Source organism: Pseudogemmobacter lacusdianii (assembly GCF_030848395.1).
GTDB lineage: Bacteria > Pseudomonadota > Alphaproteobacteria > Rhodobacterales > Rhodobacteraceae > Pseudogemmobacter > Pseudogemmobacter lacusdianii.
The window spans coordinates 1-227596 of sequence record NZ_JAVDBT010000002.1 but is presented as its reverse complement, the minus strand read 5'-3'; the positions used below and the strand labels follow the sequence as shown (position 1 = coordinate 227596).

Sequence of the window (227596 nt, the reverse complement as noted above, 5' to 3'; positions counted from 1 at the left end):
GGCAGGGTCGCGTCGATGGTGGTGCTCTCACTTAGCCTTGAGGTCGCGGCGGGGCAGAGCGAAGCGATCTATGCGCGTGAGCCCAAGCTGCGCGACGCTTTCCTGCAAGTCATGTTTGACCACGCCAATACCGGCGGTTTTCGCGGCTCTTTCACCGATGGGTCAAATCTCGTGTTGCTGCGCCAAGCTTTGCGCGAAAAAGCTTCGCAAATCATAGGGCCAACGGTGACGGATGTCCTCATCACCGATATCGCGCGCCAAGACAGTTAAACGCAACGCCCCACTATCGACGATCGGGTAACCTTTGCGTAAGCACTTCTAAAACATGAACTTTTCCAAACGCCTGGCGGCCCTCCTCAGCCGCCTTCAGGCATAAGGCAGTTTGCGCAGCCAATTGCTGATTAAGCACTGCACGACGCTGGGCGGCCCATTGCTGATAGGCAAATTGCGCCTGCTCCTGAGCCGACCAAAGAAGGCCCAGATCTGCCGCCCGCGGCTCTAAATCTGCCAATTGGCGCAGAAGCGCATCTTTGACCGCATTCTCTTGACGCAGCTTCTGGCTGCGGCTGTCCAGCACCAAACTGGCCATGTCTTGCAACTGCCGCAGGCGGGCGCGCTCCACATTCATCTACGACGTGCCTTCTTACGCATCGCTTCGGCAAAGCGGATTGCTGCGGCCACAGCTGCATAATGCTCGCGCTTAATCTGACGTCCCAACTCGACCGTCGCAAAGATCGCACGAGCTGTGGGCGGATCGCGCCGGATCGGCACCCCATTTTCCTGAGCACGCGCCCTAATCCGAACGGCGATTTCATCGCAGCCTTTGGCCACACAACGCGGCGCCGCATCTTTGCCGCGCGCCCAGCTCAAAGCCACCGCGTAATGCGTTGGATTCACGATCACCACGTCAGCCTTGGGCACCTCGGCCAACATTTGCCGCGTGGCAATTTCTTGGGCACGGCGTCGCCGATCCGCGCGCAGATGCGGATCGCCTTCGCTTTCCTTCATCTCATCGAGCAATTCCTTGCGTGTCATCCGATTACGACGGGCAAATTCCAGCCGCTGCCACAGATAATCTGCCAAGCCAAAGCAGGTGGAAATGACAAAGAACAAGATCAGGAAGCGCTGCACTTCTTCGGCCATGAGGCGAGCAAAGAGCCCAGGCTCAAGCCAAGACGCCATTATGACCTCGGGCAAAGAGCGCTGCAAAAACCAACTGAGCAACGCCGCGACAGCCATCATCTTGGCAAAGCGCTTGGCGAACTCGACCATGCCAGAACGGCCAAACTTTTGCTTGGCGTGGCTAACGATCGAGATCCGCGAGGTTTTAAAAGACAGTTTCGTCGGCGTGAAGATCAACGATCGGCTCGCCAGCAACCAAAGGACCACCCCACCGGCAGAGGTCAGAAGGATCCCCACGAAAGGCGCCACCATTTGCAGGATAATTCCGCCCAATTGCGGCATCGCCCCCTTGCCGACGAGACCTGCTAGCCGGTCCGGCTGTGCCAAAAGCTGCATGCCGGCTTGGCCAGCGGTCGTGACCGCCCATCCGCCCATCAAGATCAGCCCAAGCACCAACCCAGCCAATCCGGCCGCAGCTTGCAGGTCCTCTGAGCGCAGCACATCGCCTTCTTCGCGCGCGCGCGAAAGCTTACGCTCGCTGGGGTCGTATTCCTTTTCACCCTCATCCTCGGTACCTGCTGCCATCGCCTAACCCTTGAAGGGATGCGCCAGCGCCGATTGCAGCGCGCCCTGCCACACCGTCAGTATCATCGGGCCCGAGAGGGCGAGCAGGATCAGAGCCCCGAGTGTCAGGGCCGGTGCGCCAATGAAGCTGACCATAAGCTGCGGCATCGCGCGGTTGATCGCCCCTAGCGCCAAATTGTAAAGCAGAGCCGCCAATACGAAAGGCGCAGCCAAAGAAAGCGCCAGTGCAAAGCTTTTGCTGATCCGGCCAAGCCCCCATTCCGCCAGCATGGTTGCGTCAGGCAATGCGCCTATCGGTATCAACTCATACGATAGGATCAGCAAAGCCACGCTCTGCGCCAAACCACCCATTGCAACAAAAACTGCGATTCCAGTCAGAATGAGCAGGTTAGACACAATGGGTTGTGGCTCAGCTCCAGCGCCTGCAAACATTTGGGCAAGGTTGCTTGATTGCGCCGCGATAGTTCCGGCCGTTTGAAGGGCGAGGATTAAGACCCGCAAAGAAAACCCCAACACCAATCCCGCCGCGGCTTCTATCGTCAGAGGTTGGAGAATGCCCGCTGGCGCAGCGACTGGCATGGCAACGGCAGGCGCGACGAGCATGGTGATGCCCAAACTCACCGCGAGCTTCACGCGCTGCGGCACCATCTGCTCACCCAAGCCGGGGAAAAGCGCTACCGCCGCACCAACCCGCAGGAAAACCAGCGCGACCTGCCACAGGTAAGCTTCTGTCATGCCAGAAATTTCGGAGAGAAGTGGCATCAGCTCGGTCATGCCGCGACCTGTCCCAGAAGGGCTGGGCGCACCTCAAGACCGATCTCCTCATAAGAAAGTACCGGCGCTTGGATGCCTTTGGCCTGAACAACCGTTCGCAAAAAGCGCCGTCGCACTGCAGAGGTGACCAGGGCGGCCTGCGTGCCGCTTTCCATCGCGCGGCTGACTTTGTCGCCGATTCCATTGGCCAGTTTTGCGAAAATGTCAGGTGGCAGCGCGACATCGCGCGGGCCACGCTCGCCATCCATCTGATGTGCGGCAAAGGTGCGTTCCCAATCGGGATCCAGCTGGATCAAGGGGATGCTTCCATCGGGCCGCTTGAGCCCGGCGACGATCTGGAAACCAAGCCTTTGGCGAACATGCTCACAAACCGCTTCAGGACTGCCAAGGGACCGCGCCTCGGCAATCGACTCAAGGATCAGCGGCAAATTGCGGATGGAGACCTGCTCATCAAGAAGCATTCTGAGCACCGAATGCAGCAGGTCCAGCGGCACCTTATCAGGGATAAGCTCGTCAATCAGGCGCCGGTTCGCCTCGGCGCGGGGTTGGTCTGAGAGGTTGGTAAATTCGTCTAAAAGTCGGCGCAGGCCCCGCAGGGAGAGAAGTCGCGCCAGTGAATTTTTAATCACCTCAAGCAGATGCGTCGCGAGAACCTCGGCCGCTGAGACCACTGTCAAACCTGCAAGGGCAGCATCCTCTTGCAGATCATGTCTGATCCACCGCGCCGGAGCGCCATAGACAGGCTCGCGCACGTCATCGCCGGGCGGCGCGGCAATGCCATCGGCAAGCAGCACCAACACCCGATCTGTCCGAAGTTGGTCCGACACGCGCTCAACCCCTTGGATGCGGATGCGATATTGTCCGGGCGACAAGACCGGCTCATCGGTCAATCGAACCTCAGGCAGAATCACCCCAAAGCCAGCCGCTATGTGATTTCGCATATTGGAGATTCTGCCGTCCAAGCCAGTGGCAGGGTCCAGAGCCATCGCCACCAAATCGGGCGCAAACTCGATATGAATTTCGTCAAAATCCAAAAGGTCGCCGATGGGCCGTCGCGCATTTTGCGCAGCCGGTTTGACAACCTCGGCAATGGGGGTTTTGAGCCGGCGCAGACCGGCCGAAGCAGCGATGGCCAGAATGATCGCTGCGGAAATGAAAGGAAGGAATGGCATTCCGGGAACGACCGCGAATAGAGCCATGAGGGCCGCAACCGTCCCCAATGCTGCCGGAAAGCGGCCCAGCTGAGCGAAAAAGCTGACATCTGCCGCACCTTTTCCGCCCCCGCGAGAGAGCAAAAGTGCCGCGGCGACGGAGGTGATGACGCTTGGGATTTGCCCAACCAGGCCGTCACCGATGGTGAGGATCGAATAGGTTTGAAACGCCTGCCCAATCGCCAGCCCATGCATGAAAATTCCGACGGCCAGACCCACGATCAGATTCAATGCCGTAACCAAAAGCCCAGCAATTGCATCGCCTTTGACGAATTTAGACGCCCCATCAAGCGAACCAAAGAAATTCGTCTCGGCCAGCTCCGTTTCACGTCGGCGCTTAGCCTCTTCATGTGTGATCGCGCCAGCAGACATATCCGCGTCAATCGCCAGTTGCTTGCCCGGCATGCCGTCCAATGCGAAGCGCGCACCCACCTCGGCCATGCGGCCGGCGCCTTTGGTGATCACGATGAAATTGACGATCATCAGAACGACGAAGATCACCAGCCCCAGAATCAAATTTCCGCCCATGATGAAATTGGCAAATCCTTCAATGACATGGCCAGCTGCATCGGTGCCGGTGTGGCCCTGCCCGATGATCAGTTTGGTCGAGGAGACATTGAGCGACAGCCGCAACAGCAATGAGGCCAAAAGGATTGTTGGGAAGGCCGAGAAGTCCAACGGCCGTTCGATGAAAAGTGTGACGGTAAGCATGAGAATCGCCAGAGCGAAGCTGATGGCGAGACCGATATCGACCACGACCGCTGGCACCGGCAAAACCATCATGGCGATCACAGCCATAAGCGCCAGCGCAAGCAGGACCGTAGGTCGGAACAACAGGGTTGAGTGCTCCAGCCTCATGTCACGGCCCTCCAATCAGCGCCTGCCCGCCAGGGCGCAGTGGCACCACAGACCCAGGCGAGCCCGCGCTTCCTGCCAGCAACAGCGGGAAGCGGTTATTGCGCGTTCTTCGTGTTTCATCCCTTAGCCCAGCAGATGCGCCCGCTGATCCCAGCGCCGCATAGATCGGCTCGAACCGGGCCAGATAGATCTCGGCCCGCTCCGGCGTCGCCGAATGAAAGGCCCCCGCCGCGGCAACCCAATCGCCTTGTTCGACGGCATGGCGGGCCACAAATTTTGCCGCGTAATGGGCATTGCGTTGTGGGTCCAACATATCCTCAAGCGAGGAAAATGCGGCGCTATGCCAGTGATAATTCAGTTGAAAACAGCCGATATCGACGTTGGTCTGGCCTGCGGCGATAGCCTCTGACAGGGCCGTCAAAGCATCACTTTGCGTGGCGAACCACTGGCCTTCGCCGGCCAGATTGAGTGTCCAAGGCCAAGGTTGCAAACCAGCCTCCCCCCGGCGTCCCGTCTCGGTCAGGGTAAGGGCCTGAAGCAGTTGCAGCGGAACCCCGGTCTCATGCGCTGCTTCTTTTGCAGCGCGCAGGCAGAGGGCGGCCGTTTCACGCACCGACAGATCCTGTGCCTGGGCCACCGACAGGCCCGTGATCGACACCATTACGCCCGTCAAAACCGCTACGAACAGGCGGAGATTACCCAAGAGGCGACAAGGCTTCATAGAAGATCCAGTCTGGCTTCTGCCATCTGTGTTGCGATCGGACTTACGATAAGCCTGCAGACCTTGCTGGATGGTTAAGGGCGGCTCAACCTGGGACCGCCACGGATTGCAACAAGTTATCTATCACCGCCCGAGCGGCAGCACTTTCTTCAGCCTGAGCTTGACCACGGCTGATAGAGCCGCCGGGCGGATCAGCCAAAGGCGGGGCAAGGGCTGCTGCACCCTGCCAATTGCTTGGCCCTTCAGCCTCAACCAAGGGCCAATCCTGCGTCCATGTCAGCAGTCGCTGACCGGTCTCAATCTGGCCCGCCGCGAGAGAGAATTGCCGTGCTTTTTCAATGTCGCCCAACTGCTGGCTGGCTTGAGCGCGCAAGCCATCGGCATCGGTCGAGCTGAGCCCATCGAGCGTCAGCAGCACCGCGGTGGCATCGCCCAGCGCCAGTTGAGATGCCGCTGCCAAAAGCCGCAGATCGGGATCCGAACTGGCATCAACTTTGCCCAACCATTTCAGGCCCAGATCGGGAAAGCCAAGCGCCAGCAAGCGACGCGCCACTTGCTCTGTAAGGACCCAATTCACATAGGGGCGCTGTCCCGCCGAGGCTGCGGCTTCGGCCAAGAACACCTCATCCGAGGCATTAAGTGCCGCCATAGACCAAAGATCGGCAAACGTGTCAGGCGCCTGCGGCAGATAAAGAAAAGCGCTTGCATAATCCCCTGCCATGGCCGCGGCCAGCACTCTAGCACGCAGCAAATCAGCTTCGAGCGGTGTCGCTTTCGCTTCCTGCAAATAGGTCTCGAGCAGGGCCGGCACGGCCGGGTCGAGTGTTTGACTGCCTTGGAACGCAGCTTCTACGATGGTAACGATTGCCTCTCCTCCGGCGGCGCCACCTTCGGCCAAAACTGCCGATGCGATGGCCTGGGCCCGGTCAGCCCCACCTTCGGCAAGGTTGAAGCGCGCCTCCATCATCGCTACCTCATGTGCCGACGGCCCGGGCAGGCGCTGAATGGCATCGCGCATGACACGGGCCGGCTCTTCTTGGCCTGCAGCAAGAAAGGCATCGACCAAGGGCGGCCCCAAATAGCTGCGCAGATGCGGCGGCAAAGAGGCGAAGCTGCGCGCGACAGCATCCGCATTGGTGTGTCGAGGCAGCGGATCGGGCAGGCGCGCGAGCGTTGCCCAAAGTGCTGCGGCGGTGTCACAGGCCTCTTGCTCCGCAAAAGGCGAATGGGCCAAAGGTGCTTGGTCCACCAGATAGGACAGAGCCGTCAGAATCGCGGCATCTTGGGCCTCATGGCCTTGCAGCATCTGCAAGATTTGTCGCGCCTCGGCACCGAAACCGAGGTGAAGGTGCAACCTTGCAGCACGCAGGATTGCCTCGGGCTGCGGATCATCGAACTCTGACAGCAGACCGGATCGGCCGGGGCCAATTTGGCCGACAACCGGGCCATCAAGGCCCCAGTTCGCCAGATCAAGTTCTGCATCAGTGGTGCAACGACCGCCATCTGCCGTCATCGCCCCCAAGCCATCTCGTTCGCCCGCGACCCGAAGGCCCGGCAACTCCCCCACTGCAACCCGTGACCACGGGCTTTCTGCGATCACCGGCGCCTCGGCCGCAGGCTTGGGCAAAGTCTCAACCACATCAACGACGCCTTCAGCGGAACCCCGGCTGATCTGCGCCAACAGCGCATCGCGCAGCGGATCCAAGGAGATTTCCCCCGTTGGCAAAGGCAGCGGCACCCCAGGCTCAGGCCCTTGCGCCTTCTCGGCCCGCACGGCGGCGCGCCAATCATAGCCTGCAGTTGGCGGAGGTGGATCTTGCCCCCCCTCAGGCGATGGCGGATCGAGCGGTGCTTCAAAGGCCGAGCCTTGCGGCGGCGCGCCTGAGTGAATGTCAATCACGACAATCCCGGCGCGAAACTCAAAGGCGATGGCGTGACAGGGACAGGCCAAACCTATGCGCAGACGACCATTCTCCGGCGCGCGCCATAGTGCCGTGACGCGATCGCGGGGGATCTTATGAAAGGCTGCGGTGACGTCATAGCCCGTCACCTCGGGCGGCAGCTCAAGTTCATAACCATCATTCGCGCGACCAAAGCGCCAATCGCCAATGCCCTTTGCCTCAACCACGATGCGCGTGAAATCCGCGTGTTCGCCGCCGGTGACGCGGGCCGTTTCGGCCATCGCAGAAGGGACAAAAGCGCAAAGCCAAACGAGTCCGATGAAGAATATATAGCTCACGCGAGGGGGTTGGCAGATTTTTAGCATCAGGCCGCCTCCTGCTTTAAGGCGCGCAGGGCCTCTTCAAGATCGCCAAAGCCGGGGCGCATGTGATGCGGCGTGTTTTGGCGGCCGACCTCGATGCAAATGTTGGCGGGGTGATGGTGCAGGTTTGCCACCAAAACTTCGCGAATGAGTTGAAAAAAATGCGCATCCTCTTCAACAACTTGCTTCACTCGGGCGGCGAAGGGGCCGACCAAGCCATATGCCAGAAACACCCCCAAGAACGTGCCCACCAAGGCCGAACCGATCATGGCCCCCAGAACCTCTGGTGGCTGATCAATCGAGCCCATCGTCTTGATCACCCCCAAGACCGCCGCAACAATGCCGAGCGCTGGCAGGCCATCGGCCACGGTTTGCAGCGCGTGGCTGGAGTGCAAGGCGTGATTCAACTGCGCCTCCATCCTTTTGTCGAGCACCTCTTCCACCTGATGCGGGTCGTCATAGTTCATCGAAGCGACACGCAAAGTATCGCAGATCAGATCGACGGCGGCATGGTCGCGCTGAATCTTTGGGTAGCGCGCAAAAATCGAAGACCCTTCAGGGTTTTCAACATGCTCCTCAAGACCGACCGGGTTCGCGCGTGCCAAGCGCACCAGTTCGAACAACAGACACAACAGGTCGCGATAATCGGCGATCGCCCATTTCGGCCCCTTAAAGACCATGCCGATATCGCGCACCGTGCCTTTGACCGAAGCGAAGTCATTTGAAATCAAAAAAGCGCCCACAGCGGCACCACCGATGATGATCATCTCAAACGGCAGCGCATGTAGGATCGGCTCAAGATGGCCACCGTGCAGAACGAAGCCGCCGAAGACCATCAGGATAATGACAACGATACCGATCATACCGAACATAGGCGGCCCCCCCGGCTGCTCTTGCACCCACAGTTTGGCGGGCTGCGGTTAAGAAGTCGCAAACTCAATCCTTGGGCGCCGCGCTGTTACGCCCGGCGAGGATGGCGCTGACTGCATAGGCCTTTTCGGCCTGCATGCCCGACAACACGGCCGCCGCTGCGTCGGGCCGCATCCGCCCCATGAAACCAGACGCGAAATCGGGGTCCATCGCATCGAACAATCGGGCGGCATCTTTGGGTTTCATCGTCTCATAAACGGCGACAAGCCTCGTGATGTCGGCCTCGGCCGCGCCATCGGCCAAGGCCAAGGTCTTACGCAGCTCCAGCTCAGCCGCCTCAAGCGCCGTAAGCCGGGACGAAACCGCCTCGTCCGCCAGAGCAAGCGCGGCTTCGCGGTCGGCCAAGGCGGCCTCACGCGCGCGCAACCTGCCCTCTCGCTCAGACAGTGCCGCGGCCAATGCCGCAGGGGGCAGGGGGCATTCGGCACCCACGACCACGGCCTCTTGCAGGGGCTCTGCGGCTTTGGATCCAGCCTCTGCCTTCGCATTCTCAGCCAATGCCGTGCCCAGCGAGCTGCCCAATCGCAACGCCCCGGACGAGGCGAACATCAGCGCAATAATCAGAAGGGCGCCCCGCCCGGCGCGCCTTCTCATTCGACGTCCTCCAGATCCCGCGCCGCGCGCCTGCGCACGAACCGCAACCGACGCGCGTCATCTTCCGGAGCTCCCTGCCCAGCCCCCTCCTGGGGCTCAGGCAGGTCATGTAAGGAGGCCATCAGCAACTCAAGCCGACGTGCAATTTTATCCGCACGGCTGGTCAGATCGGCCAGATTTTGCTCGGCCGAGCCGGCGATGCCCCGCGCCTCATCCAGCGCGCGGGTCATATCATCCACTTGCGCCGAAAGCACGGCTATCGCCCCGCCCATGCCGGTTTCCAAAGTGGTGAAACGTCGCAATCTGGCCGCAAGAACAAAGCAGTAAATGGCCGCCCCCAAGGCCGCCGCAGTCATCAACATATCGGCGATCAGATTCACGCGCCGCCCCCCTAGTTCAACACAAATTCAGTCACCAGCAGATCGCGCACCCGCCCCTCACCAGTAACAATCTGCACGCGTCGCAACATCTGGGCTCGCAGCCGCGCCATTGACGACGGCTCTTCCAGCTCCGAGATGGAGACGGCCCGCAAATAGCTGTTCAGCACGTCCAAAATCCGCGGCATTACGGCCGCGACCTCTGCGGCATGAGGGTTGGCCACCTCAAGCTGCGCAGTGAAACGCAGGTGCCTGCTTGAAGAAGCCGGCCCCAATGAGATCACCACCGAATCAACCGGCAAAAACGCAATATCGGGCAGCGCGCCCGGCGCTGGCCCGGCCGTTTCTGCCACTTCTTTCGGCCCAAGAATCAGCCCGGTCCAGGTTGCGTAGAACCCCCCGCCCCCCAGCACACACCCCAGCATCAAGCCCAGCAAAAGCGGCAGCTTTGAGCGCTTTGTCTTGGGCTCGGCCTCTTGTGGCTTCTCCGTCTTTGCCAAATCCGTCTTCCTCCGCTGCTGCAGAGAAAATAGCTTCAGGTCACTAACCGATTGTTAAGCTGGATCGCTTCATGCTGCGGATCAGGGAGAACCCTGGCGGAGCAGTGGTGTCGTGCAGAATTTGGTCTCGATCTGGTTGGCGCTAGAGCTGCGCAAAAAGGCCATCATCCTTGGGGCGACCTTGGCGATGTTCTTGGCCATCCTGGGCCTTGCGCGCATCGCAAACACCCCCCGATTCGAGTTGCTTTATGCCGGGCTTGAAGCCGCCAATGCTGGTGAGATTGTCGCCGCGCTTGAGCAACGCGGTATTGCGCATCAGGTGCGTGGCGATTCGATCTATGTCGACCAAGGTCAGCGCGACAGCCTGCGCATGGCTCTGGCAGCCCAAGGCCTGCCAGCCGCCAGCAGCGCCGGGTATGAGCTTTTGGATCAGCTCACCGGTTTTGGCGCAACCAGCCAGATGTTTGACGCCGCCTATTGGCGCGCCAAAGAGGGAGAGCTGGCTCGCACAATCCTTGCCGTGCCCGAGGTGAAGGCCGCAAGGGTACATCTTGGGCAAGCCCCCGACAGCGTTTTTCGCCGTGATCAACAGCCAAGCGCCAGCGTCACTTTAACCACGACGATGGGCACGCTGAGCAAGGGGCAGGCCGATGCGTTGCGCCATCTGGTCGCCTCGGCGGTGGCGGGGATGAAGCCCGCCGATGTGCAGATCATCGACACCGTCGCCGGGCTCATTGCAGGGCCTGAGGCGGACGCCAGCACTGGGGCAGCACAGGAGCGAGCCGAAGAAATAAGGCACAATGTCCAACGCTTACTGGAAGCGCGGGTTGGGCCCGGCAAGGCTGTGGTTGAGGTCTCGCTTGATCTCATCACCGAAAGTGAGCAGATCACCGAACGGACGTTTGACCCGCAAAGCCGGGTGCCAATTTCTTCGGAAACGCAAGAACGCAGTGAGACCGCGCAACAGCCCGGCGGGGCCGTCACTGTCGCCTCTAATCTGCCCGAAGGCGATGCGGGCGGCGGCAGTCCGGGCCAGTCTCAGTCCAGCGAAACCACCGAGCGGGTGAATTACGAAGTCTCCGAAACCCAGCGAGAGGTGATGCGCGGCCCCGGCGGCGTGCGGCGAATGACAGTTGCGGTGTTGGTGGACGGCCAGATGACCCCACAGCCCGACGGCAGCCAGATCTGGGCCCCCCGCCCCCCAGAAGAGCTTGAGGTTTTGCGCGAACTCGTCGCCTCAGCCGTGGGCCTTGAGGAGGCAAGGGGCGATGTCCTCACATTGAAATCTTTGGAATTTCAGGCCGTTACCCCGCTAGGGGTGCAGGCCGAAACGGGCGTCCTTTCGACGCTTGGCCAATTGGATCTGATGGCTGCAATCCAAATCGCTGCGTTGACGCTGGTCGCTCTGGTGCTGGGCCTGTTCGTGATCCGCCCGGTGCTGAAATCGGGCAGCCTTGCGGCCTTGCCAGCACCTGCGCCGCCCCTTGCGCTTTCGCGGGTCAATGCTGAACCCGCCCTCACCGGCGAAATTGATGACGGTTTCCAACTCCCCGATCTGCCGGTGATGGATTTCATGTCCGGCCTTGAAGATCCGCCCGCCGAGGACGCCGCAACCCGCCTGCGTCGGCTGATCGAAGAACGGCAGGTCGAATCTCTTGAGATCCTACGCGGCTGGCTGGAGCCAGAAGAGGAGCGCGCCTGACATGGTGATGCCTAAGCTGGAAGTCTTCGATGTTGAACCCGCCGCACGACAGCCCTCTGGCGTCGTTGTCACGCAAGTCGGCGCGTTGGAAGAGGCCCGGCTGGCCGCATATGAGCAAGGCTACAAGGCTGGCTGGGATGATGCCGCCGCGGCGCAGAGCCAAGATCAAAACCAGATCAAGGCGGATCTCGCCCGCAATTTGCAGCAACTCGCCTTCACCTACCAAGAGGCGCGCGCCCATATGCTGCAAGCGGTGAAGCCGCTTTTCGAAGAGATGGTCAACCGCCTCCTGCCCGCCACCGCGCGTGAGACGCTGGCGCCGCTGGTGCTTGAGCAGGTAACCCCGATGGCGGAAGAGCTGACCGATCAGCCGGTGACATTGGTGCTGAACCCCAGCGTTCGCCAAGCCGTGGCCAGCTTGATCACGCAGGCCACCGGCCTTCCGATGGTGATCGAGGAAGAGCCGACCTTACCCGAGGGTCAGGTCTACATCCGCCTTGGCTCCCGCGAAGCCCAAGTCGATCTGAGCCGTGTCACTGCCGAGATTGCCCAAGCCGTGCACGGCTTTTTCACACTAGCCGAGGAGCCCCCGTCGGATGGATGACACCACTGACAACAACCCTTTCGCGCAAGTCCCGATCGAAATCACCATCTCGGTCGGTCGGGCGCGGCCGCTGGTGAAAGACTTGCTGCGACTTTCACGCGATGCCGTCCTGCCGCTCGACCGGCGTGTCGATGACCCGGTGGAGCTTTACGTCGGTGACCGGCTGATCGCTCGGGGCGAATTGACCGAGCTAGAGGGCGAAGCCGCCGGTCAATTGGGCGTGCGCCTGACCGAGGTTGCCAATCTTCGGGGCGGGTTGTGAAGGCCCGCCAAACTCTGCGCCTCGCTGGACTTTGTGGGCTTCTGCTGCTCCTTAGCTTGCCCGCTTCAGCCCAACAACTGACGCTGGATCTGGGCGAAGGCCCCGGTCTCGCCAGCCGATCAGTTCAACTTTTGGTCTTGGTCACCGTACTCAGCATCGTGCCCGGCCTTGCGATCATGGTCACTTGCTTTCCCTTTATTGTCACCGTGCTTTCGATCCTGCGCCAAGGCATCGGGCTGCAACAGGCCCCCCCCAATATGCTGATCATCAGCCTTGCGATGTTCCTCACTTGGTTCGTGATGGAGCCGGTCCTGATCGCAGCTTGGACCCAAGGGGTAGAGCCCTTCACCGCCGAAGAGATCGACCTCGCCACGGCCTTTGCCCGCACCTCGGCCCCATTCCGCGAATTTATGTCAAACCGCACCAATCCAGATACCTTCGCATACCTCGACGCCCTACGCCCGCGTGAGGCGACGGGCATCCCAGACGCGCCCCTATCGCTGCTGGTGCCCTCGTTCCTGCTTTCCGAGATGCAGCGCGCGTTTGAGATCGGCTTTCTCATCTTCCTGCCCTTCTTGATCATCGACCTCGTCGTCTCGGCGATCCTGATGTCGATGGGCATGATGATGGTGCCGCCAGCGGTGGTCTCGCTGCCGTTCAAGCTGGCATTCTTCGTGGTGGCCGACGGCTGGGGGCTGATCGCCAGCGCCTTGGTGCGCAGCTATATGTGAGGCTTCAGCGCAGCCGCAGACCAGCGCTGTCAAAATGGAACGCGCGCCCCATGTCAGGGGAAAGCCAAACCGCCTCATCCACCGAATAGCTGTGTTCCCCAAACAGGCGCACCGTCAGCAAGCCGTGAATCTCGCTGCGCACATAGACCAACGTCTCGCCGCCCAGCTTTTCGACATGGCTGACGCGCCCCTCAAAGCTGCCGCTCTCGCGGGAGATCTCCAGATGCTCAGGCCGGATCCCGGTGGTTTCCCCACGCTGCCCCAATGCACCTGACTTCAGGAAATTCATCTGCGGCGAACCGATGAAGCCCGCGACAAATGTATTGGCCGGGTCGTTATAAAGCTCCATCGGCGCGCCGACTTGCTCCACCACACCGCCGCGCAGCACGACAATCCGGTCGGCCAGCGTCATCGCCTCGACCTGATCATGCGTCACATAGATCATCGTGGCCGAGAGCTCGCGGTGCAGACGCGCAATCTCGATCCGGGTGGCCACCCGCAATGCGGCGTCTAGGTTCGATAAAGGCTCATCAAACAAGAACAATTTCGGCCGCCGCACGATAGCACGGCCAATCGCAACGCGCTGGCGCTGCCCGCCCGAAAGTTCAGCCGGGCGGCGCTCCATCAATGGCCCCAAAGACAGCATCTCGGCCGCTCTATCGGTGGCCGCGCGGGTCTCTGCCTTGGAGACGCCCGCCTGTTTCAGCGCCAACCCCATGTTATCGCGCACGGTCAGATGCGGATAAAGCGCGTAGCTTTGGAACACCATCGCCAGCTCGCGCTTGGCCGGGGCCAGCTCGTTCACCCGCTTGCCATCAAGCAAGATATCGCCCGCGCTTGCATCCTCGAGCCCGGCAATGATCCGCAAAAGCGTGGATTTCCCGCAGCCCGAGGGACCAACGAAAACGCAAAACTCGCCATCCTTGACCGTCAGGTCGACGCCTTTAATGACATCGGTCGCGCCGAAGGATTTGGTGATGTTCTTAAGCTCTAGCGCGCCCATGCGGCCCTCACAATTTGACAGGCTTGCCAGTGCGGACGCTTTCATCCGCGGCAAGGCAAATGGCCAGCGACTGCACGGCATCTTCCATATGCCGCGTCAGATCGAGATCTTCATTAATCGCACGCGCCATAAACGCCTGTTCACGCTCACAAAGATCCTGGTGGCCCGGCTCATCGGCCATGCTCAGATCCTGATCGGGCTGACCCACCTTATGCACCCGCAAAAGCGAGGTCTTGGTATGGGTGTCGTGATCGTCCGAACGCGCATTTTCCGGCATCCGGATCGAGACCGCGCCATTGGGGCTGACCACGTCCTTCACGAAAAAGGCGGTGTCCGACATCATCGGGCCCCATCCGGCCTCATACCAACCCAGACTGCCATCTTCGAAAATCACTTGGAAATGGCCGTAATTATACATGTCCGGCGCGATTTCATTGGAAAGCCGCAGCCCCATGCCACGCACTTCCACAGGTTTCGCATCGGTGATCTGGCACATCACATCCACATAATGCACCCCGCAATCCACAATCGGCGGCGTGGTCTGCATCAGCGTTTTATGAACCTCCCATGTCGGGCCCGAGCTTTGCTGGTTCAGGTTCAGCCGGAAAACATAGGGCCCGCCCAAAGCCCGCGCTTCGGCGATCAAGGTCTGCCAGCTGGGGTGATGACGCAGGATATAGCCCACGACCAGTTTCTTGCCATTGGCCTTGGCACAATCGACCACCCGCCGCGCATCCGCCACCGTGGTCGCCAGCGGCTTTTCCACAAAGACATGCGCGCCGGCTTCCATCGCCGCCACCGCAAAATCAGCATGGCTGTCGGAATAGGTCGAGACATTGACCAGATCCGGTTTCAGCCGAGTGAGCGCCGCTTTGAAGTCCGGCTCAACACTATAGCCCGCCAGTTCCGGGTCCAATTTCGGGGTCGAGCGATTGACCATCCCCACCAGCTCAAAGGCCGGATTGCGGTGATAGGCCAAAGCATGGCTCCGCCCCATGGTGCCGAGGCCAGCAATAAGAACTCGGATCATTTGACGGCTCCTGCAGTGATGCCGCGGATCAATTGCCGCGAGAAGATAAGGTAAAGGACAAGCACCGGAACGATGGCAAGGCTCAGCGCCGCCAGCACCGCGTTCCAGTTGGTCACGAACTGGCCGATGAAGACCTGTGCGCCCAAGGTCACGGTCTTGGTGCTCTCGGCCGGGGCCAAGATCAGCGGGAACCACAGATCGTTCCAGATCGGGATCATGGTAAAGACCGCAACTGTCGCCATCGCCGGGCGTACAAGAGGCAGCACAAGGCTGAAGAAGATGCGGTATTCCGACAGCCCGTCGATGCGGCCGGCGTTCTTTAGATCATCCGAGACGGTCTTCATAAACTCCGACAGGATGAAGATCGCCAAGGGCAAGCCTTGCGCCGAATAGACCAAGATCAGCGCCGTCAGCGTGTTCACCAACCCGCTTGCCACCATCATCTCAAGGATGGCGACGGTGCCAAGGCGGATCGGGATCATGATCCCCAAGGCCAGATAAAGCCCCATCAAAGTATTGCCGCGAAAGCGATATTCGCTCAGCGCAAAGGCCGCCATCGCACCGAAGAGAAGCACGCAGAACAGGCTTGCACAGGTGACGATCAGACTGTTTTGGAAGTAAAGGAAGAAGTCCCCCTGCTTCATCACCGTCGCATAGCCAACCGCGTCAAAAGTCCCTGGCATCGGCAGCGCCAAAGGATCTGCAAAGATCGCTTTGCGGCTTTTGAAGCTGTTGATCACAATCACAAAGACCGGGAACAAAGCAATCAGCGTATAGGTCAGCAACACCGCATGGGCTGCAATGGTCCGCCCCTTCGACATCCGCGCGCTCATTAGAATTGATACCTCCGCAGACGGGTCTGGATGCCGAAGAGATAGATGCAGACGCCCACCAGAATGATGCCGAACATCGCCCCCGCAATGGCCGAGCCCATATAGGGATCGCCAAGCTGCAGCTGGAAGCCAAAGAAGGTCCGGTAAAGGAAGGTGCCCAAGATATCGGTCGAGAAATCCGGCCCCGCCAAAGCACCTTGCGCCACATAGATCAGATCGAAGGCATTGAAATTGCCCACAAAGGTCAGGATCGAGATGATCCCGATCGAAGGCAAAATGAGCGGCAGCTTGATCTTCCAGAACTGGCTCATGCCAGTGATCCCGTCCATCTCAGCCGCCTCGATCACCTCATCCGGGATCGACAGCAATGCCGCATAGATCAGCATCATCGGGATGCCGACGAACTGCCAGACCGAGATCAAAGCCAAAGTCGTCAATGCATAGGCCTCTTTGCCCAGCCAAGGTGTGAACAGGCTCTTCAGCCCGACCATATCCAACATGCCCGGCGCAATGCCCCAGATCGGCGACAGGATCAGCTTCCACACAAAGCCCACGATCACGAAACTCAGGATCGTCGGGATGAAAATCGCCGTCCGGTAGAAGGCCGCCATCCGGAGCTTCGGCGTCGAAAGGATCGCCGCCAGTGCCACCCCAATCGGGTTCTGCACCAGCATATGCACCACGAAGAACCAGGCGTTATTGCCCAAAGCATTCCAGAACTGCTTCGACCACAAAGCATCGCCAAACAGCGTCGAGAAATTGCGCAGGCCCACGAACATATGCCCGCCCTGCCCGTCGCTGTTCATCAACGACTGCACCAAAGTGCCAAACAAAGGAATGATCATCAAAGCGGTGTAAATCGCCACCGCCGGAGCCAGAAAGACGGCAATATGCCATCGCACCTGCCTGCGCGCTGCCATCCCTCAACTCCTCATTTTCTGTCTTTAAATATCCCGCAGGGGGTCTGGGGGGCGCGAAGCCCCCCAGCCTTAGCCGCGTGTCACATCACTTCTGCGGTTCATACCACGAAGCCAGCCCCTCTTGCAGGCGCTTGCCTGCATCTTCCGGGGTCTCGCTGCCGCGGATCACGTTCGCCGAGGCATTCCAGGTCTCGTTTTCCAGGTTCGGCGTGCCGCGCGACAGGATCTGATAGGTCGAGCGGATCGTCGGCTGGCACTTCTCACGCCAGGAAACGAACTCTTGCGCCAGCGGGTCTTCCATCGCCACCGGGGTCGAGTTCAGGCTGAAGAAGCCGGGCAGAGCATTGGCGTAAAGTGTTGCAAACTCGGCCGAGCCAACCCAGTCAAGGAATACCTTACCAGCTTCCAGATTGGGCGATTTGGCGTTCAGACCCATCGCAATATCGGTGTGGTCCGAAATATAGCAGGTGTCACCCTCAGCCCCGACCGGCGGCGCAAAGGCACCCATCTTGAAACCAGCTTGGGTGTTGAAGCCCGAGATCTCCCACGAACCGGCCGGATAGATCGCCGCACGGCCAAGGGTGAAGAGGTTCTGGCTGTCCGGGTAGGTTTGCGCTTCAAACCCGTCGCCCAGATAGTCCTTCCAGCGCGCCAGCTCGGCAAAGGGCTCAACCCAGCCGGCATCGGTCAGCTTTTGCTCACCCTTGATCAGCGCCAGACGCCCCTCTTCGCCCTTCCAATAGTTCGGACCGATGTTCTGGTAAGCCATGGTCGCGGCTTCCCATTGGTCATTGGTGCCCATCGCCATCGGGATATAGGTGCCGTCTTCCTTGATCTTGTCCAAGGCCGCGAAGAACTGATCGCGGGTCTGCGGCACTTCGATGCCCAGCTCGGCAAAAGCGTCGGCGTTATAGATGAAGCCGTGGATCACCGAGGCCATCGGCACGCAGAAAGTCGCCGCGCCATCATCGGTCTGCCAAGCCGATTTCGCCACCGGCGAGAAATTGGCCATCGCGCCCAGATCGGTCAGGTCTGCCAGATTGCCTTGGTTGTAAAGCTCAAGGCTGGCATCAAACGGACGGCAGGTGATCAGATCACCGGCCGAACCCGCAGCCAGTTTCGAGTTCAGCACAGCGTTGTATTCCGCCGGAGCCGAAGGCGCGAAAACCACTTTGATATCGGGATGTTTGGCCTCAAACGCCGGGATCAGCGTGTCCTGCCAGATGGTCAGGTCATCATTGCGCCAGCTTTCAATGGTCAGCGTGGTCTCGGCCAGGGCCGGACCCGCGAGCAGCGTGCTGGTCAGCAACGCCATGCGGAACGTGTTGGACATCTGTTTTCTCCCTGTTTCGGGGGCCGCCCCCCCTTGGTTTCAGTCTTTCAGCCAAGGCTCCAAATGCCCATAGCTTTGCTCCAAATTTTCCACCGCTGCAGCCGTCGAACGGCCGCGCGCCACCAAAATCGCGGGCTTCACAGCCCCTTTGGTCGCCTCAAGCGCCGCCCGGGATGCGGTCTCGCTTTGCCCCGACACCGCCGCAACGATCCGCGCCGCGCGGTCTCGCAGCTTGGCATTATCCGCAATGACATTAACCATATATCCGTCATGCACATGGCCAAGCAGCAGCCCGGCTTGCACCGAGATCATGTTCAAGGCCAGTTTCTGCGCCGTAGCCGCCCCCATCCGGGTCGAGCCGCTCACGACCTCGGGCCCGGTGTCCAAAAGAACCGCCAGATCAGCCGCGCGTAACAAAGCGGCATCTGCGACATTCGCGATCCCAACGGTGAACACGCCGGCCTCTTTGCAAAGCCGTGTGATTTCAAGCGTGTAAGGTGTCGTCCCCGAGGCGGAAAGGCACAAAGCCACATCGCCTTTGGTCAGATTGGCGCGGATGAAATCCGCCTGCGCTAAAGCCGGGTCATCCTCGACCGCGCCGGTCATATGCAAAAGCGCCGCAGCCCCCCCGGCAAACAGCATCGGCGTGCGCTCGGGCGGGATGCCAAAAGTGCCTGCCAGCTCAAGACAATCTGACAAAGCCATCAAGCCCGAAGAGCCAGCGCCGACATAGGCAAGCTTGCCGCCCGCCTGCAGCGCCTTGGCCGCGCGCACACCGGCCTCTTCCAGCGCGGGAAAAGCAAGGCGGACAGAGTGAAGGGCGGCGGTCTGCGCCTCAAGCAAAGCCGACATCACGGCATCGGCGGGCGCCTTATGCAAACCCTCGGATGCCGGGTGGCGCGCTTCTGTCGACCGCTGAACCATATGATTCCTCCCTGGCTCGCATTAATGCCAAAACAATACCACCTGTAAAGCCTTTGCGACAATAGCCGAGAATATTGCGATTTATTCCCAAGAAAAACAGGCTTGGCTTGCAAATGGTATTATCTTGGTATCATCTTGCAGGCGGAGGATTCGGCATGAGCCTTATGATCGCAGTGGACGGAGGTGGCAGTGGCTGCCGTGTGCTGGTGGCCGATGCCACGGGCCAAATTCTGGCCCGCGCGACCGGCGGCCCCGCCAATATCGCCACCGATCCCGAAGGCGCCTTGCGCGCGATCCTTGCTTGCAGCGAAACCGCCGTACGCTCCGCCTGCGGCTCCGCCGCGCTAAGCGAATTGCGCCACGCCTATGCCGGACTGGGCCTTGCCGGAGCCAATGCCAAAGGCGCCTCCGAACGCCTTGCCGCCGCTTTGCCCTTTGCCCGCTGCCGGATTGAGACCGATGCGATCACCGCGGCCCGTGGTGCATTGGGCGAGGCAGACGGCATCCTTGCCGCGATCGGCACCGGATCGGTCTTCGTGCGCCAGCGCGCGGGACAACTGCAACAATTCGGCGGCTGGGGGATCGTCTTGGGTGACGAAGGCTCGGGCGCACGCCTTGGCCAAGCCATCCTGATCCAAGCCATGCGCGCCGCCGAGAGTTTCCGCCCGATGACGCCCTACCTTGCATCCGTGCTGCAGCGCCATGATGGCCCCGAAGGGGTCATCGCCTTCTCGCTCACCGCGCGCCCTGCAGATCTGGCCAAATTTGCACCCGAAATCTTGGCCTCAAGCGACCCCGCCGCGGCGGAGGTTTGGTCGGAAAGCGTCTCTAACATTGCTGAAATCTTGCGCGCTTTGGGCTGCGGAGCGGAGCTTCCTGCCAGCTTTAACGGCGGTCTAGGTGCCGCTTACAGCCGCGCATTGTCCGATCTGCCGCAGCGCCCAGCGCTTGGCAGCTCGCTGGATGGCGCGCTTCTCCTCGCAAGAGGATTGGCCTGATGGATCAGCTTTTCACCGCCACCGGCTTTGATGATCCCGGCTCTGGCCCGCTTTACCTGCAACTGCAACGCCGCATCGCCGAGGCCATTGCCAGCGGCCGCCTCAGCCCCGGCAGCAGCCTTCCGGCCGAACGTGACATGGCCGCGATGACCGGCCTGTCGCGCGTCACCATCCGCAACGCCATCCAAGCGCTGGTTGCCAGTGGTCAACTGGTGCAGCGCCGCGGCTCTGGCACCTTCGTGGCCCAAAAAGTTGAGCGGCTCGAGCAGGCGCTTTCGCTGCTGACCTCTTTCACCGAAGATATGTCGCGGCGCGGTAAGTCCGTGGATTCGCAATGGATTTCGCGCATGATTGGCGCGCCCGCCCCTGAAGAGGTCATGGCGCTTGGCCTTGGCGCCGACGAACATGTCGTCCGTCTTGAACGCGTTCGACGCTCTGACGGGCTGCCACTGGCGATCGAGCGCGCCTCACTCCCCACCACAGTGCTGCCAGACCCCGGCTTGGTCGAAGGTTCGCTCTACCTGACGCTCGACACGCTTGGCATGCGCCCGGTCCGCGCCGTCCAGCGCATCTCCGCCGCCAATCTTGGCCCGCGCGACGCCGAGCTGTTGGGCGTCTCCCCCGGTGTAGCCGGGCTGCGGATCGAGCGGATCGGCTATCTCGCCACCGGTCGGGTGGTGGAATTCACAAGATCACTTTACCGCGGCGACGCCTATGATTTCGCCGTGGAGCTGAAGCTGGCACCGGAAGGACAGGCAAAATGACGACGCAAATGGCCCTTGAAGTGGCAGAGATTCCGGCAGCAGCGCAGCGCTTTTTAGACGCATCGGCCGACCAACGCGCCACCGCTGCTGCCGCACTGCAGCAACGCGACCCACAGATCTTGCTGACCGTGGCGCGCGGCTCCTCGGACCATGCGGCAACCTATCTTAAATACGCAGCCGAGCTTTTGACCGGCCGTCCTGTCGCTTCGATCGGGCCTTCGGTGGCGTCTATCTATGGGCGATCCATGTCCCTGGGCTCGGCCGCTTGCATCGGCATTTCCCAGTCAGGTCAAAGCCCTGACATTGTTCAGATGATGCAGACCGCCCATCAAGGCGGCGCTGTCACCTTGGCGATCACAAACCACGCAGATAGCCCAATGGGGCGCGGGGCCAGCCATTGCTTGCCTTTGCATGCTGGCGAAGAAAAAGCTGTCGCTGCCACGAAAACCTTTATCAACTCGGTCCTCGCTGGCCTGTGCTTGCTTGCAGATTGGCAAGAAGACGCCGCATTGCAGCAAGCCTTGGCCGAAGCTCCGAAAGCCATGACGAAGGCTCTGACGCTGGATTGGTCGCCCCTCGCCGCGCGGCTGTCGCGGGCGCAATCGGCGTTTGTCTTGGGTCGCGGCCCATCCATCGGCATTGCTGCCGAAGCGGCCCTGAAAATGAAAGAGACCTGCGGATTGCACGCCGAGGCCTATTCGGCCGCTGAAGTTCTGCATGGTCCCTCGGCCATCGTGCAAGCGGGCTTCCCCGTCCTTGCCTTGGCGACCGAGGATGAGGCCCGCCCCCATGTTGTCACCACGGCCGAGCGGCTGAGCGCTCAAGGCGCCGACGTGTTCCTAACCGGCGATTCACTCAAAGATGTGACCCCGCTTCCGATGGTCACTGGATTGCACCCGCTGGTCGCGCCTTTGGTGATGGCGACCAGCTTTTATGCCTTTGTAGAGACGCTTTCGCGCCGTCGCGGCCTTGACCCTGACCGCCCGCCGCATCTGCGTAAGGTGACGGAGACCCTGTAATGACCAGCTACACCGGCGCATCCGTCTTTGATGGCACCTCGCTCAGTGACGGCCCGCTGCATGTCGATGGTCAGACCATTTCTGACGGCGCCTCGGGCCAAGTTGTGCAGCTTCAGGGCGGCTATTTGCTGCCGGGCCTCTTGGATCTGCAGGTGAACGGCAGCGGCGGGCATTTGGTATCGGGACAAAGTACCGCCTCTGATCTCGCGCTGATTTGCACGGTGCAGGCCAAACTTGGCGCGACAGGCGTTCTCCCGACCCTCATCACGGATACCCCTGAAGCAACCGCTTCGGTCATCAAGGCCGGGATTGAAGCCACGCAAGCGGCAGTCCCCGGTTTTCTTGGCCTGCATCTTGAAGGTCCCCATCTCGATCCGCGTCGCAAGGGGGCGCATGATGCAAATCTGATCCGCCCGATGACCGATGCCGACCTGAACCGTCTCTGTGAAGGCAGAAAAGGCCTTCCGGCGCTGATGGTCACTCTGGCCCCGGAAAGCGCCACCCCGGCGCAGATCGCTGAGCTAGCCGCGGCTGGCGTGGTGGTCAGCCTTGGCCATAGCGATTGCACTCTGAGTGCCGCGCGCGCCGGCTTTGCGGCAGGCGCGACCTGCGTCACCCACCTGTTCAACGCGATGAGCCAGTTGGGCCACCGCGAGCCTGGGCTTGTTGGGGCGGCACTGACGGACACTGCCTGGTGTGGGCTGATCGCCGATGGCCACCACGTCTCGACCGAGGCGATGCAGATTGCCGTAGCGGCACGGCCCGAAGGGCTGTTTTTGGTCAGCGATTGCATGTCACCTGCGGGCACCGATGCCCGTGAGTTCTCCTTGGGCGGGCGCCGCATCCTGCGCCAAGACGGCCGGCTGACGCTTGAGGATGGCACTCTCGCGGGTGCCGATCTGACGCTGCCGCAGGCCATGAAGATCATGGTTAGGCGTGTCGGCGTTTCCCATGAAACCGCCTTCGCAATGGCCAGCTCGCGCCCTGCCGCGGTGCTCGGACGCAGCGATCTTGGCCATCTGCGGCCCGGTGCAGCGGCAGATTTCATTCACCTTGATGAGGATTTTACCCTGCAATCCGTATGGCGCGCGGGCCGGCAGATTTTCTGATTTCGGCCTTTACAGAGCCGCTTATCTGCGGCTTAGCATGCGATTATGGCGGGACAAACTGACACGCTCATTGCGGCGATTTTGCAATGGATCGACATTGGCCGGCTTAATCCGGGCGATCCAATCGATGAATCCCTGATCGCGGCCGAATTTGGCACCTCGCGCACCCCGATCCGTGAGGCGATCCTGAAGCTTGAGGCGATGGGCCTGATCCGCCGCCACCCCCGCAAAGGGGCAAGCCTCTTTCGCCCCTCGCTTGAAGAGTTCCTCGCGATCCTCGAGGTGCATTCGCGGCTGGAAGGGCAAGCGGCGGGCCTTGCCGCACGCCGGCTGTCCAAGGCGGGGGCCGCGGCGCTGGAAGATATCGTCGCTCGCTGCGAGGCGCATGCCAGCCAAAAGGGCGACGCGGATCCCGATGGCTATTACCAGCTGAACCTAAAGTTCCACGAGACAGTGGCCATAGCGGCAGGCAATCCATTCCTGACCGAGATGATCAAGACCAACGCTCGGAAATTGCTGGCTTATTACCGCGCCCGCTACCGTTATGCCGGTGCAATCGCCCTATCCGCGGCCGAGCATCGGCATTTGGCAAACTTGATGTTTGATCGCGATTCCACAGGGGCCGAGGCGTTGATGCAGCGCCATGTGTCCTTTGACCAGATCACCGCGATGGATTTGCTGGCGGCGCTGTCCTAGGCGCTTTCAAAGAAATCCACGATGCGTTGCGCCATACGTTCTGTCTCGGCGGGCCGTGTTAGAGACTGTTTTGCCCGCTTTGCGACCTCGGGTGGTAGCTTTTCATAATATTCCTCAACCAAAGCTGTCGCGAAGCTCTCGGTGATCTCGGGGTGGTATTGCGTGGTCAAAACCTGCCCGCCGATCCGATAAGCTCCAATCGCGCAATCGGCATTGCCGCCCAAAGGCTCGGCCCCTTGCGGCAAATTGGTCACCTGTTCGACATGCGCGGCGTAAAGGTGGATCGGCGCGCCTTCCATCTGCGTCTCGGTCAGACCAAAGACCCAGCCGCCGGGGTTTTTCTCAACCCGCCCACCCAGCGCCAAAGCGATCGCCTGATGCCCAAAACAGGCGCCATAAAGCGGCAGTTTAGCCGTCCGAATATCGCGAATCAGCTGCATCAGCCGATGCACCCAAGGCGCATCATCATGCACCGAAGCCGGACTGCCTGTGATGATGAACCCGTCGTAATCCGACAGGTCACTGGGGAAGGTGCCATCCTTCACAGAAAGCGTGGTGAACCGCCAATCTGGCCTTAAAGGTGCCAAAAGATTGCGGAATTTTTCGCCATCCTTTGGATGCCTTTGCGCAAAAGCACTTTCATCCGTGTTCGCCATAAGGATCGCGATATGCATGGTCTGCAGCCTTTACATATTTATGCACGCATTTAGTATATTTATAAAGAGACGTCCGGCAAGGGAGAGCTGAATGACGGTCTGGACCCCCAGCGACGACGGCCACGCCGATCTGACCAGCCATGACACCTTCCTGAACGGCCCGCCCCACAACACTTTTGCCCGGCTGCGGCGCGACGATCCGGTGCATTGGACCGATTATTCCGCTGGGCAAGGCTTTTGGTCGGTCACCCGCCACGCCGATATTCTTGAGCTGAACGGCAAGCCTGATCTCCTTTCCAGCGCGCGCGGCATCCGGATGGAGGATCAGACCTATGAGGAATATCTCGCCCGCCGCACCTTCCAAGAGACCGACGCGCCCGACCATATGATGACGCGGGTGAAGGTCGCCAAAGCCTTCTCCAAGCCAGTGATTGCGCAGTTTGAGAAGGTGATCCGCGACCTTTGCGGCCCGATTTTGGACGATGCCTTTGCCAAGGGCCGCTTTGATGCGACCAAAGAGATCGCGCGACAGCTGCCGATGCGGATGCTTGGCCGCATCGTTGGCCTGCCGGATGAGGATCTGGCTTGGCTCGTGGAAAAAGGCGATGCGCTGATCGCCAATACCGACCCCGATTTCACCCAGCACGTCCTTGATAAGATGACGACGGATGAGTTTCGGATGATGCCGTTCAACTCTCCGGCCGGTGCAGAGCTCTTCGTCTATGCCAAGGAAATGATGGAGAAAAAGGCGGCCTCGGGCGACACCTCGGGCATCTTGCATCTTCTGTTGCAGCCGGGGCCGGATGGCTCGGTCATGCCTGAACATGAGTTTCGCAATTTCTTCTGCCTGCTCGTCGCCGCTGGCAATGACACCACCCGCTATTCGATCGCCGCCGGTATTCAGGCGCTCTGTCATCAGCCCGAGCTTTTGGGCCAAATCCAGCGCGGTGAGGTGAATGAGACCATGGCGGATGAGATCATCCGCTGGGCCAGCCCCACCACCTATTTCCGCCGCACCGCGACGCGGGATTTTGACTATCACGGCAAGCAGGTCCGGGCGGGGGACAAAGTCCTCTACTGGTTCGCCAGCGGGAATCGTGACGATTCCGCCTTCTTAGAGCCGTTTAAGGTCGATCTGACCCGCAATCCGAACCGCCACATCTCTTTCGGGCAGGGCGGTCCGCATGTCTGCTTGGGGATGTGGCTCGCGCGGCTTGAGGTGCGGGTGCTGTTCGAAGAACTTGCCAAACGCCTGCGCAGTATTGAACCTGCGGGCGAGCAAAAATTCCTCCGCTCGAATTTCATCGGCGGCGTCAAAGAACTGCCGGTGCGCGTCACGCTTCAATAAATTTTCAAAGCGGCACAAGACCGCGATCCCAGGGAGATTACAATGTCCGAGCGCCTTCGCGCTATGTTCTGCGATCATCTGTCGATCATGCGGGGCAAATATCTGCCGGCCTCAAAGATAGGCAATGATGAAAGCCGCTTTGCTCAGCCGAATTTTTCTGTGCATTACGACAAAGATTTGCTCTTGGAAGCGCCGGGCAGCCGCTGCCTTCAGGGCCTTCCAGATATGGTTTTGCGCTGGATTGGTGACGAAGTGCGCCCCGGATGGGAGCCTGCAACCAAGGTGGTTCTGGGCGATCTTTACGACGCCGAAGGTGGCCCCTTGCCGATGTGCCCACGCGGCGCTTTGAAGCGGGCGGTTGCGGCTTGGGGGAAGCATGGCCTGACGCCCAAGATTGGGATTGAGCTGGAAGCCTTCGCCTTTATCCGCAACGCCGACGGGCAGATCGTGCCCTATGACAACCCCGGCGGCGTGGTTTACGGCACCGGAAATTTCACCGATCCGCGCCGCTTTACCGATGCGATCTGGAACAAGGCGCATGAAATTGGCCTACCTTTGGACCTGATCACCGCCGAATATGACACGCCGCAGTTTGAATTCACCCTGACCTTCGACACTGCCGTGGCCCATGTCGATTCAGTGGTGCTCTTCCGGCAAATGGCCCGTGAAATCGCGCTGGATCATGGGGTTATCCTCTCCTTCCTACCCAAGCCCATCGCGGGAAAGGGTGGGTCCGGCCTGCATGTGAATCTGTCATTCACCGATGCAAAAGGCCAAAACGCACTCGCAAAGGGCGAGCGGGGCGACCCCGATGACCTCTCGGATCTTGCGCGCGGCTGCATCTCGGGCTGGATGCAGCACCACAAGGCAATCGCCGGCCTGGTGGCGCCGAACGCGCTCTCCTATGCGCGGCTGCAACCGGCCAGCCTGTCGGGCTATTGGTGCAATTGGGGCGGCGACAATCGCAACGTGACCGCCCGCGTCAGCGCCGAGGGTGGCAAGAAGGCCCGGCTTGAACACCGCATGCCCGATGCCGCCGCCAATCCCTATACGTCGGTGGCCACGATCCTTCAGGCGGCGCTTCTGGGCTATGAGGGCAAGTATGATTTGCCCCCGCGCGAAACCGGCGACGGCTTTACCTGCAACGATGCGCCCCACGGGACCGCCGCCAGCCTATCGGAGGCGATCGACGACCTTGCCGCTGATACCGCCCTTGGCGCAGCTGTCGGCCAAGGCCTTGTCGACAATCACATTTTCATGAAGCGCGCCGAGGTGGAGAAGACCGCCGGACTGGAAGGCGATGCTTTGCGCGATTGGTATATCTGGTACATCTGAGGATATGATGAAAGCCACTTGGATCCTGCCCGACGGGCACGAAATCTCGGCCGAAGTCCCCGAGGGGCTGAATATGATGCAGGCCGCGGTCGCCAATAACATTCCCAATGTGGTGGGCGAATGCGGCGGCAATCTCAGCTGTGCCACCTGCCATGTCTATGTGGATGAGGCTTGGGCGGCCAAGACCGGCGATGTGGGGGATTTCGAAGACCCGATGCTCGACGTGGCCGAGGCTGAGCGGCGTCCGACCTCGCGGCTGTCGTGCCAGATCAAGATGTCACCCGCTTTGGACGGGCTGGTGTTGATCGTGCCCCAGCCCTAAGGCCGAGGCACGAAAACCTAGTCTAACATGGCCCAAACCTGGGTTCGGGCCATACAAAATCTCAGTTCGGAGCGGTCGCCGGAGCTTGCTGCGCGCGACGCGCCAGCTCTTGGCGATACAAGGCCAAGAAATCGACATTGTCGACGTTCAGCGGCGGGAAGCCACCGTCACGCGTCACATCCGAGATGATGCGGCGCACGAAGGGGAACAACAGACGCGGGCATTCGATCATCAAGAACGGGTGCAGTTGGTCTTCCGGCACGCCCTCGATGTGGAACGTGCCGCCGTATTCCAGCTCCATCAGGAACAGGGTATCGCCGTTCAGCTTGTTCTTCGAGGTGATCTTGAACTTGGTGATCACGTCATACTGGTTTTCCACCGAGCGTTTGCGCGCATCCAAGGAAACGCCAACCTGAATGTCGGGTTGCACTTCCGAGGTGGTAAGCCCTTTCTGCGCCACGATATTTTCAAAGCTCATATCGCGGACATATTGCGCCACAACCTGCATGCGCAGTTGCGGAGCCGGGGCGGCCGCACCGTTGGTGCCAGCGGTTTCTTCGGTCATCGGGAACTCCTGCCTCTGGCGGCGCACCGCCCTCAATTCATCGGGTTTTGTCTATCAGACTGGCCCTGCCCGCTCAATGGCAAGCGCGCCGGTTGCTGCGAAAGCGCTAGGATTCTCGACAGTCAGGCTTGGGTTCGCTAATCCTTGAATCAAACACAAGGACATCGCATGGCGCGCAGCACCACCCTGACCGAAGACGCCTACCGCCTGCTGCGCCGCGACATCCTGCGCGGCCATTGGAAGCCGCAAGAGCCTTTGCGCATGCACCAACTCTCGGATCGCTACGGCATGGGTCAATCGCCCTTGCGCGAAGCCCTCAGCCGCTTGCAAGCCGAGCGTCTGGTCGTCCTCATGCCCCTGCGCGGCTTCACCGTCGCACCGCTGACCCCGGTTGAGATGTGGGACGCGATCAACTTCCGCATCCTCTTGGAGGCCGAGGCCCTGCGCCTTTCAATCCGCGACGGCGATGACGCTTGGGAATCGGAGATCGTCGCCGCTTTGCACGCTTTGGTCTTGCAGGCCCGCCGACTGGAAGACAGCCCGAGTGAGGCCGATCAAGACGCCTTTGAAGCCCGCCACCACGCCTTTCACCATGCGCTGATTGCGGGCTGCAAATCACCTCGGATGTTGGAGCAATTCGACCGGCTTTACGCCGAATGCGAACGCTACCGCATCCCTAACATGGCCCAAGGCGCCAAACGCGACGTGCAGGCCGAGCATCGCGCGATCGCCGATGCCACCTTGGCGCGCGACTTTGCGAAGGCATCCGCGCTTTTGGCCCAGCACTACCGCGACACGGCCGTACGGGTTGAAGCAGGCTTTCTGAGAACCGCTTAACCCTCGGGGTTGAACCCCACTGCCCGGCGGTATCCGCGCTGGCCGTAAAGCAAAGCATGCGGCGTCTCAGCCAAGGTCACTTGGGCCACGCGGCCCACCATGATGTGATGCGACTCCCACAAAAGCGAGGTCGCCAAACGGCATTCAAAGGTCACCGTCGCGCCTTGAAGCAAGGGCTGTCCCAAGGCGCCCGGCTGCCAGTTCACCCGGTCAAACCTTGCGCCACGATCCTCCCCCCCGCGCCCGGCGAAAAGGTCAGACAAGGGCTGCTGATCCTCGGCCAGAAGGTTTGCAGTGAAGGCGCGGTTCTTCATGATCGCGGCCGCGGCGGGCGAGAGATGATGGATGCAGGCCAGAAGCGAGGGCTGATCGCCGTCCGCCGAGACCGAGGTCAGCGAGGAAATCGTCACCCCCGCACGCCCCCCCGGCCCATCGGTGGTCACGACCGCGACAAAAGTCGCGGCCCGGCTCATGCCTTCCACAAATGCGGTGCGCAGATCCATCAGCTCATCCCAGATCGAAGAAACGTTCCAGCTCCACATCCGGCACCCGGCGGCGGAACTCATCATATTGGCATTGGCGCGTGGCGGTGAAAGCCTCAACAAAGCGCGGCCCCAGCCAATCCTTGGCAAAGTCCGACCCGCGAAGCCGCTCAATCGCCTCGGGCATAGAACGGGCGAAGTCGCGGGTCGGTTCCTGCGCATAGCCCGAACCGATGACCTCATCATCCGGCTCAATCTTATTGAGGATCCCGGCAACCCCTGCGGCGATGGTGGCAGCCGCCGAAAGATAGGGATTGCAGTCCGCGCCCGGCAGCCGATTTTCAACCCGAAGCGATCCGGAATCGTGACCAACAAGGCGGAAACAGGTGGTTCGGTTCTCATAGCCCCACGTCAGGCCCGGCGGCGCAAAGGTGCCCGGCGCAAAGCGGCGATAGCTGTTCACCGTGGGTTGGAAGATCAAGGTCATATCGCCGATATAGGCCTGCAAACCACCAAGGAACCAGCGGAAGGTTTGGCTCACACCGTTCTTTTGGTCTCTATCCCAAAAGAGCGACGTCCCCGCCTTTTCCTTCATCGAGATATGCAGATGGATCGACTGGCTGTCGGCATTCTCATTCCAACGCGGCATGAAAGTGACCGAGCGGCCCTGCCGCAACGCCAAGGCGCGGATAAAATTCTTTAGCAAAACCAATTGGTCAGCAGGCTCAACCCCGGTGCCTGCGCCGATGCAAGCCTCCATAAAGCCTGCGCCAATCTCTTCATGCATCTTGGCAAGGTCGATCTTCAGCGGCTCACACATCGCTGACAGCGCCTCATACCATTCAGTCTGCACGACTTGATACAGGATCAGGTCATGGCTGGCATGCTGGGTCGCGGCCTTTAGATTGCGATAGCCCTTGGCCTTGGCCGTCTCGGGCGTCTCGTCGAACAGAGTATATTCCAACTCCATGCCGTATTTCGGCACTAATCCTGCGGAATCCGCCCTTGCGAGCACCTTCTTCAACAGCGAGCGCGGGCAGATCTCAGCCGAACTTCCGGTGTAATTCGACAGGACCAAAAGGTCATGGCCGGGCTTTGACCACGGCAATTGCCGCACCGAAGTTGGGTCCAGTTCCAGCGGATCATCGTGGAAATCGCCGCTGTCGTCATTCACGCCCGGAATGGTCAGCATCGCATCGGTCGGATCCAAAGCCAGCTGCGCCGGGGCCATGCCCATGCCGTTTTGCGCAATGCCCTTCAGGCTGGATTTCGACACCATCTGCCCGCGTAAAAGCCCGTTGGTATCGGCCATTGCCACCGTGGCAAAGCGGCTTGCTGGATCAGCAAGAAAGTCGTCAAGCGTCATGTCCCACCTGTTGAGGCTGCGCGCTTATAAGCGCGTTCAGTTTTTCGATGTCCGCCTTTGCGGCGGCTGAATAGGCCTTCAGGAACACCCGAAGGCCGTTGTGGATATAGCGCGCCAGCGCCGCCCGGTCGGGGGGCGAATCCGGCATGTATAGAGCCTGAGTCCGCGGAGCCGAGAGGATCAAACCCCACAGATCCTGCGCCGCCAATTCGGCCTCGTCGAACGCCAACTGGCCAGCCTCACGCCGCTCTTCCAGGTAGCGCATGATGCCGCGCAGAAGGTGATCCGGGCCCGATGCTTGATAGGCGCGACCGATCTCGGGAAAGCGCTGCACCTCGCCAATGATCAGCCTTGCGAGAGACAAAAGATCCGGCCGCATCACCGTATCGGCATAGTCCCAGGCGAAGGTATAAAGATCCTGCACCATGCCATCGGGCGAGGGATGCTCAAACACATCCAGCATCCGGTCGCGCTTGCCCAGCATCATGGCTTGAAAGAGCGATTCCTTGGACGGGAAGTAGGAGTAAAGCGTCGGCTTGGTGAGCCTCGCCTCCGCCGCCACCGCATCCATCGTGGTGCCGGAATAGCCCAGTGCCGCAAAGGTCACCAAAGCCGCATCCAGAATGCGCTTTTCACGATCCAGCCGGTTCTGTTGGCGGCGCGGCAGCTGGCTCATGGCAGCTTCCGCAAAAAGTCGGTCAGCACGCGGTTATAAGCTCCGGGCTGCTCAACATTGCAAAGATGCCCTGCGTCTTTAATCACTTCAAAGCGCACGTCGGCATGCAGCGCCGCATCCCATATCCGCCCCGCCACACCGCGAATCTCATCAGGTGGCGCCAGCCGATCATGCTCACCCGTCATCATAAGAACCGGCATGGTCAGTTTGGAGAAATCGAACTGCTCCAGCGGGTTGGTGAAGCAGACCAAAGCATCGCGATAGGTCTCGGCCGGGATTGCCGCCATCGAGTTATAAAGCTTCTGACGTATGGCCTCGCTGGCATTCGGCCCCGCCAGCACCTTCACCACCGCAGGCGCGAAATCCTTCGGCGTTTGGCCTGCGTTCAGCGGCACTTCACGGCTGATCCGGAACGCCTCACGCTCATCCGGGCCCGCTTCGGACATGCCCGTGCAGCCGCCTGAAAGCACCAATCCGTCCAAAAGCTGCGGGTGGCGCATCGCGAAAGAGGTGGCGATCCACGAGCCATAGGAGAGCCCGACCAGGACCAGTCGCTCGGCCCCTATGACCTGCATCACCCGCAGAATATCGTCGCAATAATCGTCCACCGTCGATTGCCGCGGCCCCAGAGTGCTTTCGCCATAACCCCGCAGATCCAGCGCGGCGGCGGGCATCACCGCGCTCGCCGCGTTCAGCTGTAAATCCCAGTTGTCACGATTGCCGCCAATGCCATGCAGGAAAAGGCACAGCCGCTTGCCCGGCCCGCCCGCCGTGGTCAGCCCAAGGCGCGGCAGATCATCGACCAACAGCGCCTTCGTCTCGGCCGTGGGGATCACCTCAAACCTGCTCATCTGCGGTCGCGCCGCGTTGGAAACAGTCTCTAACACCGCGATTCCGGCCTCAAACACCGCCTTCGTGCCTTCGCATATCTCCGCCAGCCGCGCCGCCGGGGCGCGCACTACGGCAGACCAAGACACCATCGCGCCGCCTTCACTGCCGTCCGTCACCGTAACCCGCGCATCATAGGCCTCGCAGCCCGCGATCCCCTCCAGATGGGTATAGCCCAGCACCCGGTCGGTATCGGAGAAATAGGTCAGCTGCTCGCGGTAAAGCGTCGCCTCACCCTTCACCGTAAAGGCCCGGATCAACGCCCCGCGCGGGTCCCGCTCAGCCGTGATGCTTTCCATCCACGGGTGCCAAAGCCCGCAGAAATCGCGCAACAGGGCCCAAACCTTTTCCGGCTCCGCCGCAACGCGCCCGGTGACTTGAACCCTGTCGCGTCCCATCAGCGCAGCCCCTTCACGGCCGAGCCTTCGCCGCGCCAGAGCGAGGTGCGCGCGCCATCGAGATCACCCGGCGCATCATCCAGCTCATCCATGTCGTAAAGTGCCAGCACGCCGATATAATCCTCCATGATTTCAGAGGTATAGGGCAACATCAGCGCCCCGCAGCGGCTGTCGCGATACATCCGCTCCAAGGGCAAAGAGCGCAGCATCGACTGCCCACCACAGGTGCGGATCGCCATCGCGGCAATCTCCTGCACGCCCTCCATCACGTTAAACTGCGCGGCATACATCCGCATCACCTCGCCCTTGGTCGGAAACCCCTTGGCCTCGCCAAAAGCCTGCCACCAGAGCGCCCGCATGCTCGCCAGACGCGCATACATCTTCGACACGGCGACGCGTTTGGTCGCAAACATGCGCCGGTCGATCGGAGGTTGCCCCGGGATACGGCCCTGCAAATAGGCGACGGTGAAATCGAACGCCCCCTGCGCCACGCCCATATAGGTCGGCGACAGCGTCGCCATCATATGCGGCCAGTTGGCCAGCGTTTTGCCAAAGATCCCGCGCGGCATCAGGAGATCGTCGCGGGTGACGAAAATATCCTGCAAAATCAAGTCACGGCTGTTGGTGCCGCGCATCCCCAAAGGATCCCAATCGCCCTTGATCGTCAGGCCGGGGGTGTCCTTATGCACCACGAAGAGCATCGTGTCCTCATGGCGCGGCTCTTGGCCCTCAAAGACTTCGGTGCAAACGATGGTGTAATAGTCGCAATAGCCCGCCAGCGAGGCGAACTTCTTGAAACCATTGATCTTCCAGCCACCCTCAACCGCGCGGCATTGGGTTTGGTTCGGCTTCGAGGTCCAGTTTTGCCCGCCTTCCGAGATCGGCTGCGAATAGATCGCCCGCTCGGCAATGGCGCGGCGGAACTGGCGTTCGCGCAGAGTGGCGAATTCGGCGCGCTCTTCCGGCGTCAGATTCGGCATCTCGAACATGAAGCGTGACCAAGCCATCGAGCTGTTATGCATGTTGAAGGTCAGCGCGGTTGCGCCGCAAAACTTGCCCAACTCGGCCCCGACCATAGCATATTCGCCCATGCTAAAGCCCATGCCGCCGAACTCTTCCGGGATGCAGAGCGTCAGAAACCCTTCATCCGCCAGATCGCGATAATTCTCGACCGGGAAGCTCGCCTCATCATCCACCGCCTTGGCGCGTTCGGCGAAACGGGGTCCCAGTTCATTCACCCGGCGCAGCACGGCTTGCACCTCAGGGCGGATGCGGCTCAGGTCATAATAGTCACTAATATCGCTCATTTTAGGTCTTTCTGCGAAAATCAGAGGGCCAGCTCGCCTTGCAGCACACCGTCTTTGACGACGATCTTGCCGTCCAAAGCGATGGTGCAATTGCGCATCGGCAGGTCAAAATGGCCAAGCGTGTAGCGGCCGGCATATTGGTTGGCGCCGGTGGACCACAGGAACGAGCCCGCTAGCGCGCGGAACTCCACCGCCTGCATGTCGCGCTTGTCATACATCGCCGCGCTGATCCAACGCGCGCCCGGATGCATGCCCCAGCCGACATGGCTCATCCCATAGGCGTTCTGATCGTTCCAAGCTTCCATATATTCGCGGAAATGCAGCGCATCGATGCCGTCACCTTTGATCGCGGTGACGAAGTCATTCTCGATGGTGAAATCAATCTGGCTGGTCAGATACGTCTTAAAGGTCAGGTTCATATCCCCAACCCCCATGACGATGCGCCCGTTGACCGCGTTCTTGCCGGGGAAGGCCAGACACAGCCCGCCCGGCCAATGTGCAACGGCCCCCGGATGCGTCGCAAAGCCCGCCGTCCCACCGCAAGGCGCGCCGCGCAGATCCACCGTCAGATCGGTCCCGAGGGCCGAGGTGACGCGCATCTCCGACGCCTCCCGCAGCATCTGAATACCGGCTTGCACAGCGGGCAGATGCTCGGCCTTCGGCTCGGTTCTTTCAAGAATTTCAGGGTGTTCGTTAGTGATGACCAAAAGCCGAGTGTTGCCCGCGTCTTCGATCTCCGGCCATTCGGGGGCGTGGATCAGCCCCTCGACCGTGCAATCAACGATCACTTCGCAGAGCTTCAGCGCCTCGATCACCGCGCGATTGCCTTGGATCGCCCAAGAGGTGCCGGTCGATTTCACCGGCACCGGCGCCGACAAGGGCGGCGTCGGCATCTGGATCATGCAGAACTCGGCCCCCAGATCATAGGCGGCAAGCTCCGACAGATGCACCAGAACCGGGCGCGATTGCGTCTCATGCAGGATCGCAATCCGCGTGCCTTTGCCAATCCCGTTCAGCGCGAAAACCCGGCGAAAGGCGGCCAGCCATTTGCCTTCGATGCGTTCTTGCAGCATCGCAATATCCCTGTTGATGATTCGCATTGGCGCGAATTTCTTAACTATCGAGTTAAGACTTCACCGCAGCAGCGCAGCTGTCAACAGAATTATCGATAATCCGTGCGGGGACCGCTCAGCCCTTGTTCAGCCCCGCCCAAGTCGGCCGCGCCAGCTCAAATGTGTCGCGGCTGCGAATATAGCCGCTGCCAAAAGACCGCGCGACAAGGTCCAGCGCGGGTGTGTCGACATGCGCGCGCTCGGCATCCAGCAAGAACCGATCCTCGATATGCACCGCCAGCACCCGGCCAATCACCACAACTTGGTTCGGCCCCGTGACCACGGTCGAAAGCGCGCGGCACTCATAAGCCACCGGGCTTTCAGCAATCCGAGGCGGCGCCACATGCACCGAAGGCAGCGTCGCAAGCCCGGCAAAGGCCAGCTCATCTACCCCTCGCGGCGCATCGGCCGAGGTCAGGTTCATTGCCTCCACCAGCCGCTCGGGCACCAGATTAACCACGAAAACGCCGGTATCGAGAATGTTTTGCGCGGTATCTTTGAAGCCGCGATCGGCTGCGCGCATCAGGCCCAAAGCGATCGTCGGAGGTGCCGAGCCCATGACGTTGAAGAAACTATACGGCGCAGCATTTACTTTGTTTTCAGCATCTTGCGTCACCACCCAAGCAATCGGGCGCGGCACAGTGGTGGCGGCCAACAGCTTATAGGCGATCGGCTCCGCCACTTGATCAAGATCGTAACGCATGGCGGACCTCCGGCGCTGTCTTTAGCGGCATTTGCCAAGACCCCAGCAAAAACCGCAAGCTATTTTCGATAATCCCACATATTATCGCGCAAGCCATCGGTCGCTTGCACCAAAGCCTCGCTGATCCCCGGCTCTGACAAGGCATGCCCCGCCATCCCCACCAGACGAAGCTGGCACTTGGCCCAGCCTGCCGCCAGCTTCCAAGCCGAGAGCGGCGGGCAGACCATATCATAGCGGCCTTGCACCACCGTGGCCCCGATATGCTCGATCCGGGCACGGTTCTGCAAAATCCAGCCATCCGTCTCTAGAAAGCCTGAATTCACGAAATAATGGTTCTCAAGCCGGGCAAAAGCGCGGGCGTAATCCGTCGGCCCTTCGCCATAAAACCCCTCGGATTGGATCGAGGCCAATGCGTTTTCCCATTGCGCCCAAGCCCTGCCAAACCGACCCTCTTCCGCGTAATTGCCGCTGAAGAGCCGCTCGTGATAGGCGGCGATCAGATCGCCGCGCTCGCCCTCGGGGATCAGCGAGATGAACCGCTGCCACAGATCGGGGAAGAACTGCCCCGCCCCGCCGCCATAGAACCAATCCAGCTCGGCTTGCGTCATCAAAAACACGCCGCGCAGCACCAGATGCCGCACGCGCTCGGGGTGCGTGAGCGCATAGACCAGCGCCAAAGTTGCGCCCCAGCTGCCGCCGAAAGCCACAAAGCTTTCAATGCCCAAATCCGCGCGGATCCGCTCAACATCTGCCACCAGATGCCAAGTGGTGTTGTTTTCCACGCTGGCATAGGGCCGCGACCGCCCGCAACCGCGTTGATCAAACAGCACAATCCGGTAATGCGCGGGGTCAAAATACCGCCGCATCGCGGGCGAGCAGCCGCCCCCCGGCCCGCCATGGAACACCACCACGGGCACGCCTTCGGGGTTGCCGCATTGCTCAACATAGATCAAATGACCATCGCCCATATCGATCACGCGCTGATCGAAGGGCTCGATCGGCGGGTAAAGATACTCGACTGCGCGCTTTTGGCCTGATCTGTGGTCCATCAAGACCCTATATACCCAAGGCAAGGCGCGAGTCGAAGCGCAAAGGGAACCGGATATGGAAACGACCGTCGATAGCGCAGAAGTGGCGAAGTTTGAGGCGATGGCCGCCGAATGGTGGGATCCCAATGGCAAATTCCGCCCGTTGCATCAGATGAACCCCTGCCGGCTTGACTATATCACCCGTCAAATCGCTGCCGAGTTTGGCCGGGATCTGAAAACTGACAAACCCTTTGCAGGCCTGCGGATTCTCGACATCGGCTGCGGCGGCGGCCTCCTCTCCGAGCCTATGGCCCGCCTTGGTGCCGAGGTTGTCGGTGCCGATGCCGCCCCGCGCAACATCCCCGTGGCCCGCATCCATGCCGAGCAATCGGGGCTGACAATCGACTATCGCCACACCACCGCCGAAGACCTCGCCGCCGCCGGTGAGCGTTTCGATGTCGTGCTCAACATGGAAGTGGTCGAGCATGTCGCCGATCCTTTGGTCTATCTGACCGCCTGCCATGACCTTCTCAAAACCGGCGGGTTGATGCTTTGCTCCACCCTCAACCGCAACGCCAAAAGCTTCGCCATGGCGATTGTCGGCGCCGAATGGGTGATGTGCTGGCTGCCGAAAGGCACGCATGATTGGAACAAGTTCATCACCCCGGATGAGCTTTACGACCTGATCCGCCGCGCTGGCCTTGATCCCGTGGACCGCAAGGGCATGATTTTCAACCCAATCAGCTGGCGGTGGAGCCTTTCGGACCGCGATCTCTCGGTCAACTATGTCACCGCCAGCCTGCGCCGCGACTAAGCCCTGCATCCCCTGCGCCACACCCTTTGGGGAATCGCGTTGACACCACCCACGCACCCGCCATTCTGCCGCAATGGTAAAAGCGTGGCGTAGTTTTGTTCGGTTTCTCGGCGCGATATGGCTGCGCGTGGGCGATGGCCATTTCGGCCTGATCGCTGCTGGCGTGGCCTTCTACGCCATGTTTGCGGTCTTCCCCGGCCTTGCCGCCGTGGTCGCGATCTGGAGCCTGATGGCCGATCGCCAAGTCATCACCGGTTATCTCGAAGTGGCCGAGCGCTTCCTGCCGCCCGAGGCTGGCGCACTGATCCATGATCAGGTGATGGGCCTTTTGAACGCGCCCGCCACCACGCTGGGCTGGGCGACTTTCGTCTCATTGATGCTGGCGCTTTACTCGGCGCGCAACGGGGTGGCGGCGCTGGTGCAAGGCTTGGACGTGGTGCATCGCGCCACGCCGCGCTCTTGGGTGAAGGGCTGGCTGGTCGATCTTGGGCTGACGCTGCTGCTGATCGGCGCTTTGATCATCGCGCTCGCCACCGTGGTCATCGTGCCAGTGCTTTTCGACTACGTTAGCCTAGGCAAATACGAATCAAGCTTTCTGCGCATCCTGCCTTGGATTGCGATGTTCGTCTTGGTCCTCAGCTGCCTGTCGATCCTTTACCACTACGGCCCCAATGTCGCGCCAGACGCGCGCGCAGGCTGGATCTCCTACGGGGTGATCTTTGCCGCCCTTGCTTGGGCGGGCGTGTCGCTGGGCTTCTCGACCTATCTGTCGAACTTCAACAGCTACAACCGGATTTACGGGTCGATCGGTGCCGTGATCATCCTGATGACTTGGCTCTACCTTTCGGTCTGGGCCATCTTGGTCGGCGGCGCGATCAATGCCGAGCTGGACGACCGCTCGCGCCTGTTCCGCAGCATGGGGCGGGCGCGGCGCAACTAGACCGCCCCCGCCGAAACCGTCTCAAACATAGCGGTTCCAAAGGTTTTCCAACCGCTCTTGCCGGCCCGAGCGTGGCTGCGGCTCCAAACCTTCCGCCGTGACCCGCGCCGCCGCCGCTTCCAGCCCGCCGCTCAGCATGGCCTTGGCCGCAGGCGTCTGCCAACCGGCATAGCGCTCGGCCCGCGCCGCTTCCAGCTCGCCACTTTCCAGCAAAGCCGCCGCCGACTTCAGCGCCCGCGCGCAGGTGTCCATCGCCCCGGCATGCGCCAGCACCAAATCGCCTGCATCCAAGGATTGCCGCCGCAGCTTGGCGTCAAAATTGGTGCCCCCAGTGGTATAGCCGCCCGCCCGCAGGATCTCATAAAAGGCCAAAGCCATCTCGGCATGATTGTTCGGGAACTGATCCGTATCCCAACCCGATTGATAATCGTTGCGGTTCATATCGATCGAACCAAAGATCCCCAAGGCCGAGGCCGTTGCGATCTCATGCTCAAAGCTGTGGCCCGCCAGTATGGCATGGCCCTGCTCGATGTTCACCTTCACCTCACCCTCCAGACCAAAGTCCTTCAGGAAGCCGTAAACTGTGGCCACATCGTAATCATATTGATGTTTGGTCGGCTCTTGCGGCTTCGGCTCGATCAAAATCGCGCCTTTGAAGCCGATCTTGTGCTTATACTCGACCACTTGCTGCAAGAACCGCCCGGCATGGGCGCGCTCGGCCCTAAGGTCGGTGTTGAGCAAAGTCTCATAGCCCTCGCGCCCGCCCCAAAGCACATAATTCGCCCCACCAAGCCGTTGCGTGGCATCCATATTCGCCTTCACCGAAGCCGCCGCATAGGCATAGACATCCGGGTCCGGATTGGTCGCCGCCCCTGCCATCCAGCGCCGATGGCTGAACATATTGGCGGTGCCCCAAAGCAGCTTCACGCCGCTCGCTTCCTGCTTTTGCCCCAGATAATCGGTGATTTCCTCAAGGTTCCGCAGGCTTTCCGCAAAAGTCGCGCCCTCAGGGCGCACATCCGCGTCATGGAAGCAGTAGAACGGCGCGCCGAGGATCGTGAAAAGCTCAAAAGCCGCATCTGCCTTTGCGCGGGCCAAGGCCATCGTCTCGCCAAACCAGGGCCGCTCGAAGGTTTGCCCCCCGAACGGATCGCCCCCCGGCCAAGCGAAACTATGCCAATAGGCCACGGCAAAGCGCAGATGCTCGGCCATCGTCTTCCCCAGCACAGGCTCTTCCGGATTGTAATACCGAAAGGCAAATTCACTGCGGCTCTCAGGCCCCTCGTAGCGAATTTGCTCAATGCCGTGGAAGAAGCTGGTCATGCTAGAGATCCTTTAGCTGCATTTGTGCCGCGCGGAAGCGGGCATGCCCCGCATCCATCGCATCCTTCAGGCTGCGGTCAGGTTCGACCACACGTTCAATCTGCGGCAGGGTCGCGATCTCCGCCCCCGCCCCGGTGGCCGCCATCAGCGCCAAACGCGCCGCGCCAAAGGCCCCGCCGAAATCACCGGCAACAGGCAGTTGCACCGGCACATCCAGCGCCGTCGCAATCAGCCGCAGCCAATAATCCGAGCGCGTGCCGCCGCCGACCGCCAGCAATTGCTGGAGTTGCGTGCCTGTCGCCGCCAAAGCATCGCGGCTGTCGCGAATGGCAAAGGTCACGCCCTCCAGCACCGCCCGCGTCGCCGCCGCTCGGTCGGTGGCATGTTCAAGCCCGGTGAACGCCCCCCGGACCGAGGCCGAATTCAGCGGCGTCCGCTCCCCGCCTAAGTAAGGCAGGAACACCGTCTTACCCGGCGCTTGCAAAGGCCCAAGCTCGCCGGTCAGCACCGCCGCTTCCGCCCCCACCAACCGCGCATACCAATTCAGCGCGTCGGTGGCGGCCAAGATCACCCCCATCTGGTGCCAAGTGTTGGGCAAAGCGTGGCAGAACGTATGCACCGCCGTCGCCGGATCCGGCTGATAGCCGTCATTGGCCGCAAAGAGCACGCCCGAGGTGCCAAGCGAGACAAAGGCCTCGCCCGCGCGCACCACGCCAACCCCGACACCCGAGGCCGCATTATCGCCGCCGCCACCGGCCACAACCACGCCTTTGGGCAGGCCCCAGCGATCCGCCAAAACGTCTCTAACATGGCCCGAAACTGCCGACCCTTCGACCAAGCTCGGCATATGGCTGCGGTCCAAACCCGTAGCCGCCAACAGATCATCCGACCAATCGCGCTTTGCGGTATCGAACCACGCCGTCCCCGCCGCATCCGACATATCCGAGACATGCTCGCCGGTCAGCCAAAGTCGCAGATAGTCCTTCGGCAGCAGAACCTTCGCCACCCGCGCGCGGATGTCAGGCTCATGCTTGGCCACCCAAGCCAGTTTCGGCGCGGTGAAGCCCGGAAAAACGATATTGCCCGAGATCGCTCGGAACGCCGGATCGCCGTCCATCGCGGCAGCCTCGGCATGGGCGCGGCTGTCATTCCACAAGATGCAAGGCCGCAGCACCTGATCGCTGTCATCCAACAGGACCGAGCCATGCATCTGCCCCGAAAGGCCAATGCCGCGCAGCTCGCCCAGACCCGCCGCCGCCAGCCGGTCCATCACCGCCTCGGCCGCACCAATCCAATCGGCCGGCGCCTGTTCGCTGAACCCCTCCGCCGGGCGGCTGACGGTCAAAGGCGCTGTCGCCTCGGCCACCACCCGCTGCTCTGCGTCGATCAGCACCCCCTTCAAGCCCGAGGTGCCAAGGTCCAATCCGATATACATATCAATACGCCTGCGCTGGTTTCTTGCCCATGATGATCATGCCCAAGATGTCGTCATCTGTAACATCCCCGACATTCACCGTGCCGACCTTTTGGCCGTTCTTCATCACAACGGCACGGTCGCACAGGTTCATAACCGCGTGTATGTCATGTTCAATGAGGAAGATGCCCAAGCCTTGGCGCTTCAGCTCTTGGATCAGCTCCGCCACCATTTGGGTCTCTTGCGGGCCCAGCGCCGCGGTCGGCTCATCCATGATGAGGATCTTGGCGTCGAAATAGACCGCGCGGGCAATCGCCACTGATTGCCTTTGCCCGCCTGACAGGGCCGAGACCGGCTCTTTGAACTTGGCGAAATTCGGGTTCAAACGCGCCATGATCTTGCGCGTCTCAGCCTCCATCGCGGCATCATCGACCATGCCGAAACCGCTCACCAGCTCACGCCCAAGGAAAAGGTTTGAGGCTGCGTCGAGGTTATCCGCCAGCGCCAAAGTCTGATAGATCGTCTCGATATTCAGCGCCCGCGCATCGCGCGGATTGCGGATCTCGGCCCGCGCGCCATTCACATAGATCTCGCCCGCATCGGCCTGATAAGCGCCCGAGAGGCATTTGATCAGCGTCGATTTTCCGGCGCCATTATGGCCCAAAAGGCCCACAACCTCGCCCGGGTAAAGGTCGATCGACACGCGATCCACCGCCTTCACCCCGCCAAAAGCGATCGAGATTTCCCGCATCTCGACCAGCGGCACCCCTTGAGGCTTCATCAACGGATCCCCCTGCGCTTGCGATATTGAATGTCGATCCAAACGGCCATCACCAGCACCAGCCCGACGACGATGTTCTGCAAGGGGCTATCCACGCCCACCATCGCCATGCCCGAGGCAAGCGCCTGCATGATCAGCGCCCCCAAAAGCGCGCCGTGAATGGTGCCGATGCCACCCGCCAGCGCCGTGCCGCCAATCACCGCCGCCGCAATCACCCGCAACTCGTCCAAGGTGCCGATGTCATTGGTGTGGTTCTGCAACCGCGCCTGCGCGATGATCGCCGATAGCCCACAAAGGAACCCCATCAGCGCGAAAACCTTCACCGTCAGCGCCCGCGTATTGATCCCCGACAGCTCTGCCGCATCCGGATTGCCGCCGGTGGCAAAGATATAGCGGCCAAAGCGGGTGCGTTTGGCCACCACCGTCATCGCAATCGCCACCACCACCAAGATCAGCACCGAGATCGGCAGGCCAAAGCCGATCGAATAGCCCTCGGGCATCACCTCGCCCTTGGCCTCAAACATCCGCTTCAGTCGCGGCGCGGGGATTTGATAGGCGTTCAAAACCGCAACCAGCCCCAGCACCAAAGCACAAGCAAGGCCCGCCAAAACCCCTTCAGCCCAAAGCGGTTTTACCGCAAAACCGTGTCTAACCTTGCCCTTTCGGCCCTGCATCATCGCCAAAACGATCAGCGCGCAGGCCACCAGCCCAACCACCCAGCTTAAGCTCGGCCCCAAAGTCCCCTCGGCCCCACCAAAGAGGATGAACGTGGCATCCAGCGGCCCTTGGGTCTGACCATCGGTCATATACCAGCCAAGATTGCGCCAAATCAGCAGTCCTCCCAGCGTCACGATAAAGGAAGGGATCCGCTGATACCCCACCAGCCAGCCGGTGAAGGCCCCCAAGCCCGCCCCGGTCGCCAGCCCCGCCATCATCGCCACAGGCGCAATCGCCGGATGCGCAATGCCAAGCCCCAGCACTTTCGGCAGGATGGTGACCTGCAACACCCCCATCACCGCCGAGCACAAGGCCAAGATCGCCCCCACCGACAGATCGATGTGCCGGGTGACGATCACGAAAACCATCCCCGTCGCCATGATCGCGACCGAGACCGATTGAATGGTGATGTTGAACACATTCTGCGGGATCAAAAACCGCCCATTCGCCAGCCACGCAAAGGAGTTCCAGCTGAACGCATTCATCGCCCGAATGCCGGTCCAAAGCTGAAAGGCCAGACAGATCACGACAAAGGCCGCCACCATTCCCAAAAGCCGGGAATCTATCTCTAACGTCTCAAGAAAACTGCGCCGGGCCAAAGCCTTCGGCGGCGGGCTGGCCTCATTCATATCTCACCTGCAGTCACGGGGAAAAACGGGGGCCAGCGCAAGGTGGCCCCCCGCAAGATCAGCTCAGTTGCAAGGCGCAGGCCCTGCGCTCACGCCTTGGCAAAGCTCATCCTTGGTGATCCAACCGGCATCCACCACGACCGAGAGATTGTCCTTGGTGATCGCCACCGGAGCGAGGAAGACCGAGTTCATCTCATTGCCACCCGGCGTGGTGAATTTCGCCGCATTCGCAATGGCATCCGGCGCGGTGCCGCCTGCTAAAGCCAAAGCGATCTCGGCCGCATTGCGCCCCAATTCGCGCGCATCCTTCCAGACCGAAACCGTCTGCGTGCCCAAAGCGATCCGGTTCAACGCCGCCTTATCGCCGTCTTGGCCCGAGACCGGAATCCCTTGCAGCCCCACCGCCGTCAGCGCCGCAACCGCGCCCCCCGCCGTGCCGTCATTCGAGGCCACAACCGCATCCACCGCATTGGCATTCTCGGTCAGGATCTGCTCGACGTTCTTTTGCGCATTGGCCGGCAGCCAAGCATCGGTATAGGCCTCACCGACGATCTTCACATCGCCCGCATCAATCGCCGCTTGCAGCACCTCTTGCTGACCGGCGCGCAGGAAATCGGCGTTGGGATCGGTGGGCGAGCCCTTTATCATCACATAATTGCCCTTCGGCGCCGCGGCAAAGACCGCCGCCGCTTGCAACCGGCCAACCTCGACATTGTCGAAGGTCAGGTAAAAGGCGCGCGGATCCTCGATCAGCCGGTCATAGGCCACCACCGGAATGCCCGCATCCGCCGCCGCTTGGATCGCCGGCACCACCGCCGCCGTATCTTGGCCCAGAATGATCAGCGCATCGACGCCCTGCGCCATCAGCGCCTCGATGTCCGAGAGCTGCTTGGCCGAAGAGGATTGCGCATCGGCCGAGACATAGGCAGCCCCCGCCGCATCCAGCGCCGCTTTGATGGCGCCCTCATCGGTTTTCCAGCGTTCTTCTTGAAAGTTCGACCAGCTCACACCCACCGTCAGCCCCTCGGCCAGCGCCGCAGATGAGAAGCCAGCCACCGCGATCACCGCGGCGAGAATGCCCTTGTTCATGTCTTCCTCCCTCTGGTCAGCCCCCTCCGGGCCGGTTCAGCTTTTGCGCGGAACGAGGAAAACCTGCGCAGCATTAATTCAGTTGTCAAAATAAAAATGATCGGCGATTCTGCGCATGAGGGGTAATTGAAGCGTTTCAGGGGTATATTTGATGGCACGCCTGCAAGCTAACGCGCGGATATGCCGATTATTTCTTTGAGGATCGAATAAATGGCGCCGCGGCGACAAAAAGATATCGGGAAAGCGCCACGGCAGGGCGTTGGCCCACTGATCCCGCCCTTGTCCGAGGCCCAGCGCTCGCTGCGCCAGCAGGTTTTTGACCGAATCCGCGCTGCGGGGCTGATTCCCCGCGTGCAATTGGCCAAAGAACTTGCGGTTTCCCCCGCCTCGGTCACCACAATCACGCAAGAGCTAATCGAGACCGGGCTGATCGAAGAAATCTCCGCCCCGCGTGAGGGTGAGGCCGGGCGCGGTCGCCCCGCCGTGGCCTTGGGCGTGCGGGCCGAAGCGCATCTTGTCGCCGGGATGAAGCTTTCGGATCGCGAGCATACCTGCGTCATCGTCGATTTCGCCGGCAACCTTCTGGCCGATGGTGTGATCCCGCGCCGCCCCGGCCCGGTGCCGCTGGAAGACCTTCTCCAAGCCATCGAGCATCTCTTGGATGACACCTGCGCCAAGGCCGGCAAAAGCCGTCAGGACCTTGCCGCTGTTGGTATCGGCGTGCCGGGATTTGTTGATGTGGCAGAAGGGGTTGCGCTCTGGTCCTCGGTTCTAACCGAACGACAGGTGCCGCTTGCCGCCGCCACATCCGCGCGGCTCGGTCTGCCAGTGATCATCGACAATGACGCCAATCTGGTGGCCTTGGCCGAGCTCTGGTTCGGCGCCGGGCGCGGGCTTTCCGACTTTGCCGTGGTCACCATCGAGCACGGCGTCGGCATGGGGTTCGTGATGAACCACCGCATCTATCGCGGCGCCCAGCGCCTTGGCATGGAGTTGGGCCACACCAAAGTGCAGCTCGACGGCGCGCTTTGCCGCTGCGGTCAGCGCGGCTGTCTTGAGGCCTATGTCGCCGACTACGCGCTTGCGCGCGAGGCGGTGACGGCGCTCAACTGGGGCCACCGCGACGGCGCGCCGATCCATGTGCTTTTGGAAAGCCTTTACGACCACGCCAAGGCAGGCAATGCCACCGCGCGCAGCATCTTCCGCCGCGCCGGGCGCTATTTGGCGGTCGGTCTGGCCAATGTGGTGAACCTTTTCGACCCCGCGCTCATCATCCTTTCGGGAGAGCGGATGCGCTACGACTACCTCTATGCCGCCGAGACGTTGGACGAGATGGAAGCGCTGGCGATCGAGACCGGCCGCCCTCGCCCGCCGATCGAGATCCACGCTTGGGGCGATCTACTCTGGGCGCATGGCGCGGCGGCTTTGGCTTTGTCGGATGTGACCGAGCGGCTCTTGTCTGGCGTTTCGGCGGGGGCCAGCCCCCGCACCCCCGGAGTATTTTAGTCAAGATGAAAGGGATTAAGAGCCGACGGATTCGTCTCTCAGCAGGCTCAAAAGGCCGGTTTTGTAGTCGGGGTAGCGAAGCGTGACGCCGAGTTCCTTCCTGATCCGATCGTTTCGGACGCGGCGGGATTCGAGGTAGAAGCTGCGCGCCAGGGGCGGCAGGTTCGCCTCTTCAAAGGGGATCGCGGGTGGGATCGGCAGGCTCAACAGCCGCGCGGCTTCGGCGATCACATCTTCGGCCGGGGCGGGCTCATTGTCGCAGACATTATAGGCCGCACCGGGATTGGGCTTAGCAATCGAGGCACGCAGGACTTGCGCGATGTCTTCGACATGGATGCGGCTGAAGACTTGGCCTTCCTTAATGATCCGCAGCGCCGTGCCATTGCGGACTTTCGCAAAGGGGCCGCGTCCGGGGCCATAAATTCCGGCCAGCCGGAAGATATGCACCGGCAGGCCGGTCGCCCGCCATTGCTCCTCGGCCCGCACCCGATGATCGCCGCGCCCGCCCGAGGCGTTGAGCGGTGTTGTCTCATCAACCCAGCCGCCCTGTTGGTCGCCATAAACCGCTGTGGTGGAGAGATAACCCACCCAATCCGCCTTTGCCTTAGCGATCTGCGGGGCGGCGTTGAGAAAGGGATCCCCCTCCGGGCCGGGGCCGGCAGAGACCAAGATATGCGTCGCCTCGGCCAAAGCTGCCGCAAGATCGCCGGGCCACAGGAGCGGCTCCACTCCTTCCGCCCGCAAGCTTTCGGCCTTTTCCGCCGAGCGTGTTGTACCGATGACCCGCCAGCCTTCCGCCAGCAATTGGCGCGCCAGAACCGAGGCCGAATAGCCATGACCGAGAGAGAGTAAAATCATGCCCGACCCTAGCGCGAAGCCTCTGCCCAGTTCAAGCAAGCCGCGCTGTCATGCAGGCTTCACTTGCGCCGCACCGGCTCTCTGGCCTTAATGGCAAACCATTGTCGCCTTTCCCTTTGCCACTTGGCATCCTTGTTACGGATCATCACATGCAGGACGACGCCCGCGCCTATATCCTTCCCGAAAGCCCCGGCCCGACTCGGTTCGACGATGCCGAGGCCGCAGTGAACCGGCTGGAGGAGCTATATGGAAGGGCGACCGCGCATCTGTCGCATTACTTCAACCGCACCCTGACCGAGGGTCGCCCGAAGGCCCGCGTCCGCGCCTTTTACCCCGAGATCCGGCTGACGGTCTCGACCTTTAGCCGCGCCGATACGCGGCTGTCCTTTGGCCATGTCTCAGGGCCCGGCACCTATGCTACCACCGTCACCCGCCCCGATCTGTTCCGGCAATATCTGATCCAGCAGATCGGCCTGTTGATGGCGCATCACAATGTGCCGGTGGAGATTGGCCCTTCGACCACGCCGATCCCAGTGCATTTCGCCGTTGCGGGCAATCCCGGCGTTTCGGTGCCGCAAGAGGGCGTGCTCGACTTCTCCTTGCGCGATGTCTTCGACGTGCCGGATCTGGCGACCACCAATGATGATATCGTCAATGGCACCATGACCGCTTATGCCGATGGTGCGATGCCTTTGGCCCCCTTCACCGCCCAGCGCGTCGATTACTCATTGGCGCGGCTGGCGCATTACACCGCGACCGACCCGTCGCATTTCCAAAACCACGTGCTCTTCACCAATTATCAGTTCTATGTCGATGAGTTCGAAGGCTTTGCCCGCGCCGCTTTGGCCGATCCTGCCAGCGGCTATACCGCCTTCGTGGCGACCGGGAACCAGATCATCTCGACCTCGGACGGGGTGCTGCAACCGGTGGCCAAGCTGCCGCAAATGCCGACCTATCACCTCAAACGCGCCGACGGGCAGGGCATCACTTTGGTCAACATCGGTGTTGGCCCGTCGAACGCCAAGACCGCCACCGACCATATCGCCGTGCTGCGCCCGCATGCTTGGATGATGGTTGGCCATTGCGCAGGCCTGCGCAACAGCCAGCAGCTGGGCGATTTCGTTCTGGCCCATGCCTATCTGCGCGAAGACCATGTGCTGGATGATGACCTGCCGGTCTGGGTGCCAATCCCCGCTTTGGCCGAGATCCAGATCGCCCTTGAAGATGCTGTGGAAGAGATCACCCAGCTTGAAGGGTTTGAACTGAAACGCATTATGCGCACCGGCACTGTCGCCACCATCGACAACCGCAATTGGGAGCTGCGCGACCAATCCGGCCCGGTGCTGCGGCTCTCGCAATCCCGCGCCATCGCTCTGGACATGGAATCCGCCACCATTGCCGCCAATGGGTTCCGCTTCCGGGTGCCCTACGGCACGCTTCTTTGCGTCTCGGACAAGCCCTTGCATGGCGAGTTGAAGCTGCCCGGCATGGCCTCGGACTTCTACAAAACCCAAGTCGCGCGACACCTGCAAATCGGCATTCGCGCGATGGAGCTTTTGCGCAAGATGCCGCTGGAACGCATCCACAGCCGAAAACTTCGCAGTTTTGACGAAACTGCCTTCCTCTGACGTGCGGGAAACCCGCTGAATATTGGCAAAGTCGCTGTTCTTGGACTTGATTTCGGCGGTGAAAACCTGTGTTTGGACCGTGGCCCGCGTTCGTGGGGCGGCTCTCGCAAGACGAGCCGAAGAATCCAGTAGACCTGATAAGGGATAAAAACATGTCCAAGCCGATGACCAAGACCCAACTCGTAGCCGCCGTGGCCGAGGCAATGGGCAGCGACAAGAAGACCGCGACCGCCGCGCTGGACGCGATTGCCGCTGTGGTCTCGAAGGAAGTTGGCGATGGCGGCACCGTGACCCTGCCGGGTCTGGGCAAAGTCTCGTGCCGCGCACGCCCCGAGCGTCAAGTTCGCAACCCGGCCACCGGTGAGACCATGACCAAAGCCGCGGACAAAACCGTGAAATTCTCGATCGCCAAGGCTCTGAAGGACCTGGTGAACGGCTGATCCCAGCACGGGTTCACTGACTTTTGGGGCTGTCCACAGGGCAGCCCCTTTTTTATGCCAAGTTATTGAAAAGGCCAAAGACATGTCCGCGCGCAGCATCCTGATGGGAATGGTATTCGTGGCGCTTTGGTCTTCGGCCTTTGCCACAGCGCGGGTGATCGTCGCCCATGCGCCGCCCTTAAGTTCATTGGCGATCCGCTTTGCCATTTCGGGCCTCTTGGCGGTACTTTTGGCGCGGGCATTGGGGCAAAGCTTCCGGCTGACACGGCAACAGGGCCTTTCCGTCGTGGTCTTTGGCCTGTGCCAAAACACCCTCTACCTCGGGCTCAATTTCATCGCTCTGCAATGGATCGAGGCCTCGCTCGCCGTGATCATCGCCGCTTCGATGCCGCTCTTGGTCGCGGCCTTGGGCTGGGCCTTTGGTGGTCAGAAAATCACCTTTCAAACCGCGCTTGGCCTGACCGCAGGTTTCCTTGGCGTCGCACTTATCATGGGCAGCCGCGTGACCGAGGGCGCCGATCCCATCGGCATCCTGCTGTGCGTTATCGCCGCCGTGGCTTTGGCCGTGGCCACGCTCACGATGGGCAGCGCCTCATCGGGGGGCAATCTTCTGATGATCGTGGGTTTGCAAATGCTGGCCGGTTCCGCTGCGCTGGCCGTCGTCGCTGCCGCGATCGAGCCTTGGCATTTCGACCCTAACCCCGCGTTTTTCGCCGCTTTCCTGTGGCAAGTGCTGGCCCCCGGCCTTGCTGCTACGCTTTTGTGGTTCAAGCTTGTCAGCGATATTGGCACCGTCAGGGCCGCCGCGTTCCACTTTCTCAACCCCGCCTTTGGCGTCCTCGTCGCCATCGTCCTTCTGGGCGAGTCCGTGCATTGGACCGATCTGATCGGCATTGCCATCACAATGGTGGGCATTCTTCTGGTGCAGCGCGCAAGGATTGCAGCCAGTCGCTAAGGGCCGCTGCGGCCCATCGCAGGAATAGTTAAGAAATTAAGCAAAAACTGATCCAGATCAGATACCGGCCCAAAAAACCGAAATATCAAGTGCAGATTATCCCCAACGAAGGGACCACCATGCGCCTGACCATTCGCACCAATCTCGCCGTCCGCGTTCTGATGCATTGCGCTGTCAACTCAGGCCGCTTGGTCCGCTCGGCGGACATTGCCGAAAGCTGCAACGCCTCGGGCAACCACCTTGCCCAAGTCATTCACCGGCTCCAGCTTTGCGGATATGTCGACACCCAGCGTGGTCGCCAAGGTGGGCTGACGCTCAGCCGCCCCGCCTCCGAGATCTCAATGGGCGAGCTGTTCCGCAAATTTGAGGCCAGCGTTCCCTTTACCGAATGCTTTGACCCCAGCAGCAACAGCTGCCCCTTGGCCCATGCTTGCCGGATGCGCCGCTTTCTCGCCCGCGCGACCGAGGCGTTCTACCGTGAGTTGGATGAGGTAACGCTGGAAGATCTGGTGGATGGCAACTCTGAGCTGCACGACCTTCTGACACTCGCCCCAAGAGAGCCGATGCTCGAAGGTTGCGCCGCCCAGTTCAATTAAGTCGCATTGCACCCGCCGTCTATCCGGGGCAATCCTGTGGTCATGATGCGGTCTCGCCTCTTGCAACCCCTGCGGCTGATGCTGCTTGCGCTGGTGACTCTGGCCCTTTTGGCCACCGGCTTTGCGCATCGCGCGCCCTCGCAGGATGAGGCGGCACTAGAGACGCTTTGGGTGATGGCCGGCGGCAGCGATGCCGGTCTGTGCGGCGCAAGTTGGGATCCCAGCAAACCGCATATGAAATGCCCCGCCTGCCAGCTGACCGGCAGCGTGGATGTGCCGCCCTGCATGGGCGCAGTGCAAAAGGCCGAGCTGCGCCTTTTGGCCGAGCTGACCCTGCCACCCTCGGGCGCCCCCCGTCCTGCGGTTTTGGACAAAGGCCACGGATCACGCGGGCCCCCTTGGGCCTAAGCGTTGACGAGCCAAGATTTACGGCCCGCCTTGGCGTTCACAGCCAATGACCCGGGCCGTTCCCAAACCGCTTAAGACAGGAATCCCCCAATGAAATTGGTCCTCCCCCTCCTCGCCGCCATGCTGTTCTCGACCGCCGCCACGGCGCATAGCACCAATCACGGCACGCTTGAGATCATCCACCCGAACATCCCGCAGCCCGCCGCCACCGCCAAAACCGCCGGCGGCTATATGGCGATTTCCAACGAAGGCGACACGCCCGACCGGCTCATCGGCGTCGAGACCGAGATCGCCGCCCGCGCCGAGGTTCACCTGACCGAGGTCAACGCCGAAGGCATCGCCTCGATGCGCCATGTCGAAGCGCTTGAGATCCCGGCCGGTGACACCACCTTGCTTGAACAAGGCGGCGCGCATGTGATGCTGATGGGGCTCAACACCCAACTGACCGAAGGCGATATGGTCAAAGCCACGCTGATCTTTGAACAAGCTGGCCGGATCGAGATTGAATTCATGATCGACCCGCCCGGCGGCGTGGATCATTCGAAAATGGATCACTCCGGCGCGGCAGAAGAGGCCGCCGCCGAAGGTCATTCACACCACTAAAACCTTAGCGGGCAGAGCCAATCTGCCCGCGCATTCCGCCGGTCTGGGCGCGGTCCAAGAGAAGATGGTCCAGCAAGACGCAAGCCATCATCGCCTCGCCCACCGGCACCGCCCGAATACCCACGCAAGGATCGTGGCGGCCCTTGGTCACCACCTCGACCGCCTCGCCCGCGGTGTTCACCGAAGCCCGCGGCGTCAGGATCGAGCTGGTCGGCTTCACCGCAAAACGGCACACCACCGGCTGCCCGCTGGAAATCCCGCCCAAGATGCCGCCCGCATGGTTCGAGCCAAACTCCAACCCGTTCGGCCCCAAAGACATCTCATCGGCATTCTCAACGCCGGTCAAAGCCGCCGCCGCCATACCCGCGCCAATCTCAACGCCTTTCACCGCGTTGATCGACATCATCGCCGCCGCGAGATCCGCGTCCAGCTTGCCATATAGCGGCGCGCCCAGACCTGCGGGCACCCCCGTCGCCTCAACCTCGATCACCGCACCGACCGAGTTATGGTCCATCCGCAAGGCATCGAGATACTCAGCCCATTCCTCGGCCATCACCGGATCGGGGCACCAAAACGGGTTCTCAGCGATCGCGCTGGCCTCAAACCGCGCCCGGTCGATCGGCTTCACGCCCATCTGCACCATATAGCCGTTGATCTTCAGATCAGGCACCAATGCCGCCAGAACCGCGCGTGCAACGCCACCCGCCGCAACCCGCGCCGCCGTCTCCCGCGCCGAGGATCGCCCACCGCCGCGATGATCGCGCACGCCATATTTCAGGTGATAGGTCACATCGGCATGGCCCGGCCGGAACTGCTGGGCAATCTGGCCGTAATCCTTCGACCGCTGATCGGTGTTCTCAATCATCAGCTGGATCGAGGTGCCGGTCGTCACCCCCTCAAACACGCCCGAAAGGATCTTCACCTCATCCGGCTCTTTGCGTTGGGTGGTGAATTTCGACGTGCCGGGTTTGCGCTTGTCGAGCCAAGGCTGGATATCCGCCTCGCTCAGCCGCACCCCCGGAGGGCAGCCGTCCACAGTGCATCCCAGCGCTGGCCCGTGGCTTTCACCCCAGGTCGTTACGCGAAAGAGATGGCCAAAGGTGTTCAGGCTCATGTCAGCACTCCCGATCTGGCCCTGCGCCCCGATTTCCCCCTGCGCATAGCCGCCGCCGCCCCCCCGTTTCAAGCCCTATTGCCGCACCCCCCTTGAACTATTGACGTCCCCCCCCTTGAACTCGGTCCGAATAGTCCCCAAATGGCACCTGCGGACCGGGCCCCTCTGACGACGCGAGTCGTGATGTCGGACTGCAATCGGGAACACAGCGCCCGATGATCAGCCCGGACCTGAACGCCCCTCAAGGCGTTTTCCCGCTGATCCTCTGGCGCCCAAAAGGACACAGAGGGAATGGACTTCCTTTATATGAACTTTCTCGACAAGCCGCTCTGGATGTGGCTCGTCTTTCTGACCATCGTGGTCGCGCTGATGGTCTTTGACCTTGGCGTCTTGAACAAAAAAGATCATGAGCTTGGCGTCGCCGAAAGCCTGCGCCTCTCAGCCTTCTATATCTTCATCGCGATACTATTCGGCGGCTATATCTGGTGGTCGTGGTCAACTGGCACTCTTGTCACCAGTGACGGCACCAACCCCGTTTCCAGCTACTTCCAAGGCTATATCATCGAGAAAGTGCTCTCGATCGACAACGTCTTTGTCATCTCGCTGATCTTCGGTTTCTTCGCCATTCCGCGGAAATACCAATATCGCGCGCTGGTCTGGGGCATCATCGGCGTCATCATCCTGCGCGGCATTATGATTGCCATCGGGGCCGAGTTGATTGCGGCCTATGATTGGGTCGCCCTGATCTTTGCGGGCTTCTTGGCCCTCACCGGCGTCAAGATGTTGTTCACCTCCGAAGGCGAGATGGATATCTCCAAAAACCCGGTGGTGCGGCTGACGTCGAAATACATGAATGTCACCAAAGATCTGCGTGGGCAAAAGTTCTTTGTCCGCGAGCCGCATCCGACCACTGGCAAAATGGTGCTCTTTGCCACCCCGCTGCTGGTGGCGCTGATCGTCATCAACGTGGCTGACCTGATCTTCGCAGTCGACTCAGTGCCGGCGATCTTCCTGATCACCACCGACACTTTCATCGTCTACACCGCGAATATCATGGCGATCTTGGGCCTGCGCGCGCTCTACTTCGCTTTGGCCGCGCTGGTGCACCGCTTCCACTACCTGAAATACGCTTTGGCTGTGGTGCTGATCTTCATCGGCTTCAAAGGGTTCTACAGCTACTTCTATGGCAAGTTCGACCCCTACCTGTCGCTGGGCATCACCGTCAGCATCATTGCGGCGGGCGTGTTCTACTCGCTGTGGAAGACCCGCAACGAAGAAACTCAAAACCACTAAACGCGAAAAGGGGGCCGGATCATCGGCCCCCTTTTTTCACCTCAGGGGGTCTTGGATCCCCTCGGATCTGATCGAGCGATCACGCCCCCAGCTTTGACCTTGCTGCGCTCTCGTGCCCTTTCGGCCCGAACCTGCCCGCCAGTTATGGCCCAGACTTGTGCGCGCTGCTTTGCCATACGTTTTCCATACCTGAACCATACCTGATCCATACGCAAATCAGCCCCGGCTTTTTCCGCCGCCAAGGCCCCTTGCACCCCCCACGCTTTGCCCTATGCTCCGCCTCACCTCGGGGTGCCCGTCTAACGGGCTGAGATGCGAAAGCGGACCCGTTGAACCTGAACCGGCTCATACCGGCGGAGGGAAGGTGCATCGGTTTCCCCTGTGCCCGACCATCCGTCGCAACAGAAAGGTGCCAAGATGCGCATTTCCCTTGCGGCGTTCATTTCCTGCCTCGCCATTCCGGCGGCGGCGGAAACGCCCGTGCTTACCGTGCTGACCTATGACAGCTTTATCTCCGAATGGGGCCCCGGCCCTGCGGTGGAAAAGGCTTTCGAATCAATCTGTTCCTGCGATGTTCGATTCGTGTCGGGTGGCGATGGCGCCTCACTTTTGGCGCGCTTGCAGCTTGAAGGTGCCAGTTCCGAGGCCGATGTGGTCCTTGGTCTCGACACCAACCTCACCGCCGCAGCTGAAGCCACCGGCCTCTTCGCTCCGCATGGCCAGCCCGCCGCCAATGCTTTGCCGACCGCCTATGACAATGCGCTTTTCCTGCCCTATGATTGGAGCTGGTTTGCCTTTGTTTATGACAAGACCAAGCACCCCAACCCTCCGAAATCCTTCGAAGAATTGGCCGCTTCCGATCTGAAGGTGGTCATCCAAGACCCCCGCTCCTCCACCCCCGGCCTTGGCCTTCTGCTCTGGGTGAAAGCCGCCTATGGCGACCGCGCGGCGGAGATCTGGACCGGGTTGTCTGATAATATCCTCACCGTCACCCCCGGCTGGTCCGAGGCCTATGGCCTCTTCACCGAAGGCGAGGCGGATATGGTGCTTTCCTATGTCACTTCCCCCGCCTATCACCGGATTGGCGAGCAGGATGACACCAAGGATTGGGCTCCCTTCAGCGAAGGCCACTACCTACAGGTGGAAGTCAGCGGCATCTTGGCCAATTCGGACCAGCCAGAACTGGCGCAGGCCTTCATGGCCTTCACCCAATCGCCTGAATTCCAATCGGTGATCCCGGAAACCAACTGGATGTATCCGGCCACCGATATCGCTCTGCCTGAGGGGTTTGAGACCACTCGCCCGGAAAAATCCCTGCTTTTCTCGGATGTTGAGGCACAGTCCACCCGCCAAGCGGCTTTGGAAGAATGGCAAAGCTCGCTGTCGCAATAGGGCTTTTCGCCCTGATTTTGGTCACCGCGCCTCTGGTCGCGGTGGCCTATCGCGCGGGGGGCCTCGGCCTCTCCGCCGCCGATTGGTCGGCGCTGCGCTTCACCCTTTGGCAAGCCTTGCTCTCCGCCATTCTTTCGGTTCTCCTTGCGATCCCGGTCGCCAAGGCCTTGTCGCGGCGTCATTTTTTCGGGCGCTCGACGCTCATCACCCTGCTCGGTGCGCCCTTCTTGCTGCCGGTGATCGTCGCTGTAATGGGCCTTTTGGCGCTCTTTGGCCGCAGCGGGGTGCTGAACACCGCCCTCTCTGCCCTCGGCCTGCCAACGCTTTCAATCTACGGGCTGCAAGGCGTTCTGATCGCTCATGTTTTCCTTAACTTCCCGCTCGCCACCCGGATGATCCTGCAAGGTTGGCAAGCCATCCCGGCCGAGCGGTTCCGCCTTGCCGAAAGCCTTTCCTTCACCCCGCGCGAAATCCACCGCCACCTTGAACGCCCGATGCTGATCGAGGTGCTGCCCGGTACCTTCGCCACCATCTTCGCGATGTGCCTCACCTCTTTCGCCGTGGCGCTGATCTTGGGCGGAGGACCAAGGGCCACCACCTTGGAACTCGCGATATATCAAGCGGTTAGGTTTGAGTTCGACCTTGCCCATGCTGCCGGCCTTGCCCTTTTGCAGGTGCTGGTCGGTGGCCTCGCCGCCCTCGTCGCATGGATCGCAGCCCGACAGGCAGGCTTCGGCGCGGGGCTAGACCGCCGTCTTCCCTTGCCCGCCCCTACAGGTTGGCGCCTTTGGCTTGACAGCACGGCCATCCTCTTTGCCACCCTCTTCCTCCTCGGCCCGATGCTGGCCGTCCTCCTCCCAGCCATATCCGGCCTTCTAGACCTGCCAAGCCAAGTCTGGCCCGCCCTTGCCCGCTCGCTCGCCGTAGCGCTTGGCTCCACCCTCCTGACCTGCGTCACCGCCTTGGTGCTGGCCTTAGGGGCCGCCCGCGGTCAGCGCTGGCTCGACATCGCGGCGACCTTACCGCTGGCGACCAGCGGGCTGGTGCTCGGCACCGGACTTTTTGTGCTGCTACAACCGCTTATTCCACCCGCAAGCCTCGCTTTGCCGGTCACCTTGTTGGTCAATACGCTGCTTGCCTTGCCTTTCGCCTATCGGCTCTTGCTGCCCGAAGCACGGGCTTTGGAGACCGATTATGGCAGGCTGGCCGATAGCCTTGGGCTGCACGGCCTCGCGCGACTGCGTCTTCTGAGCCTGCCACGCTTGGCGCGCCCCTTGGGCTTCAGCGCCGGGCTGACGGCGGCTTTGTCGATGGGTGATCTTGGCGTCATCGCGCTTTTCGCAAGCGAAAGTCAGGCCACTTTGCCCTTGGTGATCCAACGGCTGAGCGGAGCCTATAAACAAGATGTGGCCGCCGCGGCATCGGTGCTTCTGGTCGCCAGCAGCTTCGCGCTGTTTTGGCTTTTCGATCGAAAGGGACGCAATGCTCAGGCTTGAAGCGGTAGAGCTGGCGCAAGAGGGCTTCCACCTCTCCGCCGATTGGGAGCTGCCGCAAGGCGCGATCGTGGCCGTGATCGGACCTTCGGGGGCGGGCAAAAGCTCGCTCCTTTCCGCAATTGCGGGCTTCTTCCCACCGGTCTCGGGCGAGATCTATGTGGGAGAGCAAAGCCTTAGCGGTCTAAGCCCCGGCGCGCGGCCGCTGACCATTCTGTTTCAGGACCAAAACCTTTTCCCGCATCTGACACTGGCGGAAAACATCGGCCTTGGCCTCCACCCCAGTTTGAAGCTTTCAAAGGCCGAGCAGGCGCGGGTGGCCGAGGTGCTGGAGCAAGTGGACCTTGCTGGCCTGGGCGAGCGCAAACCGGCGCAGCTTTCGGGCGGTCAGCTGGCCCGCGCGGCACTTGCACGGGCGATGCTGCGCGCCCGCCCGATCCTGCTCTTGGATGAGCCCTTTGCCGCGCTTGGCCCGGCGCTGAAAATCGAAATGCTGGCGCTGGTGGAAAAGGTCGCCCGGGCCAGCGGTGCCACGGTGCTGATGGTCACTCATGACCCGGCAGATGCCCAGCGGATTGCGGATCTCACGGTGCTGGTCAGCGATGGCACGGCCCATGCCCCAGCCCCCACAGAGGCGCTCTTTGCCAACCCACCCGCCGCCTTGCAAGCCTATCTCGGCCAATGAAAAACCCCGCCTTTTGGGCGGGGTTTTAAGGATCAACCTTAGAAGAAATCTTAGGCTTCGAAGGACTTGCCCTTCGCGCGGGCCCAAAGCTTCTTATTGGTCAGATAAAGCAGAACCGTCAGCAGCGCCAAGAAAGTCACGGCAATGAAGCCCGACTGTTTGCGCGCCATCATATGCGGCTCGGCGGTCCACATCAGGAAAGCCGAGACGTCTTCTGCCATGTTCTCGAGGCTGGCCTCATGACCATCGGCAAACTCGACTTGGCCTTCCGACAGCGGCGGGCCCATTGCGATCTTGCCACCCGGGAAGGTGTGGTTCTCGTAGAAGGTGGTGCCTGCTTCAACCACTTCTTCGCCGCTATAGCCGGTCAGGATCGAGTAGATATACTCGGGACCGCCGATACCTTTGGTCAGCTGATTGATGCCGGTGCCGTAAGGACCGTGGAAGCCAGCGCGTGCCTTCGCCATCAGGCTCAGGTCCGGGCCCATCCCCTCGCCCGAGCGGGCGGGGAACTTGTCGGTCCATTCGCGCGGACGCTCGGTGCCGTCGGGCGAAACCACGGCGTCAAGGCTCGCGGCATAAGCGCGGACCTGATCAGCCGGCAGCTCGGGGCCACCCGGATCGGCAAGCGTGCGGATCGGCACGAATTTCAGCCCGTGGCAGGCCGCGCAAACCTCGGTGTAGACCTGAAGGCCGCGTTGCAGCTGGAACTGGTCGAAGGTCCCGAAGGGGCCTTCGAAGCTGAAGGGCACGTCCTCGACGTGGCCACCCGGGCCGGCTGCCTGGGCAGCGCCCATCGACAGCGTCAGCGCGGCGACGGAAGCAATTGCGATCTTGCGGAACATGTTGGCTTGATCCTTTCCGTCACTCGGCCGCATCGGGGTAGTGGGCCTTGAAGTCTTCCTCGATCGTCGCAGGCTGCGGCAGCGGCTTTTCGATAACGCCCAGCAGCGGCAGGATGACCAAGAAGTAAGCGAACCAGTAGGCCGAAGCGATCAAAGCGATGGTCGCATAGGGCTCTTCCGCCGGCATCGCACCCACCCACATCAGAACGACGAAGTCGATGCAGAGCAGGGCGAACCACCATTTGAACATCGGGCGATAGCGGCCCGAACGCACCGAAGAGGTGTCCAGCCACGGAACAATCGCCATAACCGCGATTGCACCAAACATCGCCAGCACGCCGAAGAACTTGGCGTCGATGATGCCGAAGCTGACGAATTTGGCGATCTCCACAACCCAGACGCCGTCAACGAAAGCGCGCAGGATGGCGTAGAACGGCAGGAAATACCATTCGGGCACGATATGTGCCGGGGTCGCGAGGGCGTTTGCCTCGATGTAGTTGTCGGGGTGGCCCAGGAAGTTCGGCATGAAACCGACGACGGCGAAGAAGATCAACAGCACCAGCGACAGTGCGAAGAGATCTTTGATCACGAAATAGGGCCAGAAGGGCAGGGTGTCTTTCTGCGCTTCTTCTTTCGAGCCACGACGCACCTCAACACCCGTGGGGTTGTTGTTGCCGGTGGTGTGGAACGCCCAGATATGCACGGCCACGAGGGCTGCGATCACGAAGGGCAAAAGATAGTGCAGCGAGAAGAAGCGGTTCAGCGTGGCATTGTCCACAGCCGGCCCGCCAAGGAGCCATTCTTGGATGATCGGGCCGATGCCGGGGATTGCACCGAAGAGGCCGGTGATCACGGTCGCGCCCCAGAAGGACATCTGACCCCAAGGCAGAACGTAGCCCATGAAAGCGGTCGCCATCATCAAGAGGTAGATGATCATGCCGACAACCCAGGTCACTTCGCGCGGCGCCTTGTAGGAGCCGTAGTAGAGACCACGGAAGATGTGCAGATAGACGGCGAAGAAGAAGAGCGAAGCGCCGTTGGCATGCAAGTAACGCAGCATATGGCCGCCGTTCACATCGCGCATGATGTGCTCAACGCTGGCGAAGGCCAGATCGACATGCGGGGTGTAGTGCATAACCAGCACGATGCCGGTGACAATCTGCAAACCAAGGCAGAAAGCCAGAACGATGCCCCAGATCCACATCCAGTTCAGGTTCTTGGGCGTGGGGATCATCAAAGTGTCGTAAGCCAGAGCGACGATCGGCAGCCGCTTATGCAGCCACTTCTCGATACCCGTTCTGGGCTCGTAATGGTCGTGGGGGATACCAGCCATGGATCTCTACCTCAGCCCAGAAGAATAGTGGTTTCGTCGGTGAACTGCGCCAGCGGCACTTCAAGGTTCCGCGGTGCGGGCCCTTTGCGGATACGGCCAGCGGTGTCGTAGTGCGAGCCGTGGCACGGGCAGAACCAGCCACCGAACTCACCAGCGCCGTTGCCGATCGGCACGCAACCCAAATGGGTGCAAACGCCGATCATCACCAGCCACTCGCCAGCTTCGTCGAGCGTGCGGTTGGCATCCGATGCATCGGTGCCGGGTTTGTTGGCGTTTTCCGAGCCGCGGTCGATGAAGGTCGAATCCGACAGATCGACGGCACGAGCGGCCTCGATCTCTTCGGGGCTACGGCGGCGGATGAACACCGGCTTACCGCGCCATTTGACCGTCAGCTGCGTGCCCACTTGAACGCCGGAGACATCGACATAAATCGAGGCCAAGGCGCGCGTGTCGGCCGAGGGGTTCATCTGGTTGACAAGCGGCCAGACAGCGGCGCCCGTTGCGACCACGCCCGCTCCGGCCGTGGCGTAGTACAGGAAATCACGACGAGTGCCTGCGTCAGCTTCTGCGTGGGACACGAGTTCCTCTCCCTATTGAGGCCGTGGCGGACGGCCCATAGAATCCGGGGGGTCCGGTCGCCCGGAACCCCTGCTGATCGCGCTTTTAGCCAAGGCTGCGCGGGCCGTCCAGCGGACAAAGCCGCACAGTGGGCGATTTGCTGGGCATCATTCCGTTGATTTTCCAGCCCTGTGGCAGATGAGGCGCGGCCGAGCGACTTTTTCATGCCTGCGCGCCCCATCGTTTCAGCCCTTCGGAACTGTGGCCAGCATCGAAGGACGCGCAGCCACTTTGGCCTCCCATGCGGCCAAAGCGGGCCGGCCGTTGCGCCAATCGCGCGCAGAATGGCGCAGGTCCAAATAGCCAAAAGCCGCACCCAAGGCGATGTGGCCCATGTTCAGCGGACCTTGCAATTGACCTGCGGCATCCGCCTCAATCGCATCCAGACCGCGGGCGATCTTCAGCCATTGCCCCTCGACCCAAGGCAGGAAGCGCTGCTCTTCGGGGCGCAGCCTGACCTCATAGGCCATAGCCAGAGCCGCCTCGGTGATGCCATCAGCCAAGGCTTCAAGCGTCAGCACATCCCAAAGCGCATCACCTTTGGGGTAGAAACCAGCTTGGCCATGCTCATCGAGATAGCGGCAGATCACGCGGCTGTCATAGATCGCGCGGCCATCGTCCAAAAGCAAAGCCGGGATCTTGCCCAAAGGGTTGGCGTTCAGCGGCAGCGTTCCCTCAGCCACGGGCGAGACGACAACATCATGGACTTCAATTCCCGTAAGACCCGCCTCATGGATCAAAACCATGACCTTGCGAACGAAGGGCGATGTAGCTGAGCCGAAAAGTTTCATTATTCTTTAGTCCTTACGCGCACCCGGCCGATAATGCCGATGTCCATTTCATAGGACTTTCCGCGAAAGCGAACCACCCGGTTTACACGCAGCCCCGCATTCGTCTGGCCTGCACCATCAGAGCTCACCCGGTCGGCAGGGCGGTGCAAGCTTAGCCCTTCGCCCAGATCATCCAGCGCATCCTCGGCCCGCTGATCGGTGCGACCTTCATAGGTCCGGCGGCGCAGCCAACGGGTGGCCGCGTAGCCCGTGGCCGCCACCGCTCCAAGCCGCAGGGCCAAAGGCAAGATCGGGGCAAGGGGAAGCGGCATCGCAGGCTCCTGCAAAGGCGGTTCAACTTGCGGATCAGCTTAGGCCCGCAGCGGTGCGGTGTAAACTGCGCCCCCATACTCTGCCCCCCCCCTTGACCCGCGCAAAGCCGGCAGCGGGGCAAGATTAACCAGCTTACAACCATTCGCGGTCATTCTGCCGCGCCGGAACAAAGCGCAAAACTCCCGGTTTCATCCCAGATTTGGACAAAGTTCAGCCGCATTGTCAGCCTAGCTCATAAGCATCGTGATTAGAGGCTTTGTATGTCGACCACTTACCAACAGTTGTTCTCCGCCTTTATCGATGCCCGTCTCGCGCTGAGCGCTCTGTCGTCGCGCGGTGAGGCGTCGGATCAGACCTTGGCACAAGACCCAGATTACCGCCGCCTGCACCATTGCGGCATGGTGATCGCGCGCATTGGCGGCGGTCCGGCGATTGTCGCGGCCATTGACGCTTTGTCGAAAGATGAGGCGGGCTCGGCATCCCTGCGGCGCTATTGGGCCGGCATGGATCTTTGGCCCGAAGTCACCGAGGCCTCTGTTCCACAAGCCCGCCCCACGGCTCAGTCCCCCATAGAATACCGCCGGATGATGTAAATCTTCTCACCACGGCCAGACATTCCAATCCCTGCAAACCGCCAACCGCGTTTGCAGGGATTTTTCTTTGCCCGAACCCACAAAGGCCAGTCCGCAAAGCCCCTGTTACGAGAGCCAAGCGTCAGCTCAACCTTGCACAGCTCTGCGACTAACTCGGGCAGATGGATGCTAACGCCAAAGGACGGCCACCAAGCCACCCGACGAAACGAAGAAAGCCGCGCAACCCATCCCGGTTGCGCGGCTTTTCTTTGAAAATTGGTGCCGCTGAAGGGACTCGAACCCCCGACCCCATCATTACGAAATATATTTCGATAGATTTTTGAGGCTTTGTTCGAGGCTGTCCGACTTTGCCCGTGATGGGTAAGCTTCTGAATTTAATATGCTAATCTCACTCATGTCGTTGGACTGGTTTTGCGGGGCTTATCGCCTGTTTGACCAGTTCTGGTTCCAGATTGGTTCCACGGAACCAAGAGAGCGGAGAAAGTGAGATGCCTAAAATCACGAAAACTGCACTTGCCGAGCTGGTCCCCAACCCGGATCGGGAAATCAACATCTGGGACTCTAGCCTCATCGGGTTCGGGGTCCGGATGCTGCCCAGCGGAAAAGCCAACTACTTCGCAAAGTATCGCACTTTGGAAGGGCAGTCTCGCAAAATGTCTCTGGGGCGGGTTGGCACCCTGACGCCGGATGAAGCACGGAAGCTGGCAGCAGCATCTCTGGGCGAGGTCGCGAAAGGGGGTGACCCTTCCAACGACCGCCAGAGCAAGAGGGCAGCTATGACCGTGCGCGAGCTCGCCGAAAGCTATATCATCGAGGGGAGGAAGCGCTGGAAGAAGAACACCTTCCTCTCGAACGAGAGCCAGATCCGTGTGCATATCCTTCCGCTGATTGGTGATCGGAAAGTCGAGAGCCTGCGCTATGTGGACGTGACTAAGATGCAGGCAGATATCACGAGCGGAAAGACCGCGAAGATGCGGGAAGGACGTGCAGGGGTCACGACTGGCGGTGCGGGCGTCGCGCGCCGCTCAGTCGTCCTTCTTGGCGCAATGCTTAATCACGCCATGAACTTGGATGTCGTGGAACGCAATGTCGCGGCGAAAGTCAAGAAAACGCCCGCGGGCAAACGGACCCGTAACCTGTCCTTCGAAGAGTTGCGCATCTTGGGTAGCGTTCTTGATGACAGCCCTGAAGAGAGCGATGTTGCTATCGCGGCAATTCGCTTTCTCCTTTTGACCGGAATGCGGCGCAATGAGGCACTCTCCCTTGAGCACATCTTCTGCAATTCGTCTTGTGGCACCATCGAACTTCCGGACACCAAAACGGGCGAGCAAGTGCGGGCTGTCGGCCAGGCTGCGTTTAGGGTTCTGCCGTCTTTTCAGAAAGAGTGGTGTTTCCCCGCACTCCGCGGCGAGGGGCACTTCGTCGGTCTGCCGAAGGTCCTGAAGCGGATCTGTGCCAAGGCGGGCATCCAGGGTGTCACTCCGCACACCCTGCGCCACACGTTTGCATCTATCGCAGCGACTATGGATTTCTCCGAACTGACCATCGCGGGCCTGCTCGGTCACGGCAGCCATACCATCACCTCGCGCTATGCTCATGTGGCAGATCGTAGCCTCGTCATGGCGGCAAACTTGGTATCTGACTGTATTGAGAAATCTCTCGCGGGAGTAAAAGTCGAAGATGAACTCTACGATACCCGGTGCGTTTAGATCGCTAGCAGAGGCCTTCCTAGGGTTTATACTTCACGTCTCACAGGGCCTAATCGGGCTGCCGCTAGAGGTGATCCGATTAGGCCTCACGCGTTAAGACTTCTTGTGACGCCCTCCTATTCGCAACCTTTCTTGACGGATATTTCTTCAGAGATATGGTGGGTTTAGGGCATGCTAAGCACATAGTTGAAATTTGAGGCACGATTTCTTGGAGCTATCATACGCGACCAGTGTTATACGACGCATTTGCAGGAACAAGGATGCCGCGATCCGTGCACTTGGTGTCCAAAATGCCACCTTCCTACATCAACGCCTCGCGGATATAGAGGCCTTCGAAAATGGCGCTGAAATCGAGCTTCTGCCGGAACTGTTTCAAATGGACCACTCTACAGGCTGCATATCATCATCGCAGGGGAGGGACTTGATCTTGAAGGCAGAACAGGGACACGCTGTGGCACCGCTTACCTCTTCAGGTGCGCTAAACTGGGCTGACGTCGCGCGTCTCAAGATAATTAGTGTTGGGAGCGAATGATGAACCTATCTGCGTCCCTTGGAAGTGATTGGCCTCAATGCCCAGGATCTACTATTTTATCAATAATCCGAGCGCGCGGAATGTCGGTGGATTTGTTAGAGCGTGAAATCGGCTCCGAGTTCAGATTAGTAGTCGCTCAGTCGCAACCAATCACACCTCATCTTGCTTTACAGCTGGAGCGTTATGTCGGCGGTAGTAAAGGCTTTTGGTTGCGCCGTGATGCCATTTATCAAGATGCCATTTCTGAGATGGCACCGGAATCTGAAAAAGAATGGGTGAAGTCGCAGCCTTATAATGATATGGCGAAATTTGGCTGGATACCTGTTGCCCGTTCAGTCGCAGAAAAGGCGAGTCATCTATTTGACTTCTTTAATTGCGACAATGTGAAAGACTGGTATCGCATTTATGAGCCCACGCTTTCTAAGGTGGCATTCAGAACAACTTTCACTTTCGAAAATGATGACGCAGCCACAGTGGCATGGCTGCGCCAGGGAGATATAGTAGCAGAGAATATACCTTGTGGCCCCTTTGATCCCAAAAAGCTGCGTGAAAATCTTGATGCGATAAGGCGAGAGTGCCGACGATCTTCCGTCGAGAACTTTTTGCCCAACATCCGGAGTATTTTGGCTTCAGCGGGTGTGAGATTCGTTGTCGTGCGGGCTCCATCTGGTTGCCGTGCAAGCGGCGCTACGCGCATCAACTTGGATGGTAGTGCGACGCTCCAGTTAAGCTTTAGATATCTGTCCGACGATCACTTCTGGTTCACTTTGTTCCATGAAATTGGTCATCTAATTCTTCACTCTGATAGATCATTTTTCTTAGAGGGAGATTTTGTCGACAGCGATGAGATTGAAAGAGAGGCTAATGCATTTGCTTCAGAGATTCTTATTCCGACCGAAAGGCGATCGGATCTCGAAGTTGTTAGTATAAGGAGAGATGCAATTATTAGATTGGCTTTTCGCCTAGGCATCTCTCCTGGGATTCTTGTTGGGCAAATGCAGCATTTTGGACTGATGGAGAGATCCAGAATGAATTACCTAAAGAGAAGATATAAGTGGTAAAGCATTAGCCCTTAAAGTGCACATATTCCTGTGGACTCTTTTGCCAATTACATAGTGAATCTTCAATTTCTTGCATGCCGATACCTAAGTGAGCCGATAGCGCGCTTAGTGTGGCCTCAATCTGATTGACTGGGTTGGGGAAGTTGGCGTTATTCGAGATGAGGAGGTTCGCACCGCGACGCGGGCCGGTTGCATCTTTTATGTATGTGCTGCCAGGAGATGCTGGCGCGAGGTTAAGTTTCCCCAGCATACATATATGATCAAATGCCCCCAGCCGCCCAAAGCGCGTGACACGGCTTGACATCTGATTATACAACTCGTCAAAAACCCTCTCGGGGTTCTGCCCGACCTGGGTAAGAATGTGATTTATTAATCCGCGGTGGTCGTTATGTGCCGATACCCAGTTGACATACGATGCAAACACTTCACCTGTGTGGTTCTGGCGGCCTGTATTTAGGCTTTCATACTTTCTATGATTGCTGAATTTTAGGTTTTCCCGAGCACTCAGGAGCGTCGCCTGATTTGCTTGCATCCAGGCAATAAACCCTGCTGGGTTCTGAGAAATTCTCTGCCACGTCCAGTATGCGCCATTATTCCGGAGGCCAGAATAGATTGCTGCGGCGAGGCGCCAGCCATAAATCTTATGCTTGCCGCAGTGTGTCCCAATAAATGTAACCCATAACGCCTCGTCAAAATGCCCTGTATTTCTGAGAAACACTGCCGCCCTAATTGGGTCAAATATCGGGCTATTTGGATCTGCGCGTTCCGGCAGAGTTGCTTTGTTTGACAGTGTCCGCACGTAGTGCGTTCGTCTCAAGCTATCGATAATTTGAAGTGTCAGAACAGTTCGTTCTAAGTTTGATTGAATTCCCTGTAAGCTACGGCCATCGAAGCGAAAGCTATTGAGATTTGCCTCTAATTGCCCCTGGTTATTTCGAAATGCGCCTCTCAATTTACTTCTCCAAACGAAAATTCTGATTGAACCTGTCGGGGGATGGCACTCTTTTCGACCTTATTCATGTAAGTTCCATAAAAACTGCTCGACATTGAACTTTTTATTTCCTTGATCCGCTGAATATTTCTGCCTTTGAGTGCCGCAAATGCTTGCAGAATTTTAATTAGATCCACCCAGTAATTATCTAGCTCTTGAGTGTCGACGTTGAGGTCCCCGCTTGCTCTAATATCGCGCTCAGCCATCAATAGTGCTTTGACTGAACCCCAAGGGTCGCCTAAAGGCATCGGGGGCATTGGACGAGCATCTTGGAAGCCTTCATTTAGATACGATTTTGCTTTCTCGGCGTCGGCTTCATAAAGATGCAGGCTTCCTATTGCATGTTTGTAATTGCCAAGCTCTACGCCCAAGGTTCTTGCAACCATTTCTTGCAGCATAGTAAATGCAAATATGTCATGAGGAAGGCCTTTGTATGCATCGTTTGATCGCATAAAAACCATCATGTTTAATCTATTCTTGCGGATCATAAATTGCATAGTGCAGGTGCACGGTATATCTTTGTAATCGGACAGCAGATCCCGCGCCTCAAAAAGCTGAATTGCCACCCTCCGCGAACTACCTTTCCTCTTCAAAATGTTTATGGCTGCTTCTATTTGGTTTGTGCCATTGCTGTTGAATAGCCTAGGGCCGTATGCCCCATGTATCCTTCCATCCTCTTCCGCGGATTTGTCATATCTAGGCAGATAGTATTTAATGTGACTTAAGTCATCACTCCCACTTAGATACCAAAGAAGCTCGCCCAAGCATGAAATAAGTATTTGGCGGCTTTCAGCTCTACTCACTCTAAATCTTGGGTTTCGAAGCCCCAAAGTAACTCCAAACTCCTCAAAGGTTGAGCCTTTTGTGGCGACTACTCGCTTTTTCCCATCCAAGAGAAGGTCAAACACCTTTCTCATTAGGTCGTCGAGGTTATTTGCGCCTATGTAGCTCAATTCATCCCTCCTGTTTGCACGCCACAAGTTGACCGCGGAGACTTTTAATTATTAGTGGCGTAATTTCTATAAGCCTGCACCGAAGAACTGTTAACTATCGAGCCGAGCTCAGCATAAATTTCAGAGAAGAAGACTATGTGCCTGCAGCACAGTCAAGATTTTTTATCGCAGATTCAGCCCTTTGCATATTGCTGGGCCGAATTCTGGCAGCTTCACTGCGCCAGGCTCTTCATGCTCCTGCAAGCATGATGGCTAATTTTCATTGCAGCTGACGCTTGGGCTTTACGCTGTCCAATAAGTAGCCCATATCAAGATACATCTTAGCAGTGATGTTGCTGCCAAAGAGATATGCCTTTTGGTCGTTAGAGCTTCTGCTGCTCATCAACGCTAGCAGAGACGACTTTCATTATCGCTTCGGCTTCCACCCCAATAGCCCGCGCAAGCACAACCAACTCCACCACATCGATACGCCGCTCTCCGCTCTCGATCCGCGCGATCATGGACTGGTGGCAGTGCAGGCGCTCAGCCAGCGCCATCTGCGAAAGGCCTGCCTCTTTCCGGGCATTGGTGAGGGCTTCGATCAGGGCCTTCTGGCCGGGGCTGTGGATGGTCTTGGTCATAGGGGCTCGCGCTAGAAACGAAAGCACCTTGACCTGAATTTTAGATTATCTAAAAAATAGATAAATTTAGGAGCGGATGATGAGCCATATCGAAGAGGGGATCGACATCCCCGTGAAGTTGTTGTGGGACATGGCGGTGAAGCTGGTGCTCTGTCAGACGCCGCGGCGGACCAGTATCAACCGCGCCGTCCCGGCGGAGCAGCACGACCCCGCGTGGCGGGCAGAGGCCCGCCGTCAGGCGCGAGCCGAGGATGGGCGGATCAGCATCGACGAGCTTTGCGCCTCGCCCGAGACCACTCCGACGCGGTTCGACGATCGGTTCGTTCGCCTCTACACTGTGGAGGATCTCCAGCGGGTCACGCAGCTGCTGATCGATCTGACCGATACGTCGGACGTGCAATCGGCGGTCATCGCCTGCCAATTCGGTCGCCCAATCTATGTGCCAACAGTCATAGCCGTGACCGCGCATACTTACCCATGACGGCACTCGCCCTGAGCTTTAGGCTACAGGGCAGAGCAGCATGATGAGCAGGAGCACCACAGATGACCAACGTTGACCCACTAGCCGGTGCCCGTGCCCTCGCGGTGCAGCACAAGGCGGAGATGTTCATCGAGGCTGGCCTGATGTTGGACGATGCCCAGATGTTCGATCGATTTGGCTACACGTCAGAAGGGCTCGCAGAAATGCGCGAGAGGGCCGAGGTGCTCGCCTTGGATCATAAGGACGGCTGGTTCTACCCAGCCCTTCAGTTCAATGGCGATGGCAGTCTGATCCACCGGCTGGCGGAGTATCTCGCCTTCTTCCGCCTCGACGGCCCCTGGGTGGTGCTGGATAAGCTTCTGGCGGGGCCTGACCTCCATGGCATAACCATCCTTCAAGCGATGCAGCAAAAGCGCGATGATGTCCTTGATTTGGAGCTCGCCCAAATTCAAGGGGACGGCTTTTCGTAGCGTGGTATCAGGTTGGGGGCGGCAGCTTGCCGAGCTCCGGCCTTTGGCCGCCTCAGAGTATCAGGGCGAGATCGACGGGTGAGGTTTGATCTCGATAGGCTCACAGCTACCCCATGCAGCGAAATAGATTAGTGCCAGCATTGCCTCGTTGTCGGAATGCCGCGATTGGTGGCCTTTGCGGCACGGGCAGGTGACATGGGCAAAACCTTCGGCGCAAAACTCGGCTTTTTGCCGTGATGCGCTGGCGGCATTTTGGTGCTATCCTGCCCTCGGCAGCCATTCTTCCAGATCGGACCTTGGACCGATCCTATGCAAAGGCAGCCCGTGGCTGACACGCAGTTGGGCCCTCAAGGCCCGACGGAGCGCCTCCCCGGCGTTAGGGGCAGCTGGAAGTAGCTTAAGCTACATACAGTCTGTCTTTGTAGGTAGCTTTGCGGCTACCTCCTTCCCGCCCCCCATGATGAGGCGGCCCAGATTACGTCAATCAAACCCAGGACAGGTCGAAGACAGATTACGACCGGCGCTTTTACGAATCCGTTGATCCTAAAGGCCGGACCATGGGCCGGTTCAGGCGCGCATATGTTGCGCGCTGGTTTGCCGGTCATCGCTGACCGGTGGGCCTGTGCTCCTCGCACAGGCTTTGTTTCATCAAAGGGGTTGGCGGGCAGGAAAGGTTGCAAGGGCAGTGAGAAACAAGGAAGCGGCGGGGAGGTTGGTTCCGGTGCAAAAGAAGCGAATAAGAAAATAGCGTCAGATCAGATGGATAGGGAAAGAGGGGTTATCCACCAAAAAGGAATGGGCCGGTTCAGAAAGCTTTAGGTTTTGTCCGGAAATGCCCACAACTGAAAAGCCATGTCCCGCGAATGGAGCGATGCCATGGCCTATCAGTTCTTCCACATCGAGACCTATTCCCAAGCGCCGAAGAAGGTGAGGGGAGCAGCAGATCACTTCAACACTGCCGAACAGGTGGAAGAGGAAGCCCGCCGCACCCCGGCTTATTCGGAGCATGTGGCCAGCCCGCGCCCTTATCTGCAGTTGCCCTTCTGCACCCCGATTAACGAATTCATCGAGAAGCGGCGTGCGAAGGTGGCGACGCTTGTCGAGAGCGTGAAAGCCAAAGGGGGCGGCACCTATACCCGGGGCCTTCGCAGCGATGCGGCGACCCTCTACACCGAGGTTCATTCGCATCCGATCGCGAGCGCAGTCTACCTTGCTGATACCGCTGCCTATGGGGACGAGGTGTCTATTTGGACGATGAGAGTGATGCAAGACTTCAGCGCAAGGATGCCGGAGGGAGTTGTCCACACGGCGGTTATGCATTCAGATGAGGGCCATCTGCACATCCACATTCTAGCCTATAATGATGCTGATCCGAAGATGGATGCGAATAAGCTCCATGTCGGAAAGAGGGCGGCGGCAGAGTATCGCCAAACGCATCAGACCGATGTGATCGAAAGCCTTGAGAAGCCCGAGCTCGATCCGCTGCCGCTTAAACCCAAGAAGCCGAAGCCGAGCAAGAACCGCACGACCCAGGCCAAGAACGATGCCCGTCACGCTGAGGCTGTCGCCGCATGGGAAGAGGCCCGCGCAAAAGTGCAGGCTGAAAACGATGCGAGGATGGAGGATTGGAAAAAGCGTAATCAGGCCCACCTCAAGGCGGGCCGGCTGGAGCGCGGTGGGGCCGCCGATCAGAAGGTCTATAAGGCCGCGATGCAGAGGGCGCAGGACGCTTATCATGAAGCTGTGGGCCTGCCTTGCGGTCTCCTGCGCCACGGCCCGCGTCAGGAGCGCCTGAGCACGAAAACCTATGCCGCCAGGAAGAGGGAGGCAAAACACGCGGCACAGGTAGTCCAGCGGCTGGAGAATGAGGCGGAGAAGCTGATGGAAGAGGATGAAGCTCTGAGCGCAACGCGGCAGGGGATCATCGAGGCTGCATCAGAAAGGGAAGCGGAACTGGACGCCCGAGAGTTTGCGCTGGATGCGAAGGAGGCGGCTCTCGGGCGGCGCGCGGCTGAGCTGGATGCACGGGAGAGCGATCTCACCAACGCGATTGGTGCCATGAGTGAGATCATGGACGCCGTGGAGCAATCGGCCATCAAAGGTGATGGACAGATTACTCTCGGCTCGAACCTCCCCTATCTCTCACGCTTCCGCCGCATGCTGGCAGGGCAAGAGGAGAAGACAGAAGGCGTCAGGCTCCTTGGGCGGTTCTTCAAAATGATCCAAAAACTTACGGTCGGGCGTGGAGCATCTGCAGCGGCCAAACCGGAACCGCCCACCTATCACTAGACACGCGCCCCCATGGTTGTGCTGCAATAGGTGGGTCTTCGATATTTTGGTTCCACAAGGCGATTTGCGCAGCACCAGGCGCGGCAAAACCGCAGACGCTTTCGAGAAAAAATATTTCCCGAGCAGTGAAGAGCCTGAAGTGCCCCGGGAGGATGACAATCCGACCAGCTCCTGTTGAGCGGAAAATCTAAATGGATTGCGAAGGAGGTGCCGAAAATCATGGGAAATTAAATAGGGAAGCCCACCGGAAATAGAATTTCATCTGCTCAAAGCCCTCCGATTTATGTGGAAAACCCAAATCAGCATCTTGGGGCATGAACGACAGAGGTCCAGAATATATCCACATGCAAACCAGCGCCGAGCTCAAGGGCGCGTCAAAGGAGGAGTATAATGGACCCCATTCACATCAAGGCGGCCGAGAGGGATGCGCTCATCTCCCGTAAGCCGCGCCTGCGCAGGGATGAGGCCAGTCGTTATCTGGAAACCCAGTTCGGCCTGACCTATGCACCGGCCACCCTTGCGACCCTTGCCACGCGCGGCGGTGGGCCTGCGTATCACTTGGCAAACCGCACACCGCTCTACCCCAAGACTGCCCTGGATGAATGGGCGATCGAAAAGCTGGGACCGCTGCGCAGCTCGACGTCTGATACCCTTTAAGATCTTCTGTCAGCCGCCGCAGAGGTGGCCGTTTCACCCGCTCATGTGGGACATCCATTTTCAAGAATACCTCCGATCGCGGATTGCCGATCAGAATCGCGACCAAGGCTGCGACGCTCGGATTTTCGATGCGCCGGCCGAAATGACCCAAATCCCCATTTCACATTTTCGTGACGAGGCGTCTGGGTCCACCCCTCAAATCTGGTTCCACGGTGGTTCCACGAGAGCCGCAATGCAAAAGGCCGCCCCGAAGGGCGGCCATTTTGTGCTGGTATTCCAGTAGGATACTGGTGCCGCTGAAGGGACTCGAACCCCCGACCCCATCATTACGAATGACGTGCTCTACCAGCTGAGCTACAGCGGCACTTTTCTTGACTTCACTGCCCCGAAGTTCCCCTCATTGGCAGCGCGGACGGCGAGCATTTAGCACCGCCGTTCGCGACTGTGTAGCCCTAATTTGCCCGGCGCAAGATTTCGTCTGGCGTCAGGCCCTCTGGCAGGTCGATAACCTCTGCATCATCCACCACCACAGCATCCGGCACCTTGGCCCCGGCCGGAGCGGGGGCATGTGCAGGCGCAGAGGCCGGCACCGCTGCGACAACAGCCGATGTGGCGGCAATCTCTTCAGCTTCAATCACTTTGGGGCGATCTTGGCCAAAGAGGAAGGGGGCAAGACGCGCCAGAACGCCTGCGGGTTTGCGCCCCTCATGCAAAGGCTCGCGCCAGCTGAGCGTATCAAAGCCACCGCAATCGGGGCAGATCGGCGTCCAGTCTTCCTGCACGGCTTGGCACTTGTCACAGCACCATTGCGGCCCGCGCGAGGCCGCCACCGCCTTGGCCAAAATTCCCCGCACCAGCGCATCATCACCGCCCGAGCCGCGCTCGATCGCCGCCAAGATCGCCAGACTGCGCTGCGTCGGATGATCCTCGGCCAAGGAGCCTAAAGCCTCACGCGCGCCGTTGAAATCGGTGTCAGCCAGCAGCAGTTCGGCCTTGGTCAGCCGCGTTTCCTCGTCCTGCGGCCGCGCTTGCAACAAGGGTTTGAAGCGTTTCAACCGCTCGGCGGGTGCCTCCTCCGGCTCAATCGCGGCGAAAGCAGCAGCAAGATCGGGATGCGGCAAAACCTCCCACGCCTTTTTCAGCACCCGCGTGGCGGATTTGGCATCGCCTTTCTCCACCAAGGCCCGCGCCGCGATAACCGCCGCCGGGATCAGATCCGGCGAGAGCTTATTGGCTTCGATTGCGGCCTCGCGCGCCTCAATCGTGCTGCCCTCATCGGTGATCACCTTGGCCTCTTCCAAGGCCAAAAGCGCATCGCGCCGCCGATAGACCGAGCTCGGCAATTCACCCGAGCGCAGCTTTTCACCCAAGGTGATGCGCGCGCCCTTCCAATCGCGGTGGTCCGATTGCAGCTTGAGCAGAATGTCCTGCGTCTCGGCATGGCGCGGCTTCATCGCAAAGGCCTTTTCGGCCAGCTTCAGCGCGGTGTCGGTGTCACCCTCGGCCAGCTTGTTGCGCAAAAGACCCCGCATCGCCGCAAAGCGGGTCTGCTCGTTCTGCAACAAGGACTTATAGGCATTGACCGCCATGCGCCCATCGCCATTGGCCTCGGCCGCTTGCGCCAGAAGAAGGGTCGTCAGCTCGGGCTTGCGCAGCAGCTTTTCCGCTGTTTTCGCCCGTTGCAGCGCGGCAGCACTCTCGCCCGAGGCCAGAGCGATCAACGCCTCTGACATCGCGGCATAGCCTTTGCGCTCGCGGTTGCGGTCGAAATAGCGGCTGATCGCGGTCTCATCACCGTTCAGAAACCGCACCGTGGCGACAAGGAAGGCCAGGATGCGCAGGCCCAGCCAGACCAATCCGAAAAGGAGCAGGATCCCGACGACCGCCTGCAACGGCCCAAGCGTGAACTCCATCCCCAAAGCCGTGATCCGCACCGCCTCGCCGGTGGCCGAGAGCATGGTGCCCAAAACGGCCAAGCAGCCGATGGCCAAAAGGAAAAGGACGACTTTCGTTAGCGACCAGAGCACCCGTCAGCCCCCCTGCACCGCGGCCGCAGCCGCAAGTTTGTTCAATGCGTCTTGCGCGGAAAGCCAAGTCTTCGCTTGGCCGCTCCACTCTGCCATCTCGGCCTGTCCTTCGGCTGGCAAGGCGTTCAGCTCTTGCAAAGCCATGGCGAAATCGCCCGCTGCCGTGGCCGCCTCGGCCCGCGACAAGACCGCATCCGGATCGGTGCCATCTTGCGGCACGACCGAACGCGCACCGGTCTGGATGCGCAGGAAGGTCGAGAGACGATCGCCAATGCCGGTGCCCGAGGTTGCCCGAAGCGAGGCATTGAGCGCCGCCCGCGCCGCAGCGGGGAAGCTGTCGATCAAGGACTGTCGCGTGGCAAGTCCAGTCGAGGCCGCGTCTTGCAACACCGGATCAAGGCTAAGTCCTTGCAGTGTCGGAAGAAGCTCGGCGAAAGGCGCGCCGCTATCTGCCGCCGCACGCAATGCGGTGACCGCATCATTGCGGGCGGTCAGCTGACGCGTTGCCTCAGCGGTGGCAGCGGCTTCGCTGGCAACGGCCTCATCGCGTGCGGCCATTGCAGCATCAACGGCAGCTTTCAACGCTTCGGGGGTAACGCCAGCCTCAGGAGGGTCTTGCTTCAGTTTTGCCAGCTCATCTTTCAACTGCGCCACGGATTGCACCAAAGCCGCGACTTGCCCGGCTGAAACATCCTCTCCCGCGGGAGCGCTTTGCAGCGCCGCAAGAGCGGCCTGATTCTCTTGGGCTTGGGCCTCTAATGCCGCCAATGCATCGGCAGAAACCGGGGCGGGCTGCGCCTCCAATAGCACAAGGCGTTGCTCCAGTGCCGCATTTGCCGCCTCGGCCGCCTGCAAGCGCCCCGTCAAAGCGGTAATTTCTGCGCTGACCTCGGGCGGAACGCCACCAGCTCCGCGCCATTGCAGCGGGTCATACCATGCCACAGCCGTTGCAGCGCCGCCCAACAAAAGCACGGCCAGAATCGCCAAGCCGCCGCCACGACGCGGCTTTTCGACAAGCGCCTCGGGCTGCGGGGCGGGGTCTACCACAGGATCCGCGCCCAATGCCTCGGGCTCTACGCCGTCCGTCGGTGGCTGCTGGGGTCCGATAGCACCCGGCTCTTGATCCTTATCCGACATCCGCGGCGTTCCCCTTGGTCATGCGATCACCAGCCTCCAACTAACCACCCCAGCCCCCCGGCTTCAAGGCGGCAGGGTCTGAACCGCGCGCAGGATCGCCACCTGCATCAGCTTTCCGTCAGGCGTATCGACAACAACGGCCTGCGCTTGCATGGGTTCCGGCAGGTCCTGCAACAAGGGAGAAGCGATCAAGATCGGGCGCAGCAGGGACCGGGCCGCAGGGGGAATCGCTTCGACCAACAACCGCGTCGAGCGCCGCGAATAAAGTGGTACGACCACCTTTTCACCTTTGGCCAGAAGGGCCTGAGCTTCAGCGCTTAGCGGAGCCGGATCTTGGGCATAGATGACTGTGGCTTGCGCGATTTTCCCCATCGCCCGCAGCTCAGCTGCCACATCGACCGAGGCTTCCCGTCCGCGCAAATAGAGAAACGGCCCCGGCATGGCGGCCAAAGCGGGCAGCATCTCAGCGGCGGTCTGGCCCAAGGAGGTCGCGTCAAACCCACTGGCCCTTGCCACCTCGGCCGTGCGCCGCCCGACGCAATAGGCCGTTCCCGGCAAGCCGGGACGCAAAGCCTTGGCCGCCATCGCCCCGGCTTCCGAGGTCAGGATCACCGCGTTAAAATCCCCCTCGGGAAGGGTCACCTGCGGGAACACCGCCTGCATCAAAGGCGACACCACCAGACGGACCGAAGAAAGCCCCTCGGCCAACAAATCAGCCGCAAGCCGGTCCGCCTGCGGTTGCGGCCGGGTGATCAAAACCGGCAGGTGGCTGGGCGGGATCGGCTGGGCCTTCATAAGCGGGCAATGGCTCCTAAGGATTGTGCGGCGGGCGAGCGGATGCTACCTGCGACTGACATGCCCCCACAAGTTGGAACCATGACCCGCGCGCTCACCTTCCTTGGCATCGAGTCAAGCTGTGATGACACGGCCGCCGCCGTGGTGCGCAGCGATGCCGCCTCTGGAAAGATCTTATCCACGGTCGTGCAGGGCCAAACGGCTTTGCATGCCGATTTCGGTGGTGTCGTGCCCGAAATCGCCGCCCGCGCCCATGTTGAGCGGTTGGATGACTGCATCCGTGAGGCTTTGCAGACGGCCGGCGTCCGGCTTGACGAGCTGGACGGGATCGCCGTCACGGCAGGGCCAGGGCTGATCGGTGGCGTTCTGAGCGGAATGATGACCGCCAAGGCTTTGGCTGCGGCCACTGGCCTACCGATGGTGGGGGTGAACCATCTTGCGGGCCATGCGCTGACGCCGCGTCTGACCGATGGGCTCGATTATCCCTATCTGATGCTGTTGGTCTCGGGCGGGCATTGCCAGTTTCTGGCGGTCGAGGGGCCGCAAAGCTTCCGCCGTCTGGGCAGCACGATTGACGATGCGCCGGGTGAGGCCTTCGACAAGATCGCCAAGATTTTGGGGTTACCGCAACCCGGAGGTCCACATGTTGAGCGCGCGGCAGCTTCCGGCGATGCGCGGCGCTTTGCCTTCCCGCGACCCTTGCTGGACCGGGCGGGCTGCGATCTGTCGTTCTCAGGGCTGAAAACCGCTGTATTGCGGGCGCGGGATGCGCTGGTGGCCGCGCAAGGCGGGTTGACCGAGCAAGACCGGTGCGATCTTTGCGCGGGTTTTCAGGCCGCCGTGGCCGATGTTTTGGCTGAAAAGACTCGCCGCGCTTTGGCCGCCTCCCCTGTCACGGCACTTGCTGTGGCTGGAGGTGTGGCCGCAAATAGCGCCATTCTGGCCAAGTTAGAGACTGTTTCCGCCCAAGCCGGCGCACGGTTCTTGGCACCGCCGCTGCCGCTGTGCACCGATAATGCCGCCATGATCGCTTGGGCCGGGATTGAGCTTTTCCGTGAAGGTCAAACCGATGGGCCAGAGCTTTCGGCGCGCTCGCGCTGGCCGCTTGATGGCAGCGCGGCGCCCTTGATCGGGTCGGGCAAGCGGGGGGCTAAGGCGTGATCGGCATCGCAGGCGCAGGCGCATTCGGCACGGCGCTGGCAATTGCGCTGGCCAGCGGCGGGCGTGAGGTGCGGCTTTGGGGCCGCGACCCCGATCTGGCGCAACGCCGCGACAGCGCACGCCTGCCCGGAATGGTGCTGCCGGAAGGCGTGCGCGTGGTTGAAAATGTCTCTAACCTTGTCGAAAGCACGGTGGTTTTGCTGACCCTGCCGATGCAGCAGCTGCGGCCCTTCCTTGCTTCCGAAGGCCAGCCGCTTTTGAATTCCGACCTTGTCGCCTGCTGCAAAGGCATTGATCTGACCACGCTCAAAGGCCCCGCCGCGGTGATGCGCGAAGCCGGGGCCTCGGGGCAGTTGGGCATGCTGACCGGACCCAGCTTCGCCTTCGACATTGCGCGGGGCTTGCCCACGGCGCTCACCCTCGCCTCGACCGGCAACCGGGCCGAGGCGATGCAGACCGTGCTGTCGACCCAAAGCCTGCGGCTTTACCGCACCGATGATGTCGTGGGCGCAGAGCTTGGCGGTGCGTTGAAGAACGTGATCGCCATTGCGGCAGGGGTGGTTTGTGGCGCGGGGCTTGGCGATTCCGCCCGAGCAGCGCTGATCACCCGCGGCTATGCCGAAATGCAGCGCCTTGCTTTGGCACTTGGCGCGCGGGCCGAGACTTTGGCGGGGCTTTCAGGGCTGGGCGATTTGATCCTCACCTGCACCTCGACCCAATCGCGCAACTTCGCGCATGGCATGGCGCTTGGAGCTGGCACTCCGGTTGCGCAAGCCACCGTTGAAGGTGTCGCCACTGCGCGCGCCGCCGTGCGGTTGGCCGAAACTCTGGGGATCGAGATGCCAGTGGCCGCCATGGTGGCTCGGCTCGTGGCCGATGAAATTGGCGTGGCCGAGGCTGTGCGACAGCTGATGTCCCGCCCTTTAAAGCAAGAACAGGAGTGACCCATGCGCGTGGCGCTGATCTGCATCGACAAAGAAGCCAGCCTTGAGATCCGCAAGGCCAACCGTGAAGCGCATCTTGCCTATATCGCCGCCACGGGCGTGGTCGAGATGGCAGGACCGTTCCTGACCGAAACCGGCGATATGGCCGGCAGCCTTGTGGTGCTGGACGTGGCCGATCTGCAAGCCGCGCGGGATTGGGCCGAGGCTGACCCCTATGCCAAGGCCGGACTTTTCCACAGCGTGGACATCCGCGAATGGAAAAAGGTCATCGGATGAACTTCTGGCTCTTCAAATCCGAGCCCGACAGCTGGAGCTGGCAAGATCAGCTGGCCAAGGGCGATATCGGAGAGGAATGGGCCGGCGTCCGTAACTATCAGGCGCGCAACAATATGCGCGCCATGAAGCTGGGCGATCTTGGCTTTTTTTACCATTCCAACATCGGCAAAGAGATCGTCGGGATTGTCGAAGTTTGTCGGGAATCGACCCCCGACAGCACCTCGGATGATCCGCGTTGGGATTGCGTGTGGATCCAAGCTTTGCGGCCTTTGCAGCGCCCGGTGACGCTGGAGGATTGCAAGGTAGCACCTGGGCTTGAGCAGATGGCACTGGTGCGCAGCGCCCGGCTTTCCGTGCAGCCGGTCAGCCCCGACGAATGGCAGATCATCTGCGCGATGGGCGGCGTTAGCCCCTGATCAGCGCGCCGGCTGATGCCCAAGCTGCTGCGACAAATGGCGGGCTGCCGCAATCAACTGGGGCAGTTGCTGCGCCCACCCCGCAGAGTCAAGCTGCTCTTCCGAGCAGATCAGCGTGAGGGCCAGACGGATCTGGCCGCCCTCATCGAAAACCGGGGCCGAGATCGCCATCACGCCGGGCACTGTGGGCGGGATGAGCGTGGCAAAGCCCTGCGCGCGGATCTGCGCCAGATCTTCGGCAGGCATGGGACGCGGCTTGCCAACGATGGCGTTGCGCAGATCGGCCAAGCTCTGCAGCCGCAACGCCTCTTGCACCCTGTCGATCGGCAAATAGGCCGCGAAAAGCTGCCCTGTTGCCGTGCCGCTGATCGAATAGATGCTGCCGGCGCGGCTGTTCATATGGATCTGTTGCGCGCCCTCGACCATGCTGGTGACCACCGGACCGACGGGTCCCCAACTGGCCAAGACCAGTGAAAGCCCCAAGCGCTGCGACAGCTCTTGCGCGAATTCCGTAGCGAAAAGTTCGGCGTTCACCCCACTCATCCGCCCGATCGCCAGATCGAGAGCAAAGCCTCCGGGCTGGTAGCGCCCGGAGGTCTCATCCTGCTCGACCAGACCGATGCGGCGATAACTGACCAGATAGGCATGCGCCTGAGCGGGCGGCATATCGGCCAGTTGCGCCAAGTCTTTCAACATCATCGGTCCAGACGCCTCGGCCAAGGCGGCCAGTAACTTGCCACCGATCTCGATCGATTGCACCCCGCGGGTGGTGTTACGGGGGAGGATGGTGTCCAATTCGCTGGTTTTGCGCAGGCGCGGTTTTTGCCGTTTCTCCGAGGGGGCGGTCATAATGCGTCATCCTTCGGGGCACGCCGACGCGGGGCCTTGGCCGAGAGCAGCTTGGCATGGCGCCTCAGCTTCACAAGCACACGGTCTGACGCTTCCAAAGCGCCGCTGCGGCCGGCGATGGTCAGGGCCAGTGCCAGCTGATCCTGCTGATCGAAAACCGGCGCGGAATAAGCGGTGATCCCTGGAATTGGGTTGCCAATGGCAAAGCCATAGCCGCGCGCGCGGGCCACCTCTGCCAGCGCGACATCGGCGGGATCGACCGGATTGCAAGCCGCATTTGGGGGCCAAGCGGCAAACACCTGTCCTGCCGCCGTGTGATGAAGCGCAAAGAACGTGCCGCGCTTGATGCCAAGGTTCAGAGCGGCACCTCCGGCCACTTGCACCGCTGCCGGACCGCGCGGCGACCATACCACCACAATCACCAAGAGGCCGGTGTCATCTGCCATCTGCTCGGCCACCGCTGTGGCGCGGCTGAAAAGATCCACCGTGCGCAGCCGCGCAAGGCCAAGACGCATCGAGAAAGCGCCAAGATGGTAATGCCCGCTCCGTCGATCCTGCTCGACCAGACCCACGCGACAAAGGCTGCTCAGATAAGCATGGGCTTGGGCAGGGGCGAGATTGCTGTCTTGCGCCAAATCGCGCAGCATTTGCGGGCCGTTGCTGCGGGCCAAACTGGCCAGCAATCGGCCGCCGATCTCAATCGACTGAATCCCTCGGCCCTTCGACACCCGGCGCTCCGATCTCCATCACCCGTTCTGCAAGGGGGGCTGTCAGCTACAGCCCTGAGCGAGCTTGGCCAGCGCCCCCTTTCAGCAAGCCTGCGGCGAAGGCGGGTGTGGTGCAAGCGCCTTTCGGCGCGAGGATCGCAGCGTCTTGAATTTGCGCGACAGGAGCGGTGGCAGCGCAGGAGTAGCTGGGTAAAAATTTGGAGGGCCCCGCACCCCTACGGAACCCTCCATCCACCCCACATGCTACCTTACCACCGCATGTGTTCTGAAAAGGTCCCGGGCGCTTCTGCCCTGCTTGAGATCAGTCATACCCAGAATCATCCCGCCAAGGCAAAAGCCAAGTGCGAAGCATTCTCTGACAATTCGCTCGATAGCGGGTGGTTTGCCCTAAGGCCTTAATGCCTTGCGTCGGGCAAGAACCAAGCCGCCAAGCCCAAAGCCGGCAGAACCGCGCAAATTTTGTAAACTGCGACAATGCCGTAGTGGTCGGCCAACACCCCTAGAACGGCCGCGCCAAAGGCCGCGATGCCAAAGGCCAGACCAAAGAGCAATCCCGCCACCATCCCGGTTTTATGCGGCATCAGATCTTGGGCATAAACCACCATCGCCGGGAAGGCCGAGGCCAGCATCAACCCCGCCAAAGCTGCCACGGCCACATTGGCGTAAAGCGGCAGGAAGGGCAGGACCAAGGTCAACGGCAAGATGCCCAAGATCGACCATAGGATCACGCGACGACGACCAATGCGATCTCCGATCGGACCGCCGATCATCGTGCCCGCAGCGACAGCGGCCAAGAAGATGAAAAGGCAAAGATTGGCCTCGGCCTTGGTCAGGCTGAACCGCTCGATCAGGTAAAAGGTATAATAGCTGGAATAGCTTACCGAATAAACGAATTTTGAGATCATCAAGATGATCAAGATCGTCATGCCGCGGCGCACCACCTTAGGCTCGGGTGCAATGATGGCCGCGCGGGCTTTGCGTTGCGCGGCACGGCTGGCACCGGCGCGCTGATACCAGCGCCCCACAGCGAAAAGAAGCGCCATTGCCGCCAAAGCCACGGCGGCAAACCATTCGATCGAGGCTTGGCCCTTTTGCAAAACGATGAATGCGGCGGCCAATGGGCCCAAGGCCGAGCCTGCATTGCCACCCACTTGGAAGACGGATTGCGCAAAGCCGGGCCGCATCCCGGCCGCCAGTCGCGCAATGCGTGAGGCTTCTGGATGAAAGATCGCCGAGCCAAGCCCAATCAGCGCAACCGCGACCAGCACCATACCAAAGCTTACCGCATTGGCCAAAAGCACCAGCCCCGCCCCGGTCGAGGCCATACCGGCTGTCATTGCGAAGGGCAGCGGGCGACGGTCGGTGTAATGCCCGATTAAAGGCTGCAAGATTGAAGCCGTGCCTTGGAAGACAAAGGTGATCAAGCCGATCTGGGTGAAGGTCAGCGCCAGATTATCCTTCAGCAGCGGATAAGCAGCCGGGATCAGCGATTGCATCAGATCATTCAGCAGATGACCCAAGGAAACCGCGAGGATGACCGGCAGAACCGTGGTCTCTGGGGAAATCGGACTGGGTTTGGCAGCGGAAGACATGGCATCCTAGCGACAACGACGAACGGGCGGCACCTTGGCCGCCCGTTCGTGAAAGTGCAATGGCCGCGCGCTTACTTGTAAACGGCTTCGCGACCGAAATGTTTGACCAGCAGGTAGTAGAACGGCGCGCGGTATTTATTGCGCTCGGACTTGCCATAGGTGTCGACGGCGGCCTCAATGCCCTCCATCAGCGCCGGACCATCGGTAAGGCCCAGCTTCTTGATCAGAAAGTTGTTCTTGATCCGCTCAAGCTCTTCCTTGTCAGAGGCGGCAACCGTCTGCGCGTCATTGTCGTAGATCGAAGGACCACAACCGATCGTCACCTTGGTCAACAAATCCATATCGGGATTGACCTTGCACTTGTTCTTCAGATCGTCCGCGTATTTGGCGATCAGCTCGTCACGTTTGCCCATGTCTTTTTCTCCCTTAGTGTTCCGTGCCAGTGAGTTTGGCGCACCCGGCGGGGATAGCAAGCAGGCTGAATGTCGTAAGGGGAAAAAACACAAGGCCGGATCAGATCCGGCCTTGTTTGGTCACTTAGATCAGGTGCTGCAGCGGATCAGAACCGCATCTCGGCGCTGATATAGGCCGCGCGCCCCACACCGCTGTTCGCCGTTGCCGCCCAAGGCGTGTAAAGCTCATCCGTGATATTGGCGATTTTGGCGTCGATGCGGAAATCCTCGGTCACGTTGTAGCTCGCGAAGATATCGACGGTTTTATAGGAATCGCGGTTGGCAGTGGTTTCAAAGGCGATCGAGGCCGGACCATTACTGTTATAGGTCAGCGTGGTGCCAAGGGTCAGATCGCCATCCAAGAAACGGCCCGCCAAAGTGGCGCTGATCGCGTTCTTCGGTTGCAAACGGCCGGTGCCATATTTTGCATCCGAATTCGCCCAAGCCAAAACAGCCGAGAAGCGATTGGATTCGTAGCCCAGCTCCAGCTCAAGCCCTTTGTTGTCAACTTTGCCCGGCACGTTGATGAATTGCATGCCGCCACCCATTGGGCCGGCTTGGCTCACGATGAAATTCTCAACTTCGAGGTCGTAGACGTTGATGCGCGAGGTCAGCGTGTCGCCGCTTGCGAAGACATCATCATAGCTCAGGTTCACGCCAATCTCGTAGCCTTGCGAGATTTCCGGCTTGAGCTCGGGATTGCCCACAAAACCGCCATGACCGGCCGAGGCATCGCCGCCACCCAAGAAGGCCTCTTGCGCTGTGGGCGCACGGCTGGTGCGATAGACCGAGACATAGGGCTGGATATTGTCATTGATGCGATAGGCCAACGACAGTTTCGGATCGAGCGAGTCGTGGTCCAGATCATATTGATTGATGATCTCGGTGCCCGGGTTACTAAGCGTATCACGCAAGAAGCCCGTCAGGCTGTAATCCGAATAGCGCAGACCGAACATCACCTCGAAGGGGCCGTTTTCAAAAACGTTTTCAGAATAAACCGCCATGCGTTTGGCATTGCCGGTCATCGGGTTGGTGCCAAATGGGCTGCCCGAGGAAGTGCTATTCAGGCCCGACAGTTTGTCGCGGTTGTATTCAACGCCATTGGTCGAGGTTAGCGTCCAGTCGCCGAGCTCAGCAACCGAGGTGTTCTTCAGGTTGAAGCCGAAAGATTCGGTCTCATTGGTGCGACCAAGCGCGCTGCCATTGCCGGTGGCATGCACATGCTCGGTCGAGCCCAGATAGAGGTTGCCGCTCAGGGCGAACAGATCGCTATCACCGGTATAATCGAACCCAAAATCAAGGATTTGGTTGGTGACATCCATGTCGTAGATGATCTGCGGCGGCACCGGCACGAAGTTGGTCGTGGTCGAGCCGTAGCTCGTCTTATAATGCATCGCCATCATCGACAGCGACAGCGCATCGCTCACCTTATACTTGCCGCGCAGCAAAACCGATCCGCCCTCTTGATCGGTGTCTTGGATGGTCGCGCCAGCCCCATTCGTGAACGAATCCATATCGGAGCGAGACGCCGCAAAAGCCAGCTCAATCGGGCCGCGCTTCATGCCATAAGCGCTAAGTGCGGCGTAACCCTTGCCATTGTCGCCGTAGCGCAGCCGGACCATACCGCCGGTGCCCTCATCGCCTTCAACCAGATCATCGGCCGACAGAAGCCGCATGTTGACGGAACCCGAAAGACCACCGCTGGTGATCGAGGAGCCACGCGAGATCTCGATTGCCGAAAGCAGCATCGGATCGACATAGGTGAATCCGTCCGAGTTGTTATGCGCGGTCATCCGGTAGTTTTGCGGGACGCCCTCGATCGTGGTGTCGACTTTCGAACCACCAAGCCCGCGCACAGCCACCGCGAGGCCGGGCTGGCCGGCGTTCAACAAGGTGGTGACACCCGGGGTCTGGCGCACAACGTCATCAAGTTTGGTAAAACCGCCCTGACCGGTCAGCGCATCGCCCTCGATCACCGAGGTATTGTCGCTAGCATAGATCGGCGTGCCATCCTCGGAATAGCCGATGATGATCCGGCCGAGATAAAGGCTATCGGCGGGCGCCACCTCTTGGGCGGTGGCAGGAAAGGCCAGAATGGCCAAGCACATTGCCATAGCGGTGGTCGAAGTTACGGTTTTTATGGTCATTTCCCCAGATCCTTTGATGGACCTGTGAATGCGCAGGTCCGAGCCCCTAGGATCAGCTGGTGCAAACCATGCCAAAGCCGGCGGCTGCCCGCACGGCACGAAGTGTCTGAATGGCTGATCCGGCTTGCGCGCTTTACCCTAGGCGGGAAAACAACTGGCTTGCACGGCCATTGCCGTATCCGCGCGGAAAGGTCAAGTAAAACACTCAGGTTTATATCTGCGACTTCAACCAATGTGGCTCATGGGTGCCACGCAGGCCCAAACATTGGCTTTTCCGCGCCCGACCGCCGTCCTTTAATGAAAAAGGGCGCCCCTAGGGGACGCCCTTTGTCTAAGCTTTAGGCCTTTGGCCTCAGTAGCGGTAATGCTCGGGCTTGAAGGGGCCTGCGACGGTCACGCCGATATACTCGGCTTGATCTTGACGCAGCTCGGTCAGTTTCACACCGATTTTCTTCAGATGCAGACGCGCGACTTTCTCATCCAGCTCTTTGGGCAGGATATAGACACCGGGGGCATAATTCTCGCCCTTGGTCCACAGCTCGATCTGCGCCAGAACTTGGTTGGTGAAGCTGGCCGACATCACGAAGGACGGGTGGCCGGTGGCATTGCCCAAGTTCAAAAGACGGCCTTCGGAGAGCAGAATGATCCGGTTGCCCGAAGGCATCTCGATCATATCCACCTGTTCTTTGATGTTGGTCCATTTGTGGTTGCGCAGGGCCGCCACTTGGATCTCATTGTCGAAATGGCCGATGTTGCCGACGATCGCCATATCCTTCATCTCGCGCAGATGCTCGATCCGGATCACGTCGCGGTTGCCGGTGGTGGTGATGAAGATATCGGCGCTGGCGACTTCGTCTTCCAGCAAGGTGACTTCAAAGCCGTCCATCGCCGCTTGCAAAGCGCAGATCGGGTCAACTTCAGTGACCTTCACCCGCGCGCCAGCCCCGCGCAGCGAAGCGGCCGAGCCTTTGCCCACATCGCCATAGCCGCAAACCACAGCGACTTTGCCAGCCATCATCGTGTCAGTGGCGCGGCGGATGCCGTCGACCAGCGACTCTTTACAGCCGTATTTGTTGTCGAATTTCGACTTGGTGACCGAGTCATTCACGTTGATCGCCGGGAAGGGCAGTTGGCCCTTCTTGTGCAGATCGTAAAGGCGGTGCACGCCGGTGGTGGTCTCTTCCGACACACCCTTGATTGCAGCCTTGGTCTTGGTGAACCAACCCGGGCTTGCGGCCATACGCTTGGCGATCTGCTTCTTGATCACCTCTTCTTCTTCGGATTGCGGCACCGGGATGATCTCTTCACCGGCTTCGGCCCGCGCGCCCAAGAGAACGTAGAGCGTCGCATCGCCGCCATCGTCAAGGATCATATTGGCGCCTTCGGGGAACTGGAAAGAGCGGTCCAGATAATCCCAATGCTCTTCCAAGCTTTGGCCTTTGATCGCGAAAACCGGCACGCCAGCTTCGGCGATCGCAGCGGCGGCGTGATCTTGGGTCGAGAATATGTTGCACGAGGCCCAGCGGACATCGGCGCCCAAGGCCACCAAGGTTTCGATCAGCACCCCGGTTTGGATCGTCATATGCAGCGAGCCAACGATCCGCGCGCCCTTCAGCGGCTGGCTGGCGCCAAATTCCTCGCGGCTTGACATAAGCCCCGGCATTTCGGTTTCGGCGATGGTCAGCTCTTTGCGGCCAAAGCCGGCAAGCGCGATGTCTTTGACGATGTAATCCGCAGCCATGCGGTGCACTCCTTGATCCTTGGATGGGCCGGCAGATACCATTGATGGCATAATGAGACAACAAGAGCAGAAAATGACCAGTGACCGTCCAACTGTGCCGCAGCCCTCTTTGCCCAAACGCAATTCTGCGAAGAAGCCGCCGCGCGCTTGGCAACGCATGCTCTCAGGCCGTCGGCTGGATCTTCTGGACCCTGCGCCTTTGGACATCGAAGTCGAAGACATCGCCCACGGGCTGGCCTTCGTTGCGCGGTGGAATGGGCAGACGCAGGGGGATTGGGCCTATTCAGTGGCCGAGCATTCACTTTTGGTCGAGGAAATCTTTACGCGCAGCAACCCAGGCATTGCGGCGCGTTGGCAGCTGGCGGCTTTGCTGCATGATGCGCCCGAATATGTCATCGGCGACATGATCAGCCCGGTCAAGTCGGCAATTGGGGGTAGCTATGCGGCATTGGACGAACGGCTCACCGCAGCGGTTCATCTGCGCTTTGGCCTACCCGCGATTTTGCCCACAGCGATCAAGCAGCAGATAAAGGCCGCCGATCGCACCTCGGCCTGGCTAGAGGCCGTGCAGATCGCCGGTTTTTCGCAAACGGAGGCGAATAAGCTCTTTGGGCGTCAGGCCAATATCGTCCTGAGGGGGCTGGAGATCAAACTACGTCCGCCCGCACAGGTGCGAGAGGACTTCGTCGCGCGCCATGCCACCCTGCTGGCTGCATGCGCTTAGGCAATAGAGGCCATTGGTCGATGACATTTAATAAGGTCATCAAAGCCAAGGGATGCGCTGAAGAATAATCTTCTGCGACGGGATTACCATCAAAAGTTCTGTTGATTGAAAATTTGGCCTGATTGGCAAACCATCGAGACAGGACACCCTGCCCAGACAGATTTTTGAACATCGTTACAGATGAGCAGAGGGCAGCAAAATCGGACATTTCGGATTAAAGCGAAACGCCAACTACAATTGCTTGATCATTTGAAGCATAGGCCCAGACCTAGAAGCTTCCACAACCGATGCACTCTGGAATGATATCACACGGCAACCAAAGGTCGCCGTGTAAAAAACTCAATCAAAGAGCTTTCAGATCGAGAGTTCATCAGCCGATTTGCCGCTTTGCAGGGCATCGATGAACCAACGCGGCTTACGGCCACGGCCGGTCCAAGTATCGGAAGCATCAGCAGGATTGCGGTATTTCGGAGCTGCAATACCACGCTTGCGGCCCACCGGCGCAGCAGCGGTCAAATCAGCAAGCGAGAAGCCCAGTTCACGTGCGCGCGACTCAAGCTCAGCCCGCGCTTCGCCTTTCTTGCGCTCTTCAAAATTGGAGATAGCTTTCGTGACTTGGTTTTGCAGGTCTTTCAGCTCTTTCAGCGAGAGCGAGTGCAAATCTACTGACATGGGGTATCCTTTCGCGCCTTTGGAAGTTGCGATACTCCAATTGTCTGACACGTGCAATGTTCCAATGACGGATTTAACTTATTTAGGACTGCGCTTTGCCAATATCCGCTGCAAAGTGCGCCGATGCATGTTCAACCTACGGGCAGTTTCAGAAACGTTGCGGTCGCACATCTCAAAAACGCGCTGAATATGCTCCCATCGCACCCGGTCAGCCGACATCGGATTTTCCGGTGGTGCGGGCATGACATCACCCCGCGCCAGCAGCGCATTTGTCACATCATCAGCATCTGCCGGCTTTGAGAGATAATCGATCGCTCCGAATTTCACTGCGGCAACGGCGGTGGCAATTGCGCCATATCCAGTCAAGACCACGATGCGGCAATCGGGCCGACGCTCGCGCAAAGTCTCAACCACATCTAGCCCATTGCCATCCTCAAGCCGCAGGTCAACCACAGCATAAGCGGGCGGGCGGGAATGGGCGATCTGCTTGCCCTCGGCCACGGATTCAGCGGTTTCGGTGACAAAGCCGCGCTTTTCCATCGCGCGCGCCAGACGCTTTAGAAAGGGCTCGTCATCGTCAACCAGCAACAAGGTGCGATCAGGCCCAATTTGGGCAGACAGCTCATCCGTCATACGCTTTCCCTTTTCACCAAGCCCGTCATCTAAACGCGCGCCGCCTTCTAGACCCCAAGCCCCATCGGGTCAAATTAACCCAGACTTGTTTAACTGCCTTGCGCCTCAAGGAAGCACGAAACACCTTTGGCCACCTCTTCCGCAGGGGCGCCATTCCGGTAAAAGTCAGCCAAACCAGTCCCTGGCAACATCAGATAGGTAAAAGAACTGTGATCGACGGTGTAATATTCATCCGTTTGATCACCCAGTTTGTAATACGCGCGGTAAGCATTAACGGCCGTTTTGATCTGCTGTTCCGTGCCGGTCAAACCAATCGCCTTGGGGTGGTGATTCATCGCGAAATCAGCCACGACCTGTGCGGTGTCGCGGTCTGGATCTACGGTGATAAAGGCCAGTTTCAGATCCTTGCCCTGCTCTTCCATCAGATCCACAACCTCGGCGTTGCGCATCATATCCATCGGGCAAACATCCGGGCACATCGTGTAGCCGAAATAGACCAAAGTTGGTCGGTCGATCACCTCAACCTCAGTCACCGTCTTGCCCGAGGCCCCGTCGACCAAGGTGAATGGCCCACCAATCGAGGCACCCGCCTGACCCGAAGGACATTGCGCAAAGGCATTATCGCCCGAGCTGTTCAGCACCAAATAGCCCGCGGTACCGCCAAGAAACGCGACAACCACGCCCGTCGCGACCATTGCCCAAGTTTTGTCCATTCTCGCGTCCTCTTGTTCACACACTGCCTCGGCCCTAACAATGCGCCTTGTTCCAATGCATCGGCAATCAGACAATGCAGCGCACCCCCAATTCGATTTTGTCGCCCGCGAAATCCCGCCCAAGGCCGGGATCGCCGGGGTTGCGGCTGCGCACGCTGATCCTTTTGCGCTGGATGGCGATCTTTGGCCAGATTGCTGCGCTGACCGTGGCCGACCGATATTTTGAGCTGATCTTGCCGCTTGGCCCCTGCTACGCCGTGGTTGGCCTCTCGATCATCGCCAATCTGGTCAGCATCTTCATTTTCCCGGAAAATCGTCGTTTGAATGAGCTGGAGTCGCTCCTGCTCCTTCTCTTCGATATGGCGCAGTTGGCGGCTTTGATCTTCCTTACGGGCGGGCTGACCAATCCCTTTGCGCTTTTGCTGATTGCGCCTGTGACGATTTCCGCCTCGGCCTTGGGGCTGCGGACCACGGTGATCCTAGGCACGGCGGCGATCCTGACCACCTCGGCGGCGGCCTTGGTGCATGTGCCCATCCTCTACGCCGATGGGCATGAGCTGACGGTGCCGCCGCTCTTCGGCTTTGGCTTTTGGCTCTCGATCGTGGTGGGTGTGGGCTTTCTGGGCCTCTACGCCCACCGGATCGCCGCCGAGATGCGGGCGATGGCGGATGCGCTTTTGGCCACACAAATGGCGCTGGCACGCGAGCAAAAGCTAACCGACCTTGGCGGTGTGGTCGCTGCCGCCGCGCATGAGCTGGGCACGCCTTTGGCCACCATTAAACTTGTCAGCAAAGAGTTGATGGCTGAATTGCAGGACCAGCCCGAGCTGCTTGAAGATGTACAGCTGATCGGCAGTCAGGCTGATCGCTGTCGCGATATTTTACGCGGCATGGGACGGGCGGGCAAAGACGATCTGCAACTCCATCAGACCCCGCTTGAGCAGCTTTTGCGCGAGGCCGCCGAACCCCATGCCAATCGTGGCAAAGCCGTGCATTTCCATCTGGTTCCGGGGGCGGGCGCTTTGGCCAAACAACCCACCGTTCTGCGCTTGCCCGAGGTGATCCACGGGCTGCGCAATCTGGTGCAAAACGCCGTCGACTTCGCCGCCTCAACGGTCTGGGTTGAGGGTGAATGGACCGAAGATAGCATCACCGTCCGCATCATCGACAATGGCGCGGGCTTCCCTCCCAATCTCATTGGCCGCATCGGCGACCCCTTCATGCGCCGCCGCCGGCACGAGCAAGACGACCCACAGCGCCCCGAATATGAAGGCATGGGGCTTGGCTTGTTCATCGCCAAAACCCTGCTCGAGCGTTCTGGCGCAGAGATGACTTTCGCCAATGCCGCCGACCCCTTTCTCAGCCCCGAAGAGCGGCCCGAGCGGTGCGGCGCTGTGGTCCAGGCTGTTTGGCCCTTGGCGCAACTTGAAGCGCCCGCCGGATTGACCGGCGCGCCCAACCTGCCCTTCCAAGCCTAAGCTCCCCCCCGCCGCAAACTTGAACTTTCCCTACATTTTTTAACCTGCGGTTAACCGGTCGGCACCTAAACTGCGCTTAGGTTCAAGACTTTTATCAAATGGTGCGGTTTGGGGGCCTGTTATGGATGCTGAGCTGTCTTTCGCCCTTGGTTTGGTCACGACCGCTATCTTACTTGCTCTGTCAGGTCTTTGTGCGCTTGCAGCTTTGGCAAAGCCCGCAGGCCAAAACATAGTCGGCTCAATCTTCGCGCAGCCTACGGAAACCACGGTCTTTCTCTTTGATGGCGAGGATTTGGTGGATGCCACTGCCGCCGCTCGCAAGATGCTTTTGGGCAGCGAACAGGGCCCTTGGTTTGACTTGCTGTCCCGGCTTGAGCCAATGTTCCCCAGCTTTGGTCTACGCATTGCAGGATTGCAACGCGAAGGGCGCTTTGTCCTTTGCTCGCGCGAGGATCTTGAGCCGCCTTTGGTGCTACGGGCGGAATATCTTGGCGGGCTCGCGCGGGTGACGTTGATCGACGCCGATACCGAACAGCGCCGACCCGGACGCGACGCGCCCACCGATATTGCGCTTCAGCATGAACTAGGCGCTATGCGCGATGTGCTGGCGCGGCTGCCTGCTCTGGTTTGGCGTTTGCGCGGCGACGGCCAAGTGATCTGGGCCAATGCGGCTTATCTCTTGGCCGCCGCTGAAACCCTGCCACCGGGTGAGGATTTTACTTGGCCTCTGCCGCGTATTTTCGCCCCGGCTGAGCTGCCAAAATCGGGACCATTGCGGCAATCAGTGCGGTTGGGTGGCACGCTGCATTGGTATGAATTGACCGCTGAAACCTTTGGCGATGAAACCCTCTTCTTCGCCCTGCCCGCCGACCGACTGGTGCAGTCCGAGGTTACTTTGCGTGAATTTATGCAGACCCTGACCAAGACCTTCGCCCAACTGCCGATCGGTCTGGCGATCTTTGACCGCGACCGGGTGTTGCAGCTTTTCAACCCAGCGCTCCTCGATCTTACCGGGCTCAAGGCCGAGTTTCTGATCAGCCGCCCCAGCCTCAGCGCCATGCTTGATGCGATGCGCAACTCTTCGATGATCCCAGAACCGCGGGATTATCGCAGCTGGCGCAAACAGATGACAGCGGTTGAGGCTGCCGCCGCGCAGGGCCTTTATGAAGAGGTCTGGAGCCTGCCCTCAGGTCAGACGTGGCGCGTCACCGGACGGCCTCACCCCAATGGCGCCTTGGCCTTTCTCTTTGAAGATATCTCGCATGAGATGATGCGCACGCGCCGCTACCGCGCCGATCTCGACCTTGGTCTTGGGGTGATTGACGCGATGGAAGATGCGATTGCGGTCTTTTCGCAAGATGGCAATCTGGCGATGACGAACCGCGCCTATCTGGCGCTTTGGGGGCCACCCGAACCGCCGCCCTTGGGTATCGCAGCCAAGGTTGCAGCTGTGGAAACTTGGCGGCACCTGACGGCCACGACCCTGCTTTGGAACGATCTTTTGGCCTATATCGGCGCCTTGGGTGAGAGAGACCCTTGGGAGGGTGAGTTGCGCTTGCTCGACGGTCGCGCGCTGACTTGCCGGGTCTCACCGCTGCCGCATGGCGCGACCTTGGTCAGTTTTGCCGCGCAAAAGTTGGGGATTGAGCCGCGCACGGACGAAGATCGGGCCAGCAAAGCCGTTCTCTTGGCCTGACCCTTGCGCCATTCACCTTGCGGTTGGCGGTGGCCCAGATAGAGTCGCACCATGCCAGTCCCCACTCCCGCCGCCTTCCTTTTGGAAGATGAAACCTCAGCCAGCCGCTTTGGCGCGCATTTGGCGCAACTTTTACGTTCTGGCGATTGCCTATTGCTCGAAGGCCCGATCGGCGCAGGCAAATCCCATATCGCCCGCGCCGCAATCCGCGCGCTTTGCGGCGAAGAGACCGAGGTGCCCTCGCCCACATTCACCTTGGTGCAGGTCTACGACGGCCCCGATTGCGAGATCTGGCACGCCGATCTTTACCGGCTGAGCGACCCCGATGAGGTGGTCGAACTGGGGCTGGTTGAGGCGATGGAGACTGCCATTTCACTCATTGAATGGCCTGACCGCCTTGGCCCCTATCTGCCACAAGCGCCGCTTCGTCTGGTGCTGGCCCCGCAAGGCGACGCGCGGCTGGCTCAGCTGACAGGTCTAGACGCTGCCCGCCTTGCAGCCCTGAAAGCGCAGATGCCATGAACGAACGCGCCTTTGAGAAAACTGCATTCCTGCACCAATCAGGCTGGTCGACCGCCCAGCGCAGCCATTTGGCCGGAGACGCTTCGGCCCGCAGTTATGAGCGGCTTGTTATGGGTGATCGCCGCGCCGTCCTGATGGACAGCCCACCCGGCCCCGCCGATGACACCGCCGATTTCCTGCGGATTGGCGCGCATTTGGCGGGTCTTGGTCTGTCGCCGCCACAGGTGATCGAAGCCATGCCAGAGCGTGGGCTTTTGCTGCTAGAGGACCTGGGGGATGCGCTTTTCACCCATGTTCTCGCAGAGAACCCCGCAGTTGAGCCGCAGCTTTACGATGCCGCGATCGATGTCTTGCTGGTCCTGCAGGCCGCCGCGCCTCCGCAAAACCTGCCCAATTTCTCAGCCCAAGATTGGGCTGAAGCCGCTGGATTTGCACCGAAATTCTACGCTTCGGCCATTCAAGGCCCCGTGGATGCCGCCGAATACACTGCCGTTCTGGCGCAGACCTTATGCGACCATGCCGATGGCGCGCGGGTTCTCCTCTTGCGGGACTACCATGCCGGCAATCTCATCTGGTTGCCCGAACGCAAGGACGTGGCGCGCGTTGGTCTTTTGGATTTCCAACAGGCTCAGCTTGGCCAACCCGGCTATGACCTTGTGTCGTTGCTCCAAGATGCCCGCCGCGACGTGGCCCGGGCGACCGAAGCGCAAGGTCTGTCCCGCTTCGCCCAAGCCAAAGGCCTTACCCTTGAAGAGATCAAGGCTGGCTATGCCGTCATCGGTGCGCAACGGGCACTGCGGATCATCGGCATCTTCGCCCGGCTCTGCCTTGTCAGTGGCAAACCCGGTTATGTCGCTTTGATCCCTCGCGTTTGGGAACAGTTGATGCGCAACCTCGCCCATCCGGAACTGGCCGAGTTGCGCCGCATCTGCCTGCGCCTTCTTCCCGAACCCACGACAGAAAATCTCAACCGGATCACCGCCCAATGCGCAACACGCTCCCCCTGATGATCTTTGCGGCTGGCTTCGGCACGCGGATGCGCGCGCTGACGGCTGACCGGCCGAAGCCGCTGATCCCGGTGCTGGGCCGTCCGCTTCTGGACCGTGCGTTGGATCTGGCCGAAGCCGCCGGTTGCGCGCCGATTGTCGTTAACACCCATTACCTTGCGCCGATGATCCACGCCCATCTGGCGGGCCGCAATGTCCAAATCAGTGACGAAACCGGCGTAATCCTTGAGACCGGAGGCGGCCTAAAACGCGCCCTGCCCCAACTGCCCGGCGGTGCGGTGATGACGTTGAACCCAGATGCGGTTTGGCGCGGCCCGAACCCTTTGCAAGCTCTGCGCGCCGCATGGGATCCGGCCAAGATGGATGCGCTTTTGCTGGTGCAAAAGGCCGAGCTTGTGCAAGGGCGCGGCGCCTCGGCTGATTTCACGCTGGACGACTCCGGCCGCATCACCCGCGCCGCAGGCCGGCCCGGCGTCGTCTATCTGGGCGCGCAGGTGCTAAAAACCGCACCCGTTGCCACTTGGCCGCAGGATGTTTTCTCGCTCAACGTCATCTGGAACGAAATGATCGCCGCAGGCCGCGCTTTTGCCTTGGTCTGGGATGGCGCATGGTGCGATGTTGGCAGCCCCGAAGGCTTGGCCGCGGCAGAGGCGATGTTGGCAGAATGATCTTCCCCCCCTCCTCCATGCAGCCCCGTGTCTTCGGCCTGCCACCCGGTGTCGACTTTCCACAAAGACTGGTCGATGGCCTCTTGGCGCGGCTGCAAGGCCAACCGCCCGAGGCTTTGGCGCGGGTCACGATCTATCTTAACACAGCGCGGATCCGGCGGCGGGTGCAGCAGGAATTTGCCAAACGCGGCGCCAGTTTTCTGCCGAAATTGCCCCTCATTGGCGATTTGGCCGGTGATCCGCTGCTGACGGGGATTGAGCCGACGCTCTCCTCTTTGGGCCGCAGGCTGGAACTCGCCGTGCTGATTGAGCGGCTTTTGGTTGCAGATCCGACACTTGCGCCGCGCTCGGCGCTCTTTGACCTTGCCGACAGTCTGGCCGGGTTGATGGATGAGATGCGCAGCGAAGGGATCAGCCCCGAGGCGCTGGCCAGCCTCGATGTCTCGGGCCATTCGGCGCATTGGGGACGCGCACAACGCTTTATCGCGCTGGCCGAAGGGTTTTTCGCCCATGACGCCCGCCCCGATGGCGAGGCGCGCCAAAGGCTAGCGGTGCAGCGGCAAATTGCGCGCTGGCAAGCCTTGCCGCCCGAGGCGCCGGTGCTGCTGGCTGGCTCCACCGGCTCGCGCGGGACGACGGCGCTGATGATGCAAGCCGTGGCCCAGCTGCCGCAGGGCGCGGTCGTTTTGCCCGGCTTCGATTTTGACATGCCCGAGGCGCTTTGGACGGGCATGCAGGACGCGCTGGTGCATGAGGCGCATCCACAATTCCGGCTCGCGGGGCTTTTGCACGCGCTTGAAATGCGCAAAGGCGATGTCGGGCTTTGGACCGAAGACATTCCGGCCGACTCTGCCCGCAACCACCTCATTTCATTGGCTTTGCGGCCTGCGCCCGTGACAGATCAATGGATCTCAGATGGCCCCGCTTTGGGCGATCTGATCGCCGCGACCAAGGGGCTGACCCTGATCGAGGCCCCCTCGCCCCGTGCTGAAGCCGCCGCCGTGGCGCTGGCTCTGCGTGAAGCGGTTGAACAGGGTCTATCCGCCAGTTTGGTCTCAAACGACCGCAATCTCACGCGGCGTGTGGCGGCATTGCTTGACCGCTGGGGCATCCGTCCCGACGATTCCGCCGGCCAACCATTGCAGCAAACCGCGCCCGGGCGGTTCTTGCGGCTGGTGGCGGGCGCGATGGCCGCGCCGTTGACTTTGGACCGGCTGCTGGCGCTTTTGAAACACCCGCTGACCCATTCCGGCACCGGCCGCGGCCCGCATTTGCGGCTGACGCGCGAGGTAGAGCTGCACCTGCGCAAGCGCGGCCCGGCCTTCCCCGATGCCAGCTTTGTGCGCGACTGGTCATCAGCGTTTGCCGCCAAAAAGAACGATCCAGACGCTCTCGCTTGGGGCCTGGCCGTGGCCGCGTTTCTTGAGACGGCGGCCACCACCCATCGCGCGCCCCTGCCCCAGTTGGTGACGGCCCATTTGGGCTTGGCGAAACAGCTGGCGCGTGGGATCGACCCCACGGGCAGTGGCAGACTTTGGGAGAAAGAAACCGGCGAGAAAGCCCTTGAAGTCATGCATAAACTTCGGGCCGAAGCGCCTGAAGGGCTTGTTCTCTCGGCGATGGATTACCCGCCGCTGCTGGCCGCGATTCTGTCGAAAGAAGAAGCCCGCAGCGCGGTTCTGACCGATGAGCGCGTGCAGATCCTTGGCGTGCAAGAGGCCCGGATCCAAGGTGCTGGGCTGGTCATTCTGGGCGGGCTGACCGAGGGTGCTTGGCCTGAAACCCCCGCCTCCGACCCTTGGCTGAACCGCCGGTTGCGGCGCGACGCGGGACTTTTACTGCCGGAACGCAAAGTCGGTCTCTCGGCGCATGATTTCCAGATCGCCGTGGCGGGGCCGAAGGTCATTCTGACGCGCGCCTTGCGCGACGCCGAGGCCGAAACCGTTGCCTCGCGCTGGCTGAACCGCTTGGTAAACCTGCTGTCCGGCCTGCCCGCGACCCATGGCCCCGAGGCGCTTGCAGCGATGCAAGCACGCGGCCAGCATTACCTGAAGCTGGCCGAGGCTTTGGACGCGCCTTTGCCGGGCCTGCCCCCGGCCCGCCGCCCCTCGCCCCGACCGCCCTTAAAAGCCCGTCCCCGCAAGCTATCCATCACGCAGATTGAGCGGCTGGTGACCAATCCTTACGACATCTATGTCGAAGAGGTTCTGCGGCTTCGTGCGCTTAACCCCTTGCGCCCAGAGGCAGATTTCCGGCTGCGGGGCGAGGTGGTGCATCAGGTGCTGGAAGATTTCCTGCGCATCAGCCCCCTGCCGCAAGACCCCGAAGCGGCCGCCGATCTCTTGCTGCAAATCACCGAGCGCGTCTTGGAGGCTGAGGTGCCTTGGCCCGTCGCCCGCGCCGATTGGCTGGCGCGGATGCGCCGCATCGCGCTGCCCTTCGCCACCGCCACTTTGCGGCGTGACAGCCATCCGGTGCTGTTGGAAACCAAAGCCGCGCTGCATCTGAAAGGGCCGGATTTCACGCTCACCGGAAAGCCCGACCGCATCGACGTATTGCCCGATGGCAACCTGCATGTCATTGATTACAAAACAGGAGAGCCGCCCAGCGAGCCCGAGATGAAGCAGCATCGCAAGCAGCTGCATCTGGCCGCCGTAATGGCTTTGGGCGGGGCCTTTGGAGATCTGGGGCCAAGGGTGGCGACGCGGATCACCTATCAATCGATGAAGCCGGGACTGAAAGAGCGCGGGGCTGAACTGACCGAGCCCGCGATTGATCAGCTGCGCGAAGAGTTGGAGGCGCTGCTTTCAACCTACCTTGACCCGGCGACGGGCTTCACCGCCCAGCGGGCAGCGGTGGCCTCGGCTTGGGAGGGGGATTTTGACCACCTGTCGCGACTGGGCGAATGGAGCATCGCCGATGCGGCTGAGCCGGAAGATCTGGGTGACCAAGAATGAATGAAGCCTCACGAAATCAAATCGTTGCGGCGGATCCGGGAGCCAATACTTGGTTGGTTGCCAATGCGGGCTCAGGCAAGACGCGGGTGCTGACCGACCGTGTGGCGCGGCTTTTGCTGGGCGGGGCCGAGCCATTGTCGATCCTCTGCTTGACCTATACCAAAGCCGCCGCCGCCGAGATGCAGAACCGGCTTTTCAAGACCTTGGGCAGTTGGGCCATGGCCACCGATGCCGAGTTGCAGCACTCTTTGGCGCAGCTGGGCGAGGCCGAGGGACTGACGCCCTTGAAGCTGGCCCAAGCGCGGCAACTCTTCGCCAAAGCGATCGAGACACCCGGCGGTATTCGGATCCAGACCATCCACAGCTTCTGCGCCGCCCTGTTGCGCCGCTTTCCTTTGGAGGCGGGGGTTAGCCCCGGTTTCACCGAGATCGATGACCGCTCAGCTTTGCTGTTGCGCGAAGAAATCCTTGAAGATCTCGCACTTAGCCATGACGCCCCGGCGCTGGAGCGACTGATGGCTCTGGGTGGCGATCTGGCGAAACTGCTGCCGGTGATCATCTCATCCCGTGCTGATTTTATGACCGCGCCTGAAGGCGATGCGCTGCGTGACGCAATCTCGGTGCCGCCGGGGCTGGACGAAGAAACCCTCCTCGCCAGCGTTTTCTTGGGCGGTGAGGGCGAGCTTCTGGCCGATCTCGCGCCACTTTTGCTGACGGGCGGCAGCAATGACAGCAAAGCGGGCCGCAAGATCGCAGCGCTTTTGCCTTTGCAGCCCAGCATGGCGACTTTGGCGGTGCTTGAGGGGCTTTTCATCTCGGGGCCGGAGACCAAGAACCCTTTGGCGGCGAAAGTGGGCAGTTTCCCGACCAAGGGCATGCAGAAGACCGCCGCCGCTTACATGGATCGGCTCGACGCTTTGATGCTGCGGGTTGAGGCCGCAAGGGCAGGGCGGATCGCACTCAATCTCCTGCGCCGGACCGAGGCGCTGCACCGTTTTGCCCGCGCGTTTTTGGCGCGCTATCACGCTGCAAAAGAGCGGCGCGGTTGGCTCGACTTTGACGATCTGATCACGCTTGCGACCGAGCTTTTGACCGATCCTTCGCTTTCGGCTTGGGTGCTTTACCGCCTCGACGGCGGGATTTCCCATGTTTTGGTGGATGAAGCGCAGGACACCAGCCCGGCACAATGGCGGTTGATTCAACTGCTTACCTCCGAGTTCACTGCGGGTGAGGGCAGTCATGACGATCCGCGCACCCTTTTTGTGGTGGGCGACAAAAAGCAATCGATCTACTCCTTCCAAGGCGCGGATGTGACCGCCTTTGACGCGATGCGCGACCGCTTCCGGTTGGCCTTTGAAGAGGCTGGGCTGGCGTTGAATGAGCGGCCGTTGATCCATTCCTTCCGCTCCTCTCCGGCGATTTTGCGGTTGGTCGACCTTTGCTTCCCGCCCGAGCGGCAGGCGGCAATGGGCGGCGCGGTGGAGCATGTGGCCTTCCACGGCGATCTGCCGGGCAGGGTGGACTTCTGGCCCGTCGTCACGCCACCCGAAGCTGAGGCAGCAGGGGAGTGGTATAAGCCCGAGGACCGCACCGGCCAAGAAAGCGCCGATGTGCAGCTGGCCCGGCAAATCTCTATAGAAATCAGACAGATGATCGACCGGGGTGAGCAGATCCTGGACCGGGGGCAGCGGCGCGCGGTACATGAGGGGGATTTCCTCATCCTCGTGCGGCGGCGCGCGGCTTTGTTCCAAGAGGTGATCCGGGCTTGCAAGATGCAAGGCTTGCAGATCGCCGGGGCGGACCGGCTGGTGTTGAGCGACGAGTTGGCGGTGAAGGATGTCCTTGCGCTTTTGCGGTTTCTGGACACGCCCGAGGATGATCTATCGTTGGCGGCGGCGCTGCGCTCGCCCTTGCTGGGGCTTTCGGAGGATGGGCTTTTCCGGCTGGCGCATGGCCGCAAGGGCTTTCTCTGGGAGCGATTGCGCGATGCCGAGGGCTTGGATGAGATCCGCGCCGTGCTGGATGATCTGCGCAAACAGGCCGAGTTTTTGCGCCCCTTCGAGCTGATCGACCGCATCCTGACCCGCCATGACGGGCGGCGTAAGCTATTGGGAAGGTTGGGAGAAGAGGCGGCGGACGGGCTGGATGAGCTGATGTCGCAGGCCTTGGCCTTTGAGCAAGTTGATGTGCCGGGGCTGACCGGTTTCCTCGTGTGGATGGACAGCGGCAAGGTGGTGGCGAAGCGGCAGGCCGAGAGTGAGGGCCACCGCATTCGGGTGATGACGGTGCATGGTGCCAAGGGGCTTGAGGCACCGATCGTGATCCTGCCGGATACCGGCGATCGGCGCGCGCCGAATGAGGATCCGGTCGTGGTGCCGGAAGCGGCGCCGCCGCTTTGGCTGGCACCGAAGGATGAGGCCACCGCGATGGAGCGGGAGGCGAATGAGGCGCGCAAGGCGGTGCGTGAGGCGGAATCCTTGCGCTTGCTTTACGTTGCCGTGACGCGGGCGCGGGGTTGGTTGATCGTTGCGGCCTCGGGCAAGGCGGGGGAGGGGTCGTGGTATGGTATGCTGCTAGAGGCGGCTAAGTCATTGCCTTTGCAGCCCTATTTAGACGGCCGAATGCGGCATGAGATGGGGGAATGGGTCGCACCGCAGGTGAAGCCTGTGGCAGGGACGGAGCTGGCCACCTTGCCCGGTTGGGCGCTGCAGGCGGTGGCGCCGGGGCCTGAGGCTTTGCAGGAGTTCTCACCTTCGAAACTCGGCGGGGTGAAGACCTTGCCGGGCGAGGCGGCGGGGGATCCGGATGCGCTGGGGCGCGGCGTGTTGCTGCATGAATTTCTTGAGCGTTTCCCGAGCCTTGCGGCCGAGGATCGTGCCATGCTGGGGGAGGTCTCGCCCGAGCTGGCTGCCGTGGCTGAGGCGCTGATTGCGAAGCCAGACCTGGCCGAGATCTTTGGGCCGGAGACGCTGGCCGAGGTGGGCTTTGCTATGGAGTGGAATGGCGGGATTTTGTCGGGCAGCATTGACCGGATGGTGATCGGCCCGGAGCGGCTTTTGGTGGTGGATTACAAGTCCAATCAACAGGTTCCGCAATCGGCCTTAGATGTGCCGGAAGGCTATCTGCGGCAGCTCGGCGCCTATGCCCATGCGGCGGAGGCGCTTTATCCCGGGCGGCGGATTGAGGTGGCGATCCTTTGGACCGAGAGCCAGAGCCTGATGGCAATAGATCGCGATATCGTGAGGTTGGCACTGGAACGCTCCGCTATCTCTAGTGGTGCGGCGGCGCTGCACCTTGACGATGCCGAGGCCGCCACCTAGGTTCAGGCCTTGGAATTCTGCCATCAGGAGAGCTGATCATGGGCGCGAACACTGTCGCCGTCACCGACGCCACTTTTGACGCCGAAGTCCGCCAATCGGACATCCCGGTGGTGGTGGATTTCTGGGCCGAATGGTGCGGCCCCTGCCGGCAAATTGGCCCGGCGCTTGAAGAATTGGCCGAGCAATATGCCGGCAAGGTCAAGATCGTGAAGGTCGATGTTGACGCCAACCCCGACAGCCCGGCGGCTTTGGGCGTGCGCGGCATCCCGGCATTGTTCCTGTTCAAAGACGGCCAGGTTGTCTCGAACAAGGTTGGGGCGGCTCCGAAAGCGGCGCTGGAAACCTGGATCAAGTCGGCGATCTGATCTTTTGGGCTAAGCCCTTGAGAACGATACATTAAGGCCCCCTCGTGGGGCCTTTTTCATATCTGGTTTTGGTATGGCTAACGTATGGCTTTGGTCTGGCTTTCCGCCTGACCTGTGCTGGGCTGGGTCACGTTAACCATGCCATTTCGAATCACCCCCTTGCTTGTGCGGCGCGGGTGCGCGCGCCATATAGGGGGGAGATGAAGGAGACCCCGATGGCCGAAGACAAGTTCCCCGGTTGGCATGGCACCACGATCCTTGGCATTCGCCGCGGCGGTGAGGTGGTGATTGCGGGTGACGGGCAGGTGAGCCTGGGCCCGACGGTGATCAAAGGCACGGCGCGCAAGGTGCGGCGGTTGTCGGCTGGCGGGCATGATGTGGTCTGCGGCTTTGCGGGTTCGACCGCCGATGCCTTCACTTTGCTTGAGCGGCTGGAGAAGAAGCTGGAAGCCAGCCCCGGGCAATTGGCGCGGGCTTGCGTGGATCTGGCGAAAGATTGGCGGTTGGACAAATATCTGCGCAATCTTGAGGCGATGCTGATCGTCTCGGACGGGGCGGATTTGTTCGTCATCACCGGCGCGGGTGATGTTTTGGAGCCGGAGCATGATGTGGCGGCGATCGGCTCGGGCGGGAATTACGCTTTGGCGGCGGCACGCGGGTTGATGCTGACCGAGATGCCGGCGGAAGAGGTGGCGCGCAAGGCGATGGCGATTGCGGCCGATATTTGCGTTTATACCAATGGGAATTTGACCGTGGAGCGGGTTCGCAAGCCGTAAGGCTTTTGGGCCAGCGGGCGGGGGGCCAGCCCCCCGCGCCCCCCGGGATATTTTTAGACAGAAAATGAGGAAGGGAGTGCTGCCATGACGCCAGAGGATCTGCGGGCTGCGGTGGCGGCGGGGATTATTGACGAGGCGCAGGCGGCACGGTTGCGGGTGCTGGCCGAGGGCAGGGCGGGGACGCGGGCGGTGATGCCGGCGGAGGATGAGCCCTTTGAGTTTTTCCGTGGATTTTCAGAGATTTTCATCTCGATCGGTTTGGTGATCCTGCTGTCAGGTGTGACGGCGATGCTGAGTTGGTTTGGCGGTTTTGCGCTTTTGACTTTGGTGCCGCTGATTGCGGCTGGGGTTGCTTGGTGGTGGGCGCGCTATTTCACGCTGAAGCGGCGGATGACTTTGCCCTCGATGGTGCTGGCCTCGGCCTTTGGTGGCGGGGTGGCGATCTTCTTTGCCACGGCTTTGAGCGAGATGGCGATCTCGGTCCGCGCGGTTGGGGTTTTGACCTTTGTGCTGACGGCGGCGGCGCTGGCGGGCTGGTATCGGCGGTTCCGGCTGCCCTTTACCGCGGCTTTGATCGGGATCTCGCTTTTGTTGGCGATTTATGCGGCGACAACCTCGTTTGAGGATGTGGTCATGGGCGATTGGGGTTGGCGCGGGATGTTTGATCTGAGCGAGAACCCGATTTTTGCCAGCTCGACCTTGGTCTTTGGGGTCGGGGCGTTTTTGGCTGGGATGTGGTTTGACACCCGCGATCCGCACCGTTTGGGGCGGCATGCGGCGACGGCGTTTTGGTGCCATCTGCTGGCGGCGCCGGCCTTGGTCAACACCGTGGCGGTGAGCTTGCTGAACAGCGGTGGCGGCATGGCGCTGATGGCGCTGGCGCTGCTTGTGATCACCGTTTTGGCGCTTGTGATCGACCGGCGGTCTTTCCTGACGGCGGCGATTGCCTATATCGCTTTGGTCCTGGCCTGGTTTGCCGGGGATGATGGCGATTACGGCCGCTGGGTGTTCATTCTGATGACGCTGGGCGCTTTGATCACTGCGATTGGCACCTGGTGGGTGCAACTGCGGGCCTTTGTGATGAAGGCCTTGCCCGAATTTCCTGGCAAGTCCCGCTTGCCACCCTATGCGAGGCCTGAATGACTGACCTGCCCCCCCGTGAGATTGTCGTAGAACTTGACCGTTTCATCATTGGCCAGCGTGAGGCCAAGCGCGCTGTGGCGGTGGCCTTGCGCAATCGCTGGCGGCGCAAGCGTCTGTCGGATGCGTTGCGCGATGAGGTTTATCCGAAGAACATCTTGATGATCGGGCCGACCGGCGTGGGTAAGACCGAGATTTCTCGGCGTTTGGCGAAGCTGGCGAAAGCTCCGTTCCTGAAGGTGGAAGCGACCAAGTTTACCGAAGTGGGCTATGTCGGGCGGGATGTGGATTCGATCATTCGCGATCTTGTGGATGTCGCGATGGGGGATACGCGGGCGCGGATGCGCGAAGAGGTGCAGGAGAAGGCGCGGCGGGCGGCGGAAGAGCGGGTGATTGAGATCATCGCGGGCAAGGATGCGCGCGAGCAGACCCGCGATATGTTCCGGCGCAAGCTGAAGGCGGGCGAGCTTGATGACACTTTGATTGAAATTGAAGTGATGGAAGCGCCGGCGGGGCTGCCGATGATGGGCAATATGCCCGGCATGGAGAGCCAGATGCAGGGGCTGCAGGATCTCTTTAAGGCCTTTGGTCAGCGCGGGGCGCGGAAAAAGGTGACCGTGGCGCAGAGCTACGAGATCTTGATGGGGCAAGAGGCTGATAAGCTTTTGGATGATGAGGCGGTGAAGGCCGCGGCTTTGGAGGCGGTGCAGGAGAATGGCATCGTGTTCTTGGATGAGATCGACAAGATCTGCGCGCGGGCCGATGCGCGCGGAGCGGATGTGTCGCGCGAAGGTGTGCAGCGCGATTTGCTGCCATTGATCGAGGGGACGACGGTTTCGACGAAACATGGGCCGGTGAAGACCGACCATATTTTATTCATCGCCTCGGGCGCGTTCCATGTGGCGAAACCCTCGGATTTGCTGCCGGAATTGCAGGGGCGCTTGCCGATCCGGGTGGAGTTGCAGCCGCTGACGGAAGAGGATTTCGTGCGGATCCTGACCGAGACCGAGAATGCTTTGACGCGGCAATATGCCGGGCTGATGGGCACCGAAGATGTGGCGGTCACGTTTACAGAAGACGGGATTGCTGCGCTGGCGCGGATTGCGGCGGAAGTGAACCGCTCGGTCGAGAATATCGGGGCGCGGCGGCTTTATACGGTGATGGAGCGGGTGTTTGAGGAGCTTTCCTTCACCGCACCGGACCGGGGCGGCGAGGAAATTACCGTCGATTCCGCCTTTGTAGAGACGAATGTGGGGAAATTGGCGCGCTCGGCCGATATCTCGCGCTACGTTTTGTAAGCCATTGTTTCACGTGAAAAACCGGCCCTTTGCAGGGCCGGTTTTTTGCTGTCAGAGCGCAGGCAGGCCGATGGCTTCGCGCAACGCGGGCTCACGGATGTCGAGCTCTTGGCCGGCGTAGGGATCGGCTTCGGGGGTGCAGAGCCATGCGATGGCTTGGCCAGGCTCAACGGCGGGGGAAAGTTCTTCGCGCGGAATTTGTGAGACGGGGTTGATGCCAGAGGCGCGGATCGAAACTTGCATACCGGTGTCGACCACACCGGGGGCGATGCCGAAGATGCGGATGCCGGCTTCGGCATATTCCAAGGCGACGGCGCGGGTCAGCATCGCGAGGCCTGCTTTGCCCGCGCAATAGGCGCTCCAACCCTCTTTCGGGCGATGCGCGGCGCCGGAGGAGACGTTCACGATGGTGCCACGGCCCTTAGAAAGCATTGCAGGAAGGGCGAGTTTGATCGCGGCGAATTGCGCGGTGAGATTCGTCTCTATGCTTGCGGAAAACGCATCGATCGAGATGTCGGTGATGCGGCCGATTGGATGGATAATCGCGGCATTATTGACCAAAATGTCGAAGCCGGGGGCCAGTATTTCTGCAAGGCGCGCGCTGTCGGTGATGTCGCAAAGGACACCCTTTGCCACGCCGGTCAGATTGGCTTCGGCCTCGGCCAAGCTCTCGGCACTGCGGGCGGTGAAGGTGACGGCGGCCCCAAGCGCTGCAAGGGCGCGGCAGGTGGCAAGACCGATGCCGCCTGCGCCGCCGGTGACAATCGCGCTTTGGCCGGCGAGGGGGCCAGAGGCGGAAGCGGTTATGGTCATGGCACATCCTTTGCAGAACCGGGCTTTGGCGGTGGTCTGACGCAGTGCCCCGGAGGGGCGGGCGAATTTCTCGCGGCGCCGTCTCGGCTCTTGACGGTAGCGCGTTTTGCGACATTGCTAGCGGAATGATCCGCATCCTTCAATTCACCTTGGTTTCGCTGGTTTTGATCAGTTGCTCGCCGCGCGGCGAATTTCTAGAAATGGACGAAATTCCCCCGGAAAAGGCCGCGCTGGCCTCTGAGGTGGCCGTGCGCGAAGTGGTCTTTGTTGGCACCACCCGGCGCGAGGAAGACGGCGTTTACGGTTTTGGCCGCGATGAACGCGCAAGCTTTCTGCGCTACGATATCTCGGTGCCGAAAGAGCGGAAGACCGGCGAGGTCACTTGGCCGAAGAATGCCAAGCGCGCCGATCCGACCACGGATTTCCTAACGCTGGCGGATCAGAGATTTGCCGATGGCGCCGAGTTCCGCAGAGAGCTGCGCTCTGCGATGCAGCTGCGCAAGCAACGAGATGTTGTGGTCTATGTGCATGGCTTCAACAATACGATGGCCGAAAGCGTCTATCGCGTCGCGCAGATGCATTATGATCTGAAGGTGCCGGGCGTGGCGGTGCATTACGCTTGGCCAAGCCGCGGCTCAGCCTTGGGCTATGTCTACGACCGCGATTCCGCGCTTTTTGCCCGCGATGGCTTGGAACAGCTGTTGCATGAGGTGGCCGAAGCTGGGGCGCAACGCGTGGTGCTGATCGGCCATTCGATGGGCAGCTCGGTCTTGATGGAGACGCTGCGGCAGGCGGCGATCCGGGGCGATAAGAGGCTGATGCGCTCGATCGGCGGGGTGATCTTGATCTCACCCGATCTGGATGTGGATCTGTTCCGCCTGCAAGCGCATGCGATTGGCACGCTGCCCGAGCCGTTTTTGATCTTCGGCAGCCGTCGGGACACGATTTTGGGCCTGTCGTCGCGGATTTCGGGCGCGCCGGAACGGTTGGGGAATTTGACTGATATCTCGGTGGTGGGCGATCTGAAGGTCACGTATCTTGACACGGCCGCCTATAACCAAGGGGCGGGGCATTTCAATGTGGGAACCTCGCCCGCCTTGATCCAGCTTTTGGGTGGAATCCAGAACATTGATGCCGCGTTCCGGGCCGAGGCGGCAGGGCGGGTTGGTCTGTTGCCCGGGGCGGTGCTGACGGTGCAAAGCGCTACGTCGATCATTCTTGCGCCGGTCACGGTTTTGGCCGAAGGCAAGCGTCGGCCACGCCATGTGGTGGAAGAAGAGCAGGCGCAGTAAGGACTTAGCGGCGGCGCAGGTAGACGTAGAGCGCGCCAGCACCGCCATGTTTCAGGTTGGCTTGCTCGACCTGTTGCACAGCCTGCGCCAAGGGCGACAGGCGCAGCCAATGCGGCACTTGGTGGCGCAAAGCGCCCATTGGACGGGGCAGCGGGTCATGCACGATGCGCCCCTTGCCGGTGATCACCAAGACCAAACGATGGCCGGAAGATTGCGCATTCAGAATGAAATGAATGAGCTCGCCATGCGCTTGGGCCAGCGTCATGCCATGCAGATCAATGCGGCTATCGGGCGCCAATTTGCCGCGCAACATGCGGTCATGCGTGCGGGCATCCATCCGCAAAGCGGGCTGAGGCTTTGCCGCAGGGGGCTGCGGCAGCGGGCGTTCGCCAAGGCGGAACGGGGTCAAACGCGGCTCGGCCTTGGGCGCTGGGGGAGCGACCGGCGCGGGTTCAAGCGGCAAATGCGGGCTTGGCGGCGCGGGGCTGTGCATCGCACGGGTGGTGCGGGCAACAGCTTGCCAAAGATCGGCCTCTTCCGGGCGGAGGGTGCGACGGCGTGCCATGTTCAGCCCTCGGGCAGCAGCGCATAGGCGCGGTCGATGGGCAAAAGTTGCACCATGCGGCCGGGGTCTTTGATGGTGCCCGCCGCATCGCCAGCTTGGGGGCCGGTGCCATAGAAGATATCGGCGCGCTGTGCGCCTTTGATCGCGCCGCCGGTGTCTTGTGCGATCATCAACTGGCGCAATGGTTTGGCACCGTCTTTTTCGATCCAAACCGGAACGCCGAGCGGGGTGAAGGCCGGGTCAATCGCCACCGAGCGCATGGTGGTGAGAGAGCGGCCCATTGCACCGATGGGCCCTTTATCAGCGGGTAAGTTGCCGATTTTGCGGAAGAAAACATAAGATGGGTTATGGGCCAGCAGGTCTTGCCCCGGACCGGGATTGCGGCGAACCCAGTCACGGATCACCTGGGCCGAAACTTGATGCAGCGAGAAGATGCCCTGACGAACAAGCTCTTGCCCGATGGAGCGATAGGGGTGGCCGTTCTTGCCAGCATAACCCAAGCGGACCACCTGACCATCTGGCAGGCGGACGCGGCCAGAGCCTTGAATTTGCAAGAAATAAACGTCGATGGGATCGTCAAGCCAGAGGATCTCAAGCCCGCGACCGGCCAAGGCGCCGGCATCAATGCTGGCGCGGGATTGGCCTTGCAGGCCTTCAGGTGGGAGGCGGTAGAGCGGCCAAGCAAAGCGGGGGGTGCGGGTGAGAGAGCCGCTTAACTCCGGCTCAAAATAGCCGGTGAAAAGCGCGGGCGGGTCGCCGACCACGACGGGTTTGAAGAACAGCTCAAAAAAGCTGCGAGCCGAGGCCTCGTCATCAGGCACATCCGCCGCGACCTTGCACAAAGGCTGCCATTCGGGGCCGGAGAGCAGATCGCAGGTGGAGCGGAAATTCACCAAAGCGGCCAGATGATTGTCATCATACCAGCCGTCAAGTGCTTCAAATTCCAGCATTTGCGCGACGCTGGGCAGCGGGGCCATCAGCCCCACCGCCAGACAAAGGCTGCGCAAAAGCCGCATCGCAAGGCTCAGTCGCCGGTGGCGACAAGCTGCCAATTGGGGTCTGCTGCCCCCATTTGGCGCGCGAAGGTCCAGACATCGCGCTGGCGTTTGATCGCTTTGGCATCGCCCTCGATGATGGTGCCGGCCTTGTCGCGCACGACCGAGGTCAACTCGCCCACGAAGCGCACGGTGATTTCGGCGAAACGGGTGGTTTCGTCGAAAGTGGCGTCTTGCAGGGCCATTTCTTTCAGGCCGATGAAGCTTGCCTCGATGGTCAGGCCTTTGGCGTCACGGTCGGCGATGACCTCGGCGAATGAGGCTTCAACCTCATCGGCGAGGAAGGGGCGGATCTGGTCGAGATCGCCCTTTTCAAAGGCCATCAAGATCATCTCATAAGCGCCGCGCGCGCCTTCGAGGAAGGGGCCAACTTGGAAGCTGGGCTCGGCGCGTTTCATCTCGGCCAAGGCATGCGCCGCGGGTGAGCCTTCGGGCGCGTGATCGGTGATGTCGCGGTCAACGCCGCCTTCGATCACCTCAAACTCACGTCGCACTGGGGCGCGGGCCTCATCCATCGACAATGGCGGCTTTTCGAACCCCTCACGCGTGCCCAGAACGGACTTCAGCTTGAGGATCAGAAAAACCGCGATCCCGGCCAAAACCAGAAGCTGTAGCATCGAATTCATTCAGAAACCTTCCGCCAAAAGGGGCCACGTTTAGGGGGGCTGTGGCTTGGGATTGCCCCGATTGTCTCTTATGTAGGGTGCGGCCCCCGTCAAGTAAACCGGGGGGAAGGCATGGCGCGGCGGCGAAGGACCCCAAGGATGAAGATTTTCACGGCATTTCTACTGTGGCCCTTGGCCGAGATCGCGCTTTTCGTGCTGATCGGCGGTGAAATCGGGCTTTGGGCAACGCTGATCTGGGTGGTGCTTTCGGGCGTTCTGGGGGTCAGCGTGCTGCGGATGAGCGCGCTGCCGATGCGCGAGACCATGCAAGGTTTGCGTGCTCCGGCTGAAGGGGCGACACGCGGGCTTTTCATGGGGATGGCCGGGGTTTTGCTGATCCTGCCGGGGTTTTTGACCGATGCGATCGGGCTTTTGCTGCTGTTGCCGCCGGTTCAGGCATTGTTTGCGCAGCATGTTCTGTCGCGGCTGAAGGTCTATACCCCGCCGCAGCCCGGCGCTTGGCCCTATGGTGAGGCCCAACCGGGTGGATCGTCTGACATTATCGATGCCGAATATACCGAAGTTCCGCCCAAGGACCAAAAGCCCTCGGGCTGGACGCGGATTGATTAAGTTATTGATTTACTGACGTTTTAACCACAGCGCTGCATCGCCGAGCTTGGCGACAAAAGCGGTATGGGCCTCCGTCTCGGCCTCGGTCAGGCGCGAGGGCAGCGGGGTTGGGCGCGGACGGGGACGCCAATCGCTGTCTGCGGCCTGGCTCGTTTCACTTTTCTGTGAGCGTTGCGGCGCCAAGACCAGATCGGGCTGCCGCCCGCCGATCAGCTCAAGATAGACCTCAGCCAAGATCTCACTGTCGAGCAGCGCGCCGTGCTTTTCGCGCTTTGAGTTATCCACCCCGAAACGGCGGCAAAGCGCATCGAGAGAGGCCGGAGAGCCGGGGAATTTCTGCTTGGCGATCGCGAGGGTGTCGATCGCCTGCGGCCAAGGGATCTGCGGCAGACCCATCTTCTTCAACTCGAAATTCAGGAATTTCATGTCGAAGGCGGCGTTGTGGATCACAAGCTTGGCATCGCCGATAAAATCGAGAAAAGCCTGCCCGATCTGCGCGAAAACCGGCTTATCGGCGAGAAATTCATCGCCCAAGCCGTGAACGGCAAAAGCCTCGGCCGGCATGCGGCGCTGCGGGTTGATATATTGGTGATAGGTCGCGCCCGTGGGCATGTGGTTGAAGAGCTCAACCGCGCCGATTTCGACGATGCGGTCGCCGGATTCGGGCTCAAAGCCGGTGGTTTCGGTGTCGAGAACTATTTCACGCATGTTTGGACCTGATATCTGCCAGCACATCTTCAACCGCCTTTGCGGCCTCGGCAAGGCTGGTGGTCTGAATGATATAATCCGCGCGGGCGCGCTTTTCAGCATCGGGCATCTGGCGGGCCAAAATCGTCTCTAACATGGCCAAAGTCATGGTATTTCGGGCGAGGACACGCGCCTTTTGCACCTCGGGCGGGGCAGTGACGACAACCACGGCGTCGCAAAGCTGGTCCGAGCCGCCTTCGAAAAGAAGCGGTATGTCCAAAAGCACGATCGGCGCGGTGCTTTCGGCCAAGAACCGGGCGCGGTCGGCAGAGACCAAAGGGTGAACGATGCTGTTCAGCTGTTCCAAGACCTTAGGATCTGCGGCGATCATCGCCTTCAGGGCCGCGCGATCCACGCCGCCATTGGCGTCCATCGCTTGCGGCAAAGCCTTGGCCAAGGCCAAGGCCGCGGCGCCGCCGGGGGCGTAAAGCCGATGGACGGTCGCATCGGCATCCCAAACCGGAATGCCCGCATCCGCAAACATCTGCGCGGTGGTGCTTTTGCCCATACCGATTGAGCCGGTGAGGCCCAGAACAAAGCTCATGCCGAGAGCACCGCTTGGCGGGTCGCCTCATCCACCTCGGGCTTTTGGCCGAACCAACGCTCAAACCCCGGCACAGCTTGGTGCAAAAGCATGCCAAGACCGTCGACGATGGTGCAGCCGCGCGCCTCGGCCTGCGTCAAGAAAGCGGTCTTGAGCGGGGTATAAACGAGGTCGGTGACCAAGGCGCCTGGGTTGATCGCGTCCAAGTTGATCGTGAGATCGGTCTTGCCGGTCATACCAAGCGAGGTGGTGTTCACCACCGTGGCGCAATCTTCCATCATGCCGCTGGCTTGCGTCCAATCGAAAACCACGACTTTCGGGCCAAAATCGGCGCGCAAAGCCTCGGCCCGGGGGCGGGTGCGGTTGGCGAGATGGATTTGCGGCACGCCAGCCTCAAGCAAAGCCGCAATCACCGCGCGGCAGGCCCCACCGGCGCCCAAGATTGCCGCCGGACCGGCAGCGGGCTGCCATTGCGGCGCATGTTGGCGCAGGTTCGCCATAAAGCCGATGCCATCGGTGTTATCGGCGTGGATCTTGCCATCTGCTCGGAAAATCAACGTGTTGGCGGCCCCGATCAGCGCCGCACGGTCGGTAACGATATCGGCGATCTGCAAAATCGCCTCTTTATGCGGGATGGTCACATTGACGCCGACAAAGCCCATACGGGGCAGGGTGCGGACCACCTCGGCCAGATCCAAAGGAGCGACATCGATCGGGATGTAATGACCTTTCAGCCCGTAACGGCGCAGCCAATAGCCATGCAAGATTGGGCTGCGGCTGTGCGCGATCGGATGGCCAAGAACGCCGGCGAGCGGGATGCGCGGATGATCATTCATGCGGCGATGAACCCTCGGGTTTGGAGGTAGGAGAGAAGTGGCAGCATCGGCAGGCCAAGAATGGTGAAATGGTCGCCTTCAATGGCAGAGAACAGACGAACGCCTTCTTCTTCAAGCTTATAGCAGCCCACGGCGTGGCGGATGCTGTCCCAATTGCGGGCGACGTAATCTTGCAAATAGGCCTCGGACAGGGGGCGCATGGTGAGGCGCGCAGTGCCGACATGGCGCCAAACCGGCTGGCCTTTGTCATAAATCACCAAAGCCGAGAGCAAACGGTGCGTCTGATTGCTGAGCGCGCGGAGCTGATCGGCCGCATGTTCCGGGCTTTCGGGCTTGGAGAAGACCTTTCCGTCCAGCTCAAGCACCTGATCGCAGCCCAAGACCAGCGCGCTGGGGTCTTTTTCGGCGATTTTACGCGCCTTCATCTCGGCCAGAGTGTCCGCAAGGTCGCGCGCAGAGGCGCCTTCAGCCTCAAGCGCGGCACGAATCGATTCTTCATCGACCCGCGCGGGGCGGATTTCGAACGGAATTTGCGCCGCTTTGAGCAAAGTTTGACGAATTTCTGAGGCTGAGGCGAGGATGATCATCTGGGGGCTGCTCTGGGGATAAATCCGGTTTGAATCGGCACGACTCAGGCGGACAGATCGGGCGGGTCGGCGAAGCGGCGCTTGGCCTGTGGTCAAAAGCCGGGTTGGTTCGACAGATATCCCGCTGGGGAAGGAGTTGTCACGCCCCTTGGCGTAACTTTCCGGGCGTAAGGGTTTTCCACCGCTGGGGGGTGTGGAGAAGATTCCGCGGATTCTGACGTTTAAGAGTTTGGATTCCTTAAAGTTCTGGAATCTTATCCGCGCAGCGGCGAATTTTTTTTTGCCGCTTTTCCACAGGGTGCGGAGACTGTGGAAAAGCCTTCGGAAAAGCGCGGAAATCCCGTTATCCACAGGGCCTACTACAACATCTTTTTTTTCTTTTTATTTAATTATTAAGAAGTAGCTGGGCCGTCGGTGCGCTCTAAGCCCCCCTGGAAGCCCTGCTTGGCCGAGATTGACTTTTTGAGTCCCAACCCATAGTTAGGGCTCTGCAGGGCCGTCCGGCTCACCGCATCTCCCTTTTACAGACCATAGACCGGTTGCCCCGAGGGGTGGCTTGTGTCCAAGGATAAACGATGACCGAACGCTTGAACCTCTCGGACCTCAAGGCAAAAACACCGGCAGATCTGCTGGCTATGGCCGAGGAATGGGAGATCGAGAATGCGCCCTCCATGCGGAAGGGCGAGATGATGTTCCAGATCCTCAAGGAACATGCCGAAGAGGGCTTTGAGATCGGCGGCGACGGCGTTCTTGAGGTGGTTCAGGACGGTTTTGGCTTCCTGCGCAGCCCCTCGGCCAACTATTTGCCCGGTCCGGACGATATTTATGTGGGCCCCGACATGATCCGGCAGTTTTCGCTGCGGACCGGGGATTCCATCGAAGGGGTGATCAAGGCCCCGTCGGAAAATGAGCGCTATTTCAGCCTCGTGAAGGCGACGAAGATCAATTTTGATGATCCTGAGCGCGCCAAGCACAAGGTTCACTTCGACAACCTGACGCCGCTTTACCCTGAAGAGCGGCTGAAGATGGAAGTTGAAGATCCGACGATCAAAGACCGCTCCGCGCGGATCATCGATCTGGTCGCGCCGATCGGGAAAGGCCAGCGCGCGCTGATCGTGGCGCCGCCGCGCACGGGTAAAACCGTGCTTTTGCAGAATATTGCGCGTTCGGTGGCGACAAATCACCCCGAATGCTACCTGATCGTGCTCTTGATCGACGAACGGCCCGAAGAGGTTACCGATATGCAGCGCTCGGTGCGCGGCGAGGTGGTGTCCTCGACCTTTGACGAGCCGGCAACGCGGCACGTTGCTGTGGCCGAAATGGTGATCGAAAAGGCAAAACGCCTGGTCGAACATAAGCGCGATGTGGTGATTTTGCTCGACTCGATCACCCGTCTGGGCCGGGCCTTCAACACGGTTGTGCCGTCCTCGGGCAAGGTTTTGACCGGTGGTGTGGATGCAAACGCGCTGCAGCGGCCGAAACGCTTCTTCGGTGCGGCGCGGAACATCGAAGAGGGCGGTTCGCTGACGATTATTGCGACCGCGCTGATCGATACCGGTAGCCGGATGGACGAGGTGATCTTTGAGGAATTCAAAGGCACCGGCAACTCCGAGATCGTTCTGGACCGTAAAGTCGCCGATAAGCGCGTCTTCCCGGCGATGGACATCCTGAAATCCGGCACGCGGAAAGAGGATCTGCTGGTCGATAAGACCGATTTGCAGAAAACTTATGTGCTGCGGCGGATTTTGAACCCGATGGGCACGACGGATGCGATCGAATTCCTGATTTCGAAGCTGAAACAGACGAAATCGAACTCGGAATTCTTCGATTCCATGAACACCTGATCGGAGCTGGGCAATGCGGGACACGATCTACGCGCTGGCTTCGGCCCGCGGCAGGGCGGGCGTCTCGGTTGTCCGGGTCTCGGGCCCGCGCGCTTTTGAAGCTTGTCGGGCCTTGTGCGGCGATGTTCCGGCCGTGCGCCGGGCCTCGGTGCGCAATATCGAGTGGGCGGGAGAGGTCATCGATCAACCTCTTGTGTTGAGCTTTGCCCATGGGGCGAGCTTTACCGGAGAGGAATCGGTCGAATTTCATTTGCATGGCAGCCAAGCGGTGCTTTCCGCCGTGCTTTCTGCCCTGAGTGAACAGCCCGGTTTGCGCACGGCTGAGGCGGGGGAATTCACCCGCCGCGCCTTGGAGAATGGCCAGTTGGACCTCGCGCAAGTCGAAGGTTTGGCTGATCTGATCGATTCCGAGACCGAAGCGCAGCGGCGCCATGCGATGGGCTTGATGCAAGGTCGCTTGCGGGAAATTGCGGATGCTTGGCGCGTGCAATTGGTCCGCGCGGCAGCTTTGATTGAAGCCACGATCGATTTTGTCGAAGAAGATGTGCCAGTTGACGTTGTTCCTGAAGTGATGGAACTGACGACAGCGGTGCTTTTGCAGCTGAAACAGGAAGTTCAAGGCTTTGGCGCGGCCGAGCGGTTGCGCGATGGCTTTGAAGTGGCGCTTGTTGGGCGACCAAATGCAGGAAAATCCACGCTTTTGAATGCGTTAGCGGGGCGAGATGCCGCTATTACGTCGACTGTCGCGGGCACAACGCGCGATATTATCGAAGTGCGGATGTCGATCCGTGGTTTGCCGGTGACAGTGCTCGACACGGCAGGTTTGCGCGAAACGGAAGATGAGATTGAGCAGATTGGCATTGGCCGGACAGTTGACCGTGCCACAGCTGCGGATTTGCGGGTATTTTTGCTGGACGGGGCGGAAGTGCCGCTGGTTGCGCCGAAGCCTGGCGATCTGATCGTCCGCGGGAAAGCGGATCTCACAACGGGCGAGGGTTTGGCTGTCTCGGGCAAAACTGGCCAAGGTGTTGCAGAACTTGTTGATGCGATGGGCGTTGCGCTGGAAAATCGCATGGCCTCGGCAGCGACGATCAACCGCGCACGACATCTTGAAGCTGTAAGCCGTGCGATTCGGGCTTTGGAAACGGCGCAAGGTGAAGTATGGGCTGGCTCAGACCGAGTTGAGCTTGCGGCAGAGCATTTGCGGCAAGCGATTCATGCGCTGGATTCCTTGATTGGTCGCGTTGATGTCGAGGATCTGCTGGACGAGATTTTCTCCAGCTTCTGCATTGGCAAGTGAGGATGTTTCACGTGAAACACTACGACGTAATCGTTGTTGGCGGAGGCCATGCAGGCGCTGAAGCAGCGGCTGCAGCTGCGCGCGCGGGGGCGACGACAGCGCTTGTGACGATGAGTGCGGCAAAAATCGGCGTTATGTCGTGCAATCCGGCCATTGGTGGGCTTGGTAAGGGCCATCTGGTCCGCGAAATCGACGCGATGGACGGCATTATGGGCCGTGCGGGTGATGCGGGCGGGATTCAGTTTCGTCTGTTGAACCGCCGGAAAGGCCCCGCAGTGCAGGGGCCGCGCACGCAAGCGGACCGCAAACTCTATCGTTTGGCTGTGCAAGAGCTGCTTGTGCAGGAAGAACGGCTCACCATTGTCGAAGGTGAAGTGGCTGAACTGATCATTGGTGACGCGAAAGCGCAGGGCGTTACGCTGGGCGATGGGTCCGAGCTGAAATCACATGCGGTGATTTTGACCACCGGCACTTTCCTGAACGGGGTTTTGCACATTGGCGATCAGCGCAGCTCGGGTGGGCGCGTTGGGGACAATGCTTCAGTGAAATTGGCCGAACAAATCAAGGCTTTGGGGCTGCGCACGGGGCGGCTGAAGACAGGCACGCCGCCTCGGCTGGACGGCCGGACGATTGATTGGGCGCGGCTTGAAATGCAGCAAGCTGATGAAAATCCTGTGCTTTTGTCTTTTATGAACAAAGCCCCGATTGCCCAGCAGATCGCCTGTGGGATCACGCATACCAGCGAAGCAACCCATCAGGTTATTCGCGACAACTTGTCGAAATCCGCGATGTATGGCGGGTTCATTGACGGGGTCGGTCCGCGCTATTGCCCTTCGATCGAAGATAAAGTGGTGCGATTTGCCGATAAATCGAGCCACCAGGTCTTTCTTGAGCCTGAGGGCCTGGATGATCACACGGTCTATCCGAATGGCATTTCAACCTCGTTGCCTGCAGATGTGCAGGAAACTTACGTCCGCACGATGGTCGGGCTTGAGAATGCTGTGATCACCCAGCCGGGTTATGCCATCGAATATGATTATCTAGACCCGCGCGATTTGCGGATCACTTTGGAATCTAAGGCCATGCCCGGCCTATATCTTGCGGGTCAGATCAACGGAACCACAGGATATGAGGAGGCTGCAGCTCAAGGCCTGGTCGCTGGGTTGAACGCAGCAGCGCAGGCGCAGGGCTGTGAGGAACTGCGGTTGTCGCGGGCAAACAGCTATATTGGCGTGATGATCGACGATTTGACCCGCCGTGGGGTGACTGAGCCTTATCGGATGTTCACCTCGCGCGCGGAATTCCGGCTTTCTTTGCGCGCGGATAACGCCGATCAGCGTCTGACGCCGCTTGGCGTTGAGTTTGGCTGTGTGCGTGAACCGCGGCGGCGGGCGTTTGAGGCTAAGGCCGAGGCGCTGCACACGGCAATCGAATCGCTAAAATCCTTCCGATATTCGCCGAAAGATCTGCGGGATTCTGGGTTCATGGTCAGCCAGGATGGTGGGCGTCGATCGGCTTTTGAGCTGATGGCCATGCCAGAATATGAGCCGGAATTTCTCGATTCCGTGCTCGATCCCAGCTTCACGGTCGCGCCTGAGATCCGCCGTCAGGCCGAAATTGAATCGCTTTACGCGCAATATGCCAGCCGGCAGAGCGCAGATGCCGATGATATTCGCCGCTCAGAGGCGATGGTGATCCCGGAAAGCTTTGATTATGCCGCACTTTCGGGGCTTTCCAGTGAGCTGAAGGGGAAATTGCAGCGCTTTAAGCCTGAAAATATCCATCAAGCGATGCAAATTGAAGGGATGACGCCTGCAGCGATCACCTTGCTTTTGGCCAATTTGCGCAAGGATCGCGGGCGGAAGGCGGGTTGATGTCAGTTCTGGATCGGCTTGAGCTAAGCCCGGCTGCGCTGGAGAAGCTCCGGCTCTTTCAATCCCTAGTGGAAAAATGGAATCCGCGCATAAATCTGGTAGCGAAATCGACGTTGCCGGAACTTTGGACGCGGCATATCGAAGATTCTGCCTTTCTTTGCTTGCATGCCAAGCCAGGCAAAGTTTGGGCTGATTTTGGCTCGGGCGGTGGGTTTCCGGGGTTGGTGGTCGCGGTTTGGCTGCAGGATCGCGGCGCCGAAACGCAGGTGGTCTTGGTCGAATCGGACCTGCGGAAGGCCACTTTCTTGCGCGAGGCGGCCCGGCAGATGGGGCTTTCTTTGCAGGTGCACAGCGAACGGATCGAAACGCTGCAAGCCCTTGGTGCTGATACGATTTCTGCAAGGGCTTTAGCGTCTTTGGACGCGCTTTGCGGCCTTGCGGCGCCACATCTTGCGCCTGAGGGCCAGTGCCTTTTCCCAAAAGGCGAAAGATTCTCGGAGGAAATCGACGCGGCCCGCTTAGGCTGGCAGTTCGATCTGGAGGCACCGGAAAATCCGGGTCATAAGGGCTCAGCCCTGCTTGTTCTAAGGAATTTGCGCCGTGTCTGACAAAGCGCCGAAGCCGCCTGGCCATGTGATCGCCATCGCCAACCAAAAGGGCGGAGTGGGCAAGACCACGACGGCCATTAACCTTGCTGCGGCGTTGGTTGAGCAGGGCTATCGCGTGCTGCTGGTCGATCTTGATCCGCAGGGAAATGCCTCAACCGGCCTTGGCATTGGGCCAAAAGATCGCGCAACGACGAGCTACGATCTTTTGCTGTCAGATGCGCGTATCAGTGATGTGATCCGTCCGACACCGATTGCTAACTTGTGGATTTCTCCAGCAAATTCCGATCTTGCTTCGGCCGATATTGACCTTGTCGCCAATGAAAAGCGCAGCTTTTTGCTGCATGATGCGCTGCGCCAGCCTGAAATCGACGGCTATGCCTTTGATGTCGTGTTGATTGACTGCCCGCCGTCGCTGAGTCTGCTGACGGTGAATGCTTTGGTCGCTTCGCATTCGGTTTTGGTGCCGCTGCAGAGCGAATTTTTTGCGCTGGAAGGGCTGAGCCAGCTGCTTTTGACGATCCGCGACGTGCGCAGATCGGCCAATCCGGATCTCCGGATCGAAGGTGTTGTGCTGACCATGTATGACGGCCGCAACAACCTGGCCCAGCAGGTTGAGTATGATGCGCGCGAGAATCTTGGGGATTTGGTCTTCAAAACCGTGATTCCGCGCAATGTTCGGGTCAGTGAAGCGCCGTCGCATGCGCTTCCGGTGCTGGCTTACGACAGCGCATCCAAGGGCGCCGAGGCCTATCGGAACCTTGCGGCAGAGATTTCGGCGCGATTCAAAGGGTAGGGCGATGGAAAAGAAGCCTGAAAGAAAAGGTCTGGGGCGCGGTCTGTCGGCGCTGATGTCAGATGTTAACCTTGGCCCTGCTACCGAAGCTGCGCCGCGCCGTCCGGATACGCGGCTGGCGGTGGAGAAGCTGCGCGCTAACCCGTTGCAGCCGCGTAAGGATTTTGAGCCCGAAGCCTTGAAGGCTTTGGCTGATTCGATTCGGCAAAAGGGCGTTATTCAGCCGCTGATCGTCCGGCCGGTGGGCGATTATTACGAAATCGTCGCGGGTGAGCGGCGCTGGCGCGCGGCGCAGATGGCGCAAGCACATGACGTGCCGGTTGTCATCCGTGAGCTGGATGACACCGAAGTCCTTGAAATCGCTATCATTGAGAACATTCAGCGCGAAGATCTGAATGCGATCGAAGAGGCGCTTGGCCTGCGCCAGTTGATGGACCGTTTTGGCCATACTCAGGAAAAAATTGCCGAGGCTTTGTCTAAAAGTCGCAGCCATATCGCCAATTTGCTGCGTCTTTTGACGCTTCCGACGGAAGTTCAGAGCTTTGTGCGCGAGGGGAATATCTCGGCGGGCCATGCGCGGGCGTTGATTGGCACCCCTGATCCCGAGGCCATGGCGCGGAAAATCGTCGCTCAGGGGCTTTCGGTGCGCGAAACCGAGCGTTTGGTGCGTGAATCTGGTGGTGGGAAGCCCGGAAAGGCCAGCTCAGGCCGCGGTGCGGCGAAGGATTCTGACACGCGGGCGCTTGAGGCGGACCTTTCGGCGCATCTGGGTATGGAAGTGCAGATCGATATTGCCGGTGGGCAGGCGGGTGCGTTGATGGTCCGGTTCAAATCATTGGATGATTTGGACCGGCTTTGCCAAGCTTTGTCGACGGTTCCGGCAGAGATGGGCTAGGCGCAAAGCTCGAGCAACAAGCGGTTTAGAACCAAACGACCGGCAGGGGTGGCGATCAATTGATCGCCACTTTTTGTTAGAAAACCATCGTTTATCAATGCGTTAACGCGGGTCTCGGGCAGAGGCATGCCACGCAAAGCGGCAAAACGGGTCATGTCGCTGCCTTCCGAGAGGCGCATCGACATCATTAGATATTCGACCGCGCGGTCTTCGTCGGTGAGAACTTCACGCTCAAGCTCTCCATTGCCATTTTGGGCGGCGCCGAGCCAAGCCTCGGGCGCGCGGAGGGTTGAGGTGCCGAAGCGGCCATTGGGCAAAGTTAGGCGGCCATGGGCGCCCGGACCGATGCCAGCATAGTCGCCCATGCGCCAATAGATCAGGTTATGGCGCGATTCTGAGCCCGGTTTGGCGTAATTTGAGACTTCATAGGCCAAAAGACCGGCCTCGCGGCAGAGATCTTCGGTGACCTCATACATCTCAGCCGCAAGGTCTTCGTCGGGAAGGCCGCGGAGTTTGCCTTCATCGAAGAGGCGCTTGAAGGCGGTGCCGTCTTCGATTGTTAGCTGATAGAGCGACATATGATCGGGGCCAAGGGCCAGAAGCTGGCGAAGCTCGGCTTTCCAGCCGTCTAGGGTTTGATCTTGGCGGGCGTAAATCAGGTCGCAAGAGACGCGGGCGAAGGTTTCGCGGGCCAGGGAAAGCGCCGCCAAAGCCTCGGTTGAGGAATGTTGGCGACCCAAACGGCGCAGATCTTCGTCGTTAAGTGCTTGGATTCCAAGCGAAAGTCGGTTCACGCCTGCATCGCGGTAGCCCAAGAACCGCTCAGCCTCGACGGAGGTGGGGTTGGCTTCGAGCGTGATCTCAGCATCGTTGGCCATTGACCAGCGGCTGGCGATGCGGTCGAGGATCGCGCCGACAAGAGCGGGGTCCATCAAAGATGGCGTTCCACCACCGAAAAACACCGATTGGACAGCGCGGGGGCCTGTCTCAGCGGCAGTTCGGTCGATTTCACTGAGGAAAGCCTCCGCCCAAGCCGATTGGTCGACGGATTGGCGCACATGGCTGTTGAAGTCGCAATAGGGGCATTTGGCTTTGCAAAAGGGCCAATGCACATAGACGCCGAAGCCGCCTTGCTGCCAATCCTGTAGTTTCACGTGAAACATGCCTTCAGCATCGCGTCCACAGCTTTGCCGCGGTGGCTGATCGCGTTCTTTTCATCATGGGAAAGCTCGGCAAAGGTTTGCGAGAGGCCTTCGGGCTGGAACATTGGGTCATAGCCATGGCCCTCAGCGCCGCGGCGGGGCCAAATCAACTCGCCCGGTGCGACGCCTTCGAAGATTTCTTCATGTCCATCAGGCCAGTAGAGCAACAAGGTGCAGCGGAACTGGGCAAGGCGGGGCAGAGGCGCGTTGGCCTCTTCAAGCTTGGCCCAAGTGTTTTCCATTGCCATGCCGAAGTCACGACCGTTCGGCGTATAGGCCCAATCGGCGGTGTAAACGCCCGGAGCGCCGTCCAAAGCGTCAATCGTCAGACCGGAATCGTCGGCCAAAGCGGGCAGGCCCGAGGCCAGAGCGGCGGCTTTGGCTTTGATCCGCGCATTGCCGATGAAGCTATCTTCGGTTTCCTCGGGCTCAGGGAGCCCGAGGTCTGCTGCGGAGACACAGGTGACGTTCAGCGGGGCCAGAAGAGCGGAGAACTCTTCCAGCTTGCCGCGGTTGTGGCTGGCGATGACCAGTTTGTCGCCTGTGAAGCGCCGGCTCATTTCTCGACAGCCGCTTTTTGCGCTGCAACAAGCTCGGCCGTGCCTTTGGCGGCCAAGGCGAGCAGGGCAGAGAGGTCGTCAAAGGCGAAAGGCGCGCCTTCGGCGGAAGCTTGGACTTCCACCAGCTTGCCGCGACCCGTGATCACGAAATTGCCATCGGTGCCGGCGGCGGAATCTTCGTCATAATCGAGGTCGAGCACGTTTTGCCCGGCGTAGATGCCGCAAGAAATGGCTGCAACGTGGTCCATCATCGGGTCCGAGGTGACGATGCCCTTGGCCATCAGATGGTTCATCGCCAGCCGCAAAGCCACCCAACCGCCGGTGATCGCGGCGCAGCGGGTGCCGCCGTCGGCTTGGATCACGTCACAATCGACGGTGATCTGACGCTCACCCAAAGCTTGGCGGTCGACAACTGCCCGCAGCGAGCGGCCAATAAGACGTTGAATTTCCTGCGTTCTTCCCGACTGCTTGCCGGAAGCTGCTTCGCGGCGGCCACGGGTATGGGTGGCGCGGGGCAGCATGCCATATTCGGCCGTAACCCAGCCTTGGCCGGAGTTGCGCAGGAACGGTGGCGGCTTATCTTCAACGCTGGCGGTGCAAAGCACGTGGGTGTTGCCGACGCGGATCAGGCAAGAGCCCTCCGCATAGCGCGTCACGCCGGTTTCGATGGAAATGCTGCGCATTTGGTCAAGAGACCGGCCCGAGGGTCGCATGTTTTGTCCTTTCGGTTGTCTGGGTCAGATAGGCCCTTGGCCGCCCGTCCTGCAACCCCGATTGACGATTGCCGCTGCGCAGCTTTTATAAATGATATGGACAAAGCGAACAGCCTTATGAGTGAGATGACCGACCGCTCGCGCGAAGTGTTTCGGCGGGTGGTTGAGAGTTATCTGGAGACGGGTGAGCCGGTGGGCTCGCGCACGCTGACGCGCGCGATGCAAGAACAGGTCTCGGCGGCGACGATCCGCAATGTGATGCAGGATCTGGAGTATCTGGGGCTGTTGGGCTCTCCGCATGTTTCGGCGGGCAGGGTGCCGACGCAGGCGGGGTTGCGGCTGTTCGTGGATGGGTTCGTTGAGATGGCAAGCCCGGCAGCCACGGACCGCGAGCGGATTGATGCGACCATGGGCCAGAACGAGGGCGATGTTGCCTCGCTTCTGGATCACATTGGCACGGCTTTGTCGGGGATCACCCGTGGCGCCAGCATTGTAATGGCACCCAAGGCAGAAGCGGCAATCCGGCATATCGAATTTGTCAGCCTTGCGCCGGATCGGGCGCTGGTGGTGCTGGTCTTTGCCGATGGGCAGGTGGAAAACCGGCTTTTCCGCCCGCCACCGGGGCAAACCCCATCCTCGATGCGCGAAGCGGCGAATTTCCTGAATGCTCTGGCCGAGGGTCGCAGCATGAGTGAGCTGCGCGCCGTCATGGGGGCGGAAATCCTAAGCCGCCGCCAAGAGATTGACTCATTGGCACGGGAGTTGGTGGAAAGCGGTCTCGCGGTTTGGGAGAACGCCGGGCAAAGCCAAGAGCGGCTGATTGTGCGCGGACGGTCGAACCTTCTCGATCAGCCTGACACCGATGTGGACCGCATCCGCAGCCTCTTTGACGACCTAGAACGCAAGCGCGACATCGCCGAATTCCTGAACTTGGCGGAAGAGGGCGACGGGGTGCGCATTTTCATTGGGTCAGAAAACAAACTCTTTTCACTTTCGGGTTCCTCTCTGGTGGTTTCTCCCTATATGAACGCTGACCGCAAGATCATCGGTGCGGTCGGCGTGATTGGGCCGACGCGGTTGAATTATGGCCGGGTCGTTCCCATCGTCGACTACACCGCTCAGCTTGTCGGGCGGCTGGTCGCCGACCGCGGCCGGGTGTGAGACGAAAGAGGTGGAAGCATGACGAAGGACCAGGCGGCGGCAGAGAATGCCGATCTCCCCGATCTGGAGAACGAAATGGCGGATGCTCAGCTGGATGGCGAAATCGCCGCGCTGACCGCTGAACGGGATGAGTTCCGCGACCGCTTTATGCGGGCGCTGGCAGATGCCGAGAATTCGCGCAAACGCTCTGAGCGTGATCGGCGCGAGGCAGAGCAATATGGTGGCAGCAAGCTGGCACGCGATCTCTTGCCGGTTTACGACAACCTGAACCGCGCTTTGCAGGCGATCCCCGAGGAAAGCCGTGCCGCTTCGGCCGCTTTGATCGAAGGGGTGGAGCTGACGCTGCGCGAGCTGACCAATGTGATGGATAAGCACGGCGTGAAGACGGTTTCGCCCGCGATTGGCGATGTCTTCGATCCGCAGTTGCATGAGGCGATGTTTGAGGCCCCGGTGCCTGGCACCAAAGCTGGTCAGATCATCCAAGTGATGAACGAAGGCTTCATGTTGCACGAGCGCCTGTTGCGCCCGGCGCAAGTCGGCGTCTCGTCCAATCCGGGCTGAGACTGCACGCGAGATTAAAAAAGGGCGGCTTCGGCCGCCCTTTTTCATTGGCTCAATTGAGCAGGGTTTTCAGATCGTAGACCAGCCGCAAGGCCTCCATCGGGGACATCTCGTCTGGATTGGCGCCGCGAAGGCGGTCTTCCAGATCCGAGGTCTTTTGGGGCTTTGGCGCGGGCGGCGGCGGGGCGGCGCGGAAAAGCGGCAGGTCGTCGATCAGGGTCGAGGGCTTGCGGCCATCGCGGTCGCCTTGCTCCAAAGCCTCAAGCACGACTTTGGCGCGTTCGACCACCGAAGCGGGCAGGCCCGCGAGCCGCGCCACTTGCACCCCATAGCTGCGATCAGCGGCGCCTTGCTTCACCTCATGCAGGAAGATGACCTCACCTTCCCATTCCTTGACGCTGACGGTGGCATTCTCCACGCCTTGTAGCTTGCCGGAAAGCGCTGTCATCTCGTGGTAATGCGTGGCGAAAAGCGCGCGGCAGCGGTTAACGCCGTGCAGATGTTCCAGCGTGGCCCAAGCGATGGAAAGCCCGTCATAAGTCGCGGTGCCACGGCCGATTTCGTCCAAGATCACCAAAGCGCGGTCATCGGCTTGGTTGAGGATGGCGGCGGTTTCCACCATCTCAACCATGAAGGTCGACCGACCCCGCGCCAGATCATCCGAGGCGCCAACGCGGCTGAAGATCTGGCTGACAAGGCCGATATGGGCCTTGCGGGCGGGGACATAGCTGCCCGCTTGCGCCAAGAGCGCGATCAGAGCGTTTTGGCGCAGGAAGGTCGATTTACCAGCCATATTGGGCCCGGTCAGCAGCCAAATCGCCGGAGTTGAAGCCTTGGTCAGTTGGCAATCATTGGCAATGAAGGGCTCACCCAGTCGGCGCAGGGCGCGTTCGACCACGGGGTGGCGGCCCCCTTCCAGAAGGAAGGCGCGGCTGTCGTCGATCTGTGGCTCGGACCAATCCTCGGCGCTGGCCAGATCGGCGAAGGCGGTCGCCAGATCCACCTCGGCCAAGGCACGGGCAGCGGCACCGATGGGGCCGCTTTGGTCCAGAATGGCGCCTTTTAGGCTATCATAGTGACGTTTTTCGATCTCAAGCGCGTGGTTTCCAGCGTTGAGGATCTTGGTCTCCAGCGCGTTCAACTCGACCGTCGTGAAGCGCACTTGGCCGGCGGTGGTTTGGCGGTGGATGAACAGTTCGGGCAGGGCGCGCAGGCGCTCTTCATGGGTGGGGGTGACCTCGATGAAGTAACCGAGCACGTTGTTGTGCTTGATCTTCAAGGTCGGAACGCCCGCCGTTTCGGCATAGTCGGCCTGCATGCGGCCGATCACGCCACGGCCTTCGTCCCGCAAGGCGCGGGTCTCATCCAGCTCGGCATCATAGCCGGTGGCGATAAAGCCACCATCACGCGCCATCAGCGGCGGTTCGGCGACCAAAGCGCGGTCGAGGAGGTCCACGAGACCCTCATGGCCCAACAGGGCGGCGCTGGCTTGGCTGAGAAGCTCGGGCGTGCCGGTGAGGAGCTTTGAGACCGTCTCGGCCTGTGCGAGCCCCGAGCGGATCGCGGCCAAATCGCGCGGCCCGGCGCGGTCAAGCGCGATGCGCGATAGGGCGCGGTCCATGTCCGGCACACGGCGCAAAGCCTCACGCAGTTCGTGGCGCAGCGGGCTTTGCACGACCATATGGCGCACGGCATCCAGCCTTGCGTGGATGGTGGCCAGATCGCGCGAAGGGGCCGAGAGGCGGCGCTCCAAAAGCCGCGCACCCGGCGCGGTGACGGTGCGATCCACCGCCCAGAGAAGCGAGTTTTCGCGCCCGCCTTGCAAGGATGCGGTGATCTCAAGGTTGCGCCTTGTGGCGGCATCGATCTGCACCGTGCCACCGGGGGCCTCTTTCACCGGGGGCCGCAGGAGCGGCAGTTTGCCCCTTTGGGTGAGGTCGAGATAATCGACCAAAGCGCCCATGGCCGAAAGCTCGGCCCGGTCGAAACTGCCAAAAGCCTCAAGCGAGCCGACTTTGAAAAGCTCACACAGCCGCTTTTCGGCCCCGGCGGAATCGAAGGAGGACTTGGCGAGCGGCGTCATCGCCGCACCAGATTCAGTCACTAATCCCGCCAAATCGCGGTCCCGCGTCTCGCTGACCAGCACTTCACGCGGGGCAAGACGCGCCAGTTCCGGCGCAAGGCGGGGCAGTGTGCAGGCCATGACCCGAAACTCACCCGTCGAGATATCGGCCCAAGCGATCGCCGCCTCATCCCGCACCTCGGCAAAGGCGCACAGGAAGTTGTGGCGGCGCGCTTCCAGCAAGGAATCCTCGGTCAGCGTGCCGGGGGTGACGAGCCGCACCACGTCGCGCTTCACCACCGATTTGGCGCCGCGTTTCTTGGCCTCGGCGGGGTCTTCCAACTGCTCGGCAATGGCCACGCGGAACCCTTTGCGGATCAGCGTCAGCAAATAGCCCTCGGCGGCATGGACCGGCACGCCGCACATCGGGATCGGCTCGCCCTTGTGAAAGCCGCGCTTGGTGAGCGCGATGTCCAAAGCCTCGGCCGCGGCCAAAGCGTCTTCGAAGAACATCTCGTAAAAATCGCCCATGCGATAGAACAGCAGCGAACCCGGGTTTTGGGCCCGAATTTGCAGGAACTGCGCCATCATCGGCGTAACCACGTCGTCAGTCATAGATCCCCCGGGGTACTGCAGCGACCCTACAAAAGCGTGTTGTCCGCCGCAAACAGGCTTTTCACGATGGTTTGCCGGGTCTATCACCCAACGGCTTGATTACAGGATGGTCCGCCCATGAGCCGCACGAAAATCACCCCGGAAGAAGCGCTTGCCTATCATCTTGAGCCTAGGCCCGGCAAATATGAGATTGTCGCGACCACCCCAATGGTGACGCAGCGCGATTTGTCATTGGCCTATAGCCCGGGCGTGGCCGTGCCGGTGCAGGCGATCGCCGACAATCCCTCGACCGTTTATGATTATACGGTGAAGGGCAATATGGTCGCGGTGATCTCGAACGGGACCGCGATCTTGGGCATGGGCAATCTTGGTGCCATGGCCTCGAAGCCGGTGATGGAGGGCAAGGCTGTGCTCTTCAAGCGCTTTGCCGATGTGAATGCCATCGATATCGAGTTGGATACCGAGGATGCGGATGAAATCATCCAAGCGGTGAAGCTGATGGCGCCGACCTTTGGCGGCATCAATCTGGAAGATATCAAGGCGCCGGAATGCTTTATCATCGAGCAGCGGCTGAAAGAGCTGTGCGATATTCCGGTGTTCCACGACGATCAGCATGGCACGGCGGTGATCTGTGCGGCGGGTCTGATCAACGCGCTCGAGATCTCGGGCAAGAAGATCGAAGACTGCCGGATCGTGCTGAACGGCGCGGGCGCTGCGGGGATCGCTTGTCTTGAGCTGATCAAGGCAATGGGCGCGCGGCATGAAAACTGCATCATGTGCGACACCAAGGGCGTGATCTATCAAGGTCGCACCGAGGGCATGAACCAGTGGAAATCGGCCCATGCCGTGAACACCGACCTGCGGACCTTGGAAGAGGCGATGAAGGGGGCTGATGTCTTCCTTGGCGTCTCGGCCAAGGGGGCGGTGACGCCTGAAATGGTCTCGAACATGGCGGAAAACCCGGTGATCTTCGCTATGGCGAACCCGGACCCCGAGATCACTCCGGAAGAGGCGCATGCAGTGCGGCCCGATGCGATCGTGGCCACGGGGCGCAGCGATTACCCCAACCAAGTGAACAACGTTCTGGGCTTCCCCTATCTCTTCCGGGGCGCTTTGGACATTCATGCTCGCGCCATCAATGACGAGATGAAACTGGCCTGCGCACAGGCCTTGGCGGCCTTGGCGCGTGAGGATGTGCCGGATGAGGTGGCGATGGCCTATGGCCGCAAGCTGAGCTTTGGCCGCGATTACATCATCCCGACGCCGTTTGATCCGCGTTTGATCTATGTGGTGCCGCCGGCGGTGGCCAAGGCGGGCATGGATACCGGCGTCGCCCGCCGTCCGATCATTGATATGAAGGCCTATGAGGCCGGCTTGAAGGCCCGGATGGATCCGACCGCCAGCATCCTTGAAGGGCTGCATGCGCGCGCGCGCCAAGCGCAGGCGCGGATGATCTTTGCCGAAGGCGATGACCCGCGGGTGTTGCGGGCGGCGGTGGCCTACCAACGTTCGGGTCTTGGGAAGGCCCTGGTTGTGGGCCGTGAGGCGGATGTCAAAGAAAAGCTCGAGGCCGCCGGTCTGGGCGATGCTTTGCGTGAGTTGGAGGTGGTGAACGCCGCCAATTCGCGCCATCTCGATACCTATAAAGATTTCCTTTACCGCCGCTTGCAGCGTGCAGGCCAAGATCCGCAGGACATTCACCGGCTGGCGGCCCGCGACCGCCATGTCTTTGCCGCGCTGATGCTGGCGCATGGGCACGGCGATGGTTTGGTGACCGGGGCCACCCGGAAATCGGCGCATGTGATGAGCCTGATCAACCATGTCTTCGATGCCAAGGCGACGGATGGCGCGGTCGGGGTGACAGCTTTGCTGCACAAAGGCCGCATCGTGCTGATTGCCGATACTTTGGTGCATGAATGGCCCGATGAGAAGGATCTGGCCACGATTGCCACCCGTGCGGCGGGCGTGGCACGCAATCTGGGGCTGGAGCCTCGGGTCGCTTTCGTCAGCTTCTCGACCTTTGGCTATCCGGTCAGCGAGCGCGCGACGAAGATGCAGCACGCCTCGAATGTGTTGGATGGGATGAATGTCGACTTCGAATATGAAGGCGAGATGACCGTTGACGTCGCGCTGAACCCCGAAGCGATGAAACACTACCCCTTCAGCCGCCTGACCGGACCGGCGAATATTCTGGTGGTGCCAGCGCGGCATTCGGCCTCGATCTCGGTCAAGCTGATGCAAGAGATGGCGGGGGCGACGGTGATTGGCCCGATCCTGACCGGCGTGAAGAAGCCGATCCAGATCTGCTCGACCAATGCCACGGTCAGCGACATCGTGAATATGGCGGTGATGGCCGCCAGCCGCGTGGGGGGATGATGAGCGCGACTTTGCAAGAGATTGCGATGAACCAGCCACCTTTTGCGCAGCATCTGGGGCTGAAAATCGTCTCTGCGACTGCGGAAAAGGTGGTGGCAGAGCTTTTGGCCTCGCCCCAGTTGATCAACCGCAACGGCGTGCTGCACGGCGGGGCGGTGATCGGTTTGGCTGATAATATCGGCGGCACCTTGGCGATGGTGAATATGGTCGAGGGCGAGATCACCACCACGATGGAGAGCAAGACAAACTTCTTCCGCTCGGTCCCAGAGGGGGATCTGGTGCGGGCTGAGGCGGTGTTTTTGCACAAAGGCCGGCGCACGATGGTGGTGCAGACCACCATCACCCGATCCGATGGAAAGGTGGCGGCCCTGGTGACCCAAACTCAGTTCACCGTGCCAAAAGCGGGCTAATCTGCCAGATTAGAGACGAAAAAAGCCCGGATGCCAGTCAAGGCATCCGGGCTTTTCTCTGCGCTGTCGAGGCGCTTACTTCTTGGCCACGCGGGCGTTGCGGGCCGAGATCAGCCGCAGGCGCAGAGCGTTGAGGCGGATGAAGCCTGCCGCGTCTTTTTGGTCGTAAGCGCCAGCGTCATCTTCAAAAGTGACGTGCTTTTCGCTGTAAAGCGTGTGCTCGGACCAACGCGCCACGGTGCGGGCGACGCCTTTGTAAAGTTTCAGCTTCACGGTGCCGCTGACATGCTCTTGGGTCTTGTCGATCAGCGCTTGCAGCGCCTCACGCTCGGGCGAGAACCAGAAGCCGTTGTAGATCAGCTCGGCATAGCGCGGCATGATCGAGTCTTTCAGGTGGCCAGCGCCGGAATCGAGGGTGATCTGCTCGATGCCGCGGTGAGCTTCCAGAAGGATGGTGCCGCCGGGGGTCTCATAGACGCCGCGCGATTTCATGCCGACGAAGCGGTTTTCCACGAAGTCGAGAAGGCCGATGCCATGCTTGCCGCCCAGCTCATTGAGCTTGGTCAGGATCGCAGCCGGCGACAGAGCCTCGCCATTGATCGCGATCGGATCGCCTTTCTCGAAGGTGACTTCGATGAATTCCGGCGTGTTCGGCGCGTCTTCCACAGCGACGATGCGCTGGGCGACGTAATCGGGGGCTTCCTGAGCCGGATCTTCCAGCACGGTGCCCTCGGACGAGGTGTGCAGAAGGTTCGCGTCGACCGAGAAGGGCGCTTCGCCGCGCTTGTTCTTGGCAACCGGGATTTGGTTTTGCTCGGCGAATTCCAAAAGCTTGGTGCGCGAGGACAGATCCCATTCACGCCAAGGCGCGATCACCCGCAGGTTCGGCTCAAGACCAGCAACGCCCAGTTCGAAGCGCACTTGGTCATTGCCCTTGCCGGTCGCACCATGCGCGACGGCATCGGCGCCGCTCTCGACGGCGATCTCGGCCAGATATTTGGCGATCAGCGGGCGCGCGATCGAGGTGCCGAGCAGATACTGGCCCTCGTAAAGCGCATTGGCGCGGAACATCGGGAAAACGAAGTCGCGCACGAATTCTTCGCGCAGATCCAGAATGTGGATATTCTCGGGCTTGATGCCGAGCAGGATGGCCTTTTCACGGGCCGGCTCCAGCTCTTCACCTTGGCCGAGGTCGGCGGTGAAGGTCACCACCTCGCAGCCGTATTCGGTCTGCAACCATTTCAGGATGATCGAGGTGTCGAGGCCGCCTGAATAGGCAAGGACGACTTTTTTGGGGTGCTGCATGTTCGGGGCCTCCGCAGGGCGAAACTGACGCCGGGGTCTATTGGGTTTTGGCTTGGCAAACAAGACCGATTGGCCTTGCCGTTGCGGCGCTGTAGGGTCGCGGCCATGAATGATTTCGTCCAAGATGCCCGCAGTGCGACCAAGGCTATCCGAGGTCTCTTCCCCGCAACACCGTTGCAGCGCAACGATCATTTGTCGGCGCGTTATGGTGCCGAGATTTGGCTGAAGCGTGAAGATCTAACGCCTGTGCGCAGTTACAAGCTGCGCGGCGCGTTCAATGCGATGCGCAAAATGCGCGAGAAGACCCCCGATCAGCGGCATTTTGTTTGCGCCAGTGCGGGCAATCATGCCCAAGGCGTGGCCTTTGCTTGCCGGCATTTCGGCGTGGCCGGGACGATTTTTATGCCGGTGACCACGCCACAGCAAAAGATCGACAAAACGCGGATGTTTGGCGGCGATGCGGTTAAGATCCAGCTGACCGGGGATTATTTCGACCAGACTTTGGCGGCGGCGCAAGAGTTTTGCCGGGCCGAGGGCGCGCATTTCTTGGCGCCTTTCGATGACTCGGATGTGATCGAAGGTCAGGCCAGCGTGGCGGTTGAGATGCTCGACCAATTGGGCCGCGCGCCGGATATGGTGGTTTTGCCTGTGGGCGGTGGCGGTCTTGCGGCGGGCGTCACCAGCCTTTTGCGCGAAGCCGCGCCCGAGGTGGAGTTCCGCTTTGTCGAACCTTTGGGCGGGGCGTCTTTGCATGCGGCGCTTTTGGCCGGTGAGACGGTTAAACTGCCGAAAGTGAACAGCTTTGTGGACGGTGCCGCCGTGGGCCGCTTGGGGGAGTTGACCTTTGAACGGCTGCGCTGGGCCTCGGCCGATCTGGTGCATCTGGCACCCGAGGACCGGGTTTGCATCACGATGCTTGAGATGCTGAACGTTGAAGGCATCGTGCTGGAACCAGCGGGCGCGCTTTCGGTCGATGTGCTGCCGGAACTGGCCGAGGAGATCCGCGGCAAGACGGTGATCTGCGTCACCTCGGGCGGGAATTTCGACTTTGAGCGGTTGCCCGAGGTGAAGGAGCGGGCGCAACGCTTTGCCGGGCTGAAGAAATATTTCATCCTGCGCATGCCGCAGCGCCCCGGCGCGTTGAAAGAGTTCCTCTCGATGCTGGGCAGCGAAGACGACATCAGCCGCTTTGAATATCTGAAGAAGTCGGCGCGCAACTTCGGCTCGGTCCTGATTGGGATTGAGACCAAGCGGGCGGAAAACTTCAGCATATTCACTGGGCGGATGGAGGCGGCGGGCTTCACCTATCGCGACATCACGAATGATGACGCTTTGTCCGAGTTCCTGATCTAAAGCGCCTTAGGCGGGCTCGGTCCAGACCTTGAAATGGGTCAGGACATGCGGGCCGAAGCTGTGCAAAAGCGGGATATCGGTGGCATCGCGCCCGCGCGCGATGACCACGCGGCCAATGCGCGGCGTGTTGTGGCGGGCGTCAAAGGTGACCCATTGGTCGCCCAGCCAGACCTCGGCCCAAGCGTTGAAATCCATCGGCGCGGGGTCGGCGGGCACGCCGATATCGCCCAGATAACCATTGGCGTAGCGGGCCGGAATGTTCATGCAGCGGCAGAAGGTGATTGCGAGATGCGCAAAGTCGCGGCAAACGCCTTTGCCTTCGGCCCAAGCCTCAGACGCGGTGCGGGTGGCGCGGGCGTGCGGGTATCCAAAGGTTAAGTGACTGTTCACATAGTCAAAAATCGCCCGGACGCGCGGCCAGCCCGGAGGTGTTTGGCCGAAAAGCTCCCAAGCTTTGGCCATCATAAGGTCGGTCTCGCAATAGCGGCTGGCCAGGAGGTAGCTGATCACCTCATCTGGCAGATCGCTCAGCGCGGATTGGGTGAGGCTTTCGTCCCAAACCTCAGGTGAATCATTGATTTTTAGGTGATTATCGCAGGTGAGCCGGGTCTTTCCGGCAGGCGCAGTGAAGCGCAGGCATTTGTTGCCGTAGCGGTCGATGTAGCTGCGATGCGAGACATCGGGCGTGATCTGCAACCCCGAACTTTGCACGATCTGCCCTGCAAGGTCGGGATGCGGATCCATCAAAGCGATGACTTCGGTCGGCTGGTCGCAAGCAATCTCGATGTCATAGCCCAATTTGATCTGCACATCCGCCCCCAGCGTATTTGGACAGGAACGTCTGGTGAGAGCTGTTGGTTCCGCCGACGGCATTGGGGGGCGGGTTTCGACGCGGTGACAGAGCGGATCTGAGGCGCCTTAGGCGGCCTTCAACTTCGCCAAAGCGCTGGTGAAGGCAATGCGAGAGGCGTGGTAGGTTGAGATCACCCGGTCCACCTCAATCCGATGCGCTTCGCCGTTTCCAGCCAGCCTTTCGCCCTCTTGGCACAAGGCAGCCAAATCGCTGAGGCCTAGATTCAGGGCTGCACCCTTTAGAAAATGCATCTCTGGTCCAAGCTTTTCTGGCGCGATTCCATCGGTAAGCCGGTAAATCAGCTCGTCTGCCTCCTCCAAGAACAAAGCCACCACATCACCCAGATCATCATCCCCAATCTCAGCCCGAAGCTCATCAAGCCGCGCGTGATCGATCATCACATCCCTCTTTCGCATCGCCCATGCGATGAAAGGTGGCCGCTATCTCTTAACAAACCCTAGCGCCGATGGCCCCGAATGCGGGCAATTTGACGGTTCATCTGCCCTTAACTTTGTCATGGCTAGCCTTTCGCAGCGGCTTTGCGTGGGTGGGAAAGGGTGAAAGGGGCAGGGACGGTCCGTTTTGGGGCGCTGGCGGCGGGCGATGCCGGTCAGCGCGTGCTGGTCGTCGATGACAGCCGCGCCCAAAGACATGTTTTGGCAATGCTTCTGCGCCGCTGGGGCTATCAGGTGATGGAAGCTTCGACCGGTGAAGAAGCTTTGGCGCTTTGTGAGGAAATGCCCGTGGGTTTCGTGATCTGCGGTTGGATCTTGGCGGGCATGTCTGGCGTGGAATTTTGCGCAAAGTTCAAATCGCTGCCGCATGAGGGCTACAGCTATTTCATGCTTCTGACGTCCAAGTCCGAGAAGTCCGAGATTGCGGATGGGCTTTTGGCGGGGGCGGATGATTTTGTGCCGAAACCGGTTGGCGGCGATGAACTGCGCGCGCGGCTGCGGGCGGGGCAGCGCATTCTGTCGATGCAGGCCGAGCTGGTGGAAAAGAACCGTCTGATCGCCGCCAATATGCAGGAGTTACAGAAGCTTTACGACGCGCTCGACCGCGATTTGATCGAGGCGCGTAAGCTGCAGCAGACCTTGGTCAGCGAGAGGTTTCGTGACTTTGGCCGTGCCTCGGTCAGCTTGATGATTCGCAGCTCGGGCCATGTTGGCGGCGATCTGGTGGGTTCTTTTGCGATCGATGACACGAAGCTCGCGGTGTATTCGGTGGATGTCTCAGGGCACGGCGTTGCCTCGGCGATGATGACGGCGCGGTTGGCGGGCTATCTTTCCGGCTCTGCGCCCGAGCAGAATTTGGCGCTGGTGCAAGGGGCGGATGGTCGCCGCCAAGCCCGCCGCCCGGCCGAGGTTGCGCAGGCCTTCAACCGGTTGATGATCCGTGACCTGCAGGTCGAACAGTATTTCACAATGGCCTATGCCGAGCTGGATTTGACCTCGGGGCGGGTGGTTTTGGTGCAGGCGGGGCACCCGCATCCGATGGTGCTGCGGGCCAGTGGCAAGGTTGAGCTGATCGGCGCGCCGGGCCTGCCGATTGGGCTGATTGAGGGGGCGACCTATCACGATAGCGCGGTCACTTTGGCACCTGGAGACCGTTTGTTCCTGATGTCTGACGGGCTGACCGAATGTGCCAGAGCGACGGGGGAAGACCTTGGCGAGGCAGGGGTGGTGCAGCTTTTGCAGCGCCTGTCTGATCTGCCAAGCCAAGCTTTGCTTGACGCATTGTTGTGGGATTTGGGGGAGTTCGCCGGAACCGACAGCTTTGCCGATGATGTCTCGGGCCTGCTTCTCGATTATCGCGGATAGCCAGTGGCCCGCGCCAGCATCGCCCGGTCGCCCTCATTGCCCAGGCTGAGCATCGCTTGCTCGACCGACATCCAGACCGCGCTATGCCCAGCCTCCAGCGGGGGGCCGTGGCGGCGGACGGGGCGCGCCAAATAGACGGTGCAAAGCTTCTCGGCCCATTTGTCGTATTCCGGCATATAGGTGAAACGGCGAAACGCCCCGATGCGGCGCTGAATGGCGATGCGCCAGCCGGTCTCTTCAAAGACCTCACGGTGAAGCGCGGCAATCGGATGCTCGCCCTTGTCGATGCCGCCGCCGGGCAACTGATATTCGGGGATTGGCTGGGCTTGGTGGGTGGCAAGGATATCGCCGCCAAGTTGCAGCACCGCATAGACGCCGGGCCGCAAACGATAGCGTTGACCGGGCTTCACAGGCTCTCCAAAACGCCGGATCATGCCGCCCCCCTTGGTCATTGCCAATGTTGTCCCTATATAGCCCGGATTGCCAGAGCAGGCGCCGTAAGGAAACCCCCCAAAATGGCCAATGGTCACCACATCGCATGGGACGACACCGTCCTGCCGTTTCAACTTGATCAGTCGGGCATCCGCGGCCGCGTGGCGCGGTTGGACGGTGTGTTGGATCAAGTTCTGAACCAGCATAATTACCCGCCGGTTATCGAGGCTTTGGTGGCCGAGATGGCTTTGCTGACCGCAATGATCGGCCAGACGATCAAGCTGCGCTGGAAGCTCTCGCTGCAGGTGCGGGCCAAGGGTGCCGCGCGTCTGATCGCGACCGATTACTACGGCCCTCAGGAAGAGGGGCAGCCGGCGCGCATCCGCGCCTATGCCAGCTATGATGCCGAGCGGTTGGATCATGACGCCGATCCCTTCAGCCAAATCGGTGAGGGCTATTTTGCCGTGATGCTGGATCAGGGCGAGGGCATGCTGCCTTATCAAGGCTTCACGCCGATCGCTGGCGGATCGTTGTCGAAATGTGCCGAGGCCTATTTCGCGCAATCCGAGCAGATCCCGACGCGGTTCTCGCTGGCCTTTGGCCGCAGCACCGAGCCGGGCCGGCCCGAGCATTGGCGCGGGGGTGGCGTGATGTTGCAGCATATGCCGCAGCATGGCGGCGTTGCGACCGAAAGCATCACTGCGGATGGTGGTATGGTGACCCATGCCGATATCCTTTCGGGTGCGGCATCGGAAGATTGGAACCGGGTCAATATCTTGCTCGACACTGTCGAAGAGCTGGAGCTGATCGGGCCGACCCTGCCGCCGGCGGATCTGCTGCTGCGTCTTTTCCATGAAGAGAAGCCGCGGGTGTTCGACACGCAGCCGGTGCATTTCGGCTGCTCGTGCAGCGAAGAGAAGGTGCGCAATACGATGTCGATCTACAGTCAGAAAGACATCGCGCATATGACGACCGAAGCCGGTGTTGTGACCGCAGATTGCCAATTCTGCGGTGCGCATTACGAAATGGACCCAACCACTTTGGGGTTCGAGGCCAAGGGCTTGACGGCGGCTGAGGCGGCGAATGGCGGTTGAAGACCGTCTTTCTAAGCTTCTAAGCGCCTGCGCGCTTTCGACTTCGGATTACGATCTTAACCCTGACTTGGACGTGCCGCCGGACCGCAGTTTGCGTCCGGCGGCGGTCTTGGTTCCGGTTTGGCTGCGGGCTGACGGCCCGCAGGTCATTTTGACCAAACGCGCCTCGCATCTTCAGCATCATCCTGGTCAGGTCTCCTTTCCGGGCGGTAAGGTTGAGCCAAGCGACGCCTCGCCCGAGGCGGCCGCTCTGCGCGAGTCTCAGGAAGAAATCGGGCTTTCCGCCGAATTCGTGACGATTATTGGCCGGATGCCGCGCCATGAAACCGTCACCAGCTTTGCGATCACGCCGATCCTTGCCACCGTCGCCCCCGGCTTCTCGCCCCAGCCCGAACCGGGTGAGGTGGATGAGGTTTTCACTGTTCCTTTGGAGGTGCTTTTGGACCCCAATCGGTACCGGATTGAGCGGCGGCTCTGGCGCGGAACGTGGCGGAGCTATTATGCTGTGCCTTGGGGGCCCTATTATATCTGGGGCGCCACAGCGCGAATTTTGCGCGTATTGGCGGATGGATAGGCGATGCGGATCACCGGAGATTGGCTGGAGCGGCCCGCGACGCAAAGCGTGCTGGCCTGCCTGACAGAGGCTGGGCATCAGGCCCTGCTGGTCGGCGGTTGCGTGCGCAACGCCCTGCTGGGCGCGCAGGTGGCGGATGTTGATATCTCCTCGGACGCAAGGCCTGAAACAGTCACTAATCTTGCCGAAAAGGCCGGTTTCAAGGTGGTTCCCACGGGGATTGACCACGGCACAGTGACGGTGATTGCCAGCGGCGTCCCGCATGAGATCACCACCTTCCGCCGCGATGTGGAAACCGATGGAAGGCGTGCGGTTGTGGCCTTCTCGGACAGCCTTCACGACGATGCGGCGCGGCGCGACTTCACGATGAACGCGCTTTACGCCCAAGCCGATGGAACCGTGCTGGACCCGCTTGGTGGTCTGCCAGATCTGCAAGCGCGGCGTTTGCGCTTCGTGGGCGAGGCTGAGACGCGCATCCGCGAAGACTATCTGCGCATCTTGCGGTTCTTTCGCTTTCACGCTTGGTATGGCGACCCTTCCGAGGGGCTTGACCCGGAAGGGCTGGCCGCCTGTGCAGCACTTTCCGCAGGGTTAGAGACGATTTCGAAAGAGCGCATCGGGGCAGAAATGCGCAAATTGCTGGCGGCACCGGACCCTGCACCCAGCGTCGCGGCGATGGCACAGGCTGGGGTATTGCGTCAGATCTTGCCCGGCGCGGACCCGCGCGCCCTGGCACCGTTGGTGCATCTGGAAGACGGGCTTCCTGCGCGCTGGCAGCGCCGTTTGGCGGTGCTGGGGGGCGCAGATGTGGCCGAGGCTTTACGCCTTTCGACGGCCGAGCGGCGACAAATGGCGCAGCTGGCTCAGGCACTCTCTGGCCCTGCAGCGCCTGCGGTTCTGGCGTGGCGTATGGGGGCCGAGGGGGCCCGCGATGCCGTGCTGGCGATGGCCGCGATGACGGGTGCGCCCACGCCGCAGGGATGGGCCGCCGAGGTCGCCCGTGGCGCGGCCGCGACCTTCCCTGTCAAGGCTGCCGATCTGCCGCATCTGAGCGGCCCGGCGCTGGGCCGTAAGCTGAAAGAGCTGGAACAAAGCTGGTGCGACTCGGTTCTGCGGATGAGCCGGGAGCAGCTTCTGGCGTGACAAAAGCGGCGTTTTGCGCTAGCCAAGCCTTAGCCAAACGAAGGAGCGGACCATGAACGATGGGTTTATGCGCCACCTGATTTGACAGGTCGTGACCCATCTTGGCGCGGCCTGATGCTGCTGCCTTTGCTCTGACACTCTTGGTTTTTGCGAGATTTCCCAAATGTTTGGCTTCTTCGAAACGCTTGTCGATCCCTACGCCCCCTATAAGCAAAGCGATGCGCCGCCGCGCAAGCTTTGGCCCTTCTTGAGAGAATATGTGCAGCCCTTCCGCGCGGTCTTTGCCGTGACAGCGCTTTTCTCGGTTGCGGCGGCTTTCATCGATGTCGCGATGATCTGGTATGTGGGGCGGCTGGTCGATCTCTTGACCCAAAGCACGCCTGCGGCCTTCCTTGCCGATCATTGGCTTGAGATGCTGCTGGTGGCGGTGGCGGTCTTGGTGCTGCGGCCGATCATTCTGGTCGGCAACGTGGCTCTTTTGCACAACACGATCTTGCCGAATTTCGGCACCATGATCCGTTGGCGCGCGCATCGTCATGTGCTGCGCCAGCCGGTGGGGTGGTTTGAAAGCGATTTCGCCGGGCGGATCGCCAATCGGATTATGCAAACGCCTCCGGCGGCGGGCGATGCGGTGTTCCAGACCTTTGATGCGATGGCCTTTGCCTCGGTCACGGTGATCGGTGCCGGGATTATGTTGGCCGAGGCTGACCCGCGCCTGCTTTTGCCTTTGGTGGTTTGGTGCGCGCTTTACCTTTTGCTGGTGCGCTGGACGATCAAACGCGCGGGGCCGGCGGCGATGGCTTCCTCGGATGCGCGTTCGGCGGTGACGGGGCGGGTGGTGGATGCCTATAGCAACATCCATTCAGTGAAGCTTTTTGCGCATCACGACACCGAATTGGCTTATGCCAAAGAGGCGATCGAGACGGCGCGCGACACCTTCCGCAAGGAAATGCGGATCATTACCAAGATGGATCTGGCGCTGACGCTGCTGAATGGCGTGCTGATCGTCTGGATCATCGCTTGGGCGATCTGGCTTTGGGTGGATGGCGCGGCAAGCGTTGGCGTCGTGGCTGCGGCCTCGGCGCTTGTGCTGCGGCTGAACAGCATGACCTTTTGGATCATGTGGGCGTTTTCCTCGTTGGTGCAGGCACTTGGCGTTGTGCAAGAGGGGATGGAGACCATTGCCCAGCCGATCCAGCTGGTCGATGCTCCGGATGCCAAACCGCTGGAGTTCCGCGAGGGGCTGATCGAGTTGCAAAACGTCAGTCACCATTACGGTCGCGGCTCGGGCGGTTTGCGCGATGTGTCCCTGACGCTGCGGCCGGGTGAGCGGTTGGGCGTGGTGGGCCGTTCGGGCGCGGGCAAATCGACCTTGGTCAAACTGATGCTGCGGTTTTACGACACCGAAGCCGGCAAGATCCTGATCGATGGTCAAGATATCTCTCAGGTCAGCCAGGAATCTCTGCGCCGGAAGATTGGCATGGTGCAGCAAGACAGCTCGCTGATGCATCGCTCGGTCCGCGATAATATCGCCTATGGTCGCCCGGACGCGACCGATGCGCAGATCATCGAGGCGGCCAAGCAGGCTGTGGCGCATGATTTCATCCTGACGCTGGAAGATCCGCAGGGCCGCAAGGGCTATGATGCGCATGTCGGTGAGCGTGGCGTGAAGCTGTCGGGCGGCCAGCGGCAGCGCGTGGCTTTGGCGCGGGTCATTATGAAAGACGCGCCGATCCTGATTTTGGACGAGGCGACCAGTGCCTTGGATTCTGAAGCCGAGGCCGCGATCCAAGAGGCGCTCTATGGGGTGATGAAGGGCAAAACCGTGATCGCCATTGCGCACCGTCTGTCGACGATTGCCGAGATGGACCGGATCATCGTGCTGGAAGATGGCGCCATCGTGGAAGAGGGCAGCCACGCGGATCTTCTGGCGCTGGACGGGCTTTATGCGCGGTTTTGGGCCCGCCAATCGGGCGGCTTTATTGGTTTAGAGGTTGAGGAGGACGGGTTGTGAGCTTGGTCTCAAGGCTGGGCGCCAGCATTGACGCCTTCCGTCCGGCTGAGGGCAGCCCCCCGCAAAGCCTTGGCGCCTTCATGCGCTGGTGCCTTTCGGGATCGTGGGGAATGCTGGGGGTGGCGGCGGTCTTCTCGGCGCTGGCCGGGGTGACCGAGGTGTTCTCGGCCCTGATCTTGGGCTGGGTGATCGATGCCGCGGTATCCACCGAACCGGGGGCATTCTTTGCGCAAAACTGGCACTTGGTCTTTTGGTTCTTCGCGTTCTACCTGATCCTGCGTCCGCTGGCCTTTGCCTTCTCCACCGCCACCAACAGCATCGTCATCGGCCCCAATGTGCTGCCCTTGGTGTTGTCGCGGCTGCACCGCTGGACGCTTGGCCAAGCGGTCACCTTCTTTGACAACGACTTTGCCGGGCGCATCGCGCAAAAGCAGATGCAAGCGGCGCGGGCGGTGACGGATGTCGCTTCCGAGGTGATCAACACCGTCTTCTTCGCTTTGGCCTCGGTCATCGGTTCGGCTGTGTTCCTGATCGCGGTCGATGCCAAGGTGGCATTGGCACTCTTGTTGTGGCTGGTCGCCTATCTGGGGCTGATCCGGTTCTTTCTGCCGAAGATCCGCGCCAATTCGGCGGCGCGGGCGGCGAGCCGGGCGATGGTCTCGGGCCAAGTGGTGGATACGATCACCAATATCAAAACCGTGAAGCTTTTCGCCCATGCCGCCTTTGAAGACCGGGTGGCGCTGGAATCGATGGGGGTGTTCCGCGACCGCTCGCTTGAGTTTGGCGTGATGTCCACTTGGTTCCGCTTTAGCCTGATGGTGCTGGCGGGGGTTCTGCCGGTGCTGTTGATCGGCGGCACGGTGATGCTGTGGCAGGCGGGCGCGGCCACGGCGGGCGAGATTGCGGCTGCCGGGGCGATTTCGCTGCGGATCGCGCAAATGTCAGGCTGGGTCAGCATGGCATTGATGGGGATCTATACTTCGGTTGGAGAGGTTGAGGACGGGATGCGCACGCTTTCCGCGCCGCATACGCTCAGCGATGCGCCGGGGGCGCGTGATTTGCCGCGCCTGAAGGGCCAGATCGATTTTGACGATGTGACCTTTGCTTACGGGCGCGCGCGCGGTGGGGTGCAGGGCGTTAAGCTGCATATTCAAGCCGGGGAGAAGCTGGGGATCGTTGGCGCGAGTGGGGCGGGGAAAAGCTCGCTCGTCTCGCTGCTCTTGCGGCTTTATGATCCCGAACAAGGCCGGATCTTGGTCGATGGTCATGATCTGCGCGAGGTGAAGCAAGAAAGCCTGCGCCAGCAGATTGGCATGGTCACGCAGGAAACCGCGATGTTCAACCGCTCGGCGCGGGACAATATCGCCTATGGTCGCCCCGATGCCTCGCAGGCCGAGATTGAGGCGGCGGCGAAGGCGGCGGAAGCGCATGAGTTCATTGCCACGATGGTCGATCATCAGGGCCGCACCGGCTATGACGCCTTTCTTGGCGAGCGCGGGGTGAAGCTTTCCGGAGGTCAGCGCCAGCGCATCGCTTTGGCCCGCGCCTTCCTGAAAGACGCGCCGATCATGGTGCTGGATGAGGCGACCTCGGCCTTGGATTCGGAGGTTGAGGCCAGCATCCAAGCGGCACTTGAGCGGGTGATGCAGGGCAAAACCGTGCTGGCGATCGCGCACCGGCTGTCTACGATCGCCGCGATGGACCGGATTATCGTGCTTGATCGCGGTCGAATCGTCGAATCCGGCACACATGAGGCGCTTTTGGCCAAAGCTGGGCTTTACGCGCGCTATTGGAACCGGCAAAGCGGCGGTTTCATCGGCACAGAAGACGAGCAAGACGCGTGACGCTTACCATCGACAGATTGGGCCATCTGGGCCACGGGATCGCCGCTGGGCCGAATGGTCCGGTCTATGTCTCGGGCGTGCTGCCCGGTGAGGTGGTTGAGGGGGAGCTGGTTGGCGATAAGCTGGAAGGCGTTCGTATCGTCACGCCCAGCACTGACCGGGTGAAACCGCCATGCCCGCATGCCAAGGCCTGCGGGGGCTGCCAGCTGCAACATGCGTCTGAGCCTTTCCTGGCGCGGTGGAAGCGTGAGGTGGTGGCGAATGCTTTGGCGGGGCAGGGGCTTTCTGCCGAGCCTTTGCGCGACGGGGTGATCACCTCGCCCGCGCGCTCGCGCCGCCGCGCGACTTTGGCGGCACGCAAGACCAAGGGCGGGGCTTTGGTTGGCTTTTACGCCCGCGGCTCGGATGTGATCATTCCGGTGCCGGGGTGTCTGCTGCTGGACCCATCGTTGATGGCGCTTTTCCCGGCGGTCGAGGCTTTGGCCATTTTGGGCGGCTCGCGCACCACAACGCTTTCGGTGACGCTGACCCATAGCCTGACCGGCCCGGATGTCCGGGTCGAAGGCGGCAAGCCTTTGGATTCTGAGCTGCGGATGGAGCTGGCCCGGCTGACCGAGCGCTTTGCCTTGGCGCGGCTGACGTGGGACGATGAGACCGTGGCGATGCGCGCCACGCCCGAACAGGGCTTTGGCCGCGCAAGGGTGCAAATGCCGCCCGCCGCCTTCTTGCAAGCCACTGCCGAGGGCGAGGCCGCTTTGGTCGCCGGTGTGGTCGAGGCCTTGGGCCCGCAAAAACGTGTCGCGGATATCTTCTCGGGTCTTGGCACCTTCACTTTCCCGCTGGCTGAGACGGCTGAAGTCGCCTCGCTTGAGGGGGAGACCGTGATGGTCGAGGCGGTGAGCAAGGCGGTGCGCGGCACCCAAGGGCTGAAAAAGATTGTCGCTTTGCGTCGCGATCTTTTCCGCAACCCGCTGGAGGTTGAGGATATGCGTGGCATGACCGGGGTGGTGCTGGACCCGCCGCGCGCCGGGGCCGAGGCGCAGGTGCAGCGGCTTGCCGCCAGCAAAGTGCCGGTGATTGCGATGGTCTCTTGCAACCCTGCCACTTTCGCGCGCGATGCCCGCATTCTGCTGGCGGGCGGCTATCAGCTGGATTGGGTGCAAGTGGTGGACCAGTTCCGCTGGTCGCATCACGTCGAGTTGGTGGCCCGGTTCCATCGCCCCGACTGACGGATCCGTGAGCCAGCTCACGCAGCTATTGCTTTCCTGAACCGCCAATCTGGGCTATGCGCATCGCCAAAAGCTAAGACCAGAATTGGCATGGGCAGTGATGCGGGCAATTAAACTTTTTCTTATGATGGTGCTTCTGACCGGCGTTGCCGCCTGCGGAAGCTCTAAGTTCAAGCGGTATAACGGGCCCGAGGTCACCTCGATTCAAGTCCATAAGGCCGAGCGTAAGATGTATCTGCTGCACAATCAGAAGGTGCTGAAGAGCTACGATATTGCGCTGGGCTTCGCGCCCGAGGGGCATAAGCAATACGAAGGCGACGGCAAAACGCCGGAAGGCACCTATCAAATCAGCTATAAAAAGCCTGATTCGACCTATCACCTGTCATTGCGCATCGATTACCCGAACCGTTTGGACCGCGAATTTGCCCATAGCATGAACAAATCGCCCGGCGGGGATATCATGATCCACGGTGGCCCGCTGCGGCCGATCCGGCAGCGTGATTGGACTGCGGGCTGCATCGCGGTGACCGATAAGGAAATGGAAGTGATCTATTCGATGGTAAATGTGGGCACCGTGATCCACATCCTGCCCTGACCGCGCAATCGCATCGCATTCTATGACAAAGGGCCCACGCGGGGCCCTTTTTCTTTTGGTTCAGGTGGCTTGGCTTGGCGGCTTAGCCGCCCGTCACCATCGTCCACCAGATTTTGCCATTGTTCTCTTGGAACCAAGCAAAGCCGATTTCGCGCGCCGCCGGATCCAAAATGATTGCCCGCGTGTCAGGCTGCGCCATCCAAGCCGAGAGGGTCTCAAGCTCGGTCTGATAGGTCTCTGAGATCGCCTCGCCCGAGAGACGGCCGTTATAGCCGACGCGCTGCACGCGGGTCAGCGGCGAAGAGCCGTCCGAGCCAAAGTGCCAGGGGCGGTTTTGCAGCGACATGTCGCGCGAATGCGTCTCGGCCGCAGCGTTGAGCTGGGCGTTATAGCTCAAAGGTTGCGCACCTTTGGCCGAGCGCAAGGAATTTACCGCGTCGAGCAAGCGGAAGGGGATCTGCTCGGCCACCGCTGGGGTGATCCGGTAGACCTGCGGCAAGGGCTTGCCGTCCGCCCCCAATTGGACCCGAGCGCTTGGCACACAGGCCGCCAAAGTCAGGGCCGCGCCAAGCACCACGAAACTGCGTCTGTTCATTCACTCCACCCGATCACGTCAGCCAATGGGGATTTCTGCCGCAGCTGTAACGAAATCACCGCCATTGATCAAACCCAAGTCTGCGTGAGCCAAACGCGCAAAGTCGCGCTTGGCTGCATGGCCTTTTGGCACAGGCGGCGGATTTCGGGATCAAAGCGGCGTGAATTGCAGAGTTATTGCATTCTCGATATCCTATCACACAGGATCACAATGACGCAGGAGCCTGTCATGACCGCCGAAAGGCTGACCCGCCGTGCCATTCTGGGTGGTGCCGCCGTCGCATTCGGAGCTGCTGCTGTTGGGCCGGTTTTGGCTCAAGAGGGCAGCACCGAATTTGCGCCGCCCGCCTCCAGCACCGTGCGCAACAATATTTCTAGCTTCCGGATGTTGGATTGGCGCGGGTATTTCGACAACACGCGCAACGGCGCGATCTTGGTCGATATCACCTCGCGCGCCTTGCATTACTGGTCCGAAGATCAGTCGATCTACCGACTTTACCCAAGTTCGGTCCCTTTGTCGGATGAGCTGACCCGCAAGGGCCGGACCGAGGTGGTGCAGAAAGTGGTGAACCCGCCGTGGCGCCCCACGCCCTCGATGAAAGAGCGCAATCCCGAATGGCCGGATGTGGTCGAGGGTGGTTCGCCCGACAATCCCTTGGGCACGCGCGCGCTTTATCTCAGCTGGACCTATTACCGAATCCACGGCACGCATGACACTCGGAAGATCGGTCGCCGTTCGTCGAACGGCTGCATCGGGCTCTATAATGAACACGTCGAAGAGCTTTTTGGGATGACCAAAGTCGGTACACAGGTGTTGCTAATTTGACGACATGATGTTGTCGCGAAGGCCAGAGTTATAAGCCTCATTGCAATTCCTGGATTGTGCGGATTAAGAGAGGCTTACGAGGAATAGTCTTGGGTGCATGCCGTCGCCTCTGCAACAAACGACGGTCTGCAATAACTGGAGGTTAACATGAAGAAACTTGCGCTCGCAGCTGCAATGACCGCTATCGCTACCGCTTCCTTCGCTGGTGGCATGGTTGAGCCGGTTATGGAACCGACCGTCGTTGAAGCAACCACTTCGTCGTCGGCTGGCGGCATCGTTGTTCCGCTGCTGCTCCTGCTCGTGGTTGCTGCTGTCGCAGCTAACTGAGTTCGAAGCAAATTCGGAAAAGACGGCAGTGCAAACTGCCGTCTTTTTCATTTCTAAAGCCTTGTTTCTGCGACTGAAAACGACCTGTCCCTAAGGAAGTTCCGGCCTCGCGCCGCAGGGCCAGTTGAAGGCCGTAGCGTCTTCTAAGCCGCCGAGATCTTCACCCTTTCAGCCCAAAATCCTCAGTGCCCATCCACGCCTATCGAGGCATGCCGCTAGGGTTTTTCCCAGCGGCAAAACGCCCGTAAAGCGGCTCAAAAGCGACGGCTTGGTTCAGCGAATCCAGCCCGCCAGATTCTCTTCCAGCACCGAAACCAAAGCGCTGATATGCGCCGGTTGGTCGTTCAGGCAGGGAATATAGGTGAAAGACTCACCCCCCGCATGCTCGAAAGCCTCGCGGATCTCGCCGTTGATTTCCTCAAGCGTTTCGATGCAATCGGCGCTGAAAGCGGGCGCGATCACGGCAATGTGTTTCTTGCCCTGCTTCGCCAACTCGGCCACATGCTCGACCGTATAGGGCTTCAGCCATTCCTCGGGGCCGAAGACCGATTGGAAGGTGGTGTCGATCATCTCTTTACCCCAACCCAGCCGCTCGCACAGCAGGCGCGAGGTCTTTTGGCATTGGCAATGGTAGGGGTCGCCTTGGGTGAGATAGCGCTGCGGCATACCGTGGTAGCTGGCCACCAGCACATCAGGTTTACGCTCTAGCTTGTCATAGGCGGTCTGCACCGACTGGGCCAGCGCGTCGATATAGGCGGGATGCTCGAAATATTCCGGCACCACCCGCGCCGCAGGCTGGCGGGTTTCCTTCATCAAGGCGCGGAAGAATTGGTCATTGGCGGTGGCCGAGGTCGCCCCGGCATATTGAGGATAAAGCGGGAAGAACACGATCTTATCGCAGCCCGCGGCTACCATCTCACGCACCTTCGATTCCGTCGAAGGATTGCCATAGCGCATGCAGAAATCGACCATGACCTTGTCGCCATAGCGGGCCGAGACCTCGGCCGCGATCGCCGCAGTTTGCGCTTTGGTGATGGTCATCAGCGGGCTTTCACCCTGCTCGTGGTTCCAAATCAGCTTGTAATTCGCGCCCGAGGTGAAGGGCCGTTTGGCCAAGATCACCGTCTGCAACAGCGGCTGCCATTTCCACGACGGGTAGTCGATCACCCGCTTATCCGAGAGAAACTCGCTCAGATAGCGCCGCATCGACCAATAATCATAGCCATCGGGCGTGCCGAGATTGGCCAGAAGAACCCCGATCTTCGGGCGGGGGACCTTGGGGTGGTCGGCGGGCTTGTCCATGATCGGCTCCAACTTTGGCTTACCCCGGAGATAGCGCCTTTGCCCCCGCCGTCAACCGGGCTGCGACCCTTTGCGCAGCGGCATTTCCGCCGTGTTGAGCGCATCGGCCAGCCTTTGTTGCGCTGATCCCGGGCGCAGGGGCTTTTGCTGGCCCTCATGTTCGGCCCAACCAGTAAGGCAGAGGATCTCAAAGGTGGCGGGGATTCGGCCATCCTCAGCTTGGTAGCTTTGCTGGTAGAGCTCGGCCGCGCGCAGCAGCACCTTGCGCCGTGTCGGGCGGCGCAGGCGCTGCGCCAAAGCATTGCCTTCGCCCATCGCGCGCAGATCGCGCATCAGATGCAGCGCGCTGCGGTAGCGCACGGTTTGGGTGAAGCTGTCGGCGACCGGCAAAGCCAGGCCCGCGCGTTGCAGCAAAGCGCCCAAGTCGCGGATTTCGCCCATCGGCAGCACGCGCGGCGATAGGCCGCCCGTCACTTCGGCTTCAGCCTCGGCCAAAACGGCGCGCAGCTCTTGCAGGGTCTGGCCCCCGAAGAAGAGCGCGAGCAGGAGGCCATCGGGCCGCAAGACACGGCGGGCCTGCACAAGCTGGCCCACGGGGTCATTCGCCCAGTGCAAAGCCATCGCATGCACAACAAGATCAAGGCTTTGTGGGGCAAGGTTCAGCGCGTCGTCATCGGGAACCATGCGCAGATTTGGCAGAATGCCGCGCAGCTCTGCCTGCCAGAGTTCCGGATAACCGGTGATCACTGCGGCATCCGTAAAGGTTCTATTAACCGATTCCAGCCTCTCCTTCACCTCATCGATCGCGGTTTCCTGCAGGAAAAGCGCAGGCTCGGGCAAAGACAAAGCGCGGGCGCGGTTGCGCATCAGCGCGGGGCGGTCGGTGAGAAGCGGGGCTTGGGTCATGGCGGCGGACCATAGGGGGCCGGGATGGGCTTGCAAAGGGTGATCGCGGCGCTTTACCCGCCGCAATGCATGGCTTGTCACGCATTTGTGGCCAGCGATTTCGGGCTTTGTCCGGCGTGCTGGCGGGACACGGCCTTTATCTCCGGGCTCACCTGCTGTGCCTGTGGCAGCCCGATTCTTGGCGAACCTTGCGAGACTGAGGCGCGCTGCGACGACTGTCTCGCTATGCCGCGGCCTTGGAGTGAAGGCCGCGCGGCGCTTTTATACCGCGACACCGCGCGCCGCTTGGTGCTGGCCTTGAAACACGCCGACCGGATGGAGCTGGCCCGTCCCGCCAGCCTTTGGCTTCAACAAGCGTCCGGTGATTTGATCGGTGCTGAGACGTTGATTGCCCCGGTGCCTTTGCATTGGTGGCGGCTGATTCGCCGCAAATACAATCAGGCAGCTTTGCTCTCGCAGGCCCTGGCCGAACGGGTGGCTGTGGATCATTGCCCTGATCTTCTCCTCCGGCATCGTTCGACCGGCTCGCAAGAGGGCCGCAGCCGCGAGGAGCGTTTTGCCAATCTGCGCGGGGCTATCCGCATCAATCCGCGCCAAGCGGCCCGACTCAAAGGCAGGCCGGTGCTAATTGTGGATGATGTGATGACCTCAGGCGCGACTTTTACCGCCGCCGCCGAGGCCTGTCTTTCAGCGGGTGCCGCGCGGGTTGATGTGCTGGCTCTGGCGCGCGTTGCGAAGGATCCCTAAATCCCTATAGTCCACCGTGGATAAGGGATATGTTATGAAAACGGTTGAGATCTACACGACCCCGATTTGCCCCTATTGCCTGGCCGCCAAGCGGCTCTTGGATCGCAAGGGTGTGGCCTATCAAGAGACCGATGTCAGCCGCGATCCCGCGCTGCGCGAGGCGATGATGGAGCGGGCGGGCGGTCGTCGCTCGGTGCCGCAGATCTTCATCGGCGGGGCGCATGTCGGTGGCAGCGATGATATCCATCTTTTGGACCGCGAAGGTCGGCTTGACCCGATGCTGGCCGATTGATGCGGGCGGCGCTGGTCCAACTGACGGTCAGCGATGATCCGGTTGCCAATCTGGCGGTGACGCTGGATCTGGTGGGACAGGCCGCGACGGCGGGCGCGGGCTTCGTGCTCACGCCCGAGATGACCAATGCTTTGTCGTCAACCCGCGAGCATCAGCGCCAAATCTTCCGGCCCGAGGCCGAGGATCCCACTTTGGCCGCGCTACAGATGGCGGCAAAGGCGCATGGGATTTGGCTTTTGATCGGCTCATTGGGTCTTTTGACCACGGATGCCGATGGCCGCTTTGCCAACCGCAGCTTCCTGATCTCGCCCGAGGGTGAAATCGCGGCGCGCTATGACAAGATCCATATGTTCGACGTCAATGTGACCGAGACTGAGGTTTACCGCGAAAGCGCGGGCTACCGGCCGGGGAATAAGGCAGTGGTCGCCGATGCGGGCTTTGCCAAGATTGGCATGGCGGTTTGCTATGATCTGCGTTTTCCCCATCTTTTCCGCCGCTTGGCGCAAGCGGGCGCGCAAATTCTGACCGTGCCCGCCGCTTTCAACCACATCACCGGGGCCGCGCATTGGGAAGTGCTTCTGCGCGCCCGCGCAATCGAGACCAGCTGTTTCGTGCTGGCCCCGGCGCAGACCGGTTTTCACGCCGAGGCGCATGGCAAGGGCCGCCGCACCTATGGCCATGCGCTGGCCATCGCGCCTTGGGGTGAGATTTTGGCCGATGCGGGCACCGAGCCGGGCATAACCTTGGTCGATCTGGATCTGGCACAGGTTGACGCGGCGCGGGGCCGGGTGCCCTCGCTGATCCATGACCGCGAGTTCAGCGGGCCATGAGCCGGTCCGATAAGCCCGCAGATCGGGTCACAGATCGCGTCGAAGACATCGCCGTGGCGCTTTTCGGTGAGCTTTTTATGACCGATCAGCTGGCCCGCAATCGGGTCTCGAAAATGCTGCCGCGCGGGATGGAGCTGTCGCACTTCTCGGTGCTGAACCACCTTGCTCGCATCGGGGATGAGCGTACGCCGGCCCAGCTTGCCAAGGCGTTTCATGTCACCCGTGGGGCAATGACCAACACTTTGGCCAAGCTGGAATGGGCCGGTCATATCCACATTCGCCCCGATTGGGATGATGCGCGGCGCAAATTCGTGGCGATCAGCCCCTCGGGTCGGGCGGCGCGAGATGCGGCGGTGCAATCGGTATCACCTTTGATTGCCGAGGTGGTCGATGCTTTGGGTGCCGACCGGGTGCGTCAGGTGCTGCCGGTGCTGCGCGAGCTGCGCGGACGGCTTGAGGGCGAAGGCTAGCCGCGCCCCTAAGTTGCCGCCCGTTAATCCGCCCGATCGAGGATCAACTGCGAGGTGCGGCCAAGGCCCAGCACGCCGCCGATCAGCCCCATCACCACATTCGCCGAAGTGACCTTGCTTTCCGTGGCCATCACCACATCTTGCGCTTGAATGGTGAACTGGCCCGCACTGAAGAGCCCATCTGCGCTGGTCATGTCGATCACGAAGATCATCCGTTGCTTTGGCGGTCCCTTGCCATCGCTGCGCACCGCCTTAGCCGGATAGTCGCGCAAGATCAGAATGCCCTTGGCATCGGCCCGCGACTCGTTCAGCCCGCCAATCAGCGCCAAAGCGTCCAAAGCGCTGATCCGATCCTGCGGGAAACGCACCATCGCCTCGCGCCCGGCGGCACCGAGCGACAGGAAATAGCGTTCATCCGGCTCGACATAAACCTTGTCACCACCGCGTAATGTGGTGTCGAGGCTGGGATTTTTCAAAAGCCGATCGGCCGAGATCGAATAGATCTTACCGTCACGCATCAGCCGCACATAGGGATTGGTCTCGACCGCCGGCACGCCACCCCCCAATGCCAGAAGGCTGAGCACGGTAAAGTCGCGCGACGGCAGCGGGTAAGAGCCGGGCCGCGGCACGCCCGAGATCAGATCCACCGTGGATTTACGACCGGCGCTGTGATTGATCAGCACCTGCGTTGCAGGAGTTTGCACTGCCAGTTTGGCTTGGATCGCCTCGCGCGCCTGATCGACGGTCATATTGGCGATATAGACCTTGTCGGCGAAGGGCAGGAAAACCGTGCCATCGGCAGAGACGGTAAGGCCTGGAAGCGCCACGACTTTTTGGCCGGGCATGATCAAAAGGCTGCCCTCACCGGTCTCCCAAATGGTGATATCCACCCGGTCGCCTGCGTTAATCAGATTGTCCGAGGGGCCGCGCTTGTTCTCAATCCAGCCCGTTCCCGCCATGCCGCCTTTGCCACTGCTGGGCCATTTCGAAACCCTCGCATATGTGGTGCGATCCACATAAAGCACGTTAAAATCCGAGGTTTCATTTTCAGATCCTGCAAGGATTTGGCTGGCTTGCCCGCTGCCTTTCGGCAGGCTGCAGGCATTTAACAAACAAAAGCTTGTCGCAAGAAATGTCGCAGAGACGAAAGGGCTAAGCTTCATCAATAACTCCGGCCCCGCGAACCGTCCGATGGACAAGGGGGGCCGAGCGACCATAATCTTTGCAAAACATCGGTCAATCACCTCTGGAGCATTTACTGTGCAAAGAGTGGGGGCAATTTTGGGTCCGCATCCTTTAATTGTGACCGGAGCGGGCGGTAAGCTTGGTCGAATTTTGCAAGCCGGCTGGGCACTTGGCAGAAATTTGGTCGATGGCTCTAGGGCTTCTCCGCTTTGGATAGCGCGCAAAGGTCGTGGCGATGTTTTTTGGGATATGGGCGCTCAGGCATTGCCCGATAGCCTTTGCAAGATCCTGCCAAAGGGCGCAGTTGTCTTGCATTTGGCGGGCGTCACCCAAGGAGATGAGGCGCAATTGCAGGCCAATATTGATTTGTTGGGGCCGCTGCTGGAACTTTGCGCCCGCAGTCAAGCGCGTCGGTTGATCTTTCTTTCAACCGCAGCGGTGTATTCATCCGGATCCTTGCGGGCCGAGAGCGCAGCCGTGGCTCCGGCCAGTGCCTATGGCCGCAGCAAAGCGCAGGCCGAAGCGCTTTTACGCGACCGTGCCACGCTTGCTCTGACGCTGCTGCGCTTGGGAAATTTGGCTGGGGCTGATGCGCTTTTGGGGAGGCCTGCGCCGGAAAAAATTTTATTGGATCAGGTCGGAGGCCATGCCGAAGGTCCGCTGCGCTCTTGGATTGGCGCGCGGGCTTTTGTGCAGGCAATACAAGCGCTTTGTCAGATGGAATTGCCAAGTATCCTTAATCTGGCACAGGAACCGCCGCTGCGAATGGGCGCTTTGCTCGATGCGGCGGGTTTGGATTGGCAAGCCGGGTCGCAGATGGCCGCCGTTCCCGAGGCAACATTGGATCTAAGCCTGCTGCAAAGCATTCTGCCTTTGCCGCCCGCCTCACCGGGCCAGATTGCTGCTGAAGCGGCTTGGGCAAGGCAGGTGCTTGCATGACGCCGTCAAAGCGCCTCTTCGACATTGTTCTGGCGCTACTTTTAGCTGCGATTCTGGTCATTCCGGCCGCTTTGATCGCGCTCAGCCTTTTGATCCTCGACGGGAGGCCGGTCTTTTACCTCTCCGAGCGGATGCGCAGCCGCGAGCAGGGGTTCCTGTTGTGGAAGTTCCGCACCATGCGCCCGGAATTGGGCGACAGCGGCGTCTCAGGCGGGGATAAAGCGGCCCGGATCACCCGATTGGGCCGGATTTTGCGCAAGCTGCGGCTTGATGAGATTCCGCAGCTTTGGAATATCCTCAAAGGCGATATGAGCTTTGTCGGCCCACGCCCGCCCCTTCGGCGCTATGTCACGCTGTTTCCAGAGATTTATTCAGAAGTTTTGCGCAGCCGTCCCGGCTTGACCGGCATGGCAACGCTCTATTTTCGGCGCCATGAAGAGCGGATATTGGCAAGAAGTCTCAGCGTAAGTGAAACGGAAGCGCTTTACATCCGGCGCTGTATCCCCCGCAAGGCTAGGTTGGATTCTCTGTATCAGGAGCAGAGAAGTGTTTGCTTTGACCTGAAGATGATATGGAAAACTCTGCTGCAAGTTGTGATTCGCCGATAAGCGTTTGAATTGCCGGTGGATTGCATGGTGTCGTGTTTCACTTGCAAATTATTCTCGTGCCTGTGATGAATTTGGGAAAGGAAGTGCCCACCATTAACAAAGGTTAATTGCGTGACACGAGCATTTCGCACTTACTTGCTTGGATTCGAACGACGATTGCGGCGACCACATAAGGTGTGGGTCATTTTGCTGGCTGACGCACTTTCGGTGCCGTTTTGTTTTTTACTAACAACTTTACTGGTTTATGGCTCGATTTGGCCTGAGACTCAAATCGAGCGGCTGGCCATTCTCTTTCCCGCGCTGACCATGCTTGGCGCTTTGGCCTCGCTCGCGGCGGGATTGCCGCGCATTAAGCTGAAGACATACAGCAGCTTCTCGGCGCGGGGCATTTTACCCTTTGCGGTGATGGTCGGACTGGGTGCGCTGTGCCTGACGCTTTTGCCGCAGATGCACTTTCCGCTTCTGGGCATAATTACCTTTGTGATGATGGTCTTTCTATGCGCCATCTTTGTGCGCGTTGGAATGTTGCGCATTTTTCTTTGGGTGCTGGCCACCGATCAGCCGCAGTTGCGGGTGGTGATCTATGGCGCGGGGCGCACAGGGCAACAGCTGGCCTCGGCGCTGCAATCGCATGAGACGATTTCGGTGGTGGCCTTTGTCGACGATAACCCGGCGCTGCATGTTCAAAGTCTGATGGGGCGGCGGATCTATCCCCCGCAAGAGCTGGCGCGGCTGGTGCGGCAGTTTGACATTCAGCGTGTGCTATTGGCCATGCCGTCGATGTCGGCGCCGAAACAGGCGCAAATCTCGCGGCGGCTGCAGGCGCTTGGGCTAAGCGTGCAGGCTTTGCCGTCTTTCGCGCAGCTTATCGGCTCTGAGGCACTGGTGGAGCAGCTGACCAATGTGCCCAATGGGCAATTTTTGGGGCGCAGCCATCTGGACGATGTATTGGCCAGCGCCTCAAACGCGTATCGCGCAGCATCGGTGATGATCACCGGTGCAGGGGGCTCGGTCGGGGCCGAGCTGTGCCGGCAAGTGCTGCTGCATCGCCCGCGCCGGCTGGTGCTTTATGAGGTCTCGGAGCTGGCGCTTTACACGATCGAACGCGATCTGCGTGAGCTTTTGGAAGCCGCCGGTCAGGCCGATCAGGTAACGCTGGTGCCGGTGTTGGGAACAGTGGCCGACGGGCGGCTGACACGGGCAGTTTTGGCCCAGCATGAGGTTGAGATCGTCTTCCACGCCGCCGCCTATAAGCATGTGCCATTGGTCGAGCAAAACCCCGTGGCGGGGATAGCCAACAATGTCTTTGGCACCCGCGTGCTGGCCGAAGCTTGCTCAGAGATTGGGGTGCGGCGCTGCATCTTGATTTCTACGGATAAGGCCGTGCGGCCTTCGAACGTCATGGGCGCCAGCAAGCGCCTGGCTGAGTTGGTGATCCAAGATCGCGCCAAGCGCAGCGCCGGCACGCATTTCGCCATTGTGCGCTTTGGCAATGTCTTGGGTTCCTCTGGCTCAGTGATACCGCTGTTTCGCGAGCAGATCGCCAAAGGCGGGCCGATCACGCTGACCCATGATGAGGTCACGCGCTATTTCATGACCATCGCCGAAGCGGCGCAATTGGTGCTGATGGCAGGCTCGTTCGTCGAAGATGGCGGGCAAGGGGCTGAAGATGGCATGGGGGCCGAGGTCAGCGCCTCTGCTGCCACCTCGGCCAATGTCTTTGTGCTGGATATGGGGGAGCCGGTGCGCATCCGCAAACTGGCCGAGCAAATGATCCAAGGTGCGGGCTGTAGCCTGCGCGATGCGGCCAATCCAGACGGGGATATTGAGATCAAGATCATTGGGTTGCGCCCCGGTGAGAAGCTGCATGAAGAGCTTCTGATCGGACAGGGGCTTTTGACCACGCCACATCCCAAGGTGCTGCGGGCGACCGAGGAATGCCTCTCCGAGCTCGAGATGGCCAATGCGATGCAAGAGTTGACCCGGATGATGGTGCAAGGCGACGTCGAGGCGATGCGGGCGCTGGCGATGCAGTTGGTGCAGCCCAAAAACGCTGTGGCGGCGACGATGTCATTTGCAACGTGAAGCTGGCGATGCGGTTTAGGGCCATATCCACGGGGCTTGCCCGGTCCGACCTTGGCTCGCATACTTGCACAAGGGATTGTGAAGGAACGTGAGCCGAGCATGAACCACCCTACCGCCAGACGCGTCATCGCCTTGATTGCGGGCCTTTCCTTTCTCAGCAGTCTTACGGTCAGCCTGTGGGGCGGCGTTGCCCCGGCCCGGGCCGAGATGCGCCCCAGTCTGTCTTTTAACGGCGTGCCGGGTGTTATCGACATGCCCTCGGGCGAGGCGATGAAGGATGGCATGGTGGCGATCACCGCCAGCACCTTTGGCGGTCAGCTGCGCTCAACTTTGACCTTTCAGATCACGCCAAGGATTTCGGGCAGTTACCGCTTTTCCAACACGCGCAATTGGAATGACGCTTTGTTGCCGGGCGATCCGCTGAACGATGGCTATGACAGTTACAGCGACCGCGCTTTTGATTTGCGGTTTCTGGTGTTGGAAGAGACGGCCCATCTGCCCGCGCTGAGCATCGGCCTGCAGGACTTTGTTGGCACCGGCAAGAACTCGGCCGAGTACATTGTGGCGACCAAAAACTTTGGCGAGAGGCTGAAGGTGACAGCCGGTCTCGGTTGGGGCCGCTTGAGCAGCTATAATGACATTGGCGCAACGGGCAGACGGCCACCGATTGATATGGGTGTCAGCGGTGGCAAGCCCTCGGCTGAGCAATGGTTTCGCGGTCCATTTGCACCCTTTGCCGGGGTGGAATGGCAGATCAATTCAAACTGGTCGGTGAAGGCCGAGTATTCCTCGGACGCCTATGACGAGGTTGCGGGCGCACGAAAGGTTTTCGATCGCGCCAGCCCTTTCAACTTTGGCCTTGAATATCGTTACGCCGACAGCACGCGGCTGGGGATCTACTCGCTTTACGGCAGCGAGATCGGCTTCAATATCCAGCTGACCTTGGACCCCAAAGAACGCGCCTCGGGTGGCATTCTTGGTCCGGCTCCGATGGCCGTTGGTCTGCGTCCCAGTCGCAGCGCTGACCCCGAGGCTTGGGATCAGGGTTGGATCGCCCAGACAGGAGCTGCCGAGACGTTGCGCAGCAATCTGTCGAAATATCTCGCCGCCGATGGGCTGATCGTTGAGGATTTCTCCTATACCGCCACCAAGGTGCATCTGCGTGTGCGCAACACCCAGATCGACTCCGGCCCGCAAGCCATAGGCCGCGCTGCACGGGCGCTGAGCCGGGTGATGCCCGCCTCGGTTGAGGTGTTTGAGATTGTGCCGGTGGTGCGCGGTATGGGGGCTTCGCAAGTCACCCTGCGCCGCAGTGATCTTGAGGTGCTGGAGCACAGCCCCGCCAATGACTTGGCGCTGCGGCAGCGTGTGGTGATCAGCGATGCGGGCCCGGTCTCGCAAGGCATTGGCGACAAGAGTTATAAGCGGTTCAAATGGGGGTTGGCCCCCGCCTTGCGGATCTCGGAACCTTTCCACGGTGATCTGGGGCTGCGCGCCTCGGCCAGCTATGAGATCCGGCCGGGTCTGGTGTTCTCGGGCGCGGTCTTCCAGCGTTTGGCGGGGAATTTTGACGCTTGTGAGTTCTGCAAGCCCTCGCTTCTGCCGCCGGTGCGCAGCGATGGGGCGGCCTATAATTTGGGCTCTGACACCTCGCTCGATCGGCTACAACTGGCGTGGTATGGCAAAGCCGCGCCCAACCTTTATGCCCGCGCGACCGTTGGCTATCTGGAACGCATGCACGCCGGCCTTTCGACCGAGTTGTTGTGGAAGCCCGTCGACAGCCGTCTCGCGCTGGGGGTGGAGGTGAATTACACCAAGCAGCGCGATACCGATGGCTTTGGTTTCGGTGACTATGACTATGCCGTCGCGACAGGGCATGTCTCGGCCTATTACGATCTGGGCGGCGGCTATCTGGGGCAGTTGGATGTGGGCCGTTACCTTGCTGGCGACACCGGCGCGACCCTGTCGCTGGACCGCGAATTTGCCAATGGTATCAAACTTGGTGCCTATGCAACGCTGACCAGCGCGAGCGCTGCCGAATTCGGCGAGGGCTCGTTCGACAAGGGCATTCGCTTGACCGTGCCGATCAACTGGCTGCTTGGCCGCCCCGATCGGCGTGAGTTCAGTGCCACGATGCGTGCGCTGCAACGCGACGGCGGCGCCCGGCTTGAGGTTGACGGCAGGCTTTATGACACCGTCCGCGACTACCACCTTGGCGTTATGGACAGACAATGGGGCCGGGTATGGCGCTAAGGATGATAAGGGGGCCGATACGGCTTGTTGGTGCTGCTTTGCTGGGGCTGACGCTTCTGGCTGGTTGTGGCGCGATCATGAGCAAGCTGCCGGGTATGGGGGGCGCGACGCGGGTCGATCTTGATCACGTCAGCCGTGCGCAATTGGAGGCATTCGGCAAGCCGATCCTGCGCGCTCGCATCCCTGCGCTGGGGATCGACAGCCTTCTGTCACCGCGCGACCAAAACGGCGGCATGACCACTTGGGAAGCGGCCGAAGGTTACACTTTCACCTTCCGCGGTGGGGTGCTGGTGGAAACCCGCGGCCTTGGGCCGGATCTGATGTCAGCCTTGGTGCCTTCAACGGCCGAGATCGCCAGCGGCAGCGCCACGAAGCGCAGCTATTTCTACACTTGGGAAGAGGATGCCAATCAAAGGCGCGACTATGCCTGCACCAGCCTCGGCATGGGGCAAGAGCGGCTTGAGGTTTATGGTCGCGCCCATGTCACCCGCCATATCGTCGAAACCTGCAGCCGAGATGGCGGCCAGCTTTCAAATGAATTCTGGTTTGAAGGCAATAGCTTGCGGCAATCGCGGCAATGGATCAGCCCCAAAGCGGGATCTGGTGTTTTTCTTTGGGTGATTGACTGAATGGCAATTTGCTGCCGATTTTCAGGCTGATGTGAGCTTATAAAACTGTTGCAAGCTGGCATCTGCAATATTCGAATATGGGGGTGCGCAATTATATCTTTCTCTTTTCTTGAAATGGCGAAGATAATAGCTGCGCTAAGACTAAGATCGAAGTGACCTGTAAAGATCCATTGGAGTGCACCCATGAATAAAGCCTTTATTCTCGCCTCTGCCTTGTCGGTCTCAGCCTCTGCCGCTTTCGCAGGCGGCCCGGTCATCATCCATGACGATGCACCCGTCGTCGTGGTGGAAGAAAAGCCCCGCAGCGGTAGTTTCCTGCCGCTTCTGCTGGGTGTCGTGATCATCGGAGCTGTGGTTGCCGGCAACGGCAGCTGATCTCGTAGCTTCGGCTGTATCAGCGGTTTCGCTGCGCGCAAACTATAAAGGCCCCCGGATTGCGGGGGCCTTTATAGTTTGGCTGAAGATTTGAAACTTATATAAAAATCCAAATCCTTAGCAATTAGTAATCACGTTCAATGAATATCCCCAGTCCGCTATCTCCGTCCGAGCTGACCCGGCCTTTTACTGTCAGGCCTTGGCGCAAGTCTAGGTTGAGATTGATTTGCGATTGGCCATTCTGGTCGACTTCAATTTCAGTATAAACATTGCGCGAGATATATTTGCCGGCGCTGACCGAGGCGGTGCCGTCTTCCGATGTCTGCACATCCAAATCGTCAAAGCCAAAGCCCTGCCGCAGCCGGTCGACAATGCCCGCGCCGCCGCGTCCGGCCAAAGTTGCCACCGCATTGGCGAGCTGCGCCGCCTGTAGCGCCGAAATCGAATCAAGCCCGCGTCCGAACAAAAGCCAAGCCAGAACCTCTTCCTGCGGCAGTTCAGGGACCGAAGAGAAGCTCACCACCGGGTCATTCACGGGCCCGATGATCTGCACCATGCTGGTGACCTGATCGGTGTCATTGGTGGCAGTGACGGTGACGTAAGGCACCAGATCGCCCTCCATCACCAGACTGGCCTCGGTCAGGTCGAGCCGTTTGCCCAAAAGGTCCAAGCGGCCCCGGATAAGCTCAATCGCGCCGGTGGGGGAGACGGCGTTCAAAGTGCCGCCTAGGAAGACTGATCCACCAAGTTCGGCGTCCAAGCCGCGTCCACGCAGGAAAATTCGGTTGGGCGCGTCGATTTGCACGGCCAGCCGCCAGTTGGGCCCGCCGCCAGAGCTGGCGCTGCTGCCGCCGGCAGGCGTGCTGCCCACACCGGCGCGGGCGCGGGTGGCGCGGACTGGGGCGCTGTCGTTGATATGGCGAACCGCCTCAAGATCAGCGGCGCTGGCAAAGCCGGTCGAAGGCACCAACAGCTCGGTCTCACCGATAAAGACTTTGCCGCTGAGCAGAGCTTGGCCAAGGAGCGGCCCCTCGATGCGTAGCGCGCCCGAGGCGGTGGTGCTGAACAGTTCGGGGTCGCGCAGGGTGATGGCCTCAAGCGTCAGGTCAAGCGCGGCGTCCAAGGGGGGCGTCAGGCTCAGCCCGCCACCCAGCCGGACCCGCCCGCCCGAGGCAAGCTCGGCCGTGCCCGAAAGCTGCGCTCTGCCGCCGGAAAGGTCCGCCAGTAGCTCGGTGCGTTGCAGCGAGAAGCCCGCCAAAGGATAGGCCAGCCGCCCGCCCGAAAGCGTGACCCGTCCGGTGAGCGAGGACAGGGCAATCGGGCCGCGCAAGGCCAGATCGGCGCGCAGGCCTCCGGCCAGTGTCAATGGGTCGGCCATGGCGTTAACCACTGCCGCATCGGCGGTGCCGGTCAACGTCAGATCAGCGGTGTCGCCAAGGTACGCGCCCGCCACCCGCAGGTCGATTGCGGCCGGGCCTTGCAGGCGCAGGTCCATCTCGGCCCCCGAACCGGTGGGGGTGACTTGGCCCGAAAGGCTGACCGGGCCGGAATAGCCCGCGACCAGCAGGGACAAATCGCGAAGTCTTCCGGTGACTTGCAGCAGGTCGCTGCCCGGTGTGCCCGTGGCCGAGGCTTGCAGGTTCGCGCCTTCAAGCTTGGCAGCGCTGAGGAGATAGCCGCCATCGCGCAGGGTAATTTCGACGCTGACATCGGTTTGTCCGGCCAGCAGCCGATCAACCTCTGACTGGCCGATCTTCAGGCTGTTGCCCTGTCCGGTCAGCGTCAGGCTGCCGTCCTGCGGCGTGCCGGTAAAGCGCGCCTCAGCCTGCAGTCCGCCGCCCCATTGGGGATCCAGCGCACCCAGATTGGCCAAAGAGACCTGACCTGTCAGATCGCTCCCTTCGCTTGAGACCTTGCCCGAGCCGGTGAGGTTCAGCCCGCCCGCCGCCAAATCCAGCGCGCGCAGGGTGGTACCCTTCTCATCGCGCAGCGCCGAGATGGTCAGCTGCGCCTCATTCGCGGTCAGACGGTCCGCTTGCGCGATCCCGGTGCGCAGGCCTTGGGTGATGGCTGTCACCACCACGTCAAAAGCGCCCGATAGCTGAGCGAAACTGCCATCAAGCTCAACCACGCCCGAGCCGCCAAGATCGATCCCCGCCAATGCGGCGAAGCGCGACAGGTCGTTGGCGGTCAAGGTGATCTTGCCGCTGGTGGTCAGGTCCGAGTCCAAGCCTTTGATCTGCAAAGTGCCTTCGGCACCGTAGTCGACGCCCGTCACTTCAAGCTCGGGCACAAAGACCGCGCCGTCACCTTCGCGGAAGGTCAGCTTCATCTTGCCCGCAAGGCTGGGACCAAGAGCCGCTTGCAAGGCGGCATCCTTGGCCATCAGTCCGGCGGTGGTGAAGGTAAAGCTGCCGTCGAGCTGGTTTTTATCGCCTATCTTGCCGATTTGACCCGTGCCGGTGATCGTGCCATTCCCAAGGCGCAGATTGTCCGTCTCAAGCCCCAAAAGGCTGAAGTTGCCAGTCCATCCGCTGTCCTTTGCGGCATCGAAAGCCAAGTCCAGAGTGCCTCGGCGCAGCCAAGTCTCGCCCTCACCGCCCAAAGGCAGGAGCACCGGTCGACCATCAGTGCCTGCGATCAAGGCTTTGATATCAAAGCCTTCCGGCAGGCCGTCCGCTGCCACTTTGGCCGAGCCGTTCAGCTGTAGGGCGCGGGTTTGCATGCGCAGCTGCTCTAGCGCCATCGCGCCCGAGGCTTCGCGTGTGCCCACAACCTCAAGCGCCACCGCATCGCCCAAAAACTCGCTGTATTCGGGCAGGAACAAGGGCGCGAGATCGCCCGCCAGTTTGGCGGCAAATTGCGTGCCACCGCTCTCGGTGGTTTTGACCGTCACCGGCCCCACCAACCGCTCGGTCCCGTCGCTAGACAGGCGAACATCGGCGGCAAAGTCGGAAAGCTTGCCTTGGCCCTTGATGCTTAGGTCCACCGCCGGAAGACCGGGTAGATCCAAGAGCTTAACGGCAATCCCGTCCGCCTCTTCCTGCGCCGAGATGTTCAGATCCAGCACGCCGGTGGCGTTGGAATAGCTGCCTTCCAGCAAGATCCGGCTGGCCTTGCCATCGGTGCGCTCAAGCGTAAGACCGCCTTTGCCCTCACCGCCCGCAAGCTGCAAAGCGGCGTCGAGATGGCCGGTCACCGCCTCGCCCAGCACCGCCGGGGCGACGACGATCCGGTCGGCGCGCACCTTGCCGATATCGACCGAGACCGGCAGATCGGGCAAAGCAAAGGGCGTTGCCTCGGGCGAGGGGAGGTTGTCGTCGGGCGTGACCGGCATCCGGTCCAGCGTGATGGTCTGGGCGGTCAGTTCATTGACCACCACGGCGCCCGACAAGAGCGACGAGCGCGACCAGTCCAGCACCACCTGCTCCAGCGTGACCCAAGTGCCCAGATCATCGGCGATTTGCAGCTTGGCGATCCGCGCTTGCGAGGACAGAGCCCCCTCAAAGCCGGTGATCGTCACCTTGCGGCCCGCGCCGGACAGGTTGTCCTCAAGGAAGGCCGTCAGAAAGCTGCGATCATCCTCTTGCGCATGGGCCGGGGCGGCCGAGGGCAGAGCCAGCGCGGTTGCAAGCGCGAGGGAGGGGGTAAATCTACGCATCAGAAGCTTTGCCCCAGACCAATGTATATTTGAACGCCGTCGCCGGTGGTGCCTTCGATCGGGGTGGCCACGTCCAGCCGGATCGGGCCGAAGCCGGTCTCGTAGCGCAGGCCAAGGCCCGCGCCTGCATGCCAAGAGCTGGCGTCACCCGAGAAGCCGTCCACGCCGATTTGCCCGGCATCGACAAAGCCGACGACGCCGATGCTGTCGGTGACACGGGTGCGTACTTCGGCCGAGACAATGGCCATATGGTTGCCGCCAATGGTAAATTCGCTGCCAAGTCCGCGGTTTACCAAGACGCCTAGGCTGCGATAGGGCTGGCCGCGCACGGTGCCACCGCCGCCCGAGAAGAACAGGTCATCGCGCGGGGTGTCGAGCAGGTTCGGCCCGTAGATCGCGCCAAGTTGCAGGCGACCGGCCAAGGTGACGCGGTCTTTCTCGCCAAAGCTGCGATAGGCGCGGGTGTCGAGCTTCAGTCGCACGCCCGATCCTGTGGTGCCAAAGCCCGAGAAGGGCTTGGCCTCGGCATCGATGTAGAAGCCTTTGCGGGCATCGGTGGCTTTGTCGCGCCGGTCCCAAGTGACGCCCAAGGGCAATGAGAGGCTGCGATAGCGGAAATCACCTGTGGGGTCGGTGCCTTCGGCATATTCGTAAGAAATCCCAGCCTTTGCAGTGAGTTGCTCTGAGATATGCTGGGTGAAGCTAAGGCCGAATTCGGCGACATTGGCCGCGTAATCCACCTCATCCAGATGGGCGAGGCCGAAGGTCAAAGCGGCGGTGGTGTCGGGGGTGATGGTGGCGGGGCGCTCAAGCGTGATGCCAAGCGCGTAATCCATGCCGCTTTCTTTGGTCGCGATGTTGGTGACGGCGAGATCGACCTTCAGACGCTCCCCCCCGCCCGCCAAATTGCGGTGCAGCCAATAGCCCGAGAGCGAGATTCCGTCGATGCTGGAAAGCTCAGCCCCAACGGAGTAGCGCCGGGTCTTTTCTTCTATCACCTTGATACCAATGGGCAAAAGGTCGCCCACTGGCCGCTCGGCCTCGGTCAAAGTGACCGAGCGGAAGACACCGGAGCGCTTGAGGCGCTGGGCGGCGCGGTCGAGCTCTGACTGGCTGAACTTTTCGCCGTAACGCAGGCCGGCGATCTTCAAGATGCGCTGCGTGCGCATCCTTTCCTCGCCCTCAACCGTCACTGTGCCAAAGCGTAAGGCAGGGCCAGGGTCCATTTGGACCTGCGCAGATAGTGTGTTTTGGTTGTGGTCTGCCACAACATTTTGACCCGACACCGCCACTTTCGCATGGCCAGCCTCACGCCAGGCGGCGGTGGCGGCGTCTACGGATTGGGTGACGAGGGTGCTTTCGGCGGGCTCGCCGGGGGTGAAGCCGGAGGGCAGTTCGGTGCGGGGGGCGAGGGGGCCGATCTCGGTGCGGGCGAATTTGAACTGCGGGCCGGGATCGACGGTGACGGTGATTTGACCGACGCTCGCGGGCGCATTGAGGGCGGGGATATTGGCCGCTTCCCGCCCGTCGATGCGGATCGAAATGGTCGCCGCATAATGGCCTTGGGCATAGAGCGCGCCCAAAATCCGCGCGTAATCGGCGCGGGAGGCGGCGAAGAGATCCGAAGGCTCCGTCGCGCCATCTGCTTGTTGTGAAAGCAAAAGTGACGCCGCGCGCAGCGATTTTGTCAGCGCGTCATCCTCGGCCAGACCGGTGACTTGGAAATCCAGCCGATCCAATGCGGGGGAGATTTGCGGCAGGGCCATGGCCAACAAGAGCGTGGCTGTCGCTAGGGCAGTGGCTGTCCTTTTTCCAACTGAAACCGCCATCGCCACTCCACCGATTATCTGATTTTTCGGCGATTATGCTGAGCCGCAGGCGGAAGGGCAACCGCGCTTTGCACTGAGTGGCGCAGCTGTGAGCGGGGGGCGAAACGAACCGCTGGGAAAGGTATGGATAACATATGGCTGACGTATGGCTTTGGGCATGACGCCGGGCGAGGGCCCGCGCGGTGCAGAACGGCCCCCTTGCGCGGCAGGGCACTTGCGGCTATATGGCCTTCAACAGCTGCCTCGAGGTCCAAACTCGAAGCTACCGGAAAAACGAGCGGGCCGCTGAGCCCGCTTTTTTATTTTCCACGGCCCGATGTTTTGTTTCTAGGGATCACATGACCGACCTGATCGCAAAGACTGCCATGGACCGCCGCCTTGCCGACATCGCTCAGCCGGTGATCGAGGGCTTGGGCTATGAGCTTATCCGCCTGCGCCTGATGGGCGGGCATGGCAAGATTCAACGCACGCTGCAAATCATGGCCGACCGGCCTGAGGGCGGCATCGGCGTGGAAGACTGCGCCAAGATCTCGACCGCGCTTTCGGCGGTTCTGGACGTGGAGGATCCGATCGAGGATCTTTACACGCTGGAAGTCTCAAGCCCCGGCATCGACCGGCCGCTGACCCGGTTGAAGGACTTTGAGGTCTGGAAGGGCTGGGAAGCCCGGATCGAGACCACCGAGCTGATCGACGGCCAGCGCCGCTTTAAGGGCGGGCTGATGGGCGTCGAGAATGATGAGATCCTGATCGAGATTGACCAGCAAGGTGGCCCTGTGACCATCGGGCTGCAATTTGACTGGTTGTCGGATGCCAAGCTGATCCTGACGGATGAGCTGATCGCCGAGATGTTGAAGCAGAAGAAAGTCGCGCTGCCGGAAGATGGTGGTTTCGACGAGATCGAAGAACTTGATGGGGATGAGGCTGACGAGGCCGATGACACCCCTGAAACCAAACACTGAGAGCGGGAGAGAGACCCATGGCGATTACTTCGGCCAACCAGCTTGAGCTTCTCCAAACGGCAGAAGCCGTTGCGCGCGAGAAAATGATCGACCCGGATCTGGTGATCCAGGCGATGGAGGACAGCCTCGCCCGTGCCGCCAAGTCGCGTTACGGCGCCGAGATGGACATCCGCGTCAAGATCGACCGTAAGACCGGCCGCGCCAGCTTTGCGCGCATCCGCACCGTGGTGGAAGATGAGCTGATCGAGAACCATCACGCTCAGATGACCGTGAAGCAGGCCAAGAGCTATCTGGCCAACCCGCAGGTCGGTGATGAGATCGTGGACGAGGTTCCGCCGGTGGATCTGGGCCGTATCGCGGCGCAATCGGCCAAGCAGGTGATCTTGCAAAAGGTCCGTGAGGCCGAGCGCGATCGTCAATATGACGAGTTCAAGGATCGCAAGGGCAGCATCATCAACGGTGTGGTGAAGCGCGAAGAATATGGCAACGTCATCGTCGACGTGGGCCGTGGCGAAGGCATCCTGCGCCGCAACGAAAAGATCGGCCGCGAAGCTTACCGCATCGGCGACCGTATCCGTTGCTACATCAAGGATGTGCGCCGCGAAGCGCGTGGTCCGCAGGTCTTCCTGAGCCGCACCGACCCGCAATTCATGGCCGAGCTCTTCAAGATGGAAGTGCCGGAGATCTATGATGGCATCATCGAGATCAAAGCCGTGGCCCGCGATCCGGGCTCGCGCGCGAAGATCGCTGTGATCTCTTATGACAACTCGATCGACCCGGTCGGCGCTTGCGTCGGTATGCGGGGTTCGCGCGTGCAAGCCGTGGTGAACGAGCTGCAGGGCGAGAAGATCGACATCATTCCGTGGAACCAAGACCAAGCGACTTTCCTTGTGAACGCTTTGCAGCCGGCTCAGGTGGCGAAGGTTGTGGTCGACGAGGATGCCGGCAAGATCGAAGTTGTGGTGCCGGATGAGCAGCTGTCGCTGGCCATCGGTCGCCGTGGTCAGAACGTCCGTCTGGCAAGCCAGCTCACGGCTCTGGACATCGATATCCTGACGGAATCGGAAGAATCGAGCCGCCGTCAGGCCGAGTTTGCCGAGCGCACCAAGCTCTTCATGGATACGCTGGATATCGATGAGATGATGGCGCAGCTTCTGGTTTCGGAAGGCTTCACCAACCTCGAAGAAGTGGCTTACGTCGAAGTGGACGAGCTTCTCTCGATCGATGGCTTCGATGAAGGCACCGCGGCTGAGCTGCAAACCCGCGCGCGTGAGTTCTTGGAAGAGCAAGCCCGCAAGGCAATGGAAGCCGCCCGCGCCATGGGTGTTGAGGACAGCCTCATTGAATTCGAAGGCCTGACGCCCCAAATGTTGGAAGCGCTTGGCAAAGACGGCATCAAGACGCTGGAAGATTTCGCCACCTGCGCCGACTGGGAGCTGGCAGGCGGTTGGACCAGCGAAGGCGGCCAGCGCAAGAAGGATGACGGCATCCTTGAGAAGTTCGATGTGAGCCTTGAAGAAGCCCAAACCTTGGTGATGACCGCTCGGGTCATGCTGGGCTGGGTGGACCCGACCGAAGCCGCAGCTGAGTCTGACGCCGATGAGGCTGAAGGCGAAGACGAGGAAGCCGAGGCCTGATCTCAGGCCTTGGGGAGACGCGTATGACACGCGGTGGACGCGAAAAGACACGGGACGAGCCGGAGCGCAAATGCATTGTGACCGGCGAGGTCAGCCCCAAAGCGGGGCTGATCCGTTTCGTGGTCGGGCCCGATGATATGGTGGTGCCCGATGTGGCGGCCAAGCTGCCGGGGCGGGGGATCTATGTCTCCTCGACCCGCGCGGCGCTGGAAAAGGCGGGCGGCAAGGGGCTTTTTGCCCGAGCCGCGCGCCAGCCTGTGAAAGTGCCGGAAGGGCTTGCCGATCTGGTCGAGCAGCTTTTGACGCGGCGGGTGATTGAACTCTTGTCGCTGACCCGCAAGTCGAGCCGGGCGGTGATGGGATATGAGAAGGTGAAGGACTGGCTGACGAAAGGCACCGCCAAGGTGTTGATCCAAGCCAGTGACGGGTCTGAACGCGGCAAAACCAAGCTGCGGGCACCGGAAGGCGAGAACACTTCGATCACTTGGCTGACGGCTGGGGAAATCGGTTTGGCTTTCGGGCGCGAACGTGCGATACACGCCGCGCTTGGCGCTGGTGGACTCACGACCCGTGTTGTAGAGGAAGCGGCAAGGCTTGCTGGGCTTCGTATGGAAACCAGTGAGCAGGACGGCGGCGGGACCGCCGAAAAGGATATGTAGGACGCATGAGCGATACTGACGGCAAGAAACCCCTCGGCTTGGGTGGCGCCCCCCGTTCCGGCTCGGTGAAGCAAAGCTTCTCGCATGGCCGGAGCCATTCGGTGGTGGTGGAGACAAAGCGCAAGCGCGTGGTCGTTCCCGCTGCTAAGCCCGCTGGTGGCCCCGGTGGGTCCTCCTCGACGGGCGGTGGCTCTTCGGCGTTGGGCGATCCGTCCCGGCGCCCTGCAGGCATTTCTGAAGCCGAGATGCAGCGTCGCCTTGACGCTTTGCGTCAGGCCAAGGCCCGCGAGCAGGAAGATGCCGCCAAGCGCGCCGCCGAAGAGCGTGAGCGCGAGGAAGAACGTCAGCGTCGCCGCGAAGAGATTGAAGCCAAAGAGCGTGAGGACCGTCAGCGCGAAGCCGCGCTGCGTGCCCGTGCTGAAGAGGAAGAGCGCGCCAAGCGTGAGGCCGAGGCGGAAGCCGCTGCCCGTGCGCAAGCGCGTAAAGCCGATGTGCTGGGCACCCAGCGCCGTCAGCCTGCCAAACCGGCGGAAGCCGATGGTCCGGCTCCGGCTGTTGCCACGCCGACCGATCGCTCGACCGGTCAAGCCCGTCCGAAGCCCGGCACCACGGGCCCCGATGCCAAGCCCGGCCTTGCGCCGCGCAAAACCGATCGTGAGCGCGAGAACCGCGACACCGATCGCGGCAAGGGCAAATCCGATGACGCGCGCCGCACGGGCAAGCTGACCCTCACCGCCGCTTTGGCGGGGGAAGGTGGCCGCACCCGCAGCTTGGCTGCGATGAAGCGCAAACAAGAAAAAGCCCGCGCCAAGGCGCTGGGTCTGGGCCAAAAGGCCGAAAAGCAGGTGCGCGATGTGCAGCTGCCGGAAACCATTGTTGTCAGTGAACTGGCCAACCGGATGGCAGAACGTGCCGCCGATGTGGTCAAGGCCCTGATGAAAATGGGCATGATGACCACGATGAACCAGACCATCGACGCCGATACGGCCGAGCTGATCATCGAGGAATTCGGCCACCGCGCCGTCCGCGTCACCGATGCTGACGTGGAACAGGCCATCGTTTCCGTCGCCGACAAGCCCGAGGATCTGCAGACCCGTCCGCCGATCGTCACCATCATGGGCCACGTTGACCATGGTAAGACGAGCCTTCTGGACGCGATCCGCAATGCAAACGTGGTCACGGGCGAAGCCGGTGGCATCACGCAGCATATCGGTGCCTATCAGGTGAAAGCCGCGAATGGCGCTGTGATCAGCTTCCTCGACACGCCTGGCCACGCGGCCTTTACCTCGATGCGGGCCCGTGGCGCGCATGTGACGGATATCGTGGTGCTGGTGGTTGCGGCCGACGACGCCGTGATGCCGCAAACGATTGAGGCGATCAGCCATGCGAAAGCGGCAAAAGTGCCGATGATCGTGGCGATCAACAAGATCGACAAGCACACCGCTGATCCGCAAAAAGTGCGGACCGACCTCTTGCAGCACGAAGTCATCGTGGAAGCGATGTCGGGTGACGTGCAGGACGTGGAAGTCTCGGCCAAAACCGGCAAGGGTCTGCCCGAGCTGCTGGAAGCCATCACGCTGCAAGCCGAGATGCTGGATCTGAAGGCCAACCCGAACCGGGCAGCCTCGGGTGCGGTGATCGAAGCCAAGCTGGACGTTGGCCGCGGCCCTGTGGCCACGGTTCTGGTGCAGAACGGCACGCTCAAGAAGGGCGACATCTTCGTGGTTGGCGAAAAGTGGGGCCGCGTGCGTGCCTTGGTCAACGACAAGGGCGTCACCATTGCCGAAGCCGGACCCTCGGTCCCGGTTGAGGTCTTGGGCCTGAACGGCACCCCTTCGGCTGGCGACGTGCTGGACGTGGTGGAAACCGAAGCCCAAGCCCGCGAGATCGCGGAATACCGCGAGAAAGCGACCAAGGACAAACGTGCCGCCGCTGGTGCTGCGACCACTCTGGAACAGCTGATGGCGAAAGCCAAAGCCGATAAGAGCGTCTCGGAGCTGCCGGTCATCGTGAAGGCCGACGTGCAGGGTTCGACCGAAGCCATCGTGCAAGCCTTGGAAAAGGTGGGCAACGAAGAGGTGCGCGTGCGCGTGCTGCATTCGGGCGTTGGCGCGATCACCGACAGCGACGTGGGCCTGGCCGAAGCCAGCAAAGCGCCGATCCTGGGCTTCAACGTGCGGGCCAATGCGACCGCACGCAGCTCGGCCGCGCAAAAAGGCGTGGAACTGCGGTACTACTCGATCATCTACGACCTGTTGGATGACATCAAGAAAGCCGCCTCGGGCCTGCTGAAGAACGAAGTGCGCGAGCATTTCATCGGCTATGCGCAGATCAAAGAGGTCTTCCGCATCACCGGTGTGGGCAACGTCGCCGGCTGTATCGTCACCGAAGGTGTGGCGCGTCGCTCGGCTGGGGTTCGCTTGCTGCGTGACAACGTGGTGATCCACGAGGGCACGCTGAAGACGCTGAAGCGCCACAAGGACGAGGTCAAAGAAGTCCAGTCCGGCACCGAATGCGGTATGGCCTTTGAGCGTTACGAAGATATCCGTCCGGGCGACGTGATCGAGATCTTCGAGCGTGAAGAAGTCGAACGGACGCTGGATTGATCGTGGGGGGCCTCCCCCCACATCGCCTAAAACCAAAGGCCGGGCACATTGCCCGGCCTTTTTCTGTCGTGTCGCGCCTCGTTTGGTGGCTTAGCTGCTGCGCCGCGAGGTGATTGGGGTGCCGATAAAAGTCTTGGCATCCACTTGCACCATCAGCTTGCCATCGTCGGTCTCGCCCACCACGAGCCCCTGCACCGATACACAGCTGCCAATTAAGATCGTCCTCAGCATCTCTGCCCCCCGTTATTCAACCCAAGGGTAGATTAGCGGCAAGTCGCGATATTCAAAGACGAATAATTGTACGACAGGCGATAATGTCACGACGCGAGGACAGCGTGACTTTTAGGCCGCGGTTGGGTGGCGGCTTCTTAGAGATGCTCTGAGACATAGGGCAAAGCATCCTCGCCGAAGAACTTGCGTACGATTGGGTCAAGGGCGCGGCTGTCGGGCGCGTAGAGCCCGCAATGCGCCACCGCCTCACGCATGGATTGGGTCGGGCGCAGGCGGCGCAGGATCACATGCGAGGCGAAGGGGCCGCGATGCGGCAGCCAGCCGATGCCAAAGGCCATGCCGGTAAGGTAATTGGCCGAATGACGATGCGCGGGGAAAAGGATGGTTTGGGCAAAGCTATCAACCACATCGCGCGAGCATTCCATCACGAAGATCCGCCCGCTGCGCAACACCAGCTGTCCATTGAAGCGTGAGCGCATGACGGTGCCGAACTTGGGGTCGCGCACCCGGCCAAGGTAGCGGCTGAGGATGCGACGCTCACTCTCATAGATCTGCAGCACGCTGGTTTGGATTTTGCCGGGCCAAGTGGGGCTGAGGAAGTGGTATTGGTAGCTGCCGCAATAGTGCCGCAACTGCGGCAGCTCATCGGGTTGCATGCGCAACGCTTGGGCGAAGGCCGAGGGGTCGCCGGCTGTCTCGGGCGGACGCGCGGGGCTGGGGGTGGTGGAAGGCGGGGCAAGAAGCTGGGATTCTTCGACCGCGAAATAGGCGCAAAGCCGGCGTAGGTTATGCGCCGACGGCATCGCCGCGCCGGTCAAATAACGCTCAAACTGCTGGCGGTTCAGGCCGACATCGCGGCAAACAGCCGAGACAGAGGGTTTGGTGGCGCAGAGTTGGCGCAGGTTGGTTGAGAAATAATCGTTATTGCTAGCGGCTTTGCGGGACAATTTGCGCTCTTTTATGCGTGTAGACTTAATAAAGCGCAAATTCGCAGAAAGCCGCGAAATTGCCAAGCGCTCCTTGCGGCCGCATCACCCAAGGTGGGAGTGCGGTCTAAGGCGAATGCCGCGCTGATGTAAAAGCAAGCGCCGTCGCCCGGACTTCTGGGGAAGGCGGGACAATTCAGACCAAAAGATGCGCCAGATCGCACAGCCAACAGGACGGGATTTGACATGACCATTACCACCACGACCTTCGGCCTTTCGCGCCGCAACTTCCTGCGCACCGGGATTTCTGCCGGGGCGGCGGGCTTGGCCCTTGGCGGCTTGCCGGTGCTGGCCGAGGTGACCGCGACCGGCGGCAATCTGCGCGCCCGGCTTTACGCCGATATCGCGGGGCTGGATCCGGCCTATTGGACCTCGGGGTCGGATGCGCTGGTCATGGAGGCGATCTTTGCCTTCTCGATGGAGTTTGAGGCCAATAGCGGAGCCTTTAACGCCAAGCCCTTGGCGCTGAAAAGCGTGACCGTGCGGGACGACAAACATATCGATTTTGAGCTGCATGCCGGGATCAAATATTCGGGCGATTACGGTGAGATGACCGCCGAGGATGCGAAATTCTCTTGGGAGCGGATTGCCGATCCGGCGAATGAATCGCCCTATGCCGCCGATTGGGCGCAGCTTGACCATGTCGAAGTGACCGGCACCCATACCGGCACCATCGTGCTGAAAGAGCCCTTCGCGCCGCTCTTCACCTCGACCTTGCCGGCGACCAGCGGGATCATCCTGCCGCGCGCTGCGATTGAAGCGGCGGGTGGCCAGTTCACCACCGAGCCGCCGGTGACCTCGGGGCCGTATCGGATCCGCGAATGGCAGCCGCGCACCCGTTTGGTGCTGGAGCGCAATCCGGACTTCACGCTCTTCGATGTGGCCTTTGACACGATCGAATTCCTGCCGATCGAAGACCCGAAGACCGCAGAGCTGGGCTTTGAGGCGGGCGATCTGGACCATGCCCAAACCTCGATCTCGTCGATCCCGCGCTATCAGGGTGCTGTGCCGGGCGGCGGCTCGTTCCAAGATTACACCGCGCTGAGCTATTATTGGCTGGGGATGAACGAGGCCAACGTGGGGCTGACCGATATCCGCGTGCGCCGCGCGATCCAGCATGGCATCTCGCGCGAGGCGGTGGTTGAGGCGGCTTATCTCGGTGCAGCGCAGCCTGCGGCGGGGATCATCGCGCCGGGTCTGGTCGGCAACCGCACCGAGAACACCTATAACTACGATCCCGACACCGCCCGCGCGCTTTTGGCCGAAGCTGGCGTATCAAGCTTGGAAATCTCGCTGGCGATCCAACAGACCGCCGAGGATTTGGCGGCGGCGCAGGTCATCCAAGCGATGCTGGCCGATATCGGCGTGACCGTGCGGATCGATCAGCATGAAAGCGGCAGCTTCTGGAGCCTTGGCGTCGAGGCCGATGGCGACAGCTGGAAAGAGCTGCAAATGTTTCTCTTCAGCTTCACCATGCAGCCCGACCCAAGCTGGGCGACGATGTGGTTCACCTCCGATCAGGTGGGCGTGTGGAACTGGCAGCGTTTCAGCAATGCCGAGTTCGATGCTTTGAACGCGGCCGCTGTGGTCGAGATGGACCAAGCCAAACGCCATGAGATGTATGTGCAGATGCAGGCGCTGCTCGAGGAATCGGGCGATGTGGTCTACCTCACCTATGAGCCGGTGGGCGTGCTGACCGCTGCGGGTATCGTCTCGGCGATGCGCCCGGATGGCTGGCCGATCCTTGCGCGTTACGGTCGCGCCTGATCCTTCGCCATGCTGGCCTATGTTGCGAAGCGCGTAACGCTTGCGATCATCGTGATTTTCACGGTGATCGCGGCGATGTTTGTGATGATGCATGCCGTGCCGGGCGATCCGGTGCGCAGCGCTTTGGGCCCTCGGGCCAGCGAGGCGATGATCGAGGCTTACCGCATCAAGCTGGGCTTTGATCTGCCGATCTGGGAGCAACTTCTGCGCTATTACGGCGCGATTTTGCGCGGGGATTTGGGGCAGGATGTGATCTCGGGCACGCCGGTGCTGCGGGTGATCCTGTCGCAGCTGCCTGACACGCTGATGCTGATTGCGGGGGCGATGTCGGTGGCGGTGATCCCCGGCATTTACTTGGGCGTGGTGGCGGCGAGCCGTCGCGGCGGGGCCTTTGACCGGGTGTCCTCGGTCTTGGCGGTCTCGGTCATGGCGGTGCCGTCTTTCGTGATCGCGATTTATTTGCTGCTGATCTTCTCGATCAGCCTTGGCTGGTTTCCGGCCATTGGCGCGGGCGAGGGCGTTGCGGGCAAGTTGCAGCGTTTGGTGCTGCCTTCGATCGCGCTGGGGCTGGCGTGGATTGGCTATCTGTCGCGGATCCTGCGCGCCTCGATGCTGGAGGTGATGGCCGAGAACCATGTGCGCACGGCGCGGGCCTTTGGCATTTCGCGGCGCAAGATCATGCATGATTATGTGCTGCGGATTGCGATCCTGCCGACGATCACCGTGCTGGGCATGGGGATTGGCCAGATGATCTCGGGCGCGGTTTTTGCCGAGATTGTCTTTGGGCGGCCCGGCGTGGGCAAGCTGGTCTATGATGCGATTGCCAACCGAAACTATCCGATTGTGACCGGCACCGTGCTGGTGACCACGACATTTTTCGTGCTGATCGGGTTGATTGCCGATCTGTTGATCGCCTTTTTGGATCCGAGGGTTCGCAATGTCATCACCCGCTGAACCCTTGGCAAAGACGCGGCGCAAAGCGCCGAAAAGCGCGCTGGCGCGGTTGGTCTCGGACCCTTTGGGGCTGGCGGGGCTGGTGCTGATCGTTCTGACGGTAAGTGCGGCGCTGCTGGCGGATTTCGCATTGTGGGATCCGGCAAAGCTGAACCCCGTCAATCGGTTTATGGCGCCGACGGGCCTGCATTGGCTGGGCACCGATAACCTTGGCCGCGATTTGTTCAGCCGGGTTGTGCATGGGGCAAGGATCGCGCTGGCGATCTCGATCGGGGCGACGGCTTTGTCGCTGATCGTGGGGCTGGTGCTGGGGATTTTGGCGGGGTTTGGGCCGCGCTGGCTGGATTCCGTGCTTTTGCTGGTGATGGATGCGATGAACAGTATCCCCACCGTGATGCTGGCGCTGCTGCTCATCACCTATACCGGGCCGAGCCTTTGGGCGGTGGTGCTGGTGGTGGTGCTGGTCAATGGGCCGGGCTATGCGCGGATCACCCGGACCCATGTTCTGGCCCTGCGCAGCGCCGATTTTATCGAGGCCGAGCGGGCGATTGGCGCGCGGTTCCCGCGCATCGTGTTCTTCCATGTGCTGCCGAATATCCTTGGGCCGCTGCTCATTCTGGCGGCGATGGATATTCCGATTGTGATCGGGATCGAGGCGGGCTTGAGCTTTCTGGGCATGGGGGTGCGGCCGCCGACGCCCTCATGGGGCACCATCCTCTTTGATGGCTTTTCCTACATCCGCGACAGCGTCTGGATGGTGGTGGCGGGCGGGCTGCCCATCGTTGTCACAGCCCTTGGCTTCACCTTTCTGGGCGAGGCTTTGCGCGACACCTTTGATCCGAAGCTGGCGAAACGATGATGAAATCTGCGGAACCTGTGCTGAGCGTCGAGGGGTTGAGCCTGTCTTATGACACACCGCATGGTGAGTTATTGGCGCTGCGCGATGTGAGCCTGACCATTGGACGGGGCGAGATTGTCGGGCTGGTCGGCGAGAGTGGCTCGGGCAAATCGAGCCTGATGCAGGCGATTTTGCAGCTGATGCCGGGGGCGGCGCGGGTCACCTCGGGGCGGATCTTGTTTGAGGGGCAGGATCTCGTGGCGCTTGGTCCCGATGGCATGGCGGAGCTGTTGGGCGACCGCATCTCGGTGGTGTTTCAAGATCCGATGACGGCGCTGAACCCGGTGCTGACCATCGCGCGGCAGATGATCGACATCCAGCATCGCCGCAAGGAAAGCCGGGCGGCAAAGCGGCAGCGCGCGATTGAAATGCTGCGGCGGGTGCGGATCCCGGATGTGGAAAGCAAGATCGACCGCTATCCGCATGAATTCTCGGGCGGGATGCGGCAGCGGATTGCGATTGCGATGGCTTTGATGGCGGAGCCGGCGTTGTTGGTGGCGGATGAGCCGACCACGGCGCTGGATGCGACGCTGGAGATTGCCACGATCAACCTCTTGCGCGAATTGCAGCAAGAGATCGGCTGCGCGATCCTGTTCATCACCCATCATCTGGGCGTGGTGGCGGAGCTTTGTGACCGCATCGACATTATGTATGCCGGGGAGCTTGTGGAAAGCGGGCCGGTGGGGCCGGTCTTTGCCGATCCGCGGCATCCTTACACGCAGCTCCTTTTCGCCTGCGATCCAGCGCAGATCGTTGAAACAACGCGGCATTTGCCCGCGATTGGCGGCGGATTGCCCGATCTGATCGACCTGCCGGAGGGCTGCGTCTTTGCCCCGCGCTGCCCGCGTGCGGATGATGTTTGTCGCATGCAAAGACCCGCTGACCATAGCGCTGCCAGCTCGGATCTGGTGCGCTGCCATTACCCGCAGGCGCCGCGACTGGAGATCTTGCCATGACGCTGTTGCAGGTGCGCGATCTGACGGTTGGCTTTCGCAGCGGTGGGCTTTTGTCGCGGCTGCGCGGCAAGGGGCGGTTGGATGTGGTGGCCGGGGTCGACTTCGATCTGGCGGCGGGTGAGACGATGGCCTTGGTCGGCGAAAGCGGCTCGGGCAAGACCACTTTGGCGCGCGCGATTGCCGGATTGGGCGGTGAGGTCAGCGGCGATATCCGCTTTGATGGTGAGGTGATGGATTTGCGGCGCGATCACCGCAAATTGCGCCGCGAGATTGCCTTCATCTTCCAAGATGCGGTCAGCTCGCTTAGCCCGCGTTTCACCGTGCGCAGCCTGATCCGTGAGCCGTTCCGCATCCACGGCCTGCCTTGCCCCGAGGGCGAGGTGGAGCGGCTGCTGAAGCTGGTGGGTCTTGCGCCCGAGATTGCGGATCGGCATCCGCACCAGCTTTCGGGCGGGCAGGCGCGGCGCGTGGGCGTGGCGCGGGCGCTGACGCTGAAGCCGCGTCTGGTGATCGCGGATGAGCCCACGGCGGGGCTGGATGTCTCGGTGCAAAGCGAGGTGCTGAACCTTTTGAACGGGCTGCGCGAGGAGCTGGGCCTGTCGCTGCTGATCATCACCCATAACCTTAACGTGGTGCGCCATGTCGCGGATCGGATGGCGATCATGTATCTGGGGCGTTTCGTTGAAATCGGCGAGACCGCGCCGATTTATGCTGAGCCGCGGCACCCTTACACGGCGGCGCTTCTCTCGGCCAATCCGATCATCGACCCCGCCGCGCGGCACAAACGCATCGATCTTGAGGGCGAGGTGCCCAGTCTGGTGAACCGCCCCAAGGGCTGCGAGTTCCACGGGCGATGCCCCTTCGTGCAGACCGATTGCCGGTTGCGCGCCCCGCTGCCCGTGACGGAGCCGGGCCGCCGTTTCACCTGCCACCATCCGCTGCAAGGCCTTTGACGATGACTGATCTGCTGCTGTCCCCTGCGGTCGAAGCGCGCCTGCCGACCGTGTTTCCTGCTGCTTGCCATAACCTGAGCGTCGCGCCGCATTGGCTGGACGCGGGGCGGTTTTGGTATCGCCGTGAGGGGGCGACGGGCGTTGAATATCTGTTGGTCGAGGCGGCCACGGGTGAGAAGCGGGCGGCGTTTGACGGCGCGGCGGTGGCTGCGGCCTTGCAAGATGAGGCGGCTTTTGCGGCTTTGGAGATCACTTCGGTTGAGGGTGAGACCATTGGCTTGGCGCAGGGGCGCAGGCGCTGGCTTTGGCGGGGGGATGTGGGGCAGTTGGAGAGCCTACCTGCGCGCCCGCATGCCGATGATGAGAGCCTGTCGCCGGATGGGAAATGGGTTCTAAGCCGCAGGGAGGGTGATCTTTGGTTGCGGCCAGCCTTGGGCGGGGCGGAGCGGCGCTTGACCGATACGGGCGCGCCGCATTTCGAATGGGCGAAATCGCCCGATCAAAGTCTTGAGACGATCTTGATCGCGCGGCGCGGCTTGCGGCTGCCGCCGATTGCGCTGTGGTCGCCGGATTCGCGGAAAATCTTTACCTATCAGCTGGATGAACGCGCCGTGCGCCGGGTGCCGATTGTGCAAAACGTGCCGGAAGATGGCAGTTTCGCGCCGAAGCTTTACGAGATGCGCAACGCTTTTGCGGGGGATACCGAGCTGCCGATTGCACATCAGGCGGTGATTGAGATTGAGACCGGGCGGATCATCCCTTGCGGGCCTGCCGATGTGACCGAGACCTCGGGGCTGGAAAAGCGCGAGGCGTGGTGGAGCGGCGACAGTGGCCGGGTCTTTTGGCTTGAGCATGACCGCTATGAGCGCGAGATCACTTTGGTTGAGACGGATAGCGCCACGGGTGCGGCGCGGCGGGTGATTTCCGAGCGGGCCGAGACCTTTGTCGAGGTCAATCTGGCCTATGGGGCGATGCCGAATATCCGGGTGCTGGATGGTTCGGGGGAGTTGGTGTGGTTCTCGCAACGCGATGGTTTTGCGCATCTTTATCTCTGCGATCTGGCGACAGGTGCGGTGAAGGCACAGATCACCAAAGGTGATTGGCCGGTGGTTGAGCTGCTGGGCGTCGATACGGCGCAGCGGCAGGTGATCTTCCTTGCAGGCGCAGGCGAGGGCGCGGCGGACCCCTATCAGCGCCGGGTCTGTGTGGCGGGTTTGGATGGCGGTGCCATGCGGGTGCTGACGCCAGAACCGGGGGATCATGCGCCCGTCTTGCGCGATCTCGGTTGGGCCGAGATCCTTGAGGCCAATGGCGCCAATGGGCCCTTGGCCTCGGGCCTGTCGCCGGATGGTGGGTATATCGTGGTGACCACGGCGGATGCGGCGCGGCTCGGGCAAAGCTGGCTTTGCCGGGTAGCGGATGGCGCGCGGGTGGCGGAGTTGGAGCAGGGTGGTTGCGATCTGCCCTTGGTCTTGCCTGAGCGGGTTGAACTTCTGGCGGCGGATGGGTTGACGCGGCTTTTCGGTATGCTTTGGCGGCCGCGCGACTTTGATCCGGCGCGGCAATATCCGCTGCTCGATCTGGTCTATCCCGGCCCGCAATGCATTCAAGCGCCGCGCGCCGCCTTGCCGCATGATGAGCTGACGAAGATCGCTTGGGCGCAAGCGGCCTCGGCGGCGGGGATGGCGGTTTTGATGATGGACGGGCGCGGCACGCCCTATCGCTCGCGCGCTTTTCATGAGCTCTGCCATGGCAATCTGGCCGATCCGGGGTTCTTAAGCGACCATGTGGCGGCCTTCCCGCAGCTGGGGGCCGGGCGCCCTTGGCTGGATCTGACGCGGATCGCGATCATGGGCCATTCCGCCGGGGGCCACGCCGCCGCGCGCGGGATTCTCGCTTGGCCCGAGGTTTATAAGGTCGCGGTTTCCACCGCCGGAAGCCATGAATTGCGCAGCTATAACCGCTGCTGGCCCGAGAAATGGCAGGGCGAATTGATCCGCTATGCGGATGGCAGCTCTAATTACGATAGTGTGGCCAATGCGTTATTGGCGGATCGCTTGCAGGGGCATTTGCTGCTGGGGCATGGCGATATGGATGAAAATGTTTTGCCATCCACCACTTTGCAATTGGCGAAAGCACTGGAGCTTGCGGGCAAGAATTTCGATCTTTTGCTGACGCCCAATGACGATCATGCTAGTTTCAAAAGCAACCCTTGGGTGATCCGGCGCATTTTGCGCTATCTGACGCAGAAATTGGGTTGCGCCGTTCTGGCGTGAGGGCCTAAGCCTGCGCAGATTGTTGTGCGGCGGGGCACTTCGCCTTGTGCTTTAAAGCCGAGAGTGGCGACAGAACATAAAATTTTAGGCTCATGCGCGTTTAATCATGAGTCGGCCCATTGGCGCATTTTGCAACGTAATTTATTAGCGTGTTGACAGATTTGGCGCTGGCCACCTTAATTGTGTCGAAATTTAGGTGGGGGCGTTGGGTTATGCGTCATGGATTTCTTTCGGCATTTCGCGACATATCTTATGCTCTGATATTTATTTCATTTAGCATTTTCATTGCATTAGCCTTGGTTCCGCGCATTGTTTATGCGCAGGTCGAGGTCAATAACTCCCTCACAGTAACCACCTATCCCAACCCCTCGACGCCAGGGCAGGAGGTGACGGTTCTGGCCGTAAGTACCTCGCTTGGATGCAACTTTGGCTTGATGCCGCGCGGCACCGTTTTGCTGAGATTAGGGACCCATTTCGAGGAGGTGGAGTTGGTTCCCGACGCGGAGGGCAGCGCAACAGGAAGAGCGAGCTTTAAGATCAGTGACCTGTCGGAAGGCACGCATATGCCGAGTGCCGACTATAATGCGAAGGGCGATTGTATGGTGCAGATGGCCACAGGCTCAGCCCATATCGTCAAGAAAAAGCTGACGGTGACGGTCGTGCCACGGCCGCAAGTTGGCGAGAGTTTGATCTTCGATGTTACCTTCAGTGAAGATGTCGGCGGGTTGGACGGTGAGGCTTTCGACATTTCGAACATCCATGATGTCGACGCGTTGACCCGACATTTGAGCGGTTCAGGCAGTTCATATGTGCTTACACTGACCGGCATGACCGAAAGCGGGATGATCGTGATCGGTCTTCCTAAGGGGGCTGTGTTTGGCCCCGGGGGAGATATGAACGAGAGTTCAAGCTGGGTCATCGCGCATTATAACGCTGGGCCCGCCATTGAGAGTTTATCGCCCAACGCTGGCAGCGTCCTAGGCGGGACTGAGGTGACGATCACCGGACGAAGGCTTACAGGCGCATCAAGCGTCACCTTTGGGGCGCTGGATGCTGGCAGCTTTAGGCAGGTCTCAGACACCGAGATCGTGGCGCAGGCCCCGGCGCGCTTGGACGGAAGTCCAGCCCATGTGGACGTTTTGGTCACAACGCCGAAGGGCACAAGTCAGACGGGCATGACGTTCAGCTATCAGGGCACGCAGGAGATCAGTTTCACCGATCCCAGTGATATCGCTGCTTTCGTGCCGAACCAGCAAGTGCTGCTTGAGGCCACGGCAAGCTCTGGCTTGCTGGTCAGGTTTCGCTCTGAGACGCCGCTTGTCTGTAGCGTTACCGGATCGACGGCCACTGTACTGGCGGCGGGCCAATGTGTGATTGCTGCAGAGCAGGAGGGCGATGGGTCATACTCTGCTGCCACGCCCACCAGCCAAAGCTTTGACATTGCAAAGGCCAGCCAAAGCATCAGCTTTACCGATCCTGCAGATATCGCGGCCTTTACGCCAAACCAAAGGGTGACCCTAAACGCAACCGCAACCTCGGGGCTGGGGGTCAGCTTTAGCTCGACCACGCCAACGGTGTGTTCGGTCGACGGGGATACGGCAACGGTTTTGCAGGGCGGCACCTGCACGGTTACGGCAAACCAAGCGGGCGATACGAATTATGATGCGGCGGCTGAGGCCAGCCAGAGCTTTGGGATTGGTCTGGCCGATCAAGAGATCACCTTCAATGCGCCGACGGACACCGTCTATGCGGTAGGCCTTGAGGTTGGTTTGATCGCGACTTCAAGCTCAGGTCTGCCGGTTGCACTTGTCTCGACCACGCCTGAGGTTTGCAACGTTTTAGGGGAGGCTGTGCTGATCGTGTCGGCCGGCACCTGTAGCGTGACTGCAGATGCGCCGGGCAATCAAGCCTACAATGATGCCCAGCCCGTGACCCGAAGTTTCACGATCGCTCGGGCCGCGCAGTCCATTGTCTTCAGCGATCCAGCCGACATTATTGGCTTTGTGCCCAACCAAGTGGTTCCCTTGAACGCGACCGTGACCTCTGGCCTAGGCGTTACATTCACCTCAGCCTCGCCTGCGGTATGTTCGGTCTTGGGGAGCCAGGCGACGGTCTTGGCGGCGGGCACCTGTGAGGTGAACGCAAACCAGCCCGGCGGTGTGAATTACCTTCCCGCCGAGCCGGTCGTTCAGACCTTTAGCATTGGCAAGGGAGGAGAGGAGATTGTCTTTCCCGGCAATTGGCCCAAACAGGTCTTTGTGAATAGTGAGCCATTTACGCCGGGCATGACCGGTGCGCACTCTATGAGGCCGGTTTTTTTTTCGATAGCGTCACGACTGAAGTTTGCACAGCCTTAGGCAATGAGATCAAATTTATAGCCGAGGGCGATTGCTATCTCGTGGCTATGATGTTCGACAATGCGAACTACTATACTTCAAGCAAGCTGTCCCCGACCATACAAGTCATCAAGCAGCCGCAGGTGATTGAATTTACCTCGGTGGCGCCAAACCCTGCTTTGGTGGGCGACTTGCCCTATCGGGTTGCAGCCACCGGGGGCGGTTCGGCAAATCCGGTGCAACTGTCGATCGATGCCAGCGCGGCGGCGGTTTGCGCGATTGTTGGCGAGGATATCTCATTCACCTCTGCCGGGACCTGCGTGATCAATGCCGATCAGCTGGGCGACAATACTGTCTATGCCGATGCAGAGCGGGTGCAGCAAAGCTTTACCGTGGCGGTTAATACTGCGCCCACCGCCGATGCTGGGCCGGACCAGACAGGCGTCGCTTCGGGTGCGGCGGTAAGTTTGGATGGTTCAGGCTCCACCGATCCGGATCTGTGGCAGGTTCTGAGCTATTCTTGGGTGCAAGAGTCTGGGCCCGCGGTGGTGTTGACCGGGGCGGATAGCAGCAGCCCGAGCTTTACAGCGCCGACGCTGGCTATGGGTGTTGCCTCTGAGAGTTTGGTCTTTACGCTGACCGTTTCGGACGGGGCTGGTGGGGAGCATAGTGATACGGTGACGATCACCGTCGCGGATCTGAACGCGCCAAGCCTGACCATGACCGGTATGCCGGCCGAGATCACTGCGGGTGGGTCTTTCACGCTGGATCTGACCTTTAGCGAGCCGGTCACCGGCTTTACCGCCAGTGATATTGTGGTGAGACATGGGGAGATCACCGGCTTTTCCGGGGCGGATGCGCTTTATAGCGTGACCGTCGAGGCTGCCGGTACGGGCAGCGTTGAGATCAGCGTGGCTGCGGGCGCGGCGCAGGACAATGCCGGGAACCAGAGCCTCGGGGCCAGTTCTGTCGTGGTGCCTTTGGCCGCGACGGAAGAGACCGAGGAGCTTTTGCAGGATGAGGCCTTGGCGCGGAACCAAGCGCTTTTGGCCTCGCAACCCGATTTGACGCTGTTCTTGTCAGGGCAGGGCGGCGCGCTGTCGGTGTCTACCAAGGGCACGGCGCTGAGTTTTGACATTGCCACCGATCCCGACAAATCGGTCTGGATGATCCTGAGTGGGCGCTGGGGCAATGGCGACGCGGCGCTGGATCATTATCTGCATGGCGCGATGGGGGCGCATGTGCTGCGCTTTGACGGATTGATCCTTGGTGCGATGGTGCAGATGGATCAGGGGCTGATGAAGGATGGCATCGGCAGTCTTGAAGGCAACGGCTGGCTGGCCGGCCCCTATGTGGTCGCGCGGCTTGGTGAGAGCGGGCTTATGATGTCGGCCTCATATCTGGCAGGGCAGGTGGATCTCGAGATCAGCCCGCTTGGCACCTATATCGACAGCGTGACGAGTGACCGCGACCTCCTGACCGTATCATTGGTGGGCGAGATCAGCCGGGAGCGGCTGAAGCTGCGGCCAAGGTTGGATCTGGCGCGGGTGGCCGAGGACCGGCCGTCCTATGTGGACAGTCTGGGTAACACGATTGCGGCCGGGGGGATGAGCCTGACCGAGGCCAGTGCCGGGATCGACTTTGAAGCGCCGCTTACGGTTCGCCGGGGGATGGGCTGGATCTCGGGTGGTGTTTCGGCGATCCATGCCAAGGAGAAGGCGGGCGGGCTGTCGGAAAGCAGCCTGCGCGGTCGGCTCGACCTTGGCATCTCGCGGGATTTTGGCAATGGCGCGACTGTCATGCTGAACACCAGCTATGATGGGATTGGCGCAAGCGAGAAGGGGGCGCTGGGGCTGGATCTGATGGTGAATTACCGCTTCTGAGGGTGCATCGAAAGCGGCGGGGGGCTGCCAGAGGGGGAGGCCAGCGTGCCGGAAAGACACGCTGGTCGATGCTGGGCTGAGCCTTGCGTGGAGGCGACGCGGCGAGGCGTCAGCCGAGGAAGATCTCGGGATAGGCGAAGAGCGCCGGGCTGCCGCCGGTGTGGACAAAGACCACCGTTTCATCGCGTGACCATTTCGCGATATTGGCGATTAGCCAAGCCATTGCTTTGCCTGAATAAACCGGATCAAGGTAGATCCCTTCAAGCCGGGCGACCAGACTGAGCGCCTCGTGCATGGCTTGGGTTGGGATGCCATAGGCCGGGCCAAGTTGACTGTCACAGCAGCGCACCGCGCCTGCGGGCAGGGGGGTGTCCGGGTCGAGCAGGGCCAAGGTCTCGGCCGTAAGGCGCTGCACCTTGCCAAGCTGGCCTTGCGCCGTCTCATAGACGCAAGCGCCCTCAAGGCTCCCGGCAAAGCCGCGCTGGGTCAGGCCGGCCAAAAGCCCAGCATGGGTGCCGCCAGAGCCGCTGGCCACCACCACGGCCGAAGGGCTGCCCTCGGAGGCGGTTTGGTCCAAAATTTCATCCGCTGCGACCACATAGCCAAGGCTGCCAAGCGCGTCGCTGCCGCCCATTGGCACGATCCAGACCTTGCGGCCTTGGGCCTCGAGGCGGGTGGAAAGCGCATGCATCTCGGCCAAGCTGTCGGCTTTTGCCTCAACCCAAGTCACCTGCGCACCAGCCAAAGCATTGAGCACGAGGTTGCCGTTTGCCGTATAGGCAACATTGTCGCGCGGCACGGCGGGCTTCAGAATCAAATGGCAGTTCAGCCCCAGTTTGGCGCAGGCAGCGGCGGTGAGCCTTGCGTGGTTTGATTGCAGCGCTCCGGTGGTGATGACCTCGGTCGCGCCGGCTGCAAGCGCCGCCCCAAGATGAAACTCAAGCTTGCGGATCTTGTTTCCGCCAAGACCAAGTGATTGAGAATCATCGCGTTTCATCAAGATCCGGGGCCCGCCAAGATGCGCCGAAAGCCTTGGCAGATGTTCCAGCGGGGTTGGACCATTTGTAAGGCGCACGCGGGGGCGATTCGGTATCATCTGACGTTCCGTAGTTAGAGAGAATGCGCTTCCTAAGGTGTGGGGCGCAGAGAGACTGATATTCCAATCAACCCCAATCTGATAGGTTAAATTTTTACATTTGACATGTCAGATGCCAGTCATGAAGATGCAGATATGAATGTTGAACCCCCTAGTGCTGAAACCCTCCCGGCCGGTGAAGACGCCTATCGTTCGATCAAGAGCGATATCGTTCTGTCGCGGATTGCGCCCGGTGCTGCGGTGTCTGAGGCTATGCTTGAAAAGCGTTACAGCTTTGGTCGCGCCTCGATCCGCAAGGCGCTGACGCGGTTGGCGCAGGACGGGCTGATTGTCCCGCGCGCACGCTCGGGCCATCAGGTCGCGCCGCTGACGCTTGCCGATATTGATGAGGTTTTCATGCTGCGCCGGCGGCTTGAGCCCTATTCCGTTCGTCTGGCGGCGGGCCGGATCGATGAGCCAAGGTTGCGCGCTTTGGATCAACTGTGCCGGGCTTCGTACACGGCGGGTGATATCGAGGGGGAGCTGGCCTTTCTTGAGGCCAACCGTCAATTCCATGTGGCGCTGGGCTATGCGGCAGGGCTGCCGCGCTTGGGCCGGATGGTTGAGCAGCTGCATGATGAGGCGGCGCGGATCCTGTATCTGGGCTTCCGCCTGAAAAGCCGCTCGGAAGAATGGTCGCATGGGCATGAGGCCCTGCTGGAGGCGCTGACCGCGCCTGATCCTGAAAAAGCGGAAAAGATCGCCACGGACCTGCTCGACCATAGCTACGAGCAGGTGCGCAAGGCTGCGCTGGAAAGTCGATCCCTTCGCGGTGCGGAGCTGGTCGCAGGTTAAACCAACTGGAGAAGAAAATGATTTCAAGACGGAGCATCCTGCGCACTGCAGGTGCCGCAGCATCGCTGTCACTGTTCGCCCCGGCGATCGCGCGCGCCAAGAGCCAAGAGGTCAATATCATGACCTATGCTGGCCATGTGCCCGATGCCTTCAAGGCCAAGTTCGAGGCGGAGACGGGGATCACCCTGAACATCCGTATCGTCGCCGACCAAGGCAAGCAGTTCAACACGATGGTCACCGAGACCTCCAGCCCGGTGACGGATATCTGCACGGTTGCGGCGCACCGCATCCCGCAATTCCGCGGCAGCGATTTGCTGGCTCCGGTTGATGTGAGCCGTCTGCCCGGTTGGTCGGCATTGAACCCGATCTACAGCGAGGCCGATTGGCTGAAAGCGGATGGCGATGTTTGGAGCGTTCCGGTTGCCCTTGGCGCGACCGGTCTGGGCAGCAATCCTGATCTTGTCAGCGAAGAAGACGGCAGCAGCTGGGGCAGCCTGTTCAACGAGGCCTTTGCGGGCCGCGTGAGCTATGTGGTGCTGGATGCGATCAGTCTGGCGATTGCCTATCAGGGCAATGACATCACCTTTAACTCCTACATCGACGACCGCGCCAAGGCGCAGGACGTGGTGAACCAAGCCCGCGACTTCGTGATCGCAAATAAGGGCATCTTGCTGAAATACACCGAAAGCTCGACCGAGCAGCAGCAGCTTTTCATCAATGACGAGATTGATGTCGGCCAGATCAGCTTTGGCGAGGCCGCGCGGCTTTTGAACGGCGAGATGCCGTTCCGCTTCCGCATCCCGAAAGAAGGCACTTTTGGCTTTGTGCGCAGCCTTGGCATCGCCCGGCATGCCCCGAATGCCGAAGCCGCCTATACCTTCTTGGACGCCTTCCTTTCGGAGCCCGAGATCGGCACCCAGATCGCCCGTTCGAGCGGCTCTTTGCCGACCTTCAGCGGCTTTGCCGATCCGATGACCGAGGCCGAGAAGGCCATCTTTGCCTTCTCAGACGAAGACCTGAAGCGCATCCATTTCGAAAGCCCCACGGCCTCGGGCCTGAAATACGAGCTGATCGACGTGGCTGTGGCCGAGATCAAAGCCTCTTGATCCCAATCCCGTCCGGCCTGCATAGGGCCGGGCGGGCTTTCTTTTTGCGGAAGACGCTTATGAACACCCAGCCGGCCAGGATCGCATTGCTTGCGTTTCCGGCATTTTGGATCCTGCTTTTGCATCTTGGCCCGATGCTGGCGATGCTGCGCATCAGTTTTCTAGAGAGTTTTCCGCCTTTGCCCGGCAGTGCCGAGGTGGCAACACTGGCCAATTACACGGCCTTCTTTGCCAATGATGTCTACATCGTGCCGATGTTGCGCACTTTGGTCTTTTCGTTCAGCGCCACGCTTTTGCTGTTGGTGCTGACCTATCCGCTGGCGTTCTTTCTGGCCAAGGGCGTGCGGGCTGAGCGCAAGCTGACCTATCTGATGATCCTATTTGCCCCGTTCTGGGTGGGTGAGATCATTCGGATTTTCTCGATCACCGTAACCTTTGGCAACCGCGGTGCCGTCAACTGGGTTTTGCTGAACTTGGGCATTCTAGAACGGCCGTTGCGGATGCTTTACGGCTATTTCTCGCTGTCGACCGGGATCATCCATCTGTCCGCGCTTTACATGCTGATGCCGATCTATGCCGCGATCGAGAAGATCCCTGATAATCTTCTAGAGGCGGGGCGCGACCTTGGCGCGGGTCCGGTGAGCCGGTTCTTTGACATCATTCTGCCGCTCTCGCGCGAGGGGGTGGCAACGGGCTGCGCGTTGGTGTTTTTGGCCAATGTCGGCACCTATTCGGTGCCCGCGCTCTTGGGAGGACCGGGGACGAGCATGTTCTCGGAGACCATCGGCACCTTCTTTCACACCGCTGGGTCACAATGGCCCGTCGGATCTGCGTTTTCGGTCTTGCTGCTGACGGCCTCTTTGACGATCGCGGCGCTGATGATGCTGGTGATCCAGCGGCGCAAAGGAAGGGCAAGATGACCCGCAGTTTTGCATGGGTCGGCAGCTGGCTGCTGCAGGCCTATTACATGCTTTTCGTAGCCTTCTTGGTGCTCCCGATCTTCGTGATGATCTTGATGAGCTTCAAGAATTCTGAGTTTTTAGGCTTTCCGATCAAAGGTTTGACTCTGGATTGGTATGGGGCGGCACTGGCCGATCCGGCGATTTTGGGGGCGGTGGCGACCACCGCTTTCGTCGCGGCCGTCTCGACGCTGATCGCTTTGGTCGTGGGCACTTGGGCCGCTGTCGCGCTTGAGCGGTTGCAAGGGCTGGCCAAGGCTGTGGCCTTTGTCATCTTGTGCATTCCGCTGGCGGCGCCGGGCATCATCTCGGCGATTTCGCTGCGGATTTTCGCCTTCGACATCGGACTAGAGCTAGGCGTGCCGGCGATCATCATGGCCCATACGGTCCATGCGGTGCCTTTTGTCTCGCTTATGGTGCTGGCACGTCTGTCCCATCTGCCAAAATCGCAGACCGAGGCCGCGAAAGATCTTGGTGCCAGCCCGATCACCGCTTTTTGCCTGATCACGCTGCCGTTCTTGAAGCCCTCGCTGATCGGCGCCAGCCTTTTTGGGCTTTTGCTGAGCATGGATGACTTCAACCGATCCTTCTTCCTTGGTGGGTTCGAGCCGACCCTGCCCATTCTGGTCTTCGAGCGTATGTCGACCGGAATCTCTCCTCAGATCAACGCGATCGCCAGCATTGTGCTGCTCGTCACGCTTTCGATGGGCTTTGTCGGTGAACGCACGCTGCGCCGGATTGGAGCCCGCAAATGACCGATATCTGCGTTTTGCGCGACATCACCGCCCGATATGGCGATGTGACGGTGATTGACCGTTTGAATTTGGCGATCCCTGAGGGGGCGTTCGTCACGCTTTTGGGGCCCTCGGGTTGCGGCAAATCCACGACGCTGCGGATGATCGGCGGGTTTGAGACCCCAGCCGCAGGGCAGGTGCTTTTGGCGGGCAAAGACGTGACCCATGTTGCGCCGAACCACCGCGATACCAATCTGGTGTTCCAAGATTATGCGCTGTTCCCGCATATGACGGTGGCTGAGAACATTGCCTTTGGGCTGAAGCGCAAAGGCGCGCCGCGCGATGTTATTCGCCAGCGCGTGGATGAGTTGATGCAGCTTGTGCGCCTTCCCGATATGGCGCAGCGGTTGCCGGCGATGCTTTCGGGAGGTCAGCGTCAGCGGGTGGCTTTGGCGCGGGCCTTGGCGCGCGACCCGGCGCTTTTGTTGCTGGATGAACCCTTGGGCGCGCTGGATGCCAAGCTGCGCGAAGAGATGCAGCATGAGCTGAAATCCCTGCAGCGCGCGACCGGAAAGGCCTTTGTCTTCGTCACCCATGACCAAGAAGAGGCGCTGACCATGTCGGATGTGGTGGTGGTGATGAACAAAGGCCGGATCGAGCAACAAGGCGCGCCGGTTGAACTTTATCGCGATCCCCAAAGCCGCTTCGTCGCCTCGTTCATTGGCAAGAGCAACTTCTTTGAAGGGCGGTTGCAAGAGGCCTCGGCGGGCATTGGGCGGGTCGAGGTGGCGGGCGGCACGCTGAGCGCACGGCTGGGCTCTGCCCCGCTGAAGGCCGGGGACGCGGTGGTTGTCGCCGTGCGTCCCGAAAAAGTTGCGCTGGCGACCGAGCGGCCTCAGGGCAATGCGATCGAGGCGCGGCTGCAGTCGCTGTCGTACAAGGGCGCCAAATCGACGGCGCTTTTCGCCGATGCATTTGGCCGGCGGATCGAGATGGATTTTAACCCCGAAGAGCGCCGCATCGAAGCTGGCGACAGTTCGGTTTGGCTGGGCTGGCAGGATGCTGACGGCATCGTGCTTGCAGCTTAAGAAAGGACCACCCCCCTTATGTCACTGAAGAAAGAGCGCATTCAGGCCCTTTTGGCCGGAGAGCGCGTCACCGCCCCCGTCGCCAGCTTCTTTCAGCACAAGCATGCGGCCGAGCAAGACCCGGTTTCACTGGCCGCCCGGCTGGTGGAATTTAACCGCGCCGGGAATTGGGACTTTATCAAAGTGCAGTCCCGCGCCACCTATTACGGCGAGGCTTGGGGCTGCGCGCATGTCTATGACGATGTGCAAGGCCCGGTGATGACTGACCATGTGGTCAAATCGCGCGAGGATTATCTGCGACTGGCCGAGCTCGACCCTGCCACCGGGCCTTTGGGGGATCATGTCGCCGCGGCAAGATTGCTGAAGGCCGAAGTGGGAGCGGATACGCCTTGCGTCCATACGATCTTTTCCCCTCTGACCGTGCTGACCCGCCTGCGCGGCGCGCAGCGCAAGACCGCGGGCGAGACCGATCGGCTGAAGGCGGATATGCAAGAGATGCCCGAGGCGGTGCGCCACGGGCTTGAGGTCGTCACCCGCAGCCTTGAGGCCTATGCTCGGGCTTTGGTGCGGGCGGGCGGCGATGGTGTCTTCATCACGACCACGGCTTGGGATGCCGATCAGCTCACGCCGGATCAATACCGCGACTGGGCCGCGCCCTATGAGCGCCGGGTGTTCGAGGCCGCAATCGCGGAGGGGGCTTGGCTCAACATCATCCACGCTTGCCGCGCGCATACGCATCTGCAGATTGCTGCCGAGCAGCCGGTGCAGATCATCAGCTACGACAGCACCTCGGGCCGCAATCCGGCGTTGGGAGAGGCGGCGCAACTGACCGATAAGGTGCTGTGGTCGGGGCTGAGTGTCTCGGCCTTTGCTGCCCGCGATGAGGCTGAGCTTGCGCGCGAGGCCGAGGCGGCGTGGCAAGCCACGGGCGGGCGCCGTCTGGTCTTGGGGCCGACCTGCGCGGTGCCGGCCGATGTGGAAGCGCCGGTTCTGGCGCGTTTGGCCGAGAAGATCCGCGGGCTTGGCTAAGGTGAGCGGCTAAGGGCTATTGCCGCGCGGCGTGATCCGCGGCGCGGCGGATGTTCAGATAAGCAAAAGGGCCGCAGCTGAGGGCGGCCCTTCTTTATTCGATGCATCTGTGAGGCCGGGCTGACAATGCGCTAGAGCCAATCGCGCAAGATTGGGATCAGCGGCAGATCCGCAGGTGGCATGGGGTAATCGCGGAGCTTATCGGGCGCGACCCAAGCGAGTTTCTGGCCCTCGCGCGGCTGCGGGATCCCCTCCCAGCGGCGGCAGGCGAAGAGCGGCATCAGAAGGTGGAAATCCTCGTAGCTGTGGCTGGCGAAGGTGAGCGGCGCGAGGCAGCTTTTCCAAGTGTCGATGCCAAGCTCTTCTTGCAGCTCGCGGATCAGCGCGGCTTCTGGCGTCTCGCCGGGATCGACCTTGCCGCCGGGAAATTCCCAAAGTCCGGCGAGGGATTTGCCTTCGGGGCGTTGCGCAAGAAGCACGCGGCCATCGGCATCGATCAGCGCCACGGCGGAGACGAGGAGGATCTTCATTGTGGCGCCTTTAGATATGGGGAGGCCGGGGGCGCTGCCCCCGGACCCCCGGGATATTTATCAGACAGAAAATGAACGGGTTGGGAGTGTCTGTTACGAGCGGTAGTCGGCGTTGATCTCGATGTAGCGATTGGTGAGATCGCAGGTCCAGACCGAGCGCTTGGCGCGGCCAAGGCCGAGATCGACGCCGATGGTGAGCTCGGCTTGCTTCATGTAAGTCGCCCCGGCCTCTTCGGAGTAAGAGGGCGCGCGCCAGCCGTTTTTGGCCACGATGATATCGCCAAAGCGGATGGTGAGGCGGTCGCGCTCGGCATTGGCGCCGGATTTGCCGACGGCCATGACGATGCGGCCCCAGTTCGGGTCTTCGCCCGCGACGGCAGTTTTGACCAAGGGCGAATTGGCGATGGCGAAGGCGACTTTGGCGGCGTCCTCATCCGAGGCAGCGCCGGTGACCTTCACCTCCACGAGTTTGGTCGCACCTTCGCCGTCGCGCACCACTTGCAAGGCAAGGTCGCGCATCACGCCCGCAAGCGCGGTCTCAAAGGCTTTGAGGCTGGGGCCTTTCAACTCTGCCGCCGGGCTTTGGCCGGTGGCGGCGATCAAAAGCGTGTCGGAGGTCGAGGTGTCGCTGTCGACGGTGATCGAGTTGAAACTGCCGTTCAGGTTGCGGTCGACCATCTTTTGCAGATTGCTGGCCGAGATTTTTGCATCGGTGAAGATATAGACCAGCATCGTTGCCATATCGGGCGCGATCATGCCCGAGCCTTTGGCGATGCCGGAGATGTGGATCTTGCCCCCTTCGCCCTCGATCGTGGCGGCGGCGCCTTTGGGGAAAGTGTCGGTGGTCATGATCGCCTCGGCGGCCATCTGGATGCCGGTCTCGGTGAGATCGGCGGCCAAAGCGGGCACGACGGCGGTGATCTTGCCATGCTGCAAAGGCTCACCGATCACGCCGGTCGAGGAGGAGAAGACGCGCGAGGCGGGCAGGGCGAGCGCTTCGGCCACGGCGCCAGTGACGGCGGCCACGGCCTCATCGCCGACTTTGCCGGTGAAGGCGTTGGAATTGCCCGAGTTCACCACGATGGCGGCGCCGGCCCCGGCGGGGACCTTGGTCGCAAGCTTGGTTTGGCAGTCGCGCACGCAGCCCGAGCGGGTGGTGGATTTGGTGAAGGCGCCAGCCATCACGGTGCCGGGGGCAAGGCGCACCAACATCACGTCCTTGCGGTCGAGATATTTGACGCCTGCGCCGATGGCGGCAAACTCGGCCCCGGCGATCAACGGCAGGGCCGGGAAGGCGGCGGGGGCGAGTGGCGAGACGGGCTTGACGGCCTTTTTCGCCGCTTTGACCACATCGGTCACCGCGCCGGTGACGGCATCGGACACCGCTTCGGCCACGGGGCCTGCGGCTGCGCTGATATTTTCACGCAATTTACGCACTTTCCGCTTCAAGGCTTTGGCTTCCGCCTTCCACTTGGTCTTGCTCATCTCGCCGCCCTCCGCTGTTTTGGTTGCCGATCAGTCGATCAGCTCGGTTTTCTTCGCCACGGCCGGATCAAAGGCTGCACCGGGACGCTCGATCTTGGCGGCATCGGTCAGAGCGGTGATTTTGGCTTCGACGGCTTTGTTCTCGATCTCGACCGCCAGCTCTTCGCGCATCTCGTCGAGCGTGGGCTGAGCGGCGGTGCGGGTCTCTTTCACCAAGACGATGTGCCAGCCGAAATCGGATTTCACCGGATCGGTCACCTTACCCGGGGTGGCGGCAACGACGGCATCCTCGAAGGGCTTGACCATCATGCCAAGGCCGAACCAACCCAGATCCCCGCCTTGCGCGCCCGAGCCGGTGTCGGTGGAATTGGCTTTGGCCAGTTCCGCGAAATCGGCACCGCCTTCGATTTGCGATTTCAGCTCTTTGGCCTTTTCTTCATCGTCCACCAGAATATGCGCGGCGTTATATTCTTGCTGCGGGGCGGCATCTTTGAAGCGCGCGTCATAGGCGGCTTGCAACGCCTCATCCGTGACCGAGGAGGTGACGACATCTTCGATCACAACACCGGAAAGATAGGCGCGGCGCGAGTTGTCGACATTGGCGGTGTCGCGGGCCGAAAGTTCGGTATGGGCTTGGGCCAGAACTTCTTGCTGCACGAGCTGCTCGAGAAGGCCGTTGTAGAGCACGTCATCGGGCAGATCGAGATATTGCGGCGGCAGGTTCTCGCGCAGGGCGATCATCTGACCAAGGGTGATTTCGGTGCCATTCACCGTGGCGATCACCGTAGCCGCAGTTTCGCCTTCAGCGAAAACCGGGCCGGAAAGCGCGACCATCATCGCCGCAGCGGCGTAGAAACCTGTCATTTTCGCCATCTTCACCTACTCCTGATGCTGCCGCGCGTTCTCGCGGCGTTGACTATCCCAAACCAGCCCCTTAGATCGCTTCAGTCGCGGAGAACGGTCGCGAGTAGGCTTGGCCGGTCCGTGCCTCTTGGTCCTTCTAGGGAAGGCTCAAAGGCCGGGCAAGACCAAGTCCTCGTGATGACGAGAATTGGCCGCAATCGGAGAGATTATGCTGGGACTTGCAACGCTTGCACGCAAGGTTTTCGGATCGCAGAATGACCGCAAGGTCAAGTCGGTCCGACCGCTCGTGGCGAAGATCAACGCACTTGAGACCCAGTTTCAAGCGCTCTCGGATGAGGGTCTGATCGAAAAGACCCGCGAATTCCAAAAACGCGTGCAAGAGCAGGGCGAGTCGCTTGACGCGATTTTGCCCGAAGCATTCGCAAATTGCCGTGAAGCCGCACGTCGGGCTTTGGGTCTGCGCGCCTTTGATGTGCAGCTGATGGGCGGGATCTTCTTGCATCAGGGCAATATCGCCGAGATGCGCACGGGTGAGGGCAAGACCCTTGTGGCCACCTTCCCGGCCTATCTGAATGCGCTGACCGGCAAGGGCGTGCATGTCGTCACGGTGAACGACTATCTGGCCCGCCGTGACGCAGAATGGATGAGCAAGGTTTACGGCCAGCTTGGTCTGACCACCGGCGTTGTGGTGCCCTTCCAAGGCGAGGCGGAGAAGCGCGCGGCTTATCGCTGCGACATCACCTATGCCACCAACAACGAGTTGGGCTTCGACTATCTGCGCGACAATATGAAAGCCTCTATCGATGAGATGGCGCAGCGCGGGCATCACTTTGCCATCGTGGACGAGGTCGACTCGATCTTGGTCGATGAGGCGCGGACACCGCTGATCATCTCGGGCCCGGCGCAGGACCGCAGCGAGCTTTATACCGCGGTGGATCGGCTGATCCCAAGTCTGTCGGACAGCGATTACAAGCTGGACGAGAAGCAGCGTCAGGTGACTTTCACCGACGAGGGCAACGACTCGATCGAGAAGCTTTTGCTTGAAGCCGGTGTGCTGCCCGAGGGGCAGAACCTGTTCGCGCCGGAATCGACCACGATTGTGCATCACATCAATCAGGCTTTGCGCGCGCATAAGCTTTACGCCGCCGACCAGCACTACATCGTGCGCGACGGCGAAGTGGTGTTGATCGACGAATTCACCGGCCGGATGATGAAGGGGCGCCGTCTCTCGGACGGGCTGCATCAGGCGATCGAGGCCAAAGAAGGCGTTAAGATCCAAGCCGAGAACGTGACCTTGGCAAGCGTGACCTTCCAAAACTACTTCCGGCTTTATGAAAAGCTGGGCGGGATGACCGGGACCGCGGCCACCGAGGCCGAAGAGTTCATGCAGATCTATGGTCTGGGCGTGGTCGAAGTGCCGACCAACCGCACCGTGCAGCGCAAAGACGAGCATGATAAGGTCTATCGCAACACCAAAGAAAAGTTCGACGGCATCCTGAAGTCGATCAAAGAGGCGCATGAGCGCCACCAGCCGATCTTGGTCGGCACCACCTCGATCGAGAAATCGGAAATGCTCTCGGCCTTCCTGACCGAAGCTGGCATCGCGCATAACGTCTTGAACGCACGCCAGCATGAGCAAGAGGCGCAGATCGTTGCCGATGCGGGTAAGCTGGGCGCGGTGACGATCGCCACCAATATGGCCGGTCGCGGCACCGATATTAAGCTGGGCGGCAACGTCGAGTTTAAAGTGATGGAGGCCATTGCCGCCAACCCGGAGGCCAACCCCGACGAGATCCGCGCCCAGATTGAGGCGGCGCATAAGGATGAAGAAGAGGCGGTCAAACAGGCCGGTGGTCTGTTTGTTCTGGGCACCGAGCGGCACGAAAGCCGCCGCATCGACAACCAGCTGCGCGGCCGTTCGGGCCGTCAGGGCGACCCCGGCCGCTCGGCCTTCTTCCTGAGCTTGGAAGATGACCTGATGCGCATCTTTGGCTCTGAGCGGTTGGACAAGGTCTTGTCGTCGCTGGGGATGAAAGAGGGCGAAGCAATCATCCATCCTTGGGTGAACAAATCGCTTGAGAAGGCCCAAGCCAAAGTGGAAGGCCGCAACTTCGACATCCGCAAGCAGCTGTTGAAGTTTGACGATGTGATGAACGACCAGCGTAAGGCGATCTTCAGCCAGCGGCTTGAGATCATGCAGGCCGAGAATGTCACCGAGATCGCCGATGACATGCGTCATCAAGTTATCGACGATCTGGTTGACGAATTCATGCCGCCGAAGAGCTATCCGGATGCGTGGAACCTTGAAGGTCTGCGTGAGACCGCGCGCGAGCGGCTGAACCTTGACCTGCCGGTGCAGGACTGGGCCGCGGAAGAGGGTGTCGACCAAGCGGCGATGTCCGAACGGATCATCGAAGCCTCGGACAAGGCGATGGTTGAGAAGACCGCCGCCTTTGGTCAGGCGACGATGGAGAACATCGAAAAGCAAGTCTTGCTGCAGTCGATCGATGGCAAATGGCGTGACCACTTGCTGCGGCTTGAGCATCTGCGCTCGGTGATCGGGTTCCGCTCTTACGCGCAGCGCGACCCGCTGAACGAGTATAAGACCGAAGCCTTCCAGCTTTTTGAGACCTTGCTTGAGTCGCTGCGTGTGCAGGTGACCGAGCAGCTGGGCAAGATCCGCCCGCTGACCCGCGAAGAGCAAGAGCAGATGATGGCGCAGATGATCGCGCAAGGTCAGATCGAGGCCGGCGATCTTCCGGCCCAAGCTCCGGCCGAGGCTGCAGCTGCGGCTCCGGTTGTCGCCGCCGAAGGCGCGGCTTTGGCCGGCTTCGATGAGGCAGATCCCTCGACTTGGGGCGCGCCGGCACGCAACGATCTTTGCCCCTGCGGTTCGGGCGAGAAGTTCAAACACTGCCACGGTCGTTTGGCCTAAGGGCCGACTTTCCGCAGCCCAGAGCGATTCGTCTCTGGGCTGCGCATCCTTCGCAAATCCTAAAACTTTGCCGATTTGGCGCCATATTCTGGCGTCTTTTGGCATTTGAGGGCCATTTGCGCGGCGTTTTGGCGGGAATCATTCCGCAAACTGGACACGGGAATGCCCCGATTGCGCGCAAGGCTTGGGGCGGAAACTTGCTCAATTAGGGGGCAAAGGTGAAAAAGCGTCAGAAATCCATCCTGCGGGCCGGGGCTGTGCTTTTGGTCGCGGTCTCGGCGGGGCATTTCGTGCAAAGCCTAGACGACAAGAAGCTTGCCGCTGTAGCCCCGGCCAAGCCCACCGAGATTGTGCGTGTCTCGGCCGGTCCGGAAGCCGTTGATGCGGCACAACCGGTGTTGGAGGTGCCGCTTGAGGTGGCAATGGAGGCCTCTGAGACCGGCGCTGATCTGCCGATCCCTGTGACGCCTGCTCTGGCCGAGGCCGAAGCCGCCGCTGCGCCGATCTTGGCCGCTTTGCCTCAGCCTGCGGAAGCTGTGGCGGTGGGGCCCTTGCCTGCCGATGCTCGGGCGACTGAGCCTGCTGTGACGCCAGAGGCGCCGCCTGCAGCTGCAGAGATTGCAGACGTCGGACCGCAGGACTGCACGCCGTCGCTGACGCTGAGTGCGGCGCCGCAAGCGATGATCGCGGTGGCGCTTTCTGCACCTTGCCGCCAAGGGGAGCGGGTTGTGCTGCGCCATGCGGGCTTGGCCGTGGCCGAGGCCTTGTCAGCTGAGGGCGATTTGATCTTGGACTTGCCAGCTTTGCAGGCTGACGCCCAAGTCTCGATCCTTTTCGCCGATGCCGAAACCCTGCATGCCAGCATCGAAGTGCCCTCGGCTGCCATGCTGCATCGCACTGCTGTGCAATGGATCGCCGATGATGCCTTCCAGATCTATGCCCTTGAAAACGGCGCCGATTATGGCGAGCCGGGGGCTGTTTGGAGCGGCGCGCCCGCATCCGCCAACGGCGGCTACTTGGTTGCTTTGGGGGATCCGACCCTCGATCTGCCGATGCGCGCCGAAATCTATACGGCGCCCTCGATGGGCAAGATCGATCTGAGCATCGAGGCCAATGTGACCGAGGTGAGCTGTGGTCGTGAGCTTTTGGGCGAGGTGTTGGAGCTGAAAGATGGTCAACTCAGCATCAACGAGCTGACCCTTGCGATGCCAGATTGCGATGCGATTGGCGACATTCTGGTGTTGAAAAATCCGGGCCAGGACATGACACTCGCTTCGGTCGAGTAAAGGTCGGGCGGGGGCATATGCGGTTGAGGTCTGGAGGCGTGGCGGCTGTCGCTGCGCTGCTCATTGCGGCGTCCCAGCCTGCCGCGGCGCAGGATGTAGCGCTTGTCGCGCGTGAGGGACAGATCGTCATCACCGGCACGCTTTTGGCCTTTGATGGCGAGTTTTACCGCATCGATTCAGCCTATGGCGCTTTGACCGTTGATGCCCAAGGGGTGATCTGCGAGGGGCCAGCTTGCCCAGAGCTGACCGCGCCCAAGGCGGTGATCCGCATGGTCGGCGCCCCGGATGCGGGCGCGCGGTTGATGCCGGGGCTGGTTCAGGCCTTCGCGGCAAGCCGGGGCCTGCGCTACACGGTGGTCGAGGGCGAAGGTTATAGCGCTGAGTTGAGCGAAGCGGCGAGCGGTAAGCTGCTGGCCGAGATCAGTTTCCAGCCCTTGGGGCCGGATGAGGCTGAGGCGGCTTTGGCCGCAGGCAGTGCCGAATTGCTGCTGACGGCGCAGGGGCTAGGCGCGGTGAATGCGCGTGCTGTGGCTTTGGACGCATTGGTGCCGGTGATGGCGCCGGACAATCCCACGCCCGAGGTCTCGACCATCGAGCTGGCGGCGGCTTTGTCGGGGCAGGCGGTCAATTGGGCGCAGATGGGCGGGCCTGATATGCCGCTGGTGCTGCATGCTTTGCAGCCCGAAAGTGACCTTGGCCGCGCTTTGGAGGCGCGTCTGGGGCAGCCCATCGCGGCACAGGTGTTGCACGACGATATGGCGGCGCTGGCCGCGGCCGTGGCGAAAGACCCTTGGGCCTTGGCGGTCACGGGGCGGGCCGAAGCGGGACCGGCGCGGCTGCTGCCGTTGACCGACAGTTGCGGCTTTCCGCTACTGCCCGGTCCCATGGCGGTGAAGGCCGAGGATTATCCGCTGGCATTGCCCTTGTTCTTCGTGACGCCGAAGCGGCGATTGCCGCTTATGGCGCGGGAGTTCTTGGACTTTTTGGCCAGTGCTGCGGCGGATGAGGTGGTGGCCTCGGCCGGGTTCGTCAATCGCGCCACCGAGCGCGCGCCGATGACGCAAGACGGGTTGCGGCTGATCAATGCCATCCAAGGCGCGGGTGAGGATGTGAGCCTTGGTGATCTGAAGCGGCTGGTGGGGGTGATGGATGGGGCGGATCGGCTGTCGCTGACCTTCCGGTTCCAGGATGGCTCGACCCAGCTGACGGCGTCCAGCCAAGAGAATATCGCCGATCTGGCGCAGTTGATCGCCTCGGGCGGGTTTGCGGGTGAGGCGCTGGTGTTGGCCGGGTTCTCGGACGGATCGGGTGCGGCGGCGGCGAATTTGGCGCTGTCGGTGGAACGGGCGGCGCGGGTGGCGGATGCTTTGCGGGCGGCGGCACCGGATCTGCGTGAGGACCAGTTGCCGCGTATCGAGGGCTTTGGTGAGGCGCTGCCGATGGCTTGCGACGAGACGGCGGCGGGGCGGCATTTGAACCGCCGGGTGGAGCTGTGGTTGGTGCCGGATTTCGGCAAGCCTGACCCGGCATTGGTCGAGCCGCTTTAAAGATAGCCTTGCGATTTAAAGCTGATCTCGCGGGATTGGCCGATGATCAGATGGTCGTGCAGCACGATGCCAAGGGCGGTGGCGGCGTCTTGGACTTGGCAGGTCATCGAGATATCGGCATCCGAAGGGGTGGGGTCGCCCGAGGGGTGATTATGTACCAAAATCAACGCACTGGCATTCAGCTCTAGCGCCCGTTTCACAACCTCGCGCGGGTAGACCGGCACATGATCCACCGTGCCGCGGGCCTGTTCCTCATCCGCGATCAGCACGTTCTTGCGGTCAAGGTAGAGCACGCGAAACTGTTCGGTCTCGCGGTGCGCCATGGCGGTGTGGCAATAGTCCAAAAGCGCGTCCCAGCTGGAAAGCACGGGCTGGTTGATTACCCGGGCGCGCATCATCCGCTGGGCCGCTGCCTCAAGGATTTTAAGATCTTGCGCGGTCGCCTCTCCCACGCCTTTCACCATCATCAGCCGGGCAGACGCGGCGGTCACCACGCGGTTAAAGTCGCCAAAGGTTTCCAGCAAGAGCCGGGCGAGGGGCTTTACGTCTTGCCGGGGCAGGCTGCGGAAAAGGAGCAGTTCCAACAGCTCATAATCCGGCATGGCGGCGGCGCCGCCCGTGCTGAAGCGTTCGCGCAGGCGCTTGCGGTGATCGGCGATATAGCTGGGAAGCTTGCCGGGAATGGGATCGGCGGCAGCCTCATCCGGATCCCCGTTGAGGTTGAAAAGCGTGCGGCCGATGTCTGAAAATCCCCCGGTCATGCGGGGGATCATCGCGCAAAGCTGGTGAAGAAACGGTTAAAGAAAACCGAAAAATGTGAAGGAGGACGGGCATTGCTGCCCGCCCAATCAGCCCTTCATGCCGTCCCAGAAGCCTTTGACCTTGGCAAAGAAGGAGGAGCCTTCTGGGTTGTTCTCTTCGCTCAGCTTTTCGAACTCGGTCAGGAGCTCTTTTTGCCGCGCGGTCAGATTGACCGGGGTTTCCACCGCCAGTTCAATGACCATATCGCCGATGCCGCCACCGCGCAGCGCCGGGATGCCCTTGCCGCGCAAGCGCATTTGCTTGCCGGATTGGGCACCTGCGGGGACTTTCACCCGCGCGCGGCCGCCGTCGATCGTGGGCACTTCGACCTCGCCACCCAAGGCGGCGGCAGGCATCGAGATCGGCACGCGGCAGTAAAGATGCACGCCGTCGCGTTGGAAGATCGGGTGATCTTTGACCTCGATGAAGATGTAGAGGTCGCCCTGCGGACCGCCGCGCAAGCCTGCTTCGCCCTCACCGGCCAGCCGGATGCGGGTGCCGGTTTCCACGCCTGCAGGGATGTTGACCGAGAGCTGACGCTCTTTTTCCACCCGGCCAGCACCGTGGCAGACCTTGCAGGGGTTCTTGATGGTCTGGCCCATGCCCGAACAGGTGGGGCAGGTGCGTTCGACCGTGAAGAAGCCTTGCTGCGCGCGGACCTTGCCCATGCCCGAGCAGGTCGAGCAGGTGACGGGCTCTGCCCCGCCTTCGGCGCCGGTGCCGCGACAGGTGTCACAGGACTGGCTGGAGGGCACGGTGATGGTCTTTTGCGAGCCTTGGAACGCCTCTTCCAAGGTGACGCGGAGATTATAGCGCAGGTCTGAGCCGCGCTGCGCCCGTTGCCGGCCACCGCCGCCGCCGCCACGGCCCGAGAAATCGCCGAAGAGATCTTCGAAGACATCCGAGAAAGCCGAGGCGAAATCGCCTTGTTGGAAGCCGCCGCGTTGGCCGCCGCCGCCGCCCATGCCGTTTTCAAAGGCAGCATGGCCAAAGCGGTCATAGGCCGCTTTTTTCTGTTCATCCTTCAGGACGTCGTAAGCTTCGTTCACCTCTTTGAACATCGCTTCGGCCTGAGGATTGTCTGTATTCCGGTCAGGGTGCAGCTCTTTGGCCTTCTGGCGGTAAGCTTTCTTCAGCTCATCCGCAGAGGCGCCACGCTTGGCCCCGAGAATGTCGTAATAATCGCGCTTCGCCACAGCAAAACCCTTCGGTGCAACCAGAGAAGGGGCGGACCGTTGCCGGACCGCCCCTGTTCCGGATGAAGCGGATTACTTCCGCTTGTTTCCGCCAAGATCCTCGAAATCGGCGTCGACGATGTCATCGTCGTCACCCATCGGGCGGGGCTCATCGTCCTTGTCTTCGCCGTCGGCTTCGGCTTGGCTGGCCTTATAAATGGCCTCGCCCAGACGCATGGCGGCTTCGGACAGGTTCTGAATGGCGCCCTTGATCTTGCCGACGTCTTCGCCTTTCAGCGCATCTTCCAGCGGGCTCATCGCGAATTCGATCGCCTCGACGGTCGAGGGATCCACCTTGTCCGAGTGATCTTTCAAGGACTTCTTGGTCGAGTCGAGCAGGCTTTCGCCTTGGTTCTTGGTCTCGACCAGCTCGCGGCGGGCCTTGTCGGCGTCGGCATTGGCCTCGGCGTCCTTGACCATCTTCTCGATGTCCTCGTCCGACAGGCCACCCGAAGCTTGGATGGTGATCTGCTGGGCGCGGCCGGTGCCTTTGTCTTTGGCGTTGACCGAGACGATGCCGTTGGCGTCGATGTCGAAGGTCACCTCGATCTGAGGCACACCGCGCGGCGCCGGCGGGATTTGCTCAAGGTTGAACATGCCCAGCATCTTGTTGTCGGCGGCCATCTCACGCTCGCCTTGGAACACCCGGATCGTCACAGCGTTCTGGTTGTCCTCGGCGGTCGAGAAGACTTGGCTCTTCTTGGTCGGGATCGTGGTGTTGCGGTCGATCAGGCGGGTGAAGACACCGCCCAAGGTCTCGATGCCCAGCGAAAGCGGGGTCACGTCGAGCAGGACCACATCGGTCACGTCGCCTTGCAGAACGCCAGCCTGAACGGCGGCACCCATCGCAACAACCTCATCCGGGTTCACACCCTTATGCGGCTCTTTGCCGAAGAACTTGGTCACTTCTTCGATGACGCGCGGCATACGGGTCATACCGCCGACCAGAACGACTTCGTCGATCTCGTCTTTGGAGACGCCAGCGTCTTTCAACGCAGCCATGCACGGCTTCATCGAGCGCTTGATCAGGTCTTCGACCAGACCTTCCAGCTTGGCGCGGGTCAGCTTGGTCACCAAGTGCAGCGGCTGCCCGGTGTTCTTGTCCATCGAGATGAACGGCTGGTTGATCTCGGTCTGTTGGCTGGACGAGAGTTCGATCTTGGCTTTCTCAGCGGCTTCTTTCAGGCGCTGCAAAGCCATTTTGTCCAGCGTCAGGTCAACGCCATGCTCTTTCTTGAAGCCATCGGCCAAGAATTGAACGATGCGCATGTCGAAGTCTTCACCGCCGAGGAAGGTGTCCCCGTTGGTCGATTTCACTTCGAACAGACCGTCATCGATCTCAAGGATGGTGATATCGAAGGTACCGCCGCCAAGGTCATAGACCGCGATGGTTTTCGATTCTTTCTTGTCCAGACCGTAGGCCAAAGCGGCTGCGGTCGGCTCGTTGATGATGCGCAGCACTTCGAGGCCAGCGATTTTGCCGGCGTCTTTGGTGGCTTGGCGCTGAGCGTCGTTGAAATAGGCCGGAACCGTGATGACTGCCTGAGTGACGGATTCACCCAAGTAGCTTTCTGCGGTTTCTTTCATCTTTTGCAGGATGAAGGCCGAAACTTGGCTGGGCGAATATTTCTCGCCACGGGCTTCCACCCATGCATCGCCATTGCCGCCATCGACGATCGCGTAAGGAACAAGACCCTTGTCCTTTTCGACCTCGGGGCTGCCCATGCGGCGGCCAATCAGGCGTTTGACGGCGAAGACGGTGTTCGTCGGGTTGGTGACAGCTTGGCGCTTGGCGGGCTGACCGACCAGACGCTCATTCTCGGTGAAGCCGACGATCGAGGGCGTGGTGCGTGCCCCCTCGGAGTTCTCGATCACGCGGGGCTGCGAGCCGTCCATGATGGCGACGCAGGAGTTCGTGGTGCCGAGGTCGATACCGATGACTTTGGCCATATGTATATCCCTTTCTATCAGGCGATCTGCCGGTTTGGGCCCCGAAGTCTTAGGCACCCAAGCCGGGTATGGAGGCCTTTGGGGCGAACCCCATTGGCAGGACTTGGCGTATATAGGCAGGGGAAATTGCGCCTGCAACGGTTGGCGCGGCGCTTGGCCTGCAAATCTTGCAGTGAAGTGCGAAGAAGTTGCGAAAACCTGCCAAGACGGTCCGTGTTGGTCCGTCTTGGCCGTCCGTGTCAGTGCTGGTTCAGCGTGCAGCAGCCCCGGAGCACCGCATTGCCTGCTTGGCTGCTGTGGAAGATGCGGGTGGCAAAGCCGAAATCGCGGTCGGACATGCCGTCAGAGCAGTGCTCTTTGGTGATCATGATCTGGTAATAGGCTTGCTTCGTCGCATCGGTGACCGCATCCGAGGCGGTCAGGAAATAGCCCTGCGGGGCCACGGCCTGATGCGTGACGCTCAGCGCTTGCGGTGGGGTCTCGGGCGAGGACCATTCGGCGGTTTGCGGGCCAAGTTTAAGCGCCCAGAAAGGCTCGGTCCCGTAACAGGCGATCGGGTGCGGCAAGCCATGCGGGGCGGCGGGCACGGGGGTTAGGAAGCGCAAGGCGACCCAGCCGCTGGCCTCACCAGCCGAAACGCGGGCCCATTTGCCATCTTCGGACAGGCCAATTGCCTCCACGCCTTTGGCATCAGGGGCCAGGCTGCCCAAGATTGTGGCTTGCGCCGAAGGTTCGGCCCGGATGTTGAGCACATCCGACGCCGCAACGCCGCTGACATCAAACAGCGCCGGATATTCTTGTGCGGCGGCGGCAAAGCCGAGGCTGGAAAGGAGAAGCCCCGCCAAAGTGGCGCGGGCGCGGCGGTAAAAGGCGGGGAGCATTGCACGGGTCATTGTCGTTTCTGCCAACTCGCTGAGACATGTTTACGGGTGTAGAACTCGGCCATGAGACCAATCAGGATACAAACCAGCGCCACCTTGATCGGGTAATCAAGCGAGGTGTAGCGGGCGTTGTAATTGAGGAACATATAGCCTCGGGCCTGATCGATGGTGTGAAAGAGCGGGTTCCAATCAAAAAGTGATCGCCGGCTTGCCGGCAGCATCGAGGCCACGAACATCTTGCCGCTCGCGATCATATTGGCGCGTTGGTAGATGGTGGACAGGATGCTGACCACATCGGGTTGCCAAGGCTTGGCGGCGTAGAAGATCAGCCCGATTGCCGCGCCGGAGAACCATGACAGCAAGAGCATCGCGAGCGCCCCGGCGGGTTGGTAAATGGTGATCGGTGTCCAAAGCGTGTGGTAGATCAGCAAGATCACCGCCATTGCCAGCACCTGTTGGTAAAGCGCTGCCAAAGCCGCAGAGACCACCGCAATGACCGGGTTCATCGGCCGGTGCATCATCATCGGCGAGGTCGGGCCATCCGCGCCCGCCACGGCGCCAAGCGCCTTGGTATGGGTGAGGAACATGAAGACGCCCGACATCACATAGATCACGAAATCACCGCGGATCGGCGAATGGCGCAGGCCCATCACCCAGAAAATCACGATGAAGATGACCAAGGTCAGCGCGGCCTGTACCACGCTCATCACCAGCCCCTTCACCGCATTGCCGTGGCTTTTGCGTAAGTTGCGGATGGTGGCATGGTAGATCAGCTCACAGAGCTCAAAGGCGCTGCGGATGCGTGAGGGTCGTTTCGCTTCTGCCCGAAACATATGCTTTCCCTTGCCCCGCTTTGCCGCTGTGGAGCGGGAGATCTTGCGGTTCCCTTGACGGCGCAGGATAAGCGGCGCGGATCGGCAAAGCAACTGCTCGGGCAGGCCTGAAGCTTGTCCTTGCGCTGGCTCAGATCTTGGGGCTCGATACCGGTGCCCGATCTAGGAGAATGTCATGGACTTCAACCATCTCGTCCCCGTTATCCGCCAATTGGCCCTTGAGGCGGGGGCTAAGATCATGGAGGTCTATGCCGACCCGGATTTCGAGGTCAAAACCAAGGGCGATGCGAGCCCGGTGACCGAAGCCGATGAGGCGGCGGATGCGATCATCTCGGCAGGGTTGCGGGCGGCGTTCCCAGAGGTGGTGCTGATCACCGAAGAGCAAGCGGCCAGCCATGCTTTGACGGCCGAGACCTTCCTGATCGTTGACCCTTTGGACGGCACCAAGGAATTCGTGCAGCGTCGCGGTGATTTCACCGTGAACATCGCTTATGTCGAGAAGGGCGTGCCCTTGCGCGGCGTGGTCTATGCCCCGGCGAAAGAGCGGCTTTTCTACACATTGCCCGATGGCACTGCGGTTGAGGAAAGCTTGGTCGATGGCAGTGTCCGTCCGATCCGTGTGGCAACGCCGGACAATGCGGCGCTGATGGTGGTGGCGTCTAAGTCGCACCGCGATCAGGCGACCAATGATTACATCGAGAAATATCAGGTGAAAGATTCCCGCTCCGCCGGGTCGAGCCTGAAGTTCTGCTTGGTGGCGACCGGTGAGGCGGATCTTTACCCGCGTCTGGGGCGTACGATGGAATGGGACACCGCGGCCGGTGATGCAGTCTTGCGCGGGGCCGGTGGGCAGGTGGTGCGGATGGATGACCATTCCCCCTTGGCCTATGGCAAGCCCGGCTGGGACAATCCTTTCTTCATCGCGCTGGCTCCGGGGGTGGTGCTGAAATGAAGACGCTGATCGCCATTCCGGCCCGCTATGCGAGCACCCGCTACCCCGGTAAGCCCTTGGTTTCTTTGGTGGGGCCCGATGGTGCCAAAACGCTGATCCAGCGCAGCTGGGAGGCGGCAATGGCGGTGCAGGGCATCGACCGGGTTGTCGTGGCCACGGATGACGCGCGCATCGCGGATCATGCGGCGGGTTTTGGTGCCGAGGTGGTGATGACCTCCTCGGAGGCGCGCAATGGCACCGAGCGCTGCGCCGAAGTGGCGGCGCAGCTGCCCGGCTATGATGTGATTGTGAACCTGCAAGGCGATGCGCCTTTGACCCCGGCCTGGTTCATCGCCGATCTTTTGCGCGGTCTTGCCGCCGATCCCGGTGCCGAGATCGCCACGCCGGTTCTGCGTTGCGATGGCCGCGCGGTCTCGGGCTTTTTGGCCGATCGGCGGGCAGGCCGGGTGGGCGGCACCACAGCGATTTTCGACCAGAACCGGCGCGGCCTGTATTTCTCGAAAGAGGTCATCCCCTATACCGGGCGGGAATACGCCGATGATGAGCCGACGCCGATTTTCCACCATGTCGGGGTTTATGCTTACCGTCCTGCGGCGCTGGTCCAATATCCGTCTTGGCCGATTGGCCCGCTGGAAACCCTTGAAGGGTTAGAACAGTTGCGGTTCTTGGAAAATGGCCGCCCGGTGCTTTGCGTTGAGGTTGAAGCAAAAGGCAGGCAATTCTGGGAGCTTAACAATCCGTCGGATGTTGCCGTGATTGAAGAGATGTTGCGCGCTTTGCCAGCGCAGTTGTAAAACTCAATCGTGACAAGTTGAAATAAACATTCCCCTGCCGCGACAATTGTAATGGTGATATGGCTGCGGCACCTGCCGTTGGCTTATAAAAACTGCAACATCGGCATTGGCCTGCGTAAACAAGTGAACACCACAGCAAAGCTCTGTGGCATAATGGGACATATAGACGATGAAAGCCAAGAAGGTCTCCAAGGCGGTATTCCCGGTCGCCGGTATGGGCACCCGATTCCTGCCAGCCACCAAGTCGATCCCGAAAGAGATCATGACGCTGGTCGATCGCCCCTTGATCCAATACGCGATCGATGAGGCGCGCGCGGCGGGCATTAAGGAGTTCATCTTTGTCACCAGCCGCGGCAAATCGGCGTTGGAAGATTACTTCGACCACGCGCCCGAGCTGGAGTCCGAGCTGCGTAAAAAGGGCAAGACCGAGCTGCTTGAGGCGCTGAAAGAGACCAATATGGACAGCGGCGCCATTGCTTATGTTCGGCAAAACCGTCCGATGGGTCTGGGTCATGCGGTCTGGTGCGCCCGTCGTCTGATCGGCGATGAGCCTTTTGCCGTGCTTTTGCCCGATGATGTGATCGCGGCGGAAAAGCCCTGCCTGCAACAGATGGTCGAGGCCTATGCCGAGACCGGTGGCTGCATGGTCGCTGCGATGGAAGTGCCGCAAGAAAAAGCCAGCAGCTACGGTGTGTTGGACATTGGCACCGACAATGGCTCGATCGTGCGGGTGAAGGGCATGGTGGAGAAGCCGAAGGCCGAGGATGCGCCCTCGAACCTTGCGGTGATCGGACGCTATATCCTGACGCCAGAGGTTTTGAACAACCTCAACCGGATCAAGCAGGGGGCGGGTGGTGAGATCCAGCTGACCGATGCCATTGCCGAAGAGGTGGGCGGCACGCAGGGGGTTTACGGCTACCGCTTCCGCGGCCAGCGCTACGATTGCGGCTCAAAAGCTGGCTTCTTGCAAGCCACCGTGGCCTTTGGTCTGTCGCGCCCCGATCTGCGCGATGAATTTGGCGAATATCTGAACGATATGATGGTTCAGCGCCAGGCGGCGCAATAAGCGCATGGGGGCAAGCCCGCCCCAAGACCATCGTAAAACAGAGCTGCCGCCCCTGAAGAGGGGGGCGGTGGCGCTCTGGCAGCGGCTGCGGTGGAAGCTGCGGCTGCGCTTGCAGCGGCAGATGCTGCTGGCCCGGGCGATCCGTAAGCGGCGCGAGCTGCGGCTTATCAGCGATCGCAGGGCTTCGATCCGGAAAACCGACAGTCTCGCCGTCATCTGCCTGCGCAATGAGGCTGTGCGCTTGCCGCATTTCCTAAGCCATTACCGCAAGCTGGGGGTGGGGCATTTTCTGGTCATCGACAATGCCAGCACGGATGGCAGTGCTGCGCTTTTGGCGGCGGAGCCGGATGTCTCGGTCTGGCGGACCGAAGCCAGTTACCGCTCGGCGCGCTTTGGCCTTGATTGGACCAACTGGCTTTTGCTGCGTTACGGCCATGGCCATTGGTGTCTGACGGTCGATGCCGATGAGTTGCTGGTCTATCCGAACTGTGAAACGCGCCCTTTGCCTGCGCTGACCAAGTGGCTGGAGAGCACCGGCCAAGTGGCGATGCCGGCGATGATGCTGGAGCTTTACCCCGAGGGGCCATTGGGGGCGGAAGATTACCGCGCGGGCGAGGATCCTTTGACCGTGCTGCCGTGGTTCGATGCGGGCAATTACAGCGTGATCCGCCAGCCCAAGCTGGACAACCTTTGGATCCAAGGTGGGCCACGCGCACGGGTCTTCTTTGCCAATGACCCGCGCCGCGCGCCGACGCTGAACAAGCTGCCCTTGGTCAAATGGCATTGGCGCTATGCCTATTTGAACTCGACCCATACTGCGCTGCCGGCCACGTTGAACCATGTTTATGCCACAGCGGGCGGCGCGACGACCTCGGGCGTGCTCTTGCACACGAAGTTTCTGCCGCAAATTTTAGAGAAATCCGCTGAAGAAAAAGAGCGGCGTGAGCATTTTGCCGATCCGCGACGCTTTGGCAGCTATTACGATGGCTTGATCGAAGCGCCGGTGCTTTTTTGCGAGCGCTCAACGCGCTATACTGGCTGGCGACAACTTGAGGCGCTGGGCCTGCTCTCGCGCGGGGGATGGCTGTGATCTGGGCGATGGGGCAGGCGGTGAAGCGACAGGCGGCCGATAGGGCAAAGTCAGATCGGCACGCTAAGGCGGCGCCAATGCAGCAGGCTTGTCTGACGGGCGCTGCCAGCTTGGTCGCGCCGTTCACTGCTGCGGGAATGCGCGTTTGAGCTGGCTCACCTCATATCAATTGCGGGCCAAGCGGCAGCGGCTGTTGGTGCGATCCTTGCTGCACCGACGTGAGCTGAAGCCCGTGGTCAAACGCATCGGCGCCTTGCAGGGCGATCCGATCTTGCTGTTCTGTTGCCTGCGTAATGAAAAGGTGCGGCTGCCTTATTTCTTGAAATATTACCGAGACTTGGGCGTTGATCACTTTCTGATCGTCGACAATGACAGTGACGATGGCAGCCGCGAATATTTGGCCGATCAGCCCGATGTCTCGCTGTGGTCGGCGCATGCCAGCTATAAAAAGTCCCGCTTCGGCATGGATTGGATAACGCATCTGCTGCGCAACTACGGCCACGGTCGCTGGTGTCTGACCGTCGATGTTGACGAGTTTCTGATCTATCCTTTTTGCGAAACCCGGCCGCTGCGCGCACTGACCGATTGGTTAGATGCCAGCCAGATCCGCACGTTCTCGGCGATGCTGTTGGACATGTATCCCAAGGGCGCGCTGAACGAGCAACCCTATCGCGAGGGGCAAGACCCTTTCGAGATTGCGCAGTGGTTCGACAGTGGCAATTACGCGATCTCGCGCAATTGGACCTATGGCAATCTCTGGATCCAAGGCGGGCCGCGCATGCGCGCTTTTTTCAGAGATGCGCCGAAACGTGCGCCCGCGTTGAACAAAATCCCCTTGGTGAAGTGGCATCGCAGCTACACCTATGTCAGCTCAACCCATATGCTTTTGCCGCGTGGGCTGAACTTGGCCTTTGATGCTTGGGGGGGCGAGAAAGCCTCGGGCTGTCTTCTGCACGCCAAATTCCTTGATACTTTCGCATTGAAGGCCGAGGAAGAGATGGCGCGGGGCGAGCATTATGCCAACAGCCGTGAGTATCGCGCCTATCAACAGGCGTTGAAGGATCAGCCCGATTTATGGTGCAAATGGTCCGAGAAATATATCAACTGGCGCCAGCTTGAGATTTTGGGGCTGATGTCCAAGGGGAACTGGGCATGACGCTGGGTTTTGTCATGTTGTGCCACACCGCGCTGGACCGCGCGGCTGAGGTGGCGCGCTATTGGGCCAGCCGGGATTGCCCGGTGGTGGTCCATGTCGACAAGCGCACCTCTGGCAGTCAAGTGGCGCAGATGCAGAGCGATCTGGCCGATCTGGACAATGTGCGATTTTCCACTCGGCACGCCTGCGAATGGGGCACTTGGGGGATTGTGGCGGCGACGCAAGCGGCGGCAAGCCTGATGCTGCGCGAGTTTCCGCAGGTTCGGCATGTCTATCTCGCCTCGGGTTCGTGCCTGCCTCTACGCCCGGTTGAGGAAATGCGCGCCTATCTCGACGACCGCCCGCGCACCGATTTCATCGAAAGCGTCACCACGGCCGATGTCGGCTGGACCATGGGCGGGCTGGACTATGAGCGGTTCACTTTGCGCTTCCCCTTCTCATGGCGCAAACACCGCTGGCTTTTCGACAACTACGTTGAGTTGCAGCGCAAGTTTCGTATCCGTCGCGCCATCCCGGCGGGGATCGTGCCGCATCTGGGCAGCCAATGGTGGTGTCTGACGCGCCAGACACTCTCGGCGATCCTTGAGGGGCCGGATCGCGCGGATCACGACCGTTATTTCCGCAAGGTTTGGATCCCGGATGAAAGCTATTTTCAGACCTTGGTCCGGCAGGTCTCGACCAATGTGGAAAGCCGTTCGCTGACGCTGTCGAAATTCGATTTCCAAGGCAAACCGCATATTTTCTACGATGATCATCTGCAGCTTTTGAAGCGGTCTGACTGCTTCGTGGCGCGCAAGATCTGGCCGCGGGCCGAGAAGCTTTACGCCAGCTTCCTGTCGCCCACCGCCGGGGATGAGCCGCGGGCCGAGCCCAATCCCGGTAAGATCGACCGGCTTTTCGCCAAAGCGGTGGAGCGGCGCACCACGGGGCGCGCGGGGCTTTACATGCAGTCGCGCTTTCCCAATGGCGAATGGGCGCAAGGCCGCACGGCCGCGCCCTATTCGGTTTTCGAAGGCTTTGCAGATGTCTTTGAGAATTTCGAGACTTGGCTCTCGAAGGTCTCGGGCAGCCGGGTGCACGGCCATCTTTTCTCGCCCGAGCGGGTGGAGTTTGCGGGGGGCGTCTCGGTCTATAATGGCGCTATGTCCGACAGCGCGGCTTTGCGCGATTATAACCCGCGCAGTTTCCTTACGAACCTGATCTGGAACACGCGCGGTGAGCGGCAGTGCTTCCAATTCGGGCCCAGCGACAATCAGAAGATTGCGGGGTTCATCGCCGCAGATCCCAATGCGCAGATCTCGGTGATCTCGGGCGCTTTTGCGGTGCCCTTGTTCCAATCCAATCGCAATTTCAGTGAGATCAGGGCCGAGGCGGCGCGGTTGCAGCGCATTGAATCGGACCTTTTGGCCGAGCTGCGCGGCCCCCATGTGAAGGCCAAGGTGCGGATCTGGACGCTGGCCGAGTTCATCGAATCCCCGATGGAGCCATTACAGTCGATCGTCGATGAGATCAGCCCGCGCAGCCTGCGCCGCTTGGCCGAGGTGCCTCGAATGGTGGACCTGACCGGCTTTGGCCAGTTCCTGCAAAACCTGCGCAATCAGGGCATGCAGCCGGTCTTGATGGGCGATTTCCCCGCTGGGCAGGACTATCCCAATGCCGCTGGCCGCCGCCCGCGCCCCTATCTGGTGAAATGATGGCGCGGTTCACCTCTTTCGTGCTTTTCGCAGAGATGCGGACTGGGTCGAATTTTCTTGAGGCCAATCTGAACGCCTTGCCGGGGCTGAGCTGCCTTGGTGAAGTGTTCAACCCGCATTTCATCGGCAAAAAAGATCAGACCGAGATGTTCGGGGTCGATCTGGCAGCGCGGGAGCGGGATCCTTTCGCGCTGCTCGCGGCTTTACGGGCCAAGACCGAAGGCATGGCGGGGTTTCGTTATTTCCACGACCATGACGCGCGGGTGCTGCCGGCGCTTTTGGATGACCCGGCCTGTGCCAAAATCATCCTGACGCGCAATCCGGTCGACAGCTATGTCAGCTGGAAGATCGCGCAGGCCACGGGGCAGTGGAAGCTGACCAATGCCAAGAACCTGAAGACCGCGCAGGCCGATTTCGATGCGGCGGAGTTTCGCGCCCATCTTGAGGCTTTGCAGGGCTTTCAACTGCAACTGATGCATGGGCTGCAAACGCGCGGGCAGACAGCCTTCTACATCGATTACGACGACATTCAGGATGTCGCAGTGCTGAACGGTCTGGCCGCTTGGCTGGGGCTGGAGGCGCGGCTTGAGGGGCTGGACGACAAGCTGAAGAAGCAAAACCCCGAGGAGATTGGCGAGAAGGTCACCAATCTGCCCGAAATGGAGGCGGCTTTGGCGCGGCTTGACCGCTTCAACCTGAACCGGACGCCGAATTTTGAGCCGCGCCGCCCGCCGGCGATCCCGTCTTTTGTGGCGGCGGGGGGGCTCTTGTTCCAGCCAATCCGCTCGGGGCCTGAAGCGCAGGTGAAGGCTTGGCTTTTGGCGCATGGGCCGCTTGAGGGCGATTTCGTGCAGAAATCCTTGCGGCAATGGAAGCGCGCCCATCCCGGCCATCGCAGCTTCACCGTGATCCGCCATCCTTTGCTGCGGGCGCATCAGGCATTCTTGAGCCAGATCGTCAGCGGTAAACTCTCTGAGCATCGCCAAGCGCTGATCCGAGGGCAGGGGGCTGATCTTCCGCCGCCCGGTAAGCCTTTTGCCGATCTGGACCAACACCGCGCGGCTTTCGCGGCTTTCTTGCGCTATGCCAAGCTCTCGGTCGCGGGACAGATGGGGCAAAGGGTCTCGCCGCATTGGGCCAGCCAATCGGCGGTGCTGCAAGGCTTTGCCGGGTTCCAGACGCCTGATCTGGTGCTGCGTGAGGATCAACTGGCCGAGGGGCTGGCCTTTGCCGCCGCAGAGGCGGGCCTGACGGCTCTTGCCCCACCCGCTGCGGATCGGGCAGCCCATGATGCGCTGGCGGCGATCTGGCTGCCCGATTTGGAAGAGGCGGCCCGCGAGGCCTATCCGCGTGATTACATGGGCTTTGGCTTTGGCCCCTGGCGGGATGCGCGGTGATGCGGCAAATCGCGCGCCGTTGGTTCAGGCTTGCGATTTTACTGGTGGCGATGGGGCTTGTTCTCTCTGACGGTGAACGCGCGCAAGCGCAGGGCGCGCGGGAACAGCTGGACGCGCGGCTTTTGCGCTTAGAGGCCGAGCTGGACGCGCGGATCGGCGTGCAGATCCTTGACACAGGTTCGGGCTGGCGCTGGGGGCATCGGCAGGATGAGCGCTTTTTGATGGCCAGCACCTTCAAGGCGCTTCTCTGTGGCGCGGTGCTGCAAGCGGTGGATCGCGACAAGGTCTCGCTGAACGAAAAACTGCCGATAGGGGCCGAGGATATCGCCAGCCATGCCCCGGTGACCGAGCGTTATATCGGTGGGCAGCTCAGCATCGCGCAGCTTTGCCATGCCACTTTGGACCAAAGCGACAATACCGCCGCCAATCTGCTGATTGATCGGCTGGGCGGCCCGCAGGCGGTGACGCAGTTTCTGCGCAGCATCGGCGATGAGGTGACGCGGCTCGACCGCAAAGAGCCTGAGCTTAATCAGTTTGTCCCCGGCGATCCGCGCGACACCACCAGCCCGGCGGCGGTGGTCGGATCGTGGCAGGCGATGCTTTTGGGCGACGCCTTGAGCGAAATCGGCAAGGCGCAGCTGCGCGACTGGCTTTCAACCGGCGGGGTGACGGGAAAGTTGCTGCGGCCTTCGGTGCCCTCAGGCTGGCAGGTCGCGGATCGCTCGGGCGGTGGGCGGACGCATACGCGCAATATCGTGGCGATGCTGACACCGCCCGAGCGTGCGCCGATTTTTGTGGCGATCTTTGTTTCGGACACGCCGGCGAATTGGAGCCGTCGCAATGCCGCAGTCGTAGAGATCGGGGCCGCCGTTATGGCCCTGATCCAAGGTCACTAAGGCTTAGGCCATCGCGGTGGTGCGGGTCTCGGTCAGGATGGCATGCAGCTTGTCGGGATCGGTATTGGCCCGCAGCTTGGTGACCACGGCCGGGTCGCGCATGGTGCGGCTGACCAAAGCCAAGGCCTTAAGGTGATCCACCCCGGAATCTTTGGGCGCCAGCAGCCCAAAGACCAGATCCACCGGCTGACGGTCAACACTGTCATAATCCAGTGGCTTTTCCAGACGTATGAAGAGACCAACGATCTGATCGAGGTCTTCCAATCTGGCATGGGGCAAAGCGATGCCATGCCCCACGCCGGTCGGCCCAAGCGTCTCACGCTCTTGCAAACCATCCAGCACCAAGGCTGATTGGATCCCGTGCACCTGCGCGGTGATCTCAGCCAGTTCTTGGAACAGGCGTTTCTTTGAGGTGAATTGCCCCACCACGCGCACAGCGGCAGGGACTAGAATTTTAGAAAGTTCCATGGGCCGGGTGATGATCCTGCGGGCCGGAATGGCCGCTTATCTTGTGTTGCGAGGGTCGATCCACCCGATGTTACCGTCTTCCCGACGATACACCACGTTGACGCCCCCATGACCTTCGTTCCTGAAAACCAACATTTTCTGGCCTGCCAGTTCCATCTGCATCACGGCCTCGCCCACGGTGATCGAAGGAATCTTCGTCTCCATCTCGGCGATGACCACGGGCGTCAAGCTATCAGGCTCAGCGTCGTCGGTCTCTTCTATTGCGGCGAGGATATACTGGGAGCCACCACCGAATTCAACAGGGGCCTTGCGATCGGCATTATGGTTGCGAATGCGGCGCTTGTAGCGGCGCAGCTGTTTGTCCAATTTTTCACGGCAGGATTCGAATGCCGGATAGATTTCAGGCGCATGTCCTTTGGCTTGAACGGTCAAGCCGGTGGACAAATGGATCGTGGTTTCGCAGACGAATTCATGGGCGACCTTTGAGAACACCACCAGACATTCCGTAGGACGCTGGGCGTATTTCTCAATCACCTCACCGATTTCGGCTTTCACATGCGTTTGCAGAGCTTCTCCGATGTCGATCTGCTTGCCACTGATCTGATAGCGCATGACGTCTCCTTTACGAACAACAGGCTGGCAGGCGCCGAGGCCTGGCCAGAAGCCAAGGGCATTCATTTGACGTGGGGTGTGATGAACATGCCTGCAACCCGGCGGGGCTGGTATTTCAGCCGCGGCAACCTTCAGAAGGGGGGCAAAGGACGCGCTCATCTTCATCATTCGGCACCGGAGACGATGCGAAGTCAACAGAATCGATAGGGCGGATCAAATGATACGGAAGTTCTCGCCGAGATAGACGCGCCGCACGGTTTCGTCGCGAACGACTTCGTCGGTCGTGCCGCTCATCAAAACCTTGCCATCATGCAGAATATAAGCGCGATCAACGATTTCCAGCGTCTCGCGGACGTTATGATCGGTGATGAGGACGCCGATGCCGCGGGTCTTCAGATCATGCACAAGGTGGCGAATCTCGCCGACCGCGATGGGGTCGACCCCGGCGAAGGGCTCATCAAGCAACAGATAGCGCGGATCGGCGGCCAGACAACGCGCGATCTCGACCCGGCGCCGCTCACCACCTGAAAGGGCAAGGGCAGGGGCCTGCCGCAGATGGGTGATCGAGAATTCCGACAACAGCTCTTCCAGCCGCTCGCGCCGCTTGTGGCGGTCGCTTTGGGTGATCTCAAGCACGGCAAGGATATTGTCCTCGACCGAGAGGCCACGGAAGATCGACACCTCTTGCGGCAGATAGCCGATGCCCAACCGGGCGCGGCGATACATCGGCAAGGCGGTGACATCCTTGCCATCGATCAGCACATGGCCGCCTTCGGGGGTCACAAGGCCGGCGATGGAGTAAAAGCAGGTGGTCTTGCCCGAGCCATTGGGGCCGAGAAGTGCCACAACCTCGCCCCGGCGCAGCTCCATGCTGACATCGCGGATCACCGGGCGTTTCTTATAGGATTTGCGCAGGTTGCGGATCTGCAAGCCCTGCGCGCCTTGGGCGACGGTCAGATCGGGGCGGTCGGTCATACTCAATTGCCACCCGGAACGAAGACGGTGGAGACGCGGCCTTCCATCACCCCGGTGCCGTCTTTCAGGTTGATCGTCAGCTTTTGGCCGGAAAGCGCGCTTGGGCCTTGGGTCAAGAGCACATCGCCGGTCAGCACGATGGTGCCGCTGTCGATGGTATAGACCGCCTCTTGCGCCTCGGCCGCGTCGGCGAGATTGGCGATGGTGACACCGCCGCTGGCATGAAGGCGCGCAATGGCTTTGCCATCGGTGGCGTATTCCACTTTGACGCTGGCGGCGGAGAGTTTCATCTCGCCTTGGCCCACCAGCACATTGCCTGCAAAGATTGCGGTGCCGTCGGCATTGTTGACCGAGAGGCTGTCGGCCTGCACCTCAACCGGCAGGGAGGTGTCCTGCGCCAGCCCGCCAAAGGCGATCTTCGCCTCTTGAGCGGGAGCCGCGCCCGAGAGGGCTGCGATCAGGGCGGCGAGTGCCAAAGAGGACCGGATGCTTGCCATGAATGTGCCTATGGGGAGGGGCTTTGCCCGCCGGGTTGATATAGCAGCCGGACGCCACCGTTGAAAACCAGAAGATAAGCGCCCTTGTTCAAAGGATCTTGCGTGAGCGAGAAGCTGTCGGCGCGAATGTCGCCCATTGGGGCTGTGACGGTAACCGGCGCGGTGCTGGCAAGGTTGGTTTGCTCTAGATCGGCGGTGATCGCCTCGGTTTGCAGCTGGTAGCCGGCTTGGGTGGCAAGGCTGACACCGCCGTCCAACCGCAGCTCTTTGCCCGAAGGGTCGACATTGGCCAAAGCGGCGCTGATGTCGATGCGCTGGCCATCCGGCGTCTCAATCAAAGCGCTGATCGCCTCGGCGCTGGTGCCCGCGCCATCCGCGCCATCGCGCAGGCTTTGCGCCGAGAGCGTGATCCCGGCACCGTCAGCGGTGGTGCCAGCGTAATCGGGGGCCGACATGCGCGGATCCTTGGCCAGATCCTCGACATCAACCTTCGCATAGGGAATGGCGTCGGAAGGGTCGATCCGGTCCGAGAACAGAAAAAGCGTCGCCAGCAGGGTCAGTGCTGCCAGCGGCAGCAAGACCTTGAGCCAGCCGATCATCCGGCTGTGGCGATCGGGGCGCGCCGGCACCTTACGCCACCCCGGCGCGCAAGCAGTCGTGGATGTGCAGCACGCCGATCGGGCGGTTCTCTTCATCCGTGACGATCAGGCAAGTGATCTTCTTGTCATTCATCAAGGCCAAAGCCTCGACCGCCAGATCGCTGGCCGAGGTGCTGCGTGGGTTGCGGGTCATCACCTCCGCCGCCGTCAGCGACATCAGTTGCGCCATATGGCGGCGCAAATCGCCATCGGTGATCACGCCTTGTAGGCGCCCCTCAGCATCGGTGACGCCGACCATGCCATAGCCCGCGCGGGTCATGGTAAGAAGAGCCTCGGTCATCGGCGTCTCGGGCGTGACCAAAGGCGCATCGTCATGCATGAGGTTGCGCACATGCAAGAGCCGCGCGCCCAGCTTTCCGCCGGGATGGAACACGCGGAACTGCTCGGGCGAGAAGGCGCGATGCTCCATCAGGGCAATCGCCATCGCATCGCCAAGGGCGAGGGTCATTGTGGTGCTGGTGGTGGGAACGATGCCTTGCTCGCAAGCCTCGGGGGCGGCGGGCAGAAGGATCGCCACATCTGCCTCACGCAGAAGGGTAGAGCCTTCGCGGCCAGCCACGCCGATCAGCGGGATCGAGAAGCGGCGCGAATGGGCGACGATATCGGCCAATTCCGGCGTCTCGCCCGAGTTCGACAGCACCAAAAGGATGTCTGCGGGCGTGACCATGCCCAGATCGCCGTGGCTCGCCTCGGCCGGGTGGACGAATTGTGCGGGCGTTCCGGTCGAGGCGAAGGTCGCCACGATCTTGCGCGCGATATGGCCCGATTTGCCCATGCCCGAGACGACAACCCGGCCCTTGGCTTGCAAGATCAGTTCAATCGCCTGCACGAAGCTTTCGCCAAGAGCGGCTTCCAGCATCGACAAAGCCTCGGCCTCGCGCCGCAGGACACGGCGGCCGACGCTCAGATGGCCGGGGCCAACCTCAGTGCGTGAAGATGTCATTGGTATCGCCCCAGCCCATCAGGTCCATCTCGGCACGCGTGGGCAGGAAGTCAAAGCACTTTTGTGCCAGCGCCATGCGGTCCTCGCGGATCAGGCGCTCTTCCAAAGCCTTCTTCAATGCATGCAGGTACAGCACATCCGAGGCGGCATATTCTTTCTGCGCCTCGGTGAGCGTCGCCGCGCCCCAATCGCTGGTTTGCTGTTGCTTGGAGACATCGACGCCCACCAGATCATTCAGCAGGTACTTCAGGCCATGCCGATCGGTGAAGGTGCGCACCATCTTCGAGGCGATCTTGGTGCACCAGACCGGGGCGGTGGTCACGCCAAAGGCGCGCTTGAGCGCGGCAATGTCGAAACGCCCGAAGTGGAAGAGCTTCAGGGTTGCCGGGTCAGTCAGCAGGCGCACAAGGTTGGGCGCCTCGGTCTGACCGCGCGAAATCTGCACCAGATGCGCATTGCCGTCGCCATCCGAGAGCTGCACCACGCAAAGCCGGTCGCGGCGTGGGTCAAGGCCCATCGTCTCGGTGTCGATGGCGACGATGGGGCCAAGGGCCAGCCCGTCGGGCAGATCGTTTTGGTAAAGATGAATGGCCACGGGGCTCGCTTTCGCCAAAGAAGGGATTGCATTCCGATTACGCGCCGCGCCCCTTTGGGTCAACCAAGCCGGCCAAAACCGGGCGGTTCTGCGCAACTGGCCCAACCCGCGAAGGGCCGTGCCAGGCAGGGGCTTCACAGAGTTTCACGATTCGCAAAATCACGAGGCGGGTCAAAAAGCTATGCTGCAGATATTGCTAAATAAATTCTACATTTTAGAGATAACTTTGGTTGATCCTCATGCCTTGCAGAAGGGTGCGGCGAAAACGCCACAGACGAGAGGGGTTATCCGCTTCGCGGCAATGATCGCTCCTGCCTGTTTCAGTTTTTCGTTGCGATTCTGGGCCTTTGGGGGGCAGTCAATACAAAGGGGGTAGCAGCCCGGGCGCGCGCGGCTTGGGCGGTTACGCAGGGGAAGTCTGAATGGAACGTCACATCGCCGCTATTCGGGGCGTGCGTGATCTGATTGCGCGCCCACCGGGCGATACTGCCGCTGGTCAGCGCTTGGCGCTGAACGGGATGAGCGAAGTTTTGGGGTTGGGGCGCAATTGGCTGTTCCTGCCCGATGCGTCCGGTCTATTGCGCGCGGATGAGGCGGGAGGCGCAGAGTGCCATATTGGCGCCGCTCAGCCATTGGCTGCGATATTAACCGAGGCGCGGTTGGTCGCGCCGGCGGAACCCGCAGATCTCCCTGCCGAACTGATCCGCTTCCTACGCAACTGCGGCGCTGGGCCGGTTGCGCTGACGCCGCTGCGTGAAGGGGCGGAGCTGGTTGGGGTACTCTGCCTAGAGCTTCCCGACTCTGCACCGCCGCAAGGAGAGAAGGCGCGCAACACATTGGCGATGATCGACGAGCTGGCGGCGCTTTTGCTCGACCAGCGCCATCAGATCGCGCAAGACGCGCAGCGTGCTGAAGCTTCGGCCCAGATGGCGGCCTTGCTGCATGCGATGCCTGATCTGTTGTTCGAGGTGGATGCGCAGGCGCGCTACACCAGCTTTATCGGAGGTCCGCGTGACCTGTTGATGCATGCGCCGCATGAGATTGTTGCCCGCCCGGTGGAAGAGATCTTGCCCCCCGATGTGGTGCAGATTGCGCATCGGGTGGTGACGCAAGTTGTGAGTACCGGCGAAGTGGCCGAGGCGCATTATGCGCTCGGCTTGCCAGGGGACATGCGGCACTTTTCCCTGCGCGCGGCGCGCAAAGCGCCCGTTGTCCCGGGCGGGGCACCATCGGTCTTGCTCATGGTGCGCGATGTGACGGCCAAGCAGGAGATGCGCGAAGAGCTGTTGCGCTTGAGCAGCGTAACCCGTGCGATGAGCAATTTGGTGATCATGGTCGATACCGACCTGAGAATCACTTGGGTCAATCAAGCATTTGAGAAAAGGTCCGGCTGGTCCTTGGCTGAGATCCGCGGTCGTATCTTTGCCGATGTGATGCGCTGTGATGACAGCGATCCGCGGGTGGCGGCCGAGCTTGCATGCGCGATGGCCGAAGAGCGGCCTTATAATGGCATAATGATCAACTGTGATCGCAACGGCACCCGTTACCATGTGGATTTCAACGTGGTTCCGCTGCGCAATGGTCAAGGCAGGTTGCAAGGCTTTGTCTCTGTCGAAACCGAGGTGACCGAGCTTCACAACCAAAAGCGTCAGTTGGAGGAGTTGGCCCGCCAGACGGCTTCGGCGCAAAGCCGTTTGGTAAATGCCATCAATGCCGTGCCCGATGGGATGATGGTGTTTGATGCAGAGCGGCGTATGGTCATGTGCAATCCTGCGCAGATCGACGCCTTTCCTCGGCTGGCGCCAATGATGCAGGCTGGCGTAAAGCTGCAAGAGATACTGCTCGCCCTGACGGAGCATGGCTATCTTGAGCCACCGCCCGTGGGCATGACCGCCGCAGCCTATCTTAACACGCTGATGCAGCCCTATGGGCAAGCGAGCTATAACGATGAACTGCGGATGCACGACGGCCGGGTGTTCCGTCGTGTGAACAAGCCGACCGCAGATGGCGGGCTTTTAACAGCGATGATCGAGATCACCGCGCAAAAGCGCCATGTGGCAGAGCTGGACAATGCCAATGAGCGGCTGTGGCGCGCGCTGGAAGAGCGTGAGCTGGCCGAGCAGCGGCTCAGCAACATCATGGATGAGAACCGCGTCGGCACTTGGGCGCTGGATCTGACCAAGCGCGAGATGACGGCCGGGCGGCACTGGGGGCGGATTATTGGCCATGAAGGCCCGGTGACAATGGCGCATGGTGATTTTCTTGCGATGGTGCATCCCGAGGATCGGCCTTTGCTGGAATCAGATGCGCCGCGGGTCTCGGTTCAGTCGCCCGATGGATTTGAGAATGAATTTCGCATCCGTCACAGGGATGGCCATTGGCTCTGGGTGCTCTCGCGCGGACGCGTCACGCGGTGGGATGAGACCGGGCGCCCGCTTCTCGTGGACGGGGTCGACATTGATGTCAGTGCACAAAAGCGGCTGGAGATGGAGGTGCGGCAAAGCGATGCTTTGCTGAAATCGGCGCTGGAAAGCAATGTGGCGGCGGTTGCGATCTACGACAGCAATGACGTTATGATTTATTGCAACCCCGAGGCAGAGCGAATCCTGCATCTGCGGCCGGGGCTCATCTGCGGGAAGCCCAGTGAGGGGCAGCTTTGGAATATGGAGCGGATGAACGGTGAGCCGCTGCCCGCCGAAGAAGGCCCATGCAACATGGCCCGCCGCGCCGGCACCTTGCTGCGTGATCTCCGCTATACGGTGCGCTGGAATGACGGCCGCCGCCAAGTGCTGACCTGCAATGCCACGCCCTTTAAGGGCGGCGATGGCCAGATGAACACGGCCGTCTCGTTCTGGGACAGCACCGAGGAGATCGCCGTCACAGAGAGGCTGCAAGAGGCCGTCACTCATGCCGAGGCGATGAGCCGCTCGAAGTCGATCTTCCTGGCCAATATGAGCCATGAAATTCGCACGCCGCTGAATGGTGTGCTGGGCTTGGCTGAAGTGCTGAGCATGCAGATCAAAGACCCCGAACACAGCCGGATGATCGCCACCATTCGCCGCTCGGGCGAAACGCTGCTCTCGGTGCTGAACACCATCCTTGATATGTCCAAGATCGAGGCGGGCAAGGTTGAGCTGGAGCACATGCCCCTGCGGCTGATCGACATTCTGAATCAGTTGGAGGGTGTTTATTCGGTTCTGGCAGAAGAAAAGGGGCTGGATTTCGAAGTCAGCACCTCGGCCGGGGCTGAGCTGATGCGGATTGGAGATCCGCACCGGATCCAACAGATTGTGGGCAACTTGCTCAGCAATGCGATCAAATTTGCCTCGCAAGGGGGCGTGTCGTTGGATGTCTCATGCCGACCGGGAAAGCCGGTGGTTTTCACCATTGTCGACACTGGTATCGGCATGACGCCTGACCAATGTGACAGAGTTTTCAGTAGCTTCGAACAAGCGGACGAAACTGTTAGCCGGCGTCATGGCGGCACGGGGCTTGGCCTGTCGATCGTTCGCGAATTGGTGAACCTTAGCGGCGGAACCATCGCGCTGGTAAGCGAGTTTGGGGTGGGTACGAAGGTGGAAGTAACCCTTCCTTTGCCAATGGCGGATGCTGAAACCAGAGATCTCTCTCCGGTTGTGACACCCTCCGACGCCACCGCAGACAACCTTGCTGCGGAGAGCCACATCTCCGCCTCATTCTAACCACGATCGCTTGGCAAAGATTCCTAAAGGTTGAAGCAATTCTCGCCCTGTTAGGGGGCATGAGAGGCGCTTCAAACCAGCACTGTCGCGCTGAAGAGGTCCAGAATGCGAATCCTAGCCGTCGATGATGAGCCCCTGTTCCTAGAGGTGCTTGAGATCGCTCTCAGGGATCTCGGATTTAATGATGTCACGCCGATCTATTCGGCGAAGGAAGCGCTCCGCGAGCTGGAGTTCGGCAAAAAGAGCTTTGATTGCATCTTGCTGGACATCCGCATGCCGGGGATGAGCGGTGTTGAGCTTTGCGAAAAGATCCGCGCCGTTCCGGGTCATAAGCGCACGCCAATTATGATGGTCACCTCGCTCACCGACCGCGAATATATCGATGGTGCGTTCGGGGCTGGCGCGTCGGACTACCTGACCAAGCCGCTCGATTCGCTGGAATTGAAGGCGCGGATGTCGATGATCGAACGGCTGATCACCGAACAGGCGCGCAACACCTTGCTGGACCAATTGGCCAGCGGTGAGGAAAGCGACGACGAAGACGACGATATGGAACTGTTGGAATTTGCCTTCGATGAGGCGGTTCCTGTGGCGGGCCTCGATCGGCTGATCGAGCTTCATGCGATGGAGAATTATCTTTCGCGGCTGACGACAAAAGAAAGCTACAACACCTCGGTCTTCGCGGTGGCGATTGATAACGCAGCGGAATTTTACGAAAAAGCCAACCGCTACGATTTCATGAACATGTTGCATGATGTCGGAGTGACCTTGGAAACGGTTTTGAAACGTCCCGAGGCCTTGATTTGCTATGCTGGACGTGGCGTCTTTGCCGTTGCCAGCACCGGCACGAATGATCCTGATTTGGCTAAGATCACCACGCAAATCGAGATGCGTCTTGGCGCCTATAGCCAAATCTACCTGCGCGATAACCTGCCGGCACCTGCCATCACTCTGGGCCCGGTGATGCGCAAAACCCTTTTCACTTGTCCGCGAAATTCTGATGTTTTGCGCGCGGCTATCGCCGCAGCTGAGCAGCCCAGCCCAATCTTGCTTTTACCCGAGAACGCAAAGTCAGCCTGACGCTGGGGCATGTAAATAAGCGATGCGTTTCAATAGAGATTATGCGTCTGTGATACAGCTTATGGTTGCTTAATCATTCTGAACACTGCTAAATTACATCTGTGTTTTAGGGGGCTCTGTTGCGAGCCTACCTTTCCACGACGCGGAACACACCGCCTAAAGATGGTATATTTCGCGCGCCAGTGATGGGTTAATTGTGTAGGATTAGGTTTTCTTCCGGGCACTTGCAGGGGCCCGGGGGGGGGAAGTTTCGGAATGGACCAGACGTGAACGCCACCACCTTCAGGCCGGTTGATGTCCTTCGCCAAATCGAATCTCGGTTCGGGGCGGAAGCGGAAACAGTCGGCGCAACCTTTGAAGCCTTTAGCAGCTTGGGGTGTGAAAAGGGTCGTGAGGGTGAGCCGGATGCGCTGGCTAAGATCGTCGTTCAAATCATAGGCGATGCGCCATTCACGGATGCCGATAGTGCGCTGCGACTGAAGTTCAGCGCCAAGGTTGGCAAGCCGGTGATGATCGATATTACCGCAAGTTCCGCGCCCCTATCGGTTGATGCCGAAACCCTGTCCCTGATTGAAAGTTTTGGTGGAACATTCAGTCAATCCAATGGCCTTAGTGGAAATACCGTCAAGCTCAGCTTCCCCTTCGCGGATGCCGAACTGATGCAGGTTGAGCTGGAAGAGACCTCGCAAGAAGAGACGGCAAGCCTGGCGGGCACCCGCATCTTGATTGCCGATGACAGCCCGACCAATCGTTTGGTTTTGGAAGAAATGCTGGCTGACACGCGGGCTGAGCTGGTCAGCGTGAATGACGGCAAAGAGGCGCTCGAAGCTTGGCAGAAGTCAAATTTCGATCTGCTTTTACTGGATATCTCGATGCCGGTGATGGATGGCGTGACCGCGATTCGCGAGATTCGCGCTGGTGAAGTGCAGCAATCCAGAGCGGTTACACCCGCCATTGCCGTTACGGCAAATGCACTGGTTAATCAGGTTGCCGATTATCTGGTGGCTGGTTTTGACACCCATTTGGCCAAGCCGTTCCGGCGCAAGGATCTCATGCATGCGATCCTAACGTTGCTCCGACCGTCCGTGCTATAAGCAGGGGGCTGTGAGGCGTTTTGCGCCCCAAGCAACGGCTAACTTTTTCATTTAAAAGAACAGTATTCGCAGCAGTTCTGCGCGGGCACTTATACAGAAGGGCTCCGAATGACGACCAATGCTTCAGGACGGCAGCATGCCGATGCCCCGTCGCGCAGCTCCGCAGCGACCCGACCGCTGCGCATTCTCTTGGCCGATGATGATGAGATCAACCGGGCGATCGTTGGCCATTTGCTCGCCGAATGTGACGCCATCCTGACCGAGGCCACGAATGGCCGCTCTGCGCTGGAATTGGCGCTAACGCAACGCTTTGATTTGCTTATCTTTGATCTGAATATGCCCGAGATTAATGGCGACCGCTTGATCCGCCACTTACGGGCGAGCCAATCGCTGAACGCAGGGTCACCGATGATTCTCTTTAGCGCGGCAGTGGATCGTCAGGGTGAGATTCCGGGCAATCGTGCGGCCTCTCTGGCGAACTTGCTTTTGCCCAAGCCCATTCCGGCCGATAGTTTCGTCAACTCGATCCTGCGGCTCACCGGGCGGCGCTAGGCTGCGCCAACAATCCAAGCTTAATCCCAAAAAGCCGGCCGCTTCATCAGCGACCGGCTTTTTAATTTGGAGCATGAAGAGTTTAGGCCTCTTCTAGCGGCAAGTGAATGCGAATGGCGGTGCCAACATCCGGCTCACTCTCCACCTCGATCCGGCCATTCATGATCGAGACCAGTTTGGCAACGATCGACATGCCCAGACCGGTGCCGCCAAAGCGGCGCGTCACCGAACCGTCGGCCTGCTCAAAGGCGTTGAAAATCCGGCCAAGCTGCTCTTCGGTCATGCCAATGCCGGTGTCGCGCACTTCAATCACCAAGGGCTTGCCGGGCGGGCAGGAGAAGATCACCGAGATCTCACCTTCGGCGGTGAATTTGATCGCGTTGCTGATGAGGTTCTGCAGGATCTGCATCAGGCGGTGGGGGTCACCCACGCGCGCATTGTCGGGCCGTCCGCTGGTGAGGATTTCCAGCTCCAGTCCCTTTTCTTCTGCCGATACGCTGTAAAGCTCTTGCACCCGTGCCGCAATTTGGCTGGGCCGGAAGAGGGTTGCTTCCAGCTCAAGCTTGCCAGCTTCGATTTTGGACATGTCGAGCACGTCGTTGAGAATGCTCAGCAAAAGCTCGCCCGAGTGCCGAATCGTCGAGAGCATCTTCTTTTGCTCGGCATCATGGACCAGCCGGTCCAAGACCTCGGCCATGCCCAGCACCCCGTTCAAGGGGGTGCGGATCTCATGGCTCATATTGGCGATGAACTGGGTCTTACTTTTGCTTTCCGATTCCGATTTCGCGACCAGAGCATGCAGACGCAGCTCGTTCTGGTGCTGCTCTGTCACATCGGCAAGCGAGATCACCACCCGCTCATCTGAGCCGGGCGTATTCAAAAGGTTGGCGTTGACCGAGATCATCCGCCGCTCGCCATCGCCGCGCCGCAACAGCGAAAGTCGGCGGTTTCGGATCGGCTTTTGGTCCACCAGGAGCCGCGCGAATGCATGGCCAAGCCCTGCTGCGGGCGCGCCTTCGGGGGTTTGGAACTCCCAAGCGGGATCGCCCAAAGTCACTTCGCGCAGCAGTAGCCCCTCGATGCCCAAGATACGCCCAGCTTCCGAGTTCATGAACATGATGATACCGCGCATGTCCAAGGCGATGATGCCCGAAAGGCTGGTCTCCATCAGCAGTGCTAGAAAGTCGCGCTCGGTTTGCAGGGCGGCAGAGAGAAAGCGCCGCTCGGTCGAATCTTGTAGCCGTACCAGCCAGCCAATCTCGGGGCGCTCGGTGCCAAAGGGCTGTTTCAGCACAAGCAGGTCTGGGTCGTAGAAGCGGTTGCCGATGGCCAGAGTGTGCGTTTCCGGCCGACCGCCGGTGGCGACGACATCGGTGACGTAATCTTGCAGCTCGTGGGTGTCCTTGGCGTGATCGCGGCCAAGGAAGAGGGCGCGGGCTGCCGGGTTCCAAGCAACTTGCTTGCCGTAAAGGTCCAGCACCACCACCGGATCGGCACTGTTGTAGAACAGCAAATCCTTCGCAATCGCCGTCACATCCAAGAGCCGGTTTTGCAAGATCATCAGGGAAAGGATGATCAAAGTGGCCGAGAAGGCGAAGGGCGTTGGGTCAAAGCCCTGCAACGTCATGCCAAAGAAGATGTACAGCAGATTGGCAAAGCCAGGCACCAAGGTGACCAGGAGCAGGCCAAAGAAGAAGGTGCGGTGTTGCGGGGAGGACAGCAAAATACCGCGCACGGTGACGCCGATGGCCGTCACCAATGAGATATAGATCATTGCCGAGACAAGATAGAACAGCGGCCCATGTTCGAAATTGGCCATCAATCGGCCGTCGGTCACGAAAAGCCCGGTGCCCGGCGCATAGAACAGCTGGTGCAAATCATTGGTGGAGACCATGATTGCGGCCAGAAGTGGCCCGCCGATCAGCGGCACAAGCCGAAGCTTTTTGCCAGTGGTGGTGGTGCCGCGGGCATAATCGGCCAGAAAATAAGCCCAAGCCGTTGGCAAAAGCACAATCGCGGGCCAAGCGAATTTCGCCCAGAAGACTTTGCACTCAAGCTCAGACGCGCTCAGCTCCATCAGGACGGCGATCAGCCAATAGAGCATCGCCAGAAGCGAGATCAGAAAGTAGGTCCGGCCAAAGAAGTAGCTCTTAGCCGTCCAGTAAAGCAGAAAGGCGATGCCCAACCAGAAGAACAGCGTGACCCCGGCCAAGCCGTCGATGGGTGACATCTCGAAACAGTTCAGCATGACCCACCCTTATAGAAAGGTCGGGCGATGGCCGACGCGGAGCCTGTCTTCATAATGTTTAGACCTGTCGTAAGACTTCAGTCTGCCGTTTTGGCTTGCGCCTTGAGCAACTGAGATTGAAACAAGGCGACTGTGCCGCTTAATCCGGCCAAATCAACCCTTTCTGCCTTCATGGCAGTTCCGATCTTCTGGTCAAGCTCGGCGGCGATGCGGCCGAGGTCTTCAAAGCCTAATGTGGCAGCGACGCCCGCAACGCGGTGTGCGATGAGGCCAATGTCATTCCATGCGTCGCGGCTCAGTGCCGGTTCGGCGGTGTCTTGGATGAGTTGTGCGACATCCTGGCAATGCTGATCAACCGTGGTCAAAAAGCGCCGCCGAATGGGGGCCAGCGGATCCGATTGCGTTTGCGAGACGCCGTATTGGGGGCCAAGAAGCAGCATGGGACCACTCAATTATTTGATTGTAACCTTGTCCCGCGCATTCTGACGCGCATCGTGGAACAGGCGGCTGACCGAGGTGCGGTTGAAGAGCCCCGCACGTGTGGGGCGCCCAACGGTGATCTGGGGCAGAGGAATGCCAAGACCAGAATGCACTTGTTTGTACCGATCCATTGCAAGTTCAATCGTATCTTGCAGCATTTCAGGATCAAGGCCAGCGGCATGATCGATCATCGCCACGAAATCGCCCTCACCCGCGAAGGCGATCAAGTGATTGCCGCTGCGCAGCGCATTGTCCAGCACCGAGGCGACATTGGCCATCGTGTCGATATAGCCGATGCTATCAGTCGCCCCAAAGATCGCCAAAGCATTGGTGACCCGGAAGGCGATGACATCATGGCCGGAAAGCCGCAGCCGCCCCAAGGTCAGGGCGTAATTCTCCAAAGCCAGCCAGTCGACCACCGAACCTGCTTCGGTCAGGCTGATCGGATCCTCAAAGCGCACGTTCAGCGTTGGTAGGCCGAAATCTGTAGAAAGCCGGGTCTCCAGCAAGAGACGGCGGAGACGCTCTTCGACCAGCACGCTCACCATGCCCAGTCGGGTGTTCATCTCCAACTGGTTGATGGGTTTATGCACATAATCATTCGCCCCGGCGCGGAAGGCCGGCTCGACATAGTCGATCGAGGTCATGGCCGTGATCATCACGATCGGCAGATCTTTATGGGCGGGCATGTTGCGGATGCGCCGGCACAATTCGATCCCGTTCATAACCGGCATTTCGATGTCGAGAAGAACGCAGTCGAAACCGTGATCGGGCTCGCGCAGCAAGGCCAGCGCCTCGGCACCCGAGTTGACGCAGACCAGTTCGCGGTAGCCCAATGATCCAAGCACATGCTGAAGCAGCATCAGGAATACAGCGTCATCATCGACGGCCAGAATACGCATTCGTCTAGATCTTTCCAGCTCGGGATGCTCACAGCGCGAAACGGCATGATGAGCACAACCATCGGGGTTGTTTGATCGAGATAGCCGGAGGAAGAAGGCGAAAATTTGACCGAAAAAAGGGGATAAGCCGGGCAAGAATGGCAATGCTAAGGCGGCTGCGGCAGGGCTTTGGGCATGGGGAGATTGTGCCCTTTGTGGGGGTGCGCTGGTGGCCGGTGCGTCGAGTGTTGCCGTCGGATCTGCCTACGGTCGCTGGCCAGCGAGAGGCATTACATTTGACGCATTGGCGTGGCTCCAAACGGGCCAGACTTCGCGCAAGCCAATATTGTCAAGCCGATAAATGTTATGCCGCAGATTAATAATTTGAATTGCGCCGGTGGTGTTGCCTTGTTGTGGTTCGCTAAATAATGCTCGCATCTGTTTTCCTAATACGATAATAAGGGGCGGTGGGGTCGCTCAGTTTTTCGCTATATGACTGTGCTTCTTTGAGACGGTTTATGCTCTTCTCGTAAGCTCGGCTTAAGGACTTTTGGTGAGTTTATTTCGCCCCTGAATATGTCCTTGCCGGACCCTAGGGTCAGGACTCGTTCTTGTGTCATAGCCAGAAGATGACGGTTGCGGCGAGGGCGACGACGG

212 protein-coding genes, 1 tRNA gene and 1 riboswitch (1 of these 214 cut by a window edge) are annotated in these 227596 nt (G+C 60.7%); of the genes, 116 read left to right on the top strand and 97 right to left on the bottom strand.

What is annotated here, in order from left to right; all coding sequences use genetic code 11:
- A protein-coding gene (locus Q9295_RS02815; RefSeq protein ID WP_306678986.1) for a flagellar basal body-associated FliL family protein crosses the window boundary here: on the top strand, positions 1-270 show its 3' portion. 201 nt of this gene lie to the left of the window's left edge; 270 of the gene's 471 nt are visible here — the last part of the coding sequence; its start codon lies beyond the left edge, outside the window; the stop codon is at positions 268-270.
- A gap of 13 nt (positions 271-283) precedes the next feature.
- Here Q9295_RS02815 and Q9295_RS02810 read toward each other — a convergent pair whose 3' ends face one another.
- The 10 genes from Q9295_RS02810 to Q9295_RS02765 all read right to left on the bottom strand — a co-directional run bounded on the left by Q9295_RS02810 (position 284) and on the right by Q9295_RS02765 (position 9935).
- Complete coding sequence (locus Q9295_RS02810; protein ID WP_306678985.1) at positions 284-628, bottom strand: hypothetical protein; 345 nt, start codon at positions 626-628, stop codon at positions 284-286.
- Positions 625-1707: a flagellar type III secretion system protein FlhB gene (gene flhB, locus Q9295_RS02805; RefSeq protein ID WP_306678984.1), complete on the bottom strand. Its 1083-nt coding sequence runs from the start codon at positions 1705-1707 to the stop codon at positions 625-627. Before flhB ends, Q9295_RS02810 begins: the two co-directional genes overlap by 4 nt.
- Positions 1708-1710: 3 nt before the next feature.
- Positions 1711-2481, bottom strand: a complete 771-nt coding sequence (locus Q9295_RS02800) for a flagellar biosynthetic protein FliR (protein WP_306678983.1) — start codon at positions 2479-2481, stop codon at positions 1711-1713.
- A complete protein-coding gene (locus tag Q9295_RS02795; RefSeq protein WP_306678982.1) occupies positions 2478-4550 on the bottom strand; it encodes a flagellar biosynthesis protein FlhA in 2073 nt (690 codons plus the stop codon). The genes Q9295_RS02800 and Q9295_RS02795 overlap by 4 nt, the downstream gene beginning before the upstream one ends.
- A 1-nt stretch (position 4551) precedes the next feature.
- Positions 4552-5208: a lysozyme family protein gene (locus Q9295_RS02790; RefSeq protein WP_306678981.1), complete on the bottom strand. Its 657-nt coding sequence runs from the start codon at positions 5206-5208 to the stop codon at positions 4552-4554.
- A gap of 148 nt (positions 5209-5356) precedes the next feature.
- Positions 5357-7453, bottom strand: a complete 2097-nt coding sequence (locus Q9295_RS02785; protein WP_306678980.1) for a hypothetical protein — start codon at positions 7451-7453, stop codon at positions 5357-5359.
- 83 nt (positions 7454-7536) lie between these two features.
- Positions 7537-8406, bottom strand: coding sequence for a flagellar motor stator protein MotA (gene motA, locus Q9295_RS02780; RefSeq protein ID WP_306678979.1), 870 nt, complete (start codon positions 8404-8406; stop codon positions 7537-7539).
- A 64-nt stretch (positions 8407-8470) separates the two neighbouring features.
- Positions 8471-9058, bottom strand: a complete 588-nt coding sequence (locus Q9295_RS02775; protein ID WP_306678978.1) for a MotE family protein — start codon at positions 9056-9058, stop codon at positions 8471-8473.
- Positions 9055-9438 carry a hypothetical protein gene (locus Q9295_RS02770; RefSeq protein WP_306678977.1) on the bottom strand — a complete coding sequence of 128 codons (384 nt, stop codon included), beginning with the start codon at positions 9436-9438 and terminating at the stop codon, positions 9055-9057. The genes Q9295_RS02775 and Q9295_RS02770 overlap by 4 nt, the downstream gene beginning before the upstream one ends.
- An 11-nt stretch (positions 9439-9449) precedes the next feature.
- Positions 9450-9935, bottom strand: a complete 486-nt coding sequence (locus tag Q9295_RS02765) for a flagellar basal body-associated FliL family protein (protein ID WP_306678976.1) — start codon at positions 9933-9935, stop codon at positions 9450-9452.
- A gap of 112 nt (positions 9936-10047) precedes the next feature.
- Here Q9295_RS02765 and fliF point away from each other — a divergent pair, with 112 nt between their 5' ends.
- Genes fliF through fliP form a run of 4 tightly spaced genes read left to right on the top strand, consistent with a single transcriptional unit; the run spans position 10048 to position 13234 of the window.
- Positions 10048-11637: a flagellar basal-body MS-ring/collar protein FliF gene (gene fliF, locus Q9295_RS02760; RefSeq protein ID WP_306678975.1), complete on the top strand. Its 1590-nt coding sequence runs from the start codon at positions 10048-10050 to the stop codon at positions 11635-11637.
- A 1-nt stretch (position 11638) separates the two neighbouring features.
- Positions 11639-12241 carry a FliH/SctL family protein gene (locus tag Q9295_RS02755; RefSeq protein WP_306678974.1) on the top strand — a complete coding sequence of 201 codons (603 nt, stop codon included), beginning with the start codon at positions 11639-11641 and terminating at the stop codon, positions 12239-12241.
- Positions 12234-12503 (top strand): FliM/FliN family flagellar motor switch protein, encoded by a 270-nt coding sequence (locus Q9295_RS02750; protein ID WP_306678973.1) that lies wholly within the window; start codon positions 12234-12236, stop codon positions 12501-12503. Before Q9295_RS02755 ends, Q9295_RS02750 begins: the two co-directional genes overlap by 8 nt.
- Entirely contained in the window at positions 12500-13234 is a 735-nt protein-coding gene (gene fliP / locus Q9295_RS02745; protein ID WP_306678972.1) for a flagellar type III secretion system pore protein FliP, read from the top strand. The genes Q9295_RS02750 and fliP overlap by 4 nt, the downstream gene beginning before the upstream one ends.
- Before the next feature lie 4 nt (positions 13235-13238).
- Here fliP and Q9295_RS02740 read toward each other — a convergent pair whose 3' ends face one another.
- From Q9295_RS02740 to Q9295_RS02715, 6 genes are all read right to left on the bottom strand, one after another.
- Positions 13239-14237 (bottom strand): ABC transporter ATP-binding protein, encoded by a 999-nt coding sequence (locus Q9295_RS02740; RefSeq protein ID WP_306678971.1) that lies wholly within the window; start codon positions 14235-14237, stop codon positions 13239-13241.
- A gap of 7 nt (positions 14238-14244) precedes the next feature.
- Positions 14245-15267, bottom strand: a complete 1023-nt coding sequence (locus Q9295_RS02735) for a Gfo/Idh/MocA family protein (protein WP_306678970.1) — start codon at positions 15265-15267, stop codon at positions 14245-14247.
- Positions 15264-16088, bottom strand: a complete 825-nt coding sequence (locus Q9295_RS02730; RefSeq protein ID WP_306678969.1) for a carbohydrate ABC transporter permease — start codon at positions 16086-16088, stop codon at positions 15264-15266. Before Q9295_RS02730 ends, Q9295_RS02735 begins: the two co-directional genes overlap by 4 nt.
- An 11-nt stretch (positions 16089-16099) precedes the next feature.
- Entirely contained in the window at positions 16100-17020 is a 921-nt protein-coding gene (locus tag Q9295_RS02725; RefSeq protein ID WP_306678968.1) for a carbohydrate ABC transporter permease, read from the bottom strand.
- An 85-nt stretch (positions 17021-17105) separates the two neighbouring features.
- Entirely contained in the window at positions 17106-18353 is a 1248-nt protein-coding gene (locus Q9295_RS02720) for an ABC transporter substrate-binding protein (RefSeq protein ID WP_306678967.1), read from the bottom strand.
- 39 nt (positions 18354-18392) lie between these two features.
- Entirely contained in the window at positions 18393-19277 is an 885-nt protein-coding gene (locus Q9295_RS02715; RefSeq protein ID WP_306678966.1) for an N-acetylmuramic acid 6-phosphate etherase, read from the bottom strand.
- A 155-nt stretch (positions 19278-19432) separates the two neighbouring features.
- On the opposite strand from Q9295_RS02715, the gene Q9295_RS02710 reads away from it, so the two are divergent.
- From Q9295_RS02710 to Q9295_RS02690, 5 genes are read left to right on the top strand one after another with little or no spacing between them, the layout of a single operon-like run.
- A complete protein-coding gene (locus tag Q9295_RS02710; protein ID WP_306678965.1) occupies positions 19433-20275 on the top strand; it encodes a glucosamine kinase nucleotide-binding domain-containing protein in 843 nt (280 codons plus the stop codon).
- Positions 20275-21039 (top strand): GntR family transcriptional regulator, encoded by a 765-nt coding sequence (locus Q9295_RS02705; protein ID WP_306678964.1) that lies wholly within the window; start codon positions 20275-20277, stop codon positions 21037-21039. The genes Q9295_RS02710 and Q9295_RS02705 overlap by 1 nt, the downstream gene beginning before the upstream one ends.
- Positions 21036-22058, top strand: a complete 1023-nt coding sequence (locus tag Q9295_RS02700) for an SIS domain-containing protein (RefSeq protein ID WP_306678963.1) — start codon at positions 21036-21038, stop codon at positions 22056-22058. The genes Q9295_RS02705 and Q9295_RS02700 overlap by 4 nt, the downstream gene beginning before the upstream one ends.
- Positions 22058-23167, top strand: a complete 1110-nt coding sequence (nagA, locus tag Q9295_RS02695) for an N-acetylglucosamine-6-phosphate deacetylase (RefSeq protein WP_306678962.1) — start codon at positions 22058-22060, stop codon at positions 23165-23167. The genes Q9295_RS02700 and nagA overlap by 1 nt, the downstream gene beginning before the upstream one ends.
- A gap of 45 nt (positions 23168-23212) precedes the next feature.
- A complete protein-coding gene (locus Q9295_RS02690) occupies positions 23213-23863 on the top strand; it encodes a GntR family transcriptional regulator (protein WP_306678961.1) in 651 nt (216 codons plus the stop codon).
- Here the strand turns inward: Q9295_RS02690 and Q9295_RS02685 are convergent.
- Positions 23860-24537, bottom strand: a complete 678-nt coding sequence (locus tag Q9295_RS02685; RefSeq protein ID WP_306678960.1) for a type 1 glutamine amidotransferase — start codon at positions 24535-24537, stop codon at positions 23860-23862. The two genes, Q9295_RS02690 and Q9295_RS02685, sit on opposite strands and share 4 nt — an antisense overlap.
- 73 nt (positions 24538-24610) lie before the next feature.
- Between Q9295_RS02685 and Q9295_RS02680 the strand changes: the two genes are divergently transcribed.
- From Q9295_RS02680 to Q9295_RS02670, 3 genes are read left to right on the top strand one after another with little or no spacing between them, the layout of a single operon-like run.
- Entirely contained in the window at positions 24611-25867 is a 1257-nt protein-coding gene (locus Q9295_RS02680; protein WP_306678959.1) for a cytochrome P450, read from the top strand.
- Positions 25868-25909: 42 nt separating this feature from the next.
- A complete protein-coding gene (locus Q9295_RS02675) occupies positions 25910-27202 on the top strand; it encodes a type I glutamate--ammonia ligase (protein ID WP_306678958.1) in 1293 nt (430 codons plus the stop codon).
- 7 nt (positions 27203-27209) lie between these two features.
- Complete coding sequence (locus tag Q9295_RS02670; RefSeq protein ID WP_306678957.1) at positions 27210-27524, top strand: 2Fe-2S iron-sulfur cluster-binding protein; 315 nt, start codon at positions 27210-27212, stop codon at positions 27522-27524.
- A gap of 61 nt (positions 27525-27585) precedes the next feature.
- On the opposite strand, the gene secB is transcribed toward Q9295_RS02670, so the two are convergent.
- A complete protein-coding gene (secB, locus tag Q9295_RS02665; protein WP_306678956.1) occupies positions 27586-28089 on the bottom strand; it encodes a protein-export chaperone SecB in 504 nt (167 codons plus the stop codon).
- A 168-nt stretch (positions 28090-28257) separates the two neighbouring features.
- Here secB and Q9295_RS02660 point away from each other — a divergent pair, with 168 nt between their 5' ends.
- Complete coding sequence (locus Q9295_RS02660; RefSeq protein WP_306678955.1) at positions 28258-28926, top strand: FCD domain-containing protein; 669 nt, start codon at positions 28258-28260, stop codon at positions 28924-28926.
- Here the strand turns inward: Q9295_RS02660 and Q9295_RS02655 are convergent.
- The 8 genes from Q9295_RS02655 to pip form a co-directional block, all read right to left on the bottom strand.
- A complete protein-coding gene (locus tag Q9295_RS02655) occupies positions 28923-29468 on the bottom strand; it encodes a flavin reductase family protein (RefSeq protein WP_306678954.1) in 546 nt (181 codons plus the stop codon). The two genes, Q9295_RS02660 and Q9295_RS02655, sit on opposite strands and share 4 nt — an antisense overlap.
- Positions 29434-30774, bottom strand: a complete 1341-nt coding sequence (locus tag Q9295_RS02650) for a glutamine synthetase family protein (RefSeq protein WP_306678953.1) — start codon at positions 30772-30774, stop codon at positions 29434-29436. Before Q9295_RS02650 ends, Q9295_RS02655 begins: the two co-directional genes overlap by 35 nt.
- Complete coding sequence (locus Q9295_RS02645; RefSeq protein ID WP_306678952.1) at positions 30764-31450, bottom strand: TetR/AcrR family transcriptional regulator; 687 nt, start codon at positions 31448-31450, stop codon at positions 30764-30766. The genes Q9295_RS02650 and Q9295_RS02645 overlap by 11 nt, the downstream gene beginning before the upstream one ends.
- Positions 31447-32736: an alpha/beta fold hydrolase gene (locus tag Q9295_RS02640; RefSeq protein WP_306678951.1), complete on the bottom strand. Its 1290-nt coding sequence runs from the start codon at positions 32734-32736 to the stop codon at positions 31447-31449. Before Q9295_RS02640 ends, Q9295_RS02645 begins: the two co-directional genes overlap by 4 nt.
- Positions 32736-34043, bottom strand: a complete 1308-nt coding sequence (locus tag Q9295_RS02635; RefSeq protein WP_306678950.1) for an acyl-CoA dehydrogenase family protein — start codon at positions 34041-34043, stop codon at positions 32736-32738. The genes Q9295_RS02640 and Q9295_RS02635 overlap by 1 nt, the downstream gene beginning before the upstream one ends.
- Positions 34044-34063: 20 nt before the next feature.
- Positions 34064-35116: a 2,5-dihydroxypyridine 5,6-dioxygenase NicX family protein gene (locus Q9295_RS02630; RefSeq protein WP_306678949.1), complete on the bottom strand. Its 1053-nt coding sequence runs from the start codon at positions 35114-35116 to the stop codon at positions 34064-34066.
- A gap of 115 nt (positions 35117-35231) precedes the next feature.
- A complete protein-coding gene (locus Q9295_RS02625) occupies positions 35232-35858 on the bottom strand; it encodes a flavin reductase family protein (protein WP_306678948.1) in 627 nt (208 codons plus the stop codon).
- 59 nt (positions 35859-35917) lie between these two features.
- Complete coding sequence (gene pip, locus Q9295_RS02620) at positions 35918-36907, bottom strand: prolyl aminopeptidase (RefSeq protein WP_306678947.1); 990 nt, start codon at positions 36905-36907, stop codon at positions 35918-35920.
- 55 nt (positions 36908-36962) lie between these two features.
- Here pip and ubiG point away from each other — a divergent pair, with 55 nt between their 5' ends.
- Together ubiG and Q9295_RS02610 are read left to right on the top strand one after the other, a co-directional pair.
- Entirely contained in the window at positions 36963-37700 is a 738-nt protein-coding gene (gene ubiG / locus Q9295_RS02615) for a bifunctional 2-polyprenyl-6-hydroxyphenol methylase/3-demethylubiquinol 3-O-methyltransferase UbiG (protein ID WP_306678946.1), read from the top strand.
- 73 nt (positions 37701-37773) lie between these two features.
- Entirely contained in the window at positions 37774-38640 is an 867-nt protein-coding gene (locus tag Q9295_RS02610) for a YihY/virulence factor BrkB family protein (RefSeq protein WP_306678945.1), read from the top strand.
- 21 nt (positions 38641-38661) lie between these two features.
- Here Q9295_RS02610 and xylA read toward each other — a convergent pair whose 3' ends face one another.
- From xylA to xylF, 5 genes are all read right to left on the bottom strand, one after another.
- Positions 38662-39963, bottom strand: a complete 1302-nt coding sequence (xylA, locus tag Q9295_RS02605; protein ID WP_306678944.1) for a xylose isomerase — start codon at positions 39961-39963, stop codon at positions 38662-38664.
- Position 39964: 1 nt separating this feature from the next.
- On the bottom strand, positions 39965-41398 hold the full coding sequence (xylB, locus tag Q9295_RS02600) for a xylulokinase (protein WP_306678943.1): 1434 nt from the start codon (positions 41396-41398) through the stop codon (positions 39965-39967).
- Position 41399: 1 nt separating this feature from the next.
- Positions 41400-42158: an ATP-binding cassette domain-containing protein gene (locus tag Q9295_RS02595; RefSeq protein WP_306678942.1), complete on the bottom strand. Its 759-nt coding sequence runs from the start codon at positions 42156-42158 to the stop codon at positions 41400-41402.
- Positions 42158-43504, bottom strand: a complete 1347-nt coding sequence (locus Q9295_RS02590) for a sugar ABC transporter permease (RefSeq protein ID WP_306678941.1) — start codon at positions 43502-43504, stop codon at positions 42158-42160. Before Q9295_RS02590 ends, Q9295_RS02595 begins: the two co-directional genes overlap by 1 nt.
- Positions 43505-43567: 63 nt before the next feature.
- Positions 43568-44593, bottom strand: coding sequence for a D-xylose ABC transporter substrate-binding protein (gene xylF, locus Q9295_RS02585; protein ID WP_306678940.1), 1026 nt, complete (start codon positions 44591-44593; stop codon positions 43568-43570).
- Between the two features lie 210 nt (positions 44594-44803).
- Between xylF and Q9295_RS02580 the strand changes: the two genes are divergently transcribed.
- Entirely contained in the window at positions 44804-46099 is a 1296-nt protein-coding gene (locus Q9295_RS02580; protein WP_306678939.1) for an ROK family transcriptional regulator, read from the top strand.
- A 15-nt stretch (positions 46100-46114) separates the two neighbouring features.
- Here Q9295_RS02580 and Q9295_RS02575 read toward each other — a convergent pair whose 3' ends face one another.
- Positions 46115-46957, bottom strand: a complete 843-nt coding sequence (locus tag Q9295_RS02575) for an SDR family oxidoreductase (protein WP_306678938.1) — start codon at positions 46955-46957, stop codon at positions 46115-46117.
- A 149-nt stretch (positions 46958-47106) separates the two neighbouring features.
- Between Q9295_RS02575 and Q9295_RS02570 the strand changes: the two genes are divergently transcribed.
- From Q9295_RS02570 to Q9295_RS02545, 6 genes are all read left to right on the top strand, one after another.
- Positions 47107-48585, top strand: a complete 1479-nt coding sequence (locus Q9295_RS02570; RefSeq protein ID WP_306678937.1) for an AMP nucleosidase — start codon at positions 47107-47109, stop codon at positions 48583-48585.
- Between the two features lie 152 nt (positions 48586-48737).
- The gene (locus tag Q9295_RS02565; RefSeq protein ID WP_306678936.1) at positions 48738-49025 is read left to right on the top strand and encodes an HU family DNA-binding protein; all 288 of its coding nucleotides are present in this window, start codon (positions 48738-48740) and stop codon (positions 49023-49025) included.
- A gap of 82 nt (positions 49026-49107) precedes the next feature.
- Positions 49108-49980, top strand: a complete 873-nt coding sequence (locus tag Q9295_RS02560) for a DMT family transporter (RefSeq protein WP_306678935.1) — start codon at positions 49108-49110, stop codon at positions 49978-49980.
- Between the two features lie 119 nt (positions 49981-50099).
- Positions 50100-50576, top strand: coding sequence for an RrF2 family transcriptional regulator (locus Q9295_RS02555; RefSeq protein WP_306678934.1), 477 nt, complete (start codon positions 50100-50102; stop codon positions 50574-50576).
- A gap of 42 nt (positions 50577-50618) precedes the next feature.
- Positions 50619-50984, top strand: coding sequence for a hypothetical protein (locus Q9295_RS02550; RefSeq protein ID WP_306678933.1), 366 nt, complete (start codon positions 50619-50621; stop codon positions 50982-50984).
- A gap of 90 nt (positions 50985-51074) precedes the next feature.
- The gene (locus Q9295_RS02545) at positions 51075-51587 is read left to right on the top strand and encodes a copper chaperone PCu(A)C (RefSeq protein WP_306678932.1); all 513 of its coding nucleotides are present in this window, start codon (positions 51075-51077) and stop codon (positions 51585-51587) included.
- 4 nt (positions 51588-51591) lie between these two features.
- Here the strand turns inward: Q9295_RS02545 and aroC are convergent, their stop codons facing one another.
- Positions 51592-52701: a chorismate synthase gene (gene aroC, locus Q9295_RS02540; protein ID WP_306678931.1), complete on the bottom strand. Its 1110-nt coding sequence runs from the start codon at positions 52699-52701 to the stop codon at positions 51592-51594.
- 291 nt (positions 52702-52992) lie between these two features.
- On the opposite strand from aroC, the gene Q9295_RS02535 reads away from it, so the two are divergent.
- From Q9295_RS02535 to Q9295_RS02520, 4 genes are all read left to right on the top strand, one after another.
- Positions 52993-53994, top strand: coding sequence for a TerC family protein (locus Q9295_RS02535; protein ID WP_306678930.1), 1002 nt, complete (start codon positions 52993-52995; stop codon positions 53992-53994).
- 277 nt (positions 53995-54271) lie between these two features.
- Positions 54272-54373, top strand: a riboswitch (TPP riboswitch).
- 38 nt (positions 54374-54411) lie between these two features.
- Complete coding sequence (gene thiB / locus Q9295_RS02530) at positions 54412-55386, top strand: thiamine ABC transporter substrate binding subunit (RefSeq protein ID WP_306678929.1); 975 nt, start codon at positions 54412-54414, stop codon at positions 55384-55386.
- Positions 55362-56882 carry an ABC transporter permease family protein gene (locus Q9295_RS02525; RefSeq protein WP_306678928.1) on the top strand — a complete coding sequence of 507 codons (1521 nt, stop codon included), beginning with the start codon at positions 55362-55364 and terminating at the stop codon, positions 56880-56882. The genes thiB and Q9295_RS02525 overlap by 25 nt, the downstream gene beginning before the upstream one ends.
- Positions 56869-57564, top strand: a complete 696-nt coding sequence (locus Q9295_RS02520) for a thiamine ABC transporter ATP-binding protein (protein ID WP_306678927.1) — start codon at positions 56869-56871, stop codon at positions 57562-57564. Before Q9295_RS02525 ends, Q9295_RS02520 begins: the two co-directional genes overlap by 14 nt.
- A 50-nt stretch (positions 57565-57614) precedes the next feature.
- Here Q9295_RS02520 and Q9295_RS02515 read toward each other — a convergent pair whose 3' ends face one another.
- From Q9295_RS02515 to Q9295_RS02495, 5 genes are all read right to left on the bottom strand, one after another.
- Complete coding sequence (locus Q9295_RS02515) at positions 57615-58409, bottom strand: cytochrome c1 (RefSeq protein ID WP_306678926.1); 795 nt, start codon at positions 58407-58409, stop codon at positions 57615-57617.
- 19 nt (positions 58410-58428) lie between these two features.
- Positions 58429-59742, bottom strand: a complete 1314-nt coding sequence (gene petB, locus Q9295_RS02510) for a cytochrome b (RefSeq protein WP_306678925.1) — start codon at positions 59740-59742, stop codon at positions 58429-58431.
- An 11-nt stretch (positions 59743-59753) separates the two neighbouring features.
- Positions 59754-60320 carry a ubiquinol-cytochrome c reductase iron-sulfur subunit gene (gene petA, locus Q9295_RS02505; RefSeq protein WP_306678924.1) on the bottom strand — a complete coding sequence of 189 codons (567 nt, stop codon included), beginning with the start codon at positions 60318-60320 and terminating at the stop codon, positions 59754-59756.
- A 225-nt stretch (positions 60321-60545) separates the two neighbouring features.
- Positions 60546-61151: a glutathione S-transferase gene (locus tag Q9295_RS02500; protein ID WP_306678923.1), complete on the bottom strand. Its 606-nt coding sequence runs from the start codon at positions 61149-61151 to the stop codon at positions 60546-60548.
- Positions 61151-61462: a hypothetical protein gene (locus tag Q9295_RS02495; RefSeq protein ID WP_306678922.1), complete on the bottom strand. Its 312-nt coding sequence runs from the start codon at positions 61460-61462 to the stop codon at positions 61151-61153. Before Q9295_RS02495 ends, Q9295_RS02500 begins: the two co-directional genes overlap by 1 nt.
- 261 nt (positions 61463-61723) lie before the next feature.
- Between Q9295_RS02495 and Q9295_RS02490 the strand changes: the two genes are divergently transcribed.
- The 3 genes from Q9295_RS02490 (at position 61724) to Q9295_RS02480 (ending at position 65358) form a co-directional block, all read left to right on the top strand.
- Positions 61724-62056 (top strand): hypothetical protein, encoded by a 333-nt coding sequence (locus tag Q9295_RS02490; protein ID WP_306678921.1) that lies wholly within the window; start codon positions 61724-61726, stop codon positions 62054-62056.
- Between the two features lie 488 nt (positions 62057-62544).
- On the top strand, positions 62545-63765 hold the full coding sequence (locus Q9295_RS02485; RefSeq protein ID WP_306678920.1) for a tyrosine-type recombinase/integrase: 1221 nt from the start codon (positions 62545-62547) through the stop codon (positions 63763-63765).
- A 612-nt stretch (positions 63766-64377) separates the two neighbouring features.
- Positions 64378-65358, top strand: coding sequence for an ImmA/IrrE family metallo-endopeptidase (locus Q9295_RS02480; protein ID WP_306678919.1), 981 nt, complete (start codon positions 64378-64380; stop codon positions 65356-65358).
- Between the two features lie 4 nt (positions 65359-65362).
- Here the strand turns inward: Q9295_RS02480 and Q9295_RS02475 are convergent, their stop codons facing one another.
- The 3 genes from Q9295_RS02475 to Q9295_RS02465 form a co-directional block, all read right to left on the bottom strand.
- Positions 65363-66310, bottom strand: a complete 948-nt coding sequence (locus tag Q9295_RS02475; protein WP_306678918.1) for an alpha-glutamyl/putrescinyl thymine pyrophosphorylase clade 3 protein — start codon at positions 66308-66310, stop codon at positions 65363-65365.
- Entirely contained in the window at positions 66307-67302 is a 996-nt protein-coding gene (locus tag Q9295_RS02470) for a thymidylate synthase (protein ID WP_306678917.1), read from the bottom strand. The genes Q9295_RS02475 and Q9295_RS02470 overlap by 4 nt, the downstream gene beginning before the upstream one ends.
- 362 nt (positions 67303-67664) lie before the next feature.
- Positions 67665-67922 (bottom strand): helix-turn-helix domain-containing protein, encoded by a 258-nt coding sequence (locus tag Q9295_RS02465; RefSeq protein ID WP_306678916.1) that lies wholly within the window; start codon positions 67920-67922, stop codon positions 67665-67667.
- 79 nt (positions 67923-68001) lie between these two features.
- Here Q9295_RS02465 and Q9295_RS02460 point away from each other — a divergent pair, with 79 nt between their 5' ends.
- The 4 genes from Q9295_RS02460 to Q9295_RS02445 all read left to right on the top strand — a co-directional run bounded on the left by Q9295_RS02460 (position 68002) and on the right by Q9295_RS02445 (position 71819).
- Positions 68002-68403, top strand: coding sequence for a hypothetical protein (locus tag Q9295_RS02460; RefSeq protein WP_306678915.1), 402 nt, complete (start codon positions 68002-68004; stop codon positions 68401-68403).
- 62 nt (positions 68404-68465) lie between these two features.
- Positions 68466-68873 carry a hypothetical protein gene (locus Q9295_RS02455; protein ID WP_306678914.1) on the top strand — a complete coding sequence of 136 codons (408 nt, stop codon included), beginning with the start codon at positions 68466-68468 and terminating at the stop codon, positions 68871-68873.
- An 876-nt stretch (positions 68874-69749) separates the two neighbouring features.
- Positions 69750-71162 carry a Mob protein gene (locus tag Q9295_RS02450; RefSeq protein WP_306678913.1) on the top strand — a complete coding sequence of 471 codons (1413 nt, stop codon included), beginning with the start codon at positions 69750-69752 and terminating at the stop codon, positions 71160-71162.
- A gap of 390 nt (positions 71163-71552) precedes the next feature.
- A complete protein-coding gene (locus tag Q9295_RS02445; RefSeq protein WP_306678912.1) occupies positions 71553-71819 on the top strand; it encodes a DNA-binding protein in 267 nt (88 codons plus the stop codon).
- A 288-nt stretch (positions 71820-72107) separates the two neighbouring features.
- Here Q9295_RS02445 and Q9295_RS02440 read toward each other — a convergent pair.
- From Q9295_RS02440 to Q9295_RS02425, 4 genes are all read right to left on the bottom strand, one after another.
- Positions 72108-72183: transfer RNA gene (locus Q9295_RS02440), tRNA-Thr, on the bottom strand.
- Positions 72184-72271: 88 nt separating this feature from the next.
- Entirely contained in the window at positions 72272-73846 is a 1575-nt protein-coding gene (locus Q9295_RS02435; RefSeq protein ID WP_306678911.1) for a heme biosynthesis protein HemY, read from the bottom strand.
- A 3-nt stretch (positions 73847-73849) separates the two neighbouring features.
- Positions 73850-74983 carry a COG4223 family protein gene (locus Q9295_RS02430; protein WP_306678910.1) on the bottom strand — a complete coding sequence of 378 codons (1134 nt, stop codon included), beginning with the start codon at positions 74981-74983 and terminating at the stop codon, positions 73850-73852.
- Positions 74984-75046: 63 nt separating this feature from the next.
- Positions 75047-75778, bottom strand: a complete 732-nt coding sequence (locus tag Q9295_RS02425) for a uroporphyrinogen-III synthase (RefSeq protein WP_306678909.1) — start codon at positions 75776-75778, stop codon at positions 75047-75049.
- 81 nt (positions 75779-75859) lie between these two features.
- Here Q9295_RS02425 and tsaD point away from each other — a divergent pair, with 81 nt between their 5' ends.
- The 4 genes from tsaD to Q9295_RS02405 are packed head-to-tail and all read left to right on the top strand — an operon-like array spanning position 75860 to position 78575.
- Complete coding sequence (gene tsaD / locus Q9295_RS02420; protein ID WP_306678908.1) at positions 75860-76939, top strand: tRNA (adenosine(37)-N6)-threonylcarbamoyltransferase complex transferase subunit TsaD; 1080 nt, start codon at positions 75860-75862, stop codon at positions 76937-76939.
- Positions 76936-77883, top strand: a complete 948-nt coding sequence (locus Q9295_RS02415) for an NAD(P)H-dependent glycerol-3-phosphate dehydrogenase (RefSeq protein WP_306678907.1) — start codon at positions 76936-76938, stop codon at positions 77881-77883. The genes tsaD and Q9295_RS02415 overlap by 4 nt, the downstream gene beginning before the upstream one ends.
- A 3-nt stretch (positions 77884-77886) precedes the next feature.
- Positions 77887-78159 (top strand): YciI family protein, encoded by a 273-nt coding sequence (locus Q9295_RS02410; RefSeq protein ID WP_306678906.1) that lies wholly within the window; start codon positions 77887-77889, stop codon positions 78157-78159.
- Positions 78156-78575 carry an EVE domain-containing protein gene (locus tag Q9295_RS02405; RefSeq protein ID WP_306679062.1) on the top strand — a complete coding sequence of 140 codons (420 nt, stop codon included), beginning with the start codon at positions 78156-78158 and terminating at the stop codon, positions 78573-78575. Before Q9295_RS02410 ends, Q9295_RS02405 begins: the two co-directional genes overlap by 4 nt.
- Here the strand turns inward: Q9295_RS02405 and Q9295_RS02400 are convergent, their stop codons facing one another.
- The 6 genes from Q9295_RS02400 to ahcY form a co-directional block, all read right to left on the bottom strand.
- The gene (locus tag Q9295_RS02400) at positions 78576-79424 is read right to left on the bottom strand and encodes an IclR family transcriptional regulator (RefSeq protein ID WP_306678905.1); all 849 of its coding nucleotides are present in this window, start codon (positions 79422-79424) and stop codon (positions 78576-78578) included. It abuts the gene before it with no gap.
- Positions 79421-80152, bottom strand: coding sequence for an IclR family transcriptional regulator (locus Q9295_RS02395; protein WP_306678904.1), 732 nt, complete (start codon positions 80150-80152; stop codon positions 79421-79423). The genes Q9295_RS02400 and Q9295_RS02395 overlap by 4 nt, the downstream gene beginning before the upstream one ends.
- Positions 80153-80547: 395 nt before the next feature.
- Complete coding sequence (locus Q9295_RS02390; protein WP_306678903.1) at positions 80548-81744, bottom strand: MFS transporter; 1197 nt, start codon at positions 81742-81744, stop codon at positions 80548-80550.
- A gap of 71 nt (positions 81745-81815) precedes the next feature.
- Positions 81816-82157, bottom strand: a complete 342-nt coding sequence (locus Q9295_RS02385) for a DUF2853 family protein (protein WP_306678902.1) — start codon at positions 82155-82157, stop codon at positions 81816-81818.
- A 146-nt stretch (positions 82158-82303) separates the two neighbouring features.
- A complete protein-coding gene (locus Q9295_RS02380) occupies positions 82304-84343 on the bottom strand; it encodes a TonB-dependent receptor domain-containing protein (protein WP_306678901.1) in 2040 nt (679 codons plus the stop codon).
- 352 nt (positions 84344-84695) lie between these two features.
- Positions 84696-86084, bottom strand: coding sequence for an adenosylhomocysteinase (gene ahcY / locus Q9295_RS02375; RefSeq protein WP_306678900.1), 1389 nt, complete (start codon positions 86082-86084; stop codon positions 84696-84698).
- 157 nt (positions 86085-86241) lie between these two features.
- Here ahcY and Q9295_RS02370 point away from each other — a divergent pair, with 157 nt between their 5' ends.
- Positions 86242-86808: an HD domain-containing protein gene (locus tag Q9295_RS02370; RefSeq protein WP_306679061.1), complete on the top strand. Its 567-nt coding sequence runs from the start codon at positions 86242-86244 to the stop codon at positions 86806-86808.
- Between the two features lie 354 nt (positions 86809-87162).
- Here Q9295_RS02370 and Q9295_RS02365 read toward each other — a convergent pair whose 3' ends face one another.
- From Q9295_RS02365 to Q9295_RS02355, 3 genes are all read right to left on the bottom strand, one after another.
- A complete protein-coding gene (locus tag Q9295_RS02365) occupies positions 87163-87480 on the bottom strand; it encodes an H-NS histone family protein (RefSeq protein ID WP_306678899.1) in 318 nt (105 codons plus the stop codon).
- Between the two features lie 78 nt (positions 87481-87558).
- The gene (locus Q9295_RS02360) at positions 87559-88113 is read right to left on the bottom strand and encodes an ActR/PrrA/RegA family redox response regulator transcription factor (protein ID WP_306678898.1); all 555 of its coding nucleotides are present in this window, start codon (positions 88111-88113) and stop codon (positions 87559-87561) included.
- A gap of 89 nt (positions 88114-88202) precedes the next feature.
- The gene (locus Q9295_RS02355; protein ID WP_306678897.1) at positions 88203-88826 is read right to left on the bottom strand and encodes an SCO family protein; all 624 of its coding nucleotides are present in this window, start codon (positions 88824-88826) and stop codon (positions 88203-88205) included.
- 74 nt (positions 88827-88900) lie between these two features.
- Here Q9295_RS02355 and regB point away from each other — a divergent pair, with 74 nt between their 5' ends.
- From regB to hslU, 11 genes are all read left to right on the top strand, one after another.
- Positions 88901-90304, top strand: coding sequence for a sensor histidine kinase RegB (regB, locus tag Q9295_RS02350; RefSeq protein ID WP_306678896.1), 1404 nt, complete (start codon positions 88901-88903; stop codon positions 90302-90304).
- A gap of 121 nt (positions 90305-90425) precedes the next feature.
- Entirely contained in the window at positions 90426-92000 is a 1575-nt protein-coding gene (locus Q9295_RS02345; RefSeq protein WP_306678895.1) for a PAS-domain containing protein, read from the top strand.
- A gap of 51 nt (positions 92001-92051) precedes the next feature.
- Positions 92052-92522, top strand: a complete 471-nt coding sequence (gene tsaE, locus Q9295_RS02340; RefSeq protein ID WP_306678894.1) for a tRNA (adenosine(37)-N6)-threonylcarbamoyltransferase complex ATPase subunit type 1 TsaE — start codon at positions 92052-92054, stop codon at positions 92520-92522.
- On the top strand, positions 92519-93529 hold the full coding sequence (locus Q9295_RS02335) for an aminoglycoside phosphotransferase family protein (protein ID WP_306678893.1): 1011 nt from the start codon (positions 92519-92521) through the stop codon (positions 93527-93529). Before tsaE ends, Q9295_RS02335 begins: the two co-directional genes overlap by 4 nt.
- Entirely contained in the window at positions 93508-94197 is a 690-nt protein-coding gene (locus Q9295_RS02330; protein WP_306678892.1) for a nucleotidyltransferase family protein, read from the top strand. The genes Q9295_RS02335 and Q9295_RS02330 overlap by 22 nt, the downstream gene beginning before the upstream one ends.
- On the top strand, positions 94194-97154 hold the full coding sequence (addB, locus tag Q9295_RS02325) for a double-strand break repair protein AddB (protein ID WP_306678891.1): 2961 nt from the start codon (positions 94194-94196) through the stop codon (positions 97152-97154). The genes Q9295_RS02330 and addB overlap by 4 nt, the downstream gene beginning before the upstream one ends.
- Positions 97151-100474, top strand: a complete 3324-nt coding sequence (gene addA / locus Q9295_RS02320; protein ID WP_306678890.1) for a double-strand break repair helicase AddA — start codon at positions 97151-97153, stop codon at positions 100472-100474. Before addB ends, addA begins: the two co-directional genes overlap by 4 nt.
- A gap of 38 nt (positions 100475-100512) precedes the next feature.
- Positions 100513-100839 (top strand): thioredoxin, encoded by a 327-nt coding sequence (gene trxA / locus Q9295_RS02315; RefSeq protein WP_306678889.1) that lies wholly within the window; start codon positions 100513-100515, stop codon positions 100837-100839.
- Positions 100840-101054: 215 nt separating this feature from the next.
- Positions 101055-101615 carry an ATP-dependent protease subunit HslV gene (hslV, locus tag Q9295_RS02310; protein WP_306678888.1) on the top strand — a complete coding sequence of 187 codons (561 nt, stop codon included), beginning with the start codon at positions 101055-101057 and terminating at the stop codon, positions 101613-101615.
- A gap of 84 nt (positions 101616-101699) precedes the next feature.
- Positions 101700-102758: a hypothetical protein gene (locus tag Q9295_RS02305; protein WP_306678887.1), complete on the top strand. Its 1059-nt coding sequence runs from the start codon at positions 101700-101702 to the stop codon at positions 102756-102758.
- Positions 102755-104053 (top strand): ATP-dependent protease ATPase subunit HslU, encoded by a 1299-nt coding sequence (gene hslU / locus Q9295_RS02300; RefSeq protein WP_306678886.1) that lies wholly within the window; start codon positions 102755-102757, stop codon positions 104051-104053. Before Q9295_RS02305 ends, hslU begins: the two co-directional genes overlap by 4 nt.
- Positions 104054-104104: 51 nt before the next feature.
- On the opposite strand, the gene Q9295_RS02295 is transcribed toward hslU, so the two are convergent.
- Positions 104105-104866, bottom strand: coding sequence for an SDR family NAD(P)-dependent oxidoreductase (locus Q9295_RS02295; protein WP_306678885.1), 762 nt, complete (start codon positions 104864-104866; stop codon positions 104105-104107).
- Positions 104867-104991: 125 nt separating this feature from the next.
- Here Q9295_RS02295 and Q9295_RS02290 point away from each other — a divergent pair, with 125 nt between their 5' ends.
- Complete coding sequence (locus Q9295_RS02290; RefSeq protein WP_306678884.1) at positions 104992-106158, top strand: alpha/beta hydrolase; 1167 nt, start codon at positions 104992-104994, stop codon at positions 106156-106158.
- A gap of 4 nt (positions 106159-106162) precedes the next feature.
- Here Q9295_RS02290 and Q9295_RS02285 read toward each other — a convergent pair whose 3' ends face one another.
- From Q9295_RS02285 to Q9295_RS02275, 3 genes are read right to left on the bottom strand one after another with little or no spacing between them, the layout of a single operon-like run.
- A complete protein-coding gene (locus Q9295_RS02285) occupies positions 106163-106723 on the bottom strand; it encodes a Smr/MutS family protein (RefSeq protein ID WP_306678883.1) in 561 nt (186 codons plus the stop codon).
- 2 nt (positions 106724-106725) lie between these two features.
- Positions 106726-107739: a murein transglycosylase A gene (mltA, locus tag Q9295_RS02280; RefSeq protein ID WP_306678882.1), complete on the bottom strand. Its 1014-nt coding sequence runs from the start codon at positions 107737-107739 to the stop codon at positions 106726-106728.
- Between the two features lie 8 nt (positions 107740-107747).
- Positions 107748-108404: a Tim44/TimA family putative adaptor protein gene (locus Q9295_RS02275; RefSeq protein ID WP_306678881.1), complete on the bottom strand. Its 657-nt coding sequence runs from the start codon at positions 108402-108404 to the stop codon at positions 107748-107750.
- Between the two features lie 138 nt (positions 108405-108542).
- On the opposite strand from Q9295_RS02275, the gene Q9295_RS02270 reads away from it, so the two are divergent.
- Entirely contained in the window at positions 108543-109013 is a 471-nt protein-coding gene (locus Q9295_RS02270; RefSeq protein WP_306678880.1) for an FxsA family protein, read from the top strand.
- 9 nt (positions 109014-109022) lie between these two features.
- Here Q9295_RS02270 and dnaQ read toward each other — a convergent pair whose 3' ends face one another.
- The 4 genes from dnaQ to Q9295_RS02250 are packed head-to-tail and all read right to left on the bottom strand — an operon-like array spanning position 109023 to position 111727.
- Complete coding sequence (gene dnaQ, locus Q9295_RS02265; RefSeq protein ID WP_306678879.1) at positions 109023-109721, bottom strand: DNA polymerase III subunit epsilon; 699 nt, start codon at positions 109719-109721, stop codon at positions 109023-109025.
- Positions 109714-110304: a dephospho-CoA kinase gene (coaE, locus tag Q9295_RS02260; RefSeq protein ID WP_306678878.1), complete on the bottom strand. Its 591-nt coding sequence runs from the start codon at positions 110302-110304 to the stop codon at positions 109714-109716. Before coaE ends, dnaQ begins: the two co-directional genes overlap by 8 nt.
- Positions 110301-111140, bottom strand: a complete 840-nt coding sequence (locus tag Q9295_RS02255; protein WP_306678877.1) for a shikimate dehydrogenase — start codon at positions 111138-111140, stop codon at positions 110301-110303. The genes coaE and Q9295_RS02255 overlap by 4 nt, the downstream gene beginning before the upstream one ends.
- Positions 111137-111727, bottom strand: a complete 591-nt coding sequence (locus tag Q9295_RS02250; RefSeq protein ID WP_306678876.1) for a Maf family protein — start codon at positions 111725-111727, stop codon at positions 111137-111139. The genes Q9295_RS02255 and Q9295_RS02250 overlap by 4 nt, the downstream gene beginning before the upstream one ends.
- 575 nt (positions 111728-112302) lie before the next feature.
- On the opposite strand from Q9295_RS02250, the gene rho reads away from it, so the two are divergent.
- The 6 genes from rho to Q9295_RS02220 are packed head-to-tail and all read left to right on the top strand — an operon-like array spanning position 112303 to position 119041.
- Positions 112303-113571, top strand: coding sequence for a transcription termination factor Rho (gene rho / locus Q9295_RS02245; protein WP_306678875.1), 1269 nt, complete (start codon positions 112303-112305; stop codon positions 113569-113571).
- A gap of 13 nt (positions 113572-113584) precedes the next feature.
- Positions 113585-114871 (top strand): tRNA uridine-5-carboxymethylaminomethyl(34) synthesis GTPase MnmE, encoded by a 1287-nt coding sequence (mnmE, locus tag Q9295_RS02240; RefSeq protein WP_306678874.1) that lies wholly within the window; start codon positions 113585-113587, stop codon positions 114869-114871.
- An 11-nt stretch (positions 114872-114882) separates the two neighbouring features.
- On the top strand, positions 114883-116745 hold the full coding sequence (mnmG, locus tag Q9295_RS02235; RefSeq protein ID WP_306678873.1) for a tRNA uridine-5-carboxymethylaminomethyl(34) synthesis enzyme MnmG: 1863 nt from the start codon (positions 114883-114885) through the stop codon (positions 116743-116745).
- Positions 116745-117353, top strand: a complete 609-nt coding sequence (rsmG, locus tag Q9295_RS02230) for a 16S rRNA (guanine(527)-N(7))-methyltransferase RsmG (RefSeq protein WP_306678872.1) — start codon at positions 116745-116747, stop codon at positions 117351-117353. Before mnmG ends, rsmG begins: the two co-directional genes overlap by 1 nt.
- Positions 117346-118146 (top strand): ParA family protein, encoded by an 801-nt coding sequence (locus Q9295_RS02225; RefSeq protein ID WP_306678871.1) that lies wholly within the window; start codon positions 117346-117348, stop codon positions 118144-118146. Before rsmG ends, Q9295_RS02225 begins: the two co-directional genes overlap by 8 nt.
- Before the next feature lie 4 nt (positions 118147-118150).
- Complete coding sequence (locus Q9295_RS02220) at positions 118151-119041, top strand: ParB/RepB/Spo0J family partition protein (protein ID WP_306678870.1); 891 nt, start codon at positions 118151-118153, stop codon at positions 119039-119041.
- Here the strand turns inward: Q9295_RS02220 and hemW are convergent.
- Genes hemW through rph form a run of 3 tightly spaced genes read right to left on the bottom strand, consistent with a single transcriptional unit; the run spans position 119038 to position 121516 of the window.
- The gene (hemW, locus tag Q9295_RS02215; protein ID WP_306678869.1) at positions 119038-120195 is read right to left on the bottom strand and encodes a radical SAM family heme chaperone HemW; all 1158 of its coding nucleotides are present in this window, start codon (positions 120193-120195) and stop codon (positions 119038-119040) included. The two genes, Q9295_RS02220 and hemW, sit on opposite strands and share 4 nt — an antisense overlap.
- Positions 120192-120803 carry an RdgB/HAM1 family non-canonical purine NTP pyrophosphatase gene (gene rdgB, locus Q9295_RS02210; RefSeq protein WP_306678868.1) on the bottom strand — a complete coding sequence of 204 codons (612 nt, stop codon included), beginning with the start codon at positions 120801-120803 and terminating at the stop codon, positions 120192-120194. The genes hemW and rdgB overlap by 4 nt, the downstream gene beginning before the upstream one ends.
- Positions 120800-121516, bottom strand: a complete 717-nt coding sequence (gene rph, locus Q9295_RS02205; protein ID WP_306678867.1) for a ribonuclease PH — start codon at positions 121514-121516, stop codon at positions 120800-120802. The genes rdgB and rph overlap by 4 nt, the downstream gene beginning before the upstream one ends.
- Positions 121517-121633: 117 nt before the next feature.
- Between rph and hrcA the strand changes: the two genes are divergently transcribed.
- Positions 121634-122677, top strand: coding sequence for a heat-inducible transcriptional repressor HrcA (gene hrcA / locus Q9295_RS02200; RefSeq protein WP_373457409.1), 1044 nt, complete (start codon positions 121634-121636; stop codon positions 122675-122677).
- 75 nt (positions 122678-122752) lie between these two features.
- The gene (locus tag Q9295_RS02195; protein WP_306679060.1) at positions 122753-123238 is read left to right on the top strand and encodes a nucleotide exchange factor GrpE; all 486 of its coding nucleotides are present in this window, start codon (positions 122753-122755) and stop codon (positions 123236-123238) included.
- A 52-nt stretch (positions 123239-123290) separates the two neighbouring features.
- Here the strand turns inward: Q9295_RS02195 and mutS are convergent, their stop codons facing one another.
- Positions 123291-125915 carry a DNA mismatch repair protein MutS gene (mutS, locus tag Q9295_RS02190; RefSeq protein ID WP_306678865.1) on the bottom strand — a complete coding sequence of 875 codons (2625 nt, stop codon included), beginning with the start codon at positions 125913-125915 and terminating at the stop codon, positions 123291-123293.
- Positions 125916-126032: 117 nt separating this feature from the next.
- On the opposite strand from mutS, the gene Q9295_RS02185 reads away from it, so the two are divergent.
- Positions 126033-128291, top strand: coding sequence for an NADP-dependent malic enzyme (locus Q9295_RS02185; protein WP_306678864.1), 2259 nt, complete (start codon positions 126033-126035; stop codon positions 128289-128291).
- A complete protein-coding gene (locus Q9295_RS02180; protein WP_306678863.1) occupies positions 128291-128701 on the top strand; it encodes a PaaI family thioesterase in 411 nt (136 codons plus the stop codon). Before Q9295_RS02185 ends, Q9295_RS02180 begins: the two co-directional genes overlap by 1 nt.
- Before the next feature lie 75 nt (positions 128702-128776).
- Here Q9295_RS02180 and Q9295_RS02175 read toward each other — a convergent pair whose 3' ends face one another.
- On the bottom strand, positions 128777-130006 hold the full coding sequence (locus tag Q9295_RS02175; protein WP_306678862.1) for an argininosuccinate synthase: 1230 nt from the start codon (positions 130004-130006) through the stop codon (positions 128777-128779).
- Between the two features lie 105 nt (positions 130007-130111).
- Here Q9295_RS02175 and ilvA point away from each other — a divergent pair, with 105 nt between their 5' ends.
- Entirely contained in the window at positions 130112-131359 is a 1248-nt protein-coding gene (gene ilvA / locus Q9295_RS02170; RefSeq protein WP_306678861.1) for a threonine ammonia-lyase IlvA, read from the top strand.
- Positions 131360-131365: 6 nt separating this feature from the next.
- On the opposite strand, the gene Q9295_RS02165 is transcribed toward ilvA, so the two are convergent.
- On the bottom strand, positions 131366-132169 hold the full coding sequence (locus Q9295_RS02165) for a transglutaminase-like domain-containing protein (protein WP_306678860.1): 804 nt from the start codon (positions 132167-132169) through the stop codon (positions 131366-131368).
- 108 nt (positions 132170-132277) lie between these two features.
- Complete coding sequence (locus Q9295_RS02160; protein ID WP_306678859.1) at positions 132278-132610, bottom strand: Hpt domain-containing protein; 333 nt, start codon at positions 132608-132610, stop codon at positions 132278-132280.
- Positions 132611-132769: 159 nt separating this feature from the next.
- Here Q9295_RS02160 and Q9295_RS02155 point away from each other — a divergent pair, with 159 nt between their 5' ends.
- Positions 132770-134032: a PP2C family protein-serine/threonine phosphatase gene (locus Q9295_RS02155; RefSeq protein ID WP_306678858.1), complete on the top strand. Its 1263-nt coding sequence runs from the start codon at positions 132770-132772 to the stop codon at positions 134030-134032.
- On the opposite strand, the gene Q9295_RS02150 is transcribed toward Q9295_RS02155, so the two are convergent.
- Entirely contained in the window at positions 134020-134466 is a 447-nt protein-coding gene (locus tag Q9295_RS02150; RefSeq protein ID WP_306678857.1) for an NUDIX hydrolase, read from the bottom strand. The two genes, Q9295_RS02155 and Q9295_RS02150, sit on opposite strands and share 13 nt — an antisense overlap.
- A gap of 81 nt (positions 134467-134547) precedes the next feature.
- Between Q9295_RS02150 and hslO the strand changes: the two genes are divergently transcribed.
- The 7 genes from hslO (at position 134548) to Q9295_RS02115 (ending at position 142957) form a co-directional block, all read left to right on the top strand.
- On the top strand, positions 134548-135558 hold the full coding sequence (gene hslO, locus Q9295_RS02145; RefSeq protein ID WP_306678856.1) for an Hsp33 family molecular chaperone HslO: 1011 nt from the start codon (positions 134548-134550) through the stop codon (positions 135556-135558).
- Complete coding sequence (locus Q9295_RS02140; RefSeq protein WP_306678855.1) at positions 135548-136132, top strand: CoA pyrophosphatase; 585 nt, start codon at positions 135548-135550, stop codon at positions 136130-136132. Before hslO ends, Q9295_RS02140 begins: the two co-directional genes overlap by 11 nt.
- 3 nt (positions 136133-136135) lie before the next feature.
- Positions 136136-137275 carry a CCA tRNA nucleotidyltransferase gene (locus Q9295_RS02135; RefSeq protein ID WP_306678854.1) on the top strand — a complete coding sequence of 380 codons (1140 nt, stop codon included), beginning with the start codon at positions 136136-136138 and terminating at the stop codon, positions 137273-137275.
- Positions 137276-137438: 163 nt separating this feature from the next.
- The gene (locus Q9295_RS02130) at positions 137439-139289 is read left to right on the top strand and encodes an ABC transporter ATP-binding protein (protein ID WP_306678853.1); all 1851 of its coding nucleotides are present in this window, start codon (positions 137439-137441) and stop codon (positions 139287-139289) included.
- Complete coding sequence (locus Q9295_RS02125; protein ID WP_306678852.1) at positions 139286-141133, top strand: ABC transporter ATP-binding protein; 1848 nt, start codon at positions 139286-139288, stop codon at positions 141131-141133. Before Q9295_RS02130 ends, Q9295_RS02125 begins: the two co-directional genes overlap by 4 nt.
- Positions 141130-142362 (top strand): class I SAM-dependent RNA methyltransferase, encoded by a 1233-nt coding sequence (locus Q9295_RS02120; RefSeq protein ID WP_306678851.1) that lies wholly within the window; start codon positions 141130-141132, stop codon positions 142360-142362. Before Q9295_RS02125 ends, Q9295_RS02120 begins: the two co-directional genes overlap by 4 nt.
- Positions 142363-142462: 100 nt before the next feature.
- The gene (locus Q9295_RS02115; RefSeq protein ID WP_306678850.1) at positions 142463-142957 is read left to right on the top strand and encodes a L,D-transpeptidase family protein; all 495 of its coding nucleotides are present in this window, start codon (positions 142463-142465) and stop codon (positions 142955-142957) included.
- A gap of 82 nt (positions 142958-143039) precedes the next feature.
- Here Q9295_RS02115 and dalA read toward each other — a convergent pair whose 3' ends face one another.
- The gene (gene dalA / locus Q9295_RS02110; protein WP_306678849.1) at positions 143040-143552 is read right to left on the bottom strand and encodes a divisome-associated lipoprotein DalA; all 513 of its coding nucleotides are present in this window, start codon (positions 143550-143552) and stop codon (positions 143040-143042) included.
- A gap of 228 nt (positions 143553-143780) precedes the next feature.
- Between dalA and Q9295_RS02105 the strand changes: the two genes are divergently transcribed.
- Both Q9295_RS02105 and Q9295_RS02100 read left to right on the top strand, forming a co-directional pair.
- On the top strand, positions 143781-144377 hold the full coding sequence (locus Q9295_RS02105; protein ID WP_306678848.1) for a L,D-transpeptidase: 597 nt from the start codon (positions 143781-143783) through the stop codon (positions 144375-144377).
- A 147-nt stretch (positions 144378-144524) separates the two neighbouring features.
- Positions 144525-144704 carry a hypothetical protein gene (locus Q9295_RS02100; protein ID WP_306678847.1) on the top strand — a complete coding sequence of 60 codons (180 nt, stop codon included), beginning with the start codon at positions 144525-144527 and terminating at the stop codon, positions 144702-144704.
- Between the two features lie 273 nt (positions 144705-144977).
- On the opposite strand, the gene hemH is transcribed toward Q9295_RS02100, so the two are convergent.
- Positions 144978-146006, bottom strand: coding sequence for a ferrochelatase (gene hemH, locus Q9295_RS02095; protein WP_306678846.1), 1029 nt, complete (start codon positions 146004-146006; stop codon positions 144978-144980).
- Positions 146007-146057: 51 nt separating this feature from the next.
- Positions 146058-146912, bottom strand: a complete 855-nt coding sequence (locus tag Q9295_RS02090) for a methyltransferase domain-containing protein (RefSeq protein ID WP_306678845.1) — start codon at positions 146910-146912, stop codon at positions 146058-146060.
- A 24-nt stretch (positions 146913-146936) separates the two neighbouring features.
- Here Q9295_RS02090 and Q9295_RS02085 point away from each other — a divergent pair, with 24 nt between their 5' ends.
- The 4 genes from Q9295_RS02085 to Q9295_RS02070 are packed head-to-tail and all read left to right on the top strand — an operon-like array spanning position 146937 to position 149251.
- Complete coding sequence (locus Q9295_RS02085) at positions 146937-147659, top strand: ComF family protein (protein ID WP_306678844.1); 723 nt, start codon at positions 146937-146939, stop codon at positions 147657-147659.
- 34 nt (positions 147660-147693) lie between these two features.
- Positions 147694-147951, top strand: coding sequence for a glutaredoxin 3 (grxC, locus tag Q9295_RS02080; RefSeq protein WP_306678843.1), 258 nt, complete (start codon positions 147694-147696; stop codon positions 147949-147951).
- A complete protein-coding gene (locus tag Q9295_RS02075; RefSeq protein ID WP_306678842.1) occupies positions 147951-148781 on the top strand; it encodes a carbon-nitrogen hydrolase family protein in 831 nt (276 codons plus the stop codon). The genes grxC and Q9295_RS02075 overlap by 1 nt, the downstream gene beginning before the upstream one ends.
- Entirely contained in the window at positions 148778-149251 is a 474-nt protein-coding gene (locus tag Q9295_RS02070) for a MarR family winged helix-turn-helix transcriptional regulator (RefSeq protein WP_306678841.1), read from the top strand. Before Q9295_RS02075 ends, Q9295_RS02070 begins: the two co-directional genes overlap by 4 nt.
- Positions 149252-149274: 23 nt before the next feature.
- On the opposite strand, the gene Q9295_RS02065 is transcribed toward Q9295_RS02070, so the two are convergent.
- Positions 149275-150276 carry a polysaccharide biosynthesis/export family protein gene (locus tag Q9295_RS02065; RefSeq protein WP_306678840.1) on the bottom strand — a complete coding sequence of 334 codons (1002 nt, stop codon included), beginning with the start codon at positions 150274-150276 and terminating at the stop codon, positions 149275-149277.
- A gap of 166 nt (positions 150277-150442) precedes the next feature.
- On the opposite strand from Q9295_RS02065, the gene Q9295_RS02060 reads away from it, so the two are divergent.
- From Q9295_RS02060 to Q9295_RS02035, 6 genes are all read left to right on the top strand, one after another.
- Positions 150443-151375, top strand: coding sequence for an NAD-dependent epimerase/dehydratase family protein (locus Q9295_RS02060; protein WP_306678839.1), 933 nt, complete (start codon positions 150443-150445; stop codon positions 151373-151375).
- Entirely contained in the window at positions 151372-151983 is a 612-nt protein-coding gene (locus Q9295_RS02055) for a sugar transferase (protein WP_306678838.1), read from the top strand. The genes Q9295_RS02060 and Q9295_RS02055 overlap by 4 nt, the downstream gene beginning before the upstream one ends.
- Positions 151984-152169: 186 nt before the next feature.
- On the top strand, positions 152170-154068 hold the full coding sequence (locus tag Q9295_RS02050) for a nucleoside-diphosphate sugar epimerase/dehydratase (RefSeq protein ID WP_306678837.1): 1899 nt from the start codon (positions 152170-152172) through the stop codon (positions 154066-154068).
- A 99-nt stretch (positions 154069-154167) separates the two neighbouring features.
- Complete coding sequence (locus tag Q9295_RS02045) at positions 154168-156321, top strand: YjbH domain-containing protein (protein ID WP_306678836.1); 2154 nt, start codon at positions 154168-154170, stop codon at positions 156319-156321.
- A 77-nt stretch (positions 156322-156398) separates the two neighbouring features.
- Positions 156399-156950, top strand: a complete 552-nt coding sequence (locus tag Q9295_RS02040) for a YjbF family lipoprotein (RefSeq protein ID WP_306678835.1) — start codon at positions 156399-156401, stop codon at positions 156948-156950.
- Positions 156951-157133: 183 nt separating this feature from the next.
- On the top strand, positions 157134-157325 hold the full coding sequence (locus tag Q9295_RS02035; protein WP_306678834.1) for a hypothetical protein: 192 nt from the start codon (positions 157134-157136) through the stop codon (positions 157323-157325).
- A 124-nt stretch (positions 157326-157449) separates the two neighbouring features.
- Here the strand turns inward: Q9295_RS02035 and Q9295_RS02030 are convergent, their stop codons facing one another.
- Both Q9295_RS02030 and Q9295_RS02025 read right to left on the bottom strand, forming a co-directional pair.
- Positions 157450-160986, bottom strand: a complete 3537-nt coding sequence (locus tag Q9295_RS02030; RefSeq protein ID WP_306678833.1) for a translocation/assembly module TamB domain-containing protein — start codon at positions 160984-160986, stop codon at positions 157450-157452.
- Positions 160986-162815: an autotransporter assembly complex protein TamA gene (locus tag Q9295_RS02025; RefSeq protein ID WP_306678832.1), complete on the bottom strand. Its 1830-nt coding sequence runs from the start codon at positions 162813-162815 to the stop codon at positions 160986-160988. Before Q9295_RS02025 ends, Q9295_RS02030 begins: the two co-directional genes overlap by 1 nt.
- Positions 162816-163153: 338 nt before the next feature.
- On the opposite strand from Q9295_RS02025, the gene rimP reads away from it, so the two are divergent.
- The 4 genes from rimP to infB are packed head-to-tail and all read left to right on the top strand — an operon-like array spanning position 163154 to position 168676.
- Complete coding sequence (rimP, locus tag Q9295_RS02020; RefSeq protein ID WP_306678831.1) at positions 163154-163774, top strand: ribosome maturation factor RimP; 621 nt, start codon at positions 163154-163156, stop codon at positions 163772-163774.
- 17 nt (positions 163775-163791) lie between these two features.
- Positions 163792-165411 (top strand): transcription termination factor NusA, encoded by a 1620-nt coding sequence (gene nusA / locus Q9295_RS02015; protein ID WP_306678830.1) that lies wholly within the window; start codon positions 163792-163794, stop codon positions 165409-165411.
- A 23-nt stretch (positions 165412-165434) separates the two neighbouring features.
- A complete protein-coding gene (locus tag Q9295_RS02010) occupies positions 165435-166070 on the top strand; it encodes an RNA-binding protein (RefSeq protein ID WP_306678829.1) in 636 nt (211 codons plus the stop codon).
- Positions 166071-166075: 5 nt separating this feature from the next.
- Positions 166076-168676, top strand: a complete 2601-nt coding sequence (infB, locus tag Q9295_RS02005; RefSeq protein WP_306678828.1) for a translation initiation factor IF-2 — start codon at positions 166076-166078, stop codon at positions 168674-168676.
- Positions 168677-168766: 90 nt separating this feature from the next.
- Here infB and Q9295_RS02000 read toward each other — a convergent pair whose 3' ends face one another.
- On the bottom strand, positions 168767-168907 hold the full coding sequence (locus Q9295_RS02000) for a hypothetical protein (RefSeq protein WP_306678827.1): 141 nt from the start codon (positions 168905-168907) through the stop codon (positions 168767-168769).
- A gap of 137 nt (positions 168908-169044) precedes the next feature.
- Positions 169045-169854, bottom strand: a complete 810-nt coding sequence (locus Q9295_RS01995; protein ID WP_306678826.1) for a helix-turn-helix domain-containing protein — start codon at positions 169852-169854, stop codon at positions 169045-169047.
- A gap of 225 nt (positions 169855-170079) precedes the next feature.
- Here Q9295_RS01995 and Q9295_RS01990 point away from each other — a divergent pair, with 225 nt between their 5' ends.
- The 8 genes from Q9295_RS01990 to Q9295_RS01955 all read left to right on the top strand — a co-directional run bounded on the left by Q9295_RS01990 (position 170080) and on the right by Q9295_RS01955 (position 181916).
- Complete coding sequence (locus tag Q9295_RS01990; RefSeq protein ID WP_306678825.1) at positions 170080-171660, top strand: ABC transporter substrate-binding protein; 1581 nt, start codon at positions 170080-170082, stop codon at positions 171658-171660.
- 9 nt (positions 171661-171669) lie between these two features.
- The gene (locus Q9295_RS01985) at positions 171670-172614 is read left to right on the top strand and encodes an ABC transporter permease (RefSeq protein ID WP_306678824.1); all 945 of its coding nucleotides are present in this window, start codon (positions 171670-171672) and stop codon (positions 172612-172614) included.
- Positions 172598-173473, top strand: coding sequence for an ABC transporter permease (locus Q9295_RS01980; protein ID WP_306678823.1), 876 nt, complete (start codon positions 172598-172600; stop codon positions 173471-173473). The genes Q9295_RS01985 and Q9295_RS01980 overlap by 17 nt, the downstream gene beginning before the upstream one ends.
- Entirely contained in the window at positions 173470-174468 is a 999-nt protein-coding gene (locus Q9295_RS01975; RefSeq protein WP_306678822.1) for an ABC transporter ATP-binding protein, read from the top strand. Before Q9295_RS01980 ends, Q9295_RS01975 begins: the two co-directional genes overlap by 4 nt.
- On the top strand, positions 174465-175421 hold the full coding sequence (locus Q9295_RS01970; RefSeq protein ID WP_306678821.1) for an oligopeptide/dipeptide ABC transporter ATP-binding protein: 957 nt from the start codon (positions 174465-174467) through the stop codon (positions 175419-175421). The genes Q9295_RS01975 and Q9295_RS01970 overlap by 4 nt, the downstream gene beginning before the upstream one ends.
- 2 nt (positions 175422-175423) lie before the next feature.
- Complete coding sequence (locus tag Q9295_RS01965; protein ID WP_306678820.1) at positions 175424-177697, top strand: S9 family peptidase; 2274 nt, start codon at positions 175424-175426, stop codon at positions 177695-177697.
- Between the two features lie 212 nt (positions 177698-177909).
- On the top strand, positions 177910-180054 hold the full coding sequence (locus Q9295_RS01960) for an IPT/TIG domain-containing protein (protein WP_306678819.1): 2145 nt from the start codon (positions 177910-177912) through the stop codon (positions 180052-180054).
- Positions 180055-180176: 122 nt separating this feature from the next.
- On the top strand, positions 180177-181916 hold the full coding sequence (locus Q9295_RS01955; protein ID WP_306678818.1) for a PKD domain-containing protein: 1740 nt from the start codon (positions 180177-180179) through the stop codon (positions 181914-181916).
- 109 nt (positions 181917-182025) lie between these two features.
- On the opposite strand, the gene Q9295_RS01950 is transcribed toward Q9295_RS01955, so the two are convergent.
- Positions 182026-183012: a D-cysteine desulfhydrase family protein gene (locus tag Q9295_RS01950; RefSeq protein WP_306678817.1), complete on the bottom strand. Its 987-nt coding sequence runs from the start codon at positions 183010-183012 to the stop codon at positions 182026-182028.
- Positions 183013-183147: 135 nt separating this feature from the next.
- On the opposite strand from Q9295_RS01950, the gene Q9295_RS01945 reads away from it, so the two are divergent.
- The 6 genes from Q9295_RS01945 to Q9295_RS01920 are packed head-to-tail and all read left to right on the top strand — an operon-like array spanning position 183148 to position 188762.
- A complete protein-coding gene (locus Q9295_RS01945; RefSeq protein WP_306678816.1) occupies positions 183148-183846 on the top strand; it encodes a GntR family transcriptional regulator in 699 nt (232 codons plus the stop codon).
- 17 nt (positions 183847-183863) lie between these two features.
- Positions 183864-184952: an ABC transporter substrate-binding protein gene (locus Q9295_RS01940; RefSeq protein WP_306678815.1), complete on the top strand. Its 1089-nt coding sequence runs from the start codon at positions 183864-183866 to the stop codon at positions 184950-184952.
- A 59-nt stretch (positions 184953-185011) separates the two neighbouring features.
- The gene (locus Q9295_RS01935; protein ID WP_306678814.1) at positions 185012-185872 is read left to right on the top strand and encodes an ABC transporter permease; all 861 of its coding nucleotides are present in this window, start codon (positions 185012-185014) and stop codon (positions 185870-185872) included.
- Positions 185869-186666: an ABC transporter permease gene (locus Q9295_RS01930; protein ID WP_306678813.1), complete on the top strand. Its 798-nt coding sequence runs from the start codon at positions 185869-185871 to the stop codon at positions 186664-186666. Before Q9295_RS01935 ends, Q9295_RS01930 begins: the two co-directional genes overlap by 4 nt.
- Positions 186663-187733: an ABC transporter ATP-binding protein gene (locus Q9295_RS01925; protein ID WP_306678812.1), complete on the top strand. Its 1071-nt coding sequence runs from the start codon at positions 186663-186665 to the stop codon at positions 187731-187733. The genes Q9295_RS01930 and Q9295_RS01925 overlap by 4 nt, the downstream gene beginning before the upstream one ends.
- A gap of 18 nt (positions 187734-187751) precedes the next feature.
- Positions 187752-188762: a uroporphyrinogen decarboxylase family protein gene (locus tag Q9295_RS01920; RefSeq protein ID WP_306678811.1), complete on the top strand. Its 1011-nt coding sequence runs from the start codon at positions 187752-187754 to the stop codon at positions 188760-188762.
- Positions 188763-188893: 131 nt separating this feature from the next.
- Here the strand turns inward: Q9295_RS01920 and mutT are convergent, their stop codons facing one another.
- The 3 genes from mutT to Q9295_RS01905 all read right to left on the bottom strand — a co-directional run bounded on the left by mutT (position 188894) and on the right by Q9295_RS01905 (position 191650).
- Positions 188894-189292 (bottom strand): 8-oxo-dGTP diphosphatase MutT, encoded by a 399-nt coding sequence (gene mutT / locus Q9295_RS01915; protein WP_306678810.1) that lies wholly within the window; start codon positions 189290-189292, stop codon positions 188894-188896.
- Positions 189293-189385: 93 nt separating this feature from the next.
- Positions 189386-190777 (bottom strand): bifunctional glutamate N-acetyltransferase/amino-acid acetyltransferase ArgJ, encoded by a 1392-nt coding sequence (gene argJ / locus Q9295_RS01910; RefSeq protein WP_306678809.1) that lies wholly within the window; start codon positions 190775-190777, stop codon positions 189386-189388.
- 30 nt (positions 190778-190807) lie between these two features.
- Entirely contained in the window at positions 190808-191650 is an 843-nt protein-coding gene (locus Q9295_RS01905) for a peptidylprolyl isomerase (RefSeq protein WP_306678808.1), read from the bottom strand.
- A gap of 199 nt (positions 191651-191849) precedes the next feature.
- Between Q9295_RS01905 and secA the strand changes: the two genes are divergently transcribed.
- The 3 genes from secA (at position 191850) to Q9295_RS01890 (ending at position 197409) form a co-directional block, all read left to right on the top strand.
- Positions 191850-194576, top strand: coding sequence for a preprotein translocase subunit SecA (gene secA, locus Q9295_RS01900; RefSeq protein WP_306678807.1), 2727 nt, complete (start codon positions 191850-191852; stop codon positions 194574-194576).
- A gap of 218 nt (positions 194577-194794) precedes the next feature.
- Positions 194795-195862 (top strand): hypothetical protein, encoded by a 1068-nt coding sequence (locus tag Q9295_RS01895; RefSeq protein ID WP_306678806.1) that lies wholly within the window; start codon positions 194795-194797, stop codon positions 195860-195862.
- 38 nt (positions 195863-195900) lie between these two features.
- Positions 195901-197409 carry a phosphate ABC transporter substrate-binding/OmpA family protein gene (locus Q9295_RS01890; RefSeq protein ID WP_306678805.1) on the top strand — a complete coding sequence of 503 codons (1509 nt, stop codon included), beginning with the start codon at positions 195901-195903 and terminating at the stop codon, positions 197407-197409.
- Here Q9295_RS01890 and radC read toward each other — a convergent pair.
- The 5 genes from radC to Q9295_RS01865 all read right to left on the bottom strand — a co-directional run bounded on the left by radC (position 197406) and on the right by Q9295_RS01865 (position 203109).
- Positions 197406-198170 (bottom strand): RadC family protein, encoded by a 765-nt coding sequence (gene radC, locus Q9295_RS01885; RefSeq protein ID WP_306678804.1) that lies wholly within the window; start codon positions 198168-198170, stop codon positions 197406-197408. The genes Q9295_RS01890 and radC overlap by 4 nt on opposite strands.
- A gap of 87 nt (positions 198171-198257) precedes the next feature.
- Entirely contained in the window at positions 198258-199406 is a 1149-nt protein-coding gene (gene dnaJ, locus Q9295_RS01880; protein WP_306678803.1) for a molecular chaperone DnaJ, read from the bottom strand.
- Between the two features lie 72 nt (positions 199407-199478).
- The gene (gene dnaK / locus Q9295_RS01875; RefSeq protein WP_306678802.1) at positions 199479-201395 is read right to left on the bottom strand and encodes a molecular chaperone DnaK; all 1917 of its coding nucleotides are present in this window, start codon (positions 201393-201395) and stop codon (positions 199479-199481) included.
- 239 nt (positions 201396-201634) lie between these two features.
- The gene (locus Q9295_RS01870; protein WP_306678801.1) at positions 201635-202276 is read right to left on the bottom strand and encodes a COG3650 family protein; all 642 of its coding nucleotides are present in this window, start codon (positions 202274-202276) and stop codon (positions 201635-201637) included.
- Positions 202277-202284: 8 nt separating this feature from the next.
- Positions 202285-203109 carry an ABC transporter permease gene (locus tag Q9295_RS01865; RefSeq protein WP_306678800.1) on the bottom strand — a complete coding sequence of 275 codons (825 nt, stop codon included), beginning with the start codon at positions 203107-203109 and terminating at the stop codon, positions 202285-202287.
- 175 nt (positions 203110-203284) lie between these two features.
- Here Q9295_RS01865 and cysQ point away from each other — a divergent pair, with 175 nt between their 5' ends.
- From cysQ to bla, 8 genes are all read left to right on the top strand, one after another.
- Entirely contained in the window at positions 203285-204061 is a 777-nt protein-coding gene (gene cysQ, locus Q9295_RS01860) for a 3'(2'),5'-bisphosphate nucleotidase CysQ (RefSeq protein ID WP_306678799.1), read from the top strand.
- On the top strand, positions 204058-204855 hold the full coding sequence (locus Q9295_RS01855; protein ID WP_306678798.1) for a 3-deoxy-manno-octulosonate cytidylyltransferase: 798 nt from the start codon (positions 204058-204060) through the stop codon (positions 204853-204855). The genes cysQ and Q9295_RS01855 overlap by 4 nt, the downstream gene beginning before the upstream one ends.
- Positions 204856-205024: 169 nt before the next feature.
- Positions 205025-205921, top strand: a complete 897-nt coding sequence (gene galU / locus Q9295_RS01850; protein ID WP_306678797.1) for a UTP--glucose-1-phosphate uridylyltransferase GalU — start codon at positions 205025-205027, stop codon at positions 205919-205921.
- A gap of 67 nt (positions 205922-205988) precedes the next feature.
- A complete protein-coding gene (locus tag Q9295_RS01845; protein WP_306678796.1) occupies positions 205989-207011 on the top strand; it encodes a glycosyltransferase family 2 protein in 1023 nt (340 codons plus the stop codon).
- A 145-nt stretch (positions 207012-207156) separates the two neighbouring features.
- Positions 207157-208167, top strand: coding sequence for a glycosyltransferase family 2 protein (locus Q9295_RS01840; protein WP_306678795.1), 1011 nt, complete (start codon positions 207157-207159; stop codon positions 208165-208167).
- Positions 208164-209861, top strand: coding sequence for a DUF5927 domain-containing protein (locus tag Q9295_RS01835; RefSeq protein ID WP_306678794.1), 1698 nt, complete (start codon positions 208164-208166; stop codon positions 209859-209861). The genes Q9295_RS01840 and Q9295_RS01835 overlap by 4 nt, the downstream gene beginning before the upstream one ends.
- Entirely contained in the window at positions 209861-211258 is a 1398-nt protein-coding gene (locus Q9295_RS01830; protein ID WP_306678793.1) for a nodulation protein NodH, read from the top strand. The genes Q9295_RS01835 and Q9295_RS01830 overlap by 1 nt, the downstream gene beginning before the upstream one ends.
- Positions 211258-212154, top strand: coding sequence for a class A beta-lactamase (gene bla / locus Q9295_RS01825; protein ID WP_306678792.1), 897 nt, complete (start codon positions 211258-211260; stop codon positions 212152-212154). Before Q9295_RS01830 ends, bla begins: the two co-directional genes overlap by 1 nt.
- A gap of 3 nt (positions 212155-212157) precedes the next feature.
- On the opposite strand, the gene Q9295_RS01820 is transcribed toward bla, so the two are convergent.
- The 7 genes from Q9295_RS01820 to Q9295_RS01790 form a co-directional block, all read right to left on the bottom strand.
- Positions 212158-212622, bottom strand: a complete 465-nt coding sequence (locus tag Q9295_RS01820) for a PTS sugar transporter subunit IIA (protein WP_306678791.1) — start codon at positions 212620-212622, stop codon at positions 212158-212160.
- 36 nt (positions 212623-212658) lie between these two features.
- Positions 212659-213234 (bottom strand): ribosome hibernation-promoting factor, HPF/YfiA family, encoded by a 576-nt coding sequence (gene hpf, locus Q9295_RS01815; RefSeq protein ID WP_306678790.1) that lies wholly within the window; start codon positions 213232-213234, stop codon positions 212659-212661.
- 213 nt (positions 213235-213447) lie between these two features.
- Positions 213448-214209: an LPS export ABC transporter ATP-binding protein gene (gene lptB / locus Q9295_RS01810; RefSeq protein WP_306678789.1), complete on the bottom strand. Its 762-nt coding sequence runs from the start codon at positions 214207-214209 to the stop codon at positions 213448-213450.
- Between the two features lie 2 nt (positions 214210-214211).
- Positions 214212-214706: an LptA/OstA family protein gene (locus tag Q9295_RS01805; protein WP_306678788.1), complete on the bottom strand. Its 495-nt coding sequence runs from the start codon at positions 214704-214706 to the stop codon at positions 214212-214214.
- Between the two features lie 8 nt (positions 214707-214714).
- Positions 214715-215335 carry an LPS export ABC transporter periplasmic protein LptC gene (gene lptC, locus Q9295_RS01800; RefSeq protein ID WP_306678787.1) on the bottom strand — a complete coding sequence of 207 codons (621 nt, stop codon included), beginning with the start codon at positions 215333-215335 and terminating at the stop codon, positions 214715-214717.
- 1 nt (position 215336) lies between these two features.
- Complete coding sequence (locus Q9295_RS01795) at positions 215337-216308, bottom strand: KpsF/GutQ family sugar-phosphate isomerase (protein ID WP_306678786.1); 972 nt, start codon at positions 216306-216308, stop codon at positions 215337-215339.
- Positions 216289-216903, bottom strand: a complete 615-nt coding sequence (locus tag Q9295_RS01790) for a ribonuclease D (RefSeq protein ID WP_306678785.1) — start codon at positions 216901-216903, stop codon at positions 216289-216291. Before Q9295_RS01790 ends, Q9295_RS01795 begins: the two co-directional genes overlap by 20 nt.
- Positions 216904-217325: 422 nt before the next feature.
- Here Q9295_RS01790 and Q9295_RS01785 point away from each other — a divergent pair, with 422 nt between their 5' ends.
- The 4 genes from Q9295_RS01785 (at position 217326) to Q9295_RS01770 (ending at position 223330) form a co-directional block, all read left to right on the top strand.
- The gene (locus tag Q9295_RS01785) at positions 217326-220604 is read left to right on the top strand and encodes a PAS domain-containing protein (RefSeq protein WP_306678784.1); all 3279 of its coding nucleotides are present in this window, start codon (positions 217326-217328) and stop codon (positions 220602-220604) included.
- A gap of 105 nt (positions 220605-220709) precedes the next feature.
- A complete protein-coding gene (locus Q9295_RS01780; RefSeq protein ID WP_306678783.1) occupies positions 220710-221684 on the top strand; it encodes a response regulator in 975 nt (324 codons plus the stop codon).
- A 266-nt stretch (positions 221685-221950) separates the two neighbouring features.
- Entirely contained in the window at positions 221951-222778 is an 828-nt protein-coding gene (locus Q9295_RS01775) for a response regulator (RefSeq protein WP_306678782.1), read from the top strand.
- Between the two features lie 108 nt (positions 222779-222886).
- Complete coding sequence (locus Q9295_RS01770; protein WP_306678781.1) at positions 222887-223330, top strand: response regulator; 444 nt, start codon at positions 222887-222889, stop codon at positions 223328-223330.
- 82 nt (positions 223331-223412) lie between these two features.
- Here Q9295_RS01770 and Q9295_RS01765 read toward each other — a convergent pair whose 3' ends face one another.
- From Q9295_RS01765 to Q9295_RS01755, 3 genes are all read right to left on the bottom strand, one after another.
- Positions 223413-225578 carry a sensor histidine kinase gene (locus Q9295_RS01765; protein ID WP_306678780.1) on the bottom strand — a complete coding sequence of 722 codons (2166 nt, stop codon included), beginning with the start codon at positions 225576-225578 and terminating at the stop codon, positions 223413-223415.
- 77 nt (positions 225579-225655) lie between these two features.
- Entirely contained in the window at positions 225656-226018 is a 363-nt protein-coding gene (locus Q9295_RS01760; RefSeq protein WP_306678779.1) for an Hpt domain-containing protein, read from the bottom strand.
- Between the two features lie 12 nt (positions 226019-226030).
- Entirely contained in the window at positions 226031-226960 is a 930-nt protein-coding gene (locus Q9295_RS01755) for a response regulator (protein ID WP_306678778.1), read from the bottom strand.
- Positions 226961-227596 lie beyond the last annotated feature (636 nt).

Bases quoted from the DNA above. Each gene is read 5' to 3' on its own strand.
- Q9295_RS02810 (WP_306678985.1), bottom strand. From the start codon at position 628: ATGAATGTGGAGCGCGCCCGCCTGCGGCAGTTGCAAGACATGGCCAGT.
- flhB (WP_306678984.1), bottom strand. From the start codon at position 1,707: ATGGCAGCAGGTACCGAGGATGAGGGTGAAAAGGAATACGACCCCAGC.
- Q9295_RS02800 (WP_306678983.1), bottom strand. From the start codon at position 2,481: ATGACCGAGCTGATGCCACTTCTCTCCGAAATTTCTGGCATGACAGAA.
- Q9295_RS02795 (WP_306678982.1), bottom strand. From the start codon at position 4,550: ATGAGGCTGGAGCACTCAACCCTGTTGTTCCGACCTACGGTCCTGCTT.
- Q9295_RS02785 (WP_306678980.1), bottom strand. From the start codon at position 7,453: ATGGCCGAAACGGCCCGCGTCACCGGCGGCGAACACGCGGATTTCACG.
- motA (WP_306678979.1), bottom strand. From the start codon at position 8,406: ATGTTCGGTATGATCGGTATCGTTGTCATTATCCTGATGGTCTTCGGC.
- Q9295_RS02775 (WP_306678978.1), bottom strand. From the start codon at position 9,058: ATGAGAAGGCGCGCCGGGCGGGGCGCCCTTCTGATTATTGCGCTGATG.
- Q9295_RS02755 (WP_306678974.1), top strand. From the start codon at position 11,639: ATGGTGATGCCTAAGCTGGAAGTCTTCGATGTTGAACCCGCCGCACGA.
- Q9295_RS02750 (WP_306678973.1), top strand. From the start codon at position 12,234: ATGGATGACACCACTGACAACAACCCTTTCGCGCAAGTCCCGATCGAA.
- Q9295_RS02740 (WP_306678971.1), bottom strand. From the start codon at position 14,237: ATGGGCGCGCTAGAGCTTAAGAACATCACCAAATCCTTCGGCGCGACC.
- Q9295_RS02735 (WP_306678970.1), bottom strand. From the start codon at position 15,267: ATGATCCGAGTTCTTATTGCTGGCCTCGGCACCATGGGGCGGAGCCAT.
- Q9295_RS02730 (WP_306678969.1), bottom strand. From the start codon at position 16,088: ATGTCGAAGGGGCGGACCATTGCAGCCCATGCGGTGTTGCTGACCTAT.
- Q9295_RS02725 (WP_306678968.1), bottom strand. From the start codon at position 17,020: ATGGCAGCGCGCAGGCAGGTGCGATGGCATATTGCCGTCTTTCTGGCT.
- Q9295_RS02720 (WP_306678967.1), bottom strand. From the start codon at position 18,353: ATGTCCAACACGTTCCGCATGGCGTTGCTGACCAGCACGCTGCTCGCG.
- Q9295_RS02715 (WP_306678966.1), bottom strand. From the start codon at position 19,277: ATGGTTCAGCGGTCGACAGAAGCGCGCCACCCGGCATCCGAGGGTTTG.
- Q9295_RS02710 (WP_306678965.1), top strand. From the start codon at position 19,433: ATGAGCCTTATGATCGCAGTGGACGGAGGTGGCAGTGGCTGCCGTGTG.
- Q9295_RS02705 (WP_306678964.1), top strand. From the start codon at position 20,275: ATGGATCAGCTTTTCACCGCCACCGGCTTTGATGATCCCGGCTCTGGC.
- Q9295_RS02700 (WP_306678963.1), top strand. From the start codon at position 21,036: ATGACGACGCAAATGGCCCTTGAAGTGGCAGAGATTCCGGCAGCAGCG.
- nagA (WP_306678962.1), top strand. From the start codon at position 22,058: ATGACCAGCTACACCGGCGCATCCGTCTTTGATGGCACCTCGCTCAGT.
- Q9295_RS02690 (WP_306678961.1), top strand. From the start codon at position 23,213: ATGGCGGGACAAACTGACACGCTCATTGCGGCGATTTTGCAATGGATC.
- Q9295_RS02685 (WP_306678960.1), bottom strand. From the start codon at position 24,537: ATGCATATCGCGATCCTTATGGCGAACACGGATGAAAGTGCTTTTGCG.
- Q9295_RS02680 (WP_306678959.1), top strand. From the start codon at position 24,611: ATGACGGTCTGGACCCCCAGCGACGACGGCCACGCCGATCTGACCAGC.
- Q9295_RS02675 (WP_306678958.1), top strand. From the start codon at position 25,910: ATGTCCGAGCGCCTTCGCGCTATGTTCTGCGATCATCTGTCGATCATG.
- Q9295_RS02670 (WP_306678957.1), top strand. From the start codon at position 27,210: ATGAAAGCCACTTGGATCCTGCCCGACGGGCACGAAATCTCGGCCGAA.
- secB (WP_306678956.1), bottom strand. From the start codon at position 28,089: ATGACCGAAGAAACCGCTGGCACCAACGGTGCGGCCGCCCCGGCTCCG.
- Q9295_RS02660 (WP_306678955.1), top strand. From the start codon at position 28,258: ATGGCGCGCAGCACCACCCTGACCGAAGACGCCTACCGCCTGCTGCGC.
- Q9295_RS02655 (WP_306678954.1), bottom strand. From the start codon at position 29,468: ATGTGGAGCTGGAACGTTTCTTCGATCTGGGATGAGCTGATGGATCTG.
- Q9295_RS02650 (WP_306678953.1), bottom strand. From the start codon at position 30,774: ATGACGCTTGACGACTTTCTTGCTGATCCAGCAAGCCGCTTTGCCACG.
- Q9295_RS02645 (WP_306678952.1), bottom strand. From the start codon at position 31,450: ATGAGCCAGCTGCCGCGCCGCCAACAGAACCGGCTGGATCGTGAAAAG.
- Q9295_RS02640 (WP_306678951.1), bottom strand. From the start codon at position 32,736: ATGGGACGCGACAGGGTTCAAGTCACCGGGCGCGTTGCGGCGGAGCCG.
- Q9295_RS02635 (WP_306678950.1), bottom strand. From the start codon at position 34,043: ATGAGCGATATTAGTGACTATTATGACCTGAGCCGCATCCGCCCTGAG.
- Q9295_RS02630 (WP_306678949.1), bottom strand. From the start codon at position 35,116: ATGCTGCAAGAACGCATCGAAGGCAAATGGCTGGCCGCCTTTCGCCGG.
- Q9295_RS02625 (WP_306678948.1), bottom strand. From the start codon at position 35,858: ATGCGTTACGATCTTGATCAAGTGGCGGAGCCGATCGCCTATAAGCTG.
- pip (WP_306678947.1), bottom strand. From the start codon at position 36,907: ATGGACCACAGATCAGGCCAAAAGCGCGCAGTCGAGTATCTTTACCCG.
- ubiG (WP_306678946.1), top strand. From the start codon at position 36,963: ATGGAAACGACCGTCGATAGCGCAGAAGTGGCGAAGTTTGAGGCGATG.
- Q9295_RS02610 (WP_306678945.1), top strand. From the start codon at position 37,774: ATGGTAAAAGCGTGGCGTAGTTTTGTTCGGTTTCTCGGCGCGATATGG.
- xylA (WP_306678944.1), bottom strand. From the start codon at position 39,963: ATGACCAGCTTCTTCCACGGCATTGAGCAAATTCGCTACGAGGGGCCT.
- xylB (WP_306678943.1), bottom strand. From the start codon at position 41,398: ATGTATATCGGATTGGACCTTGGCACCTCGGGCTTGAAGGGGGTGCTG.
- Q9295_RS02595 (WP_306678942.1), bottom strand. From the start codon at position 42,158: ATGAAGCCTCAAGGGGTGCCGCTGGTCGAGATGCGGGAAATCTCGATC.
- Q9295_RS02590 (WP_306678941.1), bottom strand. From the start codon at position 43,504: ATGAATGAGGCCAGCCCGCCGCCGAAGGCTTTGGCCCGGCGCAGTTTT.
- xylF (WP_306678940.1), bottom strand. From the start codon at position 44,593: ATGAACAAGGGCATTCTCGCCGCGGTGATCGCGGTGGCTGGCTTCTCA.
- Q9295_RS02580 (WP_306678939.1), top strand. From the start codon at position 44,804: ATGGCGCCGCGGCGACAAAAAGATATCGGGAAAGCGCCACGGCAGGGC.
- Q9295_RS02575 (WP_306678938.1), bottom strand. From the start codon at position 46,957: ATGATTTTACTCTCTCTCGGTCATGGCTATTCGGCCTCGGTTCTGGCG.
- Q9295_RS02570 (WP_306678937.1), top strand. From the start codon at position 47,107: ATGCAGGACGACGCCCGCGCCTATATCCTTCCCGAAAGCCCCGGCCCG.
- Q9295_RS02565 (WP_306678936.1), top strand. From the start codon at position 48,738: ATGTCCAAGCCGATGACCAAGACCCAACTCGTAGCCGCCGTGGCCGAG.
- Q9295_RS02560 (WP_306678935.1), top strand. From the start codon at position 49,108: ATGTCCGCGCGCAGCATCCTGATGGGAATGGTATTCGTGGCGCTTTGG.
- Q9295_RS02555 (WP_306678934.1), top strand. From the start codon at position 50,100: ATGCGCCTGACCATTCGCACCAATCTCGCCGTCCGCGTTCTGATGCAT.
- Q9295_RS02550 (WP_306678933.1), top strand. From the start codon at position 50,619: ATGATGCGGTCTCGCCTCTTGCAACCCCTGCGGCTGATGCTGCTTGCG.
- Q9295_RS02545 (WP_306678932.1), top strand. From the start codon at position 51,075: ATGAAATTGGTCCTCCCCCTCCTCGCCGCCATGCTGTTCTCGACCGCC.
- aroC (WP_306678931.1), bottom strand. From the start codon at position 52,701: ATGAGCCTGAACACCTTTGGCCATCTCTTTCGCGTAACGACCTGGGGT.
- Q9295_RS02535 (WP_306678930.1), top strand. From the start codon at position 52,993: ATGGACTTCCTTTATATGAACTTTCTCGACAAGCCGCTCTGGATGTGG.
- thiB (WP_306678929.1), top strand. From the start codon at position 54,412: ATGCGCATTTCCCTTGCGGCGTTCATTTCCTGCCTCGCCATTCCGGCG.
- Q9295_RS02525 (WP_306678928.1), top strand. From the start codon at position 55,362: ATGGCAAAGCTCGCTGTCGCAATAGGGCTTTTCGCCCTGATTTTGGTC.
- Q9295_RS02520 (WP_306678927.1), top strand. From the start codon at position 56,869: ATGCTCAGGCTTGAAGCGGTAGAGCTGGCGCAAGAGGGCTTCCACCTC.
- Q9295_RS02515 (WP_306678926.1), bottom strand. From the start codon at position 58,409: ATGTTCCGCAAGATCGCAATTGCTTCCGTCGCCGCGCTGACGCTGTCG.
- petB (WP_306678925.1), bottom strand. From the start codon at position 59,742: ATGGCTGGTATCCCCCACGACCATTACGAGCCCAGAACGGGTATCGAG.
- Q9295_RS02500 (WP_306678923.1), bottom strand. From the start codon at position 61,151: ATGAAACTTTTCGGCTCAGCTACATCGCCCTTCGTTCGCAAGGTCATG.
- Q9295_RS02495 (WP_306678922.1), bottom strand. From the start codon at position 61,462: ATGCCGCTTCCCCTTGCCCCGATCTTGCCTTTGGCCCTGCGGCTTGGA.
- Q9295_RS02490 (WP_306678921.1), top strand. From the start codon at position 61,724: ATGTCGACCACTTACCAACAGTTGTTCTCCGCCTTTATCGATGCCCGT.
- Q9295_RS02485 (WP_306678920.1), top strand. From the start codon at position 62,545: ATGCCTAAAATCACGAAAACTGCACTTGCCGAGCTGGTCCCCAACCCG.
- Q9295_RS02480 (WP_306678919.1), top strand. From the start codon at position 64,378: ATGTCGGTGGATTTGTTAGAGCGTGAAATCGGCTCCGAGTTCAGATTA.
- Q9295_RS02465 (WP_306678916.1), bottom strand. From the start codon at position 67,922: ATGACCAAGACCATCCACAGCCCCGGCCAGAAGGCCCTGATCGAAGCC.
- Q9295_RS02460 (WP_306678915.1), top strand. From the start codon at position 68,002: ATGAGCCATATCGAAGAGGGGATCGACATCCCCGTGAAGTTGTTGTGG.
- Q9295_RS02455 (WP_306678914.1), top strand. From the start codon at position 68,466: ATGACCAACGTTGACCCACTAGCCGGTGCCCGTGCCCTCGCGGTGCAG.
- Q9295_RS02450 (WP_306678913.1), top strand. From the start codon at position 69,750: ATGGCCTATCAGTTCTTCCACATCGAGACCTATTCCCAAGCGCCGAAG.
- Q9295_RS02445 (WP_306678912.1), top strand. From the start codon at position 71,553: ATGGACCCCATTCACATCAAGGCGGCCGAGAGGGATGCGCTCATCTCC.
- Q9295_RS02430 (WP_306678910.1), bottom strand. From the start codon at position 74,983: ATGTCGGATAAGGATCAAGAGCCGGGTGCTATCGGACCCCAGCAGCCA.
- Q9295_RS02425 (WP_306678909.1), bottom strand. From the start codon at position 75,778: ATGAAGGCCCAGCCGATCCCGCCCAGCCACCTGCCGGTTTTGATCACC.
- tsaD (WP_306678908.1), top strand. From the start codon at position 75,860: ATGACCCGCGCGCTCACCTTCCTTGGCATCGAGTCAAGCTGTGATGAC.
- Q9295_RS02410 (WP_306678906.1), top strand. From the start codon at position 77,887: ATGCGCGTGGCGCTGATCTGCATCGACAAAGAAGCCAGCCTTGAGATC.
- Q9295_RS02405 (WP_306679062.1), top strand. From the start codon at position 78,156: ATGAACTTCTGGCTCTTCAAATCCGAGCCCGACAGCTGGAGCTGGCAA.
- Q9295_RS02400 (WP_306678905.1), bottom strand. From the start codon at position 79,424: ATGACCGCCCCCTCGGAGAAACGGCAAAAACCGCGCCTGCGCAAAACC.
- Q9295_RS02390 (WP_306678903.1), bottom strand. From the start codon at position 81,744: ATGTCTTCCGCTGCCAAACCCAGTCCGATTTCCCCAGAGACCACGGTT.
- Q9295_RS02385 (WP_306678902.1), bottom strand. From the start codon at position 82,157: ATGGGCAAACGTGACGAGCTGATCGCCAAATACGCGGACGATCTGAAG.
- Q9295_RS02380 (WP_306678901.1), bottom strand. From the start codon at position 84,343: ATGACCATAAAAACCGTAACTTCGACCACCGCTATGGCAATGTGCTTG.
- ahcY (WP_306678900.1), bottom strand. From the start codon at position 86,084: ATGGCTGCGGATTACATCGTCAAAGACATCGCGCTTGCCGGCTTTGGC.
- Q9295_RS02370 (WP_306679061.1), top strand. From the start codon at position 86,242: ATGCTCTCAGGCCGTCGGCTGGATCTTCTGGACCCTGCGCCTTTGGAC.
- Q9295_RS02365 (WP_306678899.1), bottom strand. From the start codon at position 87,480: ATGTCAGTAGATTTGCACTCGCTCTCGCTGAAAGAGCTGAAAGACCTG.
- Q9295_RS02360 (WP_306678898.1), bottom strand. From the start codon at position 88,113: ATGACGGATGAGCTGTCTGCCCAAATTGGGCCTGATCGCACCTTGTTG.
- Q9295_RS02355 (WP_306678897.1), bottom strand. From the start codon at position 88,826: ATGGACAAAACTTGGGCAATGGTCGCGACGGGCGTGGTTGTCGCGTTT.
- regB (WP_306678896.1), top strand. From the start codon at position 88,901: ATGCAGCGCACCCCCAATTCGATTTTGTCGCCCGCGAAATCCCGCCCA.
- Q9295_RS02345 (WP_306678895.1), top strand. From the start codon at position 90,426: ATGGATGCTGAGCTGTCTTTCGCCCTTGGTTTGGTCACGACCGCTATC.
- tsaE (WP_306678894.1), top strand. From the start codon at position 92,052: ATGCCAGTCCCCACTCCCGCCGCCTTCCTTTTGGAAGATGAAACCTCA.
- Q9295_RS02335 (WP_306678893.1), top strand. From the start codon at position 92,519: ATGAACGAACGCGCCTTTGAGAAAACTGCATTCCTGCACCAATCAGGC.
- Q9295_RS02330 (WP_306678892.1), top strand. From the start codon at position 93,508: ATGCGCAACACGCTCCCCCTGATGATCTTTGCGGCTGGCTTCGGCACG.
- addB (WP_306678891.1), top strand. From the start codon at position 94,194: ATGATCTTCCCCCCCTCCTCCATGCAGCCCCGTGTCTTCGGCCTGCCA.
- addA (WP_306678890.1), top strand. From the start codon at position 97,151: ATGAATGAAGCCTCACGAAATCAAATCGTTGCGGCGGATCCGGGAGCC.
- trxA (WP_306678889.1), top strand. From the start codon at position 100,513: ATGGGCGCGAACACTGTCGCCGTCACCGACGCCACTTTTGACGCCGAA.
- hslV (WP_306678888.1), top strand. From the start codon at position 101,055: ATGGCCGAAGACAAGTTCCCCGGTTGGCATGGCACCACGATCCTTGGC.
- Q9295_RS02305 (WP_306678887.1), top strand. From the start codon at position 101,700: ATGACGCCAGAGGATCTGCGGGCTGCGGTGGCGGCGGGGATTATTGAC.
- hslU (WP_306678886.1), top strand. From the start codon at position 102,755: ATGACTGACCTGCCCCCCCGTGAGATTGTCGTAGAACTTGACCGTTTC.
- Q9295_RS02295 (WP_306678885.1), bottom strand. From the start codon at position 104,866: ATGACCATAACCGCTTCCGCCTCTGGCCCCCTCGCCGGCCAAAGCGCG.
- Q9295_RS02290 (WP_306678884.1), top strand. From the start codon at position 104,992: ATGATCCGCATCCTTCAATTCACCTTGGTTTCGCTGGTTTTGATCAGT.
- Q9295_RS02285 (WP_306678883.1), bottom strand. From the start codon at position 106,723: ATGGCACGCCGTCGCACCCTCCGCCCGGAAGAGGCCGATCTTTGGCAA.
- mltA (WP_306678882.1), bottom strand. From the start codon at position 107,739: ATGCGGCTTTTGCGCAGCCTTTGTCTGGCGGTGGGGCTGATGGCCCCG.
- Q9295_RS02275 (WP_306678881.1), bottom strand. From the start codon at position 108,404: ATGAATTCGATGCTACAGCTTCTGGTTTTGGCCGGGATCGCGGTTTTT.
- Q9295_RS02270 (WP_306678880.1), top strand. From the start codon at position 108,543: ATGAAGATTTTCACGGCATTTCTACTGTGGCCCTTGGCCGAGATCGCG.
- dnaQ (WP_306678879.1), bottom strand. From the start codon at position 109,721: ATGCGTGAAATAGTTCTCGACACCGAAACCACCGGCTTTGAGCCCGAA.
- coaE (WP_306678878.1), bottom strand. From the start codon at position 110,304: ATGAGCTTTGTTCTGGGCCTCACCGGCTCAATCGGTATGGGCAAAAGC.
- Q9295_RS02255 (WP_306678877.1), bottom strand. From the start codon at position 111,140: ATGAATGATCATCCGCGCATCCCGCTCGCCGGCGTTCTTGGCCATCCG.
- Q9295_RS02250 (WP_306678876.1), bottom strand. From the start codon at position 111,727: ATGATCATCCTCGCCTCAGCCTCAGAAATTCGTCAAACTTTGCTCAAA.
- rho (WP_306678875.1), top strand. From the start codon at position 112,303: ATGACCGAACGCTTGAACCTCTCGGACCTCAAGGCAAAAACACCGGCA.
- mnmE (WP_306678874.1), top strand. From the start codon at position 113,585: ATGCGGGACACGATCTACGCGCTGGCTTCGGCCCGCGGCAGGGCGGGC.
- rsmG (WP_306678872.1), top strand. From the start codon at position 116,745: ATGTCAGTTCTGGATCGGCTTGAGCTAAGCCCGGCTGCGCTGGAGAAG.
- Q9295_RS02220 (WP_306678870.1), top strand. From the start codon at position 118,151: ATGGAAAAGAAGCCTGAAAGAAAAGGTCTGGGGCGCGGTCTGTCGGCG.
- rdgB (WP_306678868.1), bottom strand. From the start codon at position 120,803: ATGAGCCGGCGCTTCACAGGCGACAAACTGGTCATCGCCAGCCACAAC.
- rph (WP_306678867.1), bottom strand. From the start codon at position 121,516: ATGCGACCCTCGGGCCGGTCTCTTGACCAAATGCGCAGCATTTCCATC.
- hrcA (WP_373457409.1), top strand. From the start codon at position 121,634: ATGAGTGAGATGACCGACCGCTCGCGCGAAGTGTTTCGGCGGGTGGTT.
- Q9295_RS02195 (WP_306679060.1), top strand. From the start codon at position 122,753: ATGGCGGATGCTCAGCTGGATGGCGAAATCGCCGCGCTGACCGCTGAA.
- mutS (WP_306678865.1), bottom strand. From the start codon at position 125,915: ATGACTGACGACGTGGTTACGCCGATGATGGCGCAGTTCCTGCAAATT.
- Q9295_RS02185 (WP_306678864.1), top strand. From the start codon at position 126,033: ATGAGCCGCACGAAAATCACCCCGGAAGAAGCGCTTGCCTATCATCTT.
- Q9295_RS02180 (WP_306678863.1), top strand. From the start codon at position 128,291: ATGAGCGCGACTTTGCAAGAGATTGCGATGAACCAGCCACCTTTTGCG.
- Q9295_RS02175 (WP_306678862.1), bottom strand. From the start codon at position 130,006: ATGCAGCACCCCAAAAAAGTCGTCCTTGCCTATTCAGGCGGCCTCGAC.
- ilvA (WP_306678861.1), top strand. From the start codon at position 130,112: ATGAATGATTTCGTCCAAGATGCCCGCAGTGCGACCAAGGCTATCCGA.
- Q9295_RS02160 (WP_306678859.1), bottom strand. From the start codon at position 132,610: ATGATCGATCACGCGCGGCTTGATGAGCTTCGGGCTGAGATTGGGGAT.
- Q9295_RS02150 (WP_306678857.1), bottom strand. From the start codon at position 134,466: ATGATCCGGCGTTTTGGAGAGCCTGTGAAGCCCGGTCAACGCTATCGT.
- hslO (WP_306678856.1), top strand. From the start codon at position 134,548: ATGGCCAATGGTCACCACATCGCATGGGACGACACCGTCCTGCCGTTT.
- Q9295_RS02140 (WP_306678855.1), top strand. From the start codon at position 135,548: ATGGCGGTTGAAGACCGTCTTTCTAAGCTTCTAAGCGCCTGCGCGCTT.
- Q9295_RS02135 (WP_306678854.1), top strand. From the start codon at position 136,136: ATGCGGATCACCGGAGATTGGCTGGAGCGGCCCGCGACGCAAAGCGTG.
- Q9295_RS02130 (WP_306678853.1), top strand. From the start codon at position 137,439: ATGTTTGGCTTCTTCGAAACGCTTGTCGATCCCTACGCCCCCTATAAG.
- Q9295_RS02115 (WP_306678850.1), top strand. From the start codon at position 142,463: ATGCGGGCAATTAAACTTTTTCTTATGATGGTGCTTCTGACCGGCGTT.
- dalA (WP_306678849.1), bottom strand. From the start codon at position 143,552: ATGAACAGACGCAGTTTCGTGGTGCTTGGCGCGGCCCTGACTTTGGCG.
- Q9295_RS02105 (WP_306678848.1), top strand. From the start codon at position 143,781: ATGACCGCCGAAAGGCTGACCCGCCGTGCCATTCTGGGTGGTGCCGCC.
- Q9295_RS02100 (WP_306678847.1), top strand. From the start codon at position 144,525: ATGAAGAAACTTGCGCTCGCAGCTGCAATGACCGCTATCGCTACCGCT.
- hemH (WP_306678846.1), bottom strand. From the start codon at position 146,006: ATGGACAAGCCCGCCGACCACCCCAAGGTCCCCCGCCCGAAGATCGGG.
- Q9295_RS02090 (WP_306678845.1), bottom strand. From the start codon at position 146,912: ATGACCCAAGCCCCGCTTCTCACCGACCGCCCCGCGCTGATGCGCAAC.
- Q9295_RS02085 (WP_306678844.1), top strand. From the start codon at position 146,937: ATGGGCTTGCAAAGGGTGATCGCGGCGCTTTACCCGCCGCAATGCATG.
- grxC (WP_306678843.1), top strand. From the start codon at position 147,694: ATGAAAACGGTTGAGATCTACACGACCCCGATTTGCCCCTATTGCCTG.
- Q9295_RS02075 (WP_306678842.1), top strand. From the start codon at position 147,951: ATGCGGGCGGCGCTGGTCCAACTGACGGTCAGCGATGATCCGGTTGCC.
- Q9295_RS02070 (WP_306678841.1), top strand. From the start codon at position 148,778: ATGAGCCGGTCCGATAAGCCCGCAGATCGGGTCACAGATCGCGTCGAA.
- Q9295_RS02060 (WP_306678839.1), top strand. From the start codon at position 150,443: ATGGACAAGGGGGGCCGAGCGACCATAATCTTTGCAAAACATCGGTCA.
- Q9295_RS02055 (WP_306678838.1), top strand. From the start codon at position 151,372: ATGACGCCGTCAAAGCGCCTCTTCGACATTGTTCTGGCGCTACTTTTA.
- Q9295_RS02045 (WP_306678836.1), top strand. From the start codon at position 154,168: ATGAACCACCCTACCGCCAGACGCGTCATCGCCTTGATTGCGGGCCTT.
- Q9295_RS02040 (WP_306678835.1), top strand. From the start codon at position 156,399: ATGAGCAAGCTGCCGGGTATGGGGGGCGCGACGCGGGTCGATCTTGAT.
- Q9295_RS02035 (WP_306678834.1), top strand. From the start codon at position 157,134: ATGAATAAAGCCTTTATTCTCGCCTCTGCCTTGTCGGTCTCAGCCTCT.
- Q9295_RS02030 (WP_306678833.1), bottom strand. From the start codon at position 160,986: ATGCGTAGATTTACCCCCTCCCTCGCGCTTGCAACCGCGCTGGCTCTG.
- Q9295_RS02025 (WP_306678832.1), bottom strand. From the start codon at position 162,815: ATGGCGGTTTCAGTTGGAAAAAGGACAGCCACTGCCCTAGCGACAGCC.
- rimP (WP_306678831.1), top strand. From the start codon at position 163,154: ATGACCGACCTGATCGCAAAGACTGCCATGGACCGCCGCCTTGCCGAC.
- nusA (WP_306678830.1), top strand. From the start codon at position 163,792: ATGGCGATTACTTCGGCCAACCAGCTTGAGCTTCTCCAAACGGCAGAA.
- Q9295_RS02010 (WP_306678829.1), top strand. From the start codon at position 165,435: ATGACACGCGGTGGACGCGAAAAGACACGGGACGAGCCGGAGCGCAAA.
- infB (WP_306678828.1), top strand. From the start codon at position 166,076: ATGAGCGATACTGACGGCAAGAAACCCCTCGGCTTGGGTGGCGCCCCC.
- Q9295_RS02000 (WP_306678827.1), bottom strand. From the start codon at position 168,907: ATGCTGAGGACGATCTTAATTGGCAGCTGTGTATCGGTGCAGGGGCTC.
- Q9295_RS01990 (WP_306678825.1), top strand. From the start codon at position 170,080: ATGACCATTACCACCACGACCTTCGGCCTTTCGCGCCGCAACTTCCTG.
- Q9295_RS01985 (WP_306678824.1), top strand. From the start codon at position 171,670: ATGCTGGCCTATGTTGCGAAGCGCGTAACGCTTGCGATCATCGTGATT.
- Q9295_RS01980 (WP_306678823.1), top strand. From the start codon at position 172,598: ATGTCATCACCCGCTGAACCCTTGGCAAAGACGCGGCGCAAAGCGCCG.
- Q9295_RS01975 (WP_306678822.1), top strand. From the start codon at position 173,470: ATGATGAAATCTGCGGAACCTGTGCTGAGCGTCGAGGGGTTGAGCCTG.
- Q9295_RS01970 (WP_306678821.1), top strand. From the start codon at position 174,465: ATGACGCTGTTGCAGGTGCGCGATCTGACGGTTGGCTTTCGCAGCGGT.
- Q9295_RS01965 (WP_306678820.1), top strand. From the start codon at position 175,424: ATGACTGATCTGCTGCTGTCCCCTGCGGTCGAAGCGCGCCTGCCGACC.
- Q9295_RS01960 (WP_306678819.1), top strand. From the start codon at position 177,910: ATGCGTCATGGATTTCTTTCGGCATTTCGCGACATATCTTATGCTCTG.
- Q9295_RS01950 (WP_306678817.1), bottom strand. From the start codon at position 183,012: ATGATACCGAATCGCCCCCGCGTGCGCCTTACAAATGGTCCAACCCCG.
- Q9295_RS01945 (WP_306678816.1), top strand. From the start codon at position 183,148: ATGAATGTTGAACCCCCTAGTGCTGAAACCCTCCCGGCCGGTGAAGAC.
- Q9295_RS01940 (WP_306678815.1), top strand. From the start codon at position 183,864: ATGATTTCAAGACGGAGCATCCTGCGCACTGCAGGTGCCGCAGCATCG.
- Q9295_RS01935 (WP_306678814.1), top strand. From the start codon at position 185,012: ATGAACACCCAGCCGGCCAGGATCGCATTGCTTGCGTTTCCGGCATTT.
- Q9295_RS01930 (WP_306678813.1), top strand. From the start codon at position 185,869: ATGACCCGCAGTTTTGCATGGGTCGGCAGCTGGCTGCTGCAGGCCTAT.
- Q9295_RS01925 (WP_306678812.1), top strand. From the start codon at position 186,663: ATGACCGATATCTGCGTTTTGCGCGACATCACCGCCCGATATGGCGAT.
- Q9295_RS01920 (WP_306678811.1), top strand. From the start codon at position 187,752: ATGTCACTGAAGAAAGAGCGCATTCAGGCCCTTTTGGCCGGAGAGCGC.
- mutT (WP_306678810.1), bottom strand. From the start codon at position 189,292: ATGAAGATCCTCCTCGTCTCCGCCGTGGCGCTGATCGATGCCGATGGC.
- argJ (WP_306678809.1), bottom strand. From the start codon at position 190,777: ATGAGCAAGACCAAGTGGAAGGCGGAAGCCAAAGCCTTGAAGCGGAAA.
- Q9295_RS01905 (WP_306678808.1), bottom strand. From the start codon at position 191,650: ATGGCGAAAATGACAGGTTTCTACGCCGCTGCGGCGATGATGGTCGCG.
- secA (WP_306678807.1), top strand. From the start codon at position 191,850: ATGCTGGGACTTGCAACGCTTGCACGCAAGGTTTTCGGATCGCAGAAT.
- radC (WP_306678804.1), bottom strand. From the start codon at position 198,170: ATGACCGGGGGATTTTCAGACATCGGCCGCACGCTTTTCAACCTCAAC.
- dnaK (WP_306678802.1), bottom strand. From the start codon at position 201,395: ATGGCCAAAGTCATCGGTATCGACCTCGGCACCACGAACTCCTGCGTC.
- Q9295_RS01870 (WP_306678801.1), bottom strand. From the start codon at position 202,276: ATGCTCCCCGCCTTTTACCGCCGCGCCCGCGCCACTTTGGCGGGGCTT.
- Q9295_RS01865 (WP_306678800.1), bottom strand. From the start codon at position 203,109: ATGTTTCGGGCAGAAGCGAAACGACCCTCACGCATCCGCAGCGCCTTT.
- cysQ (WP_306678799.1), top strand. From the start codon at position 203,285: ATGGACTTCAACCATCTCGTCCCCGTTATCCGCCAATTGGCCCTTGAG.
- Q9295_RS01855 (WP_306678798.1), top strand. From the start codon at position 204,058: ATGAAGACGCTGATCGCCATTCCGGCCCGCTATGCGAGCACCCGCTAC.
- galU (WP_306678797.1), top strand. From the start codon at position 205,025: ATGAAAGCCAAGAAGGTCTCCAAGGCGGTATTCCCGGTCGCCGGTATG.
- Q9295_RS01835 (WP_306678794.1), top strand. From the start codon at position 208,164: ATGACGCTGGGTTTTGTCATGTTGTGCCACACCGCGCTGGACCGCGCG.
- Q9295_RS01830 (WP_306678793.1), top strand. From the start codon at position 209,861: ATGGCGCGGTTCACCTCTTTCGTGCTTTTCGCAGAGATGCGGACTGGG.
- bla (WP_306678792.1), top strand. From the start codon at position 211,258: ATGCGGCAAATCGCGCGCCGTTGGTTCAGGCTTGCGATTTTACTGGTG.
- Q9295_RS01820 (WP_306678791.1), bottom strand. From the start codon at position 212,622: ATGGAACTTTCTAAAATTCTAGTCCCTGCCGCTGTGCGCGTGGTGGGG.
- hpf (WP_306678790.1), bottom strand. From the start codon at position 213,234: ATGCGCTATCAGATCAGTGGCAAGCAGATCGACATCGGAGAAGCTCTG.
- lptB (WP_306678789.1), bottom strand. From the start codon at position 214,209: ATGACCGACCGCCCCGATCTGACCGTCGCCCAAGGCGCGCAGGGCTTG.
- Q9295_RS01805 (WP_306678788.1), bottom strand. From the start codon at position 214,706: ATGGCAAGCATCCGGTCCTCTTTGGCACTCGCCGCCCTGATCGCAGCC.
- Q9295_RS01795 (WP_306678786.1), bottom strand. From the start codon at position 216,308: ATGACATCTTCACGCACTGAGGTTGGCCCCGGCCATCTGAGCGTCGGC.
- Q9295_RS01785 (WP_306678784.1), top strand. From the start codon at position 217,326: ATGGAACGTCACATCGCCGCTATTCGGGGCGTGCGTGATCTGATTGCG.
- Q9295_RS01780 (WP_306678783.1), top strand. From the start codon at position 220,710: ATGCGAATCCTAGCCGTCGATGATGAGCCCCTGTTCCTAGAGGTGCTT.
- Q9295_RS01770 (WP_306678781.1), top strand. From the start codon at position 222,887: ATGACGACCAATGCTTCAGGACGGCAGCATGCCGATGCCCCGTCGCGC.
- Q9295_RS01765 (WP_306678780.1), bottom strand. From the start codon at position 225,578: ATGCTGAACTGTTTCGAGATGTCACCCATCGACGGCTTGGCCGGGGTC.
- Q9295_RS01760 (WP_306678779.1), bottom strand. From the start codon at position 226,018: ATGCTGCTTCTTGGCCCCCAATACGGCGTCTCGCAAACGCAATCGGAT.
- Q9295_RS01755 (WP_306678778.1), bottom strand. From the start codon at position 226,960: ATGCGTATTCTGGCCGTCGATGATGACGCTGTATTCCTGATGCTGCTT.